This is a genomic window from Dickeya aquatica (genome assembly GCF_900095885.1).
In the GTDB taxonomy this organism is placed as follows: domain Bacteria; phylum Pseudomonadota; class Gammaproteobacteria; order Enterobacterales; family Enterobacteriaceae; genus Dickeya; species Dickeya aquatica.
This window is the reverse complement of record NZ_LT615367.1, coordinates 3114010-3343453: the sequence shown is the minus strand read 5'-3', so window position 1 is coordinate 3343453 and position 229444 is coordinate 3114010. Positions and strand designations below refer to the sequence as shown.

223 protein-coding genes, 2 tRNA genes, 1 other RNA gene, 6 pseudogenes and 1 other annotated feature (2 of these 233 running past the window's edge) are annotated in these 229444 nt (G+C 52.9%); of the genes and pseudogenes, 103 read left to right on the top strand and 129 right to left on the bottom strand.

All coding sequences use genetic code 11. The annotated features are described in order from the left end of the window. Nucleotides 1-1410, top strand: partial view of a pitrilysin gene (gene ptrA, locus DAQ1742_RS15235; RefSeq protein ID WP_035340319.1) — the end only. 1482 nt of this gene lie to the left of the window's left edge; the window shows 1410 of its 2892 coding nt (coding positions 1483-2892); its start codon lies off the left edge, out of view; its stop codon occupies nt 1408-1410. Between the two features lie 126 nt (nt 1411-1536). Here ptrA and argA read toward each other — a convergent pair whose 3' ends face one another. Beyond that, nucleotides 1537-2862 carry an amino-acid N-acetyltransferase gene (gene argA / locus DAQ1742_RS15230; RefSeq protein ID WP_035340321.1) on the bottom strand — a complete coding sequence of 442 codons (1326 nt, stop codon included), beginning with the start codon at nt 2860-2862 and terminating at the stop codon, nt 1537-1539. A gap of 223 nt (nt 2863-3085) precedes the next feature. Here argA and amiC point away from each other — a divergent pair, with 223 nt between their 5' ends. Next, nucleotides 3086-4324: an N-acetylmuramoyl-L-alanine amidase AmiC gene (gene amiC / locus DAQ1742_RS15225; RefSeq protein ID WP_035340323.1), complete on the top strand. Its 1239-nt coding sequence runs from the start codon at nt 3086-3088 to the stop codon at nt 4322-4324. 94 nt (nt 4325-4418) lie between these two features. On the opposite strand, the gene DAQ1742_RS15220 is transcribed toward amiC, so the two are convergent. Both DAQ1742_RS15220 and DAQ1742_RS15215 read right to left on the bottom strand, forming a co-directional pair. Then, nucleotides 4419-4495 (bottom strand) — tRNA-Met (locus DAQ1742_RS15220). A gap of 52 nt (nt 4496-4547) precedes the next feature. Next, nucleotides 4548-4624 (bottom strand) — tRNA-Met (locus tag DAQ1742_RS15215). A 253-nt stretch (nt 4625-4877) separates the two neighbouring features. Here DAQ1742_RS15215 and mltA point away from each other — a divergent pair. After that, entirely contained in the window at nt 4878-6026 is a 1149-nt protein-coding gene (gene mltA, locus DAQ1742_RS15210; protein WP_180706166.1) for a murein transglycosylase A, read from the top strand. A 48-nt stretch (nt 6027-6074) separates the two neighbouring features. On the opposite strand, the gene DAQ1742_RS20905 is transcribed toward mltA, so the two are convergent. The 3 genes and pseudogenes from DAQ1742_RS20905 to DAQ1742_RS15200 all read right to left on the bottom strand — a co-directional run bounded on the left by DAQ1742_RS20905 (nt 6075) and on the right by DAQ1742_RS15200 (nt 8055). After that, the gene (locus tag DAQ1742_RS20905; RefSeq protein WP_197731772.1) at nt 6075-6521 is read right to left on the bottom strand and encodes a GNAT family N-acetyltransferase; all 447 of its coding nucleotides are present in this window, start codon (nt 6519-6521) and stop codon (nt 6075-6077) included. 60 nt (nt 6522-6581) lie between these two features. After that, nucleotides 6582-7550 (bottom strand): annotated as a pseudogene (locus DAQ1742_RS15205) (D-2-hydroxyacid dehydrogenase family protein); the annotation flags it as partial. Nucleotides 7551-7605: 55 nt separating this feature from the next. Then, entirely contained in the window at nt 7606-8055 is a 450-nt protein-coding gene (locus DAQ1742_RS15200) for a GNAT family N-acetyltransferase (protein WP_035340327.1), read from the bottom strand. Nucleotides 8056-8248: 193 nt separating this feature from the next. Between DAQ1742_RS15200 and tcdA the strand changes: the two genes are divergently transcribed. After that, nucleotides 8249-9073 (top strand): tRNA cyclic N6-threonylcarbamoyladenosine(37) synthase TcdA, encoded by an 825-nt coding sequence (gene tcdA / locus DAQ1742_RS15195; RefSeq protein ID WP_035340329.1) that lies wholly within the window; start codon nt 8249-8251, stop codon nt 9071-9073. Here tcdA and csdE read toward each other — a convergent pair. Both csdE and csdA read right to left on the bottom strand, forming a co-directional pair. Next, nucleotides 9061-9504 carry a cysteine desulfurase sulfur acceptor subunit CsdE gene (gene csdE, locus DAQ1742_RS15190; RefSeq protein ID WP_035340330.1) on the bottom strand — a complete coding sequence of 148 codons (444 nt, stop codon included), beginning with the start codon at nt 9502-9504 and terminating at the stop codon, nt 9061-9063. The genes tcdA and csdE overlap by 13 nt on opposite strands. 3 nt (nt 9505-9507) lie before the next feature. Beyond that, nucleotides 9508-10713 carry a cysteine desulfurase CsdA gene (gene csdA / locus DAQ1742_RS15185; RefSeq protein WP_035340332.1) on the bottom strand — a complete coding sequence of 402 codons (1206 nt, stop codon included), beginning with the start codon at nt 10711-10713 and terminating at the stop codon, nt 9508-9510. 482 nt (nt 10714-11195) lie between these two features. Between csdA and DAQ1742_RS15180 the strand changes: the two genes are divergently transcribed. Genes DAQ1742_RS15180 through rlmM form a run of 3 tightly spaced genes read left to right on the top strand, consistent with a single transcriptional unit; the run spans nt 11196 to nt 13671 of the window. Beyond that, nucleotides 11196-12122, top strand: coding sequence for a transcriptional regulator GcvA (locus DAQ1742_RS15180; RefSeq protein ID WP_035340333.1), 927 nt, complete (start codon nt 11196-11198; stop codon nt 12120-12122). 60 nt (nt 12123-12182) lie between these two features. Next, nucleotides 12183-12578, top strand: a complete 396-nt coding sequence (locus tag DAQ1742_RS15175; protein ID WP_035340334.1) for a DUF423 domain-containing protein — start codon at nt 12183-12185, stop codon at nt 12576-12578. Further along, nucleotides 12571-13671, top strand: a complete 1101-nt coding sequence (rlmM, locus tag DAQ1742_RS15170) for a 23S rRNA (cytidine(2498)-2'-O)-methyltransferase RlmM (protein ID WP_035340335.1) — start codon at nt 12571-12573, stop codon at nt 13669-13671. The genes DAQ1742_RS15175 and rlmM overlap by 8 nt, the downstream gene beginning before the upstream one ends. Nucleotides 13672-13715: 44 nt before the next feature. Here rlmM and xni read toward each other — a convergent pair whose 3' ends face one another. After that, a complete protein-coding gene (xni, locus tag DAQ1742_RS15165; protein WP_035340337.1) occupies nt 13716-14498 on the bottom strand; it encodes a flap endonuclease Xni in 783 nt (260 codons plus the stop codon). A 51-nt stretch (nt 14499-14549) separates the two neighbouring features. Next, nucleotides 14550-15914, bottom strand: a complete 1365-nt coding sequence (gene ppnN / locus DAQ1742_RS15160; RefSeq protein WP_035340339.1) for a nucleotide 5'-monophosphate nucleosidase PpnN — start codon at nt 15912-15914, stop codon at nt 14550-14552. Between the two features lie 271 nt (nt 15915-16185). Here ppnN and syd point away from each other — a divergent pair, with 271 nt between their 5' ends. The 4 genes from syd (at nt 16186) to DAQ1742_RS15140 (ending at nt 18992) form a co-directional block, all read left to right on the top strand. Next, nucleotides 16186-16734, top strand: a complete 549-nt coding sequence (gene syd / locus DAQ1742_RS15155) for a SecY-interacting protein (protein WP_180706165.1) — start codon at nt 16186-16188, stop codon at nt 16732-16734. A 678-nt stretch (nt 16735-17412) separates the two neighbouring features. Then, a complete protein-coding gene (locus DAQ1742_RS15150; protein WP_035340343.1) occupies nt 17413-17733 on the top strand; it encodes a YqcC family protein in 321 nt (106 codons plus the stop codon). A gap of 2 nt (nt 17734-17735) precedes the next feature. Further along, nucleotides 17736-18521, top strand: coding sequence for a tRNA pseudouridine(65) synthase TruC (gene truC / locus DAQ1742_RS15145; RefSeq protein ID WP_035340345.1), 786 nt, complete (start codon nt 17736-17738; stop codon nt 18519-18521). An 18-nt stretch (nt 18522-18539) separates the two neighbouring features. Next, nucleotides 18540-18992 carry a flavodoxin gene (locus DAQ1742_RS15140; RefSeq protein WP_035340347.1) on the top strand — a complete coding sequence of 151 codons (453 nt, stop codon included), beginning with the start codon at nt 18540-18542 and terminating at the stop codon, nt 18990-18992. Nucleotides 18993-19078: 86 nt separating this feature from the next. Here DAQ1742_RS15140 and DAQ1742_RS15135 read toward each other — a convergent pair whose 3' ends face one another. The 4 genes from DAQ1742_RS15135 to map all read right to left on the bottom strand — a co-directional run bounded on the left by DAQ1742_RS15135 (nt 19079) and on the right by map (nt 24092). Then, nucleotides 19079-19465 (bottom strand): DUF3461 family protein, encoded by a 387-nt coding sequence (locus tag DAQ1742_RS15135; RefSeq protein WP_035340348.1) that lies wholly within the window; start codon nt 19463-19465, stop codon nt 19079-19081. Between the two features lie 187 nt (nt 19466-19652). Then, a complete protein-coding gene (dapD, locus tag DAQ1742_RS15130; RefSeq protein WP_035340350.1) occupies nt 19653-20477 on the bottom strand; it encodes a 2,3,4,5-tetrahydropyridine-2,6-dicarboxylate N-succinyltransferase in 825 nt (274 codons plus the stop codon). 89 nt (nt 20478-20566) lie between these two features. Continuing rightward, nucleotides 20567-23248, bottom strand: a complete 2682-nt coding sequence (glnD, locus tag DAQ1742_RS15125; protein WP_035340352.1) for a bifunctional uridylyltransferase/uridylyl-removing protein GlnD — start codon at nt 23246-23248, stop codon at nt 20567-20569. A gap of 49 nt (nt 23249-23297) precedes the next feature. Beyond that, a complete protein-coding gene (gene map, locus DAQ1742_RS15120; RefSeq protein ID WP_035340355.1) occupies nt 23298-24092 on the bottom strand; it encodes a type I methionyl aminopeptidase in 795 nt (264 codons plus the stop codon). A 369-nt stretch (nt 24093-24461) separates the two neighbouring features. Between map and rpsB the strand changes: the two genes are divergently transcribed. From rpsB to tilS, 19 genes are all read left to right on the top strand, one after another. Next, on the top strand, nt 24462-25187 hold the full coding sequence (rpsB, locus tag DAQ1742_RS15115; RefSeq protein ID WP_035340356.1) for a 30S ribosomal protein S2: 726 nt from the start codon (nt 24462-24464) through the stop codon (nt 25185-25187). A gap of 124 nt (nt 25188-25311) precedes the next feature. Further along, nucleotides 25312-26169 (top strand): translation elongation factor Ts, encoded by an 858-nt coding sequence (gene tsf, locus DAQ1742_RS15110; RefSeq protein WP_035340357.1) that lies wholly within the window; start codon nt 25312-25314, stop codon nt 26167-26169. 158 nt (nt 26170-26327) lie between these two features. Beyond that, nucleotides 26328-27059: a UMP kinase gene (gene pyrH, locus DAQ1742_RS15105; protein WP_035340358.1), complete on the top strand. Its 732-nt coding sequence runs from the start codon at nt 26328-26330 to the stop codon at nt 27057-27059. A 139-nt stretch (nt 27060-27198) separates the two neighbouring features. Continuing rightward, nucleotides 27199-27756, top strand: a complete 558-nt coding sequence (gene frr / locus DAQ1742_RS15100) for a ribosome recycling factor (protein ID WP_035340359.1) — start codon at nt 27199-27201, stop codon at nt 27754-27756. A gap of 200 nt (nt 27757-27956) precedes the next feature. After that, nucleotides 27957-29150 carry a 1-deoxy-D-xylulose-5-phosphate reductoisomerase gene (ispC, locus tag DAQ1742_RS15095; protein ID WP_035340361.1) on the top strand — a complete coding sequence of 398 codons (1194 nt, stop codon included), beginning with the start codon at nt 27957-27959 and terminating at the stop codon, nt 29148-29150. A 178-nt stretch (nt 29151-29328) separates the two neighbouring features. Further along, nucleotides 29329-30090: a (2E,6E)-farnesyl-diphosphate-specific ditrans,polycis-undecaprenyl-diphosphate synthase gene (ispU, locus tag DAQ1742_RS15090; RefSeq protein WP_035340362.1), complete on the top strand. Its 762-nt coding sequence runs from the start codon at nt 29329-29331 to the stop codon at nt 30088-30090. 9 nt (nt 30091-30099) lie between these two features. Further along, nucleotides 30100-30957, top strand: a complete 858-nt coding sequence (cdsA, locus tag DAQ1742_RS15085; RefSeq protein ID WP_035340363.1) for a phosphatidate cytidylyltransferase — start codon at nt 30100-30102, stop codon at nt 30955-30957. Nucleotides 30958-30978: 21 nt separating this feature from the next. After that, a complete protein-coding gene (gene rseP / locus DAQ1742_RS15080; RefSeq protein ID WP_035340364.1) occupies nt 30979-32334 on the top strand; it encodes a sigma E protease regulator RseP in 1356 nt (451 codons plus the stop codon). A gap of 34 nt (nt 32335-32368) precedes the next feature. Then, nucleotides 32369-34786: an outer membrane protein assembly factor BamA gene (gene bamA / locus DAQ1742_RS15075; protein WP_035340365.1), complete on the top strand. Its 2418-nt coding sequence runs from the start codon at nt 32369-32371 to the stop codon at nt 34784-34786. A gap of 129 nt (nt 34787-34915) precedes the next feature. After that, a complete protein-coding gene (gene skp / locus DAQ1742_RS15070; protein ID WP_035340366.1) occupies nt 34916-35413 on the top strand; it encodes a molecular chaperone Skp in 498 nt (165 codons plus the stop codon). Nucleotides 35414-35416: 3 nt separating this feature from the next. Further along, nucleotides 35417-36439: a UDP-3-O-(3-hydroxymyristoyl)glucosamine N-acyltransferase gene (gene lpxD / locus DAQ1742_RS15065; protein WP_035340367.1), complete on the top strand. Its 1023-nt coding sequence runs from the start codon at nt 35417-35419 to the stop codon at nt 36437-36439. A gap of 146 nt (nt 36440-36585) precedes the next feature. Further along, entirely contained in the window at nt 36586-37041 is a 456-nt protein-coding gene (gene fabZ, locus DAQ1742_RS15060) for a 3-hydroxyacyl-ACP dehydratase FabZ (protein ID WP_035340368.1), read from the top strand. A 3-nt stretch (nt 37042-37044) separates the two neighbouring features. Further along, nucleotides 37045-37833, top strand: a complete 789-nt coding sequence (gene lpxA, locus DAQ1742_RS15055; RefSeq protein WP_035340369.1) for an acyl-ACP--UDP-N-acetylglucosamine O-acyltransferase — start codon at nt 37045-37047, stop codon at nt 37831-37833. Between the two features lie 3 nt (nt 37834-37836). After that, on the top strand, nt 37837-38982 hold the full coding sequence (gene lpxB, locus DAQ1742_RS15050) for a lipid-A-disaccharide synthase (RefSeq protein WP_035340370.1): 1146 nt from the start codon (nt 37837-37839) through the stop codon (nt 38980-38982). Continuing rightward, nucleotides 38979-39575: a ribonuclease HII gene (gene rnhB, locus DAQ1742_RS15045; RefSeq protein ID WP_035340371.1), complete on the top strand. Its 597-nt coding sequence runs from the start codon at nt 38979-38981 to the stop codon at nt 39573-39575. The genes lpxB and rnhB overlap by 4 nt, the downstream gene beginning before the upstream one ends. Nucleotides 39576-39640: 65 nt before the next feature. Further along, the gene (dnaE, locus tag DAQ1742_RS15040) at nt 39641-43123 is read left to right on the top strand and encodes a DNA polymerase III subunit alpha (RefSeq protein WP_035340373.1); all 3483 of its coding nucleotides are present in this window, start codon (nt 39641-39643) and stop codon (nt 43121-43123) included. A gap of 12 nt (nt 43124-43135) precedes the next feature. Continuing rightward, nucleotides 43136-44095 carry an acetyl-CoA carboxylase carboxyl transferase subunit alpha gene (gene accA / locus DAQ1742_RS15035; protein ID WP_035340375.1) on the top strand — a complete coding sequence of 320 codons (960 nt, stop codon included), beginning with the start codon at nt 43136-43138 and terminating at the stop codon, nt 44093-44095. Nucleotides 44096-44238: 143 nt separating this feature from the next. Further along, nucleotides 44239-44655, top strand: coding sequence for a VOC family protein (locus DAQ1742_RS15030; protein ID WP_035340377.1), 417 nt, complete (start codon nt 44239-44241; stop codon nt 44653-44655). Beyond that, nucleotides 44652-45983 (top strand): tRNA lysidine(34) synthetase TilS, encoded by a 1332-nt coding sequence (gene tilS / locus DAQ1742_RS15025; RefSeq protein WP_035340379.1) that lies wholly within the window; start codon nt 44652-44654, stop codon nt 45981-45983. Before DAQ1742_RS15030 ends, tilS begins: the two co-directional genes overlap by 4 nt. Nucleotides 45984-46047: 64 nt before the next feature. On the opposite strand, the gene rof is transcribed toward tilS, so the two are convergent. Both rof and DAQ1742_RS15015 read right to left on the bottom strand, forming a co-directional pair. Then, the gene (gene rof, locus DAQ1742_RS15020; RefSeq protein WP_035340381.1) at nt 46048-46308 is read right to left on the bottom strand and encodes a Rho-binding antiterminator; all 261 of its coding nucleotides are present in this window, start codon (nt 46306-46308) and stop codon (nt 46048-46050) included. Then, the gene (locus DAQ1742_RS15015; protein ID WP_035340383.1) at nt 46292-46495 is read right to left on the bottom strand and encodes a YaeP family protein; all 204 of its coding nucleotides are present in this window, start codon (nt 46493-46495) and stop codon (nt 46292-46294) included. The genes rof and DAQ1742_RS15015 overlap by 17 nt, the downstream gene beginning before the upstream one ends. Nucleotides 46496-46733: 238 nt before the next feature. On the opposite strand from DAQ1742_RS15015, the gene DAQ1742_RS15010 reads away from it, so the two are divergent. Both DAQ1742_RS15010 and DAQ1742_RS15005 read left to right on the top strand, forming a co-directional pair. Then, nucleotides 46734-47282 (top strand): YaeQ family protein, encoded by a 549-nt coding sequence (locus DAQ1742_RS15010; protein WP_035340384.1) that lies wholly within the window; start codon nt 46734-46736, stop codon nt 47280-47282. 45 nt (nt 47283-47327) lie between these two features. Next, on the top strand, nt 47328-48044 hold the full coding sequence (locus tag DAQ1742_RS15005; RefSeq protein WP_051124015.1) for a copper resistance protein NlpE N-terminal domain-containing protein: 717 nt from the start codon (nt 47328-47330) through the stop codon (nt 48042-48044). A gap of 124 nt (nt 48045-48168) precedes the next feature. Here the strand turns inward: DAQ1742_RS15005 and mutS are convergent, their stop codons facing one another. Continuing rightward, nucleotides 48169-50733: a DNA mismatch repair protein MutS gene (gene mutS / locus DAQ1742_RS15000; RefSeq protein ID WP_035340385.1), complete on the bottom strand. Its 2565-nt coding sequence runs from the start codon at nt 50731-50733 to the stop codon at nt 48169-48171. A 212-nt stretch (nt 50734-50945) separates the two neighbouring features. Here mutS and DAQ1742_RS14995 point away from each other — a divergent pair. Further along, a pseudogene (locus DAQ1742_RS14995) lies at nt 50946-51810 on the top strand (tyrosine-type recombinase/integrase); the annotation flags it as partial. Between the two features lie 135 nt (nt 51811-51945). On the opposite strand, the gene DAQ1742_RS14990 reads toward DAQ1742_RS14995, so the two are convergent. From DAQ1742_RS14990 to DAQ1742_RS14965, 6 genes are all read right to left on the bottom strand, one after another. Continuing rightward, nucleotides 51946-52839, bottom strand: coding sequence for an MBL fold metallo-hydrolase (locus tag DAQ1742_RS14990; RefSeq protein WP_035340387.1), 894 nt, complete (start codon nt 52837-52839; stop codon nt 51946-51948). 304 nt (nt 52840-53143) lie between these two features. Beyond that, entirely contained in the window at nt 53144-53761 is a 618-nt protein-coding gene (locus tag DAQ1742_RS14985) for a flavin reductase family protein (protein WP_035340389.1), read from the bottom strand. Between the two features lie 227 nt (nt 53762-53988). After that, the gene (locus tag DAQ1742_RS14980) at nt 53989-54402 is read right to left on the bottom strand and encodes a tautomerase family protein (protein WP_035340392.1); all 414 of its coding nucleotides are present in this window, start codon (nt 54400-54402) and stop codon (nt 53989-53991) included. Between the two features lie 49 nt (nt 54403-54451). Then, entirely contained in the window at nt 54452-54862 is a 411-nt protein-coding gene (locus DAQ1742_RS14975) for a hypothetical protein (protein ID WP_035340394.1), read from the bottom strand. 81 nt (nt 54863-54943) lie between these two features. Further along, nucleotides 54944-55837 carry an alpha/beta hydrolase gene (locus DAQ1742_RS14970; RefSeq protein ID WP_035340396.1) on the bottom strand — a complete coding sequence of 298 codons (894 nt, stop codon included), beginning with the start codon at nt 55835-55837 and terminating at the stop codon, nt 54944-54946. An 8-nt stretch (nt 55838-55845) separates the two neighbouring features. After that, nucleotides 55846-56829: an MBL fold metallo-hydrolase gene (locus tag DAQ1742_RS14965; RefSeq protein WP_035340398.1), complete on the bottom strand. Its 984-nt coding sequence runs from the start codon at nt 56827-56829 to the stop codon at nt 55846-55848. Between the two features lie 267 nt (nt 56830-57096). On the opposite strand from DAQ1742_RS14965, the gene DAQ1742_RS14960 reads away from it, so the two are divergent. Continuing rightward, on the top strand, nt 57097-57669 hold the full coding sequence (locus DAQ1742_RS14960) for a winged helix-turn-helix transcriptional regulator (protein WP_197731761.1): 573 nt from the start codon (nt 57097-57099) through the stop codon (nt 57667-57669). Nucleotides 57670-57848: 179 nt separating this feature from the next. Here DAQ1742_RS14960 and DAQ1742_RS14955 read toward each other — a convergent pair whose 3' ends face one another. Continuing rightward, a complete protein-coding gene (locus DAQ1742_RS14955) occupies nt 57849-58463 on the bottom strand; it encodes a TetR/AcrR family transcriptional regulator (RefSeq protein ID WP_035340401.1) in 615 nt (204 codons plus the stop codon). A 23-nt stretch (nt 58464-58486) separates the two neighbouring features. Between DAQ1742_RS14955 and DAQ1742_RS14950 the strand changes: the two genes are divergently transcribed. Further along, complete coding sequence (locus DAQ1742_RS14950; protein WP_035340404.1) at nt 58487-59350, top strand: NmrA family NAD(P)-binding protein; 864 nt, start codon at nt 58487-58489, stop codon at nt 59348-59350. Nucleotides 59351-59453: 103 nt separating this feature from the next. After that, nucleotides 59454-60298 (top strand): IS5 family transposase gene (locus tag DAQ1742_RS14945; RefSeq protein WP_145916160.1). Its coding sequence is split into 2 segments (ribosomal slippage): nt 59454-59799 and nt 59799-60298, totalling 846 coding nucleotides; the frame shifts between segments, so codons are not numbered across the junction. 150 nt (nt 60299-60448) lie between these two features. Here DAQ1742_RS14945 and DAQ1742_RS20900 read toward each other — a convergent pair. After that, nucleotides 60449-60685 (bottom strand): annotated as a pseudogene (locus DAQ1742_RS20900) (MmcQ/YjbR family DNA-binding protein); the annotation flags it as partial. Between the two features lie 378 nt (nt 60686-61063). On the opposite strand from DAQ1742_RS20900, the gene DAQ1742_RS14935 reads away from it, so the two are divergent. Then, entirely contained in the window at nt 61064-61780 is a 717-nt protein-coding gene (locus DAQ1742_RS14935; RefSeq protein WP_035340408.1) for a GNAT family N-acetyltransferase, read from the top strand. Nucleotides 61781-61998: 218 nt separating this feature from the next. Here DAQ1742_RS14935 and DAQ1742_RS14930 read toward each other — a convergent pair. Next, nucleotides 61999-62159: pseudogene (locus tag DAQ1742_RS14930) on the bottom strand (IS3 family transposase); the annotation flags it as partial. Between the two features lie 148 nt (nt 62160-62307). After that, nucleotides 62308-63246 (bottom strand): LysR family transcriptional regulator, encoded by a 939-nt coding sequence (locus DAQ1742_RS14925; protein ID WP_232046513.1) that lies wholly within the window; start codon nt 63244-63246, stop codon nt 62308-62310. Between the two features lie 72 nt (nt 63247-63318). Here DAQ1742_RS14925 and DAQ1742_RS14920 point away from each other — a divergent pair, with 72 nt between their 5' ends. From DAQ1742_RS14920 to DAQ1742_RS14885, 8 genes and pseudogenes are all read left to right on the top strand, one after another. Continuing rightward, nucleotides 63319-63903 (top strand): NADPH-dependent FMN reductase, encoded by a 585-nt coding sequence (locus DAQ1742_RS14920; RefSeq protein WP_035340413.1) that lies wholly within the window; start codon nt 63319-63321, stop codon nt 63901-63903. Next, the gene (locus tag DAQ1742_RS14915) at nt 63900-64739 is read left to right on the top strand and encodes a pirin family protein (protein ID WP_035340415.1); all 840 of its coding nucleotides are present in this window, start codon (nt 63900-63902) and stop codon (nt 64737-64739) included. The genes DAQ1742_RS14920 and DAQ1742_RS14915 overlap by 4 nt, the downstream gene beginning before the upstream one ends. A 113-nt stretch (nt 64740-64852) precedes the next feature. Continuing rightward, entirely contained in the window at nt 64853-65497 is a 645-nt protein-coding gene (locus DAQ1742_RS14910) for an NADPH-dependent F420 reductase (RefSeq protein ID WP_035340417.1), read from the top strand. 327 nt (nt 65498-65824) lie between these two features. Next, nucleotides 65825-66004 (top strand): hypothetical protein, encoded by a 180-nt coding sequence (locus DAQ1742_RS14905; protein WP_145916161.1) that lies wholly within the window; start codon nt 65825-65827, stop codon nt 66002-66004. A 453-nt stretch (nt 66005-66457) separates the two neighbouring features. Further along, a complete protein-coding gene (locus DAQ1742_RS14900; RefSeq protein ID WP_035340419.1) occupies nt 66458-67597 on the top strand; it encodes a D-alanyl-lipoteichoic acid biosynthesis protein DltD in 1140 nt (379 codons plus the stop codon). A 126-nt stretch (nt 67598-67723) separates the two neighbouring features. Further along, nucleotides 67724-68842 (top strand): membrane-bound O-acyltransferase family protein, encoded by a 1119-nt coding sequence (locus tag DAQ1742_RS14895; RefSeq protein ID WP_035340421.1) that lies wholly within the window; start codon nt 67724-67726, stop codon nt 68840-68842. Then, a complete protein-coding gene (locus DAQ1742_RS14890; protein ID WP_035340423.1) occupies nt 68839-70275 on the top strand; it encodes an AMP-binding protein in 1437 nt (478 codons plus the stop codon). Before DAQ1742_RS14895 ends, DAQ1742_RS14890 begins: the two co-directional genes overlap by 4 nt. Nucleotides 70276-70292: 17 nt before the next feature. Continuing rightward, nucleotides 70293-70513 (top strand): annotated as a pseudogene (locus DAQ1742_RS14885) (acyl carrier protein). A gap of 119 nt (nt 70514-70632) precedes the next feature. Here DAQ1742_RS14885 and DAQ1742_RS14880 read toward each other — a convergent pair. Next, a complete protein-coding gene (locus DAQ1742_RS14880; RefSeq protein WP_035340426.1) occupies nt 70633-71871 on the bottom strand; it encodes an MFS transporter in 1239 nt (412 codons plus the stop codon). Nucleotides 71872-72245: 374 nt separating this feature from the next. Here DAQ1742_RS14880 and DAQ1742_RS14875 point away from each other — a divergent pair, with 374 nt between their 5' ends. Continuing rightward, a complete protein-coding gene (locus tag DAQ1742_RS14875; protein WP_035340428.1) occupies nt 72246-72584 on the top strand; it encodes a zinc ribbon domain-containing protein YjdM in 339 nt (112 codons plus the stop codon). A gap of 64 nt (nt 72585-72648) precedes the next feature. On the opposite strand, the gene DAQ1742_RS14870 is transcribed toward DAQ1742_RS14875, so the two are convergent. From DAQ1742_RS14870 to DAQ1742_RS14855, 4 genes are read right to left on the bottom strand one after another with little or no spacing between them, the layout of a single operon-like run. Beyond that, nucleotides 72649-73374: a GGDEF domain-containing protein gene (locus DAQ1742_RS14870; protein ID WP_035340429.1), complete on the bottom strand. Its 726-nt coding sequence runs from the start codon at nt 73372-73374 to the stop codon at nt 72649-72651. 4 nt (nt 73375-73378) lie between these two features. Beyond that, nucleotides 73379-73795 carry a DUF1987 domain-containing protein gene (locus DAQ1742_RS14865; RefSeq protein WP_035340430.1) on the bottom strand — a complete coding sequence of 139 codons (417 nt, stop codon included), beginning with the start codon at nt 73793-73795 and terminating at the stop codon, nt 73379-73381. 2 nt (nt 73796-73797) lie between these two features. Continuing rightward, nucleotides 73798-74349 carry a SiaB family protein kinase gene (locus DAQ1742_RS14860; RefSeq protein WP_035340431.1) on the bottom strand — a complete coding sequence of 184 codons (552 nt, stop codon included), beginning with the start codon at nt 74347-74349 and terminating at the stop codon, nt 73798-73800. A 24-nt stretch (nt 74350-74373) separates the two neighbouring features. Then, nucleotides 74374-75609, bottom strand: coding sequence for a SpoIIE family protein phosphatase (locus DAQ1742_RS14855; RefSeq protein WP_035340432.1), 1236 nt, complete (start codon nt 75607-75609; stop codon nt 74374-74376). 512 nt (nt 75610-76121) lie between these two features. Here DAQ1742_RS14855 and DAQ1742_RS14850 point away from each other — a divergent pair. After that, nucleotides 76122-76754, top strand: coding sequence for a hypothetical protein (locus tag DAQ1742_RS14850; RefSeq protein WP_035340433.1), 633 nt, complete (start codon nt 76122-76124; stop codon nt 76752-76754). Nucleotides 76755-76855: 101 nt separating this feature from the next. Here DAQ1742_RS14850 and DAQ1742_RS14845 read toward each other — a convergent pair whose 3' ends face one another. Beyond that, on the bottom strand, nt 76856-77752 hold the full coding sequence (locus tag DAQ1742_RS14845) for a LysR family transcriptional regulator (RefSeq protein ID WP_035340435.1): 897 nt from the start codon (nt 77750-77752) through the stop codon (nt 76856-76858). A 131-nt stretch (nt 77753-77883) separates the two neighbouring features. On the opposite strand from DAQ1742_RS14845, the gene DAQ1742_RS14840 reads away from it, so the two are divergent. Next, nucleotides 77884-78429 (top strand): GNAT family N-acetyltransferase, encoded by a 546-nt coding sequence (locus tag DAQ1742_RS14840; protein ID WP_035340437.1) that lies wholly within the window; start codon nt 77884-77886, stop codon nt 78427-78429. A 39-nt stretch (nt 78430-78468) separates the two neighbouring features. Here DAQ1742_RS14840 and DAQ1742_RS14835 read toward each other — a convergent pair whose 3' ends face one another. Both DAQ1742_RS14835 and DAQ1742_RS14830 read right to left on the bottom strand, forming a co-directional pair. Further along, nucleotides 78469-79740, bottom strand: coding sequence for an MFS transporter (locus tag DAQ1742_RS14835; RefSeq protein WP_035340438.1), 1272 nt, complete (start codon nt 79738-79740; stop codon nt 78469-78471). 8 nt (nt 79741-79748) lie between these two features. Next, nucleotides 79749-81176: a M20 family metallopeptidase gene (locus DAQ1742_RS14830; protein ID WP_035340440.1), complete on the bottom strand. Its 1428-nt coding sequence runs from the start codon at nt 81174-81176 to the stop codon at nt 79749-79751. Between the two features lie 172 nt (nt 81177-81348). Here DAQ1742_RS14830 and DAQ1742_RS14825 point away from each other — a divergent pair, with 172 nt between their 5' ends. Continuing rightward, the gene (locus tag DAQ1742_RS14825) at nt 81349-82284 is read left to right on the top strand and encodes a LysR family transcriptional regulator (RefSeq protein WP_035340442.1); all 936 of its coding nucleotides are present in this window, start codon (nt 81349-81351) and stop codon (nt 82282-82284) included. Here the strand turns inward: DAQ1742_RS14825 and DAQ1742_RS14820 are convergent. Continuing rightward, entirely contained in the window at nt 82281-82943 is a 663-nt protein-coding gene (locus DAQ1742_RS14820) for an HAD family hydrolase (protein WP_035345798.1), read from the bottom strand. The two genes, DAQ1742_RS14825 and DAQ1742_RS14820, sit on opposite strands and share 4 nt — an antisense overlap. Nucleotides 82944-83419: 476 nt before the next feature. Between DAQ1742_RS14820 and DAQ1742_RS14815 the strand changes: the two genes are divergently transcribed. From DAQ1742_RS14815 to DAQ1742_RS14795, 5 genes are all read left to right on the top strand, one after another. Continuing rightward, entirely contained in the window at nt 83420-84523 is a 1104-nt protein-coding gene (locus tag DAQ1742_RS14815) for a uroporphyrinogen decarboxylase/cobalamine-independent methonine synthase family protein (RefSeq protein ID WP_035340443.1), read from the top strand. Between the two features lie 327 nt (nt 84524-84850). After that, nucleotides 84851-85897: an asparaginase gene (locus DAQ1742_RS14810; protein WP_035340446.1), complete on the top strand. Its 1047-nt coding sequence runs from the start codon at nt 84851-84853 to the stop codon at nt 85895-85897. 303 nt (nt 85898-86200) lie between these two features. Beyond that, nucleotides 86201-86722, top strand: coding sequence for a shikimate kinase AroL (gene aroL, locus DAQ1742_RS14805; RefSeq protein ID WP_035340448.1), 522 nt, complete (start codon nt 86201-86203; stop codon nt 86720-86722). 36 nt (nt 86723-86758) lie between these two features. Next, a complete protein-coding gene (gene ppnP / locus DAQ1742_RS14800; protein ID WP_035340450.1) occupies nt 86759-87043 on the top strand; it encodes a pyrimidine/purine nucleoside phosphorylase in 285 nt (94 codons plus the stop codon). Between the two features lie 638 nt (nt 87044-87681). After that, complete coding sequence (locus tag DAQ1742_RS14795) at nt 87682-89472, top strand: methyl-accepting chemotaxis protein (protein WP_035340452.1); 1791 nt, start codon at nt 87682-87684, stop codon at nt 89470-89472. Nucleotides 89473-89634: 162 nt separating this feature from the next. On the opposite strand, the gene rdgC is transcribed toward DAQ1742_RS14795, so the two are convergent. Continuing rightward, nucleotides 89635-90546 carry a recombination-associated protein RdgC gene (gene rdgC / locus DAQ1742_RS14790; protein ID WP_035340454.1) on the bottom strand — a complete coding sequence of 304 codons (912 nt, stop codon included), beginning with the start codon at nt 90544-90546 and terminating at the stop codon, nt 89635-89637. 244 nt (nt 90547-90790) lie between these two features. Here rdgC and mak point away from each other — a divergent pair, with 244 nt between their 5' ends. Beyond that, a complete protein-coding gene (mak, locus tag DAQ1742_RS14785; protein WP_035340457.1) occupies nt 90791-91711 on the top strand; it encodes a fructokinase in 921 nt (306 codons plus the stop codon). 67 nt (nt 91712-91778) lie between these two features. Here mak and DAQ1742_RS14780 read toward each other — a convergent pair whose 3' ends face one another. Both DAQ1742_RS14780 and sbcD read right to left on the bottom strand, forming a co-directional pair. After that, nucleotides 91779-95462, bottom strand: a complete 3684-nt coding sequence (locus DAQ1742_RS14780; protein ID WP_035340459.1) for an SbcC/MukB-like Walker B domain-containing protein — start codon at nt 95460-95462, stop codon at nt 91779-91781. Then, on the bottom strand, nt 95459-96691 hold the full coding sequence (sbcD, locus tag DAQ1742_RS14775) for an exonuclease subunit SbcD (RefSeq protein WP_035340461.1): 1233 nt from the start codon (nt 96689-96691) through the stop codon (nt 95459-95461). The genes DAQ1742_RS14780 and sbcD overlap by 4 nt, the downstream gene beginning before the upstream one ends. A gap of 429 nt (nt 96692-97120) precedes the next feature. Here sbcD and phoB point away from each other — a divergent pair, with 429 nt between their 5' ends. From phoB to proY, 6 genes are all read left to right on the top strand, one after another. Continuing rightward, nucleotides 97121-97810: a phosphate response regulator transcription factor PhoB gene (gene phoB, locus DAQ1742_RS14770; protein WP_067486632.1), complete on the top strand. Its 690-nt coding sequence runs from the start codon at nt 97121-97123 to the stop codon at nt 97808-97810. Between the two features lie 27 nt (nt 97811-97837). Continuing rightward, on the top strand, nt 97838-99157 hold the full coding sequence (gene phoR, locus DAQ1742_RS14765; protein ID WP_035340462.1) for a phosphate regulon sensor histidine kinase PhoR: 1320 nt from the start codon (nt 97838-97840) through the stop codon (nt 99155-99157). Between the two features lie 84 nt (nt 99158-99241). Continuing rightward, nucleotides 99242-100195, top strand: a complete 954-nt coding sequence (locus tag DAQ1742_RS14760) for a PstS family phosphate ABC transporter substrate-binding protein (protein WP_035340464.1) — start codon at nt 99242-99244, stop codon at nt 100193-100195. A 278-nt stretch (nt 100196-100473) separates the two neighbouring features. Next, a complete protein-coding gene (locus tag DAQ1742_RS14755) occupies nt 100474-101586 on the top strand; it encodes a cobalamin-independent methionine synthase II family protein (RefSeq protein WP_035340466.1) in 1113 nt (370 codons plus the stop codon). A gap of 404 nt (nt 101587-101990) precedes the next feature. After that, nucleotides 101991-103310 (top strand): branched-chain amino acid transport system II carrier protein, encoded by a 1320-nt coding sequence (gene brnQ / locus DAQ1742_RS14750; RefSeq protein WP_035340468.1) that lies wholly within the window; start codon nt 101991-101993, stop codon nt 103308-103310. Nucleotides 103311-103387: 77 nt separating this feature from the next. Further along, nucleotides 103388-104740, top strand: coding sequence for a proline-specific permease ProY (gene proY, locus DAQ1742_RS14745; protein ID WP_035340470.1), 1353 nt, complete (start codon nt 103388-103390; stop codon nt 104738-104740). A gap of 98 nt (nt 104741-104838) precedes the next feature. Here the strand turns inward: proY and DAQ1742_RS14740 are convergent, their stop codons facing one another. Further along, entirely contained in the window at nt 104839-105441 is a 603-nt protein-coding gene (locus DAQ1742_RS14740; protein ID WP_035340472.1) for a peroxiredoxin C, read from the bottom strand. A 201-nt stretch (nt 105442-105642) separates the two neighbouring features. Then, nucleotides 105643-106248 (bottom strand): acyl carrier protein phosphodiesterase, encoded by a 606-nt coding sequence (locus tag DAQ1742_RS14735; RefSeq protein WP_035340474.1) that lies wholly within the window; start codon nt 106246-106248, stop codon nt 105643-105645. Nucleotides 106249-106487: 239 nt separating this feature from the next. Between DAQ1742_RS14735 and queA the strand changes: the two genes are divergently transcribed. The 5 genes from queA to secF all read left to right on the top strand — a co-directional run bounded on the left by queA (nt 106488) and on the right by secF (nt 112059). Then, complete coding sequence (gene queA / locus DAQ1742_RS14730; protein ID WP_035340476.1) at nt 106488-107555, top strand: tRNA preQ1(34) S-adenosylmethionine ribosyltransferase-isomerase QueA; 1068 nt, start codon at nt 106488-106490, stop codon at nt 107553-107555. Nucleotides 107556-107635: 80 nt separating this feature from the next. Continuing rightward, nucleotides 107636-108799: a tRNA guanosine(34) transglycosylase Tgt gene (tgt, locus tag DAQ1742_RS14725; RefSeq protein ID WP_035340478.1), complete on the top strand. Its 1164-nt coding sequence runs from the start codon at nt 107636-107638 to the stop codon at nt 108797-108799. Between the two features lie 66 nt (nt 108800-108865). Beyond that, entirely contained in the window at nt 108866-109201 is a 336-nt protein-coding gene (gene yajC, locus DAQ1742_RS14720; RefSeq protein ID WP_035340480.1) for a preprotein translocase subunit YajC, read from the top strand. A 28-nt stretch (nt 109202-109229) separates the two neighbouring features. Continuing rightward, nucleotides 109230-111077 carry a protein translocase subunit SecD gene (gene secD / locus DAQ1742_RS14715; protein WP_071604061.1) on the top strand — a complete coding sequence of 616 codons (1848 nt, stop codon included), beginning with the start codon at nt 109230-109232 and terminating at the stop codon, nt 111075-111077. Between the two features lie 10 nt (nt 111078-111087). Then, nucleotides 111088-112059 (top strand): protein translocase subunit SecF, encoded by a 972-nt coding sequence (gene secF / locus DAQ1742_RS14710; RefSeq protein WP_035340484.1) that lies wholly within the window; start codon nt 111088-111090, stop codon nt 112057-112059. Nucleotides 112060-112189: 130 nt separating this feature from the next. Here the strand turns inward: secF and DAQ1742_RS14705 are convergent, their stop codons facing one another. Further along, nucleotides 112190-112729: a SadB/YajI family lipoprotein gene (locus DAQ1742_RS14705; protein ID WP_035345800.1), complete on the bottom strand. Its 540-nt coding sequence runs from the start codon at nt 112727-112729 to the stop codon at nt 112190-112192. A gap of 439 nt (nt 112730-113168) precedes the next feature. Between DAQ1742_RS14705 and nrdR the strand changes: the two genes are divergently transcribed. From nrdR to thiL, 5 genes are all read left to right on the top strand, one after another. Next, nucleotides 113169-113618, top strand: a complete 450-nt coding sequence (gene nrdR / locus DAQ1742_RS14700; RefSeq protein ID WP_035340486.1) for a transcriptional regulator NrdR — start codon at nt 113169-113171, stop codon at nt 113616-113618. A gap of 78 nt (nt 113619-113696) precedes the next feature. Continuing rightward, nucleotides 113697-114809: a bifunctional diaminohydroxyphosphoribosylaminopyrimidine deaminase/5-amino-6-(5-phosphoribosylamino)uracil reductase RibD gene (gene ribD / locus DAQ1742_RS14695; protein ID WP_180706164.1), complete on the top strand. Its 1113-nt coding sequence runs from the start codon at nt 113697-113699 to the stop codon at nt 114807-114809. Between the two features lie 153 nt (nt 114810-114962). Further along, entirely contained in the window at nt 114963-115436 is a 474-nt protein-coding gene (ribH, locus tag DAQ1742_RS14690; protein ID WP_035340490.1) for a 6,7-dimethyl-8-ribityllumazine synthase, read from the top strand. Between the two features lie 22 nt (nt 115437-115458). Continuing rightward, nucleotides 115459-115878 carry a transcription antitermination factor NusB gene (gene nusB, locus DAQ1742_RS14685; protein ID WP_035340492.1) on the top strand — a complete coding sequence of 140 codons (420 nt, stop codon included), beginning with the start codon at nt 115459-115461 and terminating at the stop codon, nt 115876-115878. Between the two features lie 60 nt (nt 115879-115938). Further along, nucleotides 115939-116913: a thiamine-phosphate kinase gene (thiL, locus tag DAQ1742_RS14680; RefSeq protein WP_035340494.1), complete on the top strand. Its 975-nt coding sequence runs from the start codon at nt 115939-115941 to the stop codon at nt 116911-116913. A gap of 195 nt (nt 116914-117108) precedes the next feature. Here thiL and dxs read toward each other — a convergent pair whose 3' ends face one another. The 3 genes from dxs to xseB are packed head-to-tail and all read right to left on the bottom strand — an operon-like array spanning nt 117109 to nt 120161. Continuing rightward, nucleotides 117109-118971 carry a 1-deoxy-D-xylulose-5-phosphate synthase gene (gene dxs / locus DAQ1742_RS14675; protein ID WP_035340497.1) on the bottom strand — a complete coding sequence of 621 codons (1863 nt, stop codon included), beginning with the start codon at nt 118969-118971 and terminating at the stop codon, nt 117109-117111. 33 nt (nt 118972-119004) lie between these two features. Continuing rightward, nucleotides 119005-119916 (bottom strand): (2E,6E)-farnesyl diphosphate synthase, encoded by a 912-nt coding sequence (gene ispA, locus DAQ1742_RS14670; protein WP_035340499.1) that lies wholly within the window; start codon nt 119914-119916, stop codon nt 119005-119007. A 2-nt stretch (nt 119917-119918) separates the two neighbouring features. Then, entirely contained in the window at nt 119919-120161 is a 243-nt protein-coding gene (xseB, locus tag DAQ1742_RS14665) for an exodeoxyribonuclease VII small subunit (RefSeq protein ID WP_035340501.1), read from the bottom strand. A 274-nt stretch (nt 120162-120435) separates the two neighbouring features. On the opposite strand from xseB, the gene thiI reads away from it, so the two are divergent. Continuing rightward, nucleotides 120436-121884, top strand: coding sequence for a tRNA uracil 4-sulfurtransferase ThiI (thiI, locus tag DAQ1742_RS14660; RefSeq protein WP_035340503.1), 1449 nt, complete (start codon nt 120436-120438; stop codon nt 121882-121884). A 66-nt stretch (nt 121885-121950) separates the two neighbouring features. Here thiI and yajL read toward each other — a convergent pair whose 3' ends face one another. Continuing rightward, complete coding sequence (gene yajL, locus DAQ1742_RS14655) at nt 121951-122553, bottom strand: protein deglycase YajL (protein WP_035340505.1); 603 nt, start codon at nt 122551-122553, stop codon at nt 121951-121953. Continuing rightward, complete coding sequence (panE, locus tag DAQ1742_RS14650; RefSeq protein ID WP_035340507.1) at nt 122513-123436, bottom strand: 2-dehydropantoate 2-reductase; 924 nt, start codon at nt 123434-123436, stop codon at nt 122513-122515. Before panE ends, yajL begins: the two co-directional genes overlap by 41 nt. Before the next feature lie 165 nt (nt 123437-123601). On the opposite strand from panE, the gene DAQ1742_RS14645 reads away from it, so the two are divergent. Next, nucleotides 123602-124093: a YajQ family cyclic di-GMP-binding protein gene (locus DAQ1742_RS14645; RefSeq protein ID WP_035340509.1), complete on the top strand. Its 492-nt coding sequence runs from the start codon at nt 123602-123604 to the stop codon at nt 124091-124093. A gap of 84 nt (nt 124094-124177) precedes the next feature. On the opposite strand, the gene DAQ1742_RS14640 is transcribed toward DAQ1742_RS14645, so the two are convergent. The 8 genes from DAQ1742_RS14640 to DAQ1742_RS14605 all read right to left on the bottom strand — a co-directional run bounded on the left by DAQ1742_RS14640 (nt 124178) and on the right by DAQ1742_RS14605 (nt 133111). Then, nucleotides 124178-125548, bottom strand: a complete 1371-nt coding sequence (locus DAQ1742_RS14640) for an MFS transporter (protein ID WP_035340511.1) — start codon at nt 125546-125548, stop codon at nt 124178-124180. 152 nt (nt 125549-125700) lie between these two features. After that, entirely contained in the window at nt 125701-126591 is an 891-nt protein-coding gene (gene cyoE, locus DAQ1742_RS14635; RefSeq protein WP_035345802.1) for a heme o synthase, read from the bottom strand. Nucleotides 126592-126607: 16 nt separating this feature from the next. Then, a complete protein-coding gene (locus DAQ1742_RS14630; protein WP_035340513.1) occupies nt 126608-126940 on the bottom strand; it encodes a cytochrome o ubiquinol oxidase subunit IV in 333 nt (110 codons plus the stop codon). Beyond that, on the bottom strand, nt 126940-127551 hold the full coding sequence (locus DAQ1742_RS14625; RefSeq protein ID WP_035340514.1) for a cytochrome o ubiquinol oxidase subunit III: 612 nt from the start codon (nt 127549-127551) through the stop codon (nt 126940-126942). The genes DAQ1742_RS14630 and DAQ1742_RS14625 overlap by 1 nt, the downstream gene beginning before the upstream one ends. Further along, nucleotides 127551-129533: a cytochrome o ubiquinol oxidase subunit I gene (gene cyoB, locus DAQ1742_RS14620; RefSeq protein ID WP_035340516.1), complete on the bottom strand. Its 1983-nt coding sequence runs from the start codon at nt 129531-129533 to the stop codon at nt 127551-127553. Before cyoB ends, DAQ1742_RS14625 begins: the two co-directional genes overlap by 1 nt. Before the next feature lie 21 nt (nt 129534-129554). Then, nucleotides 129555-130547 (bottom strand): cytochrome o ubiquinol oxidase subunit II, encoded by a 993-nt coding sequence (gene cyoA / locus DAQ1742_RS14615; RefSeq protein ID WP_035340518.1) that lies wholly within the window; start codon nt 130545-130547, stop codon nt 129555-129557. 458 nt (nt 130548-131005) lie between these two features. Further along, on the bottom strand, nt 131006-132475 hold the full coding sequence (gene ampG, locus DAQ1742_RS14610) for a muropeptide MFS transporter AmpG (RefSeq protein ID WP_035340520.1): 1470 nt from the start codon (nt 132473-132475) through the stop codon (nt 131006-131008). Between the two features lie 57 nt (nt 132476-132532). Continuing rightward, nucleotides 132533-133111, bottom strand: coding sequence for a lipoprotein (locus DAQ1742_RS14605; protein ID WP_035340523.1), 579 nt, complete (start codon nt 133109-133111; stop codon nt 132533-132535). Nucleotides 133112-133440: 329 nt separating this feature from the next. On the opposite strand from DAQ1742_RS14605, the gene bolA reads away from it, so the two are divergent. The 7 genes from bolA (at nt 133441) to ppiD (ending at nt 143059) form a co-directional block, all read left to right on the top strand. Then, entirely contained in the window at nt 133441-133755 is a 315-nt protein-coding gene (bolA, locus tag DAQ1742_RS14600) for a transcriptional regulator BolA (RefSeq protein ID WP_035340525.1), read from the top strand. Between the two features lie 300 nt (nt 133756-134055). Then, nucleotides 134056-135360, top strand: coding sequence for a trigger factor (tig, locus tag DAQ1742_RS14595; protein WP_035340527.1), 1305 nt, complete (start codon nt 134056-134058; stop codon nt 135358-135360). A gap of 476 nt (nt 135361-135836) precedes the next feature. Further along, nucleotides 135837-136460: an ATP-dependent Clp endopeptidase proteolytic subunit ClpP gene (gene clpP / locus DAQ1742_RS14590; RefSeq protein WP_035340529.1), complete on the top strand. Its 624-nt coding sequence runs from the start codon at nt 135837-135839 to the stop codon at nt 136458-136460. Between the two features lie 145 nt (nt 136461-136605). After that, nucleotides 136606-137880, top strand: coding sequence for an ATP-dependent protease ATP-binding subunit ClpX (gene clpX, locus DAQ1742_RS14585; protein WP_035340531.1), 1275 nt, complete (start codon nt 136606-136608; stop codon nt 137878-137880). Nucleotides 137881-138069: 189 nt separating this feature from the next. Next, nucleotides 138070-140433, top strand: coding sequence for an endopeptidase La (gene lon, locus DAQ1742_RS14580; protein ID WP_035340533.1), 2364 nt, complete (start codon nt 138070-138072; stop codon nt 140431-140433). A gap of 204 nt (nt 140434-140637) precedes the next feature. Beyond that, complete coding sequence (gene hupB / locus DAQ1742_RS14575; protein WP_035340535.1) at nt 140638-140910, top strand: nucleoid-associated protein HU-beta; 273 nt, start codon at nt 140638-140640, stop codon at nt 140908-140910. Nucleotides 140911-141178: 268 nt separating this feature from the next. Next, complete coding sequence (ppiD, locus tag DAQ1742_RS14570) at nt 141179-143059, top strand: peptidylprolyl isomerase (protein ID WP_180706163.1); 1881 nt, start codon at nt 141179-141181, stop codon at nt 143057-143059. 313 nt (nt 143060-143372) lie between these two features. Here the strand turns inward: ppiD and DAQ1742_RS14565 are convergent, their stop codons facing one another. From DAQ1742_RS14565 to DAQ1742_RS14315, 51 genes and pseudogenes are all read right to left on the bottom strand, one after another. Then, on the bottom strand, nt 143373-144074 hold the full coding sequence (locus tag DAQ1742_RS14565; RefSeq protein ID WP_035346460.1) for a Mom family adenine methylcarbamoylation protein: 702 nt from the start codon (nt 144072-144074) through the stop codon (nt 143373-143375). Nucleotides 144075-144178: 104 nt separating this feature from the next. After that, a complete protein-coding gene (locus DAQ1742_RS14560) occupies nt 144179-144790 on the bottom strand; it encodes a tail fiber assembly protein (protein ID WP_067486445.1) in 612 nt (203 codons plus the stop codon). Beyond that, a complete protein-coding gene (locus tag DAQ1742_RS14555) occupies nt 144790-145488 on the bottom strand; it encodes a phage tail protein (protein ID WP_145916138.1) in 699 nt (232 codons plus the stop codon). The genes DAQ1742_RS14560 and DAQ1742_RS14555 overlap by 1 nt, the downstream gene beginning before the upstream one ends. Continuing rightward, on the bottom strand, nt 145485-146051 hold the full coding sequence (locus DAQ1742_RS14550; RefSeq protein ID WP_035345485.1) for a YmfQ family protein: 567 nt from the start codon (nt 146049-146051) through the stop codon (nt 145485-145487). The genes DAQ1742_RS14555 and DAQ1742_RS14550 overlap by 4 nt, the downstream gene beginning before the upstream one ends. Continuing rightward, a complete protein-coding gene (locus DAQ1742_RS14545; protein WP_035345482.1) occupies nt 146048-147109 on the bottom strand; it encodes a baseplate J/gp47 family protein in 1062 nt (353 codons plus the stop codon). Before DAQ1742_RS14545 ends, DAQ1742_RS14550 begins: the two co-directional genes overlap by 4 nt. Further along, entirely contained in the window at nt 147110-147457 is a 348-nt protein-coding gene (locus DAQ1742_RS14540) for a phage GP46 family protein (RefSeq protein WP_035345479.1), read from the bottom strand. Between the two features lie 65 nt (nt 147458-147522). Next, a complete protein-coding gene (locus DAQ1742_RS14535; RefSeq protein ID WP_035345476.1) occupies nt 147523-148083 on the bottom strand; it encodes a phage baseplate assembly protein V in 561 nt (186 codons plus the stop codon). Further along, nucleotides 148073-149296 (bottom strand): phage baseplate assembly protein, encoded by a 1224-nt coding sequence (locus DAQ1742_RS14530; RefSeq protein ID WP_035345473.1) that lies wholly within the window; start codon nt 149294-149296, stop codon nt 148073-148075. Before DAQ1742_RS14530 ends, DAQ1742_RS14535 begins: the two co-directional genes overlap by 11 nt. Next, nucleotides 149280-150644 carry a DNA circularization protein gene (locus DAQ1742_RS14525; protein ID WP_035345470.1) on the bottom strand — a complete coding sequence of 455 codons (1365 nt, stop codon included), beginning with the start codon at nt 150642-150644 and terminating at the stop codon, nt 149280-149282. Before DAQ1742_RS14525 ends, DAQ1742_RS14530 begins: the two co-directional genes overlap by 17 nt. After that, a complete protein-coding gene (locus DAQ1742_RS14520; RefSeq protein ID WP_067486442.1) occupies nt 150644-152959 on the bottom strand; it encodes a phage tail tape measure protein in 2316 nt (771 codons plus the stop codon). The genes DAQ1742_RS14525 and DAQ1742_RS14520 overlap by 1 nt, the downstream gene beginning before the upstream one ends. Then, entirely contained in the window at nt 152960-153103 is a 144-nt protein-coding gene (locus tag DAQ1742_RS14515) for a hypothetical protein (protein ID WP_158513798.1), read from the bottom strand. It abuts the gene before it with no gap. Between the two features lie 5 nt (nt 153104-153108). Continuing rightward, nucleotides 153109-153483, bottom strand: coding sequence for a hypothetical protein (locus tag DAQ1742_RS14510; protein WP_035345463.1), 375 nt, complete (start codon nt 153481-153483; stop codon nt 153109-153111). A 2-nt stretch (nt 153484-153485) separates the two neighbouring features. Then, on the bottom strand, nt 153486-153863 hold the full coding sequence (locus tag DAQ1742_RS14505) for a hypothetical protein (protein ID WP_035345461.1): 378 nt from the start codon (nt 153861-153863) through the stop codon (nt 153486-153488). Between the two features lie 16 nt (nt 153864-153879). Next, nucleotides 153880-155301 carry a phage tail sheath C-terminal domain-containing protein gene (locus DAQ1742_RS14500; protein ID WP_067486439.1) on the bottom strand — a complete coding sequence of 474 codons (1422 nt, stop codon included), beginning with the start codon at nt 155299-155301 and terminating at the stop codon, nt 153880-153882. Beyond that, nucleotides 155294-155506, bottom strand: coding sequence for a DUF2635 domain-containing protein (locus DAQ1742_RS14495; RefSeq protein WP_083960943.1), 213 nt, complete (start codon nt 155504-155506; stop codon nt 155294-155296). Before DAQ1742_RS14495 ends, DAQ1742_RS14500 begins: the two co-directional genes overlap by 8 nt. Continuing rightward, complete coding sequence (locus tag DAQ1742_RS14490) at nt 155487-156146, bottom strand: DUF1834 family protein (protein WP_035346450.1); 660 nt, start codon at nt 156144-156146, stop codon at nt 155487-155489. Before DAQ1742_RS14490 ends, DAQ1742_RS14495 begins: the two co-directional genes overlap by 20 nt. A 5-nt stretch (nt 156147-156151) precedes the next feature. Beyond that, complete coding sequence (locus tag DAQ1742_RS14485; protein ID WP_035345455.1) at nt 156152-156580, bottom strand: gp436 family protein; 429 nt, start codon at nt 156578-156580, stop codon at nt 156152-156154. Next, entirely contained in the window at nt 156580-156945 is a 366-nt protein-coding gene (locus tag DAQ1742_RS14480) for an HI1506-related protein (protein ID WP_035345452.1), read from the bottom strand. The genes DAQ1742_RS14485 and DAQ1742_RS14480 overlap by 1 nt, the downstream gene beginning before the upstream one ends. Beyond that, on the bottom strand, nt 156945-157853 hold the full coding sequence (locus tag DAQ1742_RS14475) for a Mu-like prophage major head subunit gpT family protein (RefSeq protein ID WP_035345450.1): 909 nt from the start codon (nt 157851-157853) through the stop codon (nt 156945-156947). The genes DAQ1742_RS14480 and DAQ1742_RS14475 overlap by 1 nt, the downstream gene beginning before the upstream one ends. A 17-nt stretch (nt 157854-157870) precedes the next feature. Next, nucleotides 157871-158266: a hypothetical protein gene (locus tag DAQ1742_RS14470; protein WP_035345447.1), complete on the bottom strand. Its 396-nt coding sequence runs from the start codon at nt 158264-158266 to the stop codon at nt 157871-157873. Next, nucleotides 158259-159398 carry a phage protease gene (locus DAQ1742_RS14465; RefSeq protein WP_035345445.1) on the bottom strand — a complete coding sequence of 380 codons (1140 nt, stop codon included), beginning with the start codon at nt 159396-159398 and terminating at the stop codon, nt 158259-158261. Before DAQ1742_RS14465 ends, DAQ1742_RS14470 begins: the two co-directional genes overlap by 8 nt. A gap of 206 nt (nt 159399-159604) precedes the next feature. Then, nucleotides 159605-160156 carry a phage virion morphogenesis protein gene (locus tag DAQ1742_RS14460; protein ID WP_067486436.1) on the bottom strand — a complete coding sequence of 184 codons (552 nt, stop codon included), beginning with the start codon at nt 160154-160156 and terminating at the stop codon, nt 159605-159607. Nucleotides 160157-160178: 22 nt separating this feature from the next. Next, entirely contained in the window at nt 160179-160349 is a 171-nt protein-coding gene (locus tag DAQ1742_RS14455; RefSeq protein WP_180706162.1) for a hypothetical protein, read from the bottom strand. A gap of 26 nt (nt 160350-160375) precedes the next feature. Further along, nucleotides 160376-161611 (bottom strand): phage head morphogenesis protein, encoded by a 1236-nt coding sequence (locus tag DAQ1742_RS14450; RefSeq protein ID WP_180706161.1) that lies wholly within the window; start codon nt 161609-161611, stop codon nt 160376-160378. Next, nucleotides 161598-163174: pseudogene (locus DAQ1742_RS14445) on the bottom strand (DUF935 domain-containing protein). Before DAQ1742_RS14445 ends, DAQ1742_RS14450 begins: the two are co-directional and overlap by 14 nt. After that, nucleotides 163175-164872, bottom strand: a complete 1698-nt coding sequence (terL, locus tag DAQ1742_RS14440) for a phage terminase large subunit (protein WP_083960936.1) — start codon at nt 164870-164872, stop codon at nt 163175-163177. 425 nt (nt 164873-165297) lie between these two features. Then, nucleotides 165298-165501: a hypothetical protein gene (locus tag DAQ1742_RS14430; RefSeq protein WP_067486425.1), complete on the bottom strand. Its 204-nt coding sequence runs from the start codon at nt 165499-165501 to the stop codon at nt 165298-165300. After that, complete coding sequence (locus DAQ1742_RS14425) at nt 165494-165994, bottom strand: DUF1804 family protein (protein WP_067486422.1); 501 nt, start codon at nt 165992-165994, stop codon at nt 165494-165496. Before DAQ1742_RS14425 ends, DAQ1742_RS14430 begins: the two co-directional genes overlap by 8 nt. Nucleotides 165995-166037: 43 nt before the next feature. Further along, nucleotides 166038-166283, bottom strand: coding sequence for a hypothetical protein (locus DAQ1742_RS14420; protein WP_232046510.1), 246 nt, complete (start codon nt 166281-166283; stop codon nt 166038-166040). Beyond that, nucleotides 166280-166522, bottom strand: a complete 243-nt coding sequence (locus DAQ1742_RS14415; protein ID WP_024107989.1) for a hypothetical protein — start codon at nt 166520-166522, stop codon at nt 166280-166282. Before DAQ1742_RS14415 ends, DAQ1742_RS14420 begins: the two co-directional genes overlap by 4 nt. Continuing rightward, nucleotides 166519-167148 (bottom strand): hypothetical protein, encoded by a 630-nt coding sequence (locus DAQ1742_RS14410; protein ID WP_067486419.1) that lies wholly within the window; start codon nt 167146-167148, stop codon nt 166519-166521. Before DAQ1742_RS14410 ends, DAQ1742_RS14415 begins: the two co-directional genes overlap by 4 nt. Beyond that, nucleotides 167145-167399, bottom strand: coding sequence for a DUF2644 domain-containing protein (locus DAQ1742_RS14405; protein ID WP_067486416.1), 255 nt, complete (start codon nt 167397-167399; stop codon nt 167145-167147). Before DAQ1742_RS14405 ends, DAQ1742_RS14410 begins: the two co-directional genes overlap by 4 nt. Next, entirely contained in the window at nt 167396-168025 is a 630-nt protein-coding gene (locus DAQ1742_RS14400) for a glycoside hydrolase family 19 protein (RefSeq protein ID WP_067486448.1), read from the bottom strand. The genes DAQ1742_RS14405 and DAQ1742_RS14400 overlap by 4 nt, the downstream gene beginning before the upstream one ends. A 98-nt stretch (nt 168026-168123) precedes the next feature. Then, nucleotides 168124-168651 (bottom strand): hypothetical protein, encoded by a 528-nt coding sequence (locus tag DAQ1742_RS14395; protein WP_051124158.1) that lies wholly within the window; start codon nt 168649-168651, stop codon nt 168124-168126. Nucleotides 168652-168660: 9 nt separating this feature from the next. Further along, nucleotides 168661-169095, bottom strand: coding sequence for a Mor transcription activator family protein (locus DAQ1742_RS14390; protein WP_067486502.1), 435 nt, complete (start codon nt 169093-169095; stop codon nt 168661-168663). A 2-nt stretch (nt 169096-169097) separates the two neighbouring features. Then, nucleotides 169098-169526, bottom strand: a complete 429-nt coding sequence (locus DAQ1742_RS14385; RefSeq protein WP_035345568.1) for a gp16 family protein — start codon at nt 169524-169526, stop codon at nt 169098-169100. 245 nt (nt 169527-169771) lie between these two features. Continuing rightward, nucleotides 169772-170008 carry a hypothetical protein gene (locus DAQ1742_RS20635; RefSeq protein WP_232046507.1) on the bottom strand — a complete coding sequence of 79 codons (237 nt, stop codon included), beginning with the start codon at nt 170006-170008 and terminating at the stop codon, nt 169772-169774. After that, entirely contained in the window at nt 170001-170360 is a 360-nt protein-coding gene (locus DAQ1742_RS14375; RefSeq protein WP_035345566.1) for a hypothetical protein, read from the bottom strand. The genes DAQ1742_RS20635 and DAQ1742_RS14375 overlap by 8 nt, the downstream gene beginning before the upstream one ends. A 112-nt stretch (nt 170361-170472) precedes the next feature. After that, nucleotides 170473-170940, bottom strand: coding sequence for a hypothetical protein (locus DAQ1742_RS14370; RefSeq protein WP_051124157.1), 468 nt, complete (start codon nt 170938-170940; stop codon nt 170473-170475). Beyond that, the gene (locus tag DAQ1742_RS14365) at nt 170937-171152 is read right to left on the bottom strand and encodes a hypothetical protein (protein ID WP_035345565.1); all 216 of its coding nucleotides are present in this window, start codon (nt 171150-171152) and stop codon (nt 170937-170939) included. The genes DAQ1742_RS14370 and DAQ1742_RS14365 overlap by 4 nt, the downstream gene beginning before the upstream one ends. Next, the gene (locus DAQ1742_RS14360) at nt 171152-171475 is read right to left on the bottom strand and encodes a hypothetical protein (protein WP_035345563.1); all 324 of its coding nucleotides are present in this window, start codon (nt 171473-171475) and stop codon (nt 171152-171154) included. The genes DAQ1742_RS14365 and DAQ1742_RS14360 overlap by 1 nt, the downstream gene beginning before the upstream one ends. Next, the gene (locus tag DAQ1742_RS14355; RefSeq protein ID WP_035345561.1) at nt 171475-171933 is read right to left on the bottom strand and encodes a hypothetical protein; all 459 of its coding nucleotides are present in this window, start codon (nt 171931-171933) and stop codon (nt 171475-171477) included. The genes DAQ1742_RS14360 and DAQ1742_RS14355 overlap by 1 nt, the downstream gene beginning before the upstream one ends. A 79-nt stretch (nt 171934-172012) precedes the next feature. Then, on the bottom strand, nt 172013-172204 hold the full coding sequence (locus DAQ1742_RS14350; protein ID WP_035345559.1) for a hypothetical protein: 192 nt from the start codon (nt 172202-172204) through the stop codon (nt 172013-172015). 1 nt (nt 172205) lies between these two features. Beyond that, nucleotides 172206-172838: a DUF3164 family protein gene (locus tag DAQ1742_RS14345; RefSeq protein ID WP_035345557.1), complete on the bottom strand. Its 633-nt coding sequence runs from the start codon at nt 172836-172838 to the stop codon at nt 172206-172208. Next, nucleotides 172828-173025 carry a hypothetical protein gene (locus DAQ1742_RS14340; RefSeq protein ID WP_035345554.1) on the bottom strand — a complete coding sequence of 66 codons (198 nt, stop codon included), beginning with the start codon at nt 173023-173025 and terminating at the stop codon, nt 172828-172830. The genes DAQ1742_RS14345 and DAQ1742_RS14340 overlap by 11 nt, the downstream gene beginning before the upstream one ends. A gap of 5 nt (nt 173026-173030) precedes the next feature. Continuing rightward, nucleotides 173031-173264 (bottom strand): hypothetical protein, encoded by a 234-nt coding sequence (locus DAQ1742_RS14335; protein WP_035345551.1) that lies wholly within the window; start codon nt 173262-173264, stop codon nt 173031-173033. A 29-nt stretch (nt 173265-173293) separates the two neighbouring features. Further along, nucleotides 173294-173662 (bottom strand): hypothetical protein, encoded by a 369-nt coding sequence (locus DAQ1742_RS14330; RefSeq protein WP_035345548.1) that lies wholly within the window; start codon nt 173660-173662, stop codon nt 173294-173296. Between the two features lie 14 nt (nt 173663-173676). Beyond that, nucleotides 173677-174570, bottom strand: a complete 894-nt coding sequence (locus tag DAQ1742_RS14325) for an AAA family ATPase (RefSeq protein ID WP_067486496.1) — start codon at nt 174568-174570, stop codon at nt 173677-173679. A 117-nt stretch (nt 174571-174687) separates the two neighbouring features. Further along, nucleotides 174688-176349, bottom strand: a complete 1662-nt coding sequence (locus DAQ1742_RS14320; protein ID WP_232046505.1) for a transposase family protein — start codon at nt 176347-176349, stop codon at nt 174688-174690. Beyond that, nucleotides 176322-176657, bottom strand: a complete 336-nt coding sequence (locus DAQ1742_RS20630) for a DNA-binding protein (protein WP_232046504.1) — start codon at nt 176655-176657, stop codon at nt 176322-176324. Before DAQ1742_RS20630 ends, DAQ1742_RS14320 begins: the two co-directional genes overlap by 28 nt. A 9-nt stretch (nt 176658-176666) precedes the next feature. Next, the gene (locus DAQ1742_RS14315) at nt 176667-176933 is read right to left on the bottom strand and encodes a helix-turn-helix domain-containing protein (protein ID WP_050570930.1); all 267 of its coding nucleotides are present in this window, start codon (nt 176931-176933) and stop codon (nt 176667-176669) included. 146 nt (nt 176934-177079) lie between these two features. On the opposite strand from DAQ1742_RS14315, the gene DAQ1742_RS14310 reads away from it, so the two are divergent. Further along, complete coding sequence (locus tag DAQ1742_RS14310) at nt 177080-177628, top strand: helix-turn-helix domain-containing protein (protein ID WP_051124163.1); 549 nt, start codon at nt 177080-177082, stop codon at nt 177626-177628. Between the two features lie 336 nt (nt 177629-177964). After that, complete coding sequence (locus DAQ1742_RS20625; protein WP_067486638.1) at nt 177965-178285, top strand: ComEA family DNA-binding protein; 321 nt, start codon at nt 177965-177967, stop codon at nt 178283-178285. Between the two features lie 194 nt (nt 178286-178479). Here DAQ1742_RS20625 and queC read toward each other — a convergent pair whose 3' ends face one another. After that, nucleotides 178480-179175: a 7-cyano-7-deazaguanine synthase QueC gene (gene queC, locus DAQ1742_RS14300; RefSeq protein ID WP_035340541.1), complete on the bottom strand. Its 696-nt coding sequence runs from the start codon at nt 179173-179175 to the stop codon at nt 178480-178482. A 116-nt stretch (nt 179176-179291) separates the two neighbouring features. Continuing rightward, a complete protein-coding gene (locus tag DAQ1742_RS14295; protein ID WP_035340543.1) occupies nt 179292-180341 on the bottom strand; it encodes a PLP-dependent cysteine synthase family protein in 1050 nt (349 codons plus the stop codon). A 180-nt stretch (nt 180342-180521) separates the two neighbouring features. On the opposite strand from DAQ1742_RS14295, the gene DAQ1742_RS14290 reads away from it, so the two are divergent. The 5 genes from DAQ1742_RS14290 (at nt 180522) to amtB (ending at nt 186679) form a co-directional block, all read left to right on the top strand. Next, nucleotides 180522-180986 carry an Lrp/AsnC family transcriptional regulator gene (locus DAQ1742_RS14290; protein WP_035340545.1) on the top strand — a complete coding sequence of 155 codons (465 nt, stop codon included), beginning with the start codon at nt 180522-180524 and terminating at the stop codon, nt 180984-180986. 157 nt (nt 180987-181143) lie between these two features. Next, nucleotides 181144-182910 (top strand): SmdA family multidrug ABC transporter permease/ATP-binding protein, encoded by a 1767-nt coding sequence (locus tag DAQ1742_RS14285; protein ID WP_180706159.1) that lies wholly within the window; start codon nt 181144-181146, stop codon nt 182908-182910. Between the two features lie 7 nt (nt 182911-182917). Continuing rightward, on the top strand, nt 182918-184711 hold the full coding sequence (locus DAQ1742_RS14280) for a SmdB family multidrug efflux ABC transporter permease/ATP-binding protein (protein ID WP_035340548.1): 1794 nt from the start codon (nt 182918-182920) through the stop codon (nt 184709-184711). A gap of 293 nt (nt 184712-185004) precedes the next feature. Beyond that, nucleotides 185005-185343: a P-II family nitrogen regulator gene (gene glnK, locus DAQ1742_RS14275; protein WP_002208627.1), complete on the top strand. Its 339-nt coding sequence runs from the start codon at nt 185005-185007 to the stop codon at nt 185341-185343. 43 nt (nt 185344-185386) lie between these two features. Further along, nucleotides 185387-186679: an ammonium transporter AmtB gene (amtB, locus tag DAQ1742_RS14270; RefSeq protein WP_035340550.1), complete on the top strand. Its 1293-nt coding sequence runs from the start codon at nt 185387-185389 to the stop codon at nt 186677-186679. A 156-nt stretch (nt 186680-186835) separates the two neighbouring features. Here amtB and tesB read toward each other — a convergent pair whose 3' ends face one another. Continuing rightward, a complete protein-coding gene (tesB, locus tag DAQ1742_RS14265; RefSeq protein ID WP_035340553.1) occupies nt 186836-187699 on the bottom strand; it encodes an acyl-CoA thioesterase II in 864 nt (287 codons plus the stop codon). A 245-nt stretch (nt 187700-187944) separates the two neighbouring features. On the opposite strand from tesB, the gene DAQ1742_RS14260 reads away from it, so the two are divergent. Continuing rightward, nucleotides 187945-188505 (top strand): YbaY family lipoprotein, encoded by a 561-nt coding sequence (locus DAQ1742_RS14260; protein WP_035340554.1) that lies wholly within the window; start codon nt 187945-187947, stop codon nt 188503-188505. Between the two features lie 57 nt (nt 188506-188562). Here DAQ1742_RS14260 and DAQ1742_RS14255 read toward each other — a convergent pair whose 3' ends face one another. Next, the gene (locus DAQ1742_RS14255) at nt 188563-188904 is read right to left on the bottom strand and encodes an MGMT family protein (RefSeq protein ID WP_232046502.1); all 342 of its coding nucleotides are present in this window, start codon (nt 188902-188904) and stop codon (nt 188563-188565) included. 229 nt (nt 188905-189133) lie between these two features. Between DAQ1742_RS14255 and ffs the strand changes: the two genes are divergently transcribed. After that, nucleotides 189134-189230, top strand: an RNA gene (gene ffs, locus DAQ1742_RS14250) — signal recognition particle sRNA small type. A 326-nt stretch (nt 189231-189556) separates the two neighbouring features. Here the strand turns inward: ffs and DAQ1742_RS14245 are convergent. From DAQ1742_RS14245 to DAQ1742_RS14220, 6 genes are all read right to left on the bottom strand, one after another. After that, complete coding sequence (locus tag DAQ1742_RS14245; RefSeq protein ID WP_009114000.1) at nt 189557-189760, bottom strand: HHA domain-containing protein; 204 nt, start codon at nt 189758-189760, stop codon at nt 189557-189559. 52 nt (nt 189761-189812) lie between these two features. Then, nucleotides 189813-190181 (bottom strand): Hha toxicity modulator TomB, encoded by a 369-nt coding sequence (gene tomB, locus DAQ1742_RS14240; RefSeq protein WP_035340556.1) that lies wholly within the window; start codon nt 190179-190181, stop codon nt 189813-189815. 483 nt (nt 190182-190664) lie between these two features. Beyond that, nucleotides 190665-190808 (bottom strand): type B 50S ribosomal protein L36, encoded by a 144-nt coding sequence (gene ykgO, locus DAQ1742_RS14235; protein WP_071604062.1) that lies wholly within the window; start codon nt 190806-190808, stop codon nt 190665-190667. 15 nt (nt 190809-190823) lie between these two features. Then, on the bottom strand, nt 190824-191075 hold the full coding sequence (locus tag DAQ1742_RS14230; protein WP_035340558.1) for a type B 50S ribosomal protein L31: 252 nt from the start codon (nt 191073-191075) through the stop codon (nt 190824-190826). A gap of 160 nt (nt 191076-191235) precedes the next feature. Further along, on the bottom strand, nt 191236-194388 hold the full coding sequence (locus DAQ1742_RS14225; protein WP_035340560.1) for an efflux RND transporter permease subunit: 3153 nt from the start codon (nt 194386-194388) through the stop codon (nt 191236-191238). A 16-nt stretch (nt 194389-194404) separates the two neighbouring features. Next, on the bottom strand, nt 194405-195595 hold the full coding sequence (locus DAQ1742_RS14220; protein WP_035340562.1) for an efflux RND transporter periplasmic adaptor subunit: 1191 nt from the start codon (nt 195593-195595) through the stop codon (nt 194405-194407). A 142-nt stretch (nt 195596-195737) separates the two neighbouring features. Between DAQ1742_RS14220 and acrR the strand changes: the two genes are divergently transcribed. Both acrR and mscK read left to right on the top strand, forming a co-directional pair. Next, on the top strand, nt 195738-196388 hold the full coding sequence (acrR, locus tag DAQ1742_RS14215; RefSeq protein ID WP_035340564.1) for a multidrug efflux transporter transcriptional repressor AcrR: 651 nt from the start codon (nt 195738-195740) through the stop codon (nt 196386-196388). Between the two features lie 81 nt (nt 196389-196469). Continuing rightward, nucleotides 196470-199853 (top strand): mechanosensitive channel MscK, encoded by a 3384-nt coding sequence (gene mscK / locus DAQ1742_RS14210; protein WP_067486641.1) that lies wholly within the window; start codon nt 196470-196472, stop codon nt 199851-199853. 23 nt (nt 199854-199876) lie between these two features. Here mscK and DAQ1742_RS14205 read toward each other — a convergent pair whose 3' ends face one another. The 3 genes from DAQ1742_RS14205 to miaE form a co-directional block, all read right to left on the bottom strand. Further along, complete coding sequence (locus tag DAQ1742_RS14205; RefSeq protein WP_035340567.1) at nt 199877-200074, bottom strand: YbaM family protein; 198 nt, start codon at nt 200072-200074, stop codon at nt 199877-199879. A gap of 177 nt (nt 200075-200251) precedes the next feature. After that, nucleotides 200252-200785 (bottom strand): primosomal replication protein PriC, encoded by a 534-nt coding sequence (gene priC / locus DAQ1742_RS14200; RefSeq protein WP_035340569.1) that lies wholly within the window; start codon nt 200783-200785, stop codon nt 200252-200254. Between the two features lie 43 nt (nt 200786-200828). Beyond that, nucleotides 200829-201605, bottom strand: coding sequence for a tRNA isopentenyl-2-thiomethyl-A-37 hydroxylase MiaE (miaE, locus tag DAQ1742_RS14195; RefSeq protein ID WP_035340571.1), 777 nt, complete (start codon nt 201603-201605; stop codon nt 200829-200831). Nucleotides 201606-201727: 122 nt separating this feature from the next. On the opposite strand from miaE, the gene DAQ1742_RS14190 reads away from it, so the two are divergent. The 8 genes from DAQ1742_RS14190 to hemH all read left to right on the top strand — a co-directional run bounded on the left by DAQ1742_RS14190 (nt 201728) and on the right by hemH (nt 210161). Then, entirely contained in the window at nt 201728-202108 is a 381-nt protein-coding gene (locus DAQ1742_RS14190; protein WP_035340573.1) for a DUF454 family protein, read from the top strand. Between the two features lie 171 nt (nt 202109-202279). Continuing rightward, nucleotides 202280-202828: an adenine phosphoribosyltransferase gene (apt, locus tag DAQ1742_RS14185; RefSeq protein ID WP_035340574.1), complete on the top strand. Its 549-nt coding sequence runs from the start codon at nt 202280-202282 to the stop codon at nt 202826-202828. 74 nt (nt 202829-202902) lie between these two features. Continuing rightward, nucleotides 202903-204957, top strand: coding sequence for a DNA polymerase III subunit gamma/tau (dnaX, locus tag DAQ1742_RS14180; RefSeq protein ID WP_035340575.1), 2055 nt, complete (start codon nt 202903-202905; stop codon nt 204955-204957). Then, nucleotides 204285-204348: a sequence feature (DnaX frameshifting element), on the top strand. Its footprint overlaps the gene before it by 64 nt. A gap of 42 nt (nt 204958-204999) precedes the next feature. Continuing rightward, on the top strand, nt 205000-205329 hold the full coding sequence (locus DAQ1742_RS14175) for a YbaB/EbfC family nucleoid-associated protein (protein WP_035340576.1): 330 nt from the start codon (nt 205000-205002) through the stop codon (nt 205327-205329). Then, nucleotides 205329-205934 carry a recombination mediator RecR gene (gene recR, locus DAQ1742_RS14170; protein ID WP_035340577.1) on the top strand — a complete coding sequence of 202 codons (606 nt, stop codon included), beginning with the start codon at nt 205329-205331 and terminating at the stop codon, nt 205932-205934. Before DAQ1742_RS14175 ends, recR begins: the two co-directional genes overlap by 1 nt. Nucleotides 205935-206094: 160 nt before the next feature. Then, the gene (htpG, locus tag DAQ1742_RS14165; protein ID WP_180706338.1) at nt 206095-207978 is read left to right on the top strand and encodes a molecular chaperone HtpG; all 1884 of its coding nucleotides are present in this window, start codon (nt 206095-206097) and stop codon (nt 207976-207978) included. A 313-nt stretch (nt 207979-208291) separates the two neighbouring features. Next, nucleotides 208292-208936 (top strand): adenylate kinase, encoded by a 645-nt coding sequence (adk, locus tag DAQ1742_RS14160; RefSeq protein ID WP_035345806.1) that lies wholly within the window; start codon nt 208292-208294, stop codon nt 208934-208936. Between the two features lie 265 nt (nt 208937-209201). After that, nucleotides 209202-210161, top strand: coding sequence for a ferrochelatase (hemH, locus tag DAQ1742_RS14155; protein ID WP_035340583.1), 960 nt, complete (start codon nt 209202-209204; stop codon nt 210159-210161). 46 nt (nt 210162-210207) lie between these two features. Here the strand turns inward: hemH and ybaL are convergent, their stop codons facing one another. Next, nucleotides 210208-211890, bottom strand: a complete 1683-nt coding sequence (ybaL, locus tag DAQ1742_RS14150; protein WP_035345808.1) for a YbaL family putative K(+) efflux transporter — start codon at nt 211888-211890, stop codon at nt 210208-210210. A gap of 668 nt (nt 211891-212558) precedes the next feature. On the opposite strand from ybaL, the gene ushA reads away from it, so the two are divergent. Together ushA and DAQ1742_RS14140 are read left to right on the top strand one after the other, a co-directional pair. Then, complete coding sequence (gene ushA / locus DAQ1742_RS14145) at nt 212559-214211, top strand: bifunctional UDP-sugar hydrolase/5'-nucleotidase UshA (RefSeq protein WP_035340585.1); 1653 nt, start codon at nt 212559-212561, stop codon at nt 214209-214211. Nucleotides 214212-214621: 410 nt separating this feature from the next. Then, nucleotides 214622-216199, top strand: coding sequence for a methyl-accepting chemotaxis protein (locus DAQ1742_RS14140; RefSeq protein ID WP_035340587.1), 1578 nt, complete (start codon nt 214622-214624; stop codon nt 216197-216199). Nucleotides 216200-216424: 225 nt separating this feature from the next. Here DAQ1742_RS14140 and ybaK read toward each other — a convergent pair whose 3' ends face one another. The 3 genes from ybaK to copA form a co-directional block, all read right to left on the bottom strand. Continuing rightward, entirely contained in the window at nt 216425-216904 is a 480-nt protein-coding gene (gene ybaK / locus DAQ1742_RS14135) for a Cys-tRNA(Pro)/Cys-tRNA(Cys) deacylase YbaK (RefSeq protein WP_035340589.1), read from the bottom strand. Nucleotides 216905-216921: 17 nt separating this feature from the next. Next, the gene (locus tag DAQ1742_RS14130; RefSeq protein ID WP_035340591.1) at nt 216922-217734 is read right to left on the bottom strand and encodes a TraB/GumN family protein; all 813 of its coding nucleotides are present in this window, start codon (nt 217732-217734) and stop codon (nt 216922-216924) included. A 189-nt stretch (nt 217735-217923) separates the two neighbouring features. After that, nucleotides 217924-220698: a copper-exporting P-type ATPase CopA gene (gene copA, locus DAQ1742_RS14125; protein ID WP_035340593.1), complete on the bottom strand. Its 2775-nt coding sequence runs from the start codon at nt 220696-220698 to the stop codon at nt 217924-217926. A gap of 123 nt (nt 220699-220821) precedes the next feature. On the opposite strand from copA, the gene cueR reads away from it, so the two are divergent. Beyond that, nucleotides 220822-221244 carry a Cu(I)-responsive transcriptional regulator gene (gene cueR / locus DAQ1742_RS14120; RefSeq protein WP_035340594.1) on the top strand — a complete coding sequence of 141 codons (423 nt, stop codon included), beginning with the start codon at nt 220822-220824 and terminating at the stop codon, nt 221242-221244. 62 nt (nt 221245-221306) lie between these two features. Here cueR and DAQ1742_RS14115 read toward each other — a convergent pair whose 3' ends face one another. From DAQ1742_RS14115 to ubiG, 6 genes are all read right to left on the bottom strand, one after another. Then, the gene (locus DAQ1742_RS14115) at nt 221307-221762 is read right to left on the bottom strand and encodes an NfeD family protein (protein WP_035340595.1); all 456 of its coding nucleotides are present in this window, start codon (nt 221760-221762) and stop codon (nt 221307-221309) included. Nucleotides 221763-221764: 2 nt separating this feature from the next. Then, complete coding sequence (locus DAQ1742_RS14110) at nt 221765-222679, bottom strand: SPFH domain-containing protein (RefSeq protein ID WP_035340596.1); 915 nt, start codon at nt 222677-222679, stop codon at nt 221765-221767. A gap of 149 nt (nt 222680-222828) precedes the next feature. After that, complete coding sequence (gene yfaE / locus DAQ1742_RS14105) at nt 222829-223089, bottom strand: class I ribonucleotide reductase maintenance protein YfaE (RefSeq protein WP_035340598.1); 261 nt, start codon at nt 223087-223089, stop codon at nt 222829-222831. A 3-nt stretch (nt 223090-223092) separates the two neighbouring features. Further along, nucleotides 223093-224223 carry a class Ia ribonucleoside-diphosphate reductase subunit beta gene (gene nrdB, locus DAQ1742_RS14100; RefSeq protein WP_035340599.1) on the bottom strand — a complete coding sequence of 377 codons (1131 nt, stop codon included), beginning with the start codon at nt 224221-224223 and terminating at the stop codon, nt 223093-223095. A gap of 162 nt (nt 224224-224385) precedes the next feature. Then, entirely contained in the window at nt 224386-226671 is a 2286-nt protein-coding gene (nrdA, locus tag DAQ1742_RS14095) for a class 1a ribonucleoside-diphosphate reductase subunit alpha (RefSeq protein WP_180706158.1), read from the bottom strand. Nucleotides 226672-227193: 522 nt separating this feature from the next. After that, the gene (gene ubiG / locus DAQ1742_RS14090) at nt 227194-227931 is read right to left on the bottom strand and encodes a bifunctional 2-polyprenyl-6-hydroxyphenol methylase/3-demethylubiquinol 3-O-methyltransferase UbiG (RefSeq protein WP_035345810.1); all 738 of its coding nucleotides are present in this window, start codon (nt 227929-227931) and stop codon (nt 227194-227196) included. A gap of 316 nt (nt 227932-228247) precedes the next feature. Between ubiG and gyrA the strand changes: the two genes are divergently transcribed. Further along, a protein-coding gene (gene gyrA, locus DAQ1742_RS14085; RefSeq protein WP_035340600.1) for a DNA topoisomerase (ATP-hydrolyzing) subunit A crosses the window boundary here: on the top strand, nt 228248-229444 show its 5' portion. The gene runs 1437 nt beyond the window's last position; the window shows 1197 of its 2634 coding nt (coding positions 1-1197); its start codon is at nt 228248-228250; its stop codon lies beyond the right edge, outside the window.

Sequence of the window (229444 nt, the reverse complement as noted above, 5' to 3'; positions counted from 1 at the left end):
ATGACGTTAAGCCTGCCTGTGCCAAACCCTTATATCCCTGACGATTTCTCCCTTATTGCGGCGGATGCGGCTGTCACTCATCCGAAAAAAATTGTTGATGAGACGGGGTTGCGCGTTTTTTATATGCCGAGTCGCTATTTTGCCGGTGAGCCTAAAGCGGATATTACCCTGATGCTGCGCAACCGCCTTGCCAGTGATTCGGCTCGCCATCAGGTGTTGTTTGCGCTTAATGATTATCTGGCAGGGGTTGCGTTAGATGCCCTGAGCTATCAGGCATCGGTCGGGGGCATCAGTTTTTCTACCGGCAGTAATGATGGGTTAGTGATGACTGCGAGCGGTTATACCCAGCATTTACCGGCGTTGCTGATGTCGATGGTGCAACAATATGCCAGCTTTACTCCGACACCAGAGCAACTCCAGCAGGCAAAGTCATGGTATGCCGAACAACTGGACGCGGCAGACAAAGCGAAAGCTTACGAGCAGGCGATGTTTCCGCTGCGAGGGTTGTCGGTGGTGCCTTATAGCGAGCGCAGCGAGCGTCGTAAGTTACTGCAAGCGATTACGGTGCCTGAATTGGTGGCATACCGTAATGCATTACTACAGCAGGCTACGCCGGAGATGTTGGTGGTCGGGAATGTGGCGCAGGCCGATGTGGTCAGCTTGTCGTATCGTCTGCGCGAGCAGTTAGGGTGTAGTGGTACACAGTGGTGGCATGGCGAGTCAGTCACGGTCAATAAACCGCAGCGCGCCTTGCTTGAACAGCGCGTAACCGGCACGGATTCGGCGCTGGCGGCGGTATATATTCCCGTGGGGTATAGCGAGATTCAAAGTGCGGCGTACAGTAAATTACTGGGGCAAATCGTGCATCCCTGGTTTTATACGCAACTGCGCACGGATGAACAGCTTGGTTATGCGGTTTTTGCTACGCCGGTTTCGCTTGATAAGCAATGGGGGATCGGTTTTCTGTTGCAAAGTAACAGCCAGCAACCGGCTTATCTCTATCAGCGCTATCAGGATTTTTTTGCCAAAGCACAACAGCGGCTGGAAACGATGAGTGAGTCTGATTTTACTCAAAATAAACAAGGGCTTATTAACACTCTGAGCCACCCTCCGCAGACGCTGGATGAAGAGGCGGCGCGGCTGCGCGGTGATTTGGAGCGGGAAAACGTCGATTTTGATACCCGACAACAACTGATAGGCCAGATAGCGTCTATCTCTGCACCCCAGTTGCTGGGCTTCTTCCGGCAGGCTTTACAACCGCAGGGGTTAGCGTTGTTGTCACAGATTTCTGGTAGTGCGCATGAAAAAGCCGACTATGCCAGACCCGAGCAGTGGCAGCCATACACCTCTACCTCAGCCTTACAGCAGACACTGGGGTTAACGAATCGGGTCACAACGGCCTCACCGTAATCGCGGTGTGACGGGTGGTTTGGCTCAGGGGGGGATTGCACTGCGCTTACCACCAGCCATTAGCCAGATAAACCCCGTGAGGCCAGGAGCCTCGCGGGGTAGGGAGAAAGATTTCAGGTCGGAGAATTACAGGTCGGTGACCAGAATTTTGGAGCGGCGTTGATAGTTATACAGCTCTTGCTTACGCTTGGGCAGCATCTCTACCTCGACAGGCTTGAAACCGCGCTCCTGAAACCAGTGAATACTGTGGGTGGTCAGTACGAATAGCCGTTGTAACCCCTGCTGACGGGCTTGAGCCGAGACATGATGGAGCAGTTGGTCGCCGCGTGAGGAGTTGCGGTACTCCGGGTGCACGGCAACGCAAGCCATCTCACCAATACTCTCTTCCGGAAACGGGTAGAGTGCAGCACAGGCAATGGTCAGGTTGTCTCTCACCACCACGGTGAATTTGTCTATCTCCATTTCCAGTTGTTCACGCGAACGGCGCACCAAAATACCTTGCTGTTCCAGCGGACGAATTAACTCCAGAATACCGCCGATATCATTAATGGTGGCGCGGCGCACCTGTTCTGCGCTTTCCATAACGATTTGCGTGCCGATACCATCCCGGGAGAACAATTCTTGCAGTAACGCGCCATCTTCCTGATAACTAATCAGATGGCTGCGACGCACACCGCTGCGGCAGGCTTTTACCGCACCGCGCAGGAAGCGCACGATTTCAGAGTTGTAATCACCGGCTTCCTCCAGCACCTGAAGGCGCTGCTGGGCTTCATCAGGCAGTAATTCCGAGACAATCACGCCTTCTTCGTTTGTCACCCCTTGTGAGGCACAAAAGCCAATCATTTTCTCGGCTTTCAGTTTGATGGCCAACTGGGTGGCGACTTCTTCCGAGGTGAGGTTAAAGCTTTCTCCGGTAACCGAAACCGCGACCGGGCCAAGCAACACGATGGCACCACTGTCAAGCTGGCGTTGCAGCGCATCTTCATCAATGCGGCGAATACGGCCGCTGTGGCAGTAGTCCACGCCATCATCGACGCCAAGCGGCTGGGCAATAATAAAATTGCCGCTGACCACGTTAATGTGTGCTCCCTGCAAGGGCGTGTTGAGCAGGCTCATTGACAGACGGGCCGTAATATCCAGTTGCAGCATGCCGGCGGCCTGTTTCACCAGTTCCAGCGTGGTGCTGTCTGTGACCCGGGTATGCTTGTGGTAGCGGGGCTCGTAGTTGTGTGCCATCAAATTGGCATCAATCTGCGGTCTGGCACCATAGACCACCACCAGTTTGATACCCAGACTGTGCAACAGCCCGATGTCATTGACGATATTGGCAAAATTTTCATGCTCAATTGCTTCGCCGCCCAGCATGATGACAAAGGTTTTACCACGATGTGCATTGATGTAAGGAACTGAGTGGCGGAAGCCTTGAACCAGTTCTGTACTACGTTCCTTCACTGCGAGCCCTCTTTGAATTTTTATTCGATATTTTCGTATTTTTATTCTTACCAAACCAAAAGGCAAGCGATAACTTTCCCGTCTGATGGCCTGTATGGTTTGCACCTTCCCGAACAGTAAAACGCTGAACGATGATTTTTGCATGACAGTCAGGGCGGGATTGGTTAAAGTTTTTTTCGCTTTATCTAATCTGCCTGATTTTATTAGCCATTAGTGGAGTTTCATGTCTTATCCAATGCCTCGACTCAGTCGTCGCCAATTATTACAGGGCGCGGCTGCCACCTGGCTACTGAGTCTCAGTGGCGTCGGGCTGGCGGCTTCGTCCCAGGTTATCGCCGTACGCGTATGGCCCTCTTCTGCTTATACCCGTATGACGCTGGAGTCAAATCTGCCGCTCAGCTATCGCCAGTTCGTGCTGGATAATCCGCCTCGTCTGGTGGTGGATATTGAGAATGTTGCGCTCAATAGCGCCCTGAAGAGTGCGAGCCGCCAGTTTGCGCGTACCGATCCTTTTATTAAAGCCGCGCGTGTCGGGCAGTTTGATCAGAACACGGTGCGACTGGTACTGGAATTACGCCAGCAGGTTGAGCCGAGATTGTTTACGCTGACGCCGGTGGCCGGGTTTCGTCACCGCCTGGTGCTGGATCTCTATCCGGTATCCGGGCGTTACGATAATGCAGAAGACCCGCTGCTGGCACTGCTTGAGGATTACAACAAAGGCGAACTGGAGCGAACCCTGCCGCCTGAAACGCCCAAAACCGGGCGAGCCGGACGTGAGCGGCCGCTGGTTATCATGCTTGACCCAGGGCATGGCGGAGAAGACCCCGGTGCGATAGGGAAAAATCGTACCCGGGAAAAAGATGTGGTGTTACAAATCGCCCGTCGTCTGAAGGCGCTAATCGAGCGCGAACCCAATATGAAAGCCTACATGACTCGTAATGAGGACGTGTTCATTCCGCTCAATGTCCGGGTTGCGAAAGCCCGTAAACAGCGGGCCGATCTGTTTGTCTCCATTCACGCCGATGCCTTTAGCGATCGCGCTGCGCGGGGGTCTTCGGTTTTTGCGTTATCGAAAAAAGGGGCGACCAGCTCGGCGGCGCGCTATCTGGCACAAACGCAAAACGAATCTGATTTGATTGGCGGTGTGAGTCTCAGCGGCGACAGGTATCTTGACAGCACCATGTTCGATATGGTGCAAACGGTGACGATTAATGACAGCCTGAAGTTTGGCAACGAAATTCTGCATCGGTTAGGCGGGGTGAATCGTCTGCATAAAAATCGTGTCGATCAGGCCGGGTTTGCGGTGCTAAAGGCACCAGATATTCCCTCGGTGTTGGTCGAAACGGCGTTTATCAGCAATCTGGAAGAGGAGCGCAAGCTGCGTACCACACATTTTCAGACGCAGGTGGCGCAATCGATTCTGGAAGGGATTAAAGCCTATTTTGCCGCACAGGTTCGCTAAATGAACAATGGGATAAACGGTACCGAGGGTGAAAACTGAAAAGGCAGGCATAAAAAAACACCCGTCAGGGTGTTCTCTTGTTTGAGACATTGATTGGTTGCGGGGGCCGGATTTGAACCGACGACCTTCGGGTTATGAGCCCGACGAGCTACCAGGCTGCTCCACCCCGCGTCCGTCTCTCTTCTTCTTGATGCTTAACTTTCTTTGATGCTTAAACATCAATTGGTTGCGGGGGCCGGATTTGAACCGACGACCTTCGGGTTATGAGCCCGACGAGCTACCAGGCTGCTCCACCCCGCGTCCGTGGATGCGCACTATACTCCGCGTTCATTTTGATGCAACTCCTTTTTGCAAATAGTTGTCGTTTTTACCTTAACTGGCGAAAACATCGCCTGAGTGGTGGTTTTTAGAACGAATATGTGTGGTTTTATGCTGGCGCGTTTTATTCTCCTGGCCCGTTTGCTATCGTTTCGCGTCATGAAAATGAGGTTATCCAGCAGGGCTGTTCGTCAGTGATGCTGTTATTCAGTCAGTAAAAGAGAGCGCGCAAAAAATGAAAGGATGGTGGGGGAAATACGTGCTGACCGGTGTGGTTATCGCGATACTGGCCGGCTGTCAGACTCGGCCCGGCGATCGTGGTCAGCAATACAAGGATGGACGTCTTGATCAACCGTTTGAGTGGGTCAATACGCCGAATGCCAGCGGTTCACCGGCAAATGGCGGCGATTTTATGCAGCAGGTTAGTCGAATCCAGTCTGCCTCGCCGGGACTTTACTCCCGAAATAGTGCGGTGTTTCAGTCCATTGCGAACTGGCTGCAATCCGGGGGGATACGCGTCAGCTGTCGCAGTTTTGGCTTGAATGCCTGGCAAATGGAAGGGGTAGACAATTTTGGCAATGTCCAGTTCACCGGCTACTACACTCCGGTGGTGCAGGCGCGCCACACGCCTCAGGGGGAGTTCCGCTTTCCGCTGTATGCGATGCCTTCTGCCGGGAAAAACCGCCGTTTGCCAGACCGAGCCTCTATTTATGCGGGTGCATTAAGTAGCCAGTTGGCGATCGCCTGGACGAACTCGCTGATGGATAACTTCATGATGGAAGTGCAGGGCAGTGGCTACGTCGATTTTGGTGATGGCAGCCCGCTGACCTTTTTTGGCTATGCGGGCAAAAATGGCCATGCCTATCGCAGCATTGGTAAGGTGCTGATTGACCGGGGTGAGGTGGCGAAGGAAGCGATGTCGATGCAGGCGATTCGGCAATGGGCGGAGCGCCATAGCGAAGCGGCGGTGCGTGAATTATTGGAGCAAAACCCGTCGTTTGTGTTTTTTAAACCGATGGCGTCAATGCCGGTTAAAGGGGCCAGTGCCGTCCCGCTGGTGGCTCGCGCGTCTGTTGCTTCCGATCGCAGCTTAATTCCACCCGGCACCACATTACTGGCTGAAGTCCCGTTGTTGGATAATCAGGGTAAGTTCACCGGTAAGTATGAGATGCGTCTCATGGTGGCGCTGGATGTCGGTGGTGCAATAAAAGGGCAGCATTTTGATATCTATCAGGGGATTGGTACAGAGGCAGGCCATGCCGCCGGTTATTACAACCATTATGGCCGGGTATGGGTGCTGAAAGGCCAGTCTGCCTCGGCCATGCCGCTGTTGAGCTCTGGCAACCGCAATGCAGACGGGGTTTTGGTGAGCAATCCGAATTAAACTGCTCAAGTGCCTTGCCTGCATTAAACGGCAGCAAGGCACCGTGCGTCAGCGCAGTGATTTCACCATCGGAATACACGCCAGCGAAAATCCACGCGGGGAATGGTGAAGGCTTGGCTCATCACCGCAAAAACCCAGTGAGTGATAAAACGCCGCTGCATTCAGGCTGGCTTCCAGATGCAGTTCCTTAAGCCCGGCAGAACGGGCTTTACCTTCCAGATACTGCATCATGGCGCGCCCGATGCCCTGGCCCATGACATCCGGTTCAACAAAAATCGCGTCAATCATGCCGTTATCGAGGTTTATCATGCCGGTTGCGACGATACGCTGGGCGTGTTCCGCCAGATAAAAACGGTCTGTTACCGTATTTTCGAACGATTGACTGAGCGGGCCGCCTGCCCAGCGTTGCAGTGAGTCCGGCGGATAGTGCTCCGCGCAGCCCTGTATAATCGCGCGATTGCGCAGGGCGAATGCGGCGTGAGCATCGGTGCGCATGGCTTTACGGAAGGTCACGGGCAACGGGCGTGGTTTCTGTGCCTGTGTTGCCGGTTCCTCCGGCTTTTCAGCGGCAAACGCCAGCACATTTTCGAAGGCCAGGCGGAAATAGAGTTCGTAACTGTTGCGCTCCACGTAGCCGATATGCGGTGTCGCCAGTACATTCGGCAACCGGAGCAACGGCTCGCTTTCTTTGCTCGCCGGTTCATGACTGAACACATCCAGCGCGGCCTGCCGGTGCGGGTTCGCGGATAAAACCTGCCAGAGTGCGCCCGGCTCCACCAGTTCAGCGCGGCTGATATTGACAAACAGGGCGTCCGGCTTCATCAGCGCCAGGTCGGCCTGTGTCACACTGTGACGGGTGGCATCATTAAGGCGTAAATGCAGTGACAACACATCTGCGCGGGCAAAAAATGCCGCTTTGCTTGCAGCCGCTTCATACCCCATCGTTTGCGCCCTGACCCGCGACGCCTCGCTGCCCCATATCAATATCTGCATGCCAAATGCTGCGCCATAGCGGGCTATGCGCTGACCAATATTGCCAAAACCCCAGATACCGAGCGTCAGCCCTTCCAGCGTGCGGCCTAATGTGGGGAGCCCGCTTTGTTGCCAGCCGCGTTCAGCCTCGCATCGGGTATGCGGGCATTGTAACGCGTGATGGTACTGCGGCAGATGGCGCGAGGCCGCCATAATCAATGCCCAGCAGAGCTCGGCTGGGGCAACCGGCGAGCCTCGGCCTTCAGCGAGGGTAACGCCCCGGCGCTGGCAGGCCGCTACGTCAATATGCTGGCTGATTTTACCGGTCTGGCTGATGAGCTTTACGCGGGGCAGTCTGGCAAGGAGGGTGTCGGTAATGTGGGTGCGCTCACGGATAAGTACCAGTGCGTCGGCATCCTGTAAACGGGCCGCCAGTTGTTCTTCGTCAGTGAAGGTCTGGTTCAGGATGGTGACGTGATGCGCGTTAAGCAGGGAAAAGCAGTCGAGATGGCGGACTGCATCCTGATAATCATCCAGTATGGCGATGTGCATACGGTTATTCCTTGTCATTGTTTTCGTCAGTGGCGAGGCAGGTGACTTGCGCTTGTTATGTGGGTTTTCCCGGCGGGTGACACATCGTGAACTCCCGGTCACCTTCACCGGTAATCTCAAAGCCAAGACGCTGATACAACAGGCGGGCCGGGTTATTTTTTAGCACACTTAACACTACCGGCTGGCGTTGTGCTGAGGCCCTGGCGATGAGCGACTCTATCAGTAACCGGCCGAGCCCCCGGTTTTGAAAATCCGGGTGAATTTGAATCTGCATTAAATACCAGTGCTGTGCGTCTGGCACAAAGGCATATTTTAATAACCCGGCCGGTTTGCCGTCTGCCAGCACGAGATAGGCGTGCTCGAATGCATAAAGCACGCGTTGCATCAGGCTGTCATTATCGGTTGGCGCTCCGATGTCAGCGAGATATCCGGCCATGGTGAGCTGGCGTAATTGCAGTAAGTACGGGATGTCAGATAGCGTTGCCGGAACCTGTTCAAGGCGCATACGGCCTCCAGATAGATGCTGGGTAACAGGAATATCAGCACGAATTGGGCCGGGTTGAAAACAAAAACGCGATGCCAACGCCACCTGAATGCTGTTTCAGGTGGCTGAGCGGCTATCTCATGCCCGATAGCACTGCGCAAACCGGTCTGAGTGGGGTATTATCGCAGCCGTTTTTATGAGGCGAAGGTGAATCATGAGTACGCAACTATCCGAAAGTTATTTGCAGCGTTTTAGCGGAACCGCGCGGTTGTATGGGCAGCGGGCCTTGTCGCTTTTCGCCGGGGCGCATGTGTGCGTGATTGGCATTGGTGGTGTCGGCTCGTGGGCGGCAGAGGCGCTGGCGCGTACCGGTATTGGCGCAATTACGCTGATAGACATGGATGATGTGTGCATCAGTAACACCAACCGCCAGATCCACGCTCTGCGCCAGCACACCGGCCAGCTTAAAACCGAGGTGATGGCCGCGCGTATTCTGGCGATAAACCCGGAGTGCCAGGTGCACTGTGTCGATGACTTTATTAGTGCAGATAACGTTGCCGGGTTGCTGAATCACAACTTTAGTTATGTGATTGATGCCATTGATAGCGTGCGCCCGAAAGCCGCATTGCTGGCCTGGTGCCGCCGCCATAAAATCCCGGTGGTAACCACCGGTGGCGCAGGCGGGCAGATTGATCCTACCCGTATCGAGGTCGCTGATTTGGCAAAAACCATTCAAGATCCGCTGGCGGCGAAGCTGCGTGAGCGCCTGAAGCAGGATTTTAACATCGTTAAAAATAGCAAAGGCAAACTCGGTATTGACTGTGTGTTTTCCAGCGAGCCGCTGATGTACCCCCAGCCGGACGGTACGGTCTGTGCTTCGCGCAGCAGCGCCGATGGTGTGAAACGCATGGACTGTTCGGCCGGGTTCGGCGCAGCCACCATGGTGACGGCAACCTTTGGCTTTGTGGCCGTTTCACATGCGCTTAAAAAAATGATGGCGCGCGATGCCCGGTTAGCAGCGCAGCATCAGGCTTCCTGATGGGCAATGGCGTTAATCCGTGTAGCCAGCGCGCTGAGGCCACCGGCGCGTGAGGCGCTTAGCTCCTCGCGCAGTCCCAGCGCATCAAACAGCGCCAGCGGGTCACGCTGGCGTAGTGTCTGCGCAGTTTGCCCCTCAACCGAGGTGAGCAGAACCGCCAGCAGGCCGCGTACGATGCGCCCGTCACTGTCGCCATAAAAATGTAACGAGCCATCCTCCCGGCGTTGATAACCGAGCCAGACGCGGTTTTCACAGCCAGATAGCGCGATAGCCGGGTCACGCAGCGCTTCAGGCAGGGGAGGGAGCGCTTTGGCCAGCAGGATCAACTGGCGGTAGCGTTCTTCCCAACTGCGGCAGGCGGCAAAGCGCGTCAATAGCATGGCGGCTGGAATGTCGGTGCCAAACGGGTGATGGGTTGTTTCAGTCGTCATGATTCAATCTGCCAGTAATTCCAACGCGTTGCGGATAGCCTGAATAAGATGTGCGACATCCTGCGGCTGATTATAAGGGGCAAAAGAGGCGCGCAACGTTCCTTCAACCCCCAGCGCACTCATCAAGGGTTGCGCGCAGTGGTGCCCGGCGCGTATTGCCACGCCAGACTGTGCCACCAGAGTGGCAAGGTCATGATGATGTACCCCATCAACGGTGAATGACAGCAGGCTTGAGCCGGTGGCGCGAAAACTGCGAAACCCGGCAAGAGCACTTAACTGTTGCTCGGCCTGTTCGGCCAGCATGACGCTGTGTTTGTCTGCGCCGTGCCGGTCTTGCTGGCACCACCAGTCGATGGCCGCAGCCAGCCCTAATACGCCAGCAATGTGCGGCGTGCCTGCCTCAAAACGTTGTGGAATCGCCTGTGGGGTAAAGCCATCGAACGACACCTGACTCATCATTTTGCCGCCGCCAAGCCAGGGGGGCATGGCTTCCAGTAATTCCGCCTTGCCATACAGCACGCCAATGCCGGTTGGGCCAAACAGTTTGTGGCCGGAAAAGGCGTAAAAATCAATATCCAGTGCATCCACATCGATGGCGCGGTGGACGACGCCTTGTGCGCCATCGACCATCACCACCGCGCCGGCCTGATGTGCAAGCGTCACCGCCTGATGCAAATCGGGCATTGCACCCGTAACGTTAGACATCTGGCTGATGGCCAGCAACCGGGTACGCGGCGTCAGCAGGGCACGCAGTGCAGGAAGCGCGGGCTGATAATCTTTGCCTAACGGGAGTTTGACGACGCGAGCTCCGGTTTGCTGCGCCACTGTTAGCCACGGGATTAAATTGGCATGGTGCTCGCCTTCACTGACCAGAATTTCGTCGCCGGGTTGCAGGCGGGGCCTCGCATAGCACTGCGCCACCAGGTTGATAGACTCAGTAGTGCCTCGGGTCCAGATAACGCTGCGCGCCTGCGGTGCGCCGATGAAGCGGGCCACGGTTGCGCGCGCCTGTTCAAACGCATCCGTCAACCGTCTGGCGGAGTGATGCTGGCTGCGGTGAACATTGCCGCTTTCTGCGGTATAGCAGTGCTCTACCGCACAAATGACCGCGTTCGGTTTCAATGCGGTGGCGGCGCTATCAAGATAGACGCTGCCGTGCTCCAAGGCTGGAAATTGCTGGCGAAAATGCCCGGGGTTAAACGGTTTCATGGTGCTCCTCTGCTAAGAGGCCGATCCTGTCGCATTTTCTTGCCCGATACAAGTTTTGCGCGGCGCTGAATACCTGGGCGAACGCATCACGTCGCACACCGGTACGCACGGCGGTAACTCCCGGTGTATTGTGGAATACTATGATTTTTAGGCAAAAAAAAAGCACCGCAAACTGCGGTGCTATGCAAAAATCACTTAGACAGACAGGGTAAATATACAGGAAATGAAAGGTAGACTGGCTACCAGCGTCTGAAATGCAGACAGTAAATAAATAGCAAACACAACATCACAACCACAAGCCAAAAGCACGTCCGTTAACCTTTTGCGCTTTTCGTTCCGGCTCAGGGAAGTGGCGCTACTATAGGTATTTGCTGGTGCATCCTCAACGGACAATTTATAATGCCTCGGATTAAAAAAACTAATAGCAAATGGTGGGAACTGCTCCCTGGGTGCACCATAGCCATATATGAAGAATCCGGTTTATGTCCAAACGATTGCCACCCCTCAATGCTTTACGTGTTTTTGATGCTGCTGCCCGCCACCTCAGTTTTACCCGAGCGGCTGAAGAGTTGTTCGTGACTCAGGCTGCTGTCAGCCACCAGATAAAATCGCTGGAGGATTTTCTTGGCCTGAAATTGTTCCGTCGCCGTAACCGTTCGCTGTTATTAACGGAAGAAGGGCAGAGCTATTTTCTCGATATCAAAGAGATTTTTTCCGCGCTGAATGAAGCCACGCGTAAGCTACAGGCGCGCAGTGCCAAAGGGGCGCTCACTGTCAGCCTGTTGCCCAGTTTTGCCATTCACTGGCTGGTGCCGCGCCTGTCGAGTTTTAACTCGGAATACCCCGGCATCGATGTGCGTATTCAGGCGGTAGACCGGGAAGAGGAGCGGCTGTCTGATGATGTGGACGTGGCGATTTTCTATGGGCGAGGTAACTGGCCGGGCATGAGGGTGGAAAAACTCTATGCGGAATATCTGTTGCCAGTGTGTGCTCCGCAATTGCTGGCGGGTGAGCATCCGTTGAAAACGCCGGAGGATTTGGCATGGCATACCCTGCTACATGATGCCTCGCGCCGTGACTGGCTGGCGTATACCCGTCAGTTAGGGATAGCGCAGATTAATGTGCAGCAAGGGCCGATTTTCAGCCATAGCGCGATGGTGTTGCAGGCGGCCATTCACGGTCAGGGCGTGGCGCTGGCCAATAATGTGATGGCGCAGACGGAAATTGAAGCAGGCAGGCTGGTCTGTCCGTTCAATGATGTATTGGTCAGTAAAAATGCATTTTATCTGGTTTGCCATGACAGCCAGGCGGAACTGGGTAAAATAGCCGCTTTTCGTCAATGGATCCTCGCGCGCGCGGCGAGTGAACAGGAAAAATTCCGGTTTCGTTATGACAATTCGTCGCGCTGAGGCTGTGTATGTGGCGAGTTGAATACTCATCTTGTTAAACATAAAGGTGTGGGCTAAACAATGAATAGCCGTTTTATGCTGATTTTTGCCGCCATCAGCGGGCTGGTGTACGTCGCGCTGGGCGCGTTCGGGGCACATGTGTTAAGTAAAGCGCTGGGCGAAACCCAAATGGCCTGGTTACATACCGGCTTACAATATCAGGCATTTCATACGCTGGTGATTTTGGTGTTAGCGGTGGCGATGTGTCAGCGGGTGAATGTCTGGTTTTACTGGAGTGCGGCATTGCTGGCGCTGGGTATCGTGCTGTTTAGTGGCAGTCTTTACTGTCTGGCGTTGTCGTATTGGCGTTTTTGGGTGTTTATCACGCCGGTGGGAGGCCTCTGCTTCCTGGCGGGATGGTTGTTACTGTTAATCGGAGCCCTACGCCTGAAAGGCAGGGCTGAGTCACATGAATAAAGTCATTTTGTACTGTCGCCCCGGTTTTGAAAAAGAGTGTGCGGCGGAGATAACCGATAAAGCCGCACGCTATGAGGTGTATGGTTTTGTCCGCGTGAAAGACAACAGCGGTTATGTCATTTTTGAATGTTATCAGCATGAAGATGCCGATCGCTTAATCAAAACGCTGCCGTTTAAGGAACTGGTCTTTGCCCGCCAGATGATGGTGTGTGGGGAGTTGCTGCGTGACTTGCCGCCGGATGATCGCATCGCGCCCATCGTGGGGATGTTGACCGGTGTGATGGAGCGTGCCGGAGAGTTGCGTGTTGAAGTGCCCGATACCAACGAAAGCAAAGAGCTGATGAAGTTCTGCCGCAAGTTTACCGTGCCACTGCGTGCTGCATTGCGTGAAAACCGTATTTTGCTGTCGCAGGAAAAAGGCAGTCGTCCGGTTATCCATGTGCTGTTTATCGCGCCTGGCTGTTGTTATGTGGGGTACTCTTACAGCAACAATAACTCACCGTTTTATATGGGGATCCCGCGCCTGAAATTCCCGGCGGATGCGCCAAGCCGTTCAACCCTGAAGCTGGAAGAAGCGTTTCATGTTTTCGTGCCTGCCGATGAGTGGGATGAGCGCCTTGCCAGCGGCATGTATGCGGTGGATTTAGGCGCGTGCCCCGGCGGCTGGACCTATCAATTGGTGAAGCGCAGCATGATGGTGTATGCGGTAGATAACGGCATGATGTCACCAGACCTGATGGACACCGGTCAGGTGATGCACCAGCAGGCAGATGGTTTCCGCTTTGAGCCGCCGCGCAATAATATTTACTGGCTGGTGTGTGACATGGTAGAGAAGCCTGCCAAAGTCACCAGCCGCATGGGTGACTGGCTGGTTAATGGCTGGTGTCGTGAGGTTATCTTCAACCTCAAACTGCCTATGAAAAAGCGTTATGAGGAAGTGGTGCAGAATCTTGCCCAGTTATCACAGCGACTTGAGGAACAGGGTATTAATTTTGAAGTGCATGCCAAACACCTCTATCACGATCGTGAAGAGATAACCGTGCATGTGCGGCGTATTTGGGGGGCAATCCCCGGTCGGCGTGATGAGCGTTAAGTACCACTGCCAGGCTGCGCAGTAGTGTACGATGATGCCCGCCGTCAGTATGACGGCGGTACGCCAGTTCCAGCCGCAGGCAGACGCAGTTGCTGAAGATTGCCGTTAAGTTGCAGGTCGGTTTTGAGCGTGGCCACTTCGCGGCAGCGATAGGCCATATCCTTGTGTGATAGCAGTTTGTGACGCCACTTTTCAGGGACCTGTTCCAGTTGCTGATACAATATCTCCAGCGAGTCGGCTTGCTGGAGCAGTTGTGCGGCCGTTTTGGGCCCGATGCCGCTGACACCGGGGATCTTACTGCTACTGATGCCCGCAAGCCCCCAGTAGTCTGGTAATTGTGCCGGTTTCACGCCAAATTCTCCGGCGATAAAGGGCATATCCAGCCAGCGCTTTTGAAAATAATCCCGAATGCGCACGGCAGGAGCCAGTAGCTGGCAGTAGCCTTTATCGGTTGAGACAATCGTCGCCTGATGCCCCTGAGCGGCCACTTTGCAGGCTAGCGTGGCCGCCAGATCGTCTGCTTCATTACCCGGCGAATGCCAGCTGTTCACACCCATCGCAAGAAAAGCCTCTTTGATGTGTGGCAGCTCTTGTGCCAGCGTGTCTGGCATTGGCGCTCTGCCCTCTTTGTATTCAGCCAGCAACTGGTGTCGCCAGCTATGTGCGCGCTGCTCGTCATCGAAAACCGCTACCGCGTGCGTGGGCTTGCTATGCTGGATCAACTGGCCCAGAGCATGCCGACAGGCATTGAGACAGGGCGAGCCTTGCACGGCATGGATACGACGAATCAGGTTAAGGGCATCAACAATCAGCAGATGTACGGCCATATTCAGGAGTCACAAATTGCCGCCATCAACAGGCTGATGGCGGCCGGGTGGTCAGGAGTGGATTTCGTAGCACGGCACATAATCGCTGCCAGGCAACTTCATGCGCTGCTGAGAGACAAAATCACGCAGCAGGCTATCCATACTTTTCATGATGCTGGCATTGCCATGCAACCGGTAAGGGCCATTTTCCTCAATCGCCCGAATGCCCGCTTCTTTCACATTACCGGCAACGATGCCGGAAAAGGCTTTACGCAGCGTTGCTGCCAGCTCTTCTGCGGGTTGATCGGGGTGCAGATTGAGATTGGCCATATTCTCGTGCGTGGGGTCAAACGGCAGTTGTAAATCGGGTGCGATACGCAGCGACCAATTAAAACTGTAAGCATCGCCTGTATGACGGCGATGCTCTTTCACCTGCGGCATGGCCTTTTTCATCTGACGAGCGACTTCTGCTGCATCATTGATAATTATCGAGTAGTACCGGCGTGCCTGACGACCGAGCGTACTGACAATAAACTCATCCAGCACCCGGAAATAGTCGGCACTCTCTTCTGGGCCGGTGAGAATAATCGGCAGTACCTGTTCGCTGTTAATCGGGTCCATCATGATCCCCAGCAGATAGAGAAACTCTTCTGCGGTTCCTACGCCGCCTGGGAAAATGATAATGCCATGTCCAATACGCACAAACGCTTCCAGACGCTTTTCAATGTCCGGCATGATGATGAGTTCATTCACCAGTGGGTTAGGGGGCTCGGCGGCGATAATGGAAGGCTCTGTCATACCAATAAAACGCCCGTCACGATAACGCTGCTGTGCATGACCAACGGCGGCACCTTTCATTGGCGCTTCCATTGCACCCGGCCCGCAGCCTGTGCAGATATTCAGTTCGCGTAAGCCAAGCTGGCTGCCGACTTTGCGGGCATACAGATATTCGATTTCATTGATGGAATGCCCACCCCAGCACACGACCAGATTCGGCTCTTCCCCAACGTGCAGCGCGCGGGCGTTACGCAGAATGGAGAAGACCAGGTTGGTGATATGCGTGCTGTCTTCAAGGTCGAGGGTTTGATAGCGGCCGGCACTGGCTATCTGGCCGTTTACAAACAGAATGTCGCGTAACACGGCAAACAGGTTGGCTTGTAACGAACGGATTATTTGACCATCAACGAAGGCCTCTTCCGGTGGGTTGACCAGCTCCAGTTTGACGCCCCGTTCACGGCGCAGAACATTGATATCAAAATCCTCGTAGCGGGAGAGCAACTCCTTGCTGTTGTCCGTCTGGCTGCCTGAGTTCAGAACGGCGAGGGAACAGTTACGAAATAACCGGTAAAGATCGCTGCTGGCGGTGCTTTTCAGCATATCCACTTCCAACTGCGACAGTAAATCCATGGACCCTAACGGGCTAATGTGTGTGATCATGCTACTCCCTGAAACGCAGTGTGCGACGACAGTTGTTCAATATGTTTGTTCAACACGCAGGTGCAATACGCAGATTCAATGCATGGGGTCGTACCCTTTAGCGCCTTTTCACCTTAACGTGCCAGAGCGTATTTTGCCAAGGCATGGTGACAGCAACACCGTAAAGTTGCGCGGCGTTACGCATTTTTATGCCTATTCTATCGACGATGACCATAAGAGTCGCGATAAGATAAAGCGCGATAACGCAGATGTTTACCGATTGAGAGGCAAGATGGAACAGCAGGTTGTTCAGGCACTACAGGACTTTACTCAGCGCTATGTCAGTTTATGGCAGCAGGAAACCGGACATGCGCCTGCCAGCGAAGAATTGTATGGTGTGGCATCGCCCTGTGCTGTCACAACGCAGCACGATCGGGTCTATTGGCTGCCTCAGCCAGCCGCGCCCTTGCACGGGCTTGAGGGGTGGGCGCGAGCGCTCGATATTCAGTTGCATCCTGATGCACAGGCTTTTTTCACCACACAGTATGCAGGGGATATGCGCGGTCATATTGCCGGGATCGACTGCACATTGCTGCAAGTCTGGAGTGAAGCGGATTTTGTCAGGATGCAGGAAAATTTGATTGGTCATCTTTTGACACAAAAACGATTAAAATTATCACCTACGTTATTTCTTGCCACAACCGATTCAGAAATGATGCTAATCTCTTTGTGCAATTTGAGTGGTGAAGTTGTGCTCGAAGAGCTGGGTACACGTCAACGGCGGGTGCTTTCTGGCAGCCTGAGTGATTTTTTGTCTACATTGTCACCGTTGATTTCATAATGCTGAATCGCGTTTCGCTTTTCGGTGTGTAAGAGATCTCTCACATTCTGTGTAAGCCATCTCTTATCTTTAAGACTAAGTTAAGGTTGAAATTTAATTTAATCTTTATTAATTAATAGGTTATATGGCTTTATCTGTTGGCATCATTTTTTATGTGATTGTCGGGCCTTCAGGATGACTTGCTGATTCGGTTTAATTAATACATCTTATTATTCAGTTTCGTAACACGGTAACAGGTTGTATCGGTTATGTCAGGAAGACAACGCGTACATGCTTGTTACAAGCCAGACTCTTTTTTCAGGATGAAATAAGGGACACCTCCAGGATGGAGAATGAGAGCCGGTCTGGGAATGCCGGTGGGGCAGGAGCCTAAAGGAAATCGCATCACGGATGATGTTGAAGGAACGACTGTCAGGGACGAAAGAGGGAACGCCAGCAAGGATTGTGGGTTAGGAGGACCGTCAAGGACAAGTTTTCAAGGACGAGCAGGGAAGCAACTAGGTGGCGGGATTGCTACAAACGAACCAGAGGGAACCGAGAAATCGGTTCCCTCTTTTCTTTGCGCGGCTACATCGCACGTTCGGTATCACGCTCCGTGTGCAGACAGAGACAGGCGTGCCTGAGGCCACTAACGGTGTTATGCTTTGCCGCCCTGTTACGGAGTCTGAGTCGCCCGCTATGAATGTAAACCTTCAGATTCGGCAAGCATTATTTGCCATTGAGCAGGCTTTAAAACACAGCCAGCTATGGCAGGCAGCCCCGCCGAATGAGGCTGCTTTTGCCAGCAAGGAGCCCTTTTGTATTGATACCATGAACGCGGAACAGTGGCTGCAATGGGTGTTTCTGCCGCGTATGCATGCGTTGCTGGATAGTGGCGGGCCACTGCCCAAACGGCTGGCTATCCTGCCTTATTTCGATGTGGCATTAACCGACAGCACGGCCCCGGTGACGGGGTTGCTGGAGCAGCTACGTCGTTTTGATGCCCTGTTTGAGAGCTGAGTATGCTGGAGATTATTTATCAGGATGAACATCTGGTCGCGGTGAACAAACCCGCAGGCTGGCTTGTTCACCGTAGCTGGCTGGATCGCAAAGAGAAAGTCGTTGTGATGCAGACGGTGCGAGATCAAATTGGTCAGCATGTCTTTACCGTACATCGTCTTGACAGGCCTACCTCCGGGGTGTTGCTGATGGCGCTGTCGTCGGCGGTGGCTCGCCAGTTGGCTTTGCAATTCGAACAGCATCAGATGGAAAAAGTCTACCATGCGGTGGTTCGAGGCTACGTGACGGATGACGGCATCATCGATTATGCGCTGACGGAAGAGCTGGATCGCATCGCAGACAAATATGCCAACCCGGATAAAGCGCCTCAGCCGGCAGTCAGTCATTATCGGGCGCTGGCGTGTGTGGAAATGCCTGTGGCGATCGGGCGCTATGATACCGCCCGCTATAGCCTGCTGGAACTGAAGCCTCAAACCGGGCGTAAACACCAGCTACGACGCCATATGGCGCATTTGCGTCACCCGATTATGGGTGATACCACCCACGGTGATTTACGCCAGAATCGTGGCATGGCGGCGCATTTTGGCTGTGCACGGTTGATGCTGCATGCCAGCCAGCTATCATTAACGCACCCGGTGACAGGAGCGCCATTGTTGATTCAGGCGCGCTGGGATGCGCAGTGGCAAGGTGTCATGGCGCAGTTTGGCTGGCAGGGCAATCTCCCTGAAATTGAAGGGGTTGAGTTTCTTTATTCGTCCGGTCAGGATAACGGACAGGCGTTGGCATAAAAAAGGAGAGTCGGGGTCATGGCGCAAATCGGTATTTTTGTTGGCACCGTATACGGTAATGCGTTACTGGTGGCAGAAGAAGCGGAAAAAAGTCTTACAGCCCTCGGGCATGATGCAAAGGTTTTTGAAGAAGCCTCGCTGGATGATTGGCTGGCGTATGGTCAGCATACCGTGCTGATTGTGACGTCTACTACCGGACAGGGAGAATTACCGGAATCGATTGTGCCGTTATATGCCGCCCTGCGCGATAAGGTGGGACATCAGCCAGGGTTACGCTATGGCCTGATAGCATTGGGTGACAGTAGCTACGAGCATTTCTGTGGTGCAGGCCACCTGTTTGATGCACAGTTGCAGGAAATGGGAGCTAAACGGCTGGGTGAGCTGTTAGAAATTGATGCGGCCGAACATCCTGAACCCGAACTGATAGCCTGCCCGTGGGTAGAAAACTGGGCGACAGGGCTGAGTGTCTGACTTATGCGGTGTGGTAAAAACACACGGTGATGGATGACGCTAACGAGGCTGGCAGGCAATGCGCCTGTCAGCCAGAATACCGCCGCTTAGCGGTGGGTTAATTTTTCCAGATCGGATTCAATTTCACTGATTTTGTGCGTGACAACGCTTTCCAGATGTCGTAGGTCCGAGAGAATTTTGCGTTTTAAATCCACTTCAACCTGGTCACGCTGGCAAATCTGGTCAAGCTCATCCACCACATAGCGCAGATTGGGGCTGATCTCATTGATTTCTTTGTAACCTTGTCCGGCATTGTCTGCCACGATGGTTTTACGCTGACGCGGGTATTTGAACTTGACGCTCTTGGCGAAAAACTCCCCTTTGTCCTTGCGAAAGTAGATTTTCAGAATATCGTTGCTGGCTTCCTGACGCAGGCTGTAGCGATCGATATCTTCCGGGTTGGCAATCCCTAGACTTTTCAGATTGTCGTACATAGCACCACCTTTCTTGTTGTGCATCGGCCGCTGGATTGGGCCGCTCTCTGGTCGTGATAGCGTAATGCCGTAAAAAATGGCGGGTGATAGCCCGCCATTCAGTGTAGTCGCTCATCGCATTGAACGACAGGGATATCCGCACTATCAGCGGTCTTGTTGATATAACCCCTGATAATGGACTTTCTGATTAATCAATGGTGCGCAGCAATTCGTTGATGCCCACTTTGCCGCGGGTTTTGGCATCCACTTTTTTCACGATCACGGCACAATACAGGCTGTAGCTGCCATCTTTGGAAGGCAGGTTGCCCGATACCACTACCGAGCCTGCCGGGACGCGGCCATAGTGAATTTCGCCGGTTTCACGGTCATAAATCTTGGTGCTCTGGCCGATGAATACGCCCATGGAGATAACAGAACCTTCTTCGACAATCACCCCTTCGACAACCTCAGAGCGCGCGCCGATAAAGCAGTTATCTTCGATGATGGTCGGGTTGGCCTGTAGTGGTTCCAGTACCCCACCAATGCCGACGCCGCCGGACAGGTGCACGTTTTTGCCTATCTGTGCACACGAGCCTACGGTCGCCCAGGTGTCCACCATACTGCCTTCATCAACATACGCACCGATATTGACATAAGAGGGCATCAATACGGTATTACGGGCGATGAACGCCCCCTGACGCACGCTGGCCGGTGGCACAACGCGGAAACCTTCACGCTGGAAGCGTGCTTCGTCGTAACCGGCGAATTTCATCGGCACTTTGTCGTAGTAGCGGGTTTCAGCGCCTTCCAGCAACTGGTTATCGTTGATGCGAAAAGAGAGCAGCACCGCTTTCTTCAGCCATTGATGCGTCACCCACTGGCCGTTGATTTTCTCCGCCACACGCAGCGCGCCGCTGTCTAACTGGCTGATAACCTGATTTACCGCTTCGCGAGTGACAGCGTCAACATTCGCCGGAGTGATTTCAGCGCGGCGCTCAAATGCGGTTTCGATGATGTTCTGTAATGACTGCATCCTGTTTCTCTTTCGTGATTAATGAAACTTACGTGATGAATAAAACCGAACCCCTTCTGCCAGGCTGGCGGCAGGAGGGGCTGAATATGTCAAGAGGTTACTTTATCGTTTGGGTCGAGGGCTTCTGTCAACCGTTGTTGCAACTTAAGCCTCAATTCGGGGCTTAATGCCCGCCTTTCGGCATCCGCCAGAATAAACAGGTCTTCAACGCGTTCGCCGATGGTAGAAATACGGGCACCGTGCAGTGACAGATTAAGGTCGGCGAATACCTCGCCCACCCGAGCCAGTAGGCCCGGCTGATCAAGCGCAATCAGTTCCATATAACTGCGCCGGTCTGTGTGTGTTGGCAGAAAACTGACGGCAGTTGGTACACTGAAGTGACGCAGACGTGAGGAGGGGCGACGCGCCCGCGGGTGCTGGTAATCCCGTTGGGTCAGCGCCTGTTCGATGGCATGGCGGATCATGTCATGCCGGTCGGGGGCCAGCGGGCTGCCGTCAGGCTCCAGCACAATGAAGGTATCCATCGCCATGCCATCGCGGCTGGTGAAGATTTGCGCGTCGTGCACGCTCAGATTGCGCCTGTCCAGTTCGCCTGCGACAGCGGCGAACAGGTAGGGCCTGTCCGGGCTCCAGATGAAGATTTCGGTGCCGCCGCGGCTGGCCTGATGGCTGATAAGCACTAAAGGCTTCGAGGCTTCATGCTCGAGCAGGTGACGGGCATGCCAGGCGAGCTGGTTTGGCGAGTGGCGCAGGAAATAATCTGCCCGGCAGCGGCTCCAGATGTGGTGCAGTGCTTCTTCATCAATGTTGTCCATGCGCAGCAACGCCAGCGCTTGCAGACGATGGTGCCGCACCCGGTCGCGCAAGTCGGGTGAGTTTTGCATGCCCCGGCGCAGCTGTTTTTCTGTCGCAAAATAGAGCTCGCGCAACAGGCTCTGTTTCCAGCTGTTCCACAGCGTTTCATTGGTGGCACAGATATCAGCGACCGTCAGGTTTAGCAGGTAGCGCAGCCGGGTTTCGCTTTGCACCTGTTCGGCAAAGTGCTGGATAACTGCCGGGTCTTGGATGTCGCGCCGCTGTGCCGTGACGGACATCAGCAGGTGGCAGCGCACCAGCCAGGCGACCAGTTGCGTTTCCCGCGAGTTCAGGCCGTGCAGGGCGGCGAATTCCAGTGCATCTTTGGCACCGAGTTCAGAATGGTCGCCACCCCGGCCTTTGGCGATATCGTGAAACAGCGCTGCAAGCAGCAGTAATTCCGGCTGTGGCAGGCGCGGATAAAGTTCCACGCACAGGGGATGCGCTGACCGGGTGGCTTCATCGGTAAAGCTTTCCAGTTTGAGCAATACCCGGATGGTGTGTTCATCGACGGTATAGGCGTGGAACAGGTCAAATTGCATCTGCCCGACGATATTTCCCCACAGCGGCATGTAGGCCCACAGCACACTGTGGGTGTGCATCGGCAGCAGGGCGCGGGTAACAGCCCGCGGGTGGCGTAAAATGGTCATGAACAGGTGGCGCGCATCCGGGATAGTGCACAGCGGTTGTGTCAGATGGCGACGCGCATAGCGTAAATGCCGCAATGTCGTTGAGTAAATCCCGGTGATTTCCTGATTGCGAACCATCAGGTAAAACATGCGAATAATGGCTTCCGGTTTGCGGGTAAACAGCGTTTCGTCACGTAAATCAATCAGGGTGCCACGTAGCTGGAATTCGTCATCCAGCGGGCGCGGTTTTTCGCTGGCATCCAGCGCCAGTATCGCCTCATCAAACAGTTGCAGCAGCATCTGGTTCAGCTCGCCCACCCGCCGCGTCATGCGGTAGAAATCTTTCATCATCCGTTCTACCGGTGCATTGCCTTCGCCTTGATATTGCAGCAGTTGCGCCACGTTTAGCTGCCTGTCAAACAGTAAACGGTTGTCATAGCGCGGTAAAATCAGGTGTAAAGCAAAGCGGATGCGCCATAAAAAACTCTGGCATTCGTTCAGTTCGTTGCGTTCAGCGTCGGTCAGAAAACCGAACCCCACCATCTCATTGAGCGAGGTTGCGCCAAAATGACGCCGGGCCACCCACAGTAAGGTGTGAATATCCCGCAAGCCACCAGGGCTGCTTTTAATATCCGGCTCCAGATTGTAACTGGTACTGTGATAGCGTTGATGGCGTTCACGCTGTTCAGCAATTTTGGCCGGGAAGAACTGTGCCGAGGGCCAGAAAGCATCGCTGAAAATGTGCTTTTGCAACGAGAGAAACAGTGCGACATCACCGCAAATCATGCGTGATTCAATCAGGTTGGTGGCGACTGAAATGTCGGCCCGGCCTTCCTCAAGGCACTCATCTAATGTGCGTACACTGTGGCCGACTTCCAGCCTCAAGTCCCACAATAGTGTGATAAAAGTGCCGATCGTTTGTGATTGTGCTTCAGTTAACGGCTGCTGGCTTAACACCAGCAGGTCGATGTCTGACAGGGGGTGCAATTCACCCCGGCCATAGCCACCGACGGCCACCAGCGCGGTTTGTGCCACGTTCTCAAAACCATAAAAGCGCCACAGTCGCTGCATCAGGTGGTCGATAAACAGGGTGCGTGCATCGATCAGCGCTTCAGCGCTAACACCCGCTTTGAACTCATCGGCCAGCCAGTGCTGGAACTGCTCCAGGTACGTTTTCAAGGGCTGACAGGCCAGCATATCGTCCGTGAAAGTGAGAGGCGAAGCCGGTAATGGGTGCGTTGGCGTGGTGGTGTCGGGAATATGGTGCGGAAGGTCTCTGTCTATCATGTGTGCCGCCATAACATAAAAAAGCCGGCAGATGCCGGCTCATGCTGGGTTATTCCTGATGCGTAATGAGGTTGGGGAGGGTGTCATCCTTACGCAACGTCATTATTTCGCAGCCGTTTTCAGTCACCACAATAGTATGCTCATACTGTGCCGACAAGCTGCGATCTTTGGTTTTTACCGTCCAGCCATCTTTCATGGTACGGATACGGAAATCTCCGGCATTGACCATCGGCTCGATAGTAAACGCCATACCCGGTTGCAGCACCACGCCGCCGTCATCGGCATCATAGTGAAGAACCTGCGGCTCTTCGTGGAAACCGCGGCCAATACCATGTCCACAATACTCACGCACCACAGAGAAATCCTGAGCCTCGACGTATTTCTGGATCTCGCGGCCCAGCGTGCGCAGCCGGATGCCGGGTTTCACCATCCGCAAGGCCAGATACAGGCTCTCCTGCGCAACTTTGCACAGACGCTCGCCCTGAATGGTTGGTTTACCGACGATAAACATCTTGGAGGTGTCACCGTGGAAATCATCTTTGATGACCGTCACATCGATATTGACGATATCGCCATCCTTGAGAATTTTGTCATCGCTCGGGATACCATGACACACCACCTCATTAACCGAAATACAGACAGATTTAGGGAAACCGTGATAGCCAAGGCAGGCAGAAATAGCATGTTGGGTGTTGGTGATATGTTCATGGCAGAGGCGATCCAATTCACCGGTACTTACGCCGGGTACGACATGCGGCTCGATAATTTCCAGCACTTCTGCCGCCAGACGGCCCGCCACACGCATTTTTTCGATATCTTCAGGGGTTTTGATTGAGATTGCCATAGAGTTCAGTCCGCAGGTGTCGTCGCGTTCCCGACGAAATAGAGTCAGTAAATCAGGATTTAATGGTATCAGCCCTGCCGGACACTGCCAAATCATCATTTGGTCACAAGACTGTCATCATAGGGGAAGGGCGTTGCGGCAGAATGCAACAAAAATTGGTGCACGGGGGCTGTTTGTGGTATAAAGCGCGCCGGTGTTCCGGCTTGTGTGTGGGTAACTGACGCGCGAGCCGGTTCAGACTGAACTCACTATGTGTATAACACACACGTGTCGGCACATTCGCCGGGGTGCCTTGAGAGGTTTTCTTCTCTGGTCGGCGCAATGGGACACGTGGAGGCATAACCCCATACTTAATTTATAGAGGTAATCATGGCAACTGTTTCCATGCGCGACATGCTCAAGGCGGGCGTACACTTTGGTCACCAGACTCGTTACTGGAACCCGAAAATGAAACCGTTCATCTTCGGTGCTCGTAACAAAGTGCACATCATCAACCTTGAGAAAACTGTACCGATGTTCAACGAAGCTCTGGCTGAGCTGAGCAAGATCGCTTCCCGTAAGGGCAAGATCCTGTTTGTTGGTACTAAGCGCGCAGCAAGCGAAGCGGTAAAAGAAGCTGCTAACAACTGCGACCAGTTCTTTGTGAACCATCGTTGGTTGGGCGGTATGCTGACTAACTGGAAAACCGTTCGTCAGTCCATCAAGCGTCTGAAAGATCTGGAAACTCAGGCTCAGGACGGCACGTTCGACAAGCTGACCAAGAAAGAAGCGCTGCTGCGCACCCGTGAACTGGACAAGCTGGAAAACAGCCTGGGCGGTATCAAAGACATGGGCGGTCTGCCTGACGCGCTGTTCGTTATCGATGCCGATCACGAACACATTGCTATCAAAGAAGCAAACAACCTGGGTATTCCGGTATTTGCAATCGTTGATACCAACTCTGATCCTGATGGTGTTGATTACATCATCCCGGGTAACGATGACGCCATCCGCGCTGTCACCCTGTATCTGAGCGCCGTTGCCACTGCCGTTCGCGAAGGCCGTTCTCAGGATCTGGCTGAACAGGCTGAAGAGAGCTTCGTCGAAGCTGAATAATAAGGCCAGCTCTGTTGAGCCCTTATTAACCAGGTATTGACATATGTTGGTTAGGGGGCCTTAAAGGCCCCCTTTTTACTTATCTCTTACTTATCTCCCCCACGAGATAACCGAGGAAAAGATAATGGCTGAAATTACCGCCGCCCTGGTAAAAGAACTGCGCGAACGTACTGGCGCAGGCATGATGGAATGTAAAAAAGCACTGGTTGAGGCTAACGGTGATATCGAACTGGCAATCGACAACATGCGTAAATCTGGTCAGGCGAAAGCTGCCAAGAAAGCAGGCCGTGTTGCTGCTGAAGGCGTTATCCTGGCTAAAATCGCTGCTGACGGTAAATATGGCGTCATCGTTGAGCTGAACTGCGAAACTGACTTCGTTGCCAAAGATGCTGGCTTCAAAGCGTTTGGCGAAGAAGTTGTGACGGCTGCGCTGAACGAGCGTATTACCGATGTTGATGCACTGAAAGCGAAATTTGAAGAACAGCGTACTGCGCTGGTGGCGAAAATTGGTGAAAACATCAATATCCGTCGCATCGCTGTGCAGACTGGTGAAGCGCTGGGTTCTTACATGCACGGTGCCCGCATTGGTGTCATGGTCGCTGCGACCGGTGCTGATGAAGAGCTGATCAAACATGTTGCTATGCACATTGCAGCCAGCAAGCCTGAATATGTGAATGCGGATGATGTGCCAGCTGACGTGGTTGCCCGTGAACACCAGATCCAGCTCGACATCGCGATGCAGTCAGGCAAGCCGCGCGAAATCGCTGAGAAAATGGTTGAAGGTCGTATGCGTAAATTCACCGGTGAGATCTCTCTGACTGGTCAGAATTTCGTGATGGACCCGAACAAAACTGTTGGTCAGTTGCTTAAAGAGCACAATGCTGCTGTCAGCAGCTTCATCCGCTACGAAGTGGGTGAGGGTATTGAAAAAGCCGAAGTTGACTTTGCTGCTGAAGTTGCAGCAATGAGCAAACAGTCTTAATAAAAAAAGGAGCCGCCAGTTGGCGGTTCCTTTTTATCCAGCCAAACTATTTCGTAATACAGATAATTTCATGACACCGGAGAAACCGTAATGTGGTTGCTCGGGTGTAGCAGTAACAATCCCCAGTACGATGACAGCCTGTTTAGGACAAGAACACCATGGCAACCAACGCAAAACCCGTATATCAACGTATCCTGCTTAAGCTAAGTGGCGAAGCGCTGCAAGGAGCTGAAGGTTTCGGTATCGATGCGAGTATTCTCGATCGCATGGCCCAGGAAGTAAAAGAGCTGGTTGAGCTGGGCATCCAGGTCGGTGTGGTGATAGGCGGTGGCAATTTGTTTCGTGGCGCAGGCCTTGCTAAAGCTGGCATGAACCGGGTGGTCGGCGACCACATGGGGATGCTGGCGACCGTCATGAACGGCCTGGCGATGCGTGATGCGCTGCACCGCGCCTATGTGAACGCACGACTGATGTCGGCTATCCCGCTTAATGGCGTATGTGATAATTACAACTGGGCTGAGGCGATTAGCCTTTTGCGTAATAACCGTGTGGTGATCTTCTCCGCAGGAACGGGCAATCCTTTCTTTACCACTGACTCTGCTGCGTGCTTGCGTGGCATCGAAATTGAAGCCGACGTAGTGCTAAAAGCCACTAAAGTTGACGGCGTATTTTCAGCCGATCCGGTAAAAGATCCGACGGCGACGCTGTATGAAACGTTGAACTATCAGGATGTGCTGGAGCGTGAGCTCAAGGTGATGGATCTGGCGGCCTTCACGCTGGCGCGTGACCATAACCTGCCTATCCGTGTTTTCAACATGAACAAACCGGGCGCGTTGCGCCGCGTGGTCATGGGTGAAAAAGAAGGCACGTTGATCAGTAATAACGGCTAAGGTTGAATTTGAGGTAATATCTTGTTTTGGTGATACAAGATAGCGCCATTCATAGCCAGCCCCTGCTGGCCACTAATGATTCACCGGGTCATGCCGCTCGCGTGACCTGACTGGCAACCAGTTTTCAAGGGTTCACAACGTGATTAATGAAATCAGAAAAGACGCTGAAACGCGCATGGAAAAATGCGTAGACGCATTTAAGAACCAAATCAGTAAAATCCGTACTGGCCGTGCTTCACCGAGCCTGCTTGATGGCATTTACGTCGAATATTACGGCAGCTCGACGCCGTTGCGCCAGCTGGCGAATGTCGTGGTGGAAGATGCCCGTACTCTGGCGGTAACGGTTTTTGATCGTACCCTGGGCCCGGCGGTAGAAAAAGCGATTATGGCTTCCGATCTTGGGCTTAACCCGATGTCTGCGGGAAGTGTTATTCGTGTTCCGTTGCCGCCGTTGACCGAAGAGCGCCGTAAAGATCTTATCAAAGTCGTGCGCGGCGAAGCAGAGCAAGGCCGAGTATCCGTGCGCAATGTGCGTCGTGATGCAAATGATAAACTGAAAGCTCAGTTGAAAGATAAAGCCATCAGCGAAGATGATGAACGCCGCGCTCAGGATGATGTCCAGAAGCTGACCGACGGTTTCATCAAGAAGATCGATACGTCTTTGGCTGAGAAAGAAAAAGAATTGATGGATTTTTGATCCGTTGATGTACTGTCGCGCCGCTGGCAGGTGCGGGTCAGCCCGCCCTCCTGCGGCGTTTTATTTTTTAGCGCCCGGTGTTGTCCTGGGGGGCACGGCTCTCATCATCCAGATAGCCACACTTCCTTCATCGACGGTATGGCGCTGACATAAGACTGGCGATTGACCCATTTCCAACCCAGTTCTATCAGGGTGTATGCATGAAACAACTGACTATCCTCGGCTCTACCGGTTCTATTGGCGTCAGTTCTCTGGCGGTTGTCAGAGCCAACCCGGATGCGTTTTCGATAAAAGCGTTGGTTGCAGGGCGCAATGTCTCTTTAATGGCAGAACAGTGCCTGATGTTTCGCCCAGCCTATGCGGCAATGGCCGATGAGGATAGTGCCCGAGAGCTTCGCCAGCGCCTGAGCGCCGAGGGATGCCATACGCATGTGCTCAGTGGTGAGCAGGCCGCATGTGAGCTTGCTGCACTGGATGATGTCGATCAGGTGATGGCGGCTATCGTTGGTGCAGCAGGGCTACTACCTACGCTTGCAGCCATTCGGGCGGGAAAACGCGTGTTGTTGGCGAATAAAGAGTCACTGGTGACCTGTGGGCGTTTGTTCATGGATGAAGTGGCGAAAAGCGGTGCGCAACTGTTACCGGTTGACAGTGAACATAGTGCGATTTTTCAGAGTTTACCTGAGCCCGTCCAGCAGCAACTGGGATATGCTTCGCTGACGCAATTTGGCGTTGAACGCATTGTGCTGACCGGTTCTGGCGGCCCGTTTCGTGAGCGGCCGCTGGCGTCTCTGTGCGATGTGACGCCGGAGCAGGCGTGTGCGCATCCTAACTGGTCTATGGGGCGCAAGATTTCGGTAGACTCCGCCACCATGATGAATAAAGGGCTGGAGTACATTGAGGCACGCTGGTTGTTTAACGCCTCACGTGCGCAGATGGAAGTCATCATTCATCCTCAGTCGGTTATTCATTCAATGGTGCGTTACCGTGATGGCAGTGTGATGGCGCAGCTCGGTTCACCTGATATGCGTACGCCGATTGCCTATGCGATGTCTTACCCTGACAGGGTGTTTTCCGGCGCACCCGCGCTCGACTTTTGCCAGTCTGGTGGGTTGACGTTTTCCGCCCCGGATTTTCACCGTTACCCCTGTTTAGGGCTGGCGATCGATGCCTGTGAACAAGGCCAGGCGGCGACAACCGCGCTTAATGCTGCCAATGAAATCGCGGTGGCGGCGTTTTTACAGGGGGGTGTTCGTTTTACCGATATCGCGGCTATCAGCCAGCATGTATTGGCGCAGCTAACCCTACCTGAACCGCAGTGTGTTGAAGATGTGCTATCGATTGACCGCTGGGCAAGGCATACAGCAGAAGATGTTCTGCGACGTTATCAGTAACCTGACGCGGGTGTGTTTGTTCCGTTGCGCCTGAAATGGTATAGTTTGCGCCGCTTACATGTGGCAGAGAAAACGCTACGGTGACAGGAAGCTGTGTGTTCACAGCTTTTTTTATGCAGTCAGGATTAGGTTACGACTGAAATAGTTACTTTCTTGCTTGAGGACATCAAGACGCGCTATGCCCTGCGAAAATCAACACGAGAGCCAGCAGTTGTTACCTGGCGGCCCGCGCCACGTAGCAATCATCATGGATGGCAATGGTCGTTGGGCCAAACAGAGGGGAAAGCTTAGGGTCTTCGGCCATCAGGCAGGGGTAAAGTCAGTTCGCCGGGCTATCAGTTATGCGGTTGCTCAACGCCTTGAGGCGTTAACCCTGTATGCATTCAGCAGTGAAAACTGGAATCGCCCGGCGCAGGAAGTCTCTGCGTTGATGGAGCTGTTTGTGCGGGTGCTGAACAGTGAAGTCAAAAACTTGCACAAGCACAATGTCCGCTTACAGGTTATTGGCGATATCAGTCGTTTTAGCTCACGTTTGCAGGCGCTTATTCGCCGCTCTGAATCGGTAACGGAAAATAATACCGGGCTGGTGCTGAATATTGCTGCGAATTATGGTGGGCGTTGGGATATTATCCACGGGGTCAGAAAAATAGCCGAACAGGTTCAGGAAGGCGTGTTACGTCCTGATAGCATAGATGAATCGACCCTGTGCCGATATGTATGTTTAAGCGATCTGGCTCCGGTTGATTTAGTAATAAGAACCGGTGGCGAACATCGCATCAGTAATTTTCTGTTATGGCAGATTGCGTATGCAGAATTCTATTTTACCGATGTTCTCTGGCCGGATTTTGACGAACAAACCTTTGAAGGTGCCATTCATGCCTTTGCTCAACGTGAGCGTCGCTTTGGGGGAACTACACCTGTCGATGCCAATGCATCGTAAGGGGTTTTTTTGCTGAAGTATCGCCTGATTACTGCGCTCGTCCTGATCCCTTTAGTGATTGTGGCGCTGTTTTTCCTGCCACCCTTAGCCTTTTCTCTGGTCACGCTGGTTGTGTGTATGCTGGCGGCCTGGGAGTGGGGGCAACTGGCGGGGCTGGTTTCTTACACACAACGCTTCATGCTGGCTATCGCCTGTGGCCTTTTATTGGCGGGAATGTTGCTGACGCTGCCGGATTATCTCCATGCCGTTGCCTCATCACAGGTGTGCCTGCCTCTGTGGTTTTCGCTCGCCTGGTGGTGTGTGGCATTGTTGCTGGTGCTGTTTTATCCTTCTTCTGCCGCGCTGTGGCGTCATTCACGCGTACTACGCCTGATTTTTGGATTACTGACCATCGTTCCTTTTTTCTGGGGTATGGTGGTGTTGCGTCAATTTGGATATGACGCGAATCCTTTTACCGGCGCATGGTGGCTGTTGTATGTCATGGTGCTGGTCTGGGGGGCAGACAGTGGCGCGTACCTGTTTGGCAAACTGTTTGGGCGGCATAAATTGTCTCCCCGGGTGTCGCCTGGAAAAACCTGGGAAGGGTTCTGCGGTGGCCTGGCGACCTCAGCGGCGATTGCACTGTTGTTTAGCCATTACGCGCCACTATCTCTGCCAACCTCAACCTTGCTGGTGTGTTCGGTGATAGCGACGCTGGCATCGGTTCTGGGGGATTTGACCGAAAGTATGTTCAAACGTGAGGCGGGTATTAAAGACAGCGGTCACATTATCCCGGGACATGGCGGCATTTTGGATCGGATTGATAGCCTGACAGCGGCGATACCGGTATTTTCATGTTTGATGTTGTTGCTGTTTAAGGCCGTTTAGGAATACAGGTAAAGTCTGCTTATGCTGAATGTTCTCTGGAGCCTGGCTGCGTTTATTGTTGCACTCGGTGTGCTCATTACGGTACATGAATTTGGTCATTTCTGGGTGGCCCGTCGTTGTGGCGTGAGCGTTGAGCGTTTCTCCATTGGTTTTGGCAAGGCTCTGTGGCGGCGTCGAGACCGGCTGGGTACCGAGTATGTGATAGCGCTTATCCCCTTGGGGGGATATGTGAAGATGCTTGATGGCCGAGTGGCTCCGGTTCCCGTCGAGCTTCAGTCCCGCGCGTTCAACCATAAAACGGTTTGGCAGCGAGCGGCCATCGTGAGTGCCGGGCCGATAGCTAACTTTATCTTTGCGGTTATCGCCTATTGGCTGGTATTCATCATTGGTGTGCCAGGTGTGCGCCCGGTGGTAGGCGAAGTCTTGCCCGGATCGATTGCTGCCCAGGCGCAAATTTCGCCGGGAATGGAACTAAAGTCGATTGATGGTATCGAAACGCCTGACTGGGATAGCGCGCGTCTGGCTTTGATTGGCAAAATCGGTGAGCCGGATGTGTCGATGGAAACCGTGGCGCTGGGCCACTCTCAGGCATCCCTCATGCGACTTGAATTACGGAACTGGCAGTTTGATCCTGAACGTCAGGACCCGGTCGTTTCGCTGGGTATTATGCCGAAAGGGCCTCAGGTTGACGCGGTGCTGGCGCAGGTCCAACCGCATTCAGCCGCAGAGAAGGCCGGTTTGCAAGTCGCAGACAGGATCGTTAAAGTCGGTGGTCAGCCATTGGTGCGCTGGCAGCAATTTGTGCTTGCCGTGCGTGATAATCCTGGCAAACCGGTCGATCTTGAGGTGGAAAGACGTGGCAGTGTGCTCTCTGTCACCTTAACACCAGAGAGTAAGTCAGTGGGCAAAGACCGGCTGGAGGGTTTTGCAGGTGTGGTGCCAACGGTGACACCTTTGCCTGCTGAGTATAAAACGGTACGTCAGTATGGGCCGTTTAGCGCCATCTATGTCGCTGGGGACAAAACCTGGCAACTGATGAAGCTGACCGTCAGCATGCTGGGTAAGCTTATCACCGGAGACGTGAAACTGAACAACCTGAGCGGACCGATTTCGATTGCGCAGGGAGCAGGCATGTCAGCAGATTACGGGTTGGTGTATTACCTGATGTTTTTGGCGCTGATCAGCGTCAATCTGGGCATAATCAATCTGTTTCCTCTGCCGGTACTTGATGGGGGGCATCTGCTTTTTCTGGCGATTGAAAAGCTGAAGGGCGGACCGGTTTCCGAGCGTGTGCAGGATGTTAGTTATCGTGTTGGCACAGTGTTGCTGATGATGCTAATGGGGCTTGCACTTTTCAATGATTTTTCCCGCCTTTAGGTGTGGATCAGGTTAGGAAAAACGCATAACAACGATGGCGATGAAAAAGTTGCTCATAGCGTCGCTGCTGTTTGGCAGCGCCACCGTATACGGTGCAGACGGATTCGTAGTGAAAGACATTCATTTCGAGGGCCTGCAACGGGTTGCCGTCGGTGCGGCACTGCTCAGCATGCCTGTTCGGGTGGGAGATACTATCACTGACGAAGATATCGGTAACACCATCCGGGCTTTGTTTGCCACCGGAAATTTTGAAGATGTTCGCGTCCTGCGTGACGGGAATGCCCTCTTGATTCAGGTGAAAGAACGTCCGACTATCGCCAGTCTCACTTTCTCCGGTAACAAAGCGGTGAAAGAGGAGATGCTCAAGGAGAATCTGGAAGCATCCGGTGTACGCGTCGGCGAGGCGCTGGACCGTACCACCTTATCCAACATTGAAAAAGGGTTGGAAGATTTCTACTACAGCGTGGGCAAGTACAGTGCGACGGTTAAAGCGGTTGTCACACCGCTGCCGCGCAATCGCGTTGACCTCAAGCTGGTTTTCACTGAAGGTGTGTCCGCCAAGATCCAACAGATCAACATTGTCGGTAATAAATCCTTTAATACCGATGAACTGATTTCCCGCTTCCAGTTGCGTGATGAAGTGCCCTGGTGGAACGTGGTGGGCGATCGTAAGTATGAGAAACAAAAACTGTCAGGGGATCTGGAAACCCTGCGCAGCTTCTATCTCGATCGCGGCTACGCGCGTTTCAATATCGATTCGACTCAGGTAAGCCTGACGCCGGACAAAAAAGGCATCTACATCACCATCAATATTACCGAAGGTGAGCAGTACAAGCTGTCCGGTGTAGCGGTGCGTGGCAACCTGGTCGGTCATGCGACTGAAATCGAAGACTTGACGCGTATTCAGCCAGGTGAGCTGTATAACGGCACCAAAGTCACCAAGATGGAAGAGGAAATTAAGAAACTGCTTGGGCGTTACGGCTATGCCTATCCCCGGGTGGTCACGCAGCCTGAAATCAGCGATGCGGACAAAACAGTACGGTTGAATATTAATGTGGATGCGGGTAACCGCTTTACCGTGCGCCGTATTCGTTTTGACGGCAATGATGTCTCCAAAGATTCTGTTCTGCGTCGTGAAATGCGCCAAATGGAAGGCGGATGGCTGGGTAACGACCTGGTGCAGCAAGGCAAGGAGCGTCTTAACCGTCTCGGCTACTTCGAAAGCGTGGATGTTGAAACCCAGCGCGTACCGGGAACACCCGATCAAGTTGATGTGGTGTACAAGGTCAAAGAGCGCAATACCGGTAGCCTGAACTTCGGGGTGGGTTTCGGAACAGAAAGTGGGATTAGCTTCCAGGCTGGTGTACAGCAGGATAACTGGCTGGGAACCGGTAATTCCGTCGGGATTAGCGGAACCCGCAACGACTACCAAACCTATATCGAACTGTCGATGACTGACCCGTATTTTACGGTAGATGGCGTGAGTCTCGGTGGTCGTATTTTCTATAACAACTTCAAGGCGCTGGATGCCGATCTGTCTGACTATACCAACCAGAGTTATGGTGTAGGCACGACACTGGGCTTCCCCATCAACGAGAATAACTCGTTACGTCTGGGACTGGATTACGTGCACAACTCCCTGTCTGATATGAAACCTCAGGTAGCGATGTGGCGTTATCTCAACAAGGCGGGTTCGAACCCGGATCCGAGTACCACCTCTAGCGCCAGCTTCAGTGCTAACGATTATTTCCTGACGTCGGGCTGGACATATAACAACCTCGACCGTGGCTTCTTCCCGACAGCGGGTAACCGCGCCAGCCTGAATGCCAAGGTGACCGTGCCGGGTTCAGACAACGAATACTATAAGCTCACCTTTGATTCAGCGAGTTACTACCCGCTGAGTGAAAGCCATAACTGGGTGCTGATGGCCAGAACCAAAGCCGGTTATGGTGATGGTTTAGGTGGCAAGGAAGTGCCGTTCTACGACAACTTCTTTGCCGGCGGTTCAAGCACCGTGCGCGGTTTCCGCTCGAACACCATCGGGCCGAAGGCGGCTTATTATACGGGGTGTACTTCAAGCAACGTGTCGTCTTGTAGCATTAACCCAAGCAAGATGAGTGATGCTGTCGGTGGTAATGCGATGGCGGTGGCCAGTGCTGAGCTGATTGTCCCGACACCGTTTATCAGTGATAAGTATGCCAGTTCGGTACGTACCTCATTCTTTATTGATGCCGGTACAGTATGGGATACGCATTGGGAAAATACCGCGCAAACGCTGGCTGCGGGTGTACCAGACTACAGTACGCCGGGCAATATTCGTATGTCGTCGGGGCTTGCCGTGCAGTGGATGTCGCCATTGGGGCCGTTGGTGTTCTCTTATGCTCAGCCGTTTAAGAAACACGATGGCGATAAGTCGGAGCAATTCCAGTTTAATATCGGTAAGACCTGGTAACGGAATCCTCCCGACGTTTGAGAAAAGTAGCATATCATCAGTATCCGGGGTTGCCTGATGTGTCACCCCGGTGCTGTGATTACGATAAGCGCCATGTGCGCAGAAATACTTAGGGTGAGGAGTTTTAAAGTGAAAAAGTGGTTGTATGCCGCAGGTTTAGGTTTAACGCTGGCGGTCTCCGCCGGTGCACAGGCTGCTGACAAGATTGCCATTGTCAACGTTTCCAGCATTTTCCAACAGTTGCCACAGCGTGAAACTGTCGCTAAACAGCTGGAAAACGAGTTCAAAGGCCGTGCTTCTGAACTACAGGCAATGGAACGCGACCTGCAAGATAAAATGCAGAAATTGCAGCGTGACGGCTCAACAATGAAAGCCAGCGATCGCAGCAAAATGGAAAAAGATGTGATGGCTCAGCGTGAGCAGTTCTCCAGCAAAGCGCAGGCATTTGATCAGGACAATCGTCGCCGTCAAATGGAAGAGCGCAACAAAATCCTGAGCCGCATTCAGGATGCTGTGAAATCAGTAGCCAGCAAGCAGGGCTATGACGTGGTGATTGACGCGAACGCCATTGCTTATGCTGATAACGCCAAAGACATTACAGCTGATGTGCTGAAACAGGTTAAATAACACATGTTTTCAATTCGACTGGACGCCTTGGCTCAACAGTTGGATGCACAATTGCACGGTGATGGCGATATCGTCATCACCGCTGTTGCTTCTATGCATTCAGCGCAGGCAGGACAGATTACATTTTTATCCGATAGCCGCTATCGTGAGCAGTTGAGTCACATTCAGGCTTCTGCGGTGGTGCTGACAGAAGCTGATTTGCCGTTTTGCCAGACCGCCGCGCTGGTGGTGAAGAATCCCTATTTGGCCTATGCGCGTATGGCGCAGTTGATGGATACAACGCCTGCGCCTGCGCAGGGTATTGCCCCTTCAGCGGTCATTGCACCTGATGCGTGTTTAGGAGATGGGGTTTCTGTCGGTGCCAATACGGTCATTGAATCTGGCGTTGAGCTGGGTGATGGTGCCGTGATTGGCGCTGGCTGCTTTATCGGCAAGAATACCCGGATTGGTGCCAGGACACGCCTGTGGGCTAATGTCACCGTCTATCACAACGTTGTGATGGGCGAGCAGTGCCTGATTCAGTCTGGTGCAGTCATTGGTTCTGATGGTTTTGGTTATGCCAACGATCGCGGTAACTGGATCAAAATTCCGCAGCTGGGAACCGTGAGGATTGGCGATCGTGTCGAGATCGGTGCCAGTACCACCATCGATCGCGGGGCGCTGGACGATACCCTCATCGGTAACGGCGTTATCATCGATAACCAATGTCAGATTGCACACAACGTTGTGATTGGTGACAATACGGCGGTTGCCGGTGGCGTTATCATGGCAGGCAGCCTGAAAATTGGTCGTTACTGCATGATCGGTGGTGCCAGTGTTATCAATGGTCATATGGAGATCTGCGATAAAGTCACTGTAACAGGGATGGGAATGGTGATGCGGCCGATTACTGAACCTGGCGTCTATTCATCTGGTATCCCGTTGCAGCCAAACAAGGTCTGGCGTAAGACTGCGGCGTTAGTGATGAACATTGATGAGATGAGTAAACGGCTCAAAGCGCTGGAGAGTAAGCTCGGCGAACATTGATTCGTGGATGGTCTTGATGTTGCATCACCGGTGAAGCTGAACGCCGGAACACGTAATTTTTATCTGCGGCCTGCATGTTGTCCCCTCCCTTGCTGGGGAAATGCAGGCCGTGTTGTTGATATCGTTTTATTGACAGGAAGCGTATTTTGAATACAGACACGCAAACTCTGCATATTGAAGAGATTCTGGATCTACTACCGCACCGCTATCCGTTCTTGCTGGTGGATCGTGTACTGGATTTTGAGAAAGGAAGATTCCTGCGCGCGGTAAAAAATGTCTCTTTCAATGAACCCTTTTTTCAGGGGCATTTTCCCGGCAAACCGATTTTCCCCGGTGTATTAATTCTGGAAGCGATGGCGCAAGCCACCGGTATTTTGGCATTCAAAAGCCTGGGTAAACTGGAACCTGGGGAGCTGTACTACTTTGCCGCCGTTGATGAAGCCCGCTTTAAGCGCCCGGTGGCACCGGGAGATCAGATGATTCTGGAAGTGGAATTCATTAAAGAGCGTCGTGGCATTGCACGATTCAAAGGTGTGGCTAAAGTTGATGGTGAAATTGCCTGCGAAGCAGAAATGATGTGCGCACGCCGTCGGGAGGGCTAATTAGTGATTGATCCAACCGCCTTTGTTCATCCGAGTTCCATCGTAGAAGATGGCGCTGTTATTGGTGCCGGAGTACACATTGGGCCGTTTTGCCATATCGGCCCGCAGGTTGAAATTGGTGCGGGTACCGTGTTGAAGTCACATGTTGTGGTCAACGGTATCACCAAAATTGGCTGTGATAACCAAATCTATCAGTTTGTCACCATCGGTGAGGTTAATCAGGACCTGAAATACGCCGGTGAACCGACTCGTGTTGAAGTGGGCGATCGTAACCGTATTCGCGAAAGTGTGACCATTCATCGTGGTACGGAACAAGGCGGTGGGTTGACCAAAGTCGGCAATGATAACCTGCTGATGATCAACACCCATATCGCTCATGACTGCGTGGTGGGTAATCGTTGTATTCTGGCGAACAATGCCACGTTGGGTGGGCATGTGTCGGTAGATGATTTTGCGATTATCGGCGGCATGACAGCGGTGCATCAGTTCTGCGTCATCGGCGCGCATGTTATGGTGGGGGGCTGCTCTGGCGTTGCCCAGGATGTGCCGCCGTATTTGATTGCGCAGGGTAATCACGCGACGCCATTTGGTATCAATATCGAAGGGCTTAAGCGCCGTGGGTTTGAGAAAGACACGCTGCACGCTATCCGTAACGCTTACAAGCTGATTTACCGCAGTGGCAAAACGCTGGATGAAGTGAAAGCCGATCTTGAGGCTCTGGCGGCCGATCACCCGGCGGTGCAAGCCTACCTCGATTTCTTTACCCGCTCCACGCGTGGGATCATCCGTTAAGTTATGACACGTCCCCTGACGATTGGCCTGGTTGCCGGAGAAACTTCCGGCGACATTCTGGGTGCGGGTCTTATCCGTGCGCTAAAAACCCATTACCCTGACGCCCGTTTTGTCGGTGTTGCCGGCCCCCTTATGCAGGCTGAAGGTTGCGAAGCCTGGTATGAGATGGAGGAGTTGGCGGTGATGGGCATCGTAGAGGTGCTGGGGCGCTTGCCGCGCCTGCTGAAGATTCGCCGTGACCTGACACAGCGCTTTCGCGCGCTCAAGCCCGATGTGTTTGTCGGGATAGATGCGCCTGATTTCAACATCACGCTGGAAGGTCGCCTTAAGCAAAACGGCATTAAAACCATTCATTACGTCAGCCCGTCGGTATGGGCCTGGCGGCAGAAGCGGGTGTTTAAAATTGCCAAAGCGACCGATTTGGTGCTGGCTTTCCTGCCGTTCGAAAAAGCCTTTTATGACCGCTTTAATGTGCCATGCCGTTTTATCGGCCATACCATGGCGGATGCCATGCCGCTGCACCCGGACAAGCGGGCTGCGCGCCAGACGCTAGGCATTTCGCCAGATGCGCGGTGTCTGGCGTTACTGCCGGGAAGCCGCAGCGCCGAAGTGGAGATGCTCAGTGCCGATTTTCTGGCGACAGCGCGACAATTACGCCAGCGTTATCCTGAGCTTGAGGTGCTGGTGCCGCTGGTCAATGTGCGTCGTCGGGAGCAATTTGAACGCATTAAAGCCGAGGTGGCACCCGATATGGCGGTGCATTTACTGGATGGGCAGGCGCGTGAGGCGATGATTGCCAGTGACGCGACATTACTGGCCTCCGGTACGGCGGCACTGGAGTGCATGCTGGCGAAAAGCCCGATGGTGGTCGGTTATCGCATGAAGCCGTTTACGTTTTGGCTGGCAAAGCGGCTGGTGAAAACACCGTGGGTGTCGCTGCCTAATCTCCTGGCCGGGCGCGAGCTGGTTCGTGAGTTACTGCAAGAAGACTGCACACCGGACAACCTCGCGGACGCATTGTTACCCTGGCTTGAAGGCGCGCAAGCAGCCCAACAGTTACAGCAGGATTTCTTGCACCTGCACGAGCAAATTCGCTGCAACGCCGATGAACAGGCCGCACGGGCTGTACTGGAGTTATGGCATTCATGAGTGATGTATTTATTTATCCGCAGGCGCGCTACATTGCCGGCGTTGATGAAGTCGGGCGCGGCCCGCTGGTGGGTGCGGTGGTGACGGCTGCCGTCATTCTGGACCCGTCACGGCCGATTGTTGGCCTGGCGGATTCCAAAAAACTCAGCGAAAAGCGCCGTTCGGCGTTGTATGACGAAATTCGTGAAAAAGCGCTGGCGTGGAGTCTGGGGCGTGCAGAGCCACACGAGATTGATGCCCTGAATATCCTTCATGCCACCATGCTGGCAATGCAGCGCGCGGTGGCGGGGTTGCCGGTGGTGCCGGATTGGGTACTGATTGACGGTAATCGCTGCCCGGCGTTACCAATGCCCGCACAGGCGGTGGTCAAAGGTGACAACCGCGTTGCCGAAATCAGCGCGGCTTCTATTTTGGCCAAAGTCACACGCGATCGTGAAATGCATGAGCTGGATAAGCAATTTCCCGACTATGGTTTTGCGCAGCATAAAGGTTACCCGACCGCCTATCATCTTGAGAAATTGGCGACACTGGGAGCCACCCTCCACCACAGACGCAGCTTCGCCCCGGTAAAACGGGCGCTGGGTTTGTCATAACGCAATGCATGGCCCGCTTGCCGTAGTGGTCTGGCGGGTGGCTAACGAGATTATGGGATCTGAAAATGGCCGAACCACGTTTTGTTCACCTGCGTGTTCACAGTGACTATTCCATGATCGATGGGCTGGCAAAAACTGGCCCGTTGGTAAAAAAAGCGGCCTCGCTGGGTATGCCAGCGCTGGCAATTACGGATTTTACCAACCTGTGTGGGTTGGTGAAATTCTATGGCGGTGCGCACGGTGCGGGTATCAAACCCATCATCGGGGCTGATTTTTATCTCCAGAGTGACGAGCTGGGCGATGAACTGGCGCATCTGACCGTACTGGCGATGAATAACGTAGGCTACCAAAACCTGACGCTACTCATTTCCAGAGCCTATCAACGCGGTTATGGCGCGGCCGGCCCGACCATTGACCGGTCATGGCTGGTTGAGCATCAGGCCGGGTTGCTGTTGCTGTCCGGTGGCCGACATGGCGATATCGGTAAGTTTCTGCTGCGTGGCAATCAGGTGCTGGCTGAGCAGTGTGTGGCGTTTTATCAACAGCATTTTCCGCAGCGCTTTTATCTGGAGCTGATTCGCACGGGGCGGCCGGATGAAGAGAGTTACCTTCATGCTGCGATTGAGCTTGCCACCGCGCATGGCTTACCGGTCGTGGCCACCAATGATGTGCGTTTTATTAGCGCTGAAGATTTTGATGCCCATGAAATTCGCGTCGCCATTCATGATGGCTTCACGCTTGATGACCCGAAACGTCCACGTCATTACAGCACTCAGCAATACATGCGCAGCGAAGCGGAAATGTGCGAGCTGTTTGCCGATATCCCTGAAGCGCTCATCAATACCGTAGAGATTGCCAAGCGCTGCAACGTGACTATCCGCCTCGGTGAGTATTTCCTGCCTCAGTTTCCAACCGGCGATATGTCAACGGAAGACTATCTGGTGATGTGCTCGCGAAAAGGGCTGGAAGAGCGTCTGGCGTTTCTGTTCCCGGATGAGAGTGAGCGTGCCAAGCGTCGGCTGGAATATGACGAGCGTCTGGAAATCGAACTGAATGTTATCAACCAGATGGGATTCCCCGGTTACTTCCTGATAGTGATGGAGTTCATCCAGTGGTCGAAAGATAACAACGTGCCGGTTGGCCCTGGGCGAGGCTCTGGCGCGGGCTCGTTGGTGGCGTATGCGCTGAAAATTACCGATCTTGACCCACTAGAGTTTGACCTGCTGTTCGAGCGCTTCCTTAACCCGGAACGCGTGTCGATGCCGGACTTCGACGTCGATTTTTGCATGGAAAAGCGCGATCTGGTGATAGACCATGTGGCGGAGATGTATGGTCGTGACGCGGTATCGCAAATCATCACCTTCGGTACGATGGCGGCGAAAGCGGTTATCCGTGACGTGGGGCGCGTGCTGGGGCATCCCTATGGCTTTGTGGATCGTATTTCCAAACTGGTGCCGCCCGATCCTGGCATGACGCTGGAAAAAGCCTTTGCTGCCGAGCCGCAGCTGGGTGAAATTTACGAAGCGGATGAAGAGGTTAAAGCGCTGATTGATATGGCGCGCAAGCTGGAAGGCGTGACCCGTAATGCTGGTAAACACGCCGGTGGCGTGGTTATCTCGCCGACCAAAATTACCGATTTCGCCCCGCTGTATTGCGATCAGGAAGGCAATCATCCGGTTACGCAGTTTGATAAAAACGACGTGGAATATGCAGGGTTAGTGAAGTTTGACTTCCTGGGGCTGCGTACCTTAACCATCATCAACTGGGCGCTTGAGATGATCAACGCCCGGCGCGCGAAACAGGGGCTGGAGCCGGTGGATATCGCCGCTATCCCGCTGGATGACAAGCGAAGTTTCGACATGCTGCAACGCTCGGAAACCACGGCGGTATTCCAGCTTGAATCGCGCGGCATGAAAGATCTGATAAAGCGCCTGAAACCTGACTGCTTCGAAGACATGATAGCGCTGGTGGCATTGTTCCGCCCCGGCCCATTGCAGTCTGGCATGGTGGATAACTTTATTGACCGTAAGCACGGGCGAGAGGCGATTTCCTACCCGGATATCCAGTGGCAGCATGAGACGCTGAAACCGGTGCTGGAGCCGACCTATGGTATCATCCTGTATCAGGAACAGGTGATGCAGATAGCGCAGGTGCTGGCGGGTTATACTCTCGGCGGTGCTGACATGCTGCGCCGGGCAATGGGGAAGAAAAAACCCGAGGAGATGGCCAAGCAGCGCTCGGTGTTTAAAGAGGGCGCTGAGAGGATGGGCGTTGACGGCGAGCTGTCGATGAAAATCTTCGATCTGGTGGAGAAGTTTGCCGGTTACGGCTTTAACAAGTCTCATTCGGCAGCGTATGCGCTGGTGTCGTACCAGACGCTGTGGCTCAAGGCGCACTATCCGGCTGAGTTTATGGCGGCGGTGATGACGGCTGATATGGACAACACCGACAAGATTGTCGGTCTGGTCGATGAATGCTGGCGCATGGGGCTTAAGATCCTGCCGCCGGATATTAACAGCGGCTTGTACCATTTCCATGTCAATGACGATGGGGAAATCGTCTATGGCATCGGGGCGATTAAAGGTGTCGGTGAAGGGCCGATTGAGGCGATCATTGACGCGCGCAATAACGGTGGGTATTTCCGCGATCTCTTTGATTTGTGCGCACGCGCTGACATCAAAAAGCTCAACAAGCGGGTGCTTGAGAAGCTTATTATGTCCGGCGCATTCGACAGGCTGGGCCCGCACCGCGCCGCGCTGATGAATTCGCTGGCGGATGCGGTGAAATCCGCCGAGCAACATGCCAAAGCAGAAGCCATTGGTCAGGCGGATATGTTTGGCGTGCTGGCCGACACGCCAGAGCAGGTTGAGCAGTCGTACAGTACCGTACCGCCCTGGCCTGAGCAGGTGGTGCTTGATGGTGAACGGGAGACGCTGGGACTGTATCTGACCGGCCACCCGATAAATCAGTACCTCAAAGAGATAGAACGCTACGCAGGCGGCGTGCGTTTGAAAGATATGCACCCCACGGAGCGGGGGAAAATGACTACCGCCGTCGGGTTGGTGTTAGCCGCCCGGGTGATGGTCACAAAGCGCGGTAATCGCATCGGCGTGTGTACCCTTGACGATCGTTCCGGTCGTCTGGAAGTGATGCTGTTTACCGATGCGCTGGACAGATACCAGCATTTGCTGGAGCAGGATCGCATTTTGATAGCCACGGGACAGGTCAGCTTTGATGACTTTAGTGGCGGGCTTAAAATGACTGTCAGAGAGCTTATGGATATCAGCGAAGCGCGTGAAAAATACGCGCGCGGGCTTGCTATCTCGCTGACTGACAGGCAAATTGATGACCAGTTGTTAAACCGTCTTCGTCAGTCGTTGGAACCCCATCGATCGGGGACGATTCCGGTACACCTTTACTACCAGCGTCAGGATGCGCGAGCCCGGCTACGTTTCGGTGCGGCATGGCGTGTTACGCCAACCGATGCGTTGCTTAATGCTCTGCGCACCCTGGTGGGGAATGAGCAGGTGGAGCTGGAATTTGACTAAAATAGGAATACTATGAGTCTGAATTTTCTTGATTTTGAGCAGCCGATTGCTGAGTTGGAAGCAAAAATTGATTCCCTGACCGCAGTCAGTCGCCAAGATGAAAAATTGGATATTAATCTGGATGAGGAAGTGAAGCGTCTGCGCGAAAAAAGCGTAGAGTTGACGCGTAAAATCTTCGCCGATTTGGGTGCCTGGCAAATTGCCCAGTTAGCACGCCATCCGCAGCGCCCTTATACGCTGGACTACGTTCAGCATATTTTTACCGATTTTGACGAGCTGGCAGGCGATCGCGCGTTTGCGGATGATAAAGCCATCGTTGGCGGTATCGCGCGTCTTGACGGCCGCCCGGTAATGATTATCGGCCACCAGAAAGGGCGTGAAACCAAAGAGAAAATTCGCCGTAACTTCGGTATGCCTGCCCCGGAAGGTTATCGTAAGGCATTGCGCCTGATGGAAATGGCCGAACGTTTTAAATTGCCTATCATCACCTTTATTGATACGCCGGGCGCTTACCCAGGCGTTGGCGCAGAAGAGCGTGGCCAGTCAGAAGCGATTGCCCGTAACCTGCGTGAAATGTCCACCCTGCGCGTGCCTATTATCTGTACGGTCATCGGCGAGGGCGGCTCGGGTGGTGCGCTGGCGATTGGCGTGGGCGATAAAGTGAATATGCTGCAATACAGCACCTATTCGGTCATCTCACCTGAAGGGTGTGCATCGATTCTGTGGAAGAGCGCCGATAAAGCGCCACTGGCTGCTGAAGCGATGGGAATTATCGCCCCGCGCCTCAAAGAGCTGAAGCTGATTGATTCCGTGATCCCTGAACCGCTGGGTTCTGCCCACCGTGATGTCCCGACAATGGCGGCATCGCTGAAAACGCAGTTGCTGGCTGATTTGAGCGATCTGGATGTGCTTAGCGAACAGGAACTCCTGAACCGCCGTTACCAGCGCCTGATGAATTATGGCTACTGCTAAGATGCGGCATCGCCTGTAGTCGTAGCAAACCTTATCTGTGTAACAAGTAACAAAGTCCGTGATGGTTAACGTCACGGACTTTTTGCTATGCTGGAGCCGTTTTTCACCCCGCCGCTTTTTATCTTTTCAGAGAAAACACCGCTATGCTGACTCTGCTGAATGTTCACCATATTGCTATCATCGCGTCAGATTATCAGCGCAGTAAGCGCTTTTATTGCGAGGTGCTCGGGTTTACGCTGCAACAGGAGGTCTACCGGGCCGCGCGTGACTCGTGGAAGGGGGATTTAGCGCTGGACGGGCGCTATCTTATTGAGCTGTTTTCATTTCCATCAGCCCCCGCGCGCGTCAGCCAGCCGGAGGCTTGCGGTTTGCGTCATCTGGCGTTTGCCGTTGAGGATATCGAACAGGCCGTTGTGGCGCTTGAGCATGCAGGAGTAGTGTGTGAAGCGGTGCGTATCGATGAGCATACCGGGCGTCGTTTTACCTTTTTTACCGACCCAGATGGATTACCACTTGAATTGTATGAATATTCACTTTCGATGAACACTGAAAGGGTATGAATACGCAGATAACGCAGAATGATGCATTATTGACCGGCATTGAAGCTTCCATCGGTGATAATAAGGCTTTTCTGGTTGCTTACAGCGGCGGGGTAGATTCCACCGTATTGCTGCATGCCATGATGTGCTTGCGCTTACGGCGGGCACTGTCGCTGCGTGCCGTATATGTGCATCACGGCCTGAGTCAACATGCCGATGAATGGGCGGTGCACTGCCAGCAACAGTGTCAGCGCTGGCAGGTGCCGTTTTGTGTTTCACACGTTGAGGTTGAGCCACAAAACGGTGGTATTGAGGCGGCGGCACGTACTGCGCGCTATCAGGCACTGGCGCAGCAATTGCAACCGGGGGAAACGCTGCTGACGGCCCAGCATCAGGACGATCAGTGCGAAACCTTGTTACTGGCGCTCAAGCGAGGCAGCGGCCCGGCCGGGCTGGCCTCCATGGCGGCGGATTCGCTGTTTGGGGAAAGCCGCCTGTTACGCCCGCTGCTGGATGTGCCGCGCGAGACTGTTGAGGCTTACGCCCGAGCCCATCATCTGAGCTGGATAGAAGATGACAGTAACGTTAATGAGCGCTATGACCGCAATTTTTTGCGACGCCAGGTATTGCCCCAGCTCAAGGCTCGCTGGCCGCATTTTCCTGCCGCCGTTGCGCGCAGCGCCTCGCTTTGTGCCGAGCAAGAGCAGTTACTTGATGAACTGCTGGCGGAGTCGCTGGCGACACTGTGCAATGCCGAAGGGGGAATGGCTATTACTGCGCTCGCCGGGATGAGTGCACCGCGCCGTTTTGCCTTGCTACGCCGCTGGCTGGCTGGGCAAGGCGGGCGAATGCCATCGCGTGAGCAGTTAACCCGTTTGTGGCAGGAGGTGGCATTAAGCCGTGATGATGCGAACCCTTGCCTGCAACTGGGTGACTATCAGGTGCGCCGCTTTCGTGATTATCTTTATTGGCTGCCACGTTTTACCACGCTGACGAACCAGTGTCTGCCATGGCAACCCGATGTTGCCGCGCTGCCATTGCCGGATGGACTGGGAACATTGTCCCTTGCATCACAAGGCATTTGCATCAGGCAACCCCGTGATGGTGAAGTCGTCAGCATTCGTTTTGGTTTGCAGGGGTATGTGCAGATAGTCGGGCGTACACATGGCCGCCCGGCGAAAAAGCTGTGGCAGGAACTCGGTGTTCCGCCCTGGGAGCGTGAGCGTATCCCGCTGATTTTTTACAATCAGCAACTGATTGCCGCCGCCGGGTTGTTTGTTACCCGCGAAGGGGCTGTTGCCGCAGGGGATAAAGGTTGGTGCATTGCGTGGCGTAAGCCATCATCATGACGGCACAAAAAATAACGGGCAACCCTCGTTGCCCGTTGGATGTGGCGCAATAGCATGGGGTCTGTCAGGATTCACTGACCACGACTTTGCCAATTTCCGGGTGGCTGAAGCTCAGTATGTGGTCGAGCCGCAGTTCGCGTTGCTGTCCTGATGATTCAAGTATCAGATACTCAACGTTTTTTCGAGATAAAATATCACTGGCTTTACCCACTACAACCTCACCGTCACGCAGCTCTACTGTCAACGTTAGCTGCTGCTGACAGGTGGCTTCCAGATTATCGTAGTCATCACAATTGATGGGTTGATATTCATGACTCATTGACATAATCGCTCACCAATAAGTTAGCGGCGGCATAGGCCGCCTGTTCCCTGACAGAGGACGGTAATTCGCTGTTTGCCGCAATACCGTCCAGGGTTTTTAATACACAACCCAGCGCGTCGGGGATAAACCCCAGATCGCCACTGGCGATCTCTGCATAAAGACGGCGTACACATTCACTGTATTGTTGCACAATAATCCTCCCTTAGAGCTTAACCTGGTAGAGATTCATGCACGCTTGATTGTTGTCATGACCGTGACGTAAGTCTACGAAGATAAACTCTAATCTTCCTTCCGACTATAGCATAGGCACGCTTATGTTATCAGTATAATGCGGCGGCAATTGCGCCTCACTCACAGGTATTAAACAGACGGCTGTGATGAGACGAGCCGCTGGGGTAGACTAGCGCCACTGTGACAAGGGGTAGAAGATGGCGTTAAAAGCAACGGTTTACAAAGCCAGTGTCAATATTGCCGATATGGATCGCGCATTTTTTCAGGATGTCAGCCTGACGCTGGCACAACATCCGTCAGAGACGGATCAGCGCATGATGCTGCGGTTACTGGCATGGATTTGCCATGCGGATGAACGCTTGCGCTTTACGAAAGGGTTGTGTGCGGATGATGAGCCGGAAATCTGGCTGCACAGTGATGATGGTCAGCCGGTATTGTGGATTGAGCTGGGTTTGCCAGACGAGAAGCGCCTGAAAAAAGCCTGTAGCCTGTCATCTCAGGTGGTGTTGTATGCCTATGGCGAGCGGGCCGCCAAAGTCTGGTGGCAAAATATGGCGGATAAAGCCGCACAGCTTGGCAATCTTACGGTCTACTTTATTGATGATAATCAACTGGCGCAGTTAGCGGCGCTGGCACAGCGCTCCATGTCATTACAGGCTACGCTTCAGGAAGGGACTATCTGGTTGTCTGATAGTGAGAATAATCTGGAACTGTCATTTCGCAACTGGCAGTGTGTGCAGGGGTAAGAGCTGTCTGAGTGTATGCCAGCATCATGCAGCGGGAGAATCGGGATGAAAAAACGGGCGACAGGGGTGTTACTTGTTTTATTGGTCTGCGGGTTAATGGGTTGCCATGCCCGAACGGCTTTTCAGGAAGAACCACTAAAACCGATGGCACAGTATTATCGCGGTACGCTGCCTTGTATGGCGTGTGGCGATATTGAAGCCGCCTTGTTTCTGGATGAGGGTGGCAGTTTTATTATGCAAGAGCGCTACCCGTCTGGACGTGACAGCCACACGACGATATCGCAAGTCGGTCGCTGGAGCCGTACCGCCGAGCGGCTGGTACTGACGGACAGCTATGGCGAGAAGCGCTATTTTCGGCCACGGGACAATGGCCTTGAGGCATTGGGCGATGATGGGCAACCACTGCATGCGCAACCGGGATACCGTCTGTTAACCGTCGAAGCCAATCCTGTCGTGCGCAACGTTCCCCTGCGGATTGGCAATACATTGTCATTACAAACATTGTCATTACAAACATTGTCATTACAAACATTGTCATTACAAACATTGTCATTACAAACATTGTCATCGGGCCGCTCTTGGTTGATGCCGGTTGCCTGTTTGCAACAACGCCTGGATATCAACAACAGTACCTACCTCATCACTGCGGGGCAGGTTGTGATATCCGCCCCGGCAGACGAGGGCTTGAATGCTTACCCTCGCGTGTTACTGTCATCGTACGTACATCATGCCGGACGGCCATCTGGCAGTGCTGCGTTATGAGATATTGCGAAAGAGGCGCATGGTGCTATTTCCATTCGTTTCATTCAGGGTGAGTGTTTAGTGCGACACTCACCCTGACATGGTGGCAGGCATGGCGCACCGTCAGGCGATGTATGCGCTGGTTTCAGAGCAGATTTTTGAGTTTATAGAGCCATTCCAGCGCCTGACGCGGCGTTAATGCATCCGGGTCAATTGCTTCCAGCGCCTCCAGTGCGGGCGAGGGCTCCGGCTCTGCCGCTGCCAGCAGTGGCAATTGCGAGCCGTCAACATGACTGGCGCTGGCATGGCCTGCCAGTGACTCCAGCTCTTTGAGCTTCTGCCGGGCCCGCCGGATAACCTCTTTCGGCACGCCAGCCAGTGCGGCAACCGCCAGGCCATAACTTTTACTGGCGGCCCCTTCTTGTACGCTGTGCATGAAGGCGATGGTGTCACCGTGCTCCAGGGCATCCAGATGAATATTCATCACGCCAGCCATTTTTTCCGGCAGCGTGGTCAGCTCAAAGTAATGGGTGGCGAAGAGCGTCATGGCTTTGATTTTATTGGCCAGCGTTTCCGCACACGCCCACGCCAGTGACAGGCCATCATAGGTGGACGTACCCCGGCCAATCTCATCCATCAACACCAGGCTGTGTTCAGTCGCATTGTGCAGGATGTTGGCGGTTTCCGTCATTTCAACCATAAAGGTCGAGCGCCCCGAGGCGAGATCGTCAGCGGCCCCCACGCGAGTGAAAATGCGGTCTACCGGGCCAATGACCGCCTGCTCTGCCGGAACATAGCTGCCGATATGCGCCATCAGCACGATTAACGCTGCCTGACGCATATAGGTACTTTTCCCGCCCATGTTCGGGCCGGTAATGATAAGTAGCCGACGCTGGGGAGATAAGGACAGCGGGTTGGCGATGAACGGCTCACTTAACACATTCTCCACCACCGGGTGACGCCCTGCCGTAATGCGAATACCGGCCTTGTCACTGAGCATCGGGCAGACGTAGTTCAGCGTGTCTGCGCGCTCGGCAAGGTTCGCCAGCACATCCAGCTCAGCCAAGGCGCTGGCGCTTTGTTGCATCGCTTCGAGATGCGGCAGCAACAAATCGAATAATTCGTCGTATAACGCTTTTTCCAGCGCCAGTGCTTTCCCTTTTGATGTCAGCACCTTGTCTTCATATTCTTTCAGCTCGGGAATGATGTAGCGCTCGGCGTTTTTCAGCGTCTGGCGGCGCACATAATGAATGGGCACCAGATGACTCTGACCACGGCTGACCTGAATGTAATAGCCGTGTACGCCGTTAAAGCCGACTTTCAGGGTATCAATCCCCAGCCGCTCGCGCTCGCGCACTTCCAGCCTGTCCAGATAGTCACTGGCACCCTCGGCCAGTGCGCGCCATTCGTCCAGCTCGGTATTATAGCCACTGGCAATCACGCCACCGTCTCGTACCAAAACCGGCGGTGACTCGATAATGGCCCGCTCCAGCAACTCGCGTAATGCGTCAAATTCGCCGGTTTGCTGGCGCAAGCGCTGGACGGATTCTGCCTCAACGGGGCCAAGCACGGCATGGATGAGCGGCAATTGTTGAAAGGCATGGCGCATTCTGGCGAGATCGCGCGGTCGCGCGGTGCGAAGAGCGAGCCGGGCAAGAATACGCTCCAGATCGCCGACCTGACGTAACAACGGTTGCAGCTCGTCGGCTACCTCCTGCAATGCACCAATTGCCTGCTGGCGCTGCGTGAGCAATTTTGCCTCACGGATCGGCGCGTGCAGCCAGCGCTTGAGCATTCGGCTGCCCATGGCGGTGACGGTATGATCCAGCACCGATGCTAGGGTGTTATCACTGCCGCCGGATAAATTTTGTGTCAGCTCCAGATTACGTCGGGTAGCGGCATCCATAATGATGCCGTCTTGCTGGCGCTCCATGGTGATACCACGGATATGGGGCAGCGAGGTGCGCTGTGTGTCTTTGGCGTATTGCAACAGACACCCGGCGGCACGCAGGCCAAGATGTGCCTGCTCAACGCCAAAACCGCTGAGGTCACGCGTGCCAAATTGCAGGTTTAACTGCTGGCGGGCGGTGTCTGGTTCAAACTCCCACAGCGGGCGACGCCGCAGGCCGTGACGATGTTCAATCAGGCGCATTGCCGCAAAGTTTTCCGGGTACAACAGCTCCGCGGGGTTAGTGCGCTGTAACTCGGCGGCCATGGTGTCGTCATCTTCCGGTTCAGAGACCTGAAAGCGCCCGGAACTGATATCAAGCGTAGCGTAACCAAACCCTTTGCTTTCCTGCCAGATAGCGGCCAGCAAGTTATCCTGTTTTTCCTGCAACAGCGCTTCATCGCTGATGGTGCCGGGTGTAACAATACGCACCACTTTGCGCTCGACAGGCCCTTTGCTGGTAGCCGGGTCGCCGATTTGTTCACAAATGGCGACAGATTCCCCCAGTTGCACCAGCTTTGCCAGATAGTTTTCCACCGCGTGGTGTGGCACTCCGGCCATCGGAATAGGTTCGCCAGCCGATGCGCCGCGTTTGGTCAGCGAGATATCCAGCAACTGCGACGCCCGTTTGGCATCGTCATAAAACAGTTCGTAAAAATCGCCCATACGATAAAACAACAGAATCTCGGGGTGTTGGGATTTGAGCCTGAGATACTGCTGCATCATGGGGGTATGAGAGTCTAAGTTTTCTAGTGTACTCATCAGGTTATGATGTCCATTTTCTTGAATTTGAATGAGTGAATGATTTTATTGTTCTTATTAAGTGTCATGCAGTCTCATGGGGTTCATGAAACCCTACCGTTAGCAGCAGGTTAAAATGCAGCCGGTCTGGCCGGGGCAGTAGAATATAACCACATACAGTACAACCTGCATTTTGCTCATGAATACGTGCATAGCATGATAACGAAGTCTTTATGGCAGGAAAACAAGAGGGAAAGCCACTTTCGTTTAAAGCGGTGGAAATAATGAAGCCGGGTGATAAAAATAAAGCTGATATTGGCGAAAATCGGGGTTTACGCATCTCCTGTGGTGCAACCGGGGTGAAGTCTTTTTTCTACTGCTACACGAGCCCTGTGACTGGAAAACTTGCTCAGGTCAAAATTGGTAACTTCCCTCAGACTTCACTCGCCGCTGCCCGTCTTAAACTCAACGAATTAAAGCTGCTTCGTCAGGAAGGTCGGTGTCCTGCATCAGAGCTCAAGCAGGAAAAGCAGCTTCGTGCAATCGAGGCTGAACAGACCAAAGTGCCTGAGTTAACTGTTCAGGGTTTGGTTGAACTCTATCTGACTGCGCGCATTGAGGACCGCAAAACCAGAGACGGCAAAATCATGCCAGGAGCGTGGAAGAAAAAAGGCCAGGACGAGGTGCCCAGAGCACTGTATGCCGATGCGGTAGATAAGCTGGGCGATCATAATGCCTCTGAAATTACACGCAATGACGTGATTACGCTTATCAATGGCATTGTTGCCAGAGGTGCAAAAGTGCAAGCCGGTAACGTTCTACGGGATCTGTCATTGGCCTACGAGTTCGCTATTGGTTTGGGGCGTTTTGATGGCAGTTTTGCTAATCCCGCGCTGTTGGCAAAATCCAGCCTCCGTCAGACTCGAATCAAGCTAACCAATAATCGCGGCACGCGTGTCTTGGGTAAAGCTGAGCTGAAAAAGTTTCTCCAGTGACTGCCAGGCTCAGCCTTTTCACCGACAATCAAAAACGTGCTTCGTCTGACGTTGTGGACAGGCTGCCGTACCGGTAAGGCCATGTAACATGGCGTGGAGGGACGGCAGACGCCGTTTACGGGGATACCTGGCCCATCAATTGGCCTCGTCTTACGGGCCAACGCATTGCGTTATTCAAAACGCAATGCGTGGTGTTGTCCTGCAACTCGAATTATTTTGGGTATAATTGTGATAAAAGTTATTGATTTAAAAACTTAGCGGAGGCTCTTTCTACGCTAAAGAAAAGCTCTGCATCTGGATATTTTATTTTCATGCGGTTTTGAAATTCGGCGCGACTGTTTGATTTGGAAAGTTGTTCTTCAAAAACCAAAAGATATTGTTTTGTGAAATAAATTGCACTGTAGGCGTCAAGTTTTTTATTCGGAAAATTATGCCCTGGGATAACGATTTCAGGGTTTTGTTTTGCAAGTGCATCGAGATTTTGAATCCAGCGTTTTCGGCCCTCAGGCGTCGTTTCGACGGTATAGACGTGCATTTGGTCATAGGCCATGTCACCGACTACCGCGACACGCTCTTTTGGGAACCAAAGGTAGGAGTTCTCATCAGTATCCCCTTGAAGATGTTTATGAATTTCAATTTTTTTACCTTCAATACTGAGTTGGTCTCCATCGTATCTGGTTATGGGAATTTCACGGGTAGCAGCCTTTGACGACAGTATCCCATGCCACTTTTCAAGCTTGGCCTTGTATACCTCATCTATACGGCTCGCGACCTTAGGGTTAGCTAAAATCTCCACTTGTGGAAAAGCCTCCTTGAAGACCTCCAACCCCAAAAAATGGTCAGCATGTTCGTGAGTGATATAAATCTGCTTAAGATTCTTTTTGAGCGATCGTATCAAATCGAGGACTTTAAGCGCATTCGCTCGAGTAAGTTGTGCGTCAATCAGCAGGAGTTCTTTATCCCCCTCAACAATCACCGAGTTATCAAAAAAACCATCGTCTTCTGAAGTGAATACATGAAAAGTCAGATCGGAAACGTTGACTGATTGGCTGGCGAAAACGGCTCCAGCTGAGAGAGTAAGGGTACAAAGTATCAGGAGGTTTTTTATAATTCCATTTATTTTCATATACATATAACGTTCCTATATAATTGTTTTCACAGAATCATCATGGAACGATGAGTACAAGATGTCAAGGTCTTTGGCCTGTTGCCGATTCCATAACTGATTAACATGGGCGAAGCTGCCGAATCGGCGGTATCGGTACGTTGAAAAATAGGCGTTCTTCTTATAGAAGGATGTCAGGCGGCTCCGTTGAAGTGACTGGCGTCGATCTTGCCTTGCAGGTGGCGACCGAGTTCCGCGAAAGATCTCGGGACGCCATTGAGCGGTCGGAGATGAATCGCTGAGTGCACGATCTTGCTCGACGCCAAATCAATCAACCCGGTCGCTCAAGCTTGAAGAGTTGTTCCGTGCCGATTTCGAAGTAGTCGGCCGGCCCACCGCCGCGCAGGATCGGGCGCGCCTGCGCAGTCTGGTACACGCCGTCCTTGATCAACTTCCGGTCAATGTGGATCGCTACTGCTTCGCCCAATACCAGCCACGCTGGGAGCTCTGCGCCGCCCAGCGCTTCAAGCTGCACGATCTGGGTGACCACGCACTCGAACTGCACTGGGCTGGCCGCAACGCGCGATGGCCGCACTTTGGCAGAAGGCAGAGTCTCCAGCTTGGCCAACGCGAACTCATCGACGTTCGATGGCACCATCGCCGCGCAGGCGTTCATCGCCTCGGCGAGCTCTCGCGTCGCCAGATTCCAGACGAATTCGCCGGTGTCTCGTGCGTTGGCGAGTGAGTCTTTCGCACCCAGCGAGCAAAAGCCGATGATCGGCGGTTTGTAGTTGAACAGGTTGAAGAAGCTGTAGGGCGCAAGGTTGCGCACGCCGTCGTTTGAGACTGTGCTGATCCAGCCGATCGGTCGCGGAGCGACGATGGCGTTGAGCGGATCGTGACGCAGGGAATGTCCCTGCGCCGGTTCATAGAAATGCCAGTCGGTCATAGCTTTACCTCTTTGGCGACGGGCGTAAGGAATGCGGCCTCCAACGCCTCCGGCTCGGTGCGCGTTCGCTGCACCTGGGTCGGAGCGGTGGCCGTAATCATCCTGATACCCGTCGGGAGAACGGTGTCGGCGGAGCCGCATGAGCCCCGCGCCTGAGAAACAACGAGACACCCATTTCAAGTCAAATTCGCTGCCCCGATTTCAAGAACAGGGTAGCTTTGTCTTTCTTACTTGTTTACCCACGGCATAGAAAGGTTGATGTCAGAGACCAGCTTTCCACCGCCGAAGCTCATGTTCTCCAGGGGAATGGCCTGCATTATAAGGGTGACATCGTCCTGGCTGACGCCAACTTTTTCTACTGCGTATCGGGTGACCAACTCCGCGAGCTTGCGTTTCTGCTCCACCGTCCTGCTCGTACCGGACGTCACCGTTATGAGCATGCGCTTGTCGGATCTCTTCAAGTTAGGAAAAGTTGGATGGATGAAGAATTCATCCTCCTTGTGCTCACTGATGATGATGAATCGATCATCCATAGGCGTGTCCATGGCTTCATGAAGCGCGAGATTCAAGGCATCTGCCAGAGCCCGCTTCTCGTCGCCAGAGAACTTTTGAGCCGGAATGTGGGCGTGAAATATTGGCATGAGTGTTTCCTCGGTTGTGTTGTTCAGGTTAATGAGGCGCTGTTTTCCCTTAGCTAAAGAAGTCCTGACCGAGTGTTCCTTCGAGTCGCTCCCTGAGGCCAGATGAGAACTCACGAACGACGGCAAACGGGCTTTGGAAGAGCTTGATGTTGTTGATGAGGCCGGACTCATTCCGAGTGAGCAGGGTGATGCCGACGATCGGTTTGCCAGCGTGGATGGCATCCCACTCAAGGTACGTCTTCGCACCGTCGACAGTCTCTGCAGTGAACACGAAGTGTTCGTACATCGTGCTCGTCGCGGCAAAGAACGCCCCGATGAGTGTCGGGCCGACCACGGCCTGGCTGAGGGCTGAGGTCTGAAGGCTGACGTCAGCGGTGAACGACTTCGCGAAGTCGCTCGTGCCTTTCTTCATGACGATTTGCATCCATGCCGTTCCCGGCGCACTGGTATCCGTAGTCATTACCATCTCCTGTCTGATGTCTTGTCAGTAATCATTACAATCTTCTATTGAGTGTCTGCGTCTTCGCAGAGTGTGCGCGGGCTATTTATCGAGGTGCCCGATGAGAAACTCGCCGGCTCGCTGCAGCGCGTCGTGGGCCTGAGGCAAAGAGGCTGTCTGAATGTGCCAGACGTGGAGCATCTCCGGCCAGACCTCAAGGTGCGACTCACCGCCGGCTGCGCGCACCTTCCGGTCAATTTCAAGCGCGTCGTCGAGAAGTATTTCGTCGCTCCCGACATGGATGAGCAGTGGAGGAAAACCGTGCATGTCGGCGAACAGGGGTGAGATGCGCGGATCCTTCAAGTCGTGGTTGCCCGCGTACGCCTCGACCATCTCCCGCATCGCGCTCGCGTTGACCATTGGGTCGCGGTCGGCCAACTGCGTTAACGAGGGTAGCGTCAGCGTTAAGTCTGCCCATGGGCTAATGAGTAGCGCGGCTCGCGCGTCCTTGTGGCCCTTTGAGGAGGCGTAGGCAAGAACGTTGAGAGCCATGCCACCGCCACTGGAGTCTCCGGTCACGGCGAACGGTTTGCCAAGCGCACGTACTGCTTCGTAGCCGCAAATGGACTCGTCGTAGGACGCCGGGAAGGGGTGCTCGGGTGCCCTGGCGTGGTCCAGAACGATGACCTGGGACTTTGCCGCTCGAGACAGCTCTCCGAGCATGCCCAAATGCGAGGCAGGAGAACCCGCTACCCAGCCACCACCGTGGAGATGGTAGATGACGCGGTCTTTGGACGCGCCGGGAGCCGTAATCGCCACCGCAGCGACGCCACCGAGTTCGGTTGGCTCGACTGTCAGGTCAGCCGCCGGCGGGTTCGCCTGTGAAATGGCCTCCATGTCGACGCGCAGGGTCTCGATGGTGCGTACCGGATGCGCAATGTTGAAGGCGAACATCGCTTCGCGGAGCGTGCGGATGGAAGATGAGTCGTAGTTCATGATTCACCTCACTTCACGTCAAGGAAGGTTGCCGGAACCCAGTCGTAACCCACGCCGGTGTCGGCCTGGCGAAGACGGCCCAGGCCAGGAAATGGCATGTGGGCGGCGGCAATCATTGTCTTGTCCGCAGCGAGTTTCACCAGCAGGGCTTCACGCGTTTTGACAGCCGATGCGCTGTCTGAGTCAAAGGCGATGCTGACTTCCGGGTGCGGCATCTGGACGGCCCCAACATGAGCGACGTCGCCCCAGACCAGCAGCGACTGACCTTTCGAGGAAATCATGTAGCCGGTGTGACCGGGCGTGTGGCCGGGAATGGCATACGGTGTGATGCCGGGGACGATTTCGTCCATGCCTTCGTACGGCTTCCATTTGCCAGCAGCCATGTAAGGTGCTGCGCCATCTTGTGCGATTTGGAAGAAGATCTTTGCATCTTCCGGGGCCTTGGCCATGATGTCCTTCGACAGCCAGAAGTCGGCGTCGGCCTTCTTCATCATCACGGTCGCATTCGGAAAGACGCGTTTGCCGTCTTTGTAGATCCCGCCGGCATGGTCACCGTGAAGATGGGTCAGCAGCACCAGGTCAACCTGCTCCGGCTGGTAGCCGGAGGCTTTTAGGTTCTGCACGAGCTTACCCAGCGTGGGAGGGCCCCAGTGGCCGCCTGCGCCCGTATCGATCAGAACGAGCCTGGAGCCGGTATTGACGAGGAAGCCCTGGACGGTGGCCGAGACTTTCTTGGGATCATTTTGGAAGGAGCGCGCCAGGAGGGACTGGATGAGCGCCGGATCGCCATGCAGGAGGCTGGAGTCAATGCCGCCGCCGCCGTCATAGAGCGCGGTGACTTCATAGTCGCCAATCATCGTGCGATAGAAGCCCGCAACTTGCTTGTGCTGCATTGGCGCTACAGCCTGGGCCGGTGCGACAGCAACCAGAGTGCCGGCGAATGCTAACGATACCGCGAGCAGGGTACGCGAACTGATAGTGGAGAATTTCATCGTGTTTCCTAACCTTTGTGTGTAGTGAGATAGGTACGTCAATACGTAATGACCTTTCGCGGAACGCGGTTCATCGTGCCATGTCGTTGTTGCCACCTTTCCGGCCACCCGCACTACTGAATTGCCGGAATAATCCGTGGTGAAAGCCACACACATGTTCGATTTCTCTGTTGATCCGTCAGGAATCGTATTACTTGCAAAATGCAAGTGGTTGAATGGTATTTGTGAAACTTGCATAATGCAAGTAGAAATTTAAGGAGGATCGCTGTGCCACAAACAAGACGATCGGGCTGCCCGATCAACCTGACGCTTGAACAGATAGGCGACCGCTGGAGCCTGATCGTTATCCGCGATGTCATGTTCGAGAACCGACGCAGTTATGGCACCCTGCTGGAGCAAAATCAGGAAGGCATCGCCACTAACATTCTCGCAAGTCGGCTGAAGCACTTGACCGCGTCAGGCCTGCTGACACGATGTCCGGATCCGAATCATCATCAGAAAGGGATCTACAGCCTTACGGAAGCGGCCATACAGCTTGTACCTCTGCTCGCACAGATGGCTGCCTGGGGTCTTCGGCATACGCAAGCTAGCAAGGAAGCGTCTTTGCGTGCGGAGCGGCTGGAAAGGGGGGGCCCTCATTTTGGCGTGCCTTTATGGATGAACTCCGTTACCTGCATCTCGGTGCACCGCGTCCGGCGCGCTCAGTTTTGGCCGAACTCAGCGCCGACGACGAGGAGGAGGCAATCGATCGTTAGGACTCATCTTTGCGCCATGGCATACATCCCGATGGCAGCCGGACCTTGCAGCAACCATTCCGTGAACGACACTAATGGACGTTGAATAAATAGCCTGAAGTTGAAGCCGTCAGGTGGCGGTTTGATCAGGCTGCTGAGATGAAATGAGAAACGGTGGAGCACTCAGATGTGTTGTTCAGGCACAACGTTGCCTGCTGACGCGCCGGCAATTTCTGGTTTTACACTCCGGTAAGTGCGGGGCCTGATATTTTTGATGATACCGATTCAGGTTATCCCGTCAGAATCTGGATGGGTAATCTCGCTCTTTGGCCAGGCCGACATTGAAATATCAATGAGTTGTGAAAGCGTCTGTCGGCTTGCTCCGGCTGAAGGCAGATTGACAACCGACTGCAGAATGCCAAAGTAATACCAGGCCAGCAGTTCCAGATCGACATCCTCCGCGATTTCACCCGCTAATTGCCCTTGCGCCAAAATGTTTAAAAATACCTGTCGCTGTTGGCAAATGCCTACATTCGTAGTTATTTTTCCTTCGGGTGTAAGGTCTGCCTGCTCAGTGAGGCTGCGAGACAGCAGGCAACCTTTGCGGTGGCTTGCTCCAGCGCGGTCAGGAAGGAATTCACGCAGCAATGCTTCAACCCTCACTCTTGAAGATTCAGATTGAATTGAATTCATGCGTGTCAGGACGCGGCCCGTATACAGCCTGAGGCACTCATTGAATAGCCCGTCCTTATCCCCAAAACGCTGATAAAGGCTCGACCGGGACAGGCCAGTGGCTTCAGTAAGGTCGCTGATGGATGCGTTTGCATAACCATGCCCCCAGAAAACATCAATCGCTGCATTTAGCACGGCATTTTCATCGTATTGCGGTTTACCGCTCATAAATCCTCCGTTGACAATCTGGAATGATCGCACCAGGATTGCGTATCGCTGTTGCAGGCGCGACAGGTCGGGTCGGTTCACACTTAATCAATAAGCTTTCATCAGATCCCGTGGAGATTATTTCACTCACGCGTCAAAAAGAACCTGAAAATATTTCCGACAGAATATCATTTGCGGTTGTGGATTTTGATAAGCCTTCAACGTTAGAAATGGGGCTTGTGGGGGTCGATACGCTTTTTATCTCCCATGGTACATCCCTTCAACAGGTGGCTAATGAGATAGCACTCATTGATGCAGCGGTAAAAACAGGCGTACGCCATATTGTTAAACTTTCCGTAATGGGACCCGCGACGCTCGCCAATCCTTTTGCGTGGCATGCCGCGATAGAGGCTCATCTGGCCCAACAACCTGTAGCCTCAACCGTATTGAGACCGACGACTTTCATGGATGTACTCAAGCGTGCTGGCAGACATGTCGCTGCTGGAACCTGGGCAGGCGCAGCAGGTAAGGGGCGTGTCAATCTGATTGACGTTCGGGATATAGCCGATGTTGCACGTGTAGCGCTACTTGAAAAAGTAGCGGATAACTCCCGGCGTGCTTATCACCTTACAGGCCCACGAACCTGGACAATGCATGAGGTTGCAAAGACATTATCCGATCTTTTAGGTCGTACGGTCACCTATATGGACCGCTCACCCGAGGAACAGCGTGCTGCGTTACTGGCTGAAGGCCTGCCTTCATTCGTTGCAGAACTGCTGGTTGGACTGGATCAAATATTCAATCAGTCAGTACTGATAGAGCGAACCCTGACGGTCGAAGAACTAACCGGCTCAGCCCCGCGTGAGCTTTCTGACTGGCTTAAGGAAAACATTGAGTTCTTTAGGTAAAAGACCAGAGGTGTCCCTTAACCTCCCTGTTACGCTAGGGTGTGTCCCGTAACTGTTTTTTGTACAATCAGGGACATGATTTCATCACAAGAAGTGCTTTAATTTGGCTCGTTATGATTTTCCCGATGAAGCCTGGGCGCTGATTTCTCCCATGCTGCCACCTGAAAGAGGCTCTTCCAGAGGCGGGCATCCTTACGTTGCTCACCGGCATGTCATGAATGGTATATTTTGGGGGCTTTGCTCCGGCGCACCGTGGCGGGATTTACCTGAGCGTTATGGTCACTGGAAAACCCTTTACAACCGCTTCAATCGGTGGTCTAAAGCCGGAATAATAAACAGCATTTTCAATAAATTACTCCATATTCTGGATGAGAGCGCGCTGATTGACTGGGATGTTATCGCGCTGGATGGCAGTAACGTTCGCGCCCTGAACGCGGCCGCTGGTGCGAAAAAAAACATCCCGATGAACACGAGGACCATGGGCTGGGTCGCTCACGCGGCGGCTTTGGCACCAAAATCCATCTGGTGACAGATGGCACAGGATTACCCTTAAGTTTTTGCCTGAGCGGCGGACAGACCCACGAAAGCCGATACGCGGAAACCCTGCTTAACCGGGTCGGGATTATCCGAAAAAGCGGGCATCTGAAATCACGTCCGAAAGCGGTACTGGCGGATAAGGGTCACTCAAGCAACAGTCTTCGCATTTATTTGAAAATAAAAAGAATAAAAGCGGTTATTCCGTTTAAATCGAATGAGAAGGCCAGTCAGGACGGACGCCGGCCCCTCGATACGCGCCTGTACAAAAAACGCAATGTCGTGGAGCGTTGTTTTGCGATACTCAAAGAAAATCGCCGTATTGCCACCCGCTCGGAGAAAACAGCCAGAAACTACCTGAGTATGCTAAAGCCGGGGGCGTTCAGGTTATTTTTGAAGCGGTTGTTAAGTTAAGGGACACAGCCTGGCTTTATTGTTTGTAATGCCTGATTTTGGCACAGGGTTGCAACAGCGGCCCTGACCTTAATTGACACAGACATATCAAGAGTATTATCTGGCCAGCATCCTATCGATTAGTTTTTAACGCTTAATTAAGTAGTAGCTTTAATTTAAGAAAAGAAAAACATCCTCTTTAGATACCGTGCCATCAAGGCGGATCGTAACCCAATGTTCTTTATTCCTATGGTGCGCAGGTAAAAATATGGCGGATGATCTCACACTTCGTATGATTTCAGGTGGGGCATTGATATTGATAATTTCAACCATCTCATCGCCTTTAAGGCCAGGCTTTGTTCGTGGAACCATCATAGCAAGACAGAACCATTTACGATTGTCCTCGTGTCTAAATACTGCATATCAGGGTATTTGACCCAGGGAAAAGAGCGGTTAATGCCATATTCAGTGACTATGTAGCGAAACACGATTTCTTTGTAGAACATATGAGCATCATTGGTAGCTCTGAAATATATCTAGTCTTGTGCTTATTGTTTAAAGTAGATATTGACCACAGTCACCAATATGTATTATGTTTTTCTTCTCTGACTAAGAAATTATTGCCTGAGTAACACTTTCGGTCAAACTCCAATTCTGACAATACGCTACTGTAATGCTCATCATCCGAGAGGTACCATAAAAATTAATAAAAGTGGTTCTTTTATAATACCGAGATCCTTTATGTTGATTATACCCAGCAATACAAAACAGGAAAGTTAACTGATAATGCGATTAAATGAATTTCAACAACCTATCGGCAGAGCTTTACCAGGATGGACACCAGCAAAGCATCCCGAACAAGCTCCCCTTATTGGGCGATTTTGTCGATTGGAGCGTCTCAATATAGAGCGGCACGCCGAAGAATTATACGAAGCATTCCAAGAAAGTCCCGATGCTCGTCATTGGACTTATCTTCCTTATGGGCCGTTTAATACTTACGATGAGTACCGAGATTTTTTGATTAGTATGGTAGAACTCAGTGACCCGTTTCAATATGCTGTCATTGATCAATCAACAGAAAAAGCGGTTGGAACTATAGCTTTGATGCGTATTGATGCCGCGAATGGTGTGATAGAAATCGGCCACGTCGCCTATTCTCCCAGAATGCAACGTACACCGCTCTCGACTGAAGTCATGGCCCTGTTACTTAACTATATTTTTGAAGATCTCGGCTATCGGCGATTGGAATGGAAATGTGATTCATTGAACGGACCGTCCAGAGCGGCAGCTGAACGTTTTGGTTTTACGTGCGAAGGTGTCTTCCGACAGTTACTGGTAACTAAGGGCCGAAATCGAGATACTGCTTGGTATTCCCTTCTAGACAGTGAATATGCAGTATTTCGAGCAGCCTATGACGCTTGGCTTGCTCCGGAAAATTTCGATGAATCAGGGCTACAAATAGACAAGCTAGCCGATTGTATTGCGAAAGTTAAAATAAGCTAGGCTATCAAACCTTATGTTGCATGAGTAATGTCTACCAACGATCTAAACAATATATGCCATTCAACACACGGCTATTTCTAACGCAGAAATAGCCAGAAACGTGTTTCGTTCAGAATGCTACATTGATAGTCATTTTTAGCTTGATTGCGTAATAAAGTCTTGGTCAGGATCATACTGCCATGCAGATTATGCCGTTTCAGCAGGATCTGGTAATCCCCCCGAAGCACCCGACACATGGTTTTAACACTGAACTCAGCCTGATGCTTTTCAATAAAGACAACCTTCATTTCAGGCGCTTTGCAAAGTATGTTGCGGCCTTTTGGAGAATAGCCAGTTCTTCAGCCTGCTCTGCCTGTTGCCGCTTGAGGCGCGCATGTTCAGCAGCCAGTTTCAGGGCTTCATCGCAGAATTCGAGTGTGCCTGGTTTACGGGATGTTTTGCTGGTTTGTCAGCAGTAATGACCTCTTACTTGAGAGTTTAGCCACTTAGTCGTGTGTCCACTGATGGCGGGTAAGATCATATTCGGGTCAGCATGCTGCACTGCTTACTAACTTGTTCGTGACCATGTCGATGAATGCCGAAACCGCCGGTGGCAGATGATGGCGACTGGGGTACACGAGATTCAAACCGTGGCCCTTCCGGGAGTATTGCGGCAACACACGCGTGAGCGCGCCGGATTTGAGGCCGTCTATGGTTATGGTAGACGGGAGCAGTGCAATACCGAAACCAGACAGCGCCGCTTTGCGCAAAGCCTGCGCCGTATTGGCGCTGAAGCGTCCCGCCACATGTACCTCGCTCTCGCTTCCGTCTGCCGCTGTCAAGCGCCAGACCCCCTGGCCACTGGGGTGGCTGAAGAACAGGCAATCATGGTCGGCTAACTCCTGCAACGTTTGAGGCGTACCTCGTGCGGCCAGATACGCCGGGCTGGCCACCAACCCATCCGTCCCCTCGTCAAAAACCTTGCGCGCAAAGAAGCTTGAATCCTCGAGGATCCCTCCCCGGACAGCCACGTCGATGCGCTCGGCGATCAAGTCAGCCCTGCCGTCGCTGAGTACGAAGTCCAGGCGCACCCGTGGATATGCGGCCATGAATTCGTTCATCCATTCCATGGGGAAGAAATCGAAAAAGTCGGCTGGCGCGGCCACCCGAACCAGGCCACTGGGCTCGTCGCTGCCAGAGGTCAATTCCCGGCCGGCGTCGAACAGCCCATCCACAGCATTGGCGCAGCGGTCATGAAACGCCTGACCCGCAGCCGTGAGCGCCAGGTGGCGGGTCGTGCGTTGCATCAGGCGCGTGCCGAGTTGTTCTTCCAGCTGCTGTACACGGCGGCTGAGGGTGTTGGGTGGTACGCCCAGACGCCGTGAGGCTTCGGCAAAGCTGCCGCAACGCACGACGTGGATGAACATCGCTACATGGTTAAGGTCTAGCATCGATAATTGGTTATAAATATGGATGAGTTCAATCACATTAAACCATCTAGTCAATCAATGCGAGCGGGAATTAAAGTACATACATCGTCAACCATTGGAGACTTTGTCATGAGTGCTGCTCAACCCCGTATCGGTATCATCATCGGTTCTACACGAGAGGGCCGTTTTGGCGACAAGCCCGCGCAGTGGATTCACAACATCGCCAAACAACGCACAGACCTGAGCGTTGAGCTGGTCGATTTACGCGACCATCCGCTACCGTATTTTGCGGAGTCGGTGTCGCCTGCCTGGGGCCCGGTGAGCAATGTGGAAGCGCAACGCTGGGCGCAGAAGCTTGATACCTTCGATGGCCTGATCGTCGTGACCCCAGAGTACAACCACGGTCCGACCGCCGTGCTGAAAAATGCCTTCGACTATGCGTACAAGGAATTCGCCCGCAAGCCGATCGCCTTCGTCGGCTATGGCGGCGTGGGCGCGGCGCGAGCCATTGAACAACTGCGACTGGTTGCGGTCGAGTTGCAGATGGTGCCGGTGCGCAATGCCGTACATATCGGCATGGTGGAGTTCATGGGCGTCTGGCAGCAGGGCCAGCAGTTTGGCGACTTCCCGCATCTTGCACAAGCAGCTGGCGACATGCTGGACGACCTGGCCTGGTGGGCCAAGGCACTCAAGTCCGCAAGGCGGGCTGCATGAGCGCCGTACTCGCAACTCGGGGGCGTTCGGTCGTGTACCGTACCCGTGGCTCCACGCACGGTTCCGTCACGCGTCTGATGACGCCCTCGGGTCTGGGAAGACATCTGAAACCTTTCGTATTCCTGGATCTGGTGCACTTCCGCCCCGATGGCACCAACCAGAATTTCGCAATGCATCCGCACTCCGGCATCGCGACTGTGACCTTCATGGATGAAGGGGACATTCGCTACGAGGACTCAACAGGCGAAGCCGGCGTACTGCCCGCAGGCGGTGTCGAAGTGATGGTGGCGGGCGGAGGGGTATGGCATACCGGCGCGCCAGTCGGCGGGAAGATGGGGCGCGGTTTCCAGCTCTGGGTGGCGCTGCCTGCCGCGCAAGAAAACGGGCCAGCGCGCAGCCAATACCTCGCGCCGACGCAAGTGCCTCAGGTGGGGCCTGCGCGTGTGCTGGCTGGCGAGTATGGCGGGGCGCACAGTGCCGCGGAACTGCCTGCAGGCATGACCTATCTGGGTGTTCGTCTGCGCAAGGGCGAACAGTGGTCGTACACGCCGCCGCAAGGCCATACCGTGACGTGGGTAGCGTTAGCGACCGGGCGTTTGACTACAGACGAGTCGATGGAGGCCGGCGAGCTCGTGGGGTTTGAACCTTCCGGCGAAACCATCGACTTCGTCGCGCAGGAAGATACGAGTTTTGTGCTCGGGTCGGCCGTTCCCCATCCCCATGATCTGGTGTTGGGGTACTACTCGGTGCACACCAGCAAGGAGGCCCTGGTCCGCGGCGAGAGCGGGATCGAGCGCATAAGGCAGGAGTTGCAAAAGGCGGGGCGGCTTTCCTAAGGCCCGCTTCGTTCGGCCGCCCTGCGCGTTCAAGTCGGGGCGTTAGTGTTCAATCAAACATTTCAGGTGCCGAGCGATTCGAGCCCGGGCCTCTTATCAAAAAGGAAAGAATCATGACTATCGGCATCATTGGCTCAGGCGGTCTCGGCTCTAATGTGGCACGCGCCCTGGCAAAAAGCGGCCAGTCGGCCATTATCTCGACCCGCCGCGGACCGGAGTCGCTCGCATCGCTGGTCGCTGAGTTGGGGCCCTCTATCAAGGCGGGTACGGTAGCAGAGGCCGCAGCCGCAGACGTTGTCCTCATCGCGGTGCGTTGGGTGGACTTGGGTCAGGCGCTGGCCGACCTGCCTGACTGGAATGGGCGCATCGTCATCGATGGCACCAACCCCGTCGCCTTCCTCGACCTGGATTCGCCTGAACGCAACGATGCGAGCAATCCGTTGGCTGCGTATGGCATCAAGCCTATCGATCTCGGTGGCAAGTACTCCAGCGAAGTCTTCCGTGATTTCGTGCCGGGTGCCCGCGTGGTCAAGGCGCTGAACCACCTGGATGTGAACGTGCTGGGGCAGCCCGAGGTTTCCGGTGGCCAGCGCGTGCAGTTCTACTCCGGCGACGACGTGGCCGCGAAAGCGGAAGTGAAGAAGATCCTGGATGCCATCGGCTACTTCTCTGTCGATCTGGGATCGCTGGATGTCGGCGGTCGTCTGGCCCAGCTTCCGTTTGGCCCCCTGTCGGGTGCCAACTTCATCAAGATCTGATAATCCTGGGCGCGCGCTCCAGAGGGGAGCTCGCCCGTTCTTTCATCGATTATGCAACGACCAACCTGTATACCAGAGACGGCCACATCAAGTCTGCGGAGCGCGTCAGCCAGTTAAATCCTATTCCCGAAAAACGACTCGCTCGCGAGATTGAGCGCTCTGTCCGTGCCAGCATCCGTTTCCAGGCCTACTTTCATCAAAACACTCATGACAGGACGGAAACGGAGCATGATGCGTATTTCACCCGAATGTAAATCCGCCACACAGGCTAAATGACGGCCGTCCTACAACATGGCCGCCACCGCCGTTGCACCGCGGGAAGCGATATTGCAAGCTCCCCTCTGTGGCTGGCGTAACAAGGTGAAACCCGAGGGAATGGCGGTGCCGGGTGCAGATAAAACCACAGACCCACTGGTCAGCCGGGGCCCGCTGGCTGTCATTATCGAAACCGCTACACTCACTGAAACGGAACTCGCGCAATACTGCCGTAAAAAAGCTTTATCCTGAGCCGATTCATCAATGAAAACACGGTTTTGGCAGGTACTCTCGCCCAATGACAAGGCTGCACTCAAACAGAGCCAGTAAGAAATGAGCCACGCTAACGTGAACTGGCTCGTAAGGAAAAGGCGCTGGCGGCGGCGAGGCTGGCGCTGAGTAGGGTCACGAGCGGGGTGGGGGGCCTGGTGCTACATGTGCAACAGAAACCGCTGACAGAAAGCCGCGACAGGGCTCATAAATAACAACGACATTGTCTTTTTTACCCTTTTGTCATTCATTTCTGTGTGATAGCCGGTGTTTATTACTATAACAGGCCAAACACTGTACATACCGTTACACAGCAATACTCATCATTAACGATAAGCCTGGTATATAGTATCGCAAAAAAACAGTGACCAATTTACTGTAAACATACAGAGTTAACAAACCCTAAACAAATAAAAGTCATATAATTTTACTTTTATGAGAAAAATCAAAAATACTCTCTGCCTGCATATCATGATGGCCACACTGGCCGTCCTGTTGCTCTGTGTTCCCCCGTTGGTGACAAGCGTTGATCCGGCCCTGAAATTCCAGCCATTGATTAGAACCATGGAAGGAACACCAAAAGAGCAGAAAGAAAAAATAGCCACTATCTCCCATGCGTTACAGGGAAATGCCATTTTTCTGCTTGGGGCTTCAGAGATCTCTACATCTGAAGATGAATATTACGCGCTATATAATTACTTTAATAACCAGTTAAATCGGCCGGTTGTTGCCTATGGTGATAGTTATATTGATAATATCACTCATTTCTTACTGTTATCGCGTTTTAAAAATGACCTCAACGCTAACAGTAAGGTCGTTTTGTTGCTGGCTCCTGATAGCTTTTATTCAAAAGGTATCCCCCCGGCGATTTTCGCTGACAACTTCCCGGCCCCTGTTTTTAATCCGCTGATGGAAGATGAGCAGGCGCGCCCTTTCCTGGTTGATTATTTACGCCATATCGATGAAGACGAGATAAGCCATTTAACCTTCAACCAAATGAGCATTTACGGTTGGCGTTTGCCAATTATCTGGCAGGAAGTGAGTTATCAGTTCGCGATTTTCTGCGAAATGATAAAAAACGACTGGCTGGCATGGCTACAGTTTGCCCCTCAACCTGCCCAACCGTGGCCACCTCAGCTAACGGCTTACCCGGCTCCAGACTGGGACAAAGCGTTGGAGCATGCCCGTGAGCTGAATCGGCCCCGTCAGCAAAGTGCCCAGACGTTATGGATGGATAAGTCTGTTTATGAAAGCGATCCGACACAAGATGAGTGGCTCGAACCACCCGCCAAGAAGCAAATGCAGGCATTCAAGGCGACGGTCAAGCTTCTGAAAGAACGCAACGTACAGTTCGTGGTCATTATCGATGCAATTAACCCTTGGTCGATTAAAAATACTGATGTGTTCTGGCCCGTCGATCGTCAGATTACGGCTGTTCTGGAAGAAAATCAGGTGCCCTATTTTGATATGTATGCGCAGCCCTATCAGAATGGCTGGAACTGGGATAGCCTGCATCCCACTGAGCTGGCATGGGTTGCGATGAACCGTTTTATTGCTGAGAGTTTTAAACGATGAAACACGCTATTCGCCTTTTCTTTCTTTATCTTTTTCTGGCGATCACCATCGTTGCGTGGACTTCTGTTGATGACAGCATGAGTTTAAAAGCGCATTTTGAATATCAAAAATTCTGACAGGTGAATGATGTACGGCTCAGGAACATTCTTTTTCTTTCTGTTTTTATCAGCGTTACTGTTTGCGCTGGTTAATCGGGTATTGGGTTACCGGCTGACTTATTTATCTGCTATTTCCGTGCTGGTTGCATTAGGCTGGGGATATATTTTCCAGGGTGACTATATTGTACCCGTAGCTGTTTTCCTGAGTTTTTATATTCTTGTCTCATTAAAAGAGAAAGGCTGGCTGAAAACCTGGCAGGCGGTAAGTCTGACGCTGCTGCCACTGTTTTTGGTGAAACTACATCTCAATAATCACTGGGGGATGATTGGTCTCTCTTTTATGACCTTTCGCGCCGTTGATGTACTGCTTTACCGAACCAAAAAAGATGGCCGAAATTTCCTGCATTATTTCTGCTATCTCTTTATGCCGTTTATTATTCAGGCTGGCCCGATGTATCGCTGGCGCGCATGGATCAATGATATTAATAAGAAAGCCTTTACTATCAGCCGTGAGCAGTTTTTACCGGCGATGGAGCAAATTTTTATTGGTATTATCCAGAAATTCTTATTTGCCATGCTGATAGACAGCCTGGTGATTCAGTCCTGGAGCCATCGTCCGTTTACGTTCAGTGTCGGGGTGGTGATGTCACTGGCCTATAGCGCTTATCTTTACTTTGACTTTGCGGGTTACAGTAATATGGCGATTGGAGCCGGTCGTTTATTTGGCCTGACGATTCCGGCGAACTTCAATATGCCTATTCTGGCTAAAAACCCGCAGGATTTTTGGCGACGTTTCCACATCAGCCTGTCTGAATGGCTGAGGGACGTAGTTTTTATGCCGATTTATATGAATCTGATGAAGCTGGATTTTTTCCGCCAGAACAAAACGCTGGCGCAGAACATCGGTATCTTCTGCACACTGTTTTGTATGGGGGCATGGAACGGATTAGAACAACATTACCTCATCAGCGGCGCGCTGTTTGGCGTCATTTCTGTTGCTCACAATATGTTACAGTGGTCAGCCAAACGCAGTCAGACGTTCGGTAACTGGCTACATTATCCGGTTATTGTGTTTTTGGGACGAGTTTTGACGCTGGCAAGCGCCTCGGCCTCCCTCTACATTTTTAGCGGAATGTCACCTCTATGAACCTTCAATCCGAACTTTACGAACTTCAGGATTTCCTGAATGCAGCGTTAATCGAACCTGCTTCTCCACATCAGTTGGCGATTAGCGGTAGTGATGAGGCCCTTACCTGGCAGCAGCTCTCTGTAGCTGTGACAGACTGGTCGCAGCGCTACCAGCATTGCCAGCAACCTGCGGGAACTCCCGTGGTTTTATACGGACATCAGCAGGCTGAGTTTGCGGTGGCTATCTATAGCTGCCTGCTGCATAACATCCCGTATATTCCGGTGGACTGCATCTACCCTCAGGAGCGGCTCAAAGAGATCTGCCAGTTAGCCAATGCGCCTTACTATTACGATGTGGCAACCAGGCAGTTCATTGCAACCGCGGAGTCGGGGCAGGTGCTGGCTGAACAAGATCTCGCTTATATCATGTTCACCTCTGGCAGCACCGGAAAACCGAAAGGCGTACAGATCGGGCGCGAAAGCCTGTGGCATTTCATGAAGTGGGTACGTCAGGATTTTTCGCTGCCCGACGTGCCAGTGCTGATGAATCATGCGGTATTCAGCTTTGATCTTTCCCTGATTCCACTGCTGGCTAATCTGGCAACCGGCGGGCATATCGTGCTGAATGCCAAAGAGGATATCGCGGCAGAAAACTGGCTGGATCGCCTGAAAACCAATGACGTTTCCGTTTGGGTTTCCACGCCTTCTTTTGCTTACCAGCGTTTGCTTTCCCCGCAGTTCAACAGTGAATATTTACCGGCGCTCAATGTCTTTATCTTCATTGGCGAGGTGTTAAACAAGGCGCTGGTGAAACAGCTGCGTCGCCGTTTCCCGCATGCCAAAATTCTGAACTCTTACGGCCCGACGGAAGCAACGATTGCGACCACCGTCATCGAAATCACCGACGATATCCTGAACAGTGAAAATGATGTGCTGCCGGTCGGCACCATGATGCCGGATTCCAGCATGGAAATTACGGCAGAAGGCGAGCTGATTATCTGGGGTAAGAATGTGATGCGTGGCTACCTCGGTCTGACGCAGGAGAACGCGGAAAAATTACTGCACCGGGAAACGCAGGCCTACCGCGGCTACAGAACAGGCGACCTTGGCTACGAGATAGGGCCGCTTATTTATTGCCAGGGGCGCAATGACAGCCAGATCAAGCTCAATGGCTATCGCATCGAAATCAACGAGATTGAAAATCGCCTGCTGGCGATGCACGGCATCAATGAAGCCGTTGTCCTGCCGCTGATGAAATCCGGTGGCGGTGTTTTGCGTCTTGCGGCTTTCTGCGTCACGGACTTAGCCCCTGAAACGATTAAAACCTCACTTTCGAAAGTGATTCCTCACTACATGGTGCCGTCGCAGATTATCATTAAAGAGGCGTTGCCGCTGAATCCTAACGGCAAAATCGACCGTAAATTGCTCGATTCCCATGCCCGCACAAATTAATTACATCAGGAAAAATTATGGAACAAGAAATACTCGCCCTGTTTGAAAAGGTCTTATCCCGTAAAGTCGGGTTTAACGACGAGCTGATCGAGTCTGATATCCTCGATTCTATTCTGGCGGTGGATTTGGTTCTGGAGGTGCAGGATGTTTACGGCTGCATGATCCCCCGACTGAAGTCGCTAATGTGCTGAAAACCCCGGCAGATTTGGCTCGCTATATCGAAGAGAACCGCGGCTAGTCTTCAAACTGCGACGGGTGTTTGAGCGCGAAAAAAGCCTCTGGATGTTTTCATCCAGAGGCTTTTTTCTGTCAACCTGAGAATTGAGCGGTTATCGACAGCCCGCGTCATCAGGCGATTTATTGTACGCTAACAGGCTGCGGTTTTTCATCGGCTTCCAGCGTCTGACGCTGTGTCAGCATCGGGAAGTATTTCATCCATAGCGCGACCACCAACAGTGTGCCGCAGCCACCGAGAACAATGGCGGGGACAACGCCGAGCCACGCGGCGGTGACACCCGACTCGAACTCCCCCAGTTGATTGGATGTGCCGATAAAAATAGAGTTGGCGGCACTGACCCGGCCCCGCATCTCATCAGGCGTTTCCAGTTGAACCAGCGTAGAGCGGATAACCACACTGATCATGTCCGATGCCCCCAGAATCAGCAGCGCAAACAGTGAAACAAACAGATTGCCGGATAAACCAAAGGCAATGGTTGCCAGACCGAAGAGCGCAACAGCGGCGAACATAATTTTGCCAACATGGCGGGTGAGCGGGCGGCGGCTTAAGTAAAGCGACATCAACACCGCGCCCAGCGCCGGGGCACAGCGCAGTAGCCCAAGCCCCCACGCGCCGGTGTGCAGAATGTCTTTGGCGACGATCGGTAACAGGGCGGTGGCTCCGCCCAGCAAGACGGCGAACATATCTAACGAGATAGACCCGAAAATCACCGGATTGCGGCGGATAAACGTCATGCCGCCAAACAGGTTTTCCAGCGTGACGGGCGCGCGCGTTGGCGCTTTGTAGGCATAACGCAAATTGAGCAAGAGCAAAAACGACAGCAACAGGCCGGCTACACTGCTGGCGTAGAGTGTCGTGGGGCCGAGCAGATAAATCAACCCGCCTAGCGCCGGGCCTGCAATCACGGTGGCTTCACGGGCTGATGCCATGAGTGCGACCGCACGAGACAGCATGGCAGGTGCAATCAGGTTTGGCAGTAACGCCTGAGTCGCTGGCATTTCAAACGCGCGAGTGGCCCCTAACAGCGCCGAGCAACAGTAGATCATACCCGCGCTGATGGTGTGAGTGAGATTGCCGATTGCCAGTACCATGACGGTGGCTGCCATCATCAGGCGGCAGCACAAAATAATCAGACGGCGGTTGTACTGGTCTACGGTGTGTCCGGCCACCAGAGTTAAGGCCAACTGTGGCAAAAATTGTGCTAATCCGACCAGGCCGAGATTCATGGCACTGTTGGTCAGGTCGTACATTTGCCAGCCAATACCGACGACCAGCATTTGAAACGCAAACGAAGAGGCAATTTGCCCGGACCAAAAATATAAAAAAGTGGTGTTTTTTAATGGTGAGACGGTTTCCACGGTGGTTATCCAATACGAGAGTGATAGGTGCAGTGGTTTGCTCCCGCCAGAAGGTGACAGGTTTCGCACTGGCCGGATTTGCCCCTTAGTGTAACCAAGTTATGCGCAGGGAGAATGGTAGTTTTTCATCTTGAATGTAAGAAAAATGTAACGTTTATTTTGGTGCTTTCAGGCTGATTGGTATTCGAGCCAGGTGGTAATAATATTGAGTTAATTGAGTTACTTCGTGAGTTTAAAACATGAATTGCAGTTTTTTGAGTCTCTTTAGGCTATCCGAAACGGTGGTGAAGCGATAAAATAATAAATACTGAATTTTTTATTCATTGATATATATAATTTTTATTTAATTTTATTGGATTTTAACGAGGATTTTTATGCAACAGTTGCCCGCTTGCCCTAAATGCCAGTCTGAATACACCTGGCAGGATGATGCTATGCTCAATTGCCCGGAGTGTGGCCATGTGTGGTCGGCACAACATGACAGCGAGCAGGAAGAAGGGTTGGTGGTACGTGATGCGAACGGCAACCTGCTGGCTGACGGTGATTCGGTAACCGTTATTAAAGATTTGAAAGTTAAAGGAAGTTCGTCGGTGTTGAAAATCGGCACTCGTGTAAAGGGGATTCGCCTGGTAGAAGGCGACCATAATATTGATTGCAAGATTGACGGTTTCGGCCCGATGAAACTGAAATCTGAATTTGTGAAAAAGAACTGATGCGTTGCGCTGGCCGCATCCGCCTGCCAGCGTATTTTCCAAAGCGTGATGCTAACCAGGGTGGCTAGCTGGCTGTATCAATCGGTATGTACTCCACCCGGTTGCGCCCTTGGTGTTTGGCCTGATAGAGCGCTGCGTCTGCCGTGCCATAGAGGGTGTCGAATCGGGTGTGCATCGGTGCCCAGCTGACGCCGAAACTGGCTGTGACAGGATGGTGTGGCAGGGTTTGCAAAACAGTCTGGTTCAAACTGGCATGAATTTGTTCTGCGACATCAACGGCGGCCATAAGCGTGTGGCCATCCAGTAAAATAGTGAACTCTTCACCGCCAACCCGGCCAATGCTGCCTTTACCTTGGAGCACTTCTCGGATACGGGCAATTAAGGCACAGATGACGGCATCACCGGTCGGGTGGCCGTAAGCATCGTTGACCTGCTTAAAATGGTCGATATCCAGCACTATCAATGCCGCCTGATCCTGTTCCAGTGCGTGATCGACCAAATCAATAATCGCGCTACGGTTGAAGACATCGGTCAGCGGGTCATGCGTAGCTTTATACTCCAGTTCGACAGCTAACTGATGCAACTGGTTGTTCAGCCGGGTAAGTTCTCGCTCGGCGCGGTCACTGCGGGTAATCAGGCGATGGGTTTCCCGCACCAGGCGCTGATAATGCTCTGCCAGCATAATCAAGCTCTCCCGGTAGACCTCAGCGGGCATATCCGGTTGTGCTGCCAGATTACGCATTGAGAGCAGGATGTCATATTCAGGCGTGAACAATTCATAATGGCTCATACGGCTACTCCAGAATATGCGGGCTGAAATCCAGTGCCGGGAAATCGATATTCAGCTCCTGGCCAAACTCTTGCGCGATATCATCGTCCTGGTCGTAATACCAGTGCAGGGTAATAGCCAGTTGCTGGGCTGCGGCCTGATTAAGGTGATTAAACAAGCTGAATAACATCTTTGTGCTGGAACTGTTGAAATAGAGCAGCGAGACATGAACATCGATGCGGGTAGGGGGATTATCGCCGCCTAAACAGCCGCGCAGGTAATGCTGAATGCGTTCAATCAACGGGCCGTAAAAAGCGGCTGCGTTTTCCGGGTAAGACTCACCGGACAGCGAAAGCTGATGTGTATCAAAGCGAAAATCGACAGTTGGCGTACTGGCAGTGCCGACAATATGCAAGTTATCTGTTGTAATTATGTCTGTCATGATTAAATCACCGCCTTCAGGTAGAACGTGGCAAGCCCGGTGGTTGCGTCGTCACGAAAGGTGAATTGCAGCGGTTCGCTGGCATCGCGGGCAACGGTCAGTAGCCCAATATCAGCCCCTTTGCTGGATGCAGGCGTCGCTTCCCGCAAGGAGGCTTTATAGGCCAGCCGGATCTCGTCACTGGTCATGGTGCCCAGCACTTCCAGGCGACCACGCAGTGTGTTGATATCCGTTGCAGAGACGCGATTGGCACTGAGCAAAAAATATTTGCCCGCTTCAACGCCAATGCAGACTGACCCGTGGCGAATTTCATTATTCTGCGTCTCCGGATTGAGCGCGCAGGCGGAGTAGTGAATGATGTTCTGTGCCATTTCAATAAAGCTTGAGAACAGCCTGCGCCGTATTGCTGGTGGTACGCAGCGTTTCTCCAGTTGTAATCGCACCGTTTCTGCCAGTGAGCAGACGATGTTTTGTGAGAAATACCCTACGTAATACAGAGCGATATGTTGCTGCTGTGAGAGATCGATAAATTCGGTATCTGTGCTATGGGACATGTTCTGGTTTCATCTGGTTCATCATTACGGGTGCCTGAATCCCCAAAAAGTCAGGTCATCCCGGCGTTGCTGGCAACCTTGCCAGGCGTAATGCTGTTGTAATAATTGCCCGGCAAGTTGGTTCATGGGCAGGGCGCTGAATCGCAACAACAGGTTTTGCAGGCGTCGTTTGCCAAATTTGGCCGGGCGTTCGGCACCTATCTGGTCGGGCAGGCCATCTGTGGTGGTGAAAAACAGATCCTGTGATAGCAGAGGGCGTTGATAACTGGGCCAGCGGTAGTCATAAGGTGTATCGGTGTAGCCGATGCCCATACGATCGTTATCAAGTGTCAACAGTTCACCACTGGATGCCTCAATAAGAAAAGCCATCATTCGTGCACTGGCCCAAGAGAGGGTCTGTGTGTCCGTATTCAGATATACCACCAGCGCATCGCAACCATCATCGGAAGCAGAAGGAGAAGCGTGGTATTCCTCTTTTTGCCCCAGCGTATCTTTAATATAGCGATTAATGGCGGCCAGCACCTGACCCGGTTCATCGGGGCGGTGCTGAGCCAGCGCCTGTTCCAGGGCGGAGTTAAAGATAATGGTCATGAATGCACCCGGTACACCGTGGCCGGTACAGTCAGCGATAACCATTAACCAGCCTTGCGCATATCGGCGAAAGCCGTAACAGTCTCCTCCAACGCAGTCGCGCGGTTCCCATGTCAGGCACCAGTCTTGTAATGTCGCGGCCATCGCCTGCCGAAATGGCCTGAGCATGGCGTTTTGAATAACGCTCGCATATTCAATGCTTTGAATGATTTGCTGATGCTGGCGAACATGCGTGTCGGAGACTATCCTAAACAGGTCGATGCCCAGACCAATGCCGAGGTAGCGGCCATGTTCAGTAATAATAAAACCATCAGCCAGAAAGCGATCGCCACTGATAACGGCTTTGTCAGCAACATCACTGAGTGAGGAGGCGGCTTCGACAATCAGCGGCGTTTTATCCATAAAAGCAATACAGCTTTTTCTGTCATACAGTTCCCGATAGTACGGTCTGGCCATCTGTGACAGAAAACTGTGGCGGTTAATCAAGCCAAACGGCCTCCCGGCTTCCACAACAGGCAGACTGACCAAATCTTTATGGCGGCTAAATAGCTGCAATACAGTGGCGTTGTCTGTTGTGGGCGAAACATCCGGCGTGGTGATACAGAGATCGCGTGCGCTTGGAAAGGGAACGACACGCAGCCGGTGCTCCTGTGGGGGTAATGCGCTCATTTTGGCTTGTCTTTCTTGAAAAATAGACTAGCGCCAAATTAACAGTGGGGTGTGACGAAAATATGACAATCAATAAAGGGGTAAGAATATCGTTAATGTGCGGAGGAAATGCTAAGAAATTGTTAGTGTTACCTTTACAGTGATGAGTAAATATTTCCCTCCGGCTCGTTTTGTGAGCGTTTTTATGCTTTTTTCGTATTAATGAAAAAAGAAAATGGCCGATATATTTTACAGGTCGTTTTGCCTTTTCTTCGCGCTAAATGTGCTGCTCTCCATATCCGCTAGCTGGATATAAGAGGAGAGAATGAAACATAAGGCAGCCTCGTGGACGTTGCTCCGTACACGTTTCATTCCCTGATGGCGTTGGGTGGTCATATGCGTTGGATTACCCCGTTTTGATACCTGTCATATAGGTATATTGCTTTTATTTAAATAAATTGGTTTTGAGTCGCTCTAACAGATCAGTGCCCGCAGAAGCATGTCATCGTTAAAAAAGAAAAAGGATTCAGACTATGGCTATATCAGGCGTTCAAATTCAAAACACAGCATCATTTTATCCCCAGTCGGGTTATGGCGCGGGGTCAACCTACAGCGCCAGCGGTGGCGCGGGTGACAGCCTCGACCTGATTGGGATGAATTCCTCGGGCAGCAACAGTTCCGGCTCGTTTAAATCCGGCACCATGAATAATTCGTTGAATAATCAATTGTCGGATAATAATAAAAATAATTCTGGCGAGGTGAATCCACGCGCGACCTCTCTGGATGACCAACTGAAAAAAGAAAAAATCGAGAAACAGCAGAAAGAGTTATCCGTAGAGCGTGCATTACGTATGACCGGTATTCCTTTGTATGGTGGCGTTCTGGTTTCCGTTGTGAAATCACCCGATGGCGAAAGCCAGAGCTATGATGCACTAACCGGCAGGCGTATTACCTCTGCGGATTTAAGCTGGGATGGTTCGCGCCTGCAAACCAGTGCCCTGCCGACGTCAGGTACTGCGGAGTTTGGTTATTATAGTCAGGGCTTATATAACGGTATGTCTGCGGCCGAGGTTTACCAGAAAATACAGCAAATGCTGGGCGCACGCACCGCGGATATCCCCTGGACATTACCCGGCAGCGGTGACAACTTACCCAAAGCAAGTTAAGCCATTAGCAACGGGTGTACCGCATCGCTAAGGCTGCCGGTTTTCTGGCATGATTTTCTGGCATGGATTGATGACAGAAACCAGATGCTGACAACGTATTATTACGGTGATGTGATAGTCTCTGCTGAGGCCTTGATTCTTTCCAGAACCAGTCGCAGTACCTTGTTGACCGGTTTATCGTGGCGCGTCACTACGGCCAGTTTTCGCATCAATGGTGGGTTCAGCGCAAGAACATGATACCGCTCTGCGTCAGTTGGGCGCGTGACGGACATCCGTGGCACAATACTTACCCCGAGCCCGGTTGCGACCATCTCCTTAATCGCTTCAATACTGCCAAGCTCCATCACCGGCTGGGGGATGAGGCTGCCATCAGCAAACCAGCTCTCTATCAGTGCACGCGTGCTGCTGCCTGTTTCAAACAGGATAAGAGGTTGCGCCTGTAACAACGCGGGCGACATCGGGCCGCTCACCATCGGCATATTGCTGATGGCAACAAGCTCCTCTTCCAGCACCGGGGTGATGTCCAGGGAATTAGTGGTGACAGGTAAAGCAACCAGCCCGGCATCAATGCGGTTATCGATGACAGACTGAACAATCTCGCGGGTATTACCGGTGCAGACACCGACGGTGAGCCGCGGGTAGTCGAGCCGTAGCTGCCCCAGCACGGCGGGTAACAGGTGAATACAGGCTGTGGCCCCGGTTCCCAGCAAGACATGGCCTATCACATCTTCGGTGTAGTCGGCGATAATCTGATGCGTTTCTTCCAATACTTGCTGGATCTGCACGATTTTGTGTAATAGCAGTGTTCCGGCGGGCGTCGGGCGCAACGTTTTGCCGCTGCGCTCGGCCAGACGCACGCCCATGTGGTGCTCGAGCTGTCGCATATGCTGGCTGACCGCAGGCTGACTCAGATTTAACTGGTTAGCTGCCGCCGAGAAACTCCCCAGTCGTATCACGGTGGTAAAGGTTTCCAGCCATTCCAGATTCAATCTGGTCATGTCAAATTTTCCCTTATAGCGAAGATAAGTATTTGCACCTGTTGTGAGCATACCGTGTTGGTTAAGCTGATTATCTTATGCAGCCAGATAACCTCCGGCTTACCGATGTTTGTCCTGACAAGGATACAATAATGAATCAAATTGTGATTGTGGAAGCGCAGGCCGGGCACATCGCGGCCATCAGGGATATTTATGCTCACCATGTGCAGCACAGCGTAGCCACGTTCGAAACGGAACCACCGGATGAAGCAGACATGTTGCAGCGCTGGCAGCGTATCCATGATGCCGGATTGCCCTGGCTGGTGGCGACTGAGCATCATCAGGTTCTGGGGTATTGTTATCTGGGCTTTTACCGCCCGAGGCAGGCTTACCGCTTCACGCTGGAGGATTCGATTTACCTGCATCCTGACCACCTTGGCCGCGGCATCGGCAAACGTTTATTGCATACTGCCTTGTGGCAGGCAGAACAGCGAGGCTTTCGTCAGGTGGTTTCGGTGGTGGCAAACACACCCAGTCCGGCGTCACTGCATTTGCATCTGGCACTGGGGTTTCAGCAGGTGGGCACGTTGCAGGCGGTGGGGATGAAGCACGGCCGTTGGGTGGACACGCTGTTATTACAGCGGGCACTTGGCGAGGGGGCCGCCTCGTTGCCCGCGCTGGAAGAAACGGCGAGTTGATGGTCAACCGGGCATCACCAGGGTGCCCGGTTGGTAAGGTTAACGCTGGCGTAGCTGTGCGTGTCTGAGCGCCAGAATGCTCATTAGCGCGGTGATAATCAGGTAGTAGCTGGGAGCAAGGTTCGTGCCCGTAGCACTGATAAGCAGTGTGCAGATGAAGGGCGCGAAGCCGCCGAACACCGTGACCGCCACGTTATAACTCATCGCCATGCCGCTGGCGCGCGTAGCGACAGGAAATAAATCCGCCATCATCGACGGCACAGTCGAAAAATAAACCGATTTTAGCAACGCCAGCCAACTGACCAGCAGGATCAGCGCGGTGGCTGACAGATGTTGCGTCATCAGCCAAAAAGCAGGGTAGACCGTGATGGCCAGCAACAGCAGTGCGCCCCACATGAGCGGCAGGCGGCCGATCTTTTCCGCCCACAGCCCCACCAGTGGGGTGACGACTGTCAAAATAATGCCCGCGATAAGTGTGGCGCTGAACGCGATGCCCGATGGCAGATGCAGCGTTTTGGTGGCGTAGGTCGGCACATAGTTGAGCATATAGTTGATGGCCGTCGAGATAACCATCAAGCCTATGGCAGTAAAAAGCAGGGCCTTCTGACGGGTAAACAGGGTCTTTACCGGCGTATGCGTTTTCTGTGCCTGACTGAAATCGGCGGGCTCATGCATGTGGCGGCGAATATACAGCCCCACCGGGCCTATCAATAACCCAAATGCAAAAGGAATACGCCAGCCCCATTGCTGGATTTGCGCCTCAGTGAGCCACTGCGATAACCCGAGACCGAACGCAGAGGCTAGCAAGGTGCTTGCTCCCTGGGTGGCGAATTGCCAGCTGGCGATAAATGCCCGGCGCTCGGGAAAGTGCTCGACCAGAAAAGCTGTCGAGCTGCCGAACTCGCCACCGGCGGAAAAGCCCTGAATGAGCCGCGCCAGCATAATCAGTAACGGGGCTGTCAGGCCGATACTGGCGTAGGTGGGCATGCAGGTTATCATCGCCCCGCCCAGCAGCATTAAGCTGATAGACAGCAGCAGCGAGGCTTTGCGCCCGGCTTTATCGGCGTAAGCCCCCAGAACCACGGCACCGAGCGGGCGGATTAAAAATGACACGCCAAAACTGCCAAATGTCAGCAGTAAGGAAACGGCCGGGTCTTGGACGGGAAAAAAAGCCTGGGCAATGTAGTTGGCAAAAAAACCGTAAACGGCAATATCAAACCATTCCAGCGCATTGCCGATACAGGTAGCAAACAGCGTTTTATATAAGCTTAGGCGCACGCCATGCGGCGCTGCGACAGAGAGTGTTGTCATGGCTCACCTCAGCAGGTAGGGGATATGGCACGGTGTGTATGGTGTTGCGCCAGCAGGCTGCTGCCTTGCTCGCCCAATTCCCAGAACAATCGGGTCATGATTTGCAGCCCTTCACGGGCGAGGCTAATGGGCAGATGTTCATCTACCGCATGCTGACCACAGGCCGGGTAAGAGTGAGGCACCCAAAGCGTCGGCAGGCCGAGGATGTCGGCAAACACATCATTTGGCAGCGAGCCACCAAGGTTAGGCAGGAGCGCAGGTTTTTTACCGCAGGTTTGCTGCATCAACGCCAGCGCCCAGTTGACCAGTGGCGACGTTGGGTCAAGACGGGTTGCCGGTGTACCGCGTACTTCACTGATTTCCACCTGAGTGAACCCATGCGCATCAAGATGCTGGCGAATATGCCCGGCCAGATGCTGCCAGTCTGTACCCACGACAAAGCGTAACTGGCAAACGGCACTGGCCTGGCCGGGGATTGCGTTCATCGGGCGTTGTGGATTGCCGGTTAAAAATGACAGCACTTCCAGCGTGTTCCAGCCAAACAGGCGTTCTGACGGGCTTAACCCGGCTTCTCCCCACTGAGGATCTATCATCGGATCGGTCGGTTTACCGGCCGGTTCGACATCCGCCAAAATAGCGCGCAGCGCGGGTGTCAGCGCCGGTGGTTTCAGGGCGGCTACCTGCATCTGGCCCTGTTGATTCACCAGGCAGGCGATGGCATTGGCCAGTTGCGTGCCGGGGTTGCTCAACAGCCCGCCCCAGTTGCCGGAATGGTAGTCCTTATCGCGGGCGTGAAGTGTCAGACGGAAGTTGACGCAGCCGCGTGAGCCCAGAAATAGCGTCGGGCGTTCGGCATTCAGGCGCGGGCCGTCAGAGGCGATGAAGATATCGGCATTCAGGATCTGTGCATACTGCCGGCAAACCTCCGCCAGCCCCGGTGAACTGACCTCTTCACCCATCTCGAACAACCATTTGCAGTTAAAGCCCAGCCGTCCCTGACGCGCCTGAAATACCTGCTCCAGTGCCGCCAGGTTGATGGAATGCTGGCCTTTGTTATCGGCACTGCCGCGCCCATACCATTTCCCATCGCGCTCAACCAGTTGCCAGGGTGAGAGCCCGTCGCTCCAGTGCGCTTCATCGCCAAATACCACATCACCGTGGCCGTAGCACAGCAGCGTAGGCAGGGACGCATCTTCAATGCGGGAAGCTATCAGGAAGGGATGTTGTGGGGAGCAAGGGTTGTCGATGTGTTGAATCTCAAACGCCATGGCCTGTAATGCCGGGATGATTTCCTGGCTCAGATAACGCTCAAGCGTGTCATGGCTCTCTGATAGCTGGCTTTCGCTGGCAATCGCAATGCGCCGTGCCAGTGTTTCTCGAAAGCGGCCACTGTCAAAGTAGTCCAGAGCGTGCTGTATAACCGCGGGTGTTGTCATGATTGACCCTGCCTGTGATGGTGTTTTTTTTATGTCATGTGATGTTGTCTGTTCCGTTCTAATTCATTGCAAGCGTTGCCACAATAATAATAATTGCAAGCAAGCTTTGCTTTTTATATAAGGTTTGCTGCACAAAAACGAGGCAGTCCATCCGTTTGTATTGGGGAGTCGTATGCACAGTAGTGAGATTCGGTATTTTCTGGCGGTGGCGAATACCGGTTCATTAAGCGCTGCCAGCCAGCAACTGTTTGTGGCGGTTTCGGCTATCAGCCGTCAGATCCAGAAACTGGAGGCGCGCATAGGAACCACACTGTTTGAGCGTCATGCCCGAGGCATGGTGCTAACCGATGCCGGGCAAATACTGGAAAACCATGTGCGTAAAAGCATGCGGGATATGGACTATGCGATAGCGGAAATTCAAGGGTTAAAGGCGGTGCGCCGCAGCGTAGTCAGGGTCGCCTGTACTGAGGGGATGGCATTTGATCTGTTGCCGGGGCTATTTGCCCGTTTCCGGCAGCACAACCCGTCAGTGACATTTCTGTTGCAGGTTGGCAGCGCACTACAGGTTTCAGAAATGGTGCGCAGCGGTGAATGCGAGCTGGCGTTTCAATTCAGTTTGTCACCGGAGCGCGGCGTGGAGGTGGTGAATGCCTGGCCTGCCCCGGTGTTGTTGTTAATGCGACCCGATCACCCGCTGGCGGCACGCGAAGTACAATTGGCTGATTTACACGAGTTCCCGCTGGCATTGCCACCGCAGGGCACCACCATTCGCCAGTTGTTTGATCTCTCTTGTCGCATGAGCGGTACCTTTCTTGAGCCCACACTCAGTTGTAACAACTTTTCAGCACTCTACGCATTTATGCAGCAGACCCCGGATGCGATCACTGCCTGTAGCCATTTTTCGGTGGTATATCGGGCTCGCGAGGATGGTTTGTTGCTAAAACCGGTACACAGCGAGCCGTTAACCCAGCGCAGCTTGCAGGTGCAAACGTTAGCAGGCAAGCACCGTTCTGCTGCCCTGAGCCATTTTATTCGGTTTGTGGCCGAGACACTGGCGCGTGAACATGCACAGATTACCGCCAGCCTGGGGCTGTCGGCGCTGTCTTAGCGCGAGCGTGACCAATGATAAATTGTCCAGCGCTGGCGTGTTGCCAGTGCCGCCAGTTCAGCGGCGGGATTGATGACATAGGCATCATCGACCTGCATCAGCATCGCACGGTCATTGATGGAATCGCTGTAGCCGTGCAGGCGGGAAAACGGCTCCCCGTCGCGCCGGGAAAGCCATTGATGAATACGTTCGACTTTGCCCTGTTGGTAGGTTGGCGTGCCGCAGATGTGCCCGGTAAAGCAGCCGTCCCTGAGCGTCACGCCGATGCCCAGTGCATCATCAGCCCCCAACTGCCGGGCAATCGGTAAAACCAGATGTTCGCCGCTGGCAGAAATCACCACCACGGTATCGCCCCGTTGGCGATGCCAGTGCAGGCGTTCACGGGCTTGCGGATAGTAACGCGGTAAAATGTCCTGTTCTATAAACGCGTTTGCCCAGAGACTCACGGTATCGGCATGCACCCCGACCAATGGTGAGAGCGACAACTGCATATACTCTTCGATGGCCAGTGTGCCCTGATAATAACGCTGCATCAGTTGCTGTTCTTGCTGTAACAGGCTTTCGCACGCCAACCCCCGCGCCACCAGCCAGCGCAGCCACAGCCCGGTGCTGTCAGCACTGATAAGCGTTTCATCAAGGTCAAACAAGGCTAAGTCCATCGTTTTTCTCCCGGTGAGTGCTTTCATGCCGTGTCCTGTATTCCAGAGACGCAATGATAATGGACGAGCATGTCAGTTTGATGAGTGAGGCCGCATGTCCGGCCAGTCTTGCACCTGGAACAAGGTATGCTTGCCGGCTTTATTGTGTCACTCAGTAAAATAATAAGAAAGTATGGTGGAGTGAATTGACGGAAATTACTAATTGAATCATAAAGATGGCATTTTTTTTGGGGTGATAAGGTGCTAACGCGCAGCGTGTCCGGTGCGGGCTGTTGCCAGCATAGGCAAATTCGGGGTATCAAAGCCGGTTATAAGCATAGCAGGCGAATAGTTTTACTTATCATTTAATCGCCGGGGGACGTTTTCGTTTATCCTTGGCGGCTGGCATAGCCCGTGCCTGAGCCTGTTGAGATAAACAGAAAGCCGCAGGTCGTCAGGCCTTAAGCCGGATCGTGTTAACCAAAAGGATGCGTGAGATGTATCGCACAGTAAAGAAACCTTACCCGCCGTTTCATGCAGAGCACGTAGGCAGCTTTTTGTTGCCTTCTCGTCTGGCGCAGGCGCGTAAGGCGTGGAAACAGGGGAGGATGACGCACGACAAGCTGACTGAGATTGAAAATGAGGAAGTGCTCAGGGTCGTGGCCTGCCAGAAAGCGTGTGGACTGATGGCGATTACGGACGGTGAACTGCGCATCGTCAATGGTATGGCGGATTTTTTTTCCAGTGTGCATGGCATTGCGTACGATGAGGCTAACCCAGCCCGTGATGATGCCCCGTTTACCTTACGGGTAACAGAGAAACTCCGTTTCCCTTCCCGGCATCCTTTTCTGCAACATTACCGTTTCTTGCATCAGGCGGTGGCACCCGATGGCCGGGTGATGGCAAAACAGGTTTTGCCGAGCCCGAATATGCTGATGTACCCCTCCATTCGCCATAATGCAGTTTACCCGTCATTACCTCTGTTTTGTGATGATGTGATTGCCTTGTATCGCAACATTATTCAGGCGTTTTATCAGCAGGGCTGCCGCTATTTGCAACTGGATGACCTATTCTGGGCCTATTTGTGCGATCCCCGCATTGCCCAATATGAGCAGGCAGCCGGGCTGGCATTGCACGATTTGCTGGCGCTGTGTGTGCGCAATCTTAACCAGGCTCTGGCTGAGCGCCCACACGATATGTACATCAGCCTGCATATCTGCTGCCGTCGTTTTACGCCCAACTGGGTCCACGGCATAGGGCGTGATGTGATGACGTATGCAATGGCAAATCTGGCGGTAGACAGCCTGTTTATTGAGTATGACGACTCGCGTTCCGTTGCCCTTGAACCGTTGCGTAAAGTGGGGGGGCAGAAAGTGGTGCTCGGTGTTGTGGATGCGCAAAACAGCGCACTGGAGAAACTCGACTCGATTAAAATGGCGATCAATACCGCCTCACTGTATGTGCCGTTACAGCAATTGGCCATCAGCCCCAAATGTGGTTTCAGACACTGCGATCATCAGCGCATCACCGAAGAGCAGCAGTGGGACAAGTTACGCAATATGGTGGATATTGCCCGTCGCGTCTGGGTGTTGCCGGAGTAATCCAACATGTTGTTTTGATATCTTTAATCTGGATTATGCGCTGGTATCGGCTGCCTGCCAGTGTTGCGCTAAGCAAGGTGACAGGGGCAGAAAATGAGGCCATAGCGGGACGATTATTTGTCTGAAAATAAGCGGTTATTCAGTGATCGGGCTCTCCTGTTAACACTTCCGGGCTATACAGACCCGGTATGTCGCTGCAACATAAGCGCCGATGTCGGCTCCGGCTGGCAGCATCGACGTTTCTCAATAAGAAAGCGAACGGTAGCCCTCCATGCCATGCGTGTGAAGTCTGCCTGTTTGCCCTCTGACCCAATAAGGGAACCTATGATGGAAAGATTTATTAAATCTTTGTTTATTATTATTTTCTTTTTTGTTTTTACGGCGAGTGCGGCAGAAAAACTGCCTAATATTGTTATTTTGGCAACCGGTGGCACCATCGCTGGCTCTGCGGCAACGGTGACCCAGACCACAGGCTATAAAGCCGGTGCGCTGGGGGTGGAGAAGTTAATCAGCGCCGTACCGGAAGTAAAAACGCTGGCCAATGTAACCGGTGAGCAGTTCGCCAACATGGCCAGTGAAAACATGACCGGTGATGTGGTGCTGAAACTGAGCCAGCACGTCAACGAGCTGCTGGCACGCAGTGATGTTGACGGGGTGGTGGTTACTCACGGTACAGACACGCTGGAAGAGTCGGCTTATTTCCTGCAACTGACGGTGAAAAGCGACAAACCGGTGGTATTTGCCGCAGCAATGCGTCCGGCAACCGCAATCAGTGCGGATGGCCCGATGAACCTGCTGGAAGCGGTGCGTGTGGCGGGAGATAAGCAGTCGCGCGGCCGCGGAGTGCTGGTGGTACTCAACGACCGCATTGGCTCGGCTCGTTATATCACTAAAAGTAATGCCTCGACGCTGGATACCTTTCGCGCTAACGAAGAGGGGTATCTTGGGGTGGTGATTGGCAATCGGGTCTATTATCAAAACCGCATTGATAAAGTTCACACTACGCGTTCAGTGTTCGATGTGCGCGGCCTCTCTTCATTGCCTAAAGTCGACATTCTCTATGGTTATCAGGATGATCCTGAATACCTGTATGACGCGGCGATTAGCCACGGCGTGAAAGGCATCGTCTATGCAGGCATGGGCGCAGGCTCGGTATCCGTGCGTGGTGAAGCCGGTATGCGCAAAGCACAGCAGAAAGGTATTGTGGTTGTGCGCTCTACCCGTACCGGCAACGGTATTGTGCCGCCGGATGAGGCACTGCCGGGTCTGGTATCCGATTCGCTGAACCCTGCCCATGCCCGTATCCTGCTGATGCTGGCGCTGACTCGTACCAGCGATCCGGCAATTATTCAGGATTATTTCCATACCTATTGAGTGCTTCTGCCTTGGCGGAGACGATATAGGCTATCTCAGTCAGGCCACCAGCAGGTGGCCTGATTGTTTATGTATCCCTTGTATTCTGGCGTAACTTACCGCGTTTTACTGCAAGTGCAGCGTGTTGTGCTAGGTTTTCCGGCAATGCTGGCGTGAAGTGGCTTTCCCTGAATCCGGCAGGATGGAGGCTTTCTTAATGAGGATTGTTGCCTGTATGATTCTGCTCTTGGTTCTACGGGCAACGGTCTTTGGCAACACGGGCTACAGACGGCAGTGCTCGGAAAAATAAGGATACGTTGTGATATGACACAACCCATTTTTATGGTCGGTGCCAGAGGGTGTGGAAAAACCACCGTGGGCGGCGAGTTGGCACGGGCGCTTGGCTACGCGTTTGTCGATACGGATATCTTTATGCAGCAACGCAGTGGCCTGACGGTAGCTGATGTGGTGGCAGCAGAAGGCTGGCCGGGGTTTCGTCAGCGTGAGAGTGAAACGCTAAAGGCGGTGACACAGCCAAACCAAATAGTCGCAACAGGTGGCGGTATGGTGTTGCTGGCGCAAAACCGGCAGTTTATGCGCGAGAAAGGGATTGTCATTTACCTGCATGCGCCCGCACAGGCGCTGGCAAAAAGGCTCGAAGCCAGCCCGCAGGCGCATCAGCGTCCGACGTTAACCGGTCGGCCTATTGCTGAAGAGATGGAAGCGGTATTGGCAGAGCGTGAAGCGTTATACCAGGGGGTGGCGCACTACGTGGTGGATGCGACCCAGGCACCGGATACGATTGTGTCTGAACTGGTACAAACGCTGCGTTTGCCCGCAGCCTGACAGCATATCGATTTTTTAACAGAAAGGTTGGGTATTATGTTGAATGTAAACGAATATTTTGACGGGAAAGTCAAATCCATCGGTTTTGATGGCAGCCGTGTCGGTCGTGCCAGCGTCGGAGTGATGGAAGCCGGTGAGTACACTTTCGGCACTGCGCAGGCAGAAGAAATGACCGTGGTGAGCGGTGCATTGAACGTGCTGTTGCCGGGGGCTACGGAATGGCAGTTATTTGAAGCCGGCGCGGTTTTCAATGTGCCGCAGCAAAGCGAATTCCAGTTGAAGGTGACGGAGCCTTCTTCCTATCTGTGCCGCTACCTGTAATATTTTCAATATTGCCACGGTGCTGAGCAAAGGCTGCCATTTACGGCAGCCTTTCTTTATTACCAGCGCCATGTGCCGCTTGCCTGTTTCTCTTATCGATGTTCAGCAAACAGACTATTGTTGATGTCTCACTGTTTTCATTTCTCATTATGCGGGTTTTTAGGATAGCGTGATAATTTCGATTAATAATTATTGAAATCTGCAATAGCTATTTTTTATATATCTAATTCTTATCTTTGCTGTCACTTATTTCTGTCATAACTGAGCGGCATAATACTCCGGTGATAACGTTGCCCTGTTATCGTCGGCGTTTATCCTTGAGAAAGGGGAGCTTGCCTTGTTGTTGTCCAGTTTGCTGAAATATTCGCATACGCTCCGGCTTTTCTCTATGTATGTGCAGAGAATCCACAGCAATTCTTTTTATGCAAAAAATTGCAGATAAATCTGTAAATCTTTCTCCAGCCATTGTATTTTTTCTGCAAGTGTTCCCTTCTTCTGCTTGTGGTGTGGCAGCGCTGGATTAAAGGAGGAGATAGTGCTGGTTAAATGTGTTATGGCGTCCTGACAGATACGCCTCTGCATTATGGGGCAGGGTTTTGGTTATTTGAAAAAAATATTTCAATAATGATGTGGTCACTATGCTTAAAACTATTCGTGCTCGAATTTTAGTTGTTTGTACCGCTATCGTTGTGTTTTCTCTGGTTATTAATACCTTTTTAAATTACCGGGTTACGGATAAATACAATGATGAATCGATTAATAATTTACTGGCCGCTGTCACCGCGGGCCACAGTCTGGCGATCGGTGACTGGGTAGCAGGGAAAAAACAAATCATTACGTCGCTCAACCCCGTTGTATTGAGTAATGACGACCCGGTTGCGATGTTTAAACAGATGGCGGTGGCGGGGAATTTCATCAACGTGTATATGGGCTATGCCAGCCATACGGCCAAATTTTCCGACCCTGGTGGTATTCCTGCCAATTATGACCCGACGGTTCGCCCTTGGTATCAGCAAGCGGTCAGGGAAGGTAAAGCCGTGGCAACAGCCCCTTATCTGGATATGGCGACTAACACCATTGTGGTGTCGTTTGTTGCGCCTGTGCTTGATGGCAGTACGGTAAAAGGTGTGCTGGGCAGCGATGTCACCATGGACAGTGTGATAGCCAACGTGAAGTCCATCCGTCCAACACCGTCCAGCTATGGGGTACTGATTCAGGCTGATGGCACCATTATTGCGCACCCGGATGCCAAACTGACGCTGAAAAAACTGACTGAAATCGCGCCTGCGGTGAATCTTGACCAGATACTGAAGTCAGACCACCCGGTGCAACTGAGTATTAGCGGCCGGGATATGCTGGTCAGAACACAACTGGTCGCCGGAACAGACTGGTACGTACTGGTTGCGCTGGATAAAGCAGAAGCGACCGCAGGCATGAGTTCTCTGCTGTGGACATCCGTAGTGGCGCTGTTGGTTATCAGTATTCTCGGTACATTGATTCTGGGCCTGCTGGTGAATACCTCGCTCAAACGTCTGTCGCTGATTCGTGATGCGATGGATGATATCAGTCACGGTAACAATGACTTGACTCAGCGCTTACCGGATGATGGTCATGACGAAGTGACGCAAATCGCGCGTTCGTTTAATACGTTCGTCGATAAACTCAGCATGATCATGCTGCAAATCCGTGACATCAGCGCATCCTTGCAGAGCGCCACAGATGAAGTGGCTTCAGGCAATAACGATTTGGCCTCCCGCACCGATGCTGCCGCCGCCAGCCTGCAACAAACGGCCGCTGCGCTGGAGCAGATCTCGGCAACGGTAACGCAGTCAGCCGGGTCGGCGCGGCAGGTGAACGATCGTGCTCTGGCGCTGGCAAATGATGCCAGTACCGGCGGGAAGGTGGTTTCCGAAGTTATCAACACCATGGAGTCCATTGAAGTCGCTTCCGGGAAAATTGGCGATATTATCGGCGTCATCGATGGCATTGCCTTCCAGACCAATATTCTGGCGCTTAACGCCGCAGTCGAAGCTGCGCGTGCCGGTGAGCAGGGCCGAGGGTTTGCGGTGGTTGCCGGTGAAGTGCGTTCGTTAGCACAGCGCAGTGCCCAGGCGGCGAAAGAGATCAAGGTACTGATTGAGTCAACGGTACAGAGCGTGAATGTCGGTTCTCGTCAGGTTCGCCAGGCGGGAAATACCATGAGTGAGATTGTCGGGGGAGTGTCGTCGGTGACAACGGTGATGTCTGAAATTACCCATGCCTCAGAAGAACAGATGCGCGGTATTCAGGAAATCAATAAAGCCGTGGCGCAGCTAGACTCTATGGTTCAGCAAAACGCGGCGATGGTGCAGGAGGCGGCATCTGCATTTGCCTCGTTGCAGTCGCAATCGGAAGAACTGCACTCTTCTATCAGCCACTTCAGGCTGTAATGACATCCAACGACGCAAAAGGGTCGTAGGGTAACGCCAGGCCCCCGCAAGCCGATGCGGGGGCTTTCTTTTGTACTCAATATCTTTTTGACTCGATTGCCGGGGCGTAGGTGTCATCACGGATATGGTGCTGATGAGTGGCATACGCGCCTGTTAACCGGGTTAACGCTGTGCTTCACCGCCCAGAGCCTCGGTCAAACTGGCGATCAGCGCGGCGACTTCACCGGTCATCAAGGTAAAATCGGCATCAAAACGCTGGGCGACGTCATCCCGGTCAATATCATCGTTTTGCTCTCGTAGCGTGTCGGCAAATTTCAGGCGTTTTAGCGAACCATCGTCGGCCAGCACGAACTGAATGCGCTCCTGCCAGTCCAGCGCCAGCCTGGTGACGACTTTCCCGGCTTCAATATGTGTAGCAATTTCATCGCTGACCAGTTCTTGTTTTTTGCAGCGAATGACACCGCCATCTTCCAGCAGCGCTTTCAGTTCCGCTTCGTCTTGTAATGTGAAGCCGCCGGCCGTATGACCTGAGCGCACCCATTGCGTCAGTGTCAGCTCGATAGGGTTTTCCATCGTCAATGGCACCACTGGCAGAGAGCCGAGTGTTTTACGCAGCAGAGCCAATGTGTCTTCTGCTTTTTTAGCGCTGGCGGCATCGACCATAATCAGATGGTTGACGGTATCTATCCACAGCGATACCTGGCTAAACCGGCTAAAAGCACGAGGCAACAGGCTGTGCAGGATTTCATCTTTCAGCGCGTCTTTCTCGGTTTTTTTCAGTTTGCGATGTTGCTCGCCCTCAAGTTTGTCGATTTTTGCCTGCAACGCTTGCTTGATAACCGGAGCGGGCAGCATTTTTTCTTCTTTGCGGGCACAGATAAGAATTTGGCCATTGGCGGCATGCGTGAGTGCATCACTTTGTGGCCCGATTGGCGGCACCCAGCCAGTTTTGGTTATATCCTGACTGCCACAAGGCGTAAACGCGCAAGATGCCAGTTGAGTCTCCAGAGCATCGGCGGTGAGACGAATATCGCGGTTCAGGCGATAAACCATCAAATTTTTAAACCAGAGCATGTTTTTTCCCGGGCTGGCGCGTCTGTCATGTGGCTTACCCGCTGGTCGTGCCTCAGGCAGGATAGTGGGTCAACCGGGACAGATGCAGGGGTTATTCATGGCGGGCATGATAACGAATTGTGGTGTAGGACGGTACGATAATGTCATCATCGGATGGGCTTCAACGGAAATGCAGGTCAGCATGTGTTTTTCAGGTCAACACGAGTATTTGAGCCGATGACCGGCGGGAATAACGGGAGGTTATGTGCGAATAGGTATTGATCTGGGTGGAACAAAAATTGAAGTGATCGCGTTGACCCAGCAAGGGGATACGCTGTTTCGTCATCGGATAGCGACACCGCGTCATGATTATCAGCAGACGCTACAGGCGATTGTATCGTTGGTGGCAATGGCAGAGCAGGCCACCGGGCAACGAGGCTCGGTCGGTGTGGGCATACCCGGAACCTTGTCACCGGTAACCGGGCGGGTAAAAAATGCCAACTCCGTGTGGCTGAATCAACAACCGCTGGACAGTGATTTGGCGCACTTGCTGGCCCGCCCGGTTCGGGTCGCCAACGATGCCAACTGCTTTGCCGTGTCCGAAGCCGTTGATGGTGCGGCGGCCGGAGCCGAAAAGGTGTTTGCGGTGATTATCGGCACCGGGTGTGGCGCGGGTATGGCTTTCAATGGTCAGGTACACAGCGGGCGTAACGGCGTAGCCGGTGAGTGGGGGCATAACCCTTTGCCGTGGATGGATGCCGATGAATGGCACTATCAGCAATTGACGCCCTGCTATTGTGGCCGTACAGGATGCATCGAATCGTTTATTTCCGGCACCGGTTTTAGCGCTGATTACCGGCATTTGAGCGGCAAACACACCACCGCACAAGAAATAGTGGCGCAGGCGCTGGCGGGCGATAGGCTGGCCGGGCAGGCGATGGCGCGTTATGAGCAGCGCCTGGCCAAATCGCTGGCACATATTGTCAATGTGCTTGACCCGGATGTGATTGTCCTTGGGGGCGGCATGAGTAATGTCTCACGCTGGTATGACACCGTGCCCGCGTTGCTGGCTTCGTGGGTATTTGGCGGTGAATGCGATACGCCGATAAGACAGGCACGCCACGGTGACTCCAGCGGAGTGCGCGGTGCGGCCTGGTTATGGCCACAAGAGCAGGGACCCGCATAACGCTAACGCAGGCCCGTTGTTCCGACGTGCTTATCGTGCAATCCATGGGGCATAAGCCCCATGGCAGCTATTTTACGGCATACACATTATCAAGCTGGCTAATGCCAAGGCCGTTGCGTTTTTTGACGCGAATTTGTACCTGGATACGGTCTTTCATCGCCTCCACATGGCTGATAACCCCAATGGTTTTCCCTGAGGCATTCAGGTTATCCAGGACATCCAGTGCGGTATCCAGCGTTTCACCATCCAGCGTACCGAAGCCCTCATCAAGAAAGAGCGAATCAATGCGGGTTTTGGTACTCACCAGATCAGAGAGCGCCAGCGCCAAAGACAGGCTCACCAGAAAGCTTTCACCACCAGACAGAGTACGGGTATCACGCACGGCATCAGCCTGCCAGGTATCCGCCACCTGCAACTCCAGCGTGTCTGAGGTTTTTCGTTGTAGCAGGTAACGGCCATGCAGCCTCGACAACTGGCGGTTCGCTAAAAACACCAGGTGATCCAGCGTGAGCCCCTGAGCAAAGCGGCGGAATTTGTCACCTTTTTGTGAGCCAATTAGCTGATTGAGGTAGCTTAAGTCTTCACATTGCAGCTCTGCACGGGCAATGGCTTCAAGCAGTGCGCGCTGCTTCTCGCGCTGTTTTTGGTCACTAGCCAGTTGTTGCTGCAACTCGCCCTGATGCTCGACTTCGGCTTTTGCCATGGTGCCAAGGCTGATGATCAATTGACGGATATCCTCCTGGCTGACGCCGTCCGGCATTGACTCAGGGCGAGAAACCATGTGCTGTTCCAGTGCATTATCAGCCTGTTGCTGTAACGTCTCTACCTGCTGACGGCGCTGTTTGAGCCGCTCTTCAAGCGCCAGAAGTTGCGTGCGTTCTGTCTCATTGAGTAAGGCGTGACCAAAGGTGGTTTCATCGGCAAATCCTGCGGCACTGAGTGCGGCGGTGAATGCGCTTATCGCCTGTTGTAACTGGTTCTCGATGTGCTGTTCTTGTTGCTCCAGCGAGGTAATTTCTCCATTCAGGCGGCTGGCTTGAGACTGTGCGTGTTGCCACTGCTGCTGTGATTGCTGTACATCCTGCTCCAGCACCTGGCTTTGCTGGCGCAGTTGGGCCAGCGCATCGCTGATGCTCTGGTTGCCCATCAGTTGCCAGCGTTGCTGGCGTGCCTGCTCAAGCGTGCCCAGGGTATCAGCCAATTGCTGCTGGCCAACATTCAGGGCGGTTTCAATATCCGATAAACGCTGCTGGCTGGCGGTGATTTCAGCTTCCTGCGCTGCCAGTTGTGGCTGGCAGCGATGTTGCTCAAGCTCACTTTCTTGCCAGCGTAGCCACTCTGTCTGGCGTTGGCGCAGCCAGTCTTCCTGTTGCGCCAGTGCCGGTGCCTGTAACTGAAAGATGGCCAGCGTCTGGCTCAGGCTATCATGCAGGCGCTGTAACTCACGCTGCGTTTTCTCCAGTGACTGGCGCAACTCATCGCGTGCCAGTTGCAGTGACTCCCGCTGCTGGGCATTGAGTGCCAGTTGTTGTTGGGTATGTAATCGCAGTTTCTCGGCGGAGGTCAGTAAATCCTTACTTTCCTGAATCTGACGCAAACTGCGCTCACGGCTGGCGATGTGCGATTGTAGCGTCTGCTCTTTGGTGCTGGCTTCTTCCAGCCACTGATTCAGGGTGACGCTCTGTAGCGGGTCAAAATCAATCAGTAAGCGTTTACTAACAATCTGACACTGTTGCAGCAGGACATCAAAATCATGTTGCACACGCTGGATGGCATTGTGCTGTTGTTCGCGCTGTTGCTCCTGTAACTGCAATTGTGTGGTCGCTTGTACCACGCTTGCTTGCAGCGTTTCGACCTCCTGACGTAGCGCGTGTAACCGTATCTGGGTTTCACTGGGCCGCAATGCTTGATAACGCGCCACGGCAGGATGATGCGTTGCGCCGCACAACGGGCACTCTTTACCCGGTTGCAATTGTTGCCGCTCATTTTCCAGACTGACAATGCGCAGTTCTAATTCATGCCGTTTTTCCAGATCGGCCAAATGCTCCGCCTGGCGTTGATGTGACTGCCGCAACTGCGTTTGCTGTTGCTCAAGCGCCGCAATGCGCCGCTGGGTATCGAGATACTGTGCCTCAAGCGAGGTGCGCTGGCTCAGTAACTGTTGCAGCACGGCGCTGTGCGTGGCTAGCTGCTGGCGATCGGACTGCTGGGCAACGTGAGATTCCAGCTGTTGGCGCAATGCTTCCAGCGGTTGACTGGCTTCCTGCTGCGTGTATTGCTGCTGGTGTTCATTCAGTAATAGCTGCGCGCGCTCGCAGGCTTTTTGCTGGGCGAGGTGTTTTTCTGTCAGGGAAGCACACTGCTGTTCAAGATACTCTGACTGAATCTGCTGCTGTGCGGCTTTTTCCTGCCAGACCTGTAAGTCCTGCTGCCATTTTTGCTGCTGGGGAAACTGAGCCTGCCAGAGTGGAATGTGGCTGCCGAGAAACTGATGGCTGCTATATTGCTGGCGGTAGTTTTCCACTTCCGCGAGCTGTTGCTGGGTTTGCTCGCGCTGACGTTGCACTCTGGAGAGCGCGGCAATCAGTGTTTTTTGCTGCTCAAGCAGGCTGTCAAGCGCCTGCTGTTGCTGGGTTCGTTGGGTTTGCAGTGTTGAGATTTGATGATCGAGTGGCTGGATGCGCTCACTGATGAGCGTCTCCTGTTGCTGGCGCTGTTCTGCATGCTGCTTGCGCACGATTAGCGCTTTTTCTAATTGAATTTTCAGCAAGCTAAACGCATCTTGCTGGCGGCCAAGCTGCTGTCGCAACAGCGTTAACTGTGCTTGCAGGCGCTGTTTTTCTTTTTGCGCCCGGTCACGTTCGTTGAGTTGCGGGCGTAATTTTTCTGCCGGTTCGCTGCGGCGCAATTTCTCGATTTGGGTTTGTGACTGGCGCTGTAACTGTTCAAACGCATCGCGTTGCTGTTTTGCCTGACGCTGTGCCTGCTGGTGTTGCAACAGGGTGTCATGCCAGCGTTGATGGGTCATGATTTCTTCGCGTTGCAGTGACAACGAGTGTTCTTGCTGGCGAATGAAATCCAGTTGCTGCTCAAGTGAATGACGTTGTTCATCACTGAGTAATTCCAGCGTGGCGATTTTGGCTTTGAGCGTGTCGAGCTGGATGTGGGCTTGCTTGTGTTTCTCAAACACCCGTTCTGAAATGTGGCCATAGATATCTGTGCCGGTCAGCTCTTCAAGCAATTCGGCGCGCTGGTTAGCATCGGCGTTGAGAAAGGCAGCAAACTGCCCTTGCGACAGCATCATTGATTTGGTGAAACGGTCGAAATCGAGGCCGGTGATGTCATCGATCATCGCCAGCTTATCATTCACTTTGTCGGTGAGGATTTTACCCTCGGCACACAGCGCCAGTTCGACTTTGGGCGGTTGCAGGTTACCGTCCGGGCTGTTGTGCGCCCGCCGTTGGCTCCAGAAGGCGCGATAGGCCACGTTTTTTACTTCGAACTCCACCTCGGCCAGACAATCCGCGGTATGGCGGGTCATCAGTTCATTCTGGCCGGGGCTCACTTTCAGGCGCGGCGTTTGGTGGTAGAGCGCCAGACAGATGGCATCGAGCAATGTTGTCTTTCCGGCACCGGTTGGGCCGGTAATGGCAAACAGACTGTTGCTGGCAAAAGGCTCGCGCGTGAAATCGATTTTCCATTCGCCTTGCAGGGAGTTGAGGTTTTTCAGCCGCAAACTGAGGATTTTCATGCGCCCGCCTCCTGACGTTGTTCGTCAATGTCCTGCAACACCTGACCAAACAGGTTGCGCAGCCGCTGCCGACGTTCGTCATCAAGTTCAGCTTCTTGTGCCAGCCTGCGTTCGAAGACTTCGGTCGGTTGCAGTTCATCGAGCGTTTCGGTGTCGAGCTGTACCAGCATTTGCTGCTGCTGTTCCCGCGCCCGGCGTAGCAACAGCACATCGACATGCACAGAGGCGGTCAGCGTTTGAATATGCTGCTGTATGTCACTGAGGTAATCCTGCGTGGCGATTTCAATATCCAGCCAGACCGGCTTTTCACCCTGATAGTCACGAAAACTGGCCAGTCGCCGCTCGATTTCCGCCAGATTGCCTTTCACCAGTTGCATCGGCTGTTCTGCCGGGATGGGCAAGGTGCTGACATCCTGTAGTTTCCCTTGTTCAAAATGCACCAGATACACGGATTTTTCGTGGTTGAGCTCATCAAAACTCAGTGCGATAGGCGAGCCGCTGTAACGAATGTGCTCACATTGCGCGACCCGCTGTGGCCGGTGGATGTGACCCAGCGCAATATAGTCTGCCGGGGGGAAAGCTTGTGCAGGAAAGGCATCCAGCGTACCGATATAGATATCACGCACCGAATCTGAGGTGGCAACGCCCACCGTGGTGAGGTGCCCGGTCATAATAATCGGCAAATGTTCCCCAAGCGTTGCTCGTAGCGTGCAAGCATGCTGATAGCACGCTTGATAATGGCTGGCGATAGCATCCTGTAACGCTTGCTGTTTTTGCTCACCGGATTGCCCGGCTTTGCTGGCCAAAAGATCGCGGGCACGCAGAAACGGTATCGCGCACAAAATGGCTCCAGGCTCACCGGCACGATTATTCAGTACTAAGATGTGCTCCTGGATATCGCCATCAAAGCCGGCAATCACCTGGGTATTCAGGCAGGCGAGCAGCGAGCGGGATTCATTCAGCGTGGCGACGGAGTCGTGATTACCACCGGTGATGATGACCTGACAACCGGTAGGCTGAAGGGCTACCACAAACTGGTTATACATTTCGCGGGCATAACTGGGCGGTGTGCCGTTATCGAACACATCGCCTGCTACTATTAATGCGTCAGCCTGATGCTGTTCTACCTGGCGAACCAGCCAGTGCAGGAACGCCTGATGTTCAGGTGCCCGGCTGCGGGTGTAAAAGTACTGACCGAGATGCCAGTCAGACGTATGAATAATTCGCATGTGACTCCCTGCAGGTGAGTACAAACCACACCTTATTGCTGCCAAGGCTCGGGGGCAACAAGGTGTAACGACAGTGGCGCTAACCATTTTGTTCTGACGGTGTCATTGTTTTTACGGTGCCGTTTAAAGCGCCTGACGATACGCCGTGTTCTTATCATCGGCGATTATAGGCAGTCAGTTTAGGGCATGTCCTTTAATATCTTGCCTGAACAGGGTGGATTTGCCCGCTTTGCGAGCGGTTTTCCATGTTTGCGCCGGATATGCAGGCTGATAGTGGGGATGTGATGACCACGATATTCGCGCCAGGTTGCCACGCCATGAGCCGAGGGCAAGTGAGCAGGGCGGGGCTGGATTTTTCATAAATCTGTCATAAAACTGACGCATAATGCACACCGCATGCTACCCGTGACGATTAACGGCAGGATTGATATGGCAAGACGTATTTTGGTGGTGGAAGATGAAGCACCGATTCGTGAGATGGTGTGCTTTGTGCTGGAGCAGAACGGCTATCAGCCGGTTGAGGCTGAGGATTATGACAGCGCCGTTACCCGGCTGACCGAACCTTACCCTGAACTGGTGTTGCTGGACTGGATGCTGCCCGGTGGTTCTGGCTTGCAATTTATTAAGCACATGAAACGCGAAGCGCTGACCCGAGACATTCCGGTGATGATGCTTACCGCCCGGGGGGAAGAAGAAGATAGGGTACGCGGGCTGGAAGTGGGGGCTGACGACTATATCACCAAGCCGTTTTCGCCCAAGGAACTGGTGGCGCGGATCAAGGCGGTGATGCGCCGTATCTCCCCGATGGCGGTGGAGGAAGTTATTGAAATGCGCGGACTCAGCCTTGACCCTTCCTCGCACCGTGTGACAACACAAGATCATGCACTGGATATGGGGCCGACCGAGTTCAAGCTGCTGCATTTTTTTATGACGCACCCAGAACGGGTATACAGCCGTGAGCAGTTGCTCAATCATGTCTGGGGCACTAACGTGTATGTTGAAGATCGTACTGTTGATGTGCATATCCGCCGCCTGCGTAAAGCACTGGAAACCAGCGGGCATGACAAGATGGTACAGACTGTTCGGGGTACCGGATACCGTTTCTCAACGCGCTATTAATCGCGCCTTTGGTGGAGAACGTCGGTCGTGCTAGAACGTTTATCCTGGAAAAAGCTGGCGCTGGAGCTGGCTTTTTTTTGTTTTCCCGGTCTGCTGTTAGGGCTGTTTATCGGCTATCTGCCCTGGTTTTTGCTGGCCTCGGTCATCAGTGCATTGTGCTGGAATTTTTATAACCAACTGCGTTTGTCCTACTGGTTATGGGTGGATCGCAGCATGACGCCGCCGCCTGGCCGCTGGAGCTGGGAGCCGCTTTTTTATGGCCTGTATCAAATGCAACTGCGTAACCGGCGGCGGCGGCGAGAATTGGCCTTGCTGATAAAGCGCTTTCGCAGCGGGGCTGAGTCATTACCGGATGCTGTGGTCATCACCACAGAAGAGGGCAGTATTATCTGGTGTAACCGGCTGGCACAACATCTGCTGGGTTTTCGCTGGCCAGAGGATAATGGCCAGAATATCCTCAATTTGCTGCGTTATCCTGAATTTACCCAGTACATGCAACAGCAGGAGTTTAGCCGCCCGCTGACGCTGACGCTGAAAAATGCCCACCATGTGGAATTTCGTGTGATGCCCTATTCCGAAGGCCAATTACTGATGGTGGCGCGGGATGTGACGCAGATGCACCAACTGGAAGGCGCACGGCGCAACTTTTTTGCTAATGTCAGCCACGAGTTACGTACACCGCTCACGGTATTGCAGGGCTATCTGGAGATGATGAGCGACGAGTCGCTTGAGGGCACGTTACAAACCAAAGCCCTGCACACCATGCAAGAGCAGACTCGCCGTATGGATGGGTTAGTGCGCCAGTTGTTAACGTTATCGCGTATTGAAGCTGCCGCAGCGATTGATCTTACCGAGAAAGTGGATATTCCATTGATGCTGCGCTTGCTCAGGCGAGAGGCAGAAACCCTCAGTCAGGGGCGGCATGAAATTGTGTTTCGTGTCAACGAACAGCTGCAAGTGTTTGGTAATGAAGAGCAGTTGCGCAGCGCCGTCTCGAACCTGGTGTATAACGCCGTGAACCATACGCCATCAGGGACACGTATCGAAGTGTGCTGGCAACAAACACCGCAGGGGGCAGAGTTTCAGGTAAGTGATAACGGGCCGGGCATTGCACCGGAACATATTCCCCGCCTGACAGAGCGTTTTTACCGTGTGGATAAGGCACGCTCGCGCCAAACCGGTGGCAGCGGGTTAGGGCTGGCTATCGTCAAACATGCGCTGGGTCATCATGATTCCCGTCTGGAAATTATCAGTGAACAAGGTGCTGGCTCCCGCTTTTTATTCACCCTGCCAAACCGGTTGCTGGTTCGCTCAGTGCTGAATCAAAACGCCACCAATCCACAGTGATGAAACCGTCGCCGGCAGCGGCAGGGCTTGATTGTCATTGCCGCTGTGCCGAGAATAGCCGCTGTCTTCTAATGGAAATTGCCGATGAGTTTGACCTGCCGTTTGTCTGTCTTGCTGTTGTGCCTGTTAAGCCTGTGTGGCATTGCTGCCCCGCCGTCGATGCTGGCAGGCAATCTCTCCAGCGCCGGGTCTGATACGCTGGCAAACCTGATGACATTCTGGGCGGCGGATTTCACGCAGCATTACCCCGGCGTGAATGTGCAAATTCAGGCCGCTGGCTCGTCATCGGCTCCCACGGCGTTGGCGGCCGGGGCCGCGCAGCTTGGCCCAATGAGCCGGGCAATGAAAAGCAGCGAAATTGAGCTATTCGAACAACACTATGGCTACCCGCCAACGGCAGTACCGGTCGCACTGGATGCGCTGGTGGTGCTGGTTAATCAGGATAACCCTCTGCCGGGCCTGACATTGCGCCAGCTGGATGCCATTTTTTCTGTTACGCGGCGCTGTGGGGCCAGCAAAGCGGTGCAACGCTGGCAGGAACTGGGGTTGTCTGGTGTCTGGCAGCAGCGTTCATTATTGCGTTATGGGCGTAATTCGGCGTCGGGGACTTATGGTTTTTTTAAGCAGCAGGTACTGTGCGGTGGGGATTTTTTATCACAGGTCAATGAGTTACCCGGCTCAGCTTCGGTGGTGCAGGCGGTTGCTGCCTCGGTGAATGCGATTGGGTATGCCAGTATCGGGTTTCGTGCCAGCGGCGTTCGCGTGGTGCCGCTGGCCTACGGTGAGGCCGATGACTATGTGTTGCCGACAGCGGAGACTATCCGTAGCGGCCGTTATCCCTACACGCGTTATCTCTATATCTACGTCAATAAAGCGCCCGGCAGGCCACTGGAGCCGTTGACGGCGGCCTTTCTGGGGCGCGTGTTGTCGCCACAGGGGCAGGCACTGGTCAGTCAGGACGGGTATTTACCGCTGCCAGAGGCTACGCGTGAGCAGATTCGCCAGCAACTGGCCCTCTCTGAACCCTCTCTTCCTTAATACGCCAGAATCACGCCGCATTTCTCTGCGGTTTTTCTGGTGTTGTCGTGAGCGAATCGACAGCAACGTGAATTTTTTTCATCCGCAGTGAAAATTCTTCCATTGTGATTGCGGCGTCTGCATGACACGATGAACCCATATTAGCCATCTGGATGGCTGAAAAATTCAAGTGCGTAACTATTTCATTTAGAAATTAATTGATGGGCAGGCGTAAGCGAAACCGGTATTTCGCTTCAAGGCATGCCACATCGTTTGATGTGCAAGGGAGCACGACAGACATGACACAAGCTATTCCCCCTTTTCGCGCCGATGTGGTCGGCAGTTTATTGCGCCCGGCGGCGATTAAGCAGGCGCGTTTGCAGCTTCAGGCCGCAGAAATTGATGCCACTGCGCTGCGCCAGATAGAAGATAAAGAGATTCAGCGCGCGGTAGCGTTGCAGCGTGAAGCCGGTCTGCAACTGGTGACTGATGGTGAATTTCGTCGTGCCTGGTGGCATTTTGACTTTTTTGACAGCCTGAACGGCGTCGAGCGTTATGAAGCCGAGCAGGGCATTCAGTTCACTGGTGTACAAACTAAAGCCCGTGGCGTAAAGGTGACGGGGAAAGTCAGTTTTAATCCACAGCATCCGATGCTGGAGGATTTCCGCTTTCTGCAACGTGTTGCCGGTGATGCGGTCGCGAAAATGACCATTCCGAGCCCGAGTGTGTTGCATTTTCGCGGTGGTCGCAAAGTGATAGACAGCACGGTATACCCTGATCTGGCTGACTATTTTGACGATCTGGCGCAAACCTGGCGTGATGCCATCCGGGCATTTTACGATGCGGGCTGCCGCTATCTGCAACTGGATGACACCGTGTGGGCATATTTGTGCTCCGAAGATCAGAAACGCCAGATTCGCGAGCGTGGCGATGATCCTGATTTCCTGTGCCAGACTTACGCAAACGTGCTGAATAAAGCGCTTGAAGGCAAACCGGACGATCTGGTAGTGGGCTTGCATGTCTGCCGCGGGAATTTCCGTTCTACCTGGATTTCTGAAGGGGGCTATGAGCCGGTGGCGAAAACGCTGTTTGGTGACGTTAAGGTAGATGCGTTCTTTCTGGAGTATGACACCGAACGTGCGGGAGGCTTTGAGCCGCTGCGGTTTATTAAGCCAGGCCACCAGAAAGTGGTGCTAGGGTTGATAACGACAAAAACCGGTGCGTTAGAATCCGCTGACGCGGTAAAAGCCCGCATTGCCGAGGCTGCACGCTATGTTGCGCTTGACCAATTATGCCTGAGCCCACAGTGCGGGTTTGCCTCAACGGAAGAGGGCAATACCCTTTCAGAGGAAGAACAATGGGCCAAGCTGAAACGGGTCGTGGAGATAGCCGATCAGGTCTGGTCAGCGTGATCCTCTCTTAATCTGGAAAGGTATTTTTATAACGCCGGTTTTGCATACCGGCGTTTTTTATTTCAATAAGTTTTTAATATGGTTGATTATTGTTCTATAGCGGTTTTGTGGGGTTATCTTTTGCACTGAAAAGCGCGTTTATGCACAAATCATGTATAGATTGTTATTAAAATGACAACAGCATAAACCTTTTTTTATTTTAAATTTAGATTAATATCCTGCTTTACCGATCACGTATTGCCTTTTATCGCTATAAACGTTTTACTTAGCCCCCATTAACGCTGTGCAATAAATCCTCACATCTATAAACCTGCACATCGCACGAGCGTGCTGCTTTAGCGTGCGCTTGCTTGACGCCCGGTTTGACCGGCAACACCCTTTTTACAGGCAACAACAACATACATATGAGTCATCGTTTAACTTCCAAAGATATCGTGGCACTGGGTTTTATGACCTTTGCCCTGTTTGTCGGTGCTGGCAATATTATTTTCCCGCCTATGGTCGGGCAGCAGGCGGGAGAACACGTCTGGATTGCGGCATTCGGTTTTCTGATAACCGCCGTTGGCCTGCCGGTATTGACGGTGATAGCGCTGGCGCGCGTGGGCGGGGGAATTGATTCGCTCAGTAGCCCGATTGGCAAAAAAGCCGGTGTATTGCTGGCGACCGTGTGTTATCTGGCTGTCGGGCCGCTGTTTGCCACACCGCGAACGGCAACTGTCTCTTTTGAAGTGGGTATTGCGCCACTGATAGGTGCGGGTGCCACCCCGCTGCTTATCTACAGTCTCGTCTATTTTGCTATCGTGATTGCCATCTCTCTCTACCCAGGGCGTTTGCTCGATACCGTAGGGCATGTTCTGGCTCCGGTGAAAATCCTGGCGTTGACCGTGCTGGGTATTGCGGCGCTGTTGTGGCCGGCAGGTACATCAGCACCGGCAACCGAAGCCTATCAGCAGGTGCCGTTTTCAAGCGGTTTTGTCAATGGTTACCTGACGATGGATACCCTCGGCGCGCTGGTGTTCGGGATTGTTATTGTCAACGCTGCCCGTTCCCGTGGCGTGAATGATGCCGGTTTGCTGACACGTTATACCGTTCTGGCCGGGCTCATTGCCGGTATCGGTTTAACGCTGGTGTACCTGAGCCTGTTTTATCTGGGGTCTTTTAGTGGTTCTCTGGTGCCGGGCGCACAGAATGGCGCGGAAATTTTACACGCCTATGTGCAATTTACCTTTGGTACGCTTGGCAGCAGTTTCCTGGCACTGCTGATTTTTATCGCCTGTATGGTGACGGCGGTTGGCTTGACCTGCGCCTGCGCTGAATTCTTTGCCCAGTATCTGCCGCTCTCTTATCGCGCACTGGTCTTTATTCTGGGCCTGTTTTCCATGGTGGTATCTAACCTTGGCCTAAGCCATCTGATTCAGCTTTCCATTCCGGTGCTGACTGCGATTTATCCGCCTTGCATCGTGCTGGTGTTGCTCAGTTTTACCCGCCGCTGGTGGAACAACAACAGTCATGTCATTGCGCCGGTCATGCTGGTTAGCCTGCTGTTTGGCCTGGTGGATGGGATCAAATCCTCCGCGTTCGCTACCCTGCTGCCCGCCTGGATGCAAAGCCTGCCGATGAGCGCCCAGGGTTTGGCCTGGTTGCCACCATCATTGGTTATTTTGTTGGTGGTCGCGGTTTATGATCGTATTTCCGCCCGTCAGGAAGTGACGGCGCATTCCTGATTGATGATGGAATAACCACGTTTCACCACAGGCATCTGCCTGTGGTTTTGTCGTTTGTAAAACAGGGTTGCTTATTTATGGAACAACACTCCAGCCTCAAGCGCGGCTTAAGTACGCGGCATATCCGTTTTATTGCGCTGGGCTCTGCCATTGGTACCGGGCTGTTCTATGGTTCGGCCAGCGCTATCCAGATGGCGGGCCCCAGTGTACTGCTGGCCTACCTGATAGGTGGTGTTTTTGCGTATATCATCATGCGTGCGTTGGGGGAGATGTCGGTCAACAACCCCCAAGCCAGCTCCTTTTCACGCTATGCCCGCGATTACCTCGGCCCGCTGGCGGGGTACATTACCGGCTGGACATACTGCTTTGAAATGCTGATTGTGGCGATTGCCGATGTCACCGCCTTTGGCATTTATATGGGTGTCTGGTTTCCTGCCGTGCCGCATTGGATCTGGGTGCTGAGTGTGGTGCTGATAATCGGCGCTATCAACCTGATGAATGTGAAAGTGTTTGGCGAGCTGGAGTTCTGGCTGTCGTTTTTTAAAGTGGCCACCATTGTGGTGATGATTGTCGCTGGTGTCGGCATCATTATCTGGGGGATTGGCAACGGCGGCGAGCCTACCGGTATTCATAATTTATGGACTCACGGCGGCTTTTTCAGTAACGGCGTGATGGGGATGGTGCTGTCGCTACAGATGGTGATGTTTGCTTACGGCGGTGTGGAGATTATCGGCATTACCGCAGGCGAAGCCAAAGAACCGCATAAATCGATTCCGCGTGCGATCAATTCGGTGCCGTGGCGCATTTTGGTGTTTTATGTCGGCACGCTGTTTGTGATTATGTCCATCTACCCGTGGGATCAGGTGGGGACTAACGGTAGCCCGTTTGTGCTGACTTTTCAGCATATGGGCATTACTGCGGCTGCGGGCATCCTGAATTTTGTGGTGATCACCGCCTCACTGTCGGCTATCAACAGCGATGTGTTTGGCGTTGGCCGAATGCTGCACGGCATGGCGGAACAAGGACATGCCCCTAAAATTTTCAGCCGTCTTTCAGCGCGAGGAACGCCGTGGGTGACGGTGGTGGTAATGGTGTTGGCCTTGCTGGTGGCGGTATACCTGAATTACGTGATGCCAGAGAATGTCTTTCTGGTTATCGCGTCACTGGCAACGTTCGCCACGGTGTGGGTATGGATAATGATTCTGTGTTCACAAATCGCCTTTCGCCGCAAGCTAGGCCGTGAACAAGCTAAAACACTGGCATTTCCTCTGCCAGGCGGCGTGATAACTGCCGTGATCGGGATTGTGTTTTTGCTGTTTATCATCGGCCTGATTGGCTACTTCCCCGATACCCGGGTGGCGCTGTATGCCGGAGCAGGTTGGATAGTGTTGCTGCTTATCAGCTATGCGTTGCGGCGTCAGCGCGCATAACCTGAGATGCACTGATATTGACTGACGGTGTTGTCATGCCGTCAGCGATAAAAAAGCCAGTGGTGAGAGCCACTGGCTTTTTGTTACACCTCAAACCCTTACAGGTTATTAGCGTTTTCTTTCAGGTATTTGGCTACGCCATCAGGAGACGCACCCATACCGGCTTTGCCTTTTTCCCATTGTGCCGGGCAGACATCGCCATGTTCTTCGTGGAATTGCAGTGCATCTACCATACGCAGCATTTCGTCGATGTTACGTCCCAGCGGCAGATCGTTCACAACCTGATGACGCACGACACCGTTTTTATCGATCAGGAAAGAGCCGCGCAGCGCAACACCGGCATCCGGGTGTTCGATGCCATAGGCTTGCTGAATTTCACGCTTGATGTCTGCGACCATCGCGTACTTTACTTCACCGATACCGCCTTGTTCGATAGGCGTTTTACGCCAGGCGTTATGCACGAACTCAGAGTCAAATGACACACCGACCACTTCAACGCCACGTTTTTGGAACTCTTCATAGCGGTGATCAAAGGCAATCAGCTCTGACGGACACACGAAGGTGAAATCCATCGGCCAGAAGAAGATCACGGCCGGTTTACCGTTGATGTGCTTTTTCAGATTAAAGTTTTCAACGATTTCCCCGCTTCCCAGTACGGCAGCGGCGGTGAAGTCAGGGGCAGGACGAGTTACCAGGACCATAATTACTCCTGTTATAGAACGGTTAATGAAGAAAGGATAGGTAATAAACGCCGTAAGTATAGGTACTGCCTGCCAGTGAATAAAGTGAAAGCGACCAATCAATAAGATAGCTTTTGTCTATCGAATCAATTGATGATTCTTTTCATTGGCGGGCAAACCCTCAGGCAGACAAGGTGTCGACGGGCAATGTCTCCACGTTGTTTACGGTGTTGATTCAGCCGGGCCAGCAAGCTGGCCTGTTTTTGCCTGATGCATCATTCGAGGATAGAACTGCCAGAATAATGTTTCAAATTGAAGATAACCGCGCTCAATGTCGCTAAATGAGCCAGACAGCGCCGCCAGTTTCGGGCGACGAAGTGACATACGATGCAGTACATCGCCAATAAAAGCCAGCTCGGCATAGCGTTCCAGCCAGCGCTCGGCCCATAGATACTCGGTGAGATGGCGAAAGCGCTCCGGGGTTTGTGGCAGATGCGGTGTAATGTGGTGCTGCACGTTAGCAACAAAATGGTGCAGTTCGATAGCGGGTTCGAGTTTCGCCCAGTGCCGGGCCAGAAAGTGATCCCACAGCACATCAAGCGCTATTGGGGCAACACGACGATAGGGCGGGCTAAAATCACGACAGGCGGTGCGAACTTCCGGCAGGCTATCGGTGAGCACATCGATACGCCGATGTAATCGAATACCGGCGACAATTTCCGTGGAGTAAAGCCCTTCAGGGTTGCCGCGCACGAAATCCGCCATCAGGTTGCCGGTTAACGAGCTTTGCGCCAGCGTGGCGAGATGCAGGTGGGCAAGAAAATTCATGGCAAGCGGCTGTTCCTGTTGAGGCTAACGATGATGACGCATCAGGCCAGTATAATCCTGTTGTCACATACTGTGTCACTATTTGCCAGATACCCGCTTGCCAGATATCTGGATTGAGGAAATGGAAGGCGGCTCCCAGCCATTCACGCTCGTGCCGCTTATTTCTTGCAGCCTGCTCCGGTGGGCTCTAGACTAAGCCGCCTATTTTGTCTCATATGCCAAAAATTAAGTGAATTGTCATGCGTGTTTCCGATTTTTCGTTTGAATTGCCTGAATCTTTAATTGCCCGCTATCCGCAGGCAACGCGCAGCGGCTGCCGCTTGTTGTCGTTGGATGGGCCAACCGGAGCGGTCTCACACGGTGTGTTCACTGACCTGCTCGATAAGCTACAGCCCGGCGATTTACTGGTTTTTAATAATACCCGGGTGATACCGGCGCGGCTGTTTGGTCGCAAAGTCAGCGGTGGCAGACTTGAGGTGTTGGTCGAAAGAATGCTTGATGAGCAGCGTGTACTGGCGCACGTTCGCGCCTCAAAAGCCCCCAAACCGGGTACTGAACTGCTGCTGGGTGAAGATGAGAGTGTTAAAGCCACGATGCTGGCGCGCCATGACGCATTATTTGAAATTCGTTTTGATGATGCGCGCGATGTGTTGACCATCCTCAATGACATCGGGCATATGCCGCTGCCACCCTATATTGACCGTCCGGATGAAGCCGCAGATCGCGAGTTATACCAGACCGTGTATGGCGAGCGCCCCGGTGCGGTGGCGGCTCCCACGGCAGGCCTGCATTTTGATGAGCCTTTGCTGGCAGCCCTGAAAGAAAAAGGCATACAGATGGCGTTTGTGACGCTGCATGTCGGAGCCGGTACCTTCCAGCCCGTCAGGGTGGAAACGATTGAAGAGCATGTCATGCATGCCGAATACGCTGAAGTGCCGCCTGACGTGGTTGACGCGGTGCTGGCGTGCAAGGCGCGCGGTAATCGTGTGATTGCGGTGGGCACAACGTCGGTGCGTTCGCTGGAAAGCGCGGCTCAGGCCAGCCAGCAGGCGCTTATCGCACCGTTTTTTGGTGATACTCGTATCTTTATCTACCCCGGTTATCACTATCAGGTTGTGGATGCGCTGGTAACGAATTTTCATTTGCCAGAATCCACGCTGATTATGCTGGTTTCGGCGTTTGCCGGCTATCAGCACACCATGGCGGCTTATCATCAGGCTGTTGCAGCGCAGTACCGCTTTTTTAGCTATGGGGATGCGATGTTCATTACCCGTAACCCGGCTGCCGAACAAGAACAGATAGGCTAAGCCGGTATTTTCATACCGCAGGTGACACCTGTGGGTATTCAATGATGTCATCAGACTGTTTTTCTGATGCTGGAGGCTAAGTGAAGTACCAATTATTAAACACTCAGGGACGTGCGCGTCGTGGTCGTCTGGTTTTTGAACGAGGTGTGGTAGAAACGCCGGCTTTTATGCCGGTTGGAACATACGGCACCGTGAAAGGGATGACGCCAGAAGAAGTCAAAGAGACTGGCGCACAGATCATTTTGGGCAATACCTTTCACCTGTGGCTGCGTCCCGGTCAGGAGATCATGAAGCAGCATGGCGATCTGCATGGCTTTATGCAGTGGCATGGCCCTATCCTGACGGACTCTGGTGGTTTTCAGGTGTTTAGCCTGGGCGATATTCGCAAGATAACCGAAGAGGGCGTACATTTTCGCAACCCCATCAATGGCGATGCGATTTTTCTCAGTCCTGAAAAATCGATGGAAATTCAGTACGATCTCGGTTCTGATATCGTGATGATTTTCGATGAGTGTACGCCTTATCCCGCTGACTGGGACTACGCTAAACGCTCAATGGAGATGTCATTGCGCTGGGCAAAACGCAGCCGCCAGCGTTTTGACGAATTGGGCAATCCTAACGCGCTGTTCGGCATTATTCAGGGCAGTGTTTACGAAGATTTACGAGATGTGTCGGTAAAAGGGCTGGTGGACATCGGTTTTGATGGTTACGCTGTGGGCGGCCTTGCAGTCGGTGAACCTAAAGCGGATATGCATCGCATTTTGGAGCACGTTTGCCCGCAGCTACCCGCCGATAAACCCCGTTATCTGATGGGGGTGGGCAAACCGGAAGATCTGGTGGAAGGGGTACGCCGCGGCATCGATATGTTTGACTGCGTGATGCCAACCCGTAATGCCCGTAACGGTCATCTGTTCGTGACGGACGGTGTGGTGAAAATACGCAACGCCAAACATAAAGATGATACCGCGCCGCTGGATGCCGAGTGTGATTGTTACACTTGTCGCAATTACAGCCGTGCGTACTTGCATCATCTTGATCGTTGTAACGAAATACTGGGCGCGCGCCTCAATACCATCCACAACCTGCGCTATTATCAGCGCCTGATGGCCGGTTTACGTCAGGCCATCGAGGAAGGTAACTTAGAGCGCTTTGTGACCGAGTTTTATCAGCGCATCGGGAAGCCGGTTCCGCCGTTGGCCGACAAGGCGGCGGGAGATGACCATGAAGGTCATGTGCCGCAATAAGCACGTTGGCGTGGCATGAACGTTTTATAGATAACTGTTGTTTTGATAACTAAAGAGGACATTTAGATGAGTTTTTTCATTTCTGATGCTGTAGCAGCAACCGCAGGTGCTCCGGCTCAGGGAAGCCCGTACTCTCTGGTGATTATGCTGGCTGTGTTTGGTCTGATTTTCTATTTCATGATCCTGCGCCCGCAGCAAAAGCGTGCCAAAGAGCACAAAAAACTGATGGACTCCATCAGCAAAGGTGACGAGGTGTTGACCAACGGTGGTTTGGTTGGTCGCGTTGTCAAGGTGGCGGATAATGGATTTATCACCATCGCTCTGAACGAGACGAACGAAGTCGTTATCAAACGTGACTACGTGACGTCTGTACTGCCGAAGGGTACCATGAAGGCCCTGTAATCTTTCGACTTTCCCGAAGGGAACTATCGTGTTAAACCGTTATCCTCTTTGGAAGTACCTGATGCTGGTCGTGACAATTGTCATTGGCTTGCTCTATGCACTTCCTAACCTCTATGGTGAGGATCCGGCCATTCAGGTCACTGGCGCGCGCGGAACCGCCGCCAGTGAATCTACGCTGGTCCAGATCCAGAATGTGTTAAAAGAACAAAATATCGTCAGCAAATCCATCGTACTGGAGAATGGTGCCATTCTTGCGCGCTTTAGTACGCCAGATGTGCAGCTCCGTGCGCGTGAAGTGCTGCTAAGCGGGCTGGGCGAAAAATTTGTTGTGGCGCTCAACCTTGCTCCAGCTACGCCCAACTGGCTGCGCAGGCTGGGGGCGGAACCGATGAAACTGGGTCTTGACCTGCGTGGTGGTGTGCATTTCCTGATGGAAGTGGACATGGACACGGCTCTTGGCAAACTGCAAGAGCAGACAATGGATTCGCTGCGTAGTGATTTGCGTGAAAAAGACATCAAGTATGCTTCTGTGCGCAAGTCAGACAATTATGGCGTGGAGATTCTTTTCCGCGATGCCCAGCTTCGTGATGAAGCCAGCAGTTATTTGACGCCGCGTCACCGCGATTTGGTTATCAGCGCGAATGGTAGCGATGCGCTGCGGGCTGTCATGAGTGATGCCCGCCTGCGTGAAGCCCGTGAATACGCGGTACAGCAGAATATCAACATTCTGCGTAACCGTGTTAACCAGCTCGGTGTGGCTGAACCACTGGTGCAGCGTCAGGGGGCTGACCGTATTGTCGTCGAGCTGCCTGGTATCCAGGATACCGCGCGCGCCAAGGAAATTCTGGGGGCGACAGCGACACTGGAATTCCGTCTGGTGAATAGTAATGTTGATCCGGTTGCGCTGGCCAACGGCCGTGTACCCGGCGATACCGAAGTGATGAATATGCGTGATAGCGGGCCGGTTGCGCTCTACAAGCGCGTCATTCTCACCGGCGATCACATTACTGATTCCACCTCCGGTAATGACGAATACAACCGCCCGCAGGTTAATATTTCGCTTGATAGCGCTGGCGGCAACATGATGTCCAATTTCACCAAGGACAACATCGGTAAGCCGATGGCGACCCTGTTTGTGGAATACAAGGACAGCGGTAAGAAAGATGCCAATGGCCGTGCGGTTCTGGAAAAACAGGAAGAGGTGATTAACGTTGCCACGATTCAGTCCCGGCTGGGCAACAGCTTCCGTATTACCGGTATCAATAACCCGAATGAAGCCCGTCAACTGTCGCTGCTGCTGCGGGCCGGTGCGCTGATAGCACCGATTCAAATCGTTGAAGAGCGAACCATTGGCCCAACGCTTGGCATGCAGAACATCACTCAGGGGCTGGAAGCGTGTCTGGCGGGTCTGGCGGTATCTATCCTGTTTATGATCTTCTTCTACAAGAAGTTCGGCATGATTGCGACCTCCGCGTTGTTGTTAAACCTGGTGTTGGTGGTCGGCGTAATGTCGCTGTTGCCAGGCGCGACGCTGACCATGCCGGGGATTGCGGGTATTGTGCTGACGCTGGCGGTAGCGGTAGACGCTAACGTGCTTATCAACGAGCGTATTAAAGAAGAACTCAGCAACGGACGTAGCGTTCAGCAGGCGATTGATGAAGGTTACAGAGGCGCGTTCAGCTCCATCTTCGATGCCAACGTCACGACGCTGATTAAGGTCATTATCCTGTATGCCGTCGGTACAGGGTCTATCAAAGGATTTGCGATTACGACCGGTATTGGTGTGGCAACATCGATGTTTACCGCGATCGTGGGAACCCGTGCCATCGTCAACCTGCTGTACGGCGGCAAGCGCATTAAAAAGCTGTCTATCTGAGGAGTGCGTTGTGGCACAGGAATATACTGTTGAACAATTAAACTACGGCCGTAAAGTCTATGACTTTATGCGCTGGGATTACTGGGCTTTCGGTCTTTCTGGCCTGTTGCTGCTGCTGTCTATCGCCGTGATGGGCGTTCGCGGTTTCAACTGGGGGCTGGATTTTACCGGCGGTACGGTTATCGAGATTTCGCTGGAGAAATCGGCCGATCTGGAGCAGATGCGTGAAGCGTTGCAGAAAGCGGGTTTTGCCGACCCACTGGTGCAAAACTTCGGCAGCAGCCGCGACATCATGGTGCGTATGCCGCCTGCTCACGATGAGGTTGGCGGTCAGGCCTTGGGGAGTAAGGTTGTCAGCGTGATTAACGAATCAACCAGCCAGAATGCAGCGGTTAAGCGCATTGAGTTTGTCGGGCCGAGCGTTGGTGCGGATTTGGCACAAAACGGTGCGATGGCACTCATGGCTGCGTTAATCTGTATTTTGGTTTACGTTGGTTTTCGTTTTGAATGGCGTCTGGCTGCCGGGGTAGTTATCGCACTGGCTCATGATGTGCTCATCACGATGGGCGTATTATCGCTGTTCCGCATTGAAATTGACCTGACTACGGTTGCGTCGCTCATGTCGGTAATTGGCTATTCACTTAACGACAGTATCGTGGTGTCTGACCGTATTCGTGAGAATTTTCGTAAAATTCGCCGCGGCACCCCTTACGAAATATTCAACGTGTCGTTGACCCAAACATTGCACCGTACCTTAATCACGTCAGGAACAACCCTGGTGGTGATTCTGATGCTGTATCTGTTCGGTGGCGCGATGTTACAGGGGTTCTCGTTGACGATGCTCATCGGTGTGACCATCGGTACGGTATCCTCTATCTATGTTGCCTCTGCGTTGGCGCTCAAGTTAGGCATGAAGCGCGAACACATGCTGGTGCAGAAAGTAGAAAAAGAAGGTGCAGATCAACCGTCGTTACTGCCGTAACCTTGCTTTTCACCCAACGTCTGTATGAGTTAAAAACCCTGCGCTCGCGCAGGGTTTTTTTGTCTGGAGAGCGGGGTATACCAAAGGGCCGGAGCAAGAGCCGTTAAAGCCACACCACCTGGCTGGTCGATCAGCGCTCGGCCGTGGCCTGCACATCGTGTAGCCTGACAAACCCCAGTTGCTCTGGTGTCAGGTTGGCAAGCCTGACCTCAATCGTCACTTGCGAGGCTGGCGGTTGTGGCAAAGGAAATGCTAACGCCTGGGTTTGTATGTCACCGGTTAATGGCTTGCCGCTGACCGGGTCGAGCGGCCCCCAGTCTAGCCGGGCCTGAAAGGCGGGCAGCGCCAGTGTGTTCATGGTGCGGATAGTCAGCAAGGCGCGGGTGCCATTCGCTTCGGCTTCTATTTTGCTCAGTGAGATACTGAGGTGGCCGAGGCTGCTGTCGAGCAATGCGCGGTTTTGCGCCGCAGGCAGCAGATAAACGCCGGAGATTGAGCTGGCATTTAAGCTGTTTTGCTGCTCCAGCGCCACCGCGCGATCGGCCAGCGAATGCAATTGATGGTTAATCTGGCCCAGTTCATTTTGCACCCGGTTTGCCTGAGGTTGTGCGCACCCGGTGAGTAATATCAAGGCCGATAGCATGGGCATGAGTCGGCGGTGAAAAATCATAGGCGGTTTCTCCCTGACCCGCGTTGGGTCATCAACGATTCCGGTTTGCATTGCTGTCCCTTTGCGTTCCTCAATCCACGTACTGCATCTCAAGCGGTGTGAAAAGGGCCTCCTGACCGAACAGGGGCATTCGTTGCCCGATGATGCAGAAAAGCGATGCCTGATGTTATCTATAGTGACGTAAACAGGCAGAAAAGAATAAGCAGAAGAGGCTGAATCAGCAGAAAAACACCGATGCAGTCGCAAAAATGGATGGTATTGATAACATCATTGTCTCCTGTCACGGTAAACGAGAGCATTTGGCGCTGTCTGCCCTGCCATTCATTGACTGTAAACCCTCCACAGGTGATGACAAAACCCTGAGTTGCCGGAATTTGGGTTATACAGAGAATTCGGGGTAAACTAGCGGCAATTTGCAACGCAATAGTCTGGATGGTTTATGCATTGTCCTTTTTGTGCCGCAGTGGATACCAAAGTGATCGACTCTCGTCTGGTGGGGGAAGGAACGCAAGTTCGCCGACGTCGCCAGTGTCTGGTGTGCAATGAGCGTTTTACTACCTTTGAAGTTGCTGAACTGGTGATGCCGCGTGTTATCAAGAGTCATGATGTTCGCGAGCCGTTTAACGAAGATAAACTGCGCAGTGGCATGTTGAAGGCGCTGGAAAAGCGGCCAGTCAGTTCTGATGATGTAGAAACCGCCATCACCCACATCAAGTCTCAGTTGCGGGCCACCGGAGAGCGAGAGGTTACGGCCAAAATGGTCGGTAATTTAGTGATGGATGCGCTGAAAAAGCTCGATAAGGTGGCTTACATTCGTTTTGCCTCGGTCTACCGTAGCTTTGAGGATGTGCGAGAGTTTGGTGAAGAGATTGCCCGCTTGCAGGATTGATAGTCTTGCAGGGTCAGTGTGTGCTGAGGTGTTGCAGCGCTCATCCCTGATGATTCTTAACTCCATAATAGGTACAGGATGACAATAAAGTCTGATGAATTTTATATGGCTCGTGCGCTGGAGCTGGCTCGCCGTGGGTGTTTCACGACAACACCAAACCCGAATGTAGGGTGTGTGATTGTTCATGACGGGGAGATTGTCGGGGAGGGGTATCACCAGAAGGCCGGAGAACCGCATGCTGAAGTGCACGCTTTGCGAATGGCCGGTGAGCGCGCGCGCGGGCAAACAGCCTACGTGACGCTGGAGCCGTGCAGCCATCACGGACGTACTCCACCTTGTGCCGATGCATTGATAGCCGCCGGTATCACCCGAGTGGTCGCTGCCATGCAAGACCCAAACCCGCAGGTAGCCGGACGTGGATTACATCGTTTGCAACAGGCCGGCATTGAGGTGCATCACGGCGTGTTGATGACACAGGCAGAACTCGTCAACCGGGGTTTCCTTAAACGCATGCGTACCGGTTTTCCCTATGTGCAGCTTAAACTGGGTGCATCGCTTGATGGCCGCACGGCGATGGCCTCTGGCGAAAGCCAGTGGATAACCTCTCCCCAGGCTCGTCAGGACGTGCAGCGTTTTCGCGCACAGAGTTCCGCCATTCTGACGAGCAGTGCTACCGTGCTGGCCGACGATCCCTCGCTGACGGTTCGCTGGGACGAGCTTGATGAGCAAACGCGCCAGCTCTACCCGGAAAGCGCCTTGCGCCAGCCGGTGCGCGTCGTTGTGGATAGTCAGTGTCGTGTCGGGCCACAGCATCGGCTGGTGAATCTGCCGGGGCAAACCTGGCTGGCACGGCCGCAGCAGGATGACCTGAGCTGGCCTGAGGGTGTGGAACAGTTGGGTGTACCACTGCATGGCGGTGGCGTGGATTTGGTGGCGTTGATGATGGTGCTGGGTAAACGTCAAATCAATTCCGTCTGGGTCGAGGCTGGCCCGCGTCTGGCTGGTGCCTTACTACAGGCAGGGGTAGTCGATGAGCTTATCGTTTATCTCGCACCGACGTTATTGGGTGAGTCAGCCCGGCCGTTGTGCGTATTGCCGGGGGTAGAGCGTTTGTCACAGGCACCGTCGTTCACGATTGCCGATGTGCGTCAGGTCGGCCCGGATGTGCGTTTAACGATGACGCCGCAGTAACCTTGTGCCAGCACTGCACACAGAGATGTGCTGCACGCGCTTAAGACATGAACCGAACGAATCGCGGTTATCGGGCCAAAAGCGGATACGCGTGTAGAAGAATATGATAGAATCCGCCCCCCTGCGGGGTCGTAAAACAATCAAAGGAAAGCTATGAACATTATTGAAGGTGTTGTTGCCGCTCCGAATGCCCGTGTGGCGATTGCTATTGCCCGTTTCAATCACTTCATCAACGATAGCCTGCTGGAAGGCGCACTGGATGCGTTAAAGCGCATTGGCCAGGTGAAAGAAGAAAATATCACCGTGGTATGGGTGCCGGGCGCTTATGAGCTGCCGCTGACGGCGCGCACGTTGGCTAACAGCCAGAAATATGATGCTGTGATTGCGCTGGGCACCGTTATCCGGGGTGGTACAGCCCATTTTGAATTTGTTGCCGGTGAATGCAGCTCCGGCTTGTCTCATGTCGCGATGAACAGCGATATTCCTGTCGCGTTTGGTGTTCTGACGACAGAAAGCATTGAGCAGGCCATTGAGCGCGCCGGTACGAAAGCGGGGAATAAAGGGGCGGAAGCCGCTCTGACCGCGCTTGAAATGATCAACGTATTACACTCAATCAAGTCAGCCTGATTTATTTAGTAAGGGGTATTCCGTGAAACCTGCTGCTCGTCGCCGCGCTCGTGAATGTGCGGTTCAAGCGCTTTATTCCTGGCAGTTATCTAAAAACGATATTGCCGATGTTGAACTCCAGTTCCTGAGCGAGCAGGATGTCAAAGGCGTGGACATCGCTTATTTCCGTGAGCTGCTGGCAGGTGTTGCCATTCAGGCGGAAAAGCTGGATGCCCAGATGGCACCTTATCTGTCTCGTCAGTTGGATGAACTGGGGCAGGTTGAGAAAGCCATCCTGCGTCTGGCGGTGTATGAGCTTGGCAAGCGCGAGGATGTGCCATACAAGGTGGCCATTAACGAGGCGATTGAACTGGCCAAGATATTCGGTGCTGAAGACAGCCACAAGTTTGTTAACGGGGTTCTGGATAAAGCCGGACCCCATCTGCGGCCGGGTAAAAGATAAGTCAGTCAGGGCCGGTTTTACCGGCCTTGGTTTTTTTAGCCACGCATTTCTGGACATATTATGGCTCAAGGTGAGTTTGATGTGATTGCCCGTTATTTCAACCGAGCGGGGCATTCACGGCGGGATGTCGAGCTGGGTATTGGCGATGACTGTGCTCTGCTCACCCTTGCAGATAAACAATGGCTGGCGGTCAGCACGGATACACTGGTGTCGGGCGTGCATTTTTTGCCAGATATCGATCCTGCTTCTCTGGCTTATAAGTCTCTGGCGGTGAATTTAAGCGATTTGGCGGCGATGGGGGCCGATCCGGCATTTGTCTCGCTGGCGCTGACGTTACCCCATGTCGATGCCGATTGGCTGGCAGCATACAGCGACAGTTTATTTGAACAGCTTGACTACTACGGTATGCAGTTGATCGGCGGCGATACAACCCGTGGGCCACTGAGTCTGACGCTGACCATCCAGGGGTTGGTGCCTGCTGGGCGTGCGCTAAAACGCAGCGGTGCCCGTATTGGTGACTGGATTTATGTTACCGGTACGCTTGGTGACAGCGCTGCCGGGCTGGCTGTATTGCAGGATGGTTTGGCGGTGTCAAACGATGACGACCGTCACTTTTTGCTGCAACGCCATTTGCGGCCTCAGCCGCGAATACTGTACGGTCAGGCATTGCGCGATTTGGCCAGCGCTGCTATCGATCTCTCCGATGGTTTGGCCTCTGATCTTGGGCATATCCTCAAAGCCAGCGACTGCGGCGCACGCGTTAATCTCGATGCATTACCCTACTCGGATGCCTTGCTGCGCCACAGTTCAGAGGCGCAACGTATGCAATGGGCGCTCGGCGGTGGCGAAGATTATGAGTTGTGCTTTACCGTACCGGAGATTAACCGGGGGGCGCTGGAAGTGGCAATTGGCCATTTGGGCGCGAGTTACCATTGTATCGGTCAGATAGCTCCCGCAGGTGAGGGACTGGCGTTTTTCTTGAAGGGTCAGCCGATGACTATCCATGTGAAAGGATTTGACCATTTTAGGGCGTAACATTTTGGGTCAGAACCATCATGATGGGGTTGCTGGTTGTCTGGCGTGCCGCCTGTGAATGCATAACCCCTGACACCTGATGGCGAGCGGCTTTGACGCTAACCCAGCCCCGCAGGGGAGTCGTTTTTCTGACGTATATTCTGTGCAATAAAAAACCGGGAAATCCCGGTTTTTTTGTCTGCAAGTCTACGCGCTTTACGCCAGCCAGTCGAGGATCCGCTGTTCAATACCGGCGGCATCCAGCGCCAGGTCGGCACGAATTTCGGCCTGCGTACCCTGAGGAATGAATTCATCAGGCAACCCGAGGTTGAGTACTGGCACACGCAGGCGTTTTGCCATGACATATTCATTCACGCCGCTGCCCGCACCGCCCATAATCGCGTTTTCTTCCAACGTGATAAATGCGTCATGGTTGGTGGCCAGTGAGTCCAGCAAGGCTTCATCGAGCGGTTTGACAAAGCGCATGTCAACCAGGGTTGCCTGTAATGCTTCAGCCGCTTGCCGGGCTTCTGGCAGTAACGTGCCAAAGTTAAGGATAGCGATTTTCTCCCCGTGACGTTTTATCACACCTTTACCCAGTGGCAGAATGTCCAGAGGTGTCAGTGGTACGCCGGTCACGTTGCCGCGCGGATAGCGTACGGCACAAGGCCCGGAGCGGTGGTGATAGCCGGTGTGCAGCATCAGGCGACACTCATTCTCATCGCTTGGTGTCATGATGACCATGCCGGGAATACAGCGCAGAAATGACAGGTCAAACGCGCCCTGATGCGTTTGGCCATCCGCACCGACAATGCCGCCGCGATCGATAGCAAACAGCACTGGCAGATTTTGAATGGCAACATCATGAATCACCTGATCGTAGGCGCGTTGCAAAAACGTAGAGTAAATGGCAACCACCGGGTGATATCCGCCAATGGCAAGCCCGGCGGCAAATGTCACCGCGTGTTGCTCGGCGATTGCTACATCAAAATATTGCTGAGGATACTGACGCGAAAACGCCACCATGCCAGAGCCTTCGCGCATCGCCGGAGTGATTGCCATCAGTTTTGGGTCATCCGCTGCGGTTTGTGATAACCACTGACCGAAAATAGCCGAGTAGGTGGGTTGTGCCTCTTTGCTTTTCGGTAGCGTGCCGCTGGCCGGGTCAAATTTCGGTACTGCATGCCAGCTTATCGGGTCTTGTTCGGCAGGGGCGTAGCCTTTGCCTTTCTTGGTCATAATGTGCAGCAACTGCGGGCCTTTCAGGCTACGCATGTTTTTCAGCGTTTGCGCCAGGGCTTGCACATCATGCCCATCAACCGGGCCGATATAATTAAAGCCAAGTTCTTCAAACAGTGTGCCGGGTACGACCATGCCTTTAAGGTGTTCTTCGGTGCGTTTCACCAGCTCTTTTATTGGCGGCAGGCCGGACAGCACCTTTTTGCCGCCTTCACGCAAGGTGGAATAGAGTTTGCCGGAAAGCAACTGTGCCAGGTGGTTATTCAGCGCTCCGACATTCTCTGAAATCGACATCTCATTGTCATTGAGTATGACCAGCATGTCCGGTTTGATGTCACCGGCATGGTTCATCGCTTCAAAAGCCATGCCAGCGGTAATCGCGCCGTCGCCAATCACACATACGGTGCGACGCCCTTTGCCTTCTCTTTCGGCGGCAACGGCCATACCGATACCGGCGCTGATAGACGTGGAAGAGTGACCCACGCTTAACACGTCATATTCACTTTCGCCACGCCACGGAAAAGGGTGCAATCCCCCTTTCTGACGAATGGTGGCAATACGATCGCGCCGCCCGGTCAGGATTTTATGAGGATAAGCCTGATGGCCGACATCCCATACCAGATGATCAAACGGCGTGTTGTAAACGTAATGCAGAGCCACGGTCAGCTCGACCGTACCCAGACCTGAGGCAAAATGCCCGCTTGAACGGCTGACGCTGTCCAACAGATATTGCCGCAGTTCATCACACAATTTGGGCAGACTGTCCCTTGGCAGCAGGCGCAGTTCCTCGGGGTTATCCACCAGCGCCAGCGTGGGGTATTTCGCTATATCAAAGGTCATCGCATACTCATCAGGCGGTATTTTGTATGAAAATTATTTATCGCGTTCAACGACATAGTCAGCCAGAGCCCGCAGCGGAGTCAGCGCTGCCGGGTGGTCCAGCCTCTCTTCCAGTTCATTCAGTGCCGCAAGTGCGTCATCGCGCAACTCCCGGGCTTTGGTTTGTGCCTGTTCAAGCCCCAGCAGCGCCGGGTAGGTGCTTTTACCGAGTTGCTGGTCAGCGCCCTGACGTTTACCGGTTGTCGCGCTATCACCGACCACATCAAGAATGTCATCCTGCACCTGAAATGCCAGGCCGATGGCATTAGCATAGCTATCGAGATAAGGCAGCGCCTGTCGGCCGCGCTCACCACCAGCCAGCGCTCCGAGCCGCACGGCTGCACGGATAAGCGCACCGGTTTTGTGGCGGTGGATACGCTCAAGCGCAGCGAGATCAACCAGATGCCCTTCGGCTTCCAGATCCAGCGCCTGACCACCACACATACCGGCAACACCGCTGGCTTGTGCCAGTTCGGAAATCATCGCCAGCCTGTCACGGTCACTGACCGCAGGCATGGGCGCATCCGCCAGAATGGAGAATGCCAGCGTTTGCAATGCATCCCCCGCCAGTACGGCTTTGTCTTCACCAAAACGGATGTGGCAGGTTGGCTGGCCGCGCCGCAAATCATCATTATCCATCGCCGGTAAATCATCGTGGATAAGCGAATAGGCGTGGATGCACTCGATGGCCGCAGCAGGCGCATCCAGGCTGTCTGGTGCGATGTCAAACAGGCGTCCAGTGGTGTAAACCAGAAAGGGCCGCAGTCGCTTACCGCCCAACAGCGCACCGTAGGATATCGCTTCCACCAACGCAGTGCCCTGAAACGGCAAGGCGGAAATGAAACGATCAAGCGCTGTGTTGATGCGCTGGTGGTGAGCGGTGAGCTGCTGTAAAAAATCTGTCATAACTACTCATTGTCCGGCGTAAAAGGGGCTAAGGCACTGTCAGGGTCGTCATTGAGTAAAATCTGTACACGTTGTTCTGCCTGCTGGAGCTTCATTTGTCCCTGACGTGCCAGTTGGACTCCCTGTTCAAAGGCGTTGAGCGCATCTTCCAGCGGCAGTTCACCGGATTCCAGACGCGATACAATCTGCTCAAGTTCGGTGAGCGAGTGTTCAAAGCTGGCAGGTTGTTCAGTTTTTTTCGGCATATGGGTGTTGAGATCCTGTTTATACGCGCCCGATGACGCTGATGCTACCGATTATTCTGGCGAAGGGCACAAGGTGCCGCTCTGAGAGTCCGTAATTATGCGCTTAATTCGCGCAGATTACCGCAATATGGTGGTATACTCCGCGCCCTGGATTTATCGGTAAACCATACAATGTGTGCAGGCTTACCGGTAACGTGACTTTAGCGCCCGGGCAACCACGACCACTTCGTGTGCCTGTGCTTTACGCCTTCAGAACCAACTAACGACAGCCGCCATGAAGTTTATCATTAAATTGTTCCCGGAAATCACCATCAAAAGCCAATCTGTGCGGTTGCGCTTTATAAAAATTCTTACCGGTAATATCCGTAACGTTTTAAAACACTATGACGAAACACTGGCGGTTGTCCGTCATTGGGATCATATCGAGGTTCGCGCCAAAGATGAAAATCAGCGTGAAGTGATTCGTGATGCGCTAACGCGTATTCCCGGTATTCATCATATTCTCGACGTAGAAGATTGCGCATATACCGATGTTCACCATATTTTTGAACAGGTGCTGGCCACCTACCGAACTCAAGTTGAAGGGAAGACCTTTTGCGTGCGGGTAAAACGTCGCGGCAAGCATGATTTCAGTTCGCAAGATGTGGAGCGTTATGTCGGTGGTGGCTTGAACCAGCATATCGAAAGTGCGCGAGTGAACCTCAGTGCGCCACAGGTCACGGTTCATCTGGAAATTGATCAAGACCGCTTGCTGTTAATTAAAGGGCGCTACGAAGGTATTGGCGGCTTCCCGATTGGGACGCAAGAAGATGTGCTGTCACTGATTTCTGGCGGGTTTGATTCCAGTGTATCCAGTTACATGCTGATGCGCCGCGGCTGCCGGGTACATTACTGTTTCTTCAATCTTGGCGGTGCTGCCCATGAGATTGGCGTGCGGCAAACGGCGCACTATCTGTGGAACCGCTTTGGCAGTTCACACCGGGTGCGCTTTGTCGCTATCGATTTTGAGCCCGTGGTGGGTGAAATTCTGGAAAAAGTCGATGACGGCCAGATGGGTGTGGTACTTAAGCGCATGATGGTGCGTGCGGCTTCGCGTATTGCCGAGCGCTACGGTGTAGAAGCGCTGGTGACGGGTGAAGCGTTAGGGCAGGTATCAAGCCAGACGCTGACCAATTTACGGCTGATTGATAACGCATCTGATACGCTGATTTTACGCCCGCTGATTTCTCACGATAAAGAACACATCATCCGTTTAGCCCGTGAGCTTGGTACGGAAGATTTTGCCAAAACCATGCCCGAATACTGTGGCGTGATTTCTAAAAGCCCGACGGTAAAAGCGGTGAAGGCTAAAATCGAGCATGAAGAGAGTCAGTTTGATTTTGCTATTCTCGACCGTGTTGTTGAGCAGGCGCGCAATATCGACATCCGTGAGATTGCTGAACAGACCAAACAGGATGTGGCAGAAGTTGAAACGGTTGGTGAATTTGTCGTCAGTGATGTGCTGCTTGATATCCGCTCACCCGATGAACAGGATGATCGCCCGTTGGTGATGGATGGTGTAGAGGTGAAATCTTTGCCGTTCTATAAGCTGAGTACCCAGTTTGGCGACCTCGACCAGAGCAAAACCTATCTGCTGTACTGTGAACGTGGGGTGATGAGCCGTTTGCAGGCGCTCTATCTGCACGAACAAGGTTTTAGTAACGTGAAGATCTATCGCCCCTAAGGCGAGCACATCATGATGTAAAAAAGCGCCGAAATCGGCGCTTTTTTATTATAATTTTAACGTAACTCAATGCGTTACCTGATCCTGATAGTTATAGATACCCGGAGGTAACACCAATTGTGCCGCGATTTCTGCTGCTTTAGCTTTGCCAAGTAACAGGTCAATCAGTTTGAGCGCGAAATCAATGCTGGTACCGGGGCCTTGGCTGGTCAGCAGTTTGACTCTGGGGTCAAACACGACGCGTTTATCCTGCCATTTTTCCGCTGAAATATGCGCTTTGAGTGCCGGATAACCCGTCATGTTGCCTATGGGAAACAACTGATGGTACTCGAGCACGAGGGCGGTTGAGGCGCAAATTGCCGCAACGATGTGGCCTTCCTGATGAGTTTGACGCAGGCGCTCTATCAGCAGGGGGCTGTCACGAAAACATTGTGCGCCGGGTAAACCTCCAGGCAGAACCACCGCATCAAACGGTTGATCGACCACTTCGACCAGCGCGGCATCGGCGACCAATTTCACACCGCGAGAGCAGGTGATAAGGGTATTGCCATCACCGGCGACGCTGGCGGTGGTGACATGAATACCGGCCCTGACCAGCAGGTCAATGGTGGTCACGGCTTCGATTTCTTCACTCCCAGGTGCCAGACACACCAGAACCGAGGCGGTCATATTCACTCTCCTTTCGCTTGATATAGTCAAACAGGCGGCTGTTTTCTGGTAATACCAGCCCGTGGGTACGCGCACGGCGCAACAGATAACCGGTGATGTAGTCAATCTCGGTATGCCGTTGTGCCAGTACATCCTGACGCATGGATGAGGTGTTCGCCGCCGTGTTTTGGATAATCTGGTTAACGTAAAGCAGCAGGTTTTCCGTCGATGTATGAAAGCCTTCTCGCTCCATCACTTGTGCCACTTCCTGACACACCTGCTGAATCTGCTTGCTGTGTGACTGTAATGCACCGTTGGTGCATTCATACAACACCGTCAGCGGGTTGATAACACAATTCGCCGCCAGTTTTTGCCAGCAGGTCGCGGTAATCCGATTGTGCCAGGCGACATCCGGCAAAGCCTGATGCAGGATTTCGGCCAGATGGCTTTGGTATTCAGGTGGATGGCGCGATGGCGACAGACTACCAATATGCGTCACCCCGCCAGCAACATGCACCACTGTCGTCGCGTCTCGACGGGCGGCATGTGTGGTGACACCCAACAGCAGTGGCTGGCTGAACGCGGGCAGTTCTTCCCATGTTCCCATACCGTTGTGCAGCAGTAATACGGTGCAGCGGGGGGAAAGGCGGGGAAGAAGCGATCGCACGGCATCAGAAACCTGCCAGGCCTTCAGTGTGACGAGCAACAGTTCGGTTTGCGCCAGATGTTGGTTGTTGTTGGCCTTCAGCGTAAGGTTGCAGCGCTCGCCACCGAGTGTCGTCACGCTAATCTGGCAGGTGGGTTGCGGAATGCGCAGCCATGCCTGAACATCATGCCCTTGCTGGTGTAATGCATTGAGCCAAAGCTGTCCGATGGCACCACAGCCAAGAACGGTTATTTTCATCCACAATGTCCTTTGTTATGAGCGCTCGTCTCATCTACCTGACTTATCATAAAGTATTACGTCGCCGTCTGCCCGCAGCTTATGGTACGCCGCGCTTGTAACAGGGGTTTTGCTTATTCGATGCAAGCGGTTATGATGCACCCCAGATTGTCAGGAGAGAAAATTATGCCATCGTTTGATATTGTTTCGGAAATCGATATGCAGGAAGTTCGCAATGCGGTAGAGAACGCCAGCCGCGAGCTTGGTACCCGTTGGGACTTCCGCAATGTGCCTGCCAGCTTTGATTTGAATGAAAAAGCACAAACCATCAAGGCGACCAGCGAATCAGATTTTCAGGTCAATCAACTCATTGAGATTCTTCGTGAAAAACTGGCTAAACGCGGTATTGAAGGCGCTTCGCTGGACATCCCTGAAGAGATGGAACATAGCGGTAAAACCTACAGCGTGGAAGCGAAGCTCAAGCAGGGTATTGGCGCTGAGCTTGCCAAGAAGATGGTTAAACTGATTAAAGACAGCAAACTTAAGGTACAGGCCCAGATTCAGGGTGAGCAGTTACGGGTGACGGGGAAATCCCGTGATGATCTGCAAAATGTGATTTCGCTGATACGTGGTGCCAATTTGGGGCAACCTTTCCAGTTTAATAACTTCCGTGATTAACGCTGCTATTGCGGCCATTATCTCTGCTAGTTCTAAATAAATCGGGCACCCATGGGTGCCCGATTTATTCCTGCGTCATTAGCGTTAACTGTACTGGCTCACCCATTGCTCAAGCTGCTGACGGCTGGTTTGTTTACGGTCGATTTTTACATAGGCGCTGAATTCTTCTGGCGCAATGACCACATCGGCGACACCGGGGTGGTTTTGTAATTTATCGCCCAACGACTGGTCTTTTAACGCGTTGTCCGGTAGCGCAATACGCAGGCTGCTCAAATAAGGTGGCTCCTGCATTGTCAGGCTAAGTAGCAACCAGCCGACGGCCAGCAGACAACCTGCGCCAAACACGGCGGTGGCACCGTGCAGATCGTAGAGTGCGCCACCAAGGCTACCGCCTATCGCCACACCGATGAACTGTGTTGTGGAGTAGACACCCATTGCGGTGCCTTTATAACCGGCAGGTGATTCTTTACTAATCAATGAAGGCAGTAATGCTTCCATGATATTAAAGCCAAGAAAGAACAACTGCACACCGATAAAGAGCGGCCATAATGTGTGATTGCTTGCCTGTAACAACACCAGCTCCGCCACAATCAGGATTGCCACACAAAAAATAAACACCTGTTTCATCCGGCGTTTAACTTCGGCATAAATCACAAACGGAACCACCGCGGCAAAGGAAACCAGCATTGTCACCAGGTACACTTTCCAGTGATGCTGTGCAGCCAGTCCTGCCTGTTCCATGACGCGGGGGAGCGCCACAAAGCTCGACATCAGTAAAATATGCAGGCACATGATGCTAATGTTGAGTTTCAGTAATCGACTATTCGCGAGCACTTTATTCATGTTGCCGCGCACAATTGCAGATTCCCGGTTCATCACATGTGTTGACGACGAGGGGATCACCAGCAATGTAATAACAATCGCGACCAGCGCCAGAGCCGCAATGCCCCAAAACAGCGCTTTTAACCCGAGAGCATGCGTAATGACGGGCCCTAATACCATGGCAATGGCGAAGGTGATACCAAAGCTTACGCCAATAAACGCCATCGCTTTGGTTCGATTCTGTTCTCGGGTCAGATCAGACAATAGCGCCATGACTGCCGCAGAAATCGCGCCTGCCCCTTGCAATGCCCGGCCCAGGATAATGCCCCAGATAGTCGCGCTGAGTGCTGCGATAACACTGCCAAGAATGAATATCAGCAACCCGCCGATGATGAGGGGTTTACGCCCGATACGATCGGACATGAGGCCAAACGGAATTTGAAAAATTGCCTGCATCAAACCGTAAATACCGATAGCAATACCAATCAATGACTCACTGGCACCCTGTAGGGCCATACCATAGGTCGTCAGGACGGGCAGTACCATGAACATACCCAGCATACGTAGTGAGAAGATAAGGCCCAGCCCCCATGTTGCCCGTCGTTCTATGGGCGTCATTCGATTGTCGTTCATGATTACCTCGGTGTGTCATTGCGGCTATTTTAGTGTTCGGACCAAAACGCGTAAATGACAGCTTTGTTTCCGTATTTGGCAGAGCAGGGCGTGAGAAAGAAAAACAGACGGGAAACCCGTCTGTTTTAGGAAATGTATTGATTGATAGTCAATCAATGTAAATAGGTGAGCAGACTGTCTTGCACCGGGGCCATCGAGTCTACCGACATCATGAAACTGAGCGACGTAATGGCCACAATGGAGAAGAGAAACAGTTTTTTGGCCCAGACACGGTCATCGTTCGGGTTTTTATAACCAGACAATGCCATCCCTAACCACCAAACGCTTACTGCTGCTGCCACCACCAGGTATTTGTAACCGGCATAACCACCGAGTGATAACATCAGGGTCGCTATCATAAACGCCAGAATATAGAGCGTAATATGATGTTTGGCGACCGAGATGCCTTTGACGACGGGCAGAACCGGGATATTCGCAGCCTGATAATCCTTAAAGCGGAAAATCGCGATAGCGTAAGAGTGCGGCATCTGCCATAGGCTGAAAATCAGCAGCAAAATCAGCGCACCGGCATCAAACTGGTTGCTAACAGCGCAGTAGCCAATGACGGGGGGGGCCGCGCCAGACAGGCTGCCAATTAGCGTGCCGTAAACGGAATGGCGCTTCATGTACAGGCTATAAACGCCGACATACACCACAAACCCCATCACTGCCAGCCACATCGCCAACGGGTTCGCCGCAAGATACAACAACATAAAGCCAGCAATACCGAGCAGAGAGGCATAAATCAGGGTGTTTCTCACAGGAATCAACCCTTTTACCAGAACCCGATTTTTGGTGCGCTCCATTTTTTTGTCGATGTCGCGATCGATAACGTTGTTAAAGACGCAACCCGATGCAACCACCAGCGACACGCCAATGAGCGTCGCGACAAACAGTGGATAATCGATGGTGCCTTTGGCTGCCAGCAAAAATCCACCAATAACGGAAATCAGGTTGCCAAAAATGATGCCGGGTTTGGTGACCTGTAGGTATTGCTTAATCATCATGTCAAAGGCTCAGTTACTGAATCATCATGTTGTGGTGTGCATTGAGCATGATCCACAGGGATCCTACTACCACAATGGCGATAATCAGGGCGGTAAACACAATAGCCACCACATTCCAGCGTTCTTCCGACGACGTATTGAGATGCAGGAAATACACCAGATGAACCAGGATCTGAACGACGGCACAACCCAGTACAGTCAGCAAAATAGCGCTGTGGGATGCTGAGCCATTCATCACCAGTCCAAACGGAATCACGGTCAGAATGATGGACAGAATAAAACCTATCAGATAGGACTTCACGCTACCGTGGCTGGCCCCAGCATGATCGTGAGTGGAATGACTCATTACATCGCCCCCATCAGGTAAACAACAGTGAAGACACAAATCCAGACCACATCAAGGAAGTGCCAGAATAAGCTTAGGCACATCAGTCGGGTTTTATTGGTTGAGGTCAGACCAAACTTCGATACCTGAATCATCATGACCACAATCCAGATAAGCCCCGAGGTAACATGGATACCGTGAGTGCCGACCAAGGCAAAGAAGGAGGACAGGAAAGCACTGCGATCAGGCCCAAACCCTTCAGCAATCAGGTGATGGAATTCATAGATTTCCATGCCGATGAACACCAGGCCAAACAGAAAGGTCAGGCCCAGCCAGGCATTCACCTGAGTTTTATTGTCCTTGTTCATGGCAATCATCGCCATGCCGTAAGTAATACTACTAAACAGCAGAGCAAAGGTTTCGACTAACACGAACTTCAGGTCAAACAAGTCTTTGCCTGTCGGGCCACCTGCCGTGCCGTTTACCAGAACAGAGTAGGTTGCAAACAGCATCCCGAACAGGATGCAGTCGCTCATCAGGTAAATCCAGAACCCAAATACCTTATTGGCACCGGTATCGTGGTGCCCATGCTCGGCATGGGCTGCATTGTGATTAGTCAGAGTAGTGGACATTATTTCACGCCTGCTTTACTGAGTTTATCGAAGTTTTGGTTTTCGATGTTTTCGACGTCTTTAACCGGTACGTAATAATCCACATCCTGGTTAAAGCTGTGCACAATCCAGGTCGCAATCATGCCCACAAAACCGATAATGGCCAGCCACCAGATGTGCCAGATCATCGCGAAACCAAATACCAGGCTGAAAGCAGAAATGATGACGCCAGCGCCGGTATTTTTTGGCATATGAATCTCTTCATAACTTGCCGGTTTACGGTAGGCCTCACCTTTTTCTTTCAATTCCCAGAATGCATCACGTTCGTGAACATGCGGCACAATCGCAAAGTTGTAGAACGGCGGCGGTGATGATGTTGCCCACTCCAGTGTGCGTGCATCCCACGGATCCCCGGTCAGGTCAAGATTCTGATGGCGATCGCGGATACTGACAGCAAACTGAATCACCTGGCAGAGCACACCCAGAGCAATCAGCCCGGCACCTACGGAGGCGACGACCAGCAAGGTATGGAATTCTGGGTTAATCTGCTGACTCAGACGACGCGTCATCCCCATAAAGCCCAATGCATACAGCGGCATGAACGCAACAAAGAAGCCGATGAGCCAGAACCAGAAAGCGCGTTTGCCCCAGGTTTCATTAAGCTTGAAGCCAAACGCTTTCGGGAACCAGTAGGTAATACCGGCAAAGCAACCAAACACCACACCACCGATGATAACGTTATGGAAGTGGGCTATCAGGAACAAGCTGTTGTGCAGCACGAAGTTTGCACCAGGCACTGCCAGCAACACCCCAGTCATGCCACCGATGGAGAAGGTGATAATAAAACCTGTTGTCCACAACATGGCAGAGTGTGGCTGGATACGGCCTTGATACATGGTGAACAGCCAGTTGAAGATTTTCACCCCGGTAGGGATGGAAATAATCATCGTGGCGATACCGAAGAATGCGTTAACGTTGGCACCGGACCCCATCGTAAAGAAGTGGTGCAGCCAAACGATAAACGACAATACGGTAATGGCGATGGTTGCCCACACCAGTGAGGTATAGCCGAACAGCCGTTTTTTACAGAAGGTGGCGACGACTTCGGAGTAAACGCCGAAAATCGGCAACACCAGAATGTACACTTCCGGATGGCCCCAGGCCCAAATCAGGTTGATGTACATCATCATGTTGCCACCCATATCATTGGTAAAGAAATGGGTGCCGAGGTAGCGATCCAGTGTCAGCAGTGCAATAGTCACTGTGAGAATAGGGAACGCAGCAATAATCAGTACGTTGGTACACAATGCAGTCCAGGTAAACACCGGCATTTTCATCAGTGTCATACCCGGGGCGCGCATTTTCAGAATGGTGGCAAAGAAGTTAACCCCAGTCAGGGTGGTACCCACACCGGAAATCTGCAAACTCCAGATCCAATAATCTACCCCTACCCCCGGACTGTACTCTTTACCGGATAGTGGCGGATAAGCCACCCAACCCGTCTGTGCAAATTCACCAATCCCCAGTGACAGGTTGATGAGAATGACACCGACCACAAACAGCCAGAAGCTGAGTGAGTTCAGGAATGGGAATGCCACATCTCGCGCCCCAATTTGCAGGGGAACGGCCAGGTTCATCAGGCCGACAACAAACGGCGTCGCCACGAAGAAAATCATGATAACGCCATGGGCGGTGAAGATCTGGTCGTAGTGATGTGGGTTAAGGAAACCGGCTTCCCCCGCCGATGCCAGGACCTGCTGTCCACGCATCATCACGGCATCGGCAAAGCCACGTATCATCATCACCAGCCCGACGATGATGTACATGATACCGATGCGCTTATGGTCAACGGAGGTAAACCATTCACTCCACAACCATTTCCACTTACCGAAATAGGTCACTGCCGCTAGCAGCGCTAACCCACCTAAAATGATTGTCGCCACCGTGACCATGATAATTGGCTCATGGTAGGGGATCGCATCAAGAGTTAATTTTCCGAACATCGTATTATCCCTCGACTCCTTTTAATGAGAGGAGTGCTCGCTCATGTTCATGCCCTGGTGATTTTTAGAATCATCGGAAGAGTGCTGCATTTGCATACCAGCGTGGTTCTGCATGCTGCCTTCCTGCTTTGATTCGCCTTCACCGTGTGACATGTGCATGTCATTGCCAATGAATTTGATAATGATCTGGCGGAACAGATCCGGTTTTACCTGTGAATAATATTCAACCGGATGGTATTCGCTGGGTTTAGCCAGTTTTTCAAAGTCATCCATCGCATTCAGTGTTTTGGAAGACTTACGAACATTGTCAACCCATTGGTTAAATGCCTGCTGATCTGGCGTAGCGATAGCGGTGAACTTCATGCCTGAGAAGCCATGGCCACTATAACCACCAGAGATACCGTCATATTTACCCGCTTCGTTGGCGATCAGATGCAACTGGGTTTGCATACCGGCCATCGCATAGATTTGCCCGCCGAGACGTGGGATAAAGAACGAGTTCATCACCGAGTCAGAGGTGATTTTGAAGTTCACCGGCGTGTTGGCAGGGAATGCCAGTTCATTGACCGTAGCGATACCCAGCTCGGGATAAATGAACAACCATTTCCAGTCAAGTGACACCACTTCAACATTAATGGGTTTGACACTGGAATCCAGAGGCTTATAAGGGTCAAGCGAATGGGTGGTTTTCCAGGTGATAGTCCCAAGGATGAGGATAATGATGATAGGTACCGTCCAGACAACGGCTTCGATTTTATTAGAGTGCGACCAGTTTGGCGTGTACTTTGCTTTTTCATTGGAAGCTCTGTACTTCCATGCGAAAGCGATCGTCATAATGATCACCGGGATGACAACGATCAGCATCAAACCTATAGCTGTCAGTATCAACGAACGTTGTTCTAACCCGATTTGTCCTTTGGGATTCATTAATGCCATATCGCAACCACTGAGAAGCAGTGTGGTAGCGATTAAAGACAACATCCCAAAAATTTTATTGTATTTCCTGAGTCTCATCTAGCGACCTCAATAACAAGGGCTCTATTGTCATTTCACGCGAGCGGGCATTTTACGGGAAGGTTACTGTACTGTAAACATGATTAAAGAGATGTCAGTCAGCCGTTTACAACTTTTGTCTGGCGTGTCACATCTGGAATACGGTTTCAAAAATTACTTTTAAAAACAGTCAGTAAAGTAACTAATAAAAAGTATGTATCGCTTTTCAAAAATTACAAATCCTCTGCGAACTATTTTAATTTAAATGTTAATTTATTGTTTCTTTTTGGTTGAGTGAAATAATGAAACTGAAGAAAGAACATCGCCATAATGAAATAGACGTTTCTTTATGTCAGCAATTGGAATGAGAAATATTTTAATAAAATGATGTTCTACTAGTGCGATTGCCTACTATCGCAGGCTCTACGAGAGACTTCATGCATTCACGATAACGAGTGGTCTTGGATGATGTGAACGCGTTAGCAACGGCGTGACGCGCTGTAATCAAGCAGGCAGCCGAGCAGAATAGCGGCCAGCGTCAGCAATGCTCCCATACTCATCAACCCATTTTCTGGTGCAACGGACCCTATCAGGCCGATAGCTCGCGCCGCCCAACTCAGTAAACCCATGATAAACACTCCGCTACCGATGAAAAAAAGGCGTGAAGCCAGCCGGTAAAGCCGCGGGAAGGCACTGCGCTGTGGGAATTTCTGCTCTGACAGGGGCGTGTCCAGCGTGCGCTGACATAATTTCAGCAACAGCAGTCCTGGAACAGCAATGGCAATAGAGAACAGATAAAACCATGACCAACTGTAGATCTCGACAAGCCAGCCTGCAATCGGGCCGACATATACCCGTCCAATGGCAGAAAGCGCCGAGAGCAAAGCAAACTGTGTTGCGGAAAAAGATTTGTTGCATAAAGCCATAAGAAGCGCAACGAAGGCGGCGGTTCCCATACCTGCGCACAGGTTTTCTAAAAAGATAACCACGGCCATAGAAAGCAAATGTTTGCCTGAGAGGGTAAGAAACCAGTAACCGGCATTGGATAACGCTTGTAGCAGACCAAAAATCATCAGTGCACGAAACAATGTCCAGCGCTGCATCAATATGCCACCGTATAGGGCACCGACAAGGGTTGCGAATAAGCCAAGCGTTTTATTAACTAACCCGACTTCACCGGGTTGAAAGCCCATGCCGCGTATTAGAAATGGCGTGCTAAGGCTGGCGGCAAACGCATCCCCCAGTTTGTACAGGACAATCAATAATAAAATAAGCCAGGCATTGTTACGACGAAAAAAGTCCTGCAAGGGGGCCATTACCGCCTGTTCCAGCGTGCGTGGCGAGGGGGCATTCACCACCGGCTCTGGCGACCATAACGTGGCGAGTGTGCATAGCAGCATCAAGAGGGCCATCAGCCAGTAAGTCGCATGCCAGCCAAGGAAACGGTCGGCAATCCACAGCGCCAGACCTCCAGATGCGAGCATGGCAAGACGGTAGCCAAGCACGGAGATAGCAGCACCACTGCCTCGCTCCTGTGGTGGCAGTAAATCCGTTTTATAGGCATCAAACACGATATCCTGGGATGCGGAACAAAACGCAATAATGACGGCGAACACGGCCAGCCACCAGAGATGACGAGCAGGATCGAGCATACCTATTGCGGTAATGGCTGCGACCAACAGTAACTGCGTTATCAACAGCCAGCCGCGTCGCCGCCCCATAAAGGGTGGTGTGTACCTGTCCATGAACGGCGACCAGAGAAACTTGAACACATATGCCTGACCGACCAGCGAAAAGAACCCGATGGTTTTTAAATCCACATTTTCTACGGTCATCCATGCTTGCAAGGTGCCAGAGGTTAGCGCCAGCGGTAAGCCGGAAGCGAAGCCCAAAGCCAGCAAGGTCAGGTTATTCTGTTTATGGAAAAACGAGAAAAGACGGATAAACATGCAAAATCCTTCGTGCTTGCCCCGCTGGCGGGGCAAGCCGGGTGAAAAACTAATCTGTTAGCGAGAATTAGTCTTAATAAAGGTACTGATGCTGGTGTCCTGAGCCATATCCGTAATGACATCGCTCAACACTTGATTGACAGACTCGGTTATCTTGCTGTTGGTCGCAGTAAGCGCACCTTGCACATTATAACTGGCGCGGTAGTTCTTAATCTGTTTGTTACCATTAGCGGCCTGGGCAATGATGGAGATATCGGCACGGGTAGTGATGTTGTAGCGCAGGTTTCCTTCAGAAACGTCTGCAAACAGGGTATTGACAACGACCTGCAACGCAACAGGGCCGCCTGTACCTATCATATAACCGCGTGCTGACATTTGTTTTTCCAGCACTTCTTGTAGCAGGAAGCGCAAATCTCGCGACGGTGTCAGCGTAACCAACTGACCATCGCGGTTGACGCGCGCCAGTGATTGGTCTGCACGTTGGTCTGCGCCATTAATGCTAATGGTAACGCCACGCAGTGTTGGGTCTTGAGAGGGAAGTGCGATTTTAGGCGTGACATCCAGGGTCGTGGTCTTGCTGGCGCATCCTGCCAGCAAGAGTGCGGCAAACAACGGGAAAAGGAGTTTTTTTAACATGTCGGTCTTCTCGTTATGAAACGGTGGTTGGCTGATAAACACAGTTCGTTATCATATCATCGTCTTGCGTCAGGGAAAGAGTAGAAAATGGTCAGAATCTGGCGCTGTGATGTGCGTTTTTTATTGTGGGCAATGATTTTCTGGCACCAAAGTGCGCCTGAGCGCGGGCATGAGTCATCTGCGGCTAAGCGGTGATGATAAAACTGCCTTGCTGTGATAAATGTGGCTAGAATCGATAGAGATAAATGTACTAACGATGTGGCATGCCGTTTGAAAACGGCCATGACGCTTGATATCTGACAGCTAATTTTAAACTATGTGAACCCTGTATGATTCGTGAAACCATTGAGGCAAAGCTGCGTGCCGAGTTTGAGCCGCAATACCTCGACGTCATTAATGAAAGCTATCGTCATAATGTGCCTGCCGGTTCTGAAAGCCATTTCAAAGTGGTGGTGGTGAGTGAACGTTTTACCGGCGAGCGGGTGATTGGCCGTCATCGGTCTGTTTATCGTGTCTTGGCCGATGAGCTTGAGGGCGGGGTGCATGCACTGGCTTTGCATACCTATACACCGACAGAGTGGCGGGATTTGCAAATGGCTGTACCTTCTTCGCCGCCGTGTGGTGGCGCTGGATTGGATAGCTGAGCCCGGTATCGACGGGGCGTGACGCTTCGCCCCGAAAACACACAAGGCAAATAAGCTGAAAAGTGTGAAAGTCCTCTGGCAATACCCTGGTTACTCTCCTCGACTCGCCCTGCCTATGCCGCTATAATGTTGCGTCTTATTTTCCGGAATGTATTCGGGACGCTTCTGACTATAGGGAACTGGTCCGGTAAAGTGGCCGTCCTGGTTCTGCGAGACTGTGATCAGCAAGGTCGCCCCAGGGCGCTTTATGAAAACGGGTTCTGAGGTTGACCGAGCACTGTGATTTTTTGAGGTAACAAGATGCAAGTTTCAGTTGAAACCACCCAAGGCCTTGGGCGCCGCGTAACCATTACCGTTGCTGCCGACAGCATTGAGAATGCGGTTAAAAGCGAACTGGTCAATGTGGCTAAAAAAGTTCGTATCGATGGTTTCCGCAAAGGCAAAGTGCCAGCGAAAATCGTTGAACAGCGCTATGGCGCATCCGTCCGTCAGGACGTGCTGGGCGATCTGATGCAGCGTCACTTTGTTGATGCCATCATCAAAGAGAAAATCAATCCGGCTGGTGCCCCGAACTATGTTCCGGGCGAATACCAGGTCGGTGGTGATTTTACATACTCTGTTGAGTTTGAAGTTTATCCAGACGTTGAGTTGAAGGGACTGGACACCATTGAGGTTGAAAAACCGCTGGTTGACGTTTCCGATGCTGATGTTGACGGCATGCTTGATACGCTGCGTAAACAACAGGCCACCTGGAAAGACGCTGATGGCGCGGCAAGTGCAGAAGATCGCGTCACCATCGATTTCACCGGTTCTGTTGGTGGTGAAGAATTCGAAGGCGGTAAAGCGTCCGATTTCGTGCTGGCAATGGGCCAGGGTCGTATGATCCCAGGTTTTGAAGATGGCATTGTTGGTCATAAAGCAGGTGATGAATTCACGATCGAGGTGAAATTCCCGGAAGACTACCATGCAGAAAACCTGAAAGGTCAGGATGCTAAGTTCGTTATCGTTCTGAAGAAAGTCGAAGAGCGTGAACTGCCGGAACTGACAGCTGATTTCATCAAACGTTTTGGCGTTGAAGACGGTTCCATTGATGGTTTGCGCGCTGAAGTGCGTAAAAACATGGAACGTGAGCTGAAAGGCGCGATCCGTAACCGTGTGAAATCTCAGGTGATTGACGGTCTGGTCAAAGCAAATGAGATTGATGTGCCCGCGGCGCTGATTGACGGCGAAATCGACGTTCTGCGTCGTCAGGCGGCTCAGCGTTTTGGTGGCAACGAAAAACAGGCACTTGAACTGCCACGCGAACTGTTTGAAGAACAGGCTAAACGTCGCGTTGTTGTCGGCCTGTTGCTCGGTGAAGTCATTGAGTCTAATGAGCTGAAAGCCGATGAAGATCGCGTAAACGCGCTGATCGACGAAATCGCTTCTGCCTATGAAGACCCGAGTGAAGTCGTTGAGTACTACAAGAAAAACAAAGAAATGCTGAACAACATGCGCAATGTCGCTCTGGAAGAACAGGCGATTGAAACGCTGCTGTCCTCTGCAAAAGTTGTTGAGAAAAACGTTAGCTTTAACGAGCTGATGAACCAGACTGCAACGGCATAATCGCATTTCTGCGACCAACCGAACGATGGAAAGCCCGCCGCTTGTGCTGCGGGCTTTTTTTCTTTTTCTGACTGCATTGTCGAAATCGAATCCGTTCGCGCCATCAATTCCTGCCAGAACTGCACTATGATTATGAAGACTATGATGATGAACATATGCGGGTTATGAATAACTCATTGGTTGTGAATAACATATTGGTTATAAATAACGGATGATAGGCAAATGATGACGCCAGTATAAGGTCGGTTTTCAGAGTAGAATTAGTGCTTTAACGGTTATCAATCGCTGGTGTAAGCTTGAAAGTCGATGCGATCGGCCCCAATTAATGGTCAGGTGGTCAAGTTGCATCGTCAGGGAAATCCGTCTGATGTCGTTACAGCAGGGTAGCTAACTGCACGCCTGAGCATAGTCATCACTTTTTATCTCAAGTAGAATCAGGCGGTATGCGCCAAATGCATTTTATCTAGGAGACGTTAATGTCATACAGTGGCGAACAAGAAAAATTGGCCCCTCACATGGCTTTGGTGCCGATGGTGGTTGAACAGACTTCGCGTGGGGAGCGTTCTTACGATATTTATTCCCGACTCCTGAAGGAACGTGTGATTTTCCTCACTGGTCAGGTTGAAGATCACATGGCGAACCTGATTGTGGCGCAAATGCTGTTTCTGGAAGCTGAAAACCCTGAAAAAGACATCTACTTATATATTAACTCGCCGGGCGGCGTCATTACTGCCGGGATGTCTATTTATGACACGATGCAATTTATTAAGCCTGATGTCAGCACTATCTGCATGGGGCAGGCGGCTTCAATGGGCGCATTCTTGTTGACTGCCGGGACGAAGGGTAAGCGGTTTTGCCTGCCAAATTCTCGCGTGATGATTCACCAGCCGCTGGGCGGTTTCCAGGGGCAGGCCACGGATATCGAAATTCATGCTAAAGAGATCTTGAAAGTGAAGGCGCGCATGAACGAACTGATGGCTAAACATACTGGTCAGCCTCTTGATGTAATAGAAAGAGACACCGAGCGCGATCGTTTCCTCTCGGCGGCTGAGGCAGTAGACTATGGACTGGTTGATTCTGTACTCACCCATCGTGAATAACGCCAGTAAGACAGATTAGCCAGATGTTCTGGGCCCCATCGCAGGTGGGAACCCGCCATGCTGGCTGAGAAACGTCGGCGTTCGCTGTGGCGCAATTGCTATGTGGTTGGCCTGCGGGCAAGAGACTAAAGAAGAGGTTTGACTCATGACAGATAAGCGCAAAGACGGTTCAGGGAAGCTGCTGTACTGTTCTTTCTGCGGCAAGAGCCAGCACGAGGTTCGTAAGCTGATTGCCGGGCCGTCAGTGTATATCTGCGATGAATGTGTTGATTTGTGTAACGACATTATTCGCGAAGAAATCAAAGAAGTAGCGCCACACCGTGAGCGTAGCGCGTTGCCGACGCCGCATGAAATTCGCCGTCATCTGGATGATTATGTCATCGGTCAGGAGCCGGCGAAAAAGGTATTGGCGGTTGCGGTGTACAACCACTATAAACGTCTGCGTAATAGCGACAGCAATAATGGTGTTGAACTGGGTAAAAGCAATATTCTGCTGATAGGTCCTACCGGGAGCGGTAAAACCCTGCTGGCAGAGACGCTGGCGCGTTTTCTGGATGTGCCCTTCACTATGGCTGATGCCACCACGCTGACCGAGGCTGGTTATGTTGGTGAGGATGTGGAAAACATCATCCAGAAGCTGTTGCAGAAGTGTGATTACGATGTGCAAAAAGCACAGCGTGGCATCGTTTATATCGATGAGATCGACAAGATTTCCCGTAAATCAGATAACCCGTCGATTACCCGTGATGTCTCCGGCGAAGGGGTTCAGCAGGCACTGCTCAAACTGATTGAAGGCACGATTGCTGCGGTGCCGCCGCAAGGTGGGCGCAAACATCCACAGCAAGAGTTTTTGCAGGTGGATACCTCCAAAATTCTGTTTATTTGTGGTGGCGCATTTGCTGGCCTTGATAAGGTTATTGAACAGCGTACGGATACGGGGCGTGGTATCGGTTTTAACGCAACGGTAAAAGGTGTATCGCAAAAAGCAACCGAAGGCGAGTTGTTGGGCCAGGTTGAACCAGGCGATTTGATCAAGTTTGGTTTAATTCCTGAGTTTATTGGCCGCCTGCCGGTTGTGGCGACATTAAAAGAGCTGGATAAGGACGCATTAATCCAGATTCTGCGTGAGCCGAAAAATGCATTGACCAAGCAGTATCAGGCGCTGTTTAAACTTGAAGGCGTTGAGCTGGAATTCCGTGATGAAGCGTTGACTGCGATTGCCAGCAAAGCCATGGCACGTAAAACCGGAGCTCGTGGTTTGCGCTCGATTGTAGAAGCGGCACTGCTTGATACGATGTACGATCTGCCATCACTGGAAAATGTGGATAAAGTGGTGATTGATGAGTCGGTGATTTCCGGCCAGACAGAACCGCTGATGATTTACGGCAAGCCGGAAGCTCAGCAGGCTTCTGGTGAATAATTAGCCTGAAAAACAACAATAAACGACAAAATGGGGGAATTTAATCCCCCATTTTTTTTTACGCACGTTCAATCGTTGAATGTGAGATATTTATCCCCATATACTCGATTACCCACAGGCGAAACCCGTGATGTCCGCGTTTCATGAGTTTCCCTTAACCTGGCGGAAACGAAACTAAGAGAGAGCTCTATGAACCCTGAGCGTTCCGAACGCATAGAAATCCCCGTATTGCCGTTGCGCGATGTGGTGGTTTATCCGCACATGGTCATCCCGTTGTTTGTAGGTCGGGAGAAATCGATTCGGTGCCTTGAAGCCGCAATGGATCACGATAAAAAGATCATGCTGGTGGCACAGAAAGAGGCCTCAACGGATGAGCCTGGCATTAATGATCTTTTCTCGGTAGGAACGGTCGCTTCTATCCTTCAAATGCTGAAACTGCCTGATGGCACGGTCAAAGTGCTGGTAGAAGGGCTACAGCGCGCGCGCATCACTACGCTTTCTGATAGCGGTGAGCATTTTGCTGCTCAGGCGGAATATCTGGAGTCGCCAGCCATTGAAGAGCGTGAGCAGGAAGTGCTCATGCGCACAGCCATTAATCAGTTTGAAGGTTACATCAAGCTGAATAAGAAGATCCCTCCAGAAGTATTAACGTCGCTTAATAGTATTGATGATGCTGCGCGCCTCGCCGATACGATTGCCGCGCATATGCCGCTCAAACTGGCCGATAAGCAGTCAGTGCTGGAAATGTCTGACATCACTGAACGTCTGGAATATCTGATGGCGATGATGGAATCGGAAATCGACCTGCTACAGGTGGAAAAACGTATCCGCAGTCGCGTCAAAAAGCAGATGGAAAAAAGCCAGCGCGAGTACTATCTGAATGAGCAGATGAAAGCGATTCAGAAAGAGCTGGGTGAAATGGATGATGCGCCGGATGAACAAGAGGCGCTCAAACGTAAGATTGAATCTGCCAACATGCCCAAAGAGGCGCGCGAAAAAGCCGAAGCCGAGTTGCAGAAACTGCGCATGATGTCGCCGATGTCAGCGGAAGCGACTGTGGTGCGCAGCTATATCGACTGGATGGTTCAGGTACCCTGGCATGCACGCAGCAAAGTGAAGAAAGATCTGGTCAAAGCACAAGAGATGCTGGACTGTGACCACTACGGGCTGGACCGCGTAAAAGAGCGTATTCTTGAGTATCTGGCGGTTCAAAGCCGGGTTAGCAAAATTAAAGGGCCGATTTTATGTCTGGTAGGGCCGCCGGGGGTAGGGAAAACCTCACTGGGTCAGTCCATTGCGAAAGCCACCGGTCGTCAGTATGTGCGTATGGCGTTGGGCGGTGTGCGTGATGAGGCGGAAATCCGTGGGCATCGTCGTACTTACATTGGCTCTATGCCGGGCAAACTGATTCAGAAAATGGCGAAAGTGGGGGTAAAAAACCCGCTCTTCCTGCTGGATGAGATCGATAAAATGTCCTCTGATATGCGTGGTGACCCGGCTTCTGCCTTGTTAGAAGTGCTGGATCCTGAGCAAAACGTGGCGTTTAACGACCATTATCTGGAAGTGGATTACGACCTTTCTGATGTCATGTTTGTGGCAACCTCGAACTCAATGAACATTCCGGCACCGCTGCTGGACCGTATGGAAGTGATTCGTCTTTCCGGTTATACCGAAGATGAAAAACTGAACATTGCGCGCCAGCATCTGTTGCCGAAGCAAATTGAGCGTAATGCGCTGAAAAAAGGTGAACTGTCGGTAGAGGACAGTGCCATTGTCGGTATTATCCGTTATTACACGCGTGAGGCTGGCGTACGTAGTCTGGAGCGTGAAATTTCCAAGCTGTGTCGCAAGGCAGTAAAAGCGCTGATGATGGATAAATCACTGAAACATATTCAGATAACCAGCGATAACCTGAAAGAGTATCTGGGTGTTCAGCGCTATGATTATGGCCGTGCCGACGAAGAGAACCGCGTTGGGCAGGTCACAGGGCTTGCGTGGACAGAAGTCGGTGGCGATCTGCTGACTATCGAAACCGCCAGTGTGCCAGGAAAAGGTAAGCTGACTTATACCGGCTCGCTCGGTGAAGTCATGCAAGAGTCAATCCAGGCCGCGTTGACGGTTGTGCGCGCCCGCGCAGAGAAATTAGGTATCAACTCTGATTTTTATGAAAAACGTGACATCCATGTGCATGTGCCGGAAGGTGCGACGCCGAAGGATGGCCCGAGCGCCGGTATTGCGATGTGTACCGCACTGGTGTCTTGCCTGACGGGGAATCCGGTGCGTGCTGATGTGGCGATGACCGGTGAAATTACCCTGCGTGGGCTGGTGCTGCCGATTGGTGGCCTGAAAGAGAAATTGCTGGCGGCACATCGTGGCGGCATCAAGACAGTTCTCATTCCCGATGAAAACAAGCGTGATTTGGAAGAAATTCCACAAAACGTGATTGCTGATTTGGATATTCACCCGGTGAAGCGTATTGAAGAGGTTCTGACTATTGCGCTACAGAACTCACCCTACGGTATGGACGTGGTGAAGGCTGTCGCTAAAAAATAGTGAGCTGTCGCAAAAAGCACTGAGAAAATAAAGGCTGGTAAGTTAAATGATGCTTGCCAGCCTTTTTTCGTGTCGTTAAGTTAGAGCACTGTTGAGCCGGGTACTCGCCAGTGAGCGGGTTTGAGACATCGCGGCTGAATCAATAAAGTAAAGTGTTGTGCGGTAATATCGGCGCAATAACGGTATTTCAGAGGGGATGATAGAGTGAACAAGTCACAATTGGTCGACAAAATTGCCGCAGATGCTGATATTTCCAAAGCGGCAGCAGGGCGTGTGTTGGATGCAATTATTGGGTCTGTTACCGACGCTCTGAAAAGCGGGGATGACGTAGCGTTAGTGGGGTTCGGGACGTTTTCTGTGCGTGAGCGTGCAGCCCGCTCCGGCCGCAATCCGCAGACCGGAAAAGAAATCAGTATTCCGGCTGCTAAAGTGCCGGGTTTTCGTGCCGGTAAGGCACTGAAAGACGCGGTGAATTGATTATTCACTAACAAAATCTGGATGGGGGCCGTTTTACCGTCCAAACACTACCTGACTCAGCGTGATGGGTAAGGTAAGATATAAGGCGCATCATGGTATGATGTGCCTTTTTTTACAGGTAATTGCGTTTTGCTGGTAATCAAGATTACCGTTCAGGCAAATACTTAAGTGCGCCTAGCCGAGTGCGGCTATAGCAGTAGCAGGGATGCATGGCTACGGCCTGCGCAGGGGAAGTGTTATCCATTCTACAGCGGAGTGTTGTCACATTATGATGGACAATTTACGCGCGGCCGCTAACAACGTCGTGCTGAAAATTATTCTTGCCTTGATTGTTGGTTCATTTGTATTGACTGGTGTGGGAGATTACCTGATCCGTGGTTCAGGTGACTATGCAGCCAAGGTCAATGGACAAGAAATTACCCGTGCTCAGCTTGAGCAAGGCGTGCAGAATGAACGCGCTCGCCAGCAGGAGATGCTGGGAGATAATTTCTCCGCGCTGGCATCAAATGAAGGCTACATGCAGCAGTTGCGTGGGCAGGTGATGTCCCAACTGATTGATGAGACGTTAATTGTGCAGTATGCCCATACGTTGGGCCTGAATATCAGCGATGAACAGGTCAAGCAGGCGATTTTCTCCGTGCCTGAATTTCAGACCAACAACCGCTTTGACAATCAAAAATATCTCGCACAAATTCGCCAGCTAGGGCTGACGCCTGATGCCTATGCGCAGTTCCTGCGTAAGCAATTGCTGACACAGCAGTTGATTCGAGGGTTAGGCAATACCGATTTCGTCCTGCAACAAGAATTAAATAATCTGGTTGCTATGGCGGCGCAAGACCGCACCATTCGAACCGCTACCCTCGATTTAAACGCCCGGGCGAAGAACCTGACGGTTTCTGATGATGAAGTGAAGAGCTTTTATGATCAGAACAAGAACCGCTATCAGGCACCCGAGCAATTTAAAGTCAGCTACATTATGCTGGATGCGGCATCCATCATGGATAAAACCCGTGTGGATGATGCTGATATCTCTGCCTATTACGAGCAACACAAAAGCGAGTTCACCCAGCCTGAACGCAAGAAGTACAGTGTCATTCAGTTGAAAACACAGGAAGAAGCGAATGCTGCGCTGGAACAACTGAAAAAAGGCGCTGACTTTGCTGCGCTGGCGAAAGAAAAATCTACCGATATCGTCTCTCGTCGTAACGGGGGGATTTGGGGTGGAATGGATGAAGGCTCGACCGTTGATGAGATAAAACAAGCGGGCTTGAAGCAAAAAGGTCAGTTGTCTGACGTTATTAAATCTTCCGTTGGTTTTTTGGTCATTCGTCTGGACGATATTCAGGTTCAGCGGGTGAAAGGGCTGGATGAAGTGCGATCGGCGCTGGCGGAAAAAGTGAAGCGTGAGAAAGCGTTAGACGCATTTTATGCCCTACAGCAGAAAATTAGCGAAGCGGCCAGTAATGATAATGAATCACTGGCTTCTGCAGAGAAGGTTGCGAATGTGAAAGCGCAACAGACTGACTGGTTTAACCGGGATAATGTACCCGCCGCGCTTAATTTCCAGCCGGTCACACAGGCTGTTTTTGGCGGTTCGCTGGTCGGTGACAACGGTACTCCCGGCAGTAACTCCGATGTGATTAGCGTTGACGGTGATAGAGCGTTTGTCTTGCGTGTTGCAGAGCATAAACCGCAAACAACTCAGCCTATTGAGCAGGTTCGCGATCAGGTTTTGCAGGCGTTGAAACGTCAGAAAGCAGAGCAGCAGGCGACGGTTGATGCAGAGAAAATTCTGGCGGATTTGAAGCAGGGTAAGAGTGATAGTCTGGCGGCTGCCGGGTTGAGCTTTAGCGCGGCGAAAGTGCTTTCTTCCGTCACTCAGAGTGACGCGCTGGGGCAGACCGTGTTCTCCATGCCACAGCCGAAAAAGGATAAACCTGCTTATGCCGTGGCGCGAGACCAGGAGGGTAATGTGGTTTTGGTTGCGCTTGATGAGATTAAACCGCATGCCTTATCCGACGATCAGAAAAAACAGTTTGGCAACCAGCTTGAGCAGACCTCAATGGGTGCCCTGTTTGATACGTTGTTAGGCAGCCTGCGTACTCAGGCAAAGATCAAGTACGGCAGCGCAGCGCAGGAAGTGCAATAAGCTTCGCAAAATTTTGCAACCAGCTGTAACACCCAAAGGCCGCTTTCGCGGCCTTTTCCACATTTCCTGTTTGCTGTTTGTCGTCTGTGGCTGGCTCGGGCATTGTAGCCGTGCTGTCAAACACAAGGAGGATACAGCATGAAAAAATCAGGAATTAAAGCGTTATGTCTGATTGTTGGCATGAGTCTGGCCGGTATTTCTAACGCGCTATGTAGCGTGGCGAAATTTTTCGCATAGATTTGCAATAGATTTTACACAGCGCGAAGGCGCAGATATTGCGCCTTTTGCATTATGTAAAACCTTTCGCCGCCTTTTAGTTTGTGATTTTCGGGTATGGCTGGATATTAAACAACTTTGTGTTTAGTCTCTTTCTCGCCCGCTTGTTTAGAAACCTGATATACCGAAACTGCCGGAAGCGATGCGCTGTAGCTCGCTCTTTGTTCTCTCTTAGATATTCACCTCTAGTGCCGCCGCGCTTAATCGCATTCATTGCAATAGAGTGATAAAACTCACCATCTAACTCATAAAACGTTGAGTAGTGACTGCCGATATATTCAAAATTTGATGCCTGATAGACAACCCCGGAACGGCCACAGCGCTCATCAGCAAATGTCTGAACCCATTGAACGCCGGGGTGTAGGAGCTTGATGGTTTTTAGAGAGTAGCTGATCGCTCTTGATTCTGAATTGCGCGGCATGCAGTCATGTAGCCACATTCTATTTAGCTCCATGTACTCTTTGTTTCCTGTTCCTTCGACGACACGTTTGCCGCTTGCTGGGTTTAGCGCATACCCCCACTGCAATACGCCAACGATATCTCGCCCGGAAAATACCCCAAGATGCAAATATGAATTATTAACAAACCTGCCTGAATAATGCTTGTTAACAACAATGGCTCGAGCCAGCCAGGCTGGGATTGTTTCAACCCGCAGTTCCGGTGAGCCATACCCGACAATAGAGCCGTTGTATTTTATGATATCTGGCTTGATTAATACGCGCGACGTAAACTTCTTCATCTTTATAAGGCACCAATACGATCGATTTAACAGATCAATATTCAAATATTGATTATCAAATACGATCATATGGGTGGCGGGCTCAGAATGTCATATGACCTCGTTCAGTGTGCTGGTTCCGTCGGCCAGTCGATATCCGGTGCGGCGGCAGTGTTAATGCGACCTAATTGCACCAGATAGATTTTCCACTCTTTCAGTAAGCGCGTTTCCGTCTCTGTCGCCATCGCCAGTTCTTCGGCATAGGTCAGCTCGCTGATGCGCTCACGGGCGGCCTGCCGCCGTGCATCAAGGTCGCGCTGCGCCGCCAGTACCGTTGTGGCGTGCTGCGCCGCCGTATCCGTCACCCACGTATCGTCTTGCCAGCGGTCAAACTCACCGGATGGCGGCAACAACGTCAGGTGTTCCGGCAAATCACCGAGCGTGTCAATCACCTGCGGCTGGCGGGTGCGGGTGTCATACGCCGTTTGACCGCGAAAGTCCGCCACCACCTCCCAGCGCAACCCATCGGCAGCGCGCCGCACTGCCTGCCCGGTCGCTACATCGGCTGGTGGCGCATCGGCATAGCTGTGTGCGGGCACGCCGGTGCCGGTCATCAGGTACTCATCGCTGCTGCCGTTATATTCGCCGGTTTGCGTATCAGCGTGATAAACCGTCAGCCAGCCAGTGTTTGACGCCAGTCCATTTTCGCCTAATACAGCGATTTCATTGGTTTGCATTATGCGGCCCTCACGATGTAGTTAAATGCAACGTTGCGGGGGCGGGTTTCAGATGATACGCGCGGCTGGCCGCCAGAGATCGCCCTTATCGATATACCGCCAATCAAATCCCCGCCACCACTAAACGCCCCGCCACCGTCGATGATTGGTAAATTCCCGCCGCTCGCCGCCTGCCCCGAGTAGCGCATATCGCCATGTCCGTGGTTCTGAATAGCGTCGCCCTGCGCTGACATCAATCCACGCCCCATATCTACCCCGCGTCCATCATCCCAGCCGCGAATAAACTCGCCGCGCAAATCTGGCAATACGCCAGACTGATACAGCGCCGCCAGCCTGGGATAGAGCGTTTTGTCAAACGCCTGTCCATTACATTTCAGCCAGCCTGCGGGCGCGCTAGCCTGCGGCCACGGCAGCGGGATGCCTGCGATATCTGCGATATCCAGTTTCTGAGTCAAGCCGGTTAATTTTGCATAACGCCAGTCCAGAGCCATCATCAGTTGCGTTGTCGATGATCCGTCTGCATTGATGCCTGCAAACCCCAGCAGTGTCAGCAATTCACTTTGAATGCTGCGAACAGCGCCTTGCATACTATTCATGTATGCGGCATCTACAATTGTTCCCTCTTCGCCGGTAACTTTATTCTCATCATAAAACGCACCGTCTGACGACTGCGTCGTGACAGGAATTAGCGGCTTCATTTGGCCTCCGTATAATTAAAAACGCACAGTGTGTGTGCAGGTTTCAGCTCGTTAAATACAGATTCAATAACAGCGTCCCGCGATGACATTAATCGCTCACCGCAACGACTAATGCCTGTTCTGAAATAGTATTTTTTGACCGAGGATGACCCGACATTGACGCGCCAGACAAATCGGATGTTCGTCGATGCCAGACGCTGCCCGCAGCGACTGACTCCACACCGAAACGGCATGAGCTCATCAATCGTGATGTCGTACCCCATTTTCTTAGCAAGCCCCGTGAAGTACGGAATGCTTAGGCCACCCGTCTCAGCGACTTTTATCAGAACATCTTCCAGGCGCTGCTGATACGACAGCCCAACCGCAGGAGCGATGCCGAGAACGCGCTCCCAGTCCGAAAGCAGCCCGTTTGCACGCAGCGGGGTGACTGCGCCTAATACGTCGTTTGCCCGTGCCTTTGTTGCAGATAGCGCATCGCCTTCCGCAGTTAATTCGGTGGATAATTGCTCGGCATTGGGGCTATATGAAACTGGAGGTAACAATAATGACAGCAACTCTTTCATAGCATCGCCACTGTGATATTTCCGGCTCGCAGCCACTCAACAATATTGTTATTTACTGTCGCCGCAATATTACCGGCCGGGCTGACTATAGCGCGGTCAACAACACCGCCGATTTGCGATATCAGCATCTCAGCCTGACTTCGAATAAATGATTCGCCCGGCTCCAGCGTGTTAAAATAACTCGTCAACGCATCGCGAATATTTTGCGTAACAGCTTGCACGGTTACGCCACTGACGCTAATTGCGACGGAAATATCAACATTCTTGGGGGTCGGCGCTAATATCATTGTGCTTTTTGCTGTGACCGGCCTGACGTCGTCGATATACGCCTGCACCTTGTTAATAATTTCAGCGCTCGGCAGCCCGCTGGCTGACGTGATTACCACATCAACAGTTCCCAGCCCCCGCCGCAGCGGATAAACGTATGCCGCGCTAACGCCGTCAACACTCATTGCCCAGCGTCTGTAATCGTATTTATTGCCACCGGCAGGCGGCCGCCGAATCACATCGAGCAGGCGGGCGAGCATCTCAGCATCCGTCTCCCGTTCCGTGCCGCCTGCCATCAAACCTATTGTGACAACACTATCGAACCCTGGCGGCGTGCTGGTAAATGTCCCTGTAACTGCCGCTGTTGTATTGCCTGCCGTGCCAGCAAGAGAGGGGACGGCAGCGACGCTAAACTTACCGTCAGCGCCTACAGTTACAGCCTGCGTTGTTGTATACGACAGAGAGCCACGATTTATCGTGCGCCCCACTGCTGACGTCGCGCCGGGTTCACCTGTTCCTGAAATAAATCCTGATGCTGTCGTTTGTGCCTTGCGCGTTATATTCCGCAGCCGGCAGTGCCATTCGAGATATTCTGTATCCGCCGTGTCAGGAAAAATCTGCCGGACTATCCAGGCTTGATGACGATATAATCCTGTAATAACACTCGCGACCGACGACGCACGGATATAAAAATCAGAGTCCTCAGACACGTCAGCCGATGGCAATAAATTTTTAATATCCGCCAGGATTTTTGCGCGCGTCTCATCAAACGAATCTGTCACGAACGCCATTTAACTCACCCTTACCGGATATTTAAACAGTTCACGCCCGGCGGGCGCGGTCACATCAATAATCAGAATCAGCCAGCCGTTATCGCCCGCCTCTGTAGCGACGTCGATTGATGTCGCACGACCGTCATCAATAAGCGGCTGCAACGCTTCGGCAGCGTATTGACGAGCCAGCGTATAGACGCGACTAACATTCTTTTCGCGCGTCAGCAGATGCAACTTTGAACCCAGCGACGGCACAGCCCAATATGACCCATGTGGGGTCATGAGTCGGATATACACAGCATTAGCCAATGTGGCCGTTGCTGTGCCAGCGTAATCGCCGGTTGTTGGGTTCAATAAATTGTCCATGCAGCCATGATGGCCTGCATGGTGAAAGAGAGTAATGTGACGGGGTTCAGTGGGTATTGCCGGGATCACATTGACTGATTTGGTGTGCCGGTTGTGCCGCCGGAATCGCCAGGGTGGTTATGTCCGTCGTAAATTTCGCGGACGCGACTCATCGTTGATGTTTTATCTGCGATTTCTTCACTTGCCTTTAATAAAGGTGTATTAAAATCCGCCCCTTCATTCGCATTGACAATATATTTTTTACAGTTGACCCGATATTCATCGCAATCAACCGTAATTATGCGCCCCTTTTTTAGTGCAATTGCCGCGCCTTCATTGGTATAAATCGCAACCTCTCCCGACGAAAGCGCTTTGATTCGATACGACGCCGACTCGGTGGCGACAACGACGCTATGCGACGTTCTGCCGCCCAGCGGGATCACAACCCCCATAGTGCCTGGCGGCGGGTTTGACGTAAATCCATAATGCTGGAACAACTCAGCATCTTGAATCTGTTCCCCAGCCAGCCCATTTGCCTGAAACGTCTGCACCGGCCCCACGCTGTTAACACGCGATAAACGCACCCTAAACGCTTGCCTGACGCTGTTCATTGCCCGGCGAATCTTTGCTTCAACATTATCCCACATCGACAATCCCCAGTTGCTGCTTGTTTTTGTGTTTGCGGTGGCGCTTGCGCTTTTTCTTCGGAAACGCGTCAGGTATCCAGACGCCGTCTTCTTTCAGTCTCAGCGTCGTGCGCACGCCGTCCTGCCTGCCACCGACGAACTCACGACCCATCAGAAAATACACGGCGTTGATGCCATGCACATCACTGATAACGTGAATGCGCTGACCCGGCTCCCACAACCGGCCGTCAGATGTGCGATGCCCTGCAACGACAGCAGTCATGTCGTAACCGGCAAGGCGCGCATCAGCCATCGCCTTGCGTGCGCGATAGTTCATCTGCTCCTGACTCTCCGCATCCCCGCAGACGATGATTTGCGGCCGGTAATGCGTCACGGACGGGTCATATGCCCTGGCGTTCAGGCCGTGCATACCGGTTTCAGCAGTGCCGGTGTACATGTCCAGCTCGTCATCATCGTTGTCTTCATCATCAGACTCAGACGCGGTTGCTGTCGATGCGTTATCGACATCGACAATCGCCAGCTTTTTTGACTTTTTTGTCGTGTGCGCGTGCCCTTGCGCTAACACCGTCAATTCAGAGAACGAGCGGTCTTCGCTGCTCTCATCGTCGAGCTGAATCACGTTATTGCCTTTGCCGTCCTGCCGCAAAATCAGTGTCGCAACAGGCGGAGCGGTGTAATCCGGGCCGCCGATCATCAGCGTCCCATCCGGGGAAAACCACGGCCACAGCCCGCGCCCGGCGCACGCCCGATGCAGCAAATCCCAGGCGCGCTCACCAGGTTCTGTTGAAATCTTGTCATTACGCATGGAGCTTTCTGCGTTCAGCTGGATTTTTGTGATGCCGAGCGGGCGAACCACCTGAGCGATAACCTCTTCAAGCCCAATTTGGCGCGATGTTAACAGCGGGGCGGCACAATCGACCAATATAGACATATTATCGCGACCACTGAGCGAAAGCGTCAAACCGCGCTTGCTTGCCGCGCGGCGAATGCGATCAATGCGGCCAATCATCACAACGTCTGCACCTATTTTCACTTGTACCGGCGCACCACGCGTGATGCCCGTCGGAAATGCCCCTTCAGGTAGCCCCAGGCTAACGCTCCATGCATCGGCCGGAACCAGAAAATCACTGTCAATCTGATAGCGCGACCACGCGCTGTGCGCCTTGCCGTTGACGATAATTGAGACTGTATTGTTATCACTCTGCGTAGGCATTGAGCACGTCTCCCGCGACAAGTCCGTTAGGGTCACACACCTGCGGATTCAGCCGTTGCAACTCGTCAGCGCGCGTATAGTCGCCATACCAAAGATGCGCCACCAGGTGCAGATTTCCGGGGGCGGCGACAGTGCGTTGAATCAGTTGTGGTTTCGATTCAATAACCGCCGCCGCCATCTCTTGTACCAGCAGCGCGACGGCTTTTAGCTGCTCGATAACCGGCTGATATGTCAGCCCCGTTGGTTGTTCGCTACTGCTGATATCGTTCATCGCTGGCTCAAAGGCGGTGCGCGTACTGTCAATTGCTGTCTGGATCATCGTGCGCGTATCGCTGGTGATTTTCTCGACGTCATCCGGCGTCAATACTGCGGTGATAGCCGCATCCTCAAGTACGGCAGATGCTTCTGCTGCTGCTTCGATTGCAACAACAATGGTGACGACAACAATTAACTCAATGATATCCGACGTCGTGAGTTGTGGCGGCATCTCAACCGCCGCGTCAACGCTGCCTGTCATAATGTCGGTGGGCATGGCCTGAACGGCGGTCAGCGCGGTTTGCGTATTTGACCAGTCGGACATCACAACTGCAGGGGATGCTGTATACGCTGTTGCTGCTGCAGCTTGTTCCGTCGCCGCATCCGCCCCGCTGTACGAGCCGGTATAGGACGAGTGCAGGCTGGATTTTGACGCCCCGGTTTTCAGCGATAATGCTGACTGCAAATCACGCAGGAACGCGGCCGGATAATTGACAAAATCTGTGACGCTACTGACGAACCCGGAGATATCACTGCGGAAAACCGCAATCATGTTTAGCGCGCCGTTCGCCAGGCCTTTTACCTTATTCATCATCGCCTTTGCCGTGCGCAATGGCTTTGTGACGTTCTCCAGCATCTTACTTGTGCTGTCAATCAGCGACTGCGAGCGACTGAACAGCTCGTCGGCCTTGGATTGCGGATAGTTTGTGACAAAAAACGGATTGCCAGGCGTTGACTGCATAAACTGCACATCAACAGTGCAGTAATCTATACTGTCGGCTTCGTGTTCGATGCTAAAATCAGTGACCTGCATGGCAGGCATTGAGCCAAACACCGGGTGTATCAACTCTGCCGCACCGCGTTTACGCAGCGCCTCGATAAACGCCTGCAGCCTGACCTCATAGTCGTCACCAAAAAAAACCGCGCGCACAGCAACAGTGTGTGGCTTTGCCCCCATATCGCGCACGTCTGCGCCGTCAATGTACGGGTATTCGTCTTGTGCAATGTCGCGTTGCTCGCCGTCTTTGACGTTTACGACATCGAACCTGATACCGCGAAACTTCGCGTCCTGCAAATTGTCAGTCCATGCCATTAGTAGCCACCCCCAACTGAACCCCGGACAGCTTGCGTGCCGTTGTACTCGTTCACCGCCTCGGCGAGTACGCGGCTATCCAATTCGATTTTTGTGATGTGAGTGATAGGCGGCTGAGGCTGAGGGGTGGCAACCGGCTGCTGAGGGATTTGCATCAGATAAGACGACGTGACACCGCCTGCGCCCTGTCCAATTGTTGATGGCTTGCTCCACCAACTCCCGCTTTCGTCGCTGACATTATCAGCCAGGTATTTTTTGATCCATTCTTCGTTTTCTTTTGCATACCCACGCCCAACTTGATACCAAGGCTGATAGCGCTTACGTGCCGCATCAATCGTATCCTGTCCGTAGTTATTTTTTAGCTCATCCCATTTTGCCGGGCCATTTTGCAGCTCATCCTCCTCCTCCGGAGTTGTCATTGTCGCGATTGACGCAACTGCTAGCGCAAACGCACCGTATGCCGCATACTTGCCAATCCGACCCGGCAGGTCCTTGGCTTTATCAAGCAAGCCGTCATCTTTCCCCCCTTGATCTTGCCAATTCGTTACATACACTGGCACTGCACCACTCGCGTTACCACCAGTAATCAAATCCATCGGATTGAAACCGTCAGTTTTACCACCAGAGCCGGTAATGCCTGGGATTTTTCCACCCCCCAACAATCGCATTCCAGCAAAAACAGCCGCCGCCGCCGCCAACGCTTTAACGCCGACTGTCGCACCGGATACCGCCGTTGTCAGTGCCGGGTATTCGTTCGCGTAATCGGTCAGAAGCCCAGATATGCGCCCGATCACATCTGCAAGCGGTTTGACAGCATCAATCTGACCAAGATCCGCCGCATTACCCAACTGCTCCGCCTTGAAAACCCCAGTGCCTTGTATCAGCTGAAAATTTTTATCGCCCGCCGTTTCGCCATCCTGCAAGTAACGCTGTGCGTTAGCATTTTTCGCGATGTCTTTTGCGTACTGCTTGTTACTGCGATACGCCATTAGTGCCATCAATGCCTGACGATCTGCGACCATCGAACCGACGGCAGATCCCTCTAAAATCTTCGCCATCGACTCAATTATTTCGTGACGCTCGGCGCCTTTTGCTGTAGCCAGTTTTTCCTGTAGTTTTTTGTACTCTGGGTTGTTTTCGACAACCTTATCAACAATGCCGACAAATGCATCCAGCGCGTTCATGCCTTTACTGCGCGCAGCCGCAATTGAGCCCGGAAGGTCGATTCCCTTACCGTTGATTTTTATTCGCTTTGCTGCATTAGCGGCGTCCTGACTGTTAATTTTTTGCAATAGGTTCACTGCGTTATTACCAGCTTCGTCTTTTGTCCCCGCAGTGATCACAGACGCCTGGTTTAACCCCAGCAGCACTGAAAAATCACCCAGCCCCTTCATCCCCGCAGACCCGGCTAACGCCAATTGCTGAGGCAACCACTTGGCCATGTCTTTTAGTTCAAATCCGCCGCCCTGACCAGCAGAAATAGCCATATTCAGCGCTTTTCCGATGTCCTTATCCGATATGCCGAATGTCTGCTTTAGCCGTATCGCAATCTGCGCCAGATCTTTTGAGTCAGTCCCTGTCGCTGTCGAGTATTTCTGCAACACCGGCAACATCGCTTTGGCCGAATCCATTTCGACAGCACCAGACGCCAGCAGCGTATCGAGTGTTTCCGCCGCCCCCTCTTTTGTTCCGCCCCCAAATTTAACAGAGTCACGAATCACATTATCCAGCTCACCCATACCGGCCTGGCGTCCAGCAATATCCCGGTCTGCATACGCGGTGTTCGCCATATTCGCCAGACGAAACTCATACGATTGAGCGTTTTTTATCGGCTGCGACACCACAGCCGCCGCCGCAGCAACACCACCCGCCACTGCCGCTGCGCTGGCCCCGGCATTACGCAGTCGCTCAAACTTACCCATTGCGCTTGCCGTACCATTCAGCTCAGTGCGCAGCCGCGTCAACTGCTCAGTCATCGCCGCAAACGCACGGCGTTGATCATTCGCCGACAACATGCCGCTGCGTGTAAGACGGTTGTAAGCCGACATCGTCTGCTGTATCTCGCGCTGTATCTGCCGTTCCGAACGAATGCCGAGCGTTTCCCTGGCATTTGCCACCCGCTGAAACTCAGACGACAGTGCACGCGACGCCTGAATGCCCGTTGTACTCGCTTTCTGCTGTGTGGTAGCCAGTTCAGTTGATGCCCGTTCAGCATTTTTCGTTGCCGTCACCGCGTCGGCCATCGCCTTTCGTAGCACTTGTGAGCCAGCATCTTTCGCGGTCAGCGTTAACGCCAGTTGCAGATTGCGCGCCATTTATTTGCCTCGTTGCTTGCGTTTCTTTCTCATCGACTTAATAACGCGAGTGTTACCACCTGACTGTTGCTTATCGGCGGCAGGTTTGCCGCCATTCAGTACCGCCAGCGCGTTGAGATACCCATCCAGTTCCGGGCGGGTCATAGCAGCTATTCTTGCTTCTGTGATGCCGTATCGGCCGAGGGCGAGGGTTGCTGCTCGGTATCCGGCAAGTTGGGATTCTCGCGCATCCGCTTTTTTTTGATGTTTTCAATCTCCGCGTCAATCACATCAAAATCGTCGTCAGACAGTTGATCAAGCAGTAGTTCCGGCGTGATTTTTTCAGCATCGACACCCGGCAGGGTCAGCACGCTGGATGTAACCGCGACCCGGTAGAACAGCGAGGCGGCAGGGCCGGCTGTCGTACCGCGTGCGTCATGCGTCACAGCCAGAGCATCAACGGTGTCGCCGATAACGGGCAGGCGGGCGCTGAACTCAAAATGCAACTGGCCGTCGATTTCAATTCCGTGCAGTAACTGGGCCATTGTTATTCCTCTACTACTCTCAAGCACTGAAACGTGATATCGCGCTTCGCTTCGTTGTCAGTTGAGTACTGCGCGCCGACATCCGTCGTAAAACAGTCCATGTACGTGGTGCGTTTGCCGCCTGAGCCGGATAATGGGTATTGCGTGATTTTCACACCCTCCATGCCCTCCCAGTCCAGGTCACCATCCAACGGAATCACCACTGTTGCCGCCAGCTGATATTCAGCGATACCCCGAGCGAAGCCCTTCGCACGCCCGGTTTTGTTCATCGTTTTGACGAGTTTTCGTCCCGTCTTCGATGTGACCTTCAGGTCAGTACATTCCAGCTCACGGCTGTCAATCTCAAGAACGATTGACCCGACGTATTCCTCAATAGCCATTGTTTTTCTCCGTCAGTTACAGCAACAGGTCGATGCGGCCCGCAAACACGTGCAACCCATTCACAACATCAACAGGGATGGCAGCATTCAGGCAGTTCATGTCTTGCGAATCACGCTCAACAATCAGCGCGCCTTTGTTTGCGTCGACGTTCTCGATGATCTCCAGCTCTTCCAGCTTGTAGAGCACATCCAGTAACTCGCTGCGAACCTTTGCAGGCGTGCGGGAACTCAGCTTGTCGCGCGGGAAACGCAGCGTGATGCGCTCACGGCAAGCCTTGCGCACATAGTCGAGGGTGCGAATGGTTGTGATATCCAGCAGGGCCACATCGTCAACACCGGCCGCGCTTTTTGTATAGGTACTGATTGCACGCACTATCTGCACCGTGTCGCCGGGGCCGATCTCGAAAGGAGCCAGGCCGTTATACAAGGCTTTTTCCTGCTCGGTGCGCATCGGGCGTGACGCCAGCGCGGTCACGTCGAGCGCCGACATTGCCAGGGTGTTGAGCGGCCGTGCCGGGTCTTCCTCGCTCGCCACCATTGCGGCATACCCTGCCGCGATTTGTGCGACGGTACAGACAGAGTCGCGGTGCCATCCCGCTGTGATACGTCCGGCATTAATGCTCGACGTCAGCGTGATACCGGTTGACAGCGAGTTTTTCCAGCCAGTGACGCCGATGACACCACGCTGCTCCAGCGGCCCGGATGCGTTGTCCAGGTGCGAACGCAGTTCGGTTAGCGCATCCTGCGTCGCATACGGACAAACGATGATGCTATGGCCCGCAGAGAACACGTGTGCCAGCGCGGGTGCGATGTCCGGGTTAATTTCGCCGCCGGTCATTGCCGTTGCTGCAACACTGACGCCCGACGCAGTTGCCGCCGCCCGCAGTACGATTTCGTTACCCGCCGCCCCTTTGTTTTTGGCCGTGAACGTGATAACGCCATTGGCCGCCACAGCCGTCACCGGTAGCGCCGCCTGTTGATTCAGCGCCGCCACCATATCAGTTGCAATGGCAGCAGCGGTGTCACCGGTTGACACAGCAACGTTGACGCGGGCTGTCCCAACCCACACACTCATCGTGCCGTTACCTGCGGCCGGGCCCGTCACCGTGACCGTACCGGAAGCAGGCTGTGCGCCGGTCGCATCACTGATGCCGATGACCTGTAATTGCAGGTAGCTGTAACAGGTCAGCGCGCTGACCACCATCAGATGCGCCATCGAACCCGCGCCGAAATAGGTTTCGGCCTCGTCAGAGGAAAACACATCGACAGCCGTTAATGGCGGCTGCGTGCCAGTCGGCAGCATCTGAGCCAGCATCAATACTGTTTGCTGATTGCCAGGTAGCGAACGCACCGCCAGGCGAGTGTTGAATTCGAAATACCGACCGGGCTTGCGTGTGCTGCCTGGAATTTCGTAAAACGTGACATTAGGGCTAGCCATCGTTGTTTGCCTCCGCTTTGGTCTTCACATTCGGCCCGGATACCGCCTTTTCATCCGGGACGATCACCAGGTCACCGGCTGAAATCTGGCGCAAGTAATACGCCGTGCGCTCCACATGCACTGGCGCATCATCGATATAGCGCCGGGCGTTTTCTTCACGCGGCACGCGCACACCAGGTGCCGCTTTAACTGTTATCTGTGACATGAGTGATGATTTCCTCTGCATCCGGCCGGGCCGGGGTTTGTGGAATGTCGTAGCTAAAGCGTGTTCTCAGCCAGTCCGGGTCGTCTTCACTTACCTGTCCGGAATAGCCGCTGAAAATCGCATCCGGGTGGAATGGTGCGACACCAGACCGCGGGTACTTGCCGTTTTCCAGCGCCTCTTCCATCCATGCCGTGTCGAACTCACACGCAAAAACCGACAGCGCGTTGTCTTTCAGGCTCGTGTTAAACAGCGTTCTAACGCGCCCTGGCATCAGCGCCTGAATACTTAGCCCGGCATCAGCCATATCCTGCCCAGACAGCAAGCGACGGACAGCGGTAACCATGCGGTACGTCCCGACCTCGTCAAGACGCGCACCGCCATGCCGCGACGCTTCTTCACTGCGCACGCTGCGCTCACCCACAATCACCACGAAACGGCCGAGTGTTCTGTACTTACGTTTAGTGAGATTGGCATTTTCAGTCCTCTGTATACCGCCAAACGTCACCCAGCAGGCGGGCAGCGCGCGGGCGATTTCTGCCGGTTCTCCATCCAGCTCACCACCATACGAGCACACAGTCGGCGCAATCCGCCCGAGCCCGCGCTTTAGCCTGTCGATGATTGCCAGTTCGATATCTTTGATGGTGTTCAAAATGCACCTCCCTGAGTAGAGTCCCGCCCAAACCGACGCCCGGCCGACGTGAATGTCGTGCTGGTTCCCGATGGCTGAACCACATCACCTGACGGCAGACGACCGAGCGTGATGCGCCCATCTGCAACGCGCTCAAGGTAACGAATGGCGTCCTCGTAACGCGCGCGGATTTCATCTGTCATCTGGCCCGAACCACACAGCAAATACCGGGCAACATCGCAGCAGCGACCGACCAGAATTCGCGGCGTGTCAGTCCACGGCACCGGGTAGCGCCCGGCGAGATAGCTGTCGATTTCAGCACTGGCGCGGGTCAGCGCGCCAGTCAGTACCTCATCGTCAATTTCACCGGCGAAAGCCCGGTCGGTGAGCGAGACACACTCACGCTCACCGAATGCCAGCACCATGTCATCGCGGGTCGCGTACATTATTTCTTCGCCTTGCCATCATCGGTTGCCGTTGCCGTTGCCGCTGCGGCTAACTGAGCCTTGAGCGCATCACGCTCTGTCGTCAGCGCCGCAACGGCGTCCTGCGCGGCTGTCAGCTGGGCGTCTCGTTCCTGCACAGCGACCTCCAGTTCAGCAATGCGAACCTGGGCGGCGGACAGCGCCGCACTATCATTGGCGGTTTCCCGTTCGTCACTGATACGCACGACGATCAACTGCGGCTCGGCCTCCAGCGTCGCCAGTTCTTCGGCAGTGAACTCGTCATCGTGATAAGTCCGGGTTTTCGCGCTGTGTGCGATGCCGCAACGCCGAAAGCCTTCAACGCGGGCGGTAATTTGGATTGGCATTATGCGTCTACTCCCGTTGAGCCATAGGCCATTTGCCAGAAGCCGTAGCCGCCGTTGGCGCGGGCTTCTGCCCCAAACCGGAATTTCTTGCGAGAGAAGACGTTGTCGTTGCTGTAATCCGTCTGCTCAACAAATTCCGGCTTTTTACGCTCCTGGTAGATCAACGGTTTCATCAACTGCGCGTTATCAAGTAGGAACCACTCGGTATCGGTTTTCAGCTCCGGCACCACCAGCACTTCAGCCGTTCCTTTGTACGTGTTGGGCGTGTTATCCGGGAAGCGGTCGGCCGTCATCAGATAATTCGCCACATCTTCCAGCGCAGGGGGAACAACCAGCAGGCCGGGGGTAATGCGCAGGGATGCCCCCTGATCGTCCTTCATTGCACGCAATGCAGTGCGGGCTGCACCATAACTGGCCCGCGCAGCCGCCAGCGATGCGGCCGACAACGCTTTGGTGCTTTTATTGGATACCGAACGACCTGCAACGGGGTGGTCAACATCAAAGAACGGCTGGGAGTCGTAGCACAGATTCGTAAATCCATCACTCAACAACGCAAAGACGATATCCGCAGGCAGTTCAGCGGCGGATTGACCGGCTGCTTGCGCCTGCATACCGTAGCCAAGAAGCTGATCGTCTTCGATGTCGTTGCGGTCAACTTCGACAGTGGCTTCCCAGTCCTTGTTACGGATGGTGTAGTTAAAGGCTTCCAGCGACTTGATCGCCTTGTCGCCGATCCACTCCCGCATTTTTGGGAAGCGGGATAGCCAGGAGTAATCGTTCTCCTTCCCTGTCGATGGCACAAGCATTGCGACCTTTTGCCAGTCAGACGACGCCTGCTTAAACGCCTTCTGAAACGTGGTTTTCAGATTGATAAAAATCTGACGAACATTGCCTGCATTCACTAACACAGTATTTCTCCTTTAAATCAGATCAGAACCCACACGCCATCATCAGCGATAGCCTGAACCTTACCGGCAACTGGTCGAGCACTGCCGTTGCTGGTCTTTGCGACGGTCTGGCTGTCCACGACGTAGCAGTTTTGCCCGACTGACGCCTGGGTAACGGCATCGGCGGAGGAATTGGCAAACAGCCAGGCGCGGCCACGGCGCACGATAGCGTCAGCATCCCCATTCGCACCGGTACTGTTATCAACCCAGCCGTCACTGACGCCCAGCGTGACCTGTGCTGCGTTAGCTGTGGCCGGAACGGCATAACCGGCAGCATTGGCGGCGATGATGTGGCCGCCGTAAATCTCAGTGCTGGCCGCGACGGGAACGGCGAACAGCTCGCCGTCGCGGTGCGGTGTGTTGCGATCACTCATTGCGGTTCTCCTTGATAAACTGGACAACATCTGCGGGATCAACACCCATTAACGAACAGATAGCCGGGTCGATAACATCGTCGTCCTGCGCCGTAGGGGCTTTCTTCGGTGCGCCAGTGGGCGGCAGGCCACCGGTCTGGGTAGACGTCAGCGCAGCGATTTTGGGTGCTTTTGACAGGAAGTCTTTCAGACTGTCCGGGGACGACGCCGCCAGAGATTCCGCCCAGGATTTTTGTGCGGGCAGCAACCGACCATCGGACAATGCTGCGGCAATCAGCTCAGTGCATTGCTGCTGCGCCAGGACAGCGACGTTGTTGTTTGCGGTTGCGAGCGCTTCGGCAACAGATTGCTGCATCACCGAAACCGGCACCCATTTGGCCGGGTCGGGACTGGCAACCTGCGCGGTCAGTGCAGCAACGTTTGCGGCATCTGCCGTGAGTCTTTCAATCAGGTTGAACGGGGTGGCAGACAGCGTCTGAAACGATGCCGCTGCCGTTCCGGCTGGCGCGGCGGCCAGTTGATCAATGAGTTTGTTTAACTCGGCGGTAATGTCTTCTGCCGTTGCTGTGATTGGCAAATTCAGCATCCAGCGCAGACGCTCCAATAGTTCGTCCATAGTGTCCTCGTTTGTGGTTGTTGCAGCCATCAACAACGAGGTGGCGGCCAAAATGACAGCCTCCATGTCATCAAGGGCCGGCGTGTTAGTCAGCGCTGCGTGCAGCAGTTGCCGCACACGACCTGACTTGTCATAGGAGAAAACAGGGGATATATAGCGGTATTCATCAGCATCAATCATCGCTGCTGCGGTTTTCGTCCACTGCACGTCGACAGCAAACAATCCCTCACCATCACGCCACTCGAGCGCATGGAACCACGCAGCAGCCGGGGCGGGCTGACCGTTTTTTGCTGCATTCAGAGTTTGATGCTCATAGTCCAGCACAAACGGCGTTTTTGATGCCGCCGCCGCTGCGATCAACACCTGGGCAATCTCGGCGTTCATTAGCCAGCAATCGCATTCAGCTGGGCGACCATCACGGGCGCGGAACTCGCCAGCGGGGAACAACTGAATAGTGCCCAACGAGGCTTTATTGATTTCTACCGCCAGGGCGGCAATGAGCGGTTTCTTTTTCATGCTGAGAAGGTAAGTCAGCCTGAAAACAGAAATAATGTGATGGGGTTCAGTGGGTGATAATGCGGGGTGGGGTCGTTAATGCGGTCATGATAACGGATGCAACCGTTTTTAAAACCCGTTTAAAAACGATTTTACGCCGCTGTAGCACTCGCGATACTGTGATGGTGTGGATTCAACGCGATAACCGCATACAGACGCATTCAGCGCTATGCATCAATGACACGTTGCAAATAGGTTTGCGCCGTCGTTTCCATCCCGTCCACATCTGGCTCGGTGAGGTGCAGGAACGGCCGCGCCGGCATCTTAATTTTGTATTCACCGATGGTGTTCCACTGCGCAAAGTTAGACCGTGATTTTTTGACGAACCGGTTGCCGATACTGCCATCCTTGTGCTGCCTGTAGTAGGCCTGCTGACTGCGGGCGGGGATGTTGATTGTGCCGCCTTCCTGGTGGATGCGGGCATAGGCAACGTTTGTGCCGACAGTCGCGGTGTCATTGTCTGAATATTCGTTGATGCTTGTAGCCAAACGGCCGGATTTCTGCAAAATTTTCCCGCCCTGGCGCTGTTGGGCATAACGCGGACTCCATCCCGCCCATGCAGGCCGACCCTGCGATGCGAAATTCTCTTCGACAGCATCGTGCATCGCCGCCGCCAGCTCACGCATCAACGGCTCGCGGTGTTCCAGGCGCTGTATCAGCTCGCCAAGACCTTTTTCAAAATCGGTAATGTTGTATTTGATCTCGTAACTGTTGCTCATGATTATCCTGATGTATAATTAATCAGCGGCGAGTGAGTAGTTGTTTCCAATGGGTAACGGTTGCTGCTACGGCCATGACCGTCAGAGCATGATCCGGTTCGAGTCCGGCGCTATTCATCCCGCCGCTAATCCAGACTTCCCACAGCAACTCGTTAACCCCTTTATTCTTCAGTGATTCATCATTCGCCAGCATTTTGCCTGTTCGTATCAGATTCGTTTTTATCCGCTCTTTCTTTCGCCGCCTGGCGGGCGGGCTTTGAGTTCGCGATCAATAAACACCACCAGTTTTCCTGCGGCATCTGGCAGCTCCAGCACATAGGTCAACGCCGCATCGGTCTTCTGCGTGTTATACAAGATCGCCTTCGGTGACTGCATAAACTCCGGCAAACGCCGCCAAAGCTCGGCAGGCAACTGCGCCTCTTTGCTATCACGAACCGCGTGCAACAGGTTCTCGTCTGTCAGCGTAATAACTGCTGACTCAACCGCCGCGCCTTTCTCTGCCAGCCTGTCGATGACGGCTGACGGCAGCGCGCCGACATGCCGCAACTGGCCGCGAGACTGTTTGTTAAGCAGTGTGTTACTCACGAACTCGCTAACGTCGTTTGAAACCGCCGTTAACAGCGGTTTATTGCTCAGTGTCTCTTGTACCGCAAGCGCGGCCAGACGCGGCTCAGCAGTCGCTGAACGCTCAAGCAAGCGCTGTCCGAGTGCCGCAAGATAACCTTGTCCGGGGTTGTGGCCGAAACCCGCATCGGCGGTGTATAGCTCACCATTCCAGCGAATGGCCGGGACTTTTCTGGAATCGTTCGGCCCCCATGCTTGCTCGACTTCAATAATCTCACTGTGCTGAATAGTGATGTTGCGTGTATCAACATCCGACTGAGACAGGGCGCGAATGCGGCAACGGCAATGATAGCCGTCCGGTGGATACATAAACCGCCAGACAGGGTCATCGGCCCGCGCCGTGTAGCCATTAAGCGCCGCATGTTTTGGGCGCGTATGCGTATCAATGACAGCGAAGCGCTGAAAATAAGGCCGAAACGCGACGTTTGCCATCTGCTCTTCATAGCGCCCGGCGTTATAGGCGGCTTGCATATTGGTTTCAAAAATGGTCTTGAGGCGTCGCGGCGTCAGCTTCTTGCCTTCCAGCACGCCGTCTTCATCAGCCTTAAGTCCACGCCCAAACCAGCCCCTTTGCTCGAGAACGGGCGTTAAGCGACGCCGGAACTGCTCCAGCGTTTCCCCATTTGCCAGCGCATGATTTAACCCGCCCCGGATGTCTTCCAGCACATCTTGTTTCAGGATACCTGCGACAGTGAACGCAGTAGCGTGAGTGCGCGCTTCGACATCGTGCCAGTTGAAACCGATGGTGTAGCCCTTGGATTCGAAATAACGGATCGCCTCTTCGGGTTTCAGGCCGATGGCATACGCCAGATCGACGCTATTTGTCGGCATTCAGGTGTCCCCACACGTCCGCCACAAACAGCGCCTGAGCTAACAGTTGTTGCAACTGTGCATCATCAAGCGCTGGATAGCTCGCCGCGATAATGTCGAGCGCGTCATCCGGGGTTTGCCCGTTTTGCAACGCTGCAACCAGCGGCGCTATCAGCGCATGCATCGCGGCGGTAATCGCTTCCGGCGTAGAGCGGGCGTTATCGAGCGCTATCTGTGCCGGGTCGCTGATATCATCCACGGCAGTTGTGCTAAGTGCGGCGAATGACCGGTACGGCGACGGGCGAGACGATAGCGCAGCGGCTGGTGTCACTGCTGGGGCAGGCGTTAGTACCGGCTCGTCATCTTTCGGGACGGGGATACCCATTTTCTGATGCACCCACGACACAGGAATGCTTTTCAACCCGGCATCGACCAGCGTTTTAATGCCCGCAGAGAACGTGCTGATATCTGCAATGTCGCGGGTATCAAACACAAAGCGGGGCTGACGTCGACGAGAGACTGCATAGCCATTAATTGACAACAACATCGATATAACATTGCTAAAGAAGCCCTCTAACTGCCGGGCATCGGCCACCAGGATATCGTGCCGCACTTCGTTATGAACGTTGCCGAGTGCATTGGTTGATGTTTTGCCGTCAGCCTGGCTTGTCAGTGTACCGCCCAGTATCACTTTCGAGGCGGTGCGTTCGCACCATTCGATCATCGACATAAACGTCGCTGCCTGCCCGTCCGCCGCCGATTCGAACCTGATGTTTGTCCCTTCGGGGATGATACCGGCCGCATCGTGACCGAGAGTCACAAGAGCGTGCAGCAGCCTGTTTTTCTCCTCCTCAGTCGCACTTGCCATGTACGTGCCGATTCTGGGCGGCAGTCCGTAAATCTCCAGGAACTCGGCAAAATCGCGTAGCGAGAAGTTTTTAAACAGGTACGGCCAGACCAAAACCCGATACAGGCCCGCCTGCGCGATATAGCCAGACTTGGCGTTATGCGCATGGACAAGCCATCCGAACGGCCACAGTTCCGCGCCGTTCATTGTGCCGTCAGCCAGCCGCACGGTATCGTCAATTTCGGGATTAGTGCAAAACCAGCGGTGTGGGCGCAGCACGGTCTTAATGGGCAACCACACATCGCCTTCGTTATCCCACTTTTCTATCTCCTGCGCGGAGAATCCGTGGCCGATGGCGTCCGCCGCATTTAAGATCAAATCATGAATGTCCGGGATGCCGAGCATCCACTCCGTCACCATCGCCGCCTGGCTCTTTTCTGCCTCGCTGGCATTCACCGGCGGCTCAATACTCCAGTCCAGACCCAACAGCGCGTTTTTGCGCTTTGCCATCTCGCTGAAGATATGTCCGTCTTTCTCGATCATGTCTTCGAACAGGTCAGCCTGGCGGCGATATCACCACGCTCGGCCGCTTCAAGGATGCGCGGCAGGCGGCGAATATCCAGCCCACGCGATGGATGCTCCGGCCAGTGCCGCTGTATCTGTGCCGTTCTCGTGGTCTGCGGGCCGTCCAGCACTTCTTTGTTAAACGGGCGACCGAATTGATCAACTATTGCCACTTACCAACCTCCTGAACCAAAACCATGCCCAGCAGCACCAGCGCGGTGAAAACCGGTGTCCCGGTCATCAAAATCCGGGTTATTGCGAGGGACGGGAGTAAACGAAAATGCAGCGAACCCGGACACGGCCAGCGCCCAGAGCATGTGCAGGGCGTCCGGGCCATCGTCGTGGTCAGCCACCGGGAAGTGCCGTAACTGGTCAATCAACGTTGACTGGCTGGGGTGCAGGCGTATCAGCCCATTCGCTATGTGCGGCTGCAAGGACTCGATGCGCAGAATTTTGTCGCTGCTGGGCGTCACGCCACGCGCGGGAACCGGGATACCTGTAGCCGCACTGCGCTTTACAAGTTCCGTGCGTAAGAATTCCTGGAACTGCACAGCTTCAACAGACCAGCACAAACAGCGGTAGATGCGCTGCAATTCGATGATGTCCGAGATAATTTTGTCGGGAACGCGCTTACGGATTGCCGCTTCGACGACATCCAGGATGCCGGTATGGCGGTTAAACCCACCCACAAGCAGGGCGGACGGGTCACGCTTACCACCAGCACGCCCAAGGCTCGGGTCACATGCGCCGAGGAAGACCCACTCATTAAGACGATTGACCCAGAACGTAATGCAGTTGGCAAAGGGTGCATCCTCTCCGCTCACCGGGTCGTTCTGGTACTCAGAATCAAATGTTGAGTGGCCGTCGCGGGCGCGGATCAGCATCAGGGCCAGAATAGGCCGGGCCGACCATGACACCACCGCGCCTTCGTCCATTTCGGCCTTATGCTGCTGATAGAACGCGTTCGCCAGCCACTGGCCCTTATCGTCGTTATTGCGCAGGATTTCTTCCCATTCATCCCACAACGACATATTGACCGGCCACTGGATGATCGCCTTGAATCGCGCCGTCTTCCACAGTGGATTTTTCAGCGTCCGGGACAGTACGGAATCGTAGTGCAGGATGGTGCCGATGTAGATGACATCGAACTTCGCGCCCGCCCCGCCAAGCGGCAGGATGGTCTTTTTAAGCCAGTTATCCAGCTTGTCGCGCTGCTCAGGGCTGCGCACCTGTTCGTCGTTCTCGATATCATCCAGTACCACCAAATCGGGGCGGTACGGGCCGTGGCGCAGGCCACGCAGTTTTTTACCGCTGCCCGCGACCTGCACTTTGATATCGTTGCGCGTGACAATGGTTCCGGCCTGCCAGACGCGCCCGCCGCCCGCCACTTCGGGGAAATCCATCGCAATCCGTGGGTTGTAAGCCAGCTCGGCTTTTATGGCCTCAAGCATCGGATACGCCTGGTCAATCGAGTCCATGACGATAACCAGGTAATGCTTGATCGCACAGACAATGCACCAGATGTTAAATAGTTGACTGACCAGCGTTGATTTCGCCTCGCCACGCGGCGCAGCGATGGCGTCATTCTCGCTGGTTGTGCTGGCGACAATCTCCGGCAGACGAGCGAACAGGTACTTATGCAGTTCGCTCTTGTCTGCATGTCGAACGTAGTGCGGAAAATAGTGCTCAACAAAATAGACGTAGCCGCCAACGGGGTCGAGAACGCGGGCGCGCCGTTCTGCTATTGCTGCCGCAGACGGATCAAAGCCGACGCATTCGGCTTCAATCGTCCGGCGCAGCGTTGCCGCCAGTTCTTCCAGCTCTTTGGCAAAATCTTTGGCTGTGAGCTTATTGGATTTACGTGCCACCATTCACCTACATAAAATGAGGTTTATTTGATATCTTTCCGAAGCCACCGATAAATTTTAAGGAGTCTTAATGGCCGTATCTCGATGCCCTAAATGCGAGGAGCACCAGTTTGAAATGGTTGAGAAAGAAATTCGCAACGCCCGTTTAAGATGATGTTCATTCAGTGTTCATCTTGCGGCACCGTTGTTGGCGTAACAGACTACGAAAACACACCTAGTCTGATTCATCGTCTAGCCAAAGCATTAGGTGTTCGTCTCTAATGCATTTTGACTATTACCGAGGGTATCAATCAGACCCTCGGCATCCCCTGATCAACCAGATGATGAAGAACTACTTTCATCTCATCAGACCAAACCGTACAACTGCCGTCCTTTTGCTCATCAGCAGTAGACAAATTCACAGAAGATCTATTTTCTTTAATCATCATTTAATCCCCGCTTAACGCCGCGTTAATCTCGTCAGTGATGCGTTGTTTCGCAGCATAGGGCCGCTCGTTGTAGCCACGATCTAGCACAAGTTTCTCGCCGTCAGCCCAAACAAACACATCATCATAAGCACCCACTTCGATACGGGTGATGCTGCTGGCCATGACAGAATTTTGCTGGTTGATGCTAATGATTTTGTCAGCCATAACGTTTCCCTATTTCTTCACCGAACCCATTAAGAATGCTGACGAACGCCTCCAGGTGTTTTGAATGTTTTTCCCGGATAAAGGTCGACAGCAACTGGATAACCTCAAGCGCAACAGACAGCTCGCTTGTTTCAGGCAGAATCTTTTTACTTGCCGACGTCGCTTTGTTAAACGCATCAGCAAGGCTTGCCAGCAGCTCAACACGAGCCTGCGGCGGGATATCTGCCGCGCCGTTAAGCATTTCCAGCGTGGTCTGGTACTGCGTTACCAGCCCGGTTAATACCGCACGGCCGATATCCTCCAGACCACCGCCCGCCATGACATGTGCCGCCCGCAGCTTGTCCCAGTCGTCGCCAGCGTCTTGCGCGTCTTTTTTCCAGCGCCGTGCTGTGCCGAACGCGACGCCAGACTGTGCCGCTGCGATTTCAAGCGACATCTGGCCGAAAATATAAGCCCGGCGCAGCTTGTCTTTGACTTCCTGCGGGTGCGCCATCAGAGTCCCAGTCTCGCTTTGATTAGCAAAATTGCCGTTGTAATCAGGCCACCTGCAACACCACCCGCCACACACCGGCAATTGCACCGCGCCGAACAGCAGCGGATTCGATAGTGTCCATGCGATGCTCAATCCGGGTCAGTTGCGCAGAGATATCTGCCAGCCCGTCAATAGCCGGGGCCGGGATTTGCAACGCATCCAGCCGTTTCGAGATATTGCTCAGAGCCGCCGAATCAGCAGCCGTTACTGTTGCTACGCGACGCACGCGGCGCTTTTGTCGTGCCTTCATTTATCTGCCTTCCTGTCCAGTTTGTTATCAATCCGATCGATAGTGCTCTTCAAATCGCGCAACGTATCCATTACAGACTCGTGATCGCGCCGGGCGTCGTCACGGCGCTGATAGTCCGTTTTGATGCGTTCAACATCAGCCCGGAGCGATTTCAGCGCATCGCTCAGTCCGCGAACGACCAGCCCAAATAGTGCTGATATCAGCGTCATCGCTACACCCAAAACCCATTCCGGGGTCATTTGTCCTTGCCCCCTTTGTAATAGGCGTTTAGTTTTTCCAGTTGCCCGCGCAAGGTCAGGCACCATGCCCCATAGTCGGCCGCGTGGTTCAAAAGCCCTGCGGGGGAGAGTCCGCGTCCGGGGCGGGCGGCATCGGTGGGATGTACAGCAGCTCGGCCGGGGGCGTCGGACATACCGACTGTGTCGTCGGCGTAGCCAAGACTGGCGCGGTAGAGCCGCAGGCTGTCAGGGCCAATGCCGGTAAAAGCGTTAGAATCATTTTTAACTGCACGGTCGATCCCCTCTTTCAGTTTTTGCGTCGTTTTCGTCAGTTCCGTTTTCACGTCCAGCAGCTCAACTGCCAGTTCATCCGCACGGACGCGCTGCGCCGTCGCGTCTGCCTGCGCCTGTTGCAGTGCAGCGACCTGAAGCTCTGCGGCCTGACGTTTTTCCTGTTCGGCGGCCAGCACTTGTGCCGCCAGTTGCTCGTTTTTTAGGGTCAGTTGCTGGTTTTCATCGCGCTGCGATGCTACGCCCGCGTTGCGTCCTGACGTCTCCCCGACGTTGTAGGCAACACCGGCGGCAGCGACGATAAACACCAGCGGTAGCCAGGCAACGCGCAAGAACTGGAGAATGGCGGTATTCACTGTTGGCCTCCTTTGTCTGTTCCGGTTTGCGTGGTCTGGGTCTGGTCACGTTTGATGGCGTGATATTTAGAGGCTTGCGACTGCGTTACCCAGGCGGCGAGATACGCCATAAACAGCCACTCGGTGAGATTGCCTGTGTACGTGCAGAACAGCAGCACACCGGTCGTCGCCAGGAACGCGATGAAAACGATGGTGTCGGACGTGGAAAGACGGCCGGATTTCGGATTAGTGACAAGGTCGCTGAGTTTCATGCGGCCCCCAGTGCGCGGAGCGCCTGTTTATACAGCGCCTGACGCTCAGCCAGCCCGGCCATACCTGCATTAATACGGCGGGTGATTTTCACGATGTCGCCGATATCAGCCAGCGAATTCAGCTTGTTTTCAGACCAGAACCAACCCGCAGACAGCGCAGCGTATTGCGGGGATTCCAGCAGTTCCGGGGAGGTGATCAGGTCAATGCCGAGGGCGCGGCCACAGGCCAGATAATTATCAAGGCCGGTGAGTTGGATAAGGCCACGGCCGCGGAATTTCCAGCCGTCATCCGGGGCTTTGTTACCCATGCGGTTGCCGTAGGCAAGATTAGCGATGGCTCGCTGACGCTCTGCGGGCAGGCTGCGCTCATCGGCATGGCGGCCCAGCGCTTCACGCTGTCCGGCGGTTAGCTGAGAAAAAATGGCAAGACCGGCAATGGAATAGTTGAACGACTCGACAATGCGAGTGAAACCACCGGATTCGTGGCCCGTCTGAGCGATGAATGCGGCAATGCGGCGCGGGGTAGTGATATCGAAGTGCTGTAGCGCGGCGACGATGTGCTGATGCCATTTCCCGGCAATCTCGGCCTTAACACCGGCGGCGCGCTGGAACTGCTCTACTGTGATTAAAGACATGACACCAGCTTTGTTGTGTGTAAAAAGTGGTGTCAGTGTCTGATTGATGAAGGATTTTTATAACTGGATGGGGTTCAGTGGTTTATGGGCTACAGATCATTTCCCAGGTTTTTTGCCTGCTGTGCTGCCATCGCCTGATCAAAGTTCGGAGATGTATAAATTAATTGACTGAAATCTTTACCCGTCGACGCATCTCGATGCCCAGCAACAAAAATAGTGTCATTATCATATCTGATATAGATAGTTCCTCCATTTGCCAGCGCTGCCTTTGCTTCATCTGGCGTTGATGACGATGATGGCTGACCATACTTCTTTTCGAGGGCAGCAACGACAGGGTTGATGCCATCGTTCAGTGTGATTGCTAAACGCTCGAATTTTCCATTAATAAATAGCACCATAGCCAATGAATCCGAGCCTGAGAATTTGAAGTCGTGGCAGTAGTAAGTTTCAACTCCGTTGATTTTTTTCTCTTCGTATTTCTTCAGGTTACACCACTTTGCTGCAATAACAGTCTTTACGTCAGACCCAAACTTCACGCCTTTATACCCATCCACCGCTGCTACTCCGAATGACGTAGCAGATAATGCAATCACCAAAGCTATTGTTTTAAATTTCATATAATTTCCTCAAAAAAGACTTTGCTGCTGATGTGTTACCGGGTTCTTGCTTTCGCGCACCAGTTCCCACGCCAGACGGTCTGAAAATCCATATCCAGGGCAAAGCCGGGACATCGCCATCGTTATCGATATACCCGCCTCGGTCATCTGGTTTAAATCGTGCATAAAACGCTGATTACGCAGCTCACGCAGTGCGGCAGCGCAGCGCGGCAGATAAACAATATCGCCGCCGAAGGTCTTCGACAACAGCGTCGCGTTTTCAGCGCCGATAGTTTCGCGCAGAAGTTCGGCGCGGGCGGCACCCAGCGCGTGGATGCCTTTGCCAATCGGGAAGGTTGTTCCGCCGAATCGCTCAATCAACCGGGCGGTAGCCGGGAATCCAATCAAGTCTGCAATTTGCAGGACAACATCGGGCAGCAGCCCGGCTACGCGCTCCAGTTCCATGATTATTCCCCGTTCTTGGGTTTACGGCGTTTGGCGTCGATGATCAACGCTTGCATGAGTTTCGTTAATTGCTGTATATCCAGCCAGTCAACATATCGTACATTAAACATGTGCTGCGCCATAGTCTCCGCATAAGCCCATGGTCGACCCGCGTCTGTTAGCAGCGCCTCAACTTTGCTAAGGATGGCCCTTTTACTGGCAGGCACACCAGGCTTGCGGCCATGATTCCTTGCGCGGCGCGGGTAGCCGTGTGTGTGCATGTACGCTTTAACGGCTTCGAGTTCCTGCATACTGCATTGCGTAGCGGATGATTTCCCGGTTAACCGCGCCAGTACAGCGCGGTACGTTTCATCATCCCATTTTAAGTATGCCTGACCCGCTTTTACTGCGCCGATCAACGCCCGATTCGCCTGTGGTTTAGCTCGCATCATCAACACCCCCAGCGTTATTAACCCACGTCAACCCCTCGGCTTTTTTGAACTGACGAATAAGGCTGGTCGAGCTGGAGAAGAACGGCAGCCAATAGCTAACTGAATCATGTAAACCGGGAATGCACTCCTTAGCTCTGCGTTCTCCGATTGCCCTTTCGAGTTGTGCCACACGCCTCACCGAGAAAAGACGTCTTTTCTTTTCACACCAGAACAGACGGGTAATTGGGTTGTAAGCCTCGGTTTTTTCATCCCCCCGAAAAGCGCTGTTCCCCGTCAAAATAGACGGACAGAACAGTGCGGCTTTCGCCGTCACGCACACGTAAGACGGAAATTACCGTGTCGCTATATTTAAATTCAATGTGGCAAAAATAGCTCTGTAACTCCGTTTTAATCTTCGCCCACTGTTCCTTTGTGATTGAGCTATTCACTGGCTGGCGGCGCTTGCGCGCCGCTGCCTGCTGTTTTTGGTTGAGGTTAGTCATGTCGCACCGCCATCCGCACCGGGCGGTCATCACAAATTTGGTAGCCGTCCTTATCCATACGCGGTGTGATGCCAGAACCTCCGGCACTGATGTACTGGCAGCCCGTTCCTGCATCGGTATACAGCGACAAACCAGAACGACCCACACCGTCTGTGTCATCGCCCGTCAGGCCAGTCTTAAATGCCAGCCATGAGACAGCGGGGATAGCTACAGCGCCGACAATCAGATAAATGCAGACTTTCTTTGCAGCCTTGCGGCCAGCGCTGATCAGCCCGGCGTAAATGCATTGACCTAGGTCGGTACGGGCCGCCGGGCCAAATGCCACAATTTTTATCGTGCGTGGAATAATCATTGGAGCCTCATTAGTATTTGAATGTCATGGCGATACATCCACTCTGCGACCAGCAGACCGGCGACGAACCCGACGGTCATGCCCAGCAAAAACGCATCAATAAATAAATCTCTCACTCTGTCAGCGCCTCCAGCCGCGATTCCACCACTAGGTCAATTTGCGATGCCAGACCCAAACGCAACAGCCAATCCGACAACTGATATAGCGCCCCAGCCGGTGTTTCTGCGCCTGGAAAATCCTCAAGCACGATAGTAGGTTGCCACCTGCCATCACCAACATTTGACAGTGTGATATGCTGCTCAAGCATCGTGCTGCCGTTGTTATGCCTGAGCGTCAGGCCGATGCCAGCCGTATTGCCGAATGACTCAAAGCGCGTCAGGCGGCATTCGACCGAATGAGTATCAACAACACAGCGCGCCCGCTGATCGACATTGTCGCTCTGCGCACGCAGCACCGTGATTTCATCGCGACAATCAGCCAGCAAACCCAGCCACCGATCACCCAATTCAGGGTTATGACAAATAAAGTCATCGAGGAGGAACAGGTTGGCGCGCACGCGAGCAAGGTTATTTTTCATCATGACACCCTCCAGAGTTTTTTATGTTTCTCGACGGCGCGTTTCATTTCACGCTGAACAGCGGACTTGTAGATGCGGGAGCCGCGCGCATCGAAATATTCCCAACGTGATTTACCCGGTAATACCGGGCGCTCATTGACGCGGGAGCCGTCACTCAGCGAATAGACGCGGTATGCACCGTTGTCCCAGTATTGGCAATTGTTGACGATTGGCATTAGCTGTCCCTCCCGGCACAGGCGCTGCACAGGTCGTCTTCGACCCAGTGGCAACTGGGCTGACACGCCTCATACCAGTTACAGCGGCACTGGCGGCACATCTGAGACGGGTCGGGGCTGATGCGATACACGCCGGGTTTTGTGTACGACACCGGGTGTAATGCGGTGATAATCAGCCGCTGTTTTGTGCTGAAAATCTTTGCGCCCAGGTTTTTCACTGCAACATCCGGGCTGTATGTGCATGATGCGGTTTTGCCGCTATTACGGGCGATATATGTACCGCTGCTATAGCGGACAGAGATATCAAGATGAGAGATAGACATTATTCGACCCTCCCGCCTAATACCATTTGAATGCCGCCTAGCTTTGCGCCGCCTTTTGATTCACACCACGCTAACCACGCTTGCAACGCATCGATTGCAGCATCACCGTCCGACGCTTCCGGCACTCCGGGAACCAGAAGTTTTCCAGCGCTGTCACCTTTGCCATGACGAGCAACAACGTCGAGAAAACCGTGTAATGCATACTTAGGCCCAGTAGCGATTTGAATAGCACCGGAGCCATCCAGTCTATCTGCCGGTAATTCATCACCGATTTCAATTAAGCCGCTTGCCCAGCACCATGCGAATTGTGGCGTCATATCTAAGTAGCTTTTACAGCTACAGCGCGGGCATACCGAGTGGGACGCGGCAATTCCGCAGATATAGCCAGGCGTTAATTTGCGCTCCGATTTCATATGCTGATTTCTGCATCGTGTGCATTTAACCTTAATATCTGACATTCTCATTTCCTCAGATTTAGGCGTAAGCCAGCCCCGGCGGGTTTACGCCATTTTTAAAGATGTTTAATTTCGGTTTAAATTACTGCGGTGATTTCAACGTATCGATTTTGACGAAATATGGCTCCAGATTAATTTCAACAATTGACCCGCACTCAAAATCACGGGCGACATCTGCCGTTTTTACTATCTTCCCGCCGCGCAATATCGGGTTGGGGCAATACATAAAGGAATGCCCGACGGCATATTTTTTATTGAACTCATCAGCGCACATATCACACCCCGGCAATATCAAGCGGTATTGGCCGGTACTGGTCAGAGTCGCCGATTCGTTCATAGACGCGGATATAAGAACGACTACCGACGACTTGAACAGCCTCGCCAATGGCGTCCATAGCCCGCTGCCAGCGTTCATCCGAAATCTCTAAACGACGCAGGGCCAGCACCGCGCCGGTATTAACCTCACCTTCCTTTTCAGTCTGAAAAGCGCGGTTGATAATCGCGTGAATCTCCGGCCGTGCGCCCTCAACCCAGTCTGACAGACATTCATCAATCAACGCTTTGGCAGCTTGTAAACGCTCGTCAAAAGCAATGCGGTCTTGCATTGCGCGCTGTATTTTGTAGCGCCCGTCGTAGCTATAGAGCGTGACGTTGCCTTTCTTACCACCAAGGTTGACGCCGTACTCACCCCCTGAAAGGGCCACGAACGCGGCGATATCGGCAAACCCGGCCACCTTAAATTCAGCCAGCGCGGCGTTCACTGCCAGCGCACGGCCAACCAGTTCCGCGACCAGTTCATCGCGGGCCACGTCGATTGGTTTAATCAGATGCTCCGGCGTCAGTACGCCCTTTGCATCAACCCAGTAGCCAGGCGCTGCTGCTTTCTCTGTGAATTGTTTAGTGGGCATGCTTTTTCTCCTTTTTGACTTTTTCAATTGCGTTACGGACTTTCTCGTTAACGTGCCCAGCAAGACCGGCACCTACGGCAACGGCGATGACCCGGGCCATACTGCTATCGTCCTTTTCAAGTTCGACCTTGCATTGCACATCAATGCCCCGCGCCTTTGGGGTGATGCTAATTACTACTTTAGCCATTCGTTTTATCTCCAGATAATGTGCGCGCCGCGCCAAACGGTCATCTTCACGATGCGCTGTACACCGTTTTTTGTTTCAGTGATTTCGACTGCCGTCGGTTCCCATGCTGCAAACGGACGATCAACTTCAATAATCGGGCGGCGGAATGTAGCGTGATAATCCACGACATTAATTCCGGCACGCAGCAGTCGATTGATGGGTTTCATTAATTCGGGGTTATTAATTGGCAAATTGCACATAGCAAATACCTCGTTAATTAATCAGCATTTCACACAGAAAGCGTGGCATTTCTCTTTATCAGACCCAAATCATCCAACAGACAACGGTAGCCACCCGGAAGAAATACCGGCTCACCTTTAAGATAAATGCGCATCAGCCGGTAAGCCTGACGGAACGCCGCTGGTGTGGCCGCACCCTGAATGCTGAATCGCAATGAATCACCGCAAAGGTCATGCCACGGCAGACGCAGCGCGTCGCAGACCATTGAATAAACATCAATAGTGATACAAAACCCTTTACCACCCTCCGTATCCATCAGATAAACGTTGTCACGCATTCTTCCATTAGCCATCACATTTCTGGTGATGCGACGCAAGGCGAGACTTTCTTTTTTAAGCGCCATATCTTTAATATCCATGATGATAATTCTCATTAATTAATCAGCATTTCAGCGAACTGACGGACGGTAGAAACACTGACGGGTCTGTCGTTGATGTGACTGGTACGGACTACACCGCGCAGCAACTTGAACAGTCTCCGGGCATTCCCCCGACTTTCTTTGTAGAGAACGGCACCCATTTCCGGCGTCCATGCGTCAGGAATTAGGCTTTCAGAGATTGCATCGGTGTCGTCTTGTGGCAGGGCATTACCGAGATTCAGCGCAAAGCCAACGCGGCTATATAACTGCACGAATTCGCCACGCTTACCTTTCAGGTTCAGGATAAGTCTCGGCATACCAGCCAGAACAATGCCAATCCCTGACTTGTCATGGATGCGTCGTAGCACTTCAAGCGCCCGATGAGGCAATAACTCGCCTTCATCAATCATCAGCAGATAGCCGGAGTCGCGCAGTTTGTTAACGCAGAGTTCAAACAATTCATGCATATTGCCGCGCGTGGACAGATTGAGGCGCGAACAGATTTCCTCCAGCAATACACGGGCGGTGTAACTCGGGTCAGCCTCAATAAGCAGCGCAGTCGAGTTAGCGGCAGCGTAGTGTTTCAGCGCCATCGTTTTACCCAGCCCCGCCTCGCCATAAATCACATTGATTTCAGCATCAACATGCGCCAGACGGATGATTTCGAGCGCTTTTTTTGAGGTGGAAGTAGATACAAAACTCGCCTCAATACGCTGCAACTTATCTTTTTCACGGACGCGTTCAATGAACTCAGAGACGATTTTGTTGACGCCATCTACATCGCCGTTATATTTACCCTGCAAGTACTGATTAATAACGGCAACGCTCTTACCGATTGCGCGCGCCACTTGAGACTGTGTCAGTCCCTTGCGTTCTATTAATTCAGATAGTTGCGTTCTCATAGTCATGATGTACTCCTGTTAGCAATCAATAGCGGTTTGATGGCAGTCAAACCGCGTTGTTTTTGCGGCGCAAATACTCGTCACGCTCAGATTCGAATAAAAACAGCGGTTCCCGGTCATCATTTAGTTGAGCCACATCCCCCGCAACAACGCGCCAAAATCTGGCGTGTGCTCGATAGTGCGGACAGGGTTAAGCTCAGCGTCGATTTCTTCTGCTTTCTGGTTAACCAGCGCCATACGGCGGGCGTGGCGGTCGCGGCGAACCTTCTCGATGTAATCAACCGGAAACGCTGCGCGTGTGTTGCCGTTGACGATTGCAGCGCAGACAAATGAGCCATCCAGGCGGCGAACGGTGACGCTTGACGCGTCATGGATATCGAACGCGACTAAAACTTCTTTTCCATCAGCATGAATCAGCTCTTCTGCAAAATACTGATTGTTGAAAATGGACAACCAGCCACGCTGTGCCGTGCGCTTGACTTGTGGCCGGAACATTTCGCGCAGTTCAGCCTCGGACAACCGGTCAATCTCTGACGACGCCAGCAGTTCTGCGCGATATTCAGCAGGGGTGTAATGCTCGCCGTCAGCACGGCGCGGTAATTCACTGTGCCGGTGTCGGGTGTTGTAGGCGTTGATTTCCGCTTCAATTTCATCCAGCAATTGATTCCATGTCGGCAATTTTGCAATTGCTGATTTCTGCACCGGGTTCAACGCCCTGTTCTGATTAATCGCATTAACAGCCGAGTCAATCGCGCGACTTGTAATGCGCACGGTTTCTTTGTCCGCTGTTCTGCCGTTGTATGTCGCAAATTTACGAGCGATACGTGCCGGTATTTCCCGGTTCAGACGTTCAATGATGCCGCGCGCCTGCGGGTTACCCGGAATACCGGTAGGGTGTTCGATACCGAGACGCGGCAGGATGCCGGTGATGTCCGCATCAAGCAGCTTGCCTGTTTCACCAGCACCGTTATCTGAGTAGTACAGCAAAGGAACACCGTTTCGCTCTATGCCGTGGCGCAGTGCGTCGGCAACGGCAAGCGTATTTTCAGCCAATGCCAGACTCCAGCCGACCACATACCGAGTTCGACCATCGATTACCAGGGTTAATTCCGGCGTAAAAGGTCTGCCGTGATCAGGATGCTGTACTTTCATCTTCATGCTGTGACCATCCCCAATCCATACGCCGTTAACCGGCATCACAGACCAGTCACGCTTGACGTATGTCTGCAATGCGGTCATGGCAGACCCGGTAACCCGGCCGCGCTGGCGAACGATTTTCGGCATTTTGTTCAGAGCACGATGAACAGCGTAAACGGACGGGCAGGCATCACGCATCGCAGGCTGATCGGCATACTGCTGGTGCCAGTCGGCGCAAAAATCCTGATAGGCTTCGGCAACAGAAGGGCCGTTCGGGTTGCGGTAGTGCGCCATAAACATCGGTAGCCAGGCTAATTGCTCCGGCTTCTTGGCCTTAAGATGACCGGGAGCCAGTAAGACCAGACGTTCGGATGCGTCTTTGGCGCGCAGGTAATCAACAACCCATTGATTTAAGGCACGAACGCTGACGCCGACACGCTGCCCCTTGCGGGCATTGGCGGTTGCGACATAGCGCTGCAAGCGCTCTGGCAGGGCGACAGCGCGTGACCGGTCACAGATAAACTGAATGGCTTTAATGCGTGATAGGCCGGTGTCTTGCAGGCGCAGCACTTCGACAACCAGCACCATTCTGGCGTCGGCGATGTCGCGCTGTTTCTGTGTCAGCGCAGCGGTTTTCTGCTCAAGCATGGCAGGGCACTGGCGTACCAGCTCAAGCATCTGACTGGTTGACGCGGTGGTTGATGCAGTGACAGCCTTTGCGGGGCGTTGACCGGCTGCTGTTGCAGCAGGGTGTTGTAGTGGCGCTGCAATACCGTGTCGCGAGCGATATCAGGCAGACAATCAACGTGATACTCAAAGGCTTTGCTGCCCTCGCGGCGGCGGCGTAATTCAGCATTACTACCCGCGCGCTTATCAAGTCTGCTGCGAATGTTGTGCTCCATCCGAGGCAGTCCGGGGAGATCAACACATTCCTTCGCTGTTAACCAAATAGACATCCCGCCCCCTTAAGCAGCCGTGCGGTCATTCGATGGGTAACGACTTGGCCAGATGACCGCCGGAGATATACCGATTTTTTGCGCAATCGCCTCCTCGTAGCGACCGCACTTGCGATAGAACACGTTACGAATGGTGTTCTCTCTCAGGCATAGTTCTTTCTCGATATCGTGCAGGTTGACCCCTTTGCGATCGAGAGCGGCAATAATCGCCTTGCTTGACCAGTCACGGCCGACATCCACAAACAGGTGGGTGATGTCTTGTTTCAGTAACTGCATTGTGTGATCCTCTCTGGTTTACCTAATTCGATAATCAGATGTGGTTATCGGATAAACACAATTTAATCGCACAATAAACCGATTTCAAGCGGTTTATTCGCGTTATTTTGCGATAAAAGATAAGTCATTTATTTTCAGAGGGTTACATGAAAAAAACCGATAAACAGGGAATAAACCACGAACGGTTTATTCCCATGCCAGGAATAAACCGTTTTTATGAACGACTCGAAATAGCAATGAACGGCATGTCCAATGTTGCTCTTGCAACCAAGTGCAACATCTCAGAGTCCGCCATCCGCAGCTATCTAAAGGGAAGGAGCTACCCAGGAATTGACAAAATCCAGCCAATTGCGGACGCCTGCAATTCACCAATGACATGGCTGATTACCGGGGAAGTGGACGCAACATTTAACGAGTGGTTCGCAAAATATAGCGACACTGAGTTGTCATTAGTCCTAGGGATGATGACAGATGAACAACGCAAGATTTTGGTTAGCGCCATCTTTGAATACGGCGTATCAGGCATCGTGAGCGCATTAAACGGCATGGCAGCAGTAACCGACTTCCTGCGGCTTTCAGAGAATGAGAGGGCGCAGGTCTTACGGGTATATGAGCAAATCAAAGAGGGGGCATCTCAGGGCGATTCGGACGCAGCACAAAGAAGCCTGACAACTAATAAAAGGCAGGCTGGCTGAAAGCGCGAGGTTTCTTTGTTAAAGAGAAAGCCAACTGCCTCCATGCTGGCAATGTATTGATAAACATATCATTTTAAGAAAAGAAACATTAAGCAATAAAACAATGCAGAGGTTCTTTTGAGGTGGCAGGAAAAGAAAGTGTGCGTGTGTTGTAAAGCCAGATTAAAAGCCGCTTAAAACGGATCACTCGACGATCAAAGCTGTGCAAAATTTAATGCAGAAATAACCAGTTTTTTCCATTTTTCTCCGGGCTATGCAAAAGCCCACGATTTCCCGCAGAGCCGCGCCATTCAAGGCGTCCCGCTATTCCAGACTCTCCTAGTAATCTATGCATAAATGATCACTCCCCCACAGCTACAGGCGGCACCGGGGACAGAGTCATCAGCAAAATCAGTTCCGGTGCCTGCTGCTGGTGCTGACCTTTCTCAATTAGAGAAAGCGGAAAAGCCCGCTGTAGATGACGAAGAAGTAAGTATCAACAGTGCAACGGCAGAACAACTGGCGGCCGTGCTCAATGGGGTGGGGCTAAAAAAGGCTCAGGCGATCGTGTCTTATCGAGAGCAGAACGGGCCTTTTACCCAAATAGAACAGTTACAAGAAGTCCCTGGTATTGGTCGTGCGTTGATTGAACGCAACCAGTCCCGTTTACGACTGTAATTATTCATACTTGTGCGGTGTGTGCCGGAGTGAGTGCCGATGATAAAAGCGGTACTGCTCCGGCAGGCTTCAGGGCCATGTGGCGCACCACGGCTAAAGCGCGTGAGATATAGGGGCGAACCGGCGAATGACCACCGTGAATGGTGCCATTCGGCGAGCCAGATAAACTGCCGTTTATCTGGCTATTCGGCAATTTATTTCAGCCCGGTTTTCCGTTTGAGGGAAGCCATTATCTCTGCCGGTGCATGTTGGTACTCGGCTAATCCTTTTGCTCTCAGGTGGCACGCTGCACATTCGCCACACCCTGCACCCTGAATACCGTTATAGCAGGTCAGCGTATGGTGTTTTACCGTCTCCAATTGTTGATAATAGTCGGCCAGCGCCCAGGTTTCTGCCTTGTTGAGCCACATCAGCGGCGTGACAAAACGCACTTCTCTGGCAAGGCCTAACACAATGGCCTGATTCAGGGCTTTCACGAATTCGTCACGGCAGTCGGGATAACCCGAAAAATCTGTTTCACAGACACCAGTGATAACGGTGTCTGCACCGACCTGATAGGCATAAATTGAGGCCAGGGTCAGAAACAGAATATTGCGCCCGGGAACGAATGTACTGGGCAACCCTTTGGCCTCAGCATCAAATTCAGGAACCGGGATATTGTCACGCGTCAGGCTGCTGACAGCCAATTCGTTGAGCAAACTGACATTCAATATTTTATGGGCTTTAGCCCCGAGCTGTTGTGCCAGACTGGCGGCAACATCAATTTCAGCACGGTGGCGCTGGCCATAGTCAAACGTGACGCAATGCACGTCATCATATTGTTGCAATGCCTGAATCAGGCAGGTGGTGGAGTCCTGACCTCCGCTAAAAACGACAACTGCGCTTGTCATGCTTGTTTATCCTCATACATGAAAACCGCCAGACGACCAGTGTCCGTGTGGGCGGGGAGATAGCCTTTATGGTAACTGAAATCCCCGCACAGTTCAGCGTAAGCTCGTGCTGGCCGTTAGCGTCTGCTGCCTGCATTCAGTTGCTCGAGATAGGGCTGAATATCGCCAATGTGGGTACTTACCCACTCGTTGTTGTAATACGTATCAAGGTAACGTTCACCGCTGTCGCATAACAGCGTGACAATGGCTCCAGTGCGGCCTTGGGCCACCATTTTGTCTGCCAGTTGCAGCATGCCCCACACATTGGTACCGGTAGATGGCCCAACTTTTCTTCCCAGTACCTGCTCCAGCCAGTAGATCGTTGCGATGCTTGCAGCATCAGGGACTTTCATCATGTCGTCAATCACGCTGGGAATAAATGACGGTTCAGCGCGAGGCCGACCAATTCCCTCAATACGGCTACCGCACTGACCTGTCAGCGTTCTGCTTTGCTGACGATAGCAGTCATAAAATACCGAATTTTCCGGGTCTACGACGATCAATTGGGTATTCAGGCCCTTATAGCGGATGTAGCGCCCCAGCGTGGCAGAGGTGCCGCCGGTACCCGCACTCATCACCAGATAATCAGGCACCGGATGGGGCTCTCGTTCCATCTGCCGATAGATACTGTCAGCAATGTTGTTATTCCCTCGCCAGTCAGTAGCGCGTTCGGCGTAGGTGAACTGATCCATGTAGTGACCATGCAACTCTTTGGCAAGCTCTTCCGATTTGGCATAAATCTCACGGGATTGCTCAACAAAATGGCAATGGCCACCATAAAAGGTAATTTGCTCGATTTTTTTGCGTGCAGTACATGACGGCATGACCGCGATAAAGGGTAACCCCAGCAAACGTGCAAAATAGGCTTCTGATACCGCCGTACTGCCTGATGAAGCTTCTATCACTGTTGTTCCTTCATTGATCCAGCCATTGCTTAATCCATACAGAAACAGTGAGCGAGCCAGACGGTGTTTCAGGCTACCGCTCGGATGAGTACTTTCATCCTTGAGGTAAAAATAGATGCCGGTGTAGTTCGGCAATGTCAGGCGGATCAGGTGGGTGTCTGCCGAGCGTTGAAAGTCGGCTTCTATCGCGCTAACGGCGTTGCGTACCCAGAGGCTGGTCATGATGGTGTCCTGATTAGTTACAAATTCGTTTTCTGATGATAGTGGGGTCATCGTCGCCGGATATGGAACGTATAACGGGCGACGACACTCCTCTAGCCTATCGGTTTTGTGAGAAAAAAAGATTGCTTTTTTATCTGCCTGGCGAGGTAATAAGAGAAATTTTTTCTCTTGTTAACCCTTATGTTGGATAAAATCGATATCAAGCTGCTGGCGTTGTTACAGCAGGATTGTACCCTGTCATTGCAGGTATTGGCCGATGCAGTCAACCTGACTTCCACACCTTGCTGGAAGCGCTTAAAGCGCCTGGAAGATGAGGGATACATTAAGTGCCGGGTTGCACTGTTGGATAACGAGAAGCTGGGGCTTGGGCTGACAGCATTTGTGCTGCTGAAAACGCAGCAACATAATAGCGCCTGGTATCAAACCTTTTCCCGTTTCGTGTCAGAGATGCCGGAGGTGCTGGCGTTCTACCGTATGGCCGGTGAATATGATTACCTGATGCAGGTACAGGTGGCAGACATGAAAAGCTACGATGCTTTTTATAAGCGCCTGGTCAATGGTATTCCCGGTCTGGTTGATGTGACATCCAGCTTTGCGATGGAGTGTATCAAACAGACAACCGCCTTGCCGCTGACGTCATCCTGATGAGCCGGATGACGGGCGGCTATCATCGCGTATCGCGCGGTTATCGATGCGAAGTTAACCGCGCAGGCAGGCATAAAATTTATTCGTGATGCACATTATGTATAATGCTCGGTTCATCTTCTCTCAATTCGCTTTGTCACTATTGGACTAAAATCGCGTGAGACTTTTTGCTCTGCTGGGATGGTATTTTCGCCGGGAATGGAAGCGTTATCTCGGGGCGGTGATGTTATTGGTGATGATTGCTGTGCTGCAATTGCTGCCGCCAACGTTGGTGGGTGTCATCGTTGATGGTGTCACACAGCATACGATGAGCAACGCTACTTTATTGTGGAAAATAAGCAACATCCTGTTGATTGCATTGCTGATTTATCTGCTGCGCTATTTTTGGCGTATTTGGCTATTTGGTGCAGCCTATCAGTTGGCGGTTGAATTGAGAGAACGCTTTTATCGTCAATTGAGTCACCAACATGCGGCTTTTTATCTTCGCCATCGAACCGGTGATTTAATTGCCCGCGCTACCAATGATGTGGATCGGGTGGTGTTTGCTGCCGGAGAAGGTGTGCTGACATTGGTAGACTCGCTGGTGATGGGATGTGCGGTATTTGTGGTGATGTGTACCCAACTTAGCTGGCAACTGACATTACTGGCGTTATTGCCAATGCCAGTGATGGCGATAGTGATAAAGCATTATGGCACCCAGCTACACCAGCGTTTCAAGGATGCTCAGGCTGCTTTTTCTTCGCTTAATGACCATGCTCAGGAGAGCCTGACCAGCATTCGGATGATCAAATCCTTTGGTCTGGAAGATTATCAATCAGACAGTTTTGCCCGTGTTGCCGCCGATGCCGGGCAGAAGAATATGCGTGTTGCGCGCGTCGATGCCCGTTTTGACCCCACTATCTATATTGCTGTTGCATTTTCCAACCTGCTGGCGGTCGCTGGGGAAAGCTGGATGGTTATCCACGGTTCACTGACTCTCGGCGCACTGACCAGTTTTGTCATGTACCTTGGCCTGATGATATGGCCGATGCTGGCATTGGCATGGATGTTTAACATTGTTGAGCGTGGCAGTGCGGCTTATGGGCGTATCAGTCAGTTACTGGCCGAACCACGGGTCGTTGAAGATGGCACCCAATCCTTACCGGAAGGGCCTGGAATGCTGGCGGCCGATATCACCGTATTTCATTATCCCGGCCATAGTCAGACGGTGCTTAATGAGGTTCATTTCACACTGATACCGGGTCAAACCCTGGGGTTGTGTGGCCCGACTGGCTCAGGCAAGAGCACGTTACTGGCTTTGCTGCTAAGACAGTTTGACGTTGAACAGGGAGAGATAAGCTACCACCAGCAACCATTGCAGCATATTCGTCTGGACCAACTGCGAGGCCGCTTTGCCGTGGTGGGGCAAACACCGTTTCTGTTCTCTGATACCGTGGCGGGCAATATTGCACTGGGGTGCCCACAGGCCTCCCGGCAGGAGATAGAACACGCGGCCAGACTGGCTAATGTCCATGACGATATTCTGCGTTTGCCGAAAGGCTACCTGACGGAAGTAGGAGAGCGCGGTGTAATGCTGTCCGGTGGTCAGAAACAGCGTATTGCGATTGCCCGCGCGTTATTGCTTGATGCAGAGATTCTGGTGCTTGATGATGCCCTTTCCGCCGTGGATGGGCGCACTGAACATCAGATTCTAAATAACCTGCGGCAATGGGGGAAAAAGCGAACGTTGATAATCAGTGCCCATCGCCTGTCGGCGCTTGTCGAGGCGAATGACATTCTGGTATTGCAGCATGGGCGGGTAGCACAACGCGGTAACCACGGTGAGTTATCACAACAGGCAGGATGGTATCGGGATATGTATCGCTATCAGCAACTGGAAGCCGCTTTGGATGATGCGCCCAATGAGGGGCCTGAGCGTGAGTAAGGCAAAAATGAAAATGACGCCAGCGTTGTGGTCAACGTTGAAACGGTTGCTGGCTTATGGCCTGCCGTGGAAGGCATCGGTTGGTGGGGGGGTCTTGTTGCTCTGTATTGCGGCAGCAGCCGAAGTGGCAGGGCCGGTTTTGGTCAGCTATTTCATTGATAATCTGATTGCCAAAGGCGAATTCCCTCTTCTGTTGGCGACGGGCCTCGCGGTGGGGTACGTTTTGCTGCAACTGCTGGCGGCCTTGCTGCATTATTTGCAGGCATTGATGTTTAACCGCGTAGCGGTTGGCGTGGTACAGCAATTGCGTATTGACGTAATGGATGCCGCGTTGCGCCAGCCGCTGGCGGTGTTCGATACCCAACCGGTTGGGCAATTGATCTCCCGGGTGACAAATGATACGGAAGTGGTGCGTGATCTGTATGTCATGGTCGTGGGGAACGTGTTGCGTAGTACCGCATTGATCGTTGCGATGCTGGTGGCCATGTTCAGTCTTGACTGGCGTATGGCATTGATAGCAATGATGATTTTGCCAGCAGTTGCCATTGTGATGGTGGTGTATCAGCGCTATAGCACGCCGATTGTCCGGCGGATGCGAAGTTTTCTGGCAGATATCAATGATGGGTTTAACGAGTCGATAAACGGTATGGGGGTTATCCAGCAGTTTCGCCAGCAACAGCGTTTCGGTAAAAAACTCAGCGAAGCCAGTTGGTCGCACTATCACGCACGTATACAGACATTGCGGCTGGATGGTTTTCTGTTACGGCCATTATTGAGTTTATTCTCTGCCATGGTGATGTGCGGTTTGCTGCTGCAATTTGGTTTTAGCACCGTAGGTTCAGTGGGGGTTGGTGTGTTGTACGCCTTCATTAACTATCTTGGCCGATTAAACGAACCACTTATTGAGTTGACCACCCAACAATCGATGCTACAGCAGGCCGTAGTCGCGGGTGAGCGTATCTTCGAGTTGATGGATGGCTCACGCCAGCAGTATGGCGACGATACCGAGCCGCTCCACAGTGGTCGTATTGATATCGATAGGGTGACGTTTTCTTATCAGGCCGGGAAACCGGTATTGCATGATATCGAACTGCATGTGCCAGACCGGGGGTTTGTTGCATTGGTTGGCCATACTGGTAGTGGGAAAAGTACGCTCGCCAGCCTGTTGATGGGGTATTACCAGCCCGATAGTGGAGACATCCATCTGGATACCAGACCGTTATCTGGGCTTTCTCATCAGGTACTGCGCCAGCATGTGGCTATGGTGCAGCAAGACCCGGTTGTTTTGGCGGACTCAATGTATGCCAATGTCACGCTGGGGCGAGAGATCAGTAAAGAGCGCGTCTGGCAGGCATTGGAGGCAGTACAACTAGCACCTCTGGTGCAATCAATGGCGGAGGGAATGGAGAGCCGTATTGGTGAGCAAGGTAATAACTTGTCTGTTGGCCAAAAGCAGCTATTGGCACTCGCCCGCGTATTGGTTGCTCCGCCCAGAATTCTGATACTCGATGAAGCGACAGCCAATATTGATTCGGGGACTGAACAGGCTATTCAACGTGCGCTAAGGTTAATCCGCTCCCATACCACGCTGGTCGTCATTGCACATCGGTTATCCACCATTGTGGAAGCAGACAATATTCTGGTATTGCACCATGGCAAAACCGTGGAGCACGGCACCCATGAACAACTGCTTGCCAGAGCAGGGCGTTATGCTCAGATGTATCAATTGCAGCAGGCAAGCAGAGCACTGTCTTCAACTCAGGAAGAGGGTGAGCCGGCACTGACTGCACTGGCACCATGACGATCATCCTGGGGCAGGATATCGCACCATAATTTGGCACAGTGTGATTGACTACGCACTGTGATGCACCGAAATCAAGCGCGTCGCACTGTTTTTGTGCGTTCGCGCACCGGTTTTTCACGCTGTTCGTCCATACTTCATACTATCCACTTTCTTATTTTTCCCTAATCAGGGGCGTTTTATCGCTTTTGGTTAGTGCTGGCATTTGTGGCACATGATTTGCTTTAAGTAATACGTGGACATATTTGAGGTGACGGGCATAAGCCTGAACTTACATGCTTAGGGGGATGAGAATGAAACTGGTGACTGTAGTAATCAAACCGTTCAAGCTGGAAGATGTGCGTGAGGCACTCTCTTCTGTGGGCATCCAGGGGCTCACCGTCACAGAGGTGAAAGGGTTTGGACGTCAGAAAGGGCATGCGGAATTGTACCGTGGCGCTGAGTACAGCGTTAACTTTTTGCCCAAAGTCAAAATTGATATCGCTATTGCAGATGATCAGCTAGATGAAGTGATTGATGTCATCAGTAAAGCGGCTTATACCGGAAAAATTGGTGACGGCAAAATTTTTGTTGCTGAATTGCAGCGTGTTATTCGTATTCGTACCGGTGAAACTGACGAAGCCGCATTATAACAACTACCTGATTTAGCCTTATTAAATAGGGATGAATGAAAAAATGAAAAAACTTTCCTTGTCATTAGGTTTAGGGGCTGCCGCCATGCTTCCGGCATGGGCGCTGGCCGATACGCCCGCACCCGTCGTGGATAAAGCCGATAACGCCTTTATGATGATTTGTACCGCATTGGTACTGTTCATGACGATTCCGGGGCTGGCGCTGTTTTATGGTGGTTTGATCCGCAGTAAAAACGTGTTGTCGATGCTGACTCAGATAATGGTGTCATTTGCGCTGGTTTGTATTCTTTGGGTTATTTATGGCTACAGTGTTGCCTTTAGCACTGGCAGCCCATTCTTTGGTGGTTTGACTAACTTTATGCTCAATGGCATCGATATCAATGCCATTAGCGGTACGTTCTATCAGTTTATTCATGTTGCTTATCAGGCTTCTTTTGCATGCATCACGGTAGGTCTGGTGATCGGGGCTTTGGCTGAGCGTGTCCGTTTCTCAGCGGTGCTGATTTTCTCTGCACTGTGGTTCACGCTGTCTTATTTGCCGATGACCCATATGGTCTGGGGTGGTGGTTACCTGGCTGCTGATGGTGCGCTGGATTTTGCTGGCGGTACGGTTGTGCACATTAATGCGGCAGTCGCAGGCTTGGTTGGTGCACTGCTGTTAGGCAAGCGTGTTGGGTTTGGCAAAGAGGCATTTAAACCGCATAACCTGCCACTGGTGTTTATTGGTACGTCTATTCTGTATGTCGGCTGGTTTGGTTTTAACGCCGGTTCGGCAGCCGCGGCCAACAATATTGCCGGTCTTGCGTTTCTGACAACCGTTGTGGCAACCGCTGCGGCCATTTTAGCCTGGATCATCGGCGAGTGGATTAGCCGTGGTAAACCCTCTCTGCTGGGCGCTTGTTCTGGCTGTATCGCGGGTCTGGTTGCTATCACCCCGGCTGCGGGTACGGTGGGTATTGGTGGTGCGATGATTATCGGTTTCGCGGGTGGTTTTGCAGGCCTGTGGGGCGTGACGGTGCTGAAAAAATGGCTGCGCGTTGACGACCCCTGTGATGTGTTTGGTGTACACGGTGTGTGCGGTATCGTTGGCTGCCTGTTGACCGGGGTATTTACCGCATCATCGTTAGGCGGTACAGGTTACGCACAGGGTGTGACTATGGCGCATCAGGTATGGGTACAGTTGTTTAGCGTGATTGTGGCTGTGGTATGGTCCGGTGTGGCTGCGTTCATCTCTTTCAAAATTGCAGATATCGCGGTTGGTCTGCGTGTTCCTGAAGAGCAGGAGCGCGAAGGTCTGGATGTCAACAGTCACGGCGAAAACGCTTACAACCAGTAATGCCCATGTATCTGGCATCCTGATAATGGGGATGGCATGCTGGATTTTCTGACTAAAACCACCTTTTTAGGTGGTTTTTTTCGTTAATTGCCCAGGGTCATTATTGGCATTATCTGTGGATGACGATGGCTGATGACGTGTTAAATTGCACGGTTGTTACTGGCTATGGCGGCGAATGACCCCTTCCTGAACGCTGGAGGCAACCAGTACGCCCTCCCGGGTATAAAAATGCCCGCGCACAAACCCTCGAGCCCCTGATGCTGAAGGGCTTTCAACCGAGTACAGCAACCAGTCGTCCAGCCGAAATGGGCGGTGAAACCACATGGCGTGATCGAGTGTAGCTACCTGCATACCGCGCTCAAGAAAACCAACGCCATGGGGCTGAAGTGCGGTCAGCAGGAAGTGGCAGTCGGAGGTATAACCCAGCAGATACTGATGGGTGCGCTCATCATCTGGCATTACACCATTAGCACGGCACCAGACATGCCTTACAGCAGGTTCAACTTTACCTTGCAGTGGGTTATGAAATTCGACCGGGCGAATTTCAATGGGCCTTTCTTGCGTGAAAATTTGCCGCATGGCCGCAGGGAGCTGTTCTGCTATGCTGCGAGCGATGTCTAACTCCGACGGTAATTCTTCAGGCGGGGTAACTTGCGGCATCGTGTTTTGATGTTCAAAGCCGCTTTCCCGGGTTTGAAACGACGCTGTCATGTAAAAAATAGAGCGGCCATTCTGGATAGCGCTAACCCGTCTGGCGCTAAAGCTGTTGCCGTCGCGTAGCGTTTCAACATCGTAAATAATCGGTTTCTGGCTGTCGCCTGGGAGTAAAAAATAGCTGTGGAAGGAGTGCACAAAACGCTCAGCAGGAACGGTTTGTTTTGCAGCAGATAATGCCTGGCCGACAACCTGCCCGCCAAACACCTGTCGCAGTCCCAGGTCCTGGCTTTGACCGCGAAATAACCCCTCTTCCAGCTTTTCCAGATGTAACAAGTCGAGAAGATTCTGTAATGCCTGACTCATATTTCTGCCTTAATTGAGCATGCGGTTATCATAAAAATAAATCATGAATGCAGTAAAAACGAAGAGTAAATGCATCATGATAAATAGGTGAGTGCACTGACTCATGCCGGAAAGTGAGCAGATAACATCAATCACTATCGGATTTTTCCACCATAAATATTAGACTGACTGGTTCATACTTCTTTAGTGGATGACGGTTTCTGGTCAGCGGTTATCCCTATAATATAATTAAGGAGATTTAGCCTATGAGATTATGGCATATGTTTGCCGGTATCACGGTATCGATAGCCCTTTCCGGGTGTGCGAACCTGAATACGTACGGTTTTTTACCACAAGCTTTGGCACCTGCACGCACACTTTCTCTCAGTGAACCGGTAAACGGCATGCCCGCAGTCTCGGGGAGTGTGAATATCCGTCAAAATATCACTTTACCCACAGATGCGGTAATGACTGTCACCATCTCTGATGCGTCCGCCTCAGATGCGCCAGCCAGAGTCATCTCTCAGCGCGTTTCACGCACAGAAGGTGTGCAGGCACCGTTTAAGTTTATTCTCCCGTATAATCCAGCGGACATTAATCCTGATGCCCGGATTTTGCTCAGTGCGGTTGTGGTGATTAACCATCGTATTACGCTGGTCACTGAACATATGCTGCCGGTTATCAACAACGGCGTGAATAACGCAGATGTGAATCTGGTGATGGTATCAAGAGCCCCTGCTACGGGAAAACCAATGCGCATGCTGGCTCCGACTCCTGCACAGTCTAATGGTTCGGGTGAGTCTGGTGTGTTGCTTCAACCCTACTAATAAGCACGCCACTGTGGCGTGATGTTAAGACTGGCGGTATCGGGTTTACTCGGCAAGTTATTGAGCCGATTCATACCGCCAGCGAAATATCTCTAAATCGATTTTTCCCTCATCAGTAAAAATAATGCCTTCGGCGAGTAGCGCTGATTTTTGTCGCTCACGATCGGCACCGGTTAGTGATATCTCTCCTTTACGGTTGATAACTCTGTGCCAGGGTAACAGGCTGCCGGGTGGCAAGTTTTTCATAATACCGCCAACCTGACGAGATGCCCGTACAGAGCCCGCCAGGCGTGCGACATCACCATAAGTGACGACACAGCCATAAGGGATCGCGGCAATAATATGGATAACCCGTTGGCGAAAGTTATCCGTCCCGGTTATTGGTGGTTTCGTGAGCACATATTTTTCCGATTTATAATGGATTGATTATAAAGGTAATTTAATTTCCAGGAACGTATCGCACTGAGAAGGTACCTGATGCAGATGACACTGTAATACATTTGCACACATAAAAGAGGCCTAAGGTGGGTAAGAAAACAGCGGTTAAATGGCGTTAACTTGCATTTGCCCGGTTCATCACCGATAATGCGCCAGCGCTTTACTTTGATGAAGCCGTCAATGGAGGCCCCGTTGGTTCTCCCGCAACACTAACCTGTGGACCCGGTCAGGTCCGGAAGGAAGCAGCCGCAGCAGGCGACGTGTGTGCCGGGATGTAGCTAGCGGGGCCTCCACCCTTTCATCTGTTCTGCCTGTGTTTTGTGTTCCTGCCTTTTCTTCGATTTCTTCTGTCTTGTATTTTTAAAGGTTGTGTTATCAGGAAAGAGGTTATCTATTATCTGTGCTCAGCCGGTACGTGCTCGATAGACAGGTCTATTGCTCGTTTATACCAGAACCGTTCGCCAACGAGTACTTATGGCTTTGAGTACTTATGGCTTTTGAGAAGTCTTTTGTTACAGATGAAAAGTTAATCTTTACACCCATGAAAAACAAAGGCCGATATAAATATCGGCACAGTGTCATTTCCGGTATGTGAGCAACGGATGTGTTATGGTTAACGAACGTATTTCCAGACCGCGGTTGGTACTTTGTCGTAAAGTTTATTCATCGTTAGCTCGGCAAGTCGATGATCTGCCGCAGAATAAAACATTTCGAGTTCGTCATTAGAGAGCTCGTATTTGTTTTTCTCTATAACGCGTTCGAGAGTATCGATAGTTGTGCATTTCCGCAAACGCATTAAATAGTCGATTTTTTTCATAGTGACCTTGCTAATTTCCTGGGTTTAAATTAAGTATAATTAAAGTTATTGCTTAAGTTTTTACTACTGTACAGACGTTCTTTTCTGAGAACATTCTGAATAATTGGGACTTGGATTTTTGCCATTTCTGTAACTCGGTGTCGTTTATACCGTAGTTACTGAAAAGAATATAAGTATCGTCGAGATATTTTTCAACCCGTTCACATAATCCACTCTCGTGAGGGTATTTAATTTTATAGGTAACGACAAATGCGGCAATATGCTCAATAAGCTCATTCAACTGGAGATTGACCGCTGATGTTGGATCATTAACCCAACCGTGGCTGCTATCGCCTAATGTTGCGATACTCTCATCGTGCAGATTTTCACACAAGAATCTGAGTTGGGCAATATCATAATGTTGGGGTGTGTACTCATCCATTTCTCTCCCTCCGTAAGCTACGATTCAGTGTCACTTAGGGCCCCCACCTGACGATGGGGTGGTGAAGTGCAAGAAGATAGAATGCCCCTCAGTATGCCTTGATTCCCTTAATCTTAAGACGAATAGGGGGAACACAGTGAATGCCAGAGAATGAATCGACGTCACTGTCAAAATCATTCTGGTGTTATTATAGCAAAAAAATCAATGTATACGCTGTGGTCTATCCATTTTATAACGGTGGGTTCCATTGAACTTATCAATTTGAGTGGCCACGATATATTTATCGGCCAATATGGACAGTATATTTAATTTTTTTTGATCATGGCAAGGAGCACAGTGTTAATTAATTTTTCTAGTCTGTCTTTCTTTGTAAAGAACCCTTTTTTTGTGAAAAATATTTTTTTATCTTTTTGTTTTTAAAGAGGTATTTTTGGTAAGGAGGGGCGATACATGCCCCTCTGATAATGACGGAATAAATAATAATTAACGTTTCTTTTTTTTTCTTCCCTGTACTGCATTAAATCGGGGGTTGGTTTTACAAATCACATAGATGCGCCCACGCCGTTTCACGACGAAGCAGTCTTTATGGCGCATTTTAGCACTGCGAAGGGAGCTTAATACCTGCATGGCTGGATACTCGTATTAGGATTTCAGGAAACGGCCAAAGCGCTGCTGGAAGCGCGCTGTACTGCCTTCTTTGGCATACTCTTTTTGCTTGCCGGTGTAATAAGGGTGTGAGGCAGAAGAGACATCAATCGTGACATAGGGATAGGTCTGCCCCTCGTATTCGTAATGTCGCTCTGTTTGGATGGTTGAGCCAATTTTGTAAAACACATTAGCACTGGTATCGTGAAACAGCACTGTGCGGTAGTTGGGATGGATACCCGCTTTCATGATAATCTCCATTTTGATATGTTATAACATATCATATGATGCGCTTTTTTATCCTAATGTGCAACGTTATGACTTGTACGGGTATTGCTGCGTGTGATGTGCGGTAGCCAAAAAAAAGGCCGCGAGAGCGGCCTTTGGCTGAAGAGATGACGGGTAGACGTTACGGATGACTGACCGGTGTCTTATCATGCAGTGACTTTTCAGCGTCTTTTTTCTTGCTGAAACGACGGCTGACGACCACAAAGAACAACGGTACAAAGTAGATAGCCAGCACCGTTGCGGTGATCATCCCACCCATTACGCCGGTACCGACGGCATTTTGTGCGCCAGAGCCCGCTCCGGTACTGATAACCAATGGCACCACACCGAGAATAAAGGCCAGAGAGGTCATCAGGATTGGTCGCAAACGCATGCGAACGGCATCCAGAGTCGCTTCAATCAGCCCTTTACCTTCTTTTTCAATCAAGTCTTTAGCAAACTCAACAATCAAAATGGCATTCTTTGCCGATAAACCTATGGTTGTCAGCAACCCCACTTTGAAATAGACGTCATTTTCCAGCTCGCGGATACCGGCTGCCATGACGGCACCAAATACCCCAAGAGGAACAACCAGCATGACGGAGAAGGGAATTGACCAACTCTCATACAGTGCTGCCAGGCACAGGAAGACGACAATCCCTGAGATAATCAGCAATGCCGGTGCCTGATTACCTGACAGCCGCTCCTGATAGGACATGCCCGTCCAGTCAAAACCGATGCCTGGTGGCAATTGGGACGCAAGCTGTTCCATTAACGCCATCGCTTCACCGGTACTTTTGCCAGGCGCGGCTTCACCCACCAGTTCTACAGCAGGTAAACCGTTATAGCGTTCCAGACGTGGTGAACCATATTCCCAGCGGGCAGAGGCAAAAGCAGAGAAGGGCACCATTTGACCCGATGTACCGCGGACATACCATTTCTGGATATCGGTAGGCAGCATACGGAACCGTGCTTCAGCCTGAACGTACACTTTTTTCACCCGACCACGATCAATAAAGTCGTTGATGTAGCTACCACCCAGCGCCGTAGAGAGCGTGGCGTTAATGGTGGAAATAGACACACCCAGTGATTCCGCTTTTTCCTGGTCGATATCAATACGGTATTGCGGCGTATCTTCCATCCCGTTTGGACGAACACGCACCAGCGTGTCGGGATGCTGAGCTATCATTCCCAGTAACTGATTACGGGCCGCCATCAGTTTTTCGTGACCCAGGTTGTTTTGGTCAATCAACTGGAAGTCGAAACCACTGGCCGTTCCAAGTTCAACAATCGCCGGGATGTTGAAAGGAATAACCATGGCCTCTTTTATTTGGGAAAACGCCCCAAATGCCCGGCCGATAATCGCCTCAACTTTGTTACCTGCACCATGGCGCTCATCCCAGTCTTTCAGGCTGGCAAACGCAATCCCCATGTTTTGACCGCGGCCAGCGAAACCAAACCCGTTGACGGTAAAGACCGATTTGACATTGTCTTTCTCGTTTTTCAGGTAATAGTCATTAACTTGGTCGAGTACCTTCTGGGTACTTTCCTGAGTGCCACCAACAGGTAGCTGCACCATCGTCAGCAGCACGCCCTGATCTTCCTGCGGCAGGAAGGAACTAGGCACGCGGCTGAACATAAACCCTAATCCCACAACGATAATCAGGTACACCACCAGATATCGGCCGGTGCTGCGCAGAATATTGGCAACACTGTCTGTGTAGTGATGGGCGCTTTTCTCAAACAAGCGGTTAAACCAGCCGAAGAATCCTTTCCTCTCGCCACTGTGATGCGCCATCGGTTTGAGAATAGTGGCACAAAGCGCTGGCGTCAGGATTAACGCAACCAGAACGGACAGCACCATGGCAGAGACAATGGTGACGGAGAACTGGCGGTAAATGGCACCAGTAGAGCCGCCGGAGAACGCCATCGGGACGAATACCGCTGACAGTACCAGTGCGATACCAACCAGCGCGCCCTGAATTTGCCCCATCGATTTGCGTGTTGCTTCTTTGGGGGATAAGCCTTCCTCGGCCATCACACGCTCAACGTTTTCCACCACCACAATGGCATCATCCACCAGCAGGCCGATGGCCAGCACCATTGCAAACATGGTTAAGGTGTTAATGGAGTAACCAAACGTGGAAAGAATGGAGAATGTCCCGAGTAAGACCACCGGCACGGCAATGGTGGGAATAAGCGTTGCGCGGAAATTCTGCAAGAACAGGTACATCACCACAAACACCAGCACGATAGCTTCGAGCAGCGTTTTTACCACTTCGTAAATAGAAATTTTCACGAATGGAGTGGTGTCATAAGGGTAGACCACCTTCATTCCACTCGGAAAGGTGGATTGCAGTTTGTTGATTTCCGCCTTGACCGCCGAGGCGGTATCCAGGGCGTTGGCACCGGTGGCAAGTTTAATCCCGAGACCGGCTGCCGGGCGTCCATTATAACGGGCGATAACGCTGTAACTCTCTCCGCCTAATTCGATGCGTGCGACATTTTTCAGGCGAACCTGAGAGCCATCCTGATTCACCTTCAACAGGATGTTGCCAAACTGTTCTGGTGAGTTTAGGCGAGTCTGCGCAATGATTGAAGCATTGAGTTTTTGACCCGGAACTGGTGGTGTTCCTCCCAACTGGCCTGCGGCTATCTGGTTGTTTTGCACCTGAATAGCCGAGACGACATCGCTGGTTGTCAACTGGTAATTGTTCAGTTTGTCCGGATCCAGCCAGACGCGCATGGCGTACTGAGAGCCGAACAACTGGGTATCACCGACCCCACGCACACGGCTGATAGGATCTTTGAGGCTGGAGCCTACGAAGTCAGCGATGTCCTGTTGAGTCATGTTGTCATCATCGCTGATGAAACCGAGCACCATCAGGAAGCTACTGCTTGATTTCTGTACGCTAACCCCTTGCTGTTGCACTTCTTGCGGCAGCAGCGGCATGGCCAGCTGCAATTTGTTTTGTACCTGAACCTGCGCGATATCCGGGTTGGCATCCGCATCAAATGTCAGCGTGATTTGCACTGTGCCTGATGAGTCACTGTTCGAGGACATGTACAGCAATTTGTCGAGGCCGTTCATGTTCTGTTCAATAACTTGCGTCACAGTATCTTGCAGGGTTTTTGCATCAGCACCCGGATAGTTTGCCGTAATCTGCACAGCAGGCGGGGCAATCGTCGGGTACTGGGCAATTGGCAATTTAAGTATTGCCAGCAGCCCGGTGAGCATCACCATAATGGCGATGACCCAGGCAAAAATCGGGCGATCTATGAAAAACTTGGCCATGGATTACCGGCTCCTGTTAAGACTTGGCGGGTTGAGGCTGCGCCTGCTGCTGCGCATTACCGGCAGTCACTTCCTGCGTTTTCACCTGCATACCCGGTCTGATTTTTTGCAGCCCGGTGACGATGATGCGATCACCCGATTTGACGCCGGATGTTATCAGCCATTTGTCACCAATTGCCTGGCCGGTCACAACAGGACGTACTTCGACTTTGTCGCCATCGCCGACCACCATAACAGCGGCATCACCGCGTGGTGTGCGGCTAACGCCTTGCTGCGGAACTAAAATGGCATCCGGGTTTACACCGGAATCCATTTGAGCACGCACAAACATTCCTGGCAGCAGGGTGTGATCCGGATTAGGGAACACGGCGCGCAAAGTGATAGAACCAGTGGTTTCATCCACGGTCACATCAGAAAACTCCAGCGTACCGTTTTGGCTATAGCGAATGCCGTTATCCAGCGTTAACTGTACGCTGGCTTTACCTTCGGTTTGTTTCAGCGAGCCATTCTCCAGTTCTTTTTTCAGACGCAGGAAGTCATTGGTGGATTGCGTCACATCGACGTAAATCGGGTCGAGCTGTTGGATGGTCGTCAACGCTGTGGTTTGTGCGCTGGAAACCAACGCGCCTTCCGTTACCGTGGATTTCCCGACGCGGCCACTAATGGGGGCGGTCACACGGGTGTAGTTCAGGTTGATCTGTGCACTGTCCAGGCTGGCTTTGGCTGCTTCAACGGCTGCCTGTGTCTGGCGTGCTGTTGCCAAAGCCTGGTCATAATCCTGCTTGCTGACATAGTTCGTGCCGACCAGCGGTTTATAGCGGTTAACCGTTAATTGCGCGATTTCTGCATTGGCATTCGCCTGCGCCAGTGCTGCTTTGGCATTGTTATATTGAGCCTGATAGGTAGCAGGATCGATTTGATACAGTGATGTGCCGACTTTAACGTCACTGCCTTCGACAAAATTCCGTTTCAGGATAATTCCACTCACCTGAGGACGGACTTCAGCAATACGGTAGGCACTGGTACGGCCAGGAAGTTCAGTAGTAATGTTCAGTGATTGTGATTTTATCGTGACAATACCCACTTCCGGCGCACCGCCTGGGTGGCCACCTTGTTGGGATGCCTTGTTATCACATCCCGTGAGTATCAGGCTGCCAGAAAGCATCAGCATTGCCGCCAGAGGCGTAAGCCTTCTGTTTTTATTCATAGATAAACCCCAAGTGTCCGATTTTTAATTGACCAATGGATCACACGCTTTTAAAGCGATTGCTGCGATCATTTCAGGTTCGTGCTATGTTACATACATCCGTGAATGTATGTAAATCTCGCTATCTTTGAAAGTCAGCACTATGGCACGAAAAACCAAACAACAGGCTCAGGAAACCAAACTTCAGATTATGGATGCGGCATTACGCCTGTTTTCCGAGCATGGTGTGTCTTCAACTTCATTGTCTGATATTGCCACAGCCGCAGGTGTGACACGCGGTGCTATTTACTGGCACTTCAAAAACAAAGCTGAACTGTTTGATGAGATATGGGCGCGTTCAGAATCCAAGATTGCTGATTTCGAGATTGAGTATCAGGCAAAATTTCCCGATGATCCACTTCATGTTCTCAGGGCATTGCTTATTTATATGCTGAGGCTCACCAAGTCGGACGTAGAGTGGCGATCGATGATGGAAATTATTTTCCATAAATGTGAATTCGTCGGTGAAATGTTGCCAACATTTAATGGGCGCAGAGAACTCTATCTGGACTGTTATTCCAAAATTGAAGTCTCGCTGATGAAATGTATTCACCAGGGGATGTTGCCGCAGGATGTGAACCCACGTCGGGCGGCCGTCGTGTTGCGTGCCTATCTGTCCGGCATTATGGAAAATTGGTTGTTTTTGCCAGAGAGCTTTGATTTAGAAAAAGAGGCTCCCTACCTGGTAGAGGGGGTGATTGACATGCTGCGCAGCAGTCCGGCAATGCGCACCATAAACCAGAGCGGAGAATAAACTGTCGTTTACAGCCGGGCATACCTTGTCTTATGTCTGGCATGGTAAACTGCGGCATCCTTCTAAAACTGATGATACATCATGAGTTGCCGTTTCGCTGTTCCCTTTGACCTGCATGTTTTTTTCCGCCTCTTTTGTTCCCGTATTCAAAATAGTCTGCTGCTGTTGCTATGGCTGCTGCTGGGTGGGCTGGTGCCATCATTTGCTGTCTGGGCGGCGGCGAATGATGTGCCGACACGCACAGAAATCCAGGGGCGGCTCGATACGCTGAATAAGCAAAAAAGCCTCACCTCGGCAGACAAGCTGACTCAGCAGGATTTAACCCAAACACTGGATGTGCTGGATAGCATTGAACGCGTCAGGCAGGAAACGGCACAGCTTAAACAGCAGGCGGCACAGGCACCGGCCAAACTTAAACAGGTCAGTGAAGATCTGACGGCACTCAGTGCAGCCGCACCGGTCACACCGCCTGCGCTGGAATCCTTGCCATTAAAACAACTGGAAGCGCGCCTGAATGAAACGCTGGATGACTTACAGGCCGCCCAGGAGAATTTGTCTACCTATAATAGCCAGTTGATTTCACTTCAGACGCAGCCCGAGCGAGTGCAAAGTGCATTGTATGCCGCCTCGCAGCGTAGCCAGCAGTTGCGTACTCAATTAAGTGGCCTTGATCCTGCTCAGGAGCCACTACGTGCCAGCCAACAAATTTTGTTGCAAACGGAGCAGGCACTGGTTGTATTGCAGATGGAACAGCAGCGTAAAAGCCTGGAAGTGAACACCACGATGCAGGATCTGTTGCAAAAACAACGTGATTATACCGCGGCACAGATAGGCCAACTGGAGCGCATGGTGCAAACGCTGCAAGGGGTTATCAATAACAAACGGCTGACCTTGTCGGAAAAAACGGCCAAGGAGGCGCAGAATTCAGACGAATTACAGCGCATTCAGGAAAATCCTCTGGTTAAGACGGAGATGGAAACGAATCGCCAGCTCAGTCAGCGCCTTATTAAAGCAACACAAGCCGGTAATACGTTGGTGCAGGAGAGTATTCAGGTAAAAAACTGGCTGGACCGGGCCACGCAGTCAGAACGTAATCTGAAAGAGCAAATTACCGTGCTGAAAGGGAGCCTGTTGCTATCACGCATTCTTTATCAACAGCAGCAGAATTTACCGTCGGCAGATGCGATGGGCAACATTGGTGCCCAGATTGCCGATTTGCGCTTAGAGCAATTTGATATCAACCAGCAGCGAGATGTGTTATTTCGCGGCGATGAATATATTCAGCAACTGATTGCCCACAATACCAATACCGTGCTGGATGCCGAAGTCAATGATGCCCTTGAGCAGATCCTGGACATGCGTCGGGAGTTGCTGGACCAACTCAATAAACAGCTTGGCAATCAACTGATGCTGGCTATTAACTTACAGATTAGCCGCCAGCAGTTAATGAGTGTGAATGCGTCGCTGCAACGCACGCTGACGCAGCAAATTTTCTGGGTCAGCAGTAATAAACCGATGGACTGGAACTGGCTGAAGGACTTGCCTTCTGCACTTAAGCTGCAGTTCACTGCTCTGCACCCTGCATGGAAGGGCGCGCAGTTGCTCCAGGGGTTACTTGCATCGTTGCTGGTCATGGTACCAGCGCTATTGCTGGTGGGGGTGTTGCTGTGGCGGCGTAAGAGTATCGAGGCTTATCAGCAGAAACTGGCGGAAGATGTCGGGCTGCTTAAACGAGACAGCCAGTTGCACACGCCGCAGGCGATTTTGTTGCTGATTTTGCGCACGTTACCGGGCGTATTGGTGATTTTGTCGCTGGGGTGGTGGCTCAGATTAACCAATACGCCATCAGGCAGTTTTGCCTGGCTGTTGAGTGAAAATCTCGCCTTGCTATGGCTGGTGTTTGCCACCGCCTGGTTTAGTTTAAAACCGGCTGGTGTGAGTGAGCGCCATTTTAACATCCCGGCTTCCCGTTGCGCCCACTATCGCCGTCAGGTCTTTCGCCTTGGTCTGGCGTTACTGCCACTGCTGTTCTGGTCGGTTATCGGGCAGAAAGCGCCGTTGTCGCTGGTGGATGATGCGATGGGCCAGATTATTATTGTGGGCAACCTGTTGCTGTTGACCATTCTGGTGTTCCCGGTGTGTCGGGATTGTTGGCGTGAAAAAGAGCGCCATACCGTGCAGTTGATTGTGGTGACAATGCAGGCGGCTATGCCGCTATTCTTGATAGGTCTGATGCTCAATGGCTTCTTCTACACCACACTGCGGTTGGCCAGCCGCTGGATGGATAGCCTGTATCTGCTGATTGTCTGGAATATTGTCTATTTTGCCACCATTCGCGGGCTAAGCGTGGCGGCGCGCCGTCTGGCGTACCGCCGGGCGCTGGCACGGCGGCAGAATTTAGTTAAGGAAGGGGCAGAAGGGAGTGAGCCTGTGCCAGAAGCGCCACTGGCGCTGGAGCAGATTAGCCAGCAATCATTACGTTTGACCACGATGGTGCTGTTTCTGGCTTTTTCCGGGGCGTTTTACTGGATTTGGTCCGATCTGGTCACGGTTTTCTCCTATCTGGATAGCATCACGCTGTGGCATTACAGCACGGTTGCTGCCAGTGGCTCGGTTATGCAACCAGTCACACTGGGCAATGTGCTGGTGGCGTTGGTGATTGGTGCCGTTGCGTATGTGATGACCCGTAACTTACCGGGGCTACTGGAAGTATTGGTTCTGTCACGCCTGCAACTGCGCCAGGGCACCTCGTATGCGATTACCACTATCCTCACCTATCTAATTATGGCGGTGGGTGCGGTGGCATCGCTCAGTTCCCTGGGCGTGTCGTGGGATAAATTACAATGGCTGGTGGCGGCATTGTCCGTGGGGCTGGGGTTTGGTTTGCAGGAGATTTTTGCCAACTTTGTCTCAGGCTTGATCATTTTGTTTGAGCGCCCGGTTCGGATCGGTGACACGATTACCATCGGCTCGTTTTCGGGGTCGGTAAGTAAAATTCGTATTCGTGCGACGACCATTACTGATTTTGATCGCAAAGAAGTGATTATTCCTAATAAGGCATTTGTTACCGAACGACTGATTAACTGGTCATTATCAGACACGATTACGCGCGTGTTGATTCGTATCGGTGTCGCGTATGGCTCTGATTTGGACAAGGTGAAAGCCATATTGCTGCAAGCTGCACGAGATAACCCACGCGTGATGACTGACCCTGAGCCGCAGGTGTTTTTCCTCACCTTTGGCCAGAGTGCGCTGGAGCATGAACTGCGTTTATATGTGCGTGAACTGCGCGATCGCAGCTATACCGTCGATGAGCTTAATCGCACTATTGACACGCTCTGTCGCGAGAATGGGATTGATATCGCTTTCAACCAACTGGACGTGTATTTACATAATGCTCAGGGGAATGAAATTAAAGAGGTTTCCCGCACCCATACAGCAATGACTGAAAAGCCGTTGATTTAAAACCAGTCTGTCGCCCGGTACGATTAGGTGTTGCCGGGCGATGGCGGTGCTGTGGGGGGGGCCACCGCAGCCGCTGAGAGTCGCGCCGCTTTTCGCTGAAAATCCCGTTGGACAATATCCAGCGCAGCCAGTACCACCAGTGGCTCAATGTGGTTGTCTTCAAGCAGCATAATCAGATCAACGGCCAGTTTGACGGCCGGTGTTTCGTGCTCCAGCGACATGGTGCTTCCTCTTGTTTCAACATACAAAATGATGGCTGGCGACCAGAAACCGTGCTCACCCAGAGTGAAGGGATGTTATTGCTACCATGACCATGATGATGTCATGGTTTTTATCATCAGTATTAAAAGAGTATATCGTAACTTGCCAAAATCGCGTCTGTGTTCGCTGGCGCGGGGTTACAGCCCGCGCTCGCGGCGTTCAATATGCCGCTCCAGTCGCGCCAGCGCCTGGCGACAGCGCGTCAGCCGCCCTTCCAGCGCGGCCAGCTCCCGTTGCAGACGCTGTTGCCCGGTAAGCGTGCTCTCGGCAGACAACAGGCTTTCTCTGTCTTGCACCATCGCCAGTAAACGCCGCTCATAGCCCTGATATTCTGCCAGCTTCTGGTAGAGATCCTGTGGTTCCGGGGTCGTCGGCTCCTGCTTTCGCAACGGCTGGGTGGCCACTTCCCGCTGTAGTGCCGTCATTTGCGCCAGTAATTTTTCCGCCATGAAGGCAACCCTTTCCTGACGCTGCTCCTGCACATATTGTTGCAGGTGCTGGTAGTTGTGGCGGATTTCGTCGAGGTAGTCGCCCAGTCGCGTGCCATAGCTGCTAAATAGCTGGCGGTCAAAACGGGAGCGGGGGGCTTGCTGGCCCGCAATCGGCGTTACGCTGTGTGCCAGCGTATCAATTTGTTGTGCTAATGCCTTAAGCAGCGCATGTGTGTCCATTCTCAGCCCTTCATGTGGAGTTGCGCCGCCAAAGGCTGCGTGACTAGCTTGAGAGAGCAGCCCTGGTCGGGTTGCCACTGTGAAATTTGAAGTCGTTGTCCGCACGGGTAATTAATTCAGCCTCGGCGGCGGCGAAAAACGCGATTCTTGGCTGAATGTCGTACCCGGCAATGTGTTGTGCCAGTGTCAGGTAGTCCTGATAGTGACGCGCTTCGGAGCGTAACAACGAGGTGTAAAATTTGCTGAGGCTCTCGTCCAGATAGGGAGCCAGCTTGGCAAAACGCTCGCAGGATCGCGCCTCAATAAAAGCTCCGATGATAAGCTTATCGACTAATGCATCCGGTTCATAGGAAGTGATGTGCCGGGTCAGCTCGCGGGCGTAACGGCTGGCAGGCACGCTCTGATAGGCAATGCCTTTTTGTGTCATCACTTCCAGAACCTGGTAGAAATGGTGCAATTCTTCACGGATGAGCAGCACCATTTTGTCGATCATCTCCTGGCTGTAATGACAGGCTGTGCGCGCCTGAATCTGCCGGGTGATATGGCTGCCTGCCTTGAGTGTGTGGAGATCCCCTTTCTTTCTATAGGCAAAGTCTTCATAGGGCGCTATCCAATCCTGTAATACATGGCGACTGCTTTCATCAACGGCGTATCGCCGCATTAAAAACAGCGCACTCTGTGCGGCTTTGAGCTCACACAGCAGATGATCGCACAGCAGTGTTGGCAGGTTTTCTGGTTTGCGCGCCTCGGCAAGCCATGCATCGGGCGTGGTAACCGGTAAAAAGGCGTGAATCGGGTCGAGAATGGCGTTGTCAAACATGTAAAACGGATGAATTGAGTTAACGTGAAGGTATGATACAACGATTCGGGCAGATTGCGATCGGGCACCTATCGTGGCCTGATAGGTGCAACACCGCGCAAGACTAATCCACAGGAGGGAGTATGTATCGTATCGTGCTGATAACGCTTGGCTGGCTGGCCGTTGTACTGGCTACGCTGGGTGTCGTATTGCCACTCCTGCCGACCACCCCATTTTTACTGCTGGCGGCCTGGTGCTTTGCCCGTTCCTCACCCCGGTTTCATCACTGGCTGTTGTACCGTTCCTGGTTTGGCCGTTATCTGATTCACTGGCAACAGTACCGTGCACTGCCTCCTGGCGTTAAAGGCCGGGCGGTGCTGGTCATTGTCGCCACGTTTGCTGTTTCTATCGGGCTGGTTGAAAACAATTGGGTACGTGCCGGGTTACTGGTGTTATTGGCGGTGTTACTGACGTTTATGCTGCGTCTGCCGGTTATTGATCCGGCGCAACAAAAAACACGCTGAACGGCGTGAGAAAGTTGCATTTGCCAGTCAGTTTGACTAGATTTGAGCGTTTTCGTGCGCGGGCTGCCAGCCGGGCTTATTATCAACGTGCGGGCGGTGAGTCGTCTGCCTGTACGGGCAAAAAGCGTGGGTGCGCCCAGTGAAGATTAAAGTGTTATCAGGCATAAAATTATGACCGCAACTCAGCAGCCAGATTTGATTAAAAACAGTATTAAAAGCATCCCGGATTACCCTAAGCCGGGCATACTGTTTCGTGATGTGACCAGCCTGCTGGAAGACCCGACCGCCTATGCGGCGAGCATTGCCATGTTGGTTGAGCGTTACCGCGATGCGGGCGTGACCAAAGTCGTTGGGACGGAGGCTCGTGGCTTCCTGTTTGGTGCGCCAGTGGCGCTGGCGTTAGGTGTTGGGTTTGTTCCGGTGCGCAAACCGGGCAAACTGCCGCGCGCAACGCTCAGTGAGAGTTATGAGCTGGAATATGGCAGTGACACGCTGGAAATTCACACCGATTCTATCAACGCCGGTGATAACGTGCTGGTGGTGGATGATCTGCTGGCGACCGGTGGCACGATTGAAGCCACAGTAAAGCTGATTCGTCGCCTTGGCGGTCAGGTTTCTGATGCCGCATTTATCATCAATCTGTTCGACCTCGGTGGGCAACAACGTCTGGAAAGCATGGGCGTTTCTTGCTACAGCCTGGTGGATTTCCCCGGCCATTGATGACAGCAGTCTCGCCGATGGCGGCGAGACTGTGTTAGCATCACCTCCTCAATAACTCGACTGTTGCGGTATTGATGAGCTATCAGGTCCTTGCCCGTAAGTGGCGTCCCCAAACCTTTGCCGACGTAGTGGGTCAGGAACATGTTCTGACTGCATTGGCTAATGGTCTTTCATTAGGCCGAATCCATCATGCCTATCTGTTTTCCGGCACCCGCGGCGTGGGCAAAACCACGATTGCGCGTTTACTGGCCAAAGGGCTCAATTGTGAAACCGGCGTGACGGCTACCCCTTGCGGTCAGTGCGATATCTGCCGCGAAATCGAACAGGGGCGCTTTGTTGACCTGATTGAGATAGATGCCGCCTCTCGCACCAAAGTCGAAGATACGCGTGACCTGCTCGATAACGTGCAGTATGCCCCTGCCCGCGGGCGCTTTAAGGTGTACCTGATCGATGAAGTGCACATGCTCTCGCGGCACAGCTTTAATGCACTGTTAAAAACGCTGGAAGAGCCACCGTCGCACGTAAAATTCTTGCTGGCGACCACTGACCCGCAAAAGCTACCCGTTACTATCCTTTCGCGTTGTTTGCAATTTCATCTAAAAGCATTGGATGCCGAGCAAATCCGCCAACACCTGCACCATGTGCTGGAACAAGAGCAACTGGCATTTGAACCGCGGGCGTTGCAATTACTCGCCCGTGCAGCCGACGGCAGCCTGCGCGATGCGTTGAGCCTGACCGATCAGGCCATTGCGATGGGACAGGGGCAGGTCACGGCGGTAACCGTCAGCCAGATGCTGGGCACGCTGGATGACGAGCAACCGCTGGCCCTGCTTGAGGCACTGGTCAGTGCTGACGGAGCCAGCGTAATGGCGCGCCTGGAGCAGGCCGCTTCTCGGGGTGTTGACTGGGAAGCTCTGCTGGTGGAGACGCTGGCGCTGTTGCACCGTATTGCCATGTTGCAACTGTTGCCTTCCGCCCTGAGTGATGAATACCAGCAGATAGCACCGCGGTTGCGTGAGCTGGCGCGACATATTCCGCCTGCGGAAGTACAGCTTTACTACCAAACGCTGTTGGTCGGGCGTAAAGAGCTGCCTTATGCGCCAGACCGCCGTATGGGGGTGGAGATGACGCTGCTGCGTGCACTGGCGTTTCACCCCACACAGGTGATTGCCGACGTGGCACCGGAGCCGGTTATCGCTGCTCCCGCAGCGCGTTCGGCGTTTGACGTGCAGCCCGCTCAACAGCCGCCATCCAGTCCACTGTCGTCGTCAATGCCGGTAGCCGCGCCGCCGCCTTCTTTTATTGCGGCCGCAGACGTACCGCCACTGCCGCCCTCTGACCCCCTTGTGCCTGAAGCTGTAGCACCGCAAGCATCAGCACCGTTGCCGGATACACCCGTAACGTTGCCGGATACGACCGCGCAGCTGTTGCAGGCGCGCAGTCAGTTGCTCAAGCGGCAAGGGAGCAGCCCGGCAAAAAAGGGTGAACCGGCAGCGTCGGCTAAAACGCGGCCGGGTAGCTCGGCACTGGAGCGTCTGGCGTCAGTGACAGAACGCGGTCAGCAGCAGATGGCCGCCAAAGCCGTGGTGCAGCAAGAGGAGCGGAAAAAAGAGGCTTACCGCTGGCGGGCACAAAATCCAGACACCTCGAGCGAAACGGTCGTGGTGACAACGCCTAAAGCGCTGCGTTCGGCGCTGGAGCATGAAAAAACGCCCGAGCTGGCAGCACAACTGGCACGAGAGTCGATTGAGCGTGATGCCTGGGCGGCTCAAATCGAGCAATTGCCCTTGCCGAAGCTGGTACAGCAACTGGCGCTGAATGCATTCAAAACCGAGCCGCAGGAGGCTGAGGTGCATTTGCATTTGCGTTCATCGCAGCGTCATTTGAACACACCTGCGGCGCAGAAAACCCTGAGCGAAGCGCTAAGTGCGTATAGCGGGCGCGCTGTTAGTCTGACGGTCATTGAAGATGATTCACCGGTAGCGCGCACGCCGCTTGAGTGGCGACAGGCCATATACGAAGAGAAACTGATGCAGGCACGTCAGTCGATCATGGCAGATAATAATATTCAAACGTTACGGCGTTTTTTTGATGCGGAACTGGACGAAGACAGTATCCGCCCTGTTTAACCCCGCTGCCCGCAGGCAGCCTGAAGGATAAGAGAGAGCACTATGTTTGGTAAAGGCGGTATTGGCAACCTGATGAAGCAAGCGCAGCAGATGCAGGAAAAAATGCAGAAAATGCAGGAAGAGATTGCCAGTCTGGAAGTGACCGGTGAATCAGGTGCCGGGTTGGTTAAAGTGACGATTAACGGTGCGCACAATTGTCGCCGGGTGGAGATTGACCCAAGCCTGATGGACGATGATAAAGAGATGCTCGAAGACCTGATAGCCGCCGCGTTCAATGATGCCGCGCGCCGCATTGCGGATGTGCAGCAGGAAAAAATGGCTTCGGTTTCCAGCGGTATTCCGCTGCCACCCGGCTTTAAGATGCCGTTCTGATGCAGACCAGCCCGCTTCTTGAGACGCTGATGGAGGCGCTACGCTGTTTGCCAGGCGTTGGGCCTAAATCAGCGCAGCGCATGGCGTTTCACCTGTTGCAACGCGATCGCAGCGGCGGAATGCGTCTGGCGCAGGCGCTCACCCGTGCCATGTCGGAAATTGGCCATTGTGCTGACTGCCGGACATTTACCGAGCAGGAGGTGTGCACGATTTGCGCCAACCCCCGCCGTCAGCAAAATGGTCAGATTTGTGTGGTGGAAAGCCCGGCGGATATTCATGCCATTGAGCAAACCGGGCAGTTTGCCGGGCGCTATTTTGTGCTGATGGGGCATCTGTCGCCGCTGGATGGCATCGGCCCCGCTGACATCGGGCTTGATCGGCTGGAAGAGCGTCTGGCAACGGAAACGCTCAGTGAGGTGATTCTGGCGACGAACCCCACGGTGGAAGGCGATGCGACGGCCAATTACATCGCCGAGCTGTGCGCCGAGCAGGGCGTGATGGCCAGTCGTATCGCGCACGGTGTGCCGGTAGGTGGTGAGCTTGAAATGGTTGATGGCACGACGCTGTCCCATTCGCTGGCCGGGCGTCACCCTATCAAATTCTGATGCTGCCCTGGCCGCCGTTTCAGGCGGCCTGACGGCGTATAGACCGGCGTTTTATCCTCCCTTAATCTTCAGCTCTTGAAATACCTCTGCGTGACCCCCATATGTTGCTCATACTCCGTTGAATCAGCCTGAATAAATACGTATTGAGGTAAACATGAGCATGAAAGGCCAAGAGACGCGTGGCTTCCAGTCAGAAGTAAAACAACTGCTGCACCTGATGATCCACTCTTTGTATTCCAACAAGGAAGTGTTCCTGCGAGAGCTTATTTCCAATGCCTCAGATGCTGCGGATAAACTGCGTTTTCGTGCACTCTCAGCACCCGATCTGTACGAAGGTGACGGTGAGCTGCGCGTGCGCGTTGCGACCGATAAAGAAAAACGTACCCTGACGATTTCCGATAACGGCATTGGCATGAGCCGTGCTGACGTGATTGATAATCTGGGCACCATTGCCAAATCTGGCACCAAGGCGTTTCTGGAGTCCCTTGGCTCTGATCAGGCAAAAGATAGCCAACTGATTGGCCAGTTTGGGGTGGGGTTCTACTCCGCATTCATCGTGGCCGATAAGGTGACGGTGAAAACCCGTGCCGCCGGGGCTGAGGCCAGCCAGGGCGTATTCTGGGAATCTGCCGGTGAGGGTGAATATACCCTGGCGGATATCGATAAAGCCGATCGCGGTACCGAAATTACGCTGCATCTGCGTGACGGGGAAGATGAGTTTCTCGATAGCTGGCGCGTGCGCTCGGTCATCAGCAAGTATTCAGACCATATCGCCCTGCCGGTTGAGATTGAATCTCGTACCGAGAGTGAAGAAGAGGGCGGTGAAGAGACGGTGACGTGGGAGAAAATCAACAAGGCTCAGGCTTTGTGGACCCGCAGCAAGTCAGAAATCAGCGACGACGAATACAACGAGTTTTACAAACATATCTCCCATGACTTCACTGACCCGTTAAGCTGGAGCCACAACCGGGTGGAAGGGAAGCAGGAGTACACCAGCCTGCTGTATATTCCGTCGCAGGCTCCGTGGGATATGTGGAACCGCGACCATAAACATGGCCTGAAGCTCTATGTGCAGCGCGTGTTTATCATGGATGATGCCGAGCAGTTCATGCCGACCTATCTGCGTTTTGTCCGCGGCCTGATTGACTCCAACGACCTGCCGCTCAACGTATCGCGTGAAATATTGCAAGACAACCGTGTTACCCAGAGCCTGCGTACTGCGCTGACGAAGCGTGCACTGCAAATGCTGGAAAAACTGGCGAAAGATGACAGTGAAAAATACCAGACATTCTGGCAGCAGTTCGGCCTGGCACTTAAAGAAGGCCCGGCAGAAGACAGTGCTAACCGCGAAACAATTGCCAAACTGTTGCGTTTTGCCACCACTCACACCGACAGCGATGCCCAGACGGTGTCACTGGAGGAGTATGTCAGCCGGATGGTGGACGGTCAGGATAAGATTTACTACATCACCGCAGACAGCTACGCCGCAGCCAAGAGCAGCCCGCATCTGGAACTGTTCCGCAAGAAAGGCATTGAAGTATTGCTGCTTTCCGATCGCATCGACGAATGGATGATGAGCTACCTGACCGAGTTTGAGGGGAAATCGCTCCAGTCTGTCAGCAAGGCTGATGAGTCGCTGGATAAACTGGCGGATGAGGCGGATGACGCACAAAAAGAAGCAGAAAAAGCGCTGGAGCCGTTTGTTGAGCGCGTGAAAACCCTGCTGGGTGAACGTGTGAAAGAGGTACGTCTGACGCACCGCCTGACCGATACGCCCGCGATTGTGACGACCGATGCCAGTGACATGAGCACCCAGATGGCAAAACTGTTCGCTGCCGCAGGCCAGAAAGCGCCGGAAGTGAAGTATATTTTTGAGCTTAATCCTGACCATGCGTTGGTGAAACGTGCCGCGGAGACACCCGATGACGCGCAGTTCACACAGTGGATTGAATTGCTGCTGGAGCAGGCTCTGTTTGCCGAACGTGGCACGCTGGAAGACCCGAACCAGTTCATCCGCCGCATGAATCAGCTATTGAGCGCCTGATCGCTTCAGGTTCCTTTGTGTGTTGATGCACGATGAGATAGACGCCCCGGTTTACCGGGGCGTTTTTTATAGTTAAGCCCGCAGTGATTACACGTTATCATTTCTGTACCGGAGTGGACTGTGTCGTTTTCCCGATGCTCTCTTCATCGTCTACACTCTGAATACCGGGAGAAAGTCGTGAGTTATCACGGTTTTTAACCGCGCTATGCCCGCTGAAGCGAGCCCGTTCCTTGAGGAAGCGCCTGTGGAATGGTATGGTTTAGCGTTTTTCAAATTTTTTTTAAAAAAACTACATAGCAAGGGGAATTACGCAATGCGTATTATTCTGCTGGGCGCTCCGGGCGCAGGCAAAGGCACTCAGGCTCAGTTCATTATGGAGAAGTATGGCATTCCGCAGATCTCCACCGGCGATATGCTGCGTGCAGCGGTAAAAGCCGGCACTGAACTGGGTAAGCAGGCAAAAGAAATCATGGACGCGGGTAAGCTTGTGACTGATGAACTGGTGATTGCGCTGGTGAAAGAGCGTATCGCACAGGATGACTGTCGCAACGGTTTCCTGCTGGATGGTTTCCCGCGTACCATTCCTCAGGCTGACGCGATGAAAGAGGCGGGTATCAGCGTTGATTTCGTTATCGAATTTGATGTGCCAGATGCCTTAATCATCGACCGTATTGTCGGGCGTCGTGTGCATGCGGCTTCTGGTCGTGTGTATCATGTGAAGTTCAATCCGCCCAAAGTGGAAGGCAAAGATGACGTGACCGGTGATGACCTGAGTGTTCGTAAAGACGATCAGGAAGACACCGTGCGTAAACGTCTGGTGGAGTACCATCAGCAGACGGCACCGCTGGTGAACTACTACCAGCAGGAAGCGGCCGCAGGCCGTACCCGCTATAGCAAAATTGACGGCACCCGTCAGGTCAGCGAAGTCAGCGCAGAGCTGGCACAGATACTCGGCTGATTTTGCTTTGTGATGCGCTGTCGCTTGCGATGGCGCGCTTATCGTGTTTGATTCTCGCCCCCTTATCCCACATTTTGTCCGATGATAGCTGTCGGTAATGACGATGGCTGATATCGGTTTTAACCGTTGCCGCGGCGTTTTTCAGCGCACGGTTTTCGCTACAATAGGCAGCCAGCGTCGGGCTTTCCAAAGGGGGCCTAGCACGCACTGGTTTGCTATAAACTGTTTAACCCTGATGCCGAGCGGCAGTGTAAAGGACTCGTGGATGAAAAAAGAAAAACGCGGTGTGCTGATGGTGAATCTGGGAACGCCCGATGCCCCTACCCCGAAAGCGGTCAAACGTTATCTGGCGCAGTTTCTGCACGACCGACGCGTGGTGGATGTCAGTCGTTTGCTCTGGTGCCCGCTGTTGCACGGCATTATCCTGCCGATCCGTTCGCCGCGTGTAGCGAAGTTGTATCAGTCCGTCTGGATGGAGGAAGGATCGCCGCTGCTGGTTTATAGCCGCAGGCAGCAGCAAGGGTTAGCGAACATTCTGCCAGACATGCCGGTGGCACTGGGAATGAGTTATGGCTCTCCGGGCCTTGAGAGTGCGCTCGATAGCCTGCTTTCTCAGGGGGTGACGGAACTGATCGTGCTGCCGATGTATCCACAGTATTCCAGCTCGACGACCGCAGCGGTATGGGATGGCCTGGCGAAGGCGTTGCGTGCGCGCCGACAAATACCTGGGGTGTCCTTCATCCGTGATTACGCGGAACATCCGGCGTATATTGCCGCGCTCAGGCACAGCGTCGAACAGTCGTTTGCGCAGCATGGCGTGCCGGATAAACTATTGATTTCATTCCACGGCATACCAAAACGCTATGCCGATGAAGGGGATGACTACCCGCAGCGCTGCGCTGACACTGCCAGTGCACTGACGCGTGCGCTGGGGCTGGATGCCGGGCAGGTGATGATGACATTTCAGTCGCGTTTTGGCCGTGAGCCCTGGCTGACTCCCTATACCGATGAAACAATGAGGGCGTTACCGGCACAGGGCGTAAAACACATTCAGGTTATTTGCCCTGGGTTTGCGGCAGACTGCCTGGAAACGCTCGAAGAGATTAAAGAGCAGAATCGGGAGATCTTCGTGCATGCCGGTGGTGAGGCGTTTCACTACATTCCGGCACTCAATGATGACCCGCTGCACATAGCCTTACTTGCGCAACTGGTGCAGTCAGCGTAATCACTCGCGCACGGGTCGGGTATTCTTGCCCTGACCCGTAGCCCGCTCAGAGAGCCGCGTCGCCGGAGCCCGGCTCATGGAGTTTCAACCACGCGAGCATGGCTTCGGCAATCTCTCGCTCGCCCATAACAACATGATCAGCGCCGTGGGCGGCCATATAGGCGACTTCGTCGTCATAATGCGCCCGGGCAATAATGTGCAGGTCCGGGCGGCGGGCACGCGCTGCGGCTACCACTTCACCAGCTTCATAGCCATTGGGAATGGTGATGAGTAACCGGCTGGCACAATCAATACGGGCAAGATCCATAATGTCGGCGCGGGTGGCATTGCCGAGAACGGTCTTGATGCCCTGCTCACGCAGGTTATCAACGCGGGCGCGAGAGGTTTCAATCACCACCATCGGGATACCGGTCTGATGCAACTGTGCTCCAATCAGGCTGCCGACCCGGCCATAGCCAACCAATAACACATGGTCACATAACTCTATCGGGATCTGTTTTTCTTCTTCAATGGCCTCTTCCACTATCTGCTCTTCGATCGTCTCATGGCGGGCCAGATAGCGTTCTAACAGCGTAAACAGCAGTGGATTGAGCATGATGGACAGGATAGCGCCCGCCAGCACCAGATTCCGGCCACTGCCCGACAGAATGCCGAGCGTAATGCCAAGCCCGGCCAGAATAAACGCGAATTCACCGATTTGCGCCAGGCTGACGGAAATGGTCAGTGCGGTACGTCGGGAATGGCCAAACAAATGCACCAGTAAAAACGCCGCCATGGATTTACCAATCACGATTATCAGTAGCGTGCCCAGCACCGCCAGTGGTTCGCTAAGTAAAATTTTCGGGTCAAACAGCATACCGACGGAAACGAAAAACAGCACGGCGAAAGCATCGCGTAGTGGCAGGGTATCGTGAGCGGCTCGTTGGCTCAGTTCGGACTCGTTGAGCACCATACCGGCGAAAAATGCACCCAGCGCAAAAGACACATCAAACAGTTTGACCGCACCAAACGCAATACCAAGTGCCATGGCCAGCACGGCTAAAGTAAACAGCTCCCGTGAGCCGGTGCTGGCGCTTTTGGCCAGAACCCAGGGCACCAGTCTGCGGCCAACAACGATCATCAAGGTGATAAATGCCACCACTTTCCCAAGCGTTATCGCCAAATTTTGCAGCAGTGTGGTGGTGTTGGCTGTATCGGTTTTTATCATATCGGCAAACGCTGGCAGTAATACCAGCGTTAGCACCATGGCCAGATCTTCGACAATCAGCCAGCCGATGGCGATTTGTCCGCGCTGACTGTCAATTAACTGCCGCTCTTCCAGCGATCGCAACAGCACTACGGTACTGGCGGTGGACAGGCACAAGCCGAATACCACACCTTCGGGCAGGCTCCAGCCAAGCAGTGCAGATAAACCGATACCTAACAATGTTGCCATCACTATCTGGGCGATAGCACCAGGGATGGCTATCGACTTTACCGCCATCAGGTCACGTAAAGAGAAATGCAGACCAACGCCAAACATCAGCAGGATAACGCCCAGTTCGGCAATTTCCGGTGCCAGTCGGGTATCGGCAACGAAACCCGGTGTAAACGGGCCAACCAACACGCCAGCCAGCAGATAACCGACCAGAGGGGAAATGCGCAGGCGATTCGCGATGATGCCGAGCACAAAGGCCATCACCAGTCCGACGGCCATCGTGGAGATTAACGGGGTGGTATTATCATGCATTCCGACTCCTTTGCTCTGTGTCATGTCAATGAGCGGATATTCCTGAGCCATCCGGCTCCTGAATGCGAATTTCTTCTGCCTGCGAGTTATCCTGTGTGCTGCCAGACAGCCGCTGCTTTCCGGCGCATCAACGGGAATGTGTTTTTAAAGCGGGCAGAATGGATGTTGTTAACGGATGTTCCCCCCATACCTGCAAGATCTTCCCTGTGTTCAAAGCAATCGAGCCAATAATGCGCTGCCGGGATAGGTTCTGAGTCAGGGTATAACAGGGATAAATAGCGTTCTTTACACCCGATAAAAGAGTAACATATATTTTCATATAAATTGTTGCTTTTATATTTGATATATAGAGGTAATTTTATTTATTTGTCGATAAAACCCCGTTGGTTTTAAGGCTATTGCCCCGGTGTGGCGTCAGGGGGATGATTTCCTCTCTAATTATAGGCGCATGCTGACGTTTATCGGTTCATCATAACGTCAACTATGGCGGGGTGATTTGTGTTAAGTTGTGCACGTCACAACAGGCTTAGTGTAACAATTCTATACCTAACTGTTCGGGGCTGTGCGTGGTGTGGTGTCAATGGCCAGGTGTGGAGCCAATGAGTCAGGCCAGCACCTTAGCTCCGGCATTTGACGGGAAATAGAGGGATTTCTTACGGGGAGTGGTTATGCATTTTGCTATGAAAAAACTGGGTTGCCTGATGGCGGTAACACTGGCGTTGTCTTCGCCTTATGCCATGGCATGGGAAAAAAATAAGACTTACACCATCACGATTTTGCATACCAATGATCATCACGGTCATTTCTGGCAAAACGAGTACGGTGAGTATGGGTTATCAGCACAGAAAACGCTGGTAGACCAGATTCGTCAGGAGGTGGCGTCAAAAGGCGGCAGCGTGCTGTTGCTGTCGGGCGGTGATATCAACACCGGCGTGCCTGAGTCTGACCTGCAAGATGCCGAGCCGGATTTTCGTGGCATGAATCTGGTTGGGTACGATGCCATGGCGATAGGCAACCATGAATTTGATAACCCGCTCTCCGTACTGCGCCAGCAGGAAAAATGGGCACATTTCCCGTTGTTATCCGCCAATATTTACCAGAAAAGCACGAAAAAGCGGCTGTTCAAGCCTTATACCTTGTTCAACAAGCAGGGGATTAAAATTGCGGTGATTGGCCTGACGACCGATGACACCGCCAAAATTGGCAACCCGGAATATTTTACCGATATCGAGTTTCGTAAACCGGCTGATGAAGCCAAAAAGGTTGTTGAACAACTGCGTAAAAAAGAGAAGCCTGATGTGATTATCGCCGCGACGCACATGGGGCACTATGATAATGGCGAGCACGGTTCCAATGCGCCAGGCGATGTGGAAATGGCGCGTGCGCTGCCTGCCGGTTATCTCGATATGATAGTTGGCGGTCACTCACAAGACCCGGTGTGTATGGCGAGTGAAAATAAAAAGCAGGTGGATTATGTGCCGGGTTCGCCCTGTGCGCCCGATCGCCAGAACGGTATCTGGATTGTCCAGGCCCATGAGTGGGGAAAATATGTCGGGCGGGCCGATTTCTCGTTTCGTAATGGTGAGCTGAAGCTTGAGCATTACCAGTTGATTCCGGTCAACCTGAAGAAAAAGGTACAAAAAGCGGATGGCACCAGCGAGCGGGTGTATTACACCCAGGAAATCAGCCAGAGCCCGGACATGCTGAAAATGCTCACGCCATTTCAGGATAAGGGGAAAGCCCAGCTTGAGGTCAAAGTCGGCAGTGTGAATGGCCGTCTTGAAGGCGATCGCAATAAAGTGCGTTTTGTGCAAACCAATCTGGCGCGTGTGCTGTTATCTGCCCAGCTTGAGCGTGCTAAAGCGGATTTTGCGGTGATGAGCGGCGGCGGCGTGCGTGACTCAATCGAATCAGGTGATATCACCTATAAAACCATCCTCAAGGTTCAGCCGTTTGGTAATACGCTGGTGTATGCCGACCTCAAAGGCAGCGAGATTGAAAAATACCTCGCCGTGGTGGCGAATAAAAAAGTGGACTCCGGTGGTTATGCCCAGTTCCTGAACGTTAGCCTGGAAGCAGATGGCAGCGGCGTGAAGAACGTTAAAATTAAAGGCGAGCCGTTGCAGGCGGATAAAACGTACCGTATCGCAACCCTGAGCTTTAACGCCACCGGTGGGGATGGGTATCCGAAACTCAGTGAGTTGCCCGGTTATGTCAACACCGGCTTTGTCGATGCAGAAGTGTTGCGCCAGTACGTTGAGACACACTCACCGCTACAGGCTGCGGATTATGAACCGAAAGGCGAAATTGTTTATAAATAAGGCGTATAAACGCTGACGGCCTGAAATCCGTCAACAGCGTGGTCTTTGGATAAGGCCACGCTGCCACATGCTGTTCTTATCACGTTGTTTACCCTCTTTAATCTATTCACATTTTTCTGTCTTTTAATGATCTGCCGTGGGTGGCGATATTCTGACGATCTCTTTTATGTGATCCCGGTTGGGTTTTGTTAATTATGATGCCTCTATAACCTTATTTACTGAAAGGGTATGCCATTTTTTTATTGAAGAGATTCACTTTTATAAAAACATTTTATTTTTTATGAAAAATAATCTTTTAATGTTGAATGATATCGGGCAGGACACCCGATTATCCATTAACAAAACACTGTCATGAGTGGTCAGGCTGTAAATTATTTTTAATAACATAAACTCATATAACAGGTGCCAAAATGAGAGTATCACTTGCAAGGAAACTGTGGTTTCCACTTGTCATCAGTTTATTTTTTCTGGCCGGTGCGTTGCTTTACGGTTCGGTGAAGATTAAACAAGATCAACTGTCATTAAGAGAAAATGAGTTGATGCATGTTACTCAGCTTGCCTTGAGCATCGTAAAAACACAGGCCGATCAAGCCAATGCGGGCGCGATTTCGCAGCAAGAAGCCCAGCGCAGAGCGATGGACACCATTAAAGGATTGCGTTATGGCGAGGCCGGATATTTTACGATATTAAATTCTCAGGCCAGGGTTTTAATGCATCCCATTAATGCCTCACTCATTGGTCAGGGAGAAAATTACAAGGATTCTAACGGTGTATATCTGTTTAGAGACATGGTGACGGTGACGCAGGATAATCAATCCGGCTATACCGCTTATGCTTTTCCGCGCCCCGGTGCGGCAACGCCACAACCGAAAATTGCATACAATATACGTTATGCCCCCTGGGACTGGATAATCACCACCGGTTTGTATGTTGATGATATTGATGTGGCTTTTTATCATTCTCTGTATCAGAACGCTATCGTCTTTATACTGGTGAGCCTCGCGGTATTAGCTTTTGCTTATTATATTAATCGCAGTATTTGCCGGACATTAGGGGGCGAGCCAACCTATGCGGCGGACGTGGCTGCGAAAATTGCCAGCGGTGATTTGTCGGTATCAATAAATACCTTGCCGGGCGATTCAATGAGTTTGCTGCATGAAATGGCGCTGATGCGTGAGCGTCTGACCAGCGTGATTACCGATATTCGTACGGGGGCTCAGGCTATCAATGCCAGCAGTGACGATATTGTTGCCGGTAATATGGATTTATCTTCCCGTATGGATCTTCAGGCCGCCTCACTGGAGAAAACCTCCTCCAGCATGGAGGAGATAACGGCGACGGTGCAACAAAACGCTGACAACGCGGAACAGGCGCGCCAGTTGGTCTATTCCGCGCTGGACATCGCATCCAGGGGCGGGACGGTAATGCGCGAAGTCAACGACACCATGAGCGGTATTTCTGAAAGTTCGGACAAAATTGCCAGCATCACCGAGGTGGTCAACAACATTGCCTTCCAGACCAACATCCTGGCCCTGAATGCTGCGGTGGAGGCGGCCCGTGCCGGAGAGCAGGGGCGTGGGTTCGCCGTGGTCGCCGGTGAGGTGCGCAATCTTGCGCTACGCAGTGCGCAGGCGGCCAAAGAGATAAAAACCTTGATTGAAGAGTCAGTGTCCCGCGTCAACAGCGGCTCGGTGAAAATTAAAGTTGCCGATAACAACATGAACGATGTGGTCAGCGCGGTACAGCGCGTGGCTGCGCTGATGGCTGAGATTTCTACGGCGACCGCAGAACAGAGCAAGGGGATTGGCCTTATTAATGAGTCGGTGATTCAGATAGATGCTATCACGCAACAAAACACGGCGCTGGTTCAGCAGGCCGTTGCCGTCGCACAGGCGCTGGAGACACAGGCACAGCGCTTAACGGCATCCGTGGCTTATTTTAATACGGAGATGAATGATAATAATGCATTGATCTATAAAGCATCTTAATAGCAAGTCAGCGTGTGATGCCAGGCGGTATCAGGCTTTGCTGTGTGCGCAGGTGTCGCACGAGCCGTCTCTTTTGATTGGAATGTGATCAGCGCAACCGTTTCAGCATCAGGTTAATGCTAGACTGCGAATAATTAAAACAATGTTTTATTTTTTCTGAATATTGAAGCGGTGGCAGAGGGCAACACCGGCCGTGGAGCCCTCTGCTGCCGTCTTCATTTGCGCTCAGTCCCGTTTGGCGATATCGGCAAACGTGGCATCCAGCAAGCGAGCCAGGTCAGCCGCCGCCAGTTCAATATCCAGCCCGCGTTTGCCGCCAGAGATAAAAATGGTGGTGAATTGTGACGCCATCTCATCGATAACGGTGGGCAACCGTTTTTTTTGCCCCAGCGGGCTTATTCCTCCAACCAGATAACCGGTTGTGCGCTGCGCAATAGCCGGGTCGGCCATGTCGGCTTTCTTCGCCCCCAGCGCTTTGGCCACTTTTTTCAGATCTAACGGGCTGGCCACCGGGGTTACTGCAACAGCCAGTTGTTTAGCCTCGCCATTGAGACAGACCAGCAAGGTTTTATACACCTGCTGTTTATCCAGCCCCAGCTTGCGGGCGGCTTCTTCGCCAAAATGGGTTTCATCGGCATCATGGTGGTAGTGATGAACGGTGAACCTGACTTTTTGTTTTTCAAGCAGAGTGACTGCGGGTGTCATGATAAACGTCCTTAACGTCAACGGGTGGCCGATACGGCCTGTAATAACTCGGGCAGGTTATGTTCACCGTACAAATGCAGGGCACCGACAGAAACCACGTATTTCCCCTGTGGCAGCGCGGCTAATTGCCGCTGCCAGCGCTCGTTGCGGTGCTGAATCAGCGTTTGAGTCAGATCATTACCGAAGGTCGTGGGGACATGGTTTGCGCGCATCGGTTTTTGGTCTATCCACCAACTGACCATAGTTTGCAGTAAACGTGCGTTGGTGTGCCAATGCAACAAGGTGTCTTCCAGCAGCGACAGTCCGCCCTGCGGTAATTGTTGCAGCAGTTCAAGCTGGGTTTGCTGGCCTTCCAGTTCAATGATAGCGATCCCCTTATCGCGTGCGGCATTGATCAACTGATAATCAATGCCATAGTCAGGGCGTAATCCGAGCATCATCGCCTGTCGCGCCTGCAACATCAACGCCGCCTGCCAGGCGGGAACCCGGTCGAGATTCTCATAATCGAATGACAGCTCCTGGCATAACTGCTCCAGCCGCTGGTGTGTTTCGCTATCAAGCCGCCCGGCCAGCGGCGGTTCGGCGGCCAGTGCACTAAACGGCGAGTCATGGCCGGAAATATCCGCTTCAACCACCAACGCGGTGGCGTGCTCCAGTTGCTCCAGCAGGTCGCGGGGCAGAGGAAACATGTCTACGGTTCCCATGTGAATACTGCCTACCAGATGAAACTGACGCTTCCGGGCAAGCTCAACATCTACTGCCGGATAACGGTAGACCGGCGGTGAAAGAAAGCCGAGAAAAGTCGCTATCTGACGAATCAGCCGCTGCATATCTGCGTCTCCGCAAGTGATGGTGTAAGCATATTGGCGAGAGAAATACCGGGGGATGATACCCCTGGGCGTAGTGCTCGCCAGGGGCTCTATGCTAAACGCTTCGAAGGCTAAGTTGTATCGCTAATTCCCCTGTTACAGGCAGGCCACCGTATGAATGCGAAGGGAATTACCTGCCCGATTGCGCCATCACACCGACTGCTGTAGTGTATCTTTCGGCTTAAAGCGCAGCAGACGGTTAGCATTGCTCACAACCGTTATCGACGAGAGCGCCATCGCTGCCCCCGCTACCACCGGGCTCAGTAATGTCCCGGTGAACGGGTAGAGGATCCCGGCAGCAATCGGGATACCGAGGGTGTTGTACACCATCGCCCCCAGCAGGTTTTGGCGCATGTTGCCCATGGTCGCACGGGAGAGCGACAGGGCATCCGCCACGCCGTGCAGGCTACTGCGTATCAACGTCATGGCAGCAGTTTCCACTGCAATATCGCTGCCGCCGCCCATCGCAATACCGACGTCGGCTTGGGCCAGTGCAGGCGCATCGTTGATGCCGTCACCAATCATGGCAACGCGATGCCCGGCAGACTGCAACTGGCGGATAGCCTCTGCTTTGCCATCCGGTAAAACGCTTGCGATCACCCTATCAATACCGACTTCATGCGCAATCGCCTGTGCCGTAGCGGGGATATCGCCCGTTAACATCACCAGCGAGTAACCGTGATGGCGCAGGCGGCGTAGCGCGCTAATACTGTCTGCGCGCAAGGTATCCTGTACAGCAAACAGCGCCACGACCTGACCATCGGCTGCGAGCAGGATTGGCGTTCTTCCTTGTGCGGCATGCCGATCCAACTGCTGCCGTGGTGACGGCTCACCGTCGCCCAGTACGATGGCGTATTGTGTCATCAGTGCCGGATTACCGAGCAGCAGCGAGACCCCCTCAACCACACCGCTGACGCCAAGCCCCGGCAAGGTACGGAACTGTGTGACGTCACCACCTGCCAGGCCCTCGGCGCGCTCAAGGATAGCCTGTGCCAGCGGGTGGCCAGCGCCTTGCTCAAGCGACGCCGCCCAGCGCAGTGCCAGCGCTTCTGTGGCTTCACCGAAGGTTTCAATGGCGACGACCTGCGGTTTACCCGCGGTCAGGGTGCCGGTTTTATCAAAGACCAGAACATCGAGCCCGCTCGCCTGTTGCAATGCGTCGGCATCCCGCACCAGAATGCCCAGTTCGGCTGCCCGACCGACACCGGCGATAATTGACATCGGTGTTGCCAGCCCCAGCGCACAGGGGCAGGCGATGATAAGCACGGTGGTCACCACCACCAGCGTATAGACGATTTGCGGCTCCGGGCCAATCACGTACCAGATAGCACCACTTATCAGGGCGATAACCACCACGACGGGGACAAAAATGGCCGAAACCCGATCTGCCAGTTGGCCCATGGCCGGTTTACTGCTTTGTGCCTGACGTACCAGATGGATAATGCGTGACAGCATGGTGTGATGACCAACCGCCCTGGCACGAAAGGTCGCACTGCCATCATTAACCTGTGTGCCGGCATGAAGCACGTCCCCCGCCATTTTTTGCACGGCCATCGGCTCGCCTGTCAGCATGGCTTCATCGACCCACACCTCGCCATGCTCAAGCTCACCGTCTACGGCGATGCGGTCGCCGGTGACAAGACGCAAGAGCATGCCGGTTTGCACCTCACTCAACGGCACGACCTTATCCCCCTGATCGGTGACGACTCTGGCTGTTGGTGGTGTCAGATCAAGCAGCTTTTCCAGTGCCTGAGAAGAGCGCTGGCGGGCCTGCTGTTCCAGCGCATGGCCTACGTTAATCAGGCCGATTATCATCGCGCTGGCCTCATAATAGAGATGGCGTGCCTGCATCGGAAAATGCTCCGGCCATAGGTTCACCGCGATTGAATAGAGCCAGGCTGCCCCGGTTCCCAGGGCAACCAGCGTATCCATGGTGGCGCTGCCCTTCATCAGGCTGCGCCAGGCCTGGCGATAGAAATGCCCGCCGGCGACGATCATCACTGCCAGTGTCAGTATCCCCGTCAATAACCACGGGGTACGATTCTCATCGGTGAGCGTCATGCTGCCGCCTGTCATGCCCCAGATCATTAATGGTATGCCCAGCGTGAGCGCCAGCGCGGCCTGCCAGCGAAAACGCCGAATAGCCTGACGGGCGCTGTCTGCCTGCCGGGTACGCCGGGTGGCGTCATCGAGCACAATTTCCGCGCCGTAACCTGCCTGCTCGACGGCATCAAGCAACGCCTGATGTGACATACTGCCCTGCACCAGCGCACTGCGGTCAGCCAGATTGACGCGTGCCTGTTTAACCCCTGGCACACTTTGCAGAGCCTGCTGTACCCGGCTGACACAGCTGGCGCAGGTCATGCCGCTTAGCAGCAAAGGCACGCCGTCATCTGGTGTGATGGCTTCATCATGCTGCGATTGCGGGTGTGTGGCGTTTGCCGGAAAAGGGATAAGCGCCGCTGACCGACTTTCCGGCAACGCATCTGACAAGGCCAGCGGCTCAGATTTTGGGTGGGTGGCCGCCGGTGACAGCGTGGCGTGAAAGCCGGCCTGCTCTATTGCCTGTACCAGCGCTGGCGGTTCGGCGTGACCGAAAATCTCCGCACCTTGCAAACTGACGGTCAGTGCCTCCACGCCGGCAACACCCGCCAGCGCTTTACGGACACTGGCAACACAGTGCTGGCAGTTGAGGCCGCTCAGGTGCAGGGTGATATCGCCAGCGGTGGCCTCACTGGCCTGATATCCCGCATTGCTGACAGTCTCTATCAGCGCCGAATGATTCGCCGTACCCGTCACGCTGGCATATTTCAGCGTGACCTCGGCATGTTCTACATCGGGCAGGCTTTCCAGTGCCTGTTTCACCCGCCCGACGCAATGTTCACAGGAGAGCCCCTGTAATGACAGTACGATAGTTTGCGACATGATAATCTACCTCAGTGATCACAACCGAACGCCAAAGGCATTGACCGCAGGTGTGATTTTGATTAGTTCTACGTTCAGCCTGAAGCGTAAACCTTCCAGTAAGGGAAGGGTCAAGGGGATGTGATGAATATCAGTGATGTGGCGAAAAAAACCGGTTTGACCAGCAAAACCATCCGTTTTTACGAAGAAAAAGGGCTGATGACGGCACCTTTACGCAGTGAAAATGGCTATCGCAGCTACAATCTTCACCATGTCGAAGAACTGACGCTGCTGCGTCAGGCGCGTCAGGTCGGCTTCACGCTTGAGGAGTGTCGAGAACTGGTGACGCTGTTTAATAACCCACAGCGCCACAGCGCAGATGTTAAAGCGCGCACGCTACAGAAAGTAAGCGATATCGAACGGCAAATTGACGAACTGAACGCGATGCGCCAGCGTTTGCTGGCGCTGGCGGAGTCTTGCCCGGGGGATAGCAGTGCCGAATGCCCCATCATCACTCAACTGGCAGGGTGCTGCCACTGTCGTGCCGCAGGTGACAGTCGCGGATGATGGTGAACACCACGCTATCGCCACCGCGAGGCTGGCATGGCAGATGCGTGAACCCGGTGCTGTCAGGTTCCGTGCGTGGGCCTGACCCGCAAGGTAATACCGTTGACGGCAATAATCTCCACCCGTGTACCGGCGGGCAGATCCTCATCTGACTCGGCCCGCCAGGTACTATCCCCGAGGCTGACCCGGCCAATACCGTTGTTAATCGCCTCCGTCAGGATGCCATGTTGGCCGATTAACTGTTGAGTACGCTGATTAAGCAATGGCGCGGCCTTCATACTGTTGCGATGTCGCAGCCACTGCCACCAGCTTAATGCGGCAGCGACAGTGAGTGTGGCAAAGGTGATGGATTGCCACGTCACATCCAGCGGCACACACCAGGTTATCACCCCGGTGAGCAGTGCGGCGATGCCGCTCCATAACAGATAACCACCGGCACCCAGCATCTCGGCGGCCAGCAGCAACCCGCCGAGCGATAACCAAAAGCCATAGGCATGCTCCAGCGCCAGCCACGTCATGGTTACTTTCTCCTGTCTTGCTGGCTCTCTTTAATCAGCTCGCTAATTCCGCCGATGGTGCCCATCAGGCTACTGGTGTCGAGCGGCATCATAATCACTTTGCTGTTGCTGGATGCCCCGATATTCTGCAACGCATCGGTATATTTTTGCGCCACAAAGTAGTTGATGGCCTGAATGTCTCCGGCCGCAATCGCAGCAGAAACCATTTGTGTGGCGCGGGCTTCCGCTTCAGCAGCCCGTTCACGCGCTTCCGCCTGTAAAAAGGCCGACTGGCGTTCCCCTTCAGCTTTAAGGATCTGGGATTGTTTTTCCCCTTCCGCTTTCAAAATAGCGGCCTGACGGATGCCTTCAGCCTCCAGAATTTCGGCTCGCTTGGTGCGTTCGGCTTTCATCTGGGCGTTCATTGAGGCAATCAGCTCAGCCGGGGGGCGCACGTCACGGATCTCAATTCGGGTGACTTTGATACCCCATGGATTGGTGGCTTCATCGACAATATGCAGCAGGCGCGAGTTGATGCTGTCTCGCTGAGAGAGCATTTCATCAAGTTCCATCGAGCCCAGCACGGTACGGATATTGGTCATGGTCAGGTTGATGATGGCCAGTTGCAGGTTGCTGACTTCATACGCTGCGCGTGCAGCATCGACCACCTGAATAAAGCAAACCGCATCAATAGTAACGTTCGCATTATCTTTGGAGATGATTTCCTGTGAGGGAATATCGACAACCTGCTCCATCATATTAATTTTTCGGCCAATTCTGTCCATCAAGGGGATAACCAGATTCAGGCCGGGCATCAGGGTGTGGGTATAACGGCCAAACCGCTCGACGGTCCACTGATAACCTTGTGGCACCACTTTGACACCAGACCAGACCATCACCAGTGCCAGAAAAACCAAAACCGGAATAAACGTTAGCATTGCTTTACTCTCCAGAGTCTTTTCCCGTGCAAAGTGTAACGCAGGTGGGGGGAAATAGAGACTAGCGAATGCGCTGATAGCGTGAAATTGTGCGGGCGGGGACGAGAAACCGGCTGCAAACTGGCGGAGCGTGTTGCAGCCAGCGCGGGTCAGAGATCAAGCTCGATGTCATCAATCGGCATACAGCAGCAGGGCAGTATTTCACCTTGTTGCAGGCAGGCCAGTGGCGCATCGCGGTAGGTGACATTGCCTTTCACCAGCCGTAAGCGGCAGGCTCCACAGTAGCCTGAACGGCACTGATACTCTACCGGAACGCGTTGCGCTTCAAGCGCTTCCAGCACGCTATTGTGCTGGCTGGAGTAGGGTAACTGCGCCCCGGACAGGCGCAGCGTAATGGTTGAAATACTCATCTGTCAGAGCTGGAAGTCACTCAGGTCATCGGCATTGATTTCCGAATCGATTTGTCCGACCAGATAAGAGCTGACCTCTACTTCCTGGGGGGCAACCTGCACATTGTCGGACACCAGCCAGGCGTTGATCCACGGGATCGGGTTGGTGCGGGTTTCAAACGGCAGCGGCAAGCCGACAGCCTGCATACGGATGTTGGTAATGTATTCAACATACTGGCAGAGAATGTCTTTGTTCAGCCCTATCATCGAACCATCACGGAACAGGTATTCCGCCCACTCTTTTTCCTGTTGGGCAGCCAGTACAAACAGGTCATAGCACTGTTGCTGGCACTCTTCGGCCACCTGCGCCATTTCCGGGTCATCCTGGCCTGTACGCATCAGGTTCAGCATATGCTGTGTACCGGTGAGGTGCAGGGCTTCATCACGGGCGATGAGTTTGATTATCTTGGCGTTACCTTCCATCAGTTCACGTTCGGCAAAGGCGAAAGAGCAGGCGAAGCTGACGTAGAAACGAATGGCTTCGAGCGCGTTGACGCTCATCAGGCACAGGTAGAGCTTTTTCTTCAGTTCGTAACGGTTTATCTGGAGCGTTTTGCCGTTCACCTGATGCGTGCCTTCGCCCAGCAGATGGTAGTAGCTGGTCAGTTCAATCAATTCATCATAAAAACCGGAAATATCTTTCGCCCGCTTGAGAATTTCTTCATTGGTAACAATGTCATCAAACACGATGGACGGGTCGTTGACGATGTTACGAATAATATGGGTATAAGAGCGCGAGTGAATGGTTTCCGAAAAGGCCCATGTTTCCACCCAGGTTTCCAGTTCTGGAATCGAGATAAGCGGCAGCAATGCCACATTGGGACTGCGTCCCTGGATAGAATCCAGCAGAGTCTGGTATTTTAAATTGCTGATAAAAATGTGCTTTTCGTGATCAGGTAAGCCTTGATAATCGATACGATCGCGGGACACATCCACTTCTTCAGGACGCCAGAAGAATGAGAGCTGTTTCTCAATGAGTTTCTCAAATATTTCGTATTTTTGTTGGTCGTAGCGGGCTACGTTAACCGATTGGCCGAAAAACATCGGCTCCAGGAGTTGGTCGTTTTTGTTCTGTGAAAAAGTGGTATAAGCCATGATCTCTCCAAACACAGTAACAGCAACCCGCAGGCAATGCTGTCAAGCGCCGCTGACAACCCAGGCGGGCGGTGCCTTCTTCACGCCGGGGTGGGTGAAGAGGGCGAAATGGGACATGTTGTATGCCGGGAGTGCTTCAAAACACTCCCGGCGTGGTGTGCGTCAGATTTTGCATGCGCCGCTTTCGCAGCCATCATCCTGCGTGGTTTCCAGCAGGTCATCTTGCACGTCTTCTGCGCCATCACGGGTGTTTTGGTAGTACAGGGTTTTCAGCCCGAACTTATACGCCGTGAGCAGGTCTTTGAGCAACTGCGTCATCGGTACTTTTCCTGAAGGAAAACGCGCCGGGTCGTAGTTGGTGTTGGCGGAAATCGCCTGATCGATGAATTTCTGCATCAGACCAACCAGTTGCAGGTAGCCATCGTTAGACGGCATATCCCACAGCAGTTCATACGAGCCTTTCAGCGTTTCATACTCTGGCACCACCTGGCGCAGAATACCGTCTTTAGACGCCTTGACGCTGATGTGACCACGCGGTGGCTCAATACCATTGGTCGCATTGGAAATCTGCGATGAGGTTTCTGACGGCATCAGCGCTGAGAGCGTTGAGTTGCGCAGGCCATAGGTGGTGATGTCTTTACGCAGCGTTTCCCAGTCATAATGCAGCGGTTCATTGCAGATCTTATCCAGATCGCGCTTGTAGCTGTCTATAGGCAGAACACCCTGCGAATAGGTGGTTTCGTTAAACCACGGGCAGGCACCTTGTTCACGCGCTAACTGGTTAGACGCTTTCAATAAGTAGTATTGAATGGCTTCAAAGGTGCGATGCGTGAGGTTATTGGCGCTGCCATCGGAATACCTGACGCCATTTTTCGCCAGATAATAAGCGAAATTAATCACCCCGATACCCAGCGTGCGGCGTCCCATCGCGCCACGTTTGGCGGCTGGGATCGGGTAATCCTGGTAGTCGAGCAGGGCATCAAGGGCGCGTACTGCCAGCACCGCCAGATCGTCAAGTTCGTCCAGCGAGTTGATTGCACCGAGGTTAAATGCAGACAGCGTACAAAGCGCGATTTCACCACGCTCGTCATTGACGTCTTCCAGTGGCTTGGTTGGCAGCGCAATTTCCAGACACAGGTTTGACTGGCGCACTGGTGCCACCTGTGGGTCAAACGGGCTGTGGGTGTTGCAGTGGTCAACGTTTTGAATATAGATACGCCCGGTAGAAGCGCGCTCTTGCATCATCAGCGAGAACAACTCCGCGGCTTTAAGCTGTTTTTTACGGATGCTGGCATCATGTTCGTATTTCACGTACAGACGTTCAAACTCTTCTTGATTACTGAAGAAGGCGTCGTACAGCCCCGGAACATCCGAAGGGCTAAACAGGGTGATGTCTTCACCTTTTACCAGACGCTGATACATCAGCTTGTTAAGCTGCACACCATAGTCGAGATGGCGCACGCGGTTGCCTTCAACGCCACGGTTATTTTTCAGCACCAGCAAGCTTTCCACTTCCAGGTGCCAACAAGGGATAAAACAGCGTAGCCGCGCCACCGCGCACCCCCCCTGAGAACAGGATTTTACCGCAGTCTGGAAGTGTTTATAGAACGGGATACAGCCAGTATGAAACGCCTCACCGCCGCGAATCGGGCTGCCGAGTGCACGAATACGGCCCGCATTAATGCCGATACCGGCACGTTGCGAAACGTATTTGACGATGGCGCTTGAGGTCGCGTTGATGGAGTCGAGGCTGTCACCACACTCAATCAGCACACAGGAGCTGAACTGGCGTGTGGGGGTACGCACGCCAGACATGATCGGCGTAGGCAGCGAAATCTTAAAAGTGGAAACGGCGTCGTAAAAACGTTTGACGTAATCAAGGCGAGTTTCACGCGGATAACCGGAAAACAGGCAGGCGGCTACCAGAACATACAGGAACTGGGCGCTTTCGTAGATGTCACCGGTTACTCGGTTTTGTACCAGGTATTTCCCCTCCAGCTGTTTTACTGCTGCATAGGAGAAATTCATGTCACGCCAGTGATCGATGAAAGCGTCCATCTGGACGAACTCTTCTTCCGTGTAATCTTCCAGTAGATGGCGATCGTATTTGCCTAATTCGACCATTTTCACTACATGTTCGTACAGCTTAGGCGGTTCAAACTGGCCATAGGCTTTTTTACGCAGGTGAAAAATAGCCAAACGTGCGGCCAGATATTGATAGTCCGGGCTTTCGCGGGAAATCAGATCGGCGGCAGCCTTGATGATGGTTTCGTGAATGTCGGCGGTTTTTATACCGTCGTAAAACTGGATGTGAGATCGCAGTTCAACCTGGGAGACGGAGACATTGTGTAACCCTTCAGCCGCCCAGGTGATCACCCGGTGGATTTTGTCCAGATTGATGCGCTCTTTACTGCCATCGCGTTTGGTAACAAGCAGACTCTGGTTCATGTGGCGTAGTACCTGTTTTTTGACACGAGTTTTGTCGTTTTGGCCGCCCCGTTTTTTCATTTAGCAAAAATGCAAATAAAAAAAATAGTGCTTTCTGTTAGAAGTAAACACTATATATAGGGGGTGGGTCGGATTTTGATAACAAGATAATGTGAAAAAAGGGGCTTTGCAAGTGAGCAAAATCCCGCTCGCTTGTGGATAACATGCGAATAAATTTTACAGGCGCGCTCAATCCCAGCCACCACGGGGGTTCCTTATCTTGTCAACTACAGGGGAGAAAAAATAAAAAAATTGATCGTTCGTCGGTTTCTTATCCGCTCACCAACGGTTTTGGCTAACTAAAACCGTGTTTCGATCAATTTATTCGGAATTATCTTGCTTTCGCAGGCTATTCCGCATGAATACTGCGCCATTTATAGCTGAAAACATAATCAGCGACGATAAAAAAGCCGATGGCGGATGCCATCGGCCAGCAAGTGGATGATAGCCTGTTAATAACTTTTTGCCTTTGGGGTCTTGCACTTACGCCGGGTAGTGGGTGTGTACCATATAATTGACATCGACATTAGCCCCAAGGCGGAACCGGTCTGACAGCGGGTTATAGTGCAAGCCGATGATATGGCGCTCATGCAGTGGCGTCATGTCCACCCAGGCGAGTAATTCCGCCGGGCGGATGAATTTTTTGGCGTCGTGGGTGCCGCGCGGCACCGTGTTGGTGAGGTACTCAGCCCCGACAATCAGCATCAGCCAGGCTTTGGCGTTGCGGTTGATGGTGGAGAAGAAAACATGGCCGCCGGGTTTAACCAGCCGTGCACAGGCCAGCACTACCGAGCGCGGGTCGGGGACATGTTCGAGCATTTCCATGCAGGTCACGACATCATATTTTCCGGCGTGGCTGTCGGCATGGGCTTCGGCGGTTTCCTGCACGTAGCTGACTTCAACACCGCTTTCCAGCGCATGCAGCCGCGCTACCTGCAACGGCTCACTGCCCATATCCAGCCCGGTGACATGGGCACCTTCCCGCGCCATGCTTTCAGCCAGAATGCCGCCGCCACAGCCCACATCCAGCACCTGTTTACCAAAAATACCGTTGGCACGGTCGATAATGTAATTCAGGCGCAGTGGATTGATGCGGTGCAGCGGTTTGAATTCCCCTTCCAGATCCCACCAGCGTGAGGCCACGGCTTCAAATTTGGCAATTTCGTCATGATCGACATTCAGCGCACGGTGTGCGGCGGTGCCGGTATCGTCTGTAGTCATGGCCTTTGTGTTCATGGATATGCTCACTTTTCTCTGTGATCTGTGTTTGTTTTCGTTCGTGTTCATTAACGCGCAATCAGGGCGAGTATAGCGAGCCGCAAGGCGATGTTGTAGCGACTTACCGTGCGCCTTTTTTCAACTGAGGATGCCAGTGGATGTGGTGCGGGGGAAAATCGGGCCATCACACCCGGTTGGTGAGTGAAAGAAACGCTAAATGCCCGTCAGTAATCGGGTTCGGCGTTTCCCCTGAAACCCCGGTTTGTGATATCATTTTCCACCTTTTAAAATCGGGCAGAAATAGAGGGATAGCGGCTCCATGAGCGACCTAGCCAGAGAAATTACACCGGTCAACATCGAAGAAGAGCTGAAAAGTTCATATCTGGATTATGCTATGTCCGTCATCGTCGGGCGCGCGTTGCCGGATGTTCGCGATGGCCTCAAGCCGGTACACCGCCGCGTACTTTACGCGATGAGTGTGCTGGGGAACGACTGGAACAAGCCTTATAAGAAATCGGCCCGTGTGGTCGGGGACGTTATCGGTAAATACCACCCGCACGGTGATAGCGCGGTGTATGACACTATCGTGCGTATGGCCCAGCCATTTTCACTGCGTTACATGCTGGTGGACGGGCAGGGCAACTTCGGTTCCATCGACGGCGACTCCGCCGCGGCGATGCGTTATACCGAAGTGCGCATGTCAAAAATTGCCCACGAATTACTGGCCGATCTGGAAAAAGAGACGGTGGACTTTGTGCCGAACTACGATGGCACAGAGCAGATCCCAGACGTGATGCCAACCCGCATTCCGAACCTGCTGGTAAATGGTTCATCAGGGATTGCGGTTGGCATGGCTACCAACATTCCGCCCCATAACCTGTCTGAAGTGATTAACGGCTGTCTGGCCTATATTGATGATGAGAACATCAGTATTGAAGGGCTGATGACGCATATCCCTGGACCCGATTTCCCGACCGCTGCCATCATCAACGGCAAGCGGGGCATTGAAGAAGCTTACCGTACTGGCCGTGGCAAGGTGTATATCCGTGCGCGCGCAGAGGTGGAAGCGGATGCGAAATCCGGCCGCGAAACCATCATCGTGCATGAAATCCCTTATCAGGTGAACAAAGCACGCCTGATTGAGAAAATTGCCGAGCTGGTGAAAGAAAAACGCATTGAAGGCATCAGTGCGCTGCGCGATGAGTCAGACAAAGACGGCATGCGCATCGTGATTGAAATCAAGCGTGATGCCGTCGGCGAGGTGGTACTGAACCACCTCTATTCACAGACTCAGATGCAGGTTTCCTTTGGCATCAACATGGTGGCGCTGCATCAGGGCCAGCCTAAGTTGATGACGCTTAAGGATATTCTGGCGGCGTTTGTGCGCCACCGCCGCGAAGTGGTTACGCGCCGGACGATTTTTGAACTGCGTAAAGCGCGTGAGCGAGCCCACATTCTGGAAGGGCTGGCGATTGCGCTAGCTAACATCGACCCCATCATTGAACTGATCCGTCAT

Excerpts from the sequence above, each read along its gene's own strand:
- amiC (WP_035340323.1), top strand. The coding sequence starts at position 3,086 with ATGTCTTATCCAATGCCTCGACTCAGTCGTCGCCAATTATTACAGGGC.
- mltA (WP_180706166.1), top strand. The coding sequence starts at position 4,878 with ATGAAAGGATGGTGGGGGAAATACGTGCTGACCGGTGTGGTTATCGCG.
- DAQ1742_RS20905 (WP_197731772.1), bottom strand. The coding sequence starts at position 6,521 with ATGCGCACCGATGCTCACGCCGCATTCGCCCTGCGCAATCGCGCGATT.
- DAQ1742_RS15200 (WP_035340327.1), bottom strand. The coding sequence starts at position 8,055 with ATGCGCCTTGAACAGGTTCCGGCAACGCTATCTGACATCCCGTACTTA.
- tcdA (WP_035340329.1), top strand. The coding sequence starts at position 8,249 with ATGAGTACGCAACTATCCGAAAGTTATTTGCAGCGTTTTAGCGGAACC.
- csdE (WP_035340330.1), bottom strand. The coding sequence starts at position 9,504 with ATGACGACTGAAACAACCCATCACCCGTTTGGCACCGACATTCCAGCC.
- csdA (WP_035340332.1), bottom strand. The coding sequence starts at position 10,713 with ATGAAACCGTTTAACCCCGGGCATTTTCGCCAGCAATTTCCAGCCTTG.
- DAQ1742_RS15180 (WP_035340333.1), top strand. The coding sequence starts at position 11,196 with ATGTCCAAACGATTGCCACCCCTCAATGCTTTACGTGTTTTTGATGCT.
- DAQ1742_RS15175 (WP_035340334.1), top strand. The coding sequence starts at position 12,183 with ATGAATAGCCGTTTTATGCTGATTTTTGCCGCCATCAGCGGGCTGGTG.
- rlmM (WP_035340335.1), top strand. The coding sequence starts at position 12,571 with ATGAATAAAGTCATTTTGTACTGTCGCCCCGGTTTTGAAAAAGAGTGT.
- xni (WP_035340337.1), bottom strand. The coding sequence starts at position 14,498 with ATGGCCGTACATCTGCTGATTGTTGATGCCCTTAACCTGATTCGTCGT.
- ppnN (WP_035340339.1), bottom strand. The coding sequence starts at position 15,914 with ATGATCACACACATTAGCCCGTTAGGGTCCATGGATTTACTGTCGCAG.
- syd (WP_180706165.1), top strand. The coding sequence starts at position 16,186 with ATGGAACAGCAGGTTGTTCAGGCACTACAGGACTTTACTCAGCGCTAT.
- DAQ1742_RS15150 (WP_035340343.1), top strand. The coding sequence starts at position 17,413 with ATGAATGTAAACCTTCAGATTCGGCAAGCATTATTTGCCATTGAGCAG.
- truC (WP_035340345.1), top strand. The coding sequence starts at position 17,736 with ATGCTGGAGATTATTTATCAGGATGAACATCTGGTCGCGGTGAACAAA.
- DAQ1742_RS15140 (WP_035340347.1), top strand. The coding sequence starts at position 18,540 with ATGGCGCAAATCGGTATTTTTGTTGGCACCGTATACGGTAATGCGTTA.
- DAQ1742_RS15135 (WP_035340348.1), bottom strand. The coding sequence starts at position 19,465 with ATGTACGACAATCTGAAAAGTCTAGGGATTGCCAACCCGGAAGATATC.
- dapD (WP_035340350.1), bottom strand. The coding sequence starts at position 20,477 with ATGCAGTCATTACAGAACATCATCGAAACCGCATTTGAGCGCCGCGCT.
- glnD (WP_035340352.1), bottom strand. The coding sequence starts at position 23,248 with ATGATAGACAGAGACCTTCCGCACCATATTCCCGACACCACCACGCCA.
- map (WP_035340355.1), bottom strand. The coding sequence starts at position 24,092 with ATGGCAATCTCAATCAAAACCCCTGAAGATATCGAAAAAATGCGTGTG.
- rpsB (WP_035340356.1), top strand. The coding sequence starts at position 24,462 with ATGGCAACTGTTTCCATGCGCGACATGCTCAAGGCGGGCGTACACTTT.
- tsf (WP_035340357.1), top strand. The coding sequence starts at position 25,312 with ATGGCTGAAATTACCGCCGCCCTGGTAAAAGAACTGCGCGAACGTACT.
- pyrH (WP_035340358.1), top strand. The coding sequence starts at position 26,328 with ATGGCAACCAACGCAAAACCCGTATATCAACGTATCCTGCTTAAGCTA.
- ispC (WP_035340361.1), top strand. The coding sequence starts at position 27,957 with ATGAAACAACTGACTATCCTCGGCTCTACCGGTTCTATTGGCGTCAGT.
- ispU (WP_035340362.1), top strand. The coding sequence starts at position 29,329 with ATGCCCTGCGAAAATCAACACGAGAGCCAGCAGTTGTTACCTGGCGGC.
- rseP (WP_035340364.1), top strand. The coding sequence starts at position 30,979 with ATGCTGAATGTTCTCTGGAGCCTGGCTGCGTTTATTGTTGCACTCGGT.
- bamA (WP_035340365.1), top strand. The coding sequence starts at position 32,369 with ATGGCGATGAAAAAGTTGCTCATAGCGTCGCTGCTGTTTGGCAGCGCC.
- lpxD (WP_035340367.1), top strand. The coding sequence starts at position 35,417 with ATGTTTTCAATTCGACTGGACGCCTTGGCTCAACAGTTGGATGCACAA.
- lpxB (WP_035340370.1), top strand. The coding sequence starts at position 37,837 with ATGACACGTCCCCTGACGATTGGCCTGGTTGCCGGAGAAACTTCCGGC.
- rnhB (WP_035340371.1), top strand. The coding sequence starts at position 38,979 with ATGAGTGATGTATTTATTTATCCGCAGGCGCGCTACATTGCCGGCGTT.
- dnaE (WP_035340373.1), top strand. The coding sequence starts at position 39,641 with ATGGCCGAACCACGTTTTGTTCACCTGCGTGTTCACAGTGACTATTCC.
- accA (WP_035340375.1), top strand. The coding sequence starts at position 43,136 with ATGAGTCTGAATTTTCTTGATTTTGAGCAGCCGATTGCTGAGTTGGAA.
- DAQ1742_RS15030 (WP_035340377.1), top strand. The coding sequence starts at position 44,239 with ATGCTGACTCTGCTGAATGTTCACCATATTGCTATCATCGCGTCAGAT.
- tilS (WP_035340379.1), top strand. The coding sequence starts at position 44,652 with ATGAATACGCAGATAACGCAGAATGATGCATTATTGACCGGCATTGAA.
- rof (WP_035340381.1), bottom strand. The coding sequence starts at position 46,308 with ATGTCAATGAGTCATGAATATCAACCCATCAATTGTGATGACTACGAT.
- DAQ1742_RS15010 (WP_035340384.1), top strand. The coding sequence starts at position 46,734 with ATGGCGTTAAAAGCAACGGTTTACAAAGCCAGTGTCAATATTGCCGAT.
- DAQ1742_RS15005 (WP_051124015.1), top strand. The coding sequence starts at position 47,328 with ATGAAAAAACGGGCGACAGGGGTGTTACTTGTTTTATTGGTCTGCGGG.
- mutS (WP_035340385.1), bottom strand. The coding sequence starts at position 50,733 with ATGAGTACACTAGAAAACTTAGACTCTCATACCCCCATGATGCAGCAG.
- DAQ1742_RS14990 (WP_035340387.1), bottom strand. The coding sequence starts at position 52,839 with ATGTATATGAAAATAAATGGAATTATAAAAAACCTCCTGATACTTTGT.
- DAQ1742_RS14985 (WP_035340389.1), bottom strand. The coding sequence starts at position 53,761 with ATGACCGACTGGCATTTCTATGAACCGGCGCAGGGACATTCCCTGCGT.
- DAQ1742_RS14980 (WP_035340392.1), bottom strand. The coding sequence starts at position 54,402 with ATGCCAATATTTCACGCCCACATTCCGGCTCAAAAGTTCTCTGGCGAC.
- DAQ1742_RS14975 (WP_035340394.1), bottom strand. The coding sequence starts at position 54,862 with ATGACTACGGATACCAGTGCGCCGGGAACGGCATGGATGCAAATCGTC.
- DAQ1742_RS14970 (WP_035340396.1), bottom strand. The coding sequence starts at position 55,837 with ATGAACTACGACTCATCTTCCATCCGCACGCTCCGCGAAGCGATGTTC.
- DAQ1742_RS14965 (WP_035340398.1), bottom strand. The coding sequence starts at position 56,829 with ATGAAATTCTCCACTATCAGTTCGCGTACCCTGCTCGCGGTATCGTTA.
- DAQ1742_RS14955 (WP_035340401.1), bottom strand. The coding sequence starts at position 58,463 with ATGAGCGGTAAACCGCAATACGATGAAAATGCCGTGCTAAATGCAGCG.
- DAQ1742_RS14950 (WP_035340404.1), top strand. The coding sequence starts at position 58,487 with ATGATCGCACCAGGATTGCGTATCGCTGTTGCAGGCGCGACAGGTCGG.
- DAQ1742_RS14935 (WP_035340408.1), top strand. The coding sequence starts at position 61,064 with ATGCGATTAAATGAATTTCAACAACCTATCGGCAGAGCTTTACCAGGA.
- DAQ1742_RS14920 (WP_035340413.1), top strand. The coding sequence starts at position 63,319 with ATGAGTGCTGCTCAACCCCGTATCGGTATCATCATCGGTTCTACACGA.
- DAQ1742_RS14915 (WP_035340415.1), top strand. The coding sequence starts at position 63,900 with ATGAGCGCCGTACTCGCAACTCGGGGGCGTTCGGTCGTGTACCGTACC.
- DAQ1742_RS14910 (WP_035340417.1), top strand. The coding sequence starts at position 64,853 with ATGACTATCGGCATCATTGGCTCAGGCGGTCTCGGCTCTAATGTGGCA.
- DAQ1742_RS14900 (WP_035340419.1), top strand. The coding sequence starts at position 66,458 with ATGAGAAAAATCAAAAATACTCTCTGCCTGCATATCATGATGGCCACA.
- DAQ1742_RS14895 (WP_035340421.1), top strand. The coding sequence starts at position 67,724 with ATGTACGGCTCAGGAACATTCTTTTTCTTTCTGTTTTTATCAGCGTTA.
- DAQ1742_RS14890 (WP_035340423.1), top strand. The coding sequence starts at position 68,839 with ATGAACCTTCAATCCGAACTTTACGAACTTCAGGATTTCCTGAATGCA.
- DAQ1742_RS14875 (WP_035340428.1), top strand. The coding sequence starts at position 72,246 with ATGCAACAGTTGCCCGCTTGCCCTAAATGCCAGTCTGAATACACCTGG.
- DAQ1742_RS14870 (WP_035340429.1), bottom strand. The coding sequence starts at position 73,374 with ATGAGCCATTATGAATTGTTCACGCCTGAATATGACATCCTGCTCTCA.
- DAQ1742_RS14865 (WP_035340430.1), bottom strand. The coding sequence starts at position 73,795 with ATGACAGACATAATTACAACAGATAACTTGCATATTGTCGGCACTGCC.
- DAQ1742_RS14860 (WP_035340431.1), bottom strand. The coding sequence starts at position 74,349 with ATGTCCCATAGCACAGATACCGAATTTATCGATCTCTCACAGCAGCAA.
- DAQ1742_RS14855 (WP_035340432.1), bottom strand. The coding sequence starts at position 75,609 with ATGAGCGCATTACCCCCACAGGAGCACCGGCTGCGTGTCGTTCCCTTT.
- DAQ1742_RS14850 (WP_035340433.1), top strand. The coding sequence starts at position 76,122 with ATGGCTATATCAGGCGTTCAAATTCAAAACACAGCATCATTTTATCCC.
- DAQ1742_RS14845 (WP_035340435.1), bottom strand. The coding sequence starts at position 77,752 with ATGACCAGATTGAATCTGGAATGGCTGGAAACCTTTACCACCGTGATA.
- DAQ1742_RS14840 (WP_035340437.1), top strand. The coding sequence starts at position 77,884 with ATGAATCAAATTGTGATTGTGGAAGCGCAGGCCGGGCACATCGCGGCC.
- DAQ1742_RS14835 (WP_035340438.1), bottom strand. The coding sequence starts at position 79,740 with ATGACAACACTCTCTGTCGCAGCGCCGCATGGCGTGCGCCTAAGCTTA.
- DAQ1742_RS14830 (WP_035340440.1), bottom strand. The coding sequence starts at position 81,176 with ATGACAACACCCGCGGTTATACAGCACGCTCTGGACTACTTTGACAGT.
- DAQ1742_RS14825 (WP_035340442.1), top strand. The coding sequence starts at position 81,349 with ATGCACAGTAGTGAGATTCGGTATTTTCTGGCGGTGGCGAATACCGGT.
- DAQ1742_RS14820 (WP_035345798.1), bottom strand. The coding sequence starts at position 82,943 with ATGGACTTAGCCTTGTTTGACCTTGATGAAACGCTTATCAGTGCTGAC.
- DAQ1742_RS14815 (WP_035340443.1), top strand. The coding sequence starts at position 83,420 with ATGTATCGCACAGTAAAGAAACCTTACCCGCCGTTTCATGCAGAGCAC.
- DAQ1742_RS14810 (WP_035340446.1), top strand. The coding sequence starts at position 84,851 with ATGGAAAGATTTATTAAATCTTTGTTTATTATTATTTTCTTTTTTGTT.
- aroL (WP_035340448.1), top strand. The coding sequence starts at position 86,201 with ATGACACAACCCATTTTTATGGTCGGTGCCAGAGGGTGTGGAAAAACC.
- ppnP (WP_035340450.1), top strand. The coding sequence starts at position 86,759 with ATGTTGAATGTAAACGAATATTTTGACGGGAAAGTCAAATCCATCGGT.
- DAQ1742_RS14795 (WP_035340452.1), top strand. The coding sequence starts at position 87,682 with ATGCTTAAAACTATTCGTGCTCGAATTTTAGTTGTTTGTACCGCTATC.
- rdgC (WP_035340454.1), bottom strand. The coding sequence starts at position 90,546 with ATGCTCTGGTTTAAAAATTTGATGGTTTATCGCCTGAACCGCGATATT.
- DAQ1742_RS14780 (WP_035340459.1), bottom strand. The coding sequence starts at position 95,462 with ATGAAAATCCTCAGTTTGCGGCTGAAAAACCTCAACTCCCTGCAAGGC.
- sbcD (WP_035340461.1), bottom strand. The coding sequence starts at position 96,691 with ATGCGAATTATTCATACGTCTGACTGGCATCTCGGTCAGTACTTTTAC.
- phoB (WP_067486632.1), top strand. The coding sequence starts at position 97,121 with ATGGCAAGACGTATTTTGGTGGTGGAAGATGAAGCACCGATTCGTGAG.
- DAQ1742_RS14760 (WP_035340464.1), top strand. The coding sequence starts at position 99,242 with ATGAGTTTGACCTGCCGTTTGTCTGTCTTGCTGTTGTGCCTGTTAAGC.
- DAQ1742_RS14755 (WP_035340466.1), top strand. The coding sequence starts at position 100,474 with ATGACACAAGCTATTCCCCCTTTTCGCGCCGATGTGGTCGGCAGTTTA.
- brnQ (WP_035340468.1), top strand. The coding sequence starts at position 101,991 with ATGAGTCATCGTTTAACTTCCAAAGATATCGTGGCACTGGGTTTTATG.
- proY (WP_035340470.1), top strand. The coding sequence starts at position 103,388 with ATGGAACAACACTCCAGCCTCAAGCGCGGCTTAAGTACGCGGCATATC.
- DAQ1742_RS14740 (WP_035340472.1), bottom strand. The coding sequence starts at position 105,441 with ATGGTCCTGGTAACTCGTCCTGCCCCTGACTTCACCGCCGCTGCCGTA.
- DAQ1742_RS14735 (WP_035340474.1), bottom strand. The coding sequence starts at position 106,248 with ATGAATTTTCTTGCCCACCTGCATCTCGCCACGCTGGCGCAAAGCTCG.
- queA (WP_035340476.1), top strand. The coding sequence starts at position 106,488 with ATGCGTGTTTCCGATTTTTCGTTTGAATTGCCTGAATCTTTAATTGCC.
- yajC (WP_035340480.1), top strand. The coding sequence starts at position 108,866 with ATGAGTTTTTTCATTTCTGATGCTGTAGCAGCAACCGCAGGTGCTCCG.
- DAQ1742_RS14705 (WP_035345800.1), bottom strand. The coding sequence starts at position 112,729 with ATGATTTTTCACCGCCGACTCATGCCCATGCTATCGGCCTTGATATTA.
- nrdR (WP_035340486.1), top strand. The coding sequence starts at position 113,169 with ATGCATTGTCCTTTTTGTGCCGCAGTGGATACCAAAGTGATCGACTCT.
- ribD (WP_180706164.1), top strand. The coding sequence starts at position 113,697 with ATGACAATAAAGTCTGATGAATTTTATATGGCTCGTGCGCTGGAGCTG.
- ribH (WP_035340490.1), top strand. The coding sequence starts at position 114,963 with ATGAACATTATTGAAGGTGTTGTTGCCGCTCCGAATGCCCGTGTGGCG.
- thiL (WP_035340494.1), top strand. The coding sequence starts at position 115,939 with ATGGCTCAAGGTGAGTTTGATGTGATTGCCCGTTATTTCAACCGAGCG.
- dxs (WP_035340497.1), bottom strand. The coding sequence starts at position 118,971 with ATGACCTTTGATATAGCGAAATACCCCACGCTGGCGCTGGTGGATAAC.
- ispA (WP_035340499.1), bottom strand. The coding sequence starts at position 119,916 with ATGACAGATTTTTTACAGCAGCTCACCGCTCACCACCAGCGCATCAAC.
- xseB (WP_035340501.1), bottom strand. The coding sequence starts at position 120,161 with ATGCCGAAAAAAACTGAACAACCTGCCAGCTTTGAACACTCGCTCACC.
- thiI (WP_035340503.1), top strand. The coding sequence starts at position 120,436 with ATGAAGTTTATCATTAAATTGTTCCCGGAAATCACCATCAAAAGCCAA.
- yajL (WP_035340505.1), bottom strand. The coding sequence starts at position 122,553 with ATGACCGCCTCGGTTCTGGTGTGTCTGGCACCTGGGAGTGAAGAAATC.
- panE (WP_035340507.1), bottom strand. The coding sequence starts at position 123,436 with ATGAAAATAACCGTTCTTGGCTGTGGTGCCATCGGACAGCTTTGGCTC.
- DAQ1742_RS14645 (WP_035340509.1), top strand. The coding sequence starts at position 123,602 with ATGCCATCGTTTGATATTGTTTCGGAAATCGATATGCAGGAAGTTCGC.
- DAQ1742_RS14640 (WP_035340511.1), bottom strand. The coding sequence starts at position 125,548 with ATGAACGACAATCGAATGACGCCCATAGAACGACGGGCAACATGGGGG.
- cyoE (WP_035345802.1), bottom strand. The coding sequence starts at position 126,591 with ATGATTAAGCAATACCTACAGGTCACCAAACCCGGCATCATTTTTGGC.
- DAQ1742_RS14630 (WP_035340513.1), bottom strand. The coding sequence starts at position 126,940 with ATGAGTCATTCCACTCACGATCATGCTGGGGCCAGCCACGGTAGCGTG.
- DAQ1742_RS14625 (WP_035340514.1), bottom strand. The coding sequence starts at position 127,551 with ATGTCCACTACTCTGACTAATCACAATGCAGCCCATGCCGAGCATGGG.
- cyoB (WP_035340516.1), bottom strand. The coding sequence starts at position 129,533 with ATGTTCGGAAAATTAACTCTTGATGCGATCCCCTACCATGAGCCAATT.
- cyoA (WP_035340518.1), bottom strand. The coding sequence starts at position 130,547 with ATGAGACTCAGGAAATACAATAAAATTTTTGGGATGTTGTCTTTAATC.
- ampG (WP_035340520.1), bottom strand. The coding sequence starts at position 132,475 with ATGTTTATCCGTCTTTTCTCGTTTTTCCATAAACAGAATAACCTGACC.
- DAQ1742_RS14605 (WP_035340523.1), bottom strand. The coding sequence starts at position 133,111 with ATGTTAAAAAAACTCCTTTTCCCGTTGTTTGCCGCACTCTTGCTGGCA.
- bolA (WP_035340525.1), top strand. The coding sequence starts at position 133,441 with ATGATTCGTGAAACCATTGAGGCAAAGCTGCGTGCCGAGTTTGAGCCG.
- tig (WP_035340527.1), top strand. The coding sequence starts at position 134,056 with ATGCAAGTTTCAGTTGAAACCACCCAAGGCCTTGGGCGCCGCGTAACC.
- clpP (WP_035340529.1), top strand. The coding sequence starts at position 135,837 with ATGTCATACAGTGGCGAACAAGAAAAATTGGCCCCTCACATGGCTTTG.
- clpX (WP_035340531.1), top strand. The coding sequence starts at position 136,606 with ATGACAGATAAGCGCAAAGACGGTTCAGGGAAGCTGCTGTACTGTTCT.
- lon (WP_035340533.1), top strand. The coding sequence starts at position 138,070 with ATGAACCCTGAGCGTTCCGAACGCATAGAAATCCCCGTATTGCCGTTG.
- ppiD (WP_180706163.1), top strand. The coding sequence starts at position 141,179 with ATGATGGACAATTTACGCGCGGCCGCTAACAACGTCGTGCTGAAAATT.
- DAQ1742_RS14565 (WP_035346460.1), bottom strand. The coding sequence starts at position 144,074 with ATGAAGAAGTTTACGTCGCGCGTATTAATCAAGCCAGATATCATAAAA.
- DAQ1742_RS14560 (WP_067486445.1), bottom strand. The coding sequence starts at position 144,790 with ATGCAAACCAATGAAATCGCTGTATTAGGCGAAAATGGACTGGCGTCA.
- DAQ1742_RS14555 (WP_145916138.1), bottom strand. The coding sequence starts at position 145,488 with ATGAAGCCGCTAATTCCTGTCACGACGCAGTCGTCAGACGGTGCGTTT.
- DAQ1742_RS14550 (WP_035345485.1), bottom strand. The coding sequence starts at position 146,051 with ATGAAAGAGTTGCTGTCATTATTGTTACCTCCAGTTTCATATAGCCCC.
- DAQ1742_RS14545 (WP_035345482.1), bottom strand. The coding sequence starts at position 147,109 with ATGGCGTTCGTGACAGATTCGTTTGATGAGACGCGCGCAAAAATCCTG.
- DAQ1742_RS14540 (WP_035345479.1), bottom strand. The coding sequence starts at position 147,457 with ATGGACAATTTATTGAACCCAACAACCGGCGATTACGCTGGCACAGCA.
- DAQ1742_RS14535 (WP_035345476.1), bottom strand. The coding sequence starts at position 148,083 with ATGTGGGATAATGTTGAAGCAAAGATTCGCCGGGCAATGAACAGCGTC.
- DAQ1742_RS14530 (WP_035345473.1), bottom strand. The coding sequence starts at position 149,296 with ATGCCTACGCAGAGTGATAACAATACAGTCTCAATTATCGTCAACGGC.
- DAQ1742_RS14525 (WP_035345470.1), bottom strand. The coding sequence starts at position 150,644 with ATGGCATGGACTGACAATTTGCAGGACGCGAAGTTTCGCGGTATCAGG.
- DAQ1742_RS14520 (WP_067486442.1), bottom strand. The coding sequence starts at position 152,959 with ATGGCGCGCAATCTGCAACTGGCGTTAACGCTGACCGCGAAAGATGCT.
- DAQ1742_RS14515 (WP_158513798.1), bottom strand. The coding sequence starts at position 153,103 with ATGACCCGCCCGGAACTGGATGGGTATCTCAACGCGCTGGCGGTACTG.
- DAQ1742_RS14510 (WP_035345463.1), bottom strand. The coding sequence starts at position 153,483 with ATGGCCCAGTTACTGCACGGAATTGAAATCGACGGCCAGTTGCATTTT.
- DAQ1742_RS14505 (WP_035345461.1), bottom strand. The coding sequence starts at position 153,863 with ATGGCTATTGAGGAATACGTCGGGTCAATCGTTCTTGAGATTGACAGC.
- DAQ1742_RS14500 (WP_067486439.1), bottom strand. The coding sequence starts at position 155,301 with ATGGCTAGCCCTAATGTCACGTTTTACGAAATTCCAGGCAGCACACGC.
- DAQ1742_RS14495 (WP_083960943.1), bottom strand. The coding sequence starts at position 155,506 with ATGTCACAGATAACAGTTAAAGCGGCACCTGGTGTGCGCGTGCCGCGT.
- DAQ1742_RS14485 (WP_035345455.1), bottom strand. The coding sequence starts at position 156,580 with ATGTACGCGACCCGCGATGACATGGTGCTGGCATTCGGTGAGCGTGAG.
- DAQ1742_RS14480 (WP_035345452.1), bottom strand. The coding sequence starts at position 156,945 with ATGCCAATCCAAATTACCGCCCGCGTTGAAGGCTTTCGGCGTTGCGGC.
- DAQ1742_RS14470 (WP_035345447.1), bottom strand. The coding sequence starts at position 158,266 with ATGAGTGATCGCAACACACCGCACCGCGACGGCGAGCTGTTCGCCGTT.
- DAQ1742_RS14465 (WP_035345445.1), bottom strand. The coding sequence starts at position 159,398 with ATGAAAAAGAAACCGCTCATTGCCGCCCTGGCGGTAGAAATCAATAAA.
- DAQ1742_RS14460 (WP_067486436.1), bottom strand. The coding sequence starts at position 160,156 with ATGAGCAACAGTTACGAGATCAAATACAACATTACCGATTTTGAAAAA.
- DAQ1742_RS14455 (WP_180706162.1), bottom strand. The coding sequence starts at position 160,349 with ATGCTGGCGAATGATGAATCACTGAAGAATAAAGGGGTTAACGAGTTG.
- DAQ1742_RS14450 (WP_180706161.1), bottom strand. The coding sequence starts at position 161,611 with ATGCCGACAAATAGCGTCGATCTGGCGTATGCCATCGGCCTGAAACCC.
- terL (WP_083960936.1), bottom strand. The coding sequence starts at position 164,872 with ATGGTGGCACGTAAATCCAATAAGCTCACAGCCAAAGATTTTGCCAAA.
- DAQ1742_RS14430 (WP_067486425.1), bottom strand. The coding sequence starts at position 165,501 with ATGGCTGACAAAATCATTAGCATCAACCAGCAAAATTCTGTCATGGCC.
- DAQ1742_RS14425 (WP_067486422.1), bottom strand. The coding sequence starts at position 165,994 with ATGGCGCACCCGCAGGAAGTCAAAGACAAGCTGCGCCGGGCTTATATT.
- DAQ1742_RS14420 (WP_232046510.1), bottom strand. The coding sequence starts at position 166,283 with ATGAAGGCACGACAAAAGCGCCGCGTGCGTCGCGTAGCAACAGTAACG.
- DAQ1742_RS14415 (WP_024107989.1), bottom strand. The coding sequence starts at position 166,522 with ATGACCCCGGAATGGGTTTTGGGTGTAGCGATGACGCTGATATCAGCA.
- DAQ1742_RS14405 (WP_067486416.1), bottom strand. The coding sequence starts at position 167,399 with ATGAAACTCAGCGACCTTGTCACTAATCCGAAATCCGGCCGTCTTTCC.
- DAQ1742_RS14395 (WP_051124158.1), bottom strand. The coding sequence starts at position 168,651 with ATGAAATTTAAAACAATAGCTTTGGTGATTGCATTATCTGCTACGTCA.
- DAQ1742_RS14390 (WP_067486502.1), bottom strand. The coding sequence starts at position 169,095 with ATGGAACTGGAGCGCGTAGCCGGGCTGCTGCCCGATGTTGTCCTGCAA.
- DAQ1742_RS14385 (WP_035345568.1), bottom strand. The coding sequence starts at position 169,526 with ATGATGCGAGCTAAACCACAGGCGAATCGGGCGTTGATCGGCGCAGTA.
- DAQ1742_RS20635 (WP_232046507.1), bottom strand. The coding sequence starts at position 170,008 with ATGACTAACCTCAACCAAAAACAGCAGGCAGCGGCGCGCAAGCGCCGC.
- DAQ1742_RS14375 (WP_035345566.1), bottom strand. The coding sequence starts at position 170,360 with ATGATTATTCCACGCACGATAAAAATTGTGGCATTTGGCCCGGCGGCC.
- DAQ1742_RS14370 (WP_051124157.1), bottom strand. The coding sequence starts at position 170,940 with ATGATGAAAAATAACCTTGCTCGCGTGCGCGCCAACCTGTTCCTCCTC.
- DAQ1742_RS14365 (WP_035345565.1), bottom strand. The coding sequence starts at position 171,152 with ATGCCAATCGTCAACAATTGCCAATACTGGGACAACGGTGCATACCGC.
- DAQ1742_RS14360 (WP_035345563.1), bottom strand. The coding sequence starts at position 171,475 with ATGTCTATCTCTCATCTTGATATCTCTGTCCGCTATAGCAGCGGTACA.
- DAQ1742_RS14355 (WP_035345561.1), bottom strand. The coding sequence starts at position 171,933 with ATGTCAGATATTAAGGTTAAATGCACACGATGCAGAAATCAGCATATG.
- DAQ1742_RS14350 (WP_035345559.1), bottom strand. The coding sequence starts at position 172,204 with ATGTGCGCTGATGAGTTCAATAAAAAATATGCCGTCGGGCATTCCTTT.
- DAQ1742_RS14345 (WP_035345557.1), bottom strand. The coding sequence starts at position 172,838 with ATGCCCACTAAACAATTCACAGAGAAAGCAGCAGCGCCTGGCTACTGG.
- DAQ1742_RS14340 (WP_035345554.1), bottom strand. The coding sequence starts at position 173,025 with ATGGCTAAAGTAGTAATTAGCATCACCCCAAAGGCGCGGGGCATTGAT.
- DAQ1742_RS14335 (WP_035345551.1), bottom strand. The coding sequence starts at position 173,264 with ATGTGCAATTTGCCAATTAATAACCCCGAATTAATGAAACCCATCAAT.
- DAQ1742_RS14330 (WP_035345548.1), bottom strand. The coding sequence starts at position 173,662 with ATGGATATTAAAGATATGGCGCTTAAAAAAGAAAGTCTCGCCTTGCGT.
- DAQ1742_RS14325 (WP_067486496.1), bottom strand. The coding sequence starts at position 174,570 with ATGACTATGAGAACGCAACTATCTGAATTAATAGAACGCAAGGGACTG.
- DAQ1742_RS14320 (WP_232046505.1), bottom strand. The coding sequence starts at position 176,349 with ATGCTTGAGCAGAAAACCGCTGCGCTGACACAGAAACAGCGCGACATC.
- DAQ1742_RS20630 (WP_232046504.1), bottom strand. The coding sequence starts at position 176,657 with ATGTCTATTTGGTTAACAGCGAAGGAATGTGTTGATCTCCCCGGACTG.
- DAQ1742_RS14315 (WP_050570930.1), bottom strand. The coding sequence starts at position 176,933 with ATGCAGTTACTGAAACAAGACATCACCCACCTGTTTGTGGATGTCGGC.
- DAQ1742_RS14310 (WP_051124163.1), top strand. The coding sequence starts at position 177,080 with ATGAAAAAAACCGATAAACAGGGAATAAACCACGAACGGTTTATTCCC.
- DAQ1742_RS20625 (WP_067486638.1), top strand. The coding sequence starts at position 177,965 with ATGATCACTCCCCCACAGCTACAGGCGGCACCGGGGACAGAGTCATCA.
- queC (WP_035340541.1), bottom strand. The coding sequence starts at position 179,175 with ATGACAAGCGCAGTTGTCGTTTTTAGCGGAGGTCAGGACTCCACCACC.
- DAQ1742_RS14295 (WP_035340543.1), bottom strand. The coding sequence starts at position 180,341 with ATGACCAGCCTCTGGGTACGCAACGCCGTTAGCGCGATAGAAGCCGAC.
- DAQ1742_RS14290 (WP_035340545.1), top strand. The coding sequence starts at position 180,522 with ATGTTGGATAAAATCGATATCAAGCTGCTGGCGTTGTTACAGCAGGAT.
- DAQ1742_RS14280 (WP_035340548.1), top strand. The coding sequence starts at position 182,918 with ATGAAAATGACGCCAGCGTTGTGGTCAACGTTGAAACGGTTGCTGGCT.
- glnK (WP_002208627.1), top strand. The coding sequence starts at position 185,005 with ATGAAACTGGTGACTGTAGTAATCAAACCGTTCAAGCTGGAAGATGTG.
- amtB (WP_035340550.1), top strand. The coding sequence starts at position 185,387 with ATGAAAAAACTTTCCTTGTCATTAGGTTTAGGGGCTGCCGCCATGCTT.
- tesB (WP_035340553.1), bottom strand. The coding sequence starts at position 187,699 with ATGAGTCAGGCATTACAGAATCTTCTCGACTTGTTACATCTGGAAAAG.
- DAQ1742_RS14260 (WP_035340554.1), top strand. The coding sequence starts at position 187,945 with ATGAGATTATGGCATATGTTTGCCGGTATCACGGTATCGATAGCCCTT.
- DAQ1742_RS14245 (WP_009114000.1), bottom strand. The coding sequence starts at position 189,760 with ATGAAAAAAATCGACTATTTAATGCGTTTGCGGAAATGCACAACTATC.
- tomB (WP_035340556.1), bottom strand. The coding sequence starts at position 190,181 with ATGGATGAGTACACACCCCAACATTATGATATTGCCCAACTCAGATTC.
- ykgO (WP_071604062.1), bottom strand. The coding sequence starts at position 190,808 with ATGCAGGTATTAAGCTCCCTTCGCAGTGCTAAAATGCGCCATAAAGAC.
- DAQ1742_RS14230 (WP_035340558.1), bottom strand. The coding sequence starts at position 191,075 with ATGAAAGCGGGTATCCATCCCAACTACCGCACAGTGCTGTTTCACGAT.
- DAQ1742_RS14225 (WP_035340560.1), bottom strand. The coding sequence starts at position 194,388 with ATGGCCAAGTTTTTCATAGATCGCCCGATTTTTGCCTGGGTCATCGCC.
- DAQ1742_RS14220 (WP_035340562.1), bottom strand. The coding sequence starts at position 195,595 with ATGAATAAAAACAGAAGGCTTACGCCTCTGGCGGCAATGCTGATGCTT.
- acrR (WP_035340564.1), top strand. The coding sequence starts at position 195,738 with ATGGCACGAAAAACCAAACAACAGGCTCAGGAAACCAAACTTCAGATT.
- mscK (WP_067486641.1), top strand. The coding sequence starts at position 196,470 with ATGAGTTGCCGTTTCGCTGTTCCCTTTGACCTGCATGTTTTTTTCCGC.
- DAQ1742_RS14205 (WP_035340567.1), bottom strand. The coding sequence starts at position 200,074 with ATGTCGCTGGAGCACGAAACACCGGCCGTCAAACTGGCCGTTGATCTG.
- priC (WP_035340569.1), bottom strand. The coding sequence starts at position 200,785 with ATGGACACACATGCGCTGCTTAAGGCATTAGCACAACAAATTGATACG.
- miaE (WP_035340571.1), bottom strand. The coding sequence starts at position 201,605 with ATGTTTGACAACGCCATTCTCGACCCGATTCACGCCTTTTTACCGGTT.
- DAQ1742_RS14190 (WP_035340573.1), top strand. The coding sequence starts at position 201,728 with ATGTATCGTATCGTGCTGATAACGCTTGGCTGGCTGGCCGTTGTACTG.
- apt (WP_035340574.1), top strand. The coding sequence starts at position 202,280 with ATGACCGCAACTCAGCAGCCAGATTTGATTAAAAACAGTATTAAAAGC.
- dnaX (WP_035340575.1), top strand. The coding sequence starts at position 202,903 with ATGAGCTATCAGGTCCTTGCCCGTAAGTGGCGTCCCCAAACCTTTGCC.
- DAQ1742_RS14175 (WP_035340576.1), top strand. The coding sequence starts at position 205,000 with ATGTTTGGTAAAGGCGGTATTGGCAACCTGATGAAGCAAGCGCAGCAG.
- recR (WP_035340577.1), top strand. The coding sequence starts at position 205,329 with ATGCAGACCAGCCCGCTTCTTGAGACGCTGATGGAGGCGCTACGCTGT.
- htpG (WP_180706338.1), top strand. The coding sequence starts at position 206,095 with ATGAAAGGCCAAGAGACGCGTGGCTTCCAGTCAGAAGTAAAACAACTG.
- adk (WP_035345806.1), top strand. The coding sequence starts at position 208,292 with ATGCGTATTATTCTGCTGGGCGCTCCGGGCGCAGGCAAAGGCACTCAG.
- hemH (WP_035340583.1), top strand. The coding sequence starts at position 209,202 with ATGAAAAAAGAAAAACGCGGTGTGCTGATGGTGAATCTGGGAACGCCC.
- ybaL (WP_035345808.1), bottom strand. The coding sequence starts at position 211,890 with ATGCATGATAATACCACCCCGTTAATCTCCACGATGGCCGTCGGACTG.
- ushA (WP_035340585.1), top strand. The coding sequence starts at position 212,559 with ATGCATTTTGCTATGAAAAAACTGGGTTGCCTGATGGCGGTAACACTG.
- DAQ1742_RS14140 (WP_035340587.1), top strand. The coding sequence starts at position 214,622 with ATGAGAGTATCACTTGCAAGGAAACTGTGGTTTCCACTTGTCATCAGT.
- ybaK (WP_035340589.1), bottom strand. The coding sequence starts at position 216,904 with ATGACACCCGCAGTCACTCTGCTTGAAAAACAAAAAGTCAGGTTCACC.
- DAQ1742_RS14130 (WP_035340591.1), bottom strand. The coding sequence starts at position 217,734 with ATGCAGCGGCTGATTCGTCAGATAGCGACTTTTCTCGGCTTTCTTTCA.
- copA (WP_035340593.1), bottom strand. The coding sequence starts at position 220,698 with ATGTCGCAAACTATCGTACTGTCATTACAGGGGCTCTCCTGTGAACAT.
- cueR (WP_035340594.1), top strand. The coding sequence starts at position 220,822 with ATGAATATCAGTGATGTGGCGAAAAAAACCGGTTTGACCAGCAAAACC.
- DAQ1742_RS14115 (WP_035340595.1), bottom strand. The coding sequence starts at position 221,762 with ATGACGTGGCTGGCGCTGGAGCATGCCTATGGCTTTTGGTTATCGCTC.
- DAQ1742_RS14110 (WP_035340596.1), bottom strand. The coding sequence starts at position 222,679 with ATGCTAACGTTTATTCCGGTTTTGGTTTTTCTGGCACTGGTGATGGTC.
- yfaE (WP_035340598.1), bottom strand. The coding sequence starts at position 223,089 with ATGAGTATTTCAACCATTACGCTGCGCCTGTCCGGGGCGCAGTTACCC.
- nrdB (WP_035340599.1), bottom strand. The coding sequence starts at position 224,223 with ATGGCTTATACCACTTTTTCACAGAACAAAAACGACCAACTCCTGGAG.
- nrdA (WP_180706158.1), bottom strand. The coding sequence starts at position 226,671 with ATGAACCAGAGTCTGCTTGTTACCAAACGCGATGGCAGTAAAGAGCGC.
- ubiG (WP_035345810.1), bottom strand. The coding sequence starts at position 227,931 with ATGACTACAGACGATACCGGCACCGCCGCACACCGTGCGCTGAATGTC.